Below are 230,686 nucleotides of genomic sequence, written 5' to 3'. Positions count from 1 at the left end.
CTGCGGACGTATGCTTGCGCAGATTTTTGAGCTTCCCGCAATTAACTCCAGTACATCCTTTGCGCAGACCCAAGCATCCTTTGATAAAATGCTGGAACAGCCCTCTATGAAAATCCCTGCAGAAATAGCTAAGCCTATATACGATAGATATCACAGCCTGACGGCAATGCTGAAGGAAAAATATAAGGTGGAGATTCATTCTCCTTACGAAGTTTTATGTAATCCTGCACCCCTTACAATTGTTTATACAACCAGGGAGTTTCAGCCTGATGGTGACGCATTCGATCAAACTTATAAATTTGTAGGTCCCTCCCTCTCCTCAAGAAACACTCAAGCACACTTCGACTTTTCCGCAATCCAGGGGAAAAACCCTATATACATTTCACTGGGTACTGTTTTTAACCAGGCCATGGATTTCTACAAGCTTTGTTTTGAGGCGTTCGGGAACACTGATCACACTATTGTCATGTCAGTCGGGAATAAAACCCCAATTTCTGATTTAGGGGAAATCCCGAAAAACTTCATTGTTCAAAATTATGTTCCGCAAACTGAATTACTGAAGCAAATCTCATTATTTATTACACATGGTGGAATGAACAGTACCCATGAAGCTCTCTATTACGGGGTTCCGCTGGTCGTAATCCCCCAGAGTGCGGATCAGCCGATAGTTGCCGGGCGAATCGCCAGCATCGGAGCAGGCATTGCCTTGCAAATGCAAAGCTTGACTGCAAATGGGCTGCGTGAAGCGGCAGAGCAAGTGCTGAACCACCCGTCATACAAAAAAGCAGTTGACAATATGAAGGCATCCTTACAACGATCTGGTGGATATCGCCAGGCTGCTGATGAGATTATCGCCTTCTTGGGGCGATAGTCGTAGGCGTATAAACCCTATTTCATCGGTTATTTCACCAGTTCCTCCAGACTGCCAAATATAGCTTGTGCCGGTTTCATCTTGGAGTCATTGCCGACCACACTGAAAAAATTCTGTTCCGTCACCGTCTTCAGCAGTCGGGCATAGTGCCTGATATCTTCCGGTGTTGCCGAGAAGATTTCATTCCGCTCCTGCTGCAGCTCTTCTACGGTAATCTGTTCAAAATAATGCCGGTCCGCCCGCCGCCGGAGTGCGCTGGGACTGAGCGGCTGTTCAAACATCGCCAGGGTGCCGATGATCGCCTGGGTCATCTCCTCCTCATCTGCTTCAAAGCTTTCGGCATAACGGTAGGCCTGATCGTAGACCTCCAGCGTCTCCTGCAGATTCGGGTCCCTGTAGGATGTGAACAAAAGCACCCCATCTCTGCGCAGGAGCAGGTTCCCGCCATAAGCCCCGCCTTTTACCCGCACCGTGTTCCAAAGGTATGTGAGGCTGAGGATTTTTTTGAGAACCTGCATCTTGCCTGAATAGACAAAACCAAGCTTGCTGAAGTCATACCCCTTAACCACATACTGCACCTGGCTTGCGGACATAAATCCTTCGTTACCGGCGTGATTCTGCGCCTTAAGCTTAGGTTGTGGCTCCACCTGCTGGTCCTGGATGTCCAGTTGGGCCAAATGTGCAGCAAATTCTGCATAGATATCTGAGGTTCCAGTCACAGAAAGCGTTAAATTCCGCTTATTGAACAAGGCTGCACAGATCCCCTTTAGGGTGTCTGAGAGCTGTTCGGCCTGAAGATCTATTCCGTCTGCAAGTTCCCGGATAAAACGGTAATAAGCCACTCCGCCGAGCTGTTCTTCGTATGCTCCCATATCGGAGAAGTAGGATAGCAGACGGCTGGCTGCGATTTCATTGCCTTTCTGGTTCAGGACCGATTCCATATGCGAAGCTTCCCGGCGGACGATTTCCTGCAGCTTGGTGAAGTTATCCAGATTGCTGCCGTAGAGCAGCTCATGAAGCAGCGTCAGCGATTCGCTGATGCTGCCTTCCATTACTTTTATGCGTGCGCTGAATTTGGGCTGATAGCCTGCATGCGAATTTTTATTCGCTCCAAACACCTCATTCTGAAAACGAATCCCCCCGGTTTTGATCCCGATTTCACCCGTGAGTTCTTCAATACTGTAAGCGGCGGTCTCCAATTGGCCGAGCGCTCTCGCCAACAGCACGAGATAAGGAATCTGTTCCGCCGCAAGAACTCCCGTGTCCCAATATAGCTTAATATAGGCAATTTTGTTTGTGAGAATCTCATGGTGAATCAGCTTTATCCCTTCCAGCATGTACTCCTGTGTATGAACTTGAGGAGGAACGCTGCGGTTAATGTCCTGAAGAGACAGCTTCGGGAGCTTGCGCAAATCCTCGGCCGCATCCGGACGGCTCTGCCGGTCCAGCAGATTCTGTGTACGCTGAACAAGCTGCCCAAGCTGTTCCGGGGACAGGGATGCCTTATATTCGGCAAGCTGCCGGCGGATGGACGTTTCCTTTTCGGCTGCCAGGGCAGCAGATGGTTGGAGTATTACTACACTGCAGTGGTCACTGTTCAGCAAATAGGTTTCAATCAGCCGCTCAAAATAACGGTCTGCACATTGTTCCCGGATGGAAGCAAACACGGCTTCATACTCCAAATGGGTTGCTGGTGAGCCATCGTACAGCCAGGACTTCATAACCTCAATATTATAGGTCAGCCCTTTCGGGTATTGGATAAAGTCTGCTTCACGCAGTTCAAATTCTTTGCTGTTGACCGCAGCCAGCACCAGCTTCTCATCCAGCCCGTCCGCAGCAAGGCGGCTTAATGTAGTTCGGATCAGGTCCAGAAAAGCATCCTTAGCAGAAGGATTGGAATGGGTTAATGTAATCCCCAGCAGCGGCTGGATCATGCTGTCGGAATAAAAAGCGAAGACGTCTTTGCCCAGACCGCTTTCGAGCAGCGCCCTTTTTAGCGGAGCCGCGTTGCTGTCCATCAGCATGTTTTTCAAAATAGCAAAGGCAAGATTCAGTTCCCGGTCCAAGGCTGTTCCGATCACATAGTTCATGCTCAGATAGGTCTTGTCAGCAGCGGTTTCGGTTTCCAGAATGGGGTATTCCGCCGTAAGCTCCGTCATTCCGGTCGGCTGCTGAAGAGGAATGGCGGTATCGAAATCATCGCGGTTGTACGATTTTAGATATTCCTGGTGGATGAACTCCAGCCGCTCTTCGATATTAACGTCTCCATACAGATAAAAATAGCTGTTGGACGGGTGGTAATATTGGCTGTGCGCAGCAAGGAACTGCTCATAGGTCAATGCGGGAATATCCTGCGGATCTCCGCCAGAGGAATACCGGTAAACCGTGTCCGGGTACAGCGACTTTTTGATCCGGTCTATCAGTACCGTAACCGGCGAGGAATAGGAGCCTTTCATCTCGTTGTATACCACGCCTTTGTAGATCAGCTCATCCTCCGCATGGTGCAAATCGTAATGCCAGCCCTCCTGCTCAAAAATCTCCTGCTGCCTGTAGATATTCGGTTTAAACACACTGTCCAGATAAACCTCCATCAGGTTGGAGAAATCCTGGTGATTCCGGCTTGCCACCGGATACATGGTCTTGTCGGCAAACGTAAATGCGTTCAGAAACGTCTTCATCGAGCTTTTAAGCAGCTCCACAAACGGCTCCTTTACCGGATATTTATCCGAACCGCACAACACCGAGTGCTCTAGAATATGAAAGACTCCCGTACTGTCACCGGGCGGAGTCCGGAAGCTTATGCTGAACACCTTGTTGTCATCTTGATTCTGTACAAAAAGCAGCCTCGCGCCGCTTGGCTGATGCTCCATCGTGAATACGGTGGATTCAATTTCCCGGATATATTCCTCATGTACGACTTGAAAACCGGAATAGATCTGGCCTGTTTTTAAGCTGCTCATAGTGTTCCCTCCTATTTAGGGCTGTACCCGACTCCATGAGCTTATCATATTCCGGGTTGCCTATACCATCAGTAGAGAACTTCCGGTATCAATTTCTGCACTCTGACCAAGATTGCCGCGGCCTGTTCACGGACCAGCACCTGCTTGGGATGAAAGCTGCCGCCGTCTCCGGTCATAATCTCATGTTCGTTCACCGCCTGAATCGCCTGGCGGCTGTCCTGCGGCAGAGTCGATGTGTCACCAAACTTCACGCGGCCGGCACTTCCGTAGGTGGATAGACGCGCGGCCTTAGCTACCATAACTGCCGCTTCTTCACGCGTAATGCCGCGGTCCGGTTCGAACTTGCCGGAGGAACGGCTTACAATGCCCAGTTCCACAGCCTTGGCGACAGTGCCGCTGTACCATTTGCCCGGCTTAACATCCGGGAAGCCGGATACCGCCTTGTCCTCAGGAAACTCACGCAGCAGACGCAGAAGCAGGGTCAGGAATTCGGCCCGGGTCAGCTTCTGCTTGGGAGCCAGCACGTTCCCGCTTGCACTGACACCTTGAATGTAGCCATTGCTCAGAGCCGCAGCCATATCTGAACGCGCCCAGACCGCGACTTGCTTCGCGTCGGTAAAAGTGTCCAGCTCCGGGGCGGCAATATGCAGCGCAACCGTTCTTTTCACGATGCCCGGAGCTGCATCCTTGCGGTATTTCGTAATTTCCACAGGATAGACGCCGGGCTTCATACCGGTAAAGGACACTTTTCCCGCGCTGTCGGCTGTTTTGCTAATCCCTTGAAGCGTCACAGTGACCCCCCAGGCCGGGAGGCCGCCAAGCTCGCCGTCCGCTTTTTTGATATACAGGTCAAACGGGGTATTGGCTGCCGGAAAACCGTTCATCTTCTGGCCATTCTTAAGTTTCCATTCGCTCTGTATTCCATCAACAAGCTCCATATGATCCGCATAGTAGACCAGCAGCTGATCTCTGTCACCTAGCGTCAGCCTGCCCATGCTCTTATGCGCATTTAACCATGAACTGCCGTTGAATACAGCCAGTCTCCATTCTCCCTTGCCGTTGTAACGTCCGTTCTGAATACCCTCGATAGCCGTGAAGGCCGGCCGGGCCGAATCTGTATTCAGCTTATAAGACAGCCCTTTATTCTGTAAAAATGCCGTTGCCGCCTTCAGCGCGTCCCCGCTGGGGACATAACCCGCAGCAAGGGTGCTTCCCGGCCCTTCGATATAAATGGCAGCCTGGCCTTTATCAGCTTGGTGCAGTCCGCTGTACAGCAGGCCCGCCTGCTTGGACAGCAGCTTATATGAGGTCAACGCCAGATACGCCTGCGCAGCAGCCTGAATGTCGGCGCCACCGCCTGCGGTCTGCGCAAATCCTCCATCTGGAAGCTTCCGGGACAGCAGATGGTCCAGAACGGAGGTGCCGCCTTCAGCAGCAAAATCTGCTGCATCTATGCCAAGTGAGGATAGAGCAACCACTACCTGCGCCGTGGTCGTCGTTTTCCCGTCGAAACCGCCATCCGGCTGCTGTTTGCCTTTCAGCCACAGCAAGGCAGACTGCACCGGCCCCGCTGTCTGCTCTGAACCGAGCTGCGGGGCTAGTGCCGTGAGTACCCAAGCTGTAGCTGACGGATCTCCCTGCGTCTGTCCGGCCAAGGGCCAGCTGCCATCCGCCAGCTGCATCTTCAGCAGCTGATAGAAGAGCATATCGGGATAACGGTTGGTCCGCTCCAACGATTCGGAATAAGAATTGTCCGATGTCACATACGCGGCGGCTACCGCAGCGGCCCCTTCCGTATCGATCCCTGAATGGTTCATGAGGAAAGGATACAGATCGATGCCGGCAATATTGTTGATGCTGCCGCCTGCAGCGCTGTATGCCAGGGCGGTACGGGTCAGGTCCGTCACCTTCGCGAACTTGCCCCGCTGCGCCAGAATCTTGTCTGCGGTCTGCTCCAGATATCCCTTGGGCAGACTGGCCCCATTCTTGGCGAAGCCCGGAGCAGCCTCATCCGGGAAGGGCTGCCGGGACAGCAGTATGCCCTGTACTCCTTCCAAGGCGCGCTGCAGTTCCGCTGTGATTACGGCGGTCGTCTTCTTGCCCGCTGCCGGCTCAGCCGTAACTGTACCGTTCAGCAGTACAAGTAACAGGCATAGTGCCACAAGTGTGCTTTTTGTAAGGATATGTCCTAATCGCTTTCGTACCATCTTCGTTCCTCCAGTGTCTAATTTCTAATTGTCTTAACAGTGTAGACGCTGTGAAGTGGTATTTTGTTCCACGGGCAAGTGGAAATTGGCAGTAGAGAATGTCCAATATGAGTGAATAATGAATAGTAAAACGCCTTTGGTGTCACATCCTCTTCCACAGCCTAACAGCCCCGGCAGGCTAGACCCTGCCGGGGCTGTTGGATAAGTGTCAAAAGTGAACCAGTCTCAGCTTGCCATAATGCGTGGTGCGTGCACTGTGCGGAATACGCTTTTTACCAGGCGACACGGATAATCAGACCTTTGGGATCGCCTACCTCCAGGTAGGCAGCTTGGCCGTTGACATCATCATACGGGAAACCGTAGGCCAGGCCGTTAATGCTATGGTCATGCCAGAACTTCGCATAATAGTTGGCCGGAGCGGCTTTGTAATAGTTGGCGACATTATTCCAGTTGCTCGTTGTATAGACATGGCGGTTGATCGCAGCAGCCGTTGCGGCATCGGTCAGCGCTCCGTCGCAGCGGAGAATATCCTGGGTGTTGTAGCTGGAATAACCGGCGAAATAGTTGGCATTGGCTCCGCCAGCAGCAAAAGATCCATGTATCGGTGCCAGAATCCGGTAGGGTGCCTGATCCGTAGCTAACGATTTGAAGGCGGACGGCACCTCGTTCTGATATTTTGTAAATAATCCGGCACGGGTTTCCGATTCAAATTCCCCTACCGTTTGGTCAAAAGACCCCGACATGTTCACCAGCCGGTGCTGAATCGGGAAGCCAAAGCCGTCAACGCGGGTAGTATTCCCATGGTAACCGGCGTCATCGACTGTAAATTCCACAAAATCAAAGTAGATGTTGCGGTTCGGATCAGTCGGATTATCGACGTTCGGTCCGGCGAAGCCGTCGTTATACGTCTTGATGTACAGTGGTGTGCCTACACTGAGGAACATTCTGCCAGAGGTGATTTTGGGCAGGTTGACCCAGGAAGCTTCGCTGACCTTGTGGTAAATGTTCGCATAATTCACGCCATTTTTGGTCAGATGTCCGGAAGCGTCGTTCAGAGCCGTGGAGATCGGTACAAGATTCCCGTTCAGATCCAGATAACTCCATTGTTTGTTGACCGGATTAATCCCCAGAACCCCCCAGTAGATCTGGCTGTCGGGATATGCCCCGCCGGTCCCATTCATTACTTTTACGGAGATGGAGCCGTTTGGCGCAACAGGAATGGATGAGGCTGGAATAGAATAGATCGAACCAGAGGGATTCGAAGGCGGCGTGGTCGGTGTTGGCCCTGCATTGTAAGTGAACCAGCCCGTGTCATACGCAGGCGTTCCATTATTGTAGGTGAAGAAATAGGTGAGGGCCGTGCCGCTGGCAACACCCGTCACCGCTTGTTCATAACGGGCTTTGCTGCTGTTGTACGCCATGCGGAGATTCAGCTGTGTGCCATTGTTAACCTTGTAATGCACATCCACCCAACTTGTGTTCACGGTGGATTTGAACCAGATTGTTGCCGTGGTACCCGACAAATCGACACCTTGCGTGTAGTCGGCGGCCTCAGCCTTGGAGCCGAACAGCGGGAAGCAGGAGATCAGCAGCAGGAGCGCGAGCACAGACATTAGCCATCTTTTTCTCATCGCAATCTACCTCCATTAAATGGTTTAGGTTCAATCACGCACCATAAATGTATGCGTTTTCAACTATGATTATAGTATTCCTGCTGCCCTTTTAGTAGGATCAGAATTTCGGTTTTTGTCCCCATATTTTGGGTGAAACGATTTGATAAAGAGGATTACCGTCACTTTTGCTGCAAAAAAAGAAAAAAGCCTTAATTCTCCATAGCCCAGGAGTCTTAAGGCTTTTATATCGTACTTTTACTTTTACCAATGCTTCGCAATAAAGGTGTCGCGTCCGGATTGCTCGCGGTCCTCTTTATAGTGCTTCGGATTCTTTTTGTGATAGTCCTGATGATATTCTTCCGCCCGGTAAAAGCGCGGCGCCGGCAGAATTTCCGTCACCACCGGACCCTCAAATCTCCCGCTGGCCGCAACCTGTTCGCGGGAAGCCAAGGCGGCCAGGCGCTGCTCCTCATTATAGTAGAATACCGCTGTACGGTATTGGGCGCCTCTATCCTGAAACTGTCCGCCGTCATCCGTCGGATCGATTTGCGGCCAGAACAGCTCCAGCAGCCTGGAGTATGGGAACACGGCCGGATTATAAGTGATCTGCACCACCTCATAATGACCTGTCGTTCCGGTTTTGACCTGCTCATATGTCGGGTTCTCTACCGTTCCCCCGGCGTAGCCGGAGACAATCCCATGAATTCCGGGCAGCTCCTCAAAAGGTGTCACCATGCACCAGAAGCAGCCTCCGGCAAACATTGCCTGTTCCATAACCTGTATCCCTCTCCCTGCCTATCATCTGCCAAACTATATAAGTTGAACTTTAGTTATACATTGTGGGGTATAGTCGTAACTGCGGGGAATGTTTGGACTTCCAGCCGCTGTTGTCCCCAGATTTCTTGATTGGAACCGCCTTTTTGCGGTTGAAATCCGGTGACAAAGGCGGACGCTTCCGCTCTTCCAGTTCCAAACTTCCCCTCCGCACTTCTACCCTTTTTATGGATTTTTTAAGTTCATCTTATATAGAAACGTATGTTATGAAGATAAGGCTAAATGTGCCTGAAGTCAATTTGAGGAATTCACTGCAGTTGAATAAATGCCGGCAATAACCTCCAGCGCCTTGATCCCCTCGCCCGCGTCAATCCAGAATTTCCGCCCTTCTCTGACGTGCTTGTAAAAGTCCAGGATTAACCGCTGATGGCTGGTTCCCCAGTAGGATTTGCCTTCAACCGCCGTGGATACGGGCTCAGTCAGCAGTGTTTCATGGCCGTCTTTCCAGAGATACAGGCAGTCCCGGCGCAGAAGGAGCGTGCCTTGCTCAAAGACAAACTCCATTTCTACCGGAGAATTCACGCAATACGCATTCGTACCATAAAAAAGTCCCCGGACATTATTCTTGAAAATAATGCAGGCATGTGCCGTATCCTCCACTTCGATGACTTCATTCAGCACATCGGTGGTCACACTTCCGGTGACGGAAGCAATCTCGCCCCCGAACCATTGCAGCAGATCAAGGGTATGGATTGTCTGATTAATCAGCACTCCGCCGCCTTCGGTAGCCCATTTACCCCGCCAGCCGCTCTCCGTATAATAGTCTTCGCTCCGGTACCAGGTTACAATCCCCTTCATGCAGATGAGCCGGCCCAGAATCCCGGAATCAATGGTCTCTTTGATCCGGATGGAAGGATTATTGTAACGGTTTTGAAAGACAATGCCCAGCTGTCCCTGGCTGGCCGCCGCCACTTCCTGGATACGCCGGGCAGAGGGAACATCCAGTGCGATGGGCTTCTCTGTTAGAACATGATGGCCTGCTTCAAGAAACTCCGCTGCCATCGGTGCATGCAGATGATGCGGCGTGCATAGATGGACAATGCCGATATCCGTTCTCCCCAGAAGCTGCTTGTAGTCTGTTAACGCCTCACAGCCGTAATTCTCGGCTGCTTCAGCTGCCTTTACAGGATCTGTGTCGGCAACGGCCACCAGCCGGGCGCCTTCCATGGATTGAATCGCCTTGGCGTGCAAGGGAGCAATTGCCCCGCACCCGATGATGGCTGCTCCTATTGTGCTCATCCAATTCACCTTCCGCTTTGATCTGTCTTCTGACCGACTATCTGAGTATATCCGGGGTGAGGTTCAGCGCCTGGGATTGCGCCGTAAGACACAGCTCCGCAGCTTTGAACACATGGGCCTGGGTCATCGCCAGCTCAGTGCGCTCCAAGCAGTCCAGAATCAGTTCTCCAAAGAAAGGAAAACCTACCTTCCCGGCCACCTGCTCATAATGCTCGCCTTCCCCATCCACCCAAAATACATGATCCGGTGTGTTCGACCGGGCAATATCGCTGTATTTGCGCAGCTCCATGTACCCTTCGGTTCCCATAATAATGGTCCGGCCATCTCCCCATGTGCCCAGCCCCGCCGGGGTGAACCAGTCCACGCGGAAATATTGGGTCGTACCATTGTCGCCTACCAAGGTCGCATCGCCGAAATCCTCCAGCTCCGGATAGGCCGCGTTATTGTAGTTGGCAACCTTGCTGTGCAGCACTTTAGCATCCCGGCAGTTCCCATAGTAGAGGAACTGCTCAATCTGGTGGCTGCCGATATCACAGAGGATGCCGCCGTACTTCTCGCGCTGGAAGAACCATTCAGGACGGCTAGGCGCATTTAGACGGTGCGGTCCCATCCCGATCAGCTGCAGCACCCGGCCGATAGCTCCCTGACGGATCAACTGCCCGGCGTAGACCGCACTCTCCACATGCAGCCGTTCGCTGAAGTAGCACATATATTTACGTTTGGTCTTCTCTGCCTGCAACCGTGCCGCTTCAAGCTGCTCCATCGCGGTAAACGGGGCTTTATCCGTAAAATAATCCTTCCCGTGGGCCATTACACGCAGGCCCAGCGGCCCCCGCTCGGAAGGCACCGCCGCTGCCGCCACCAGGCGGACCTCCGGGTCTTCAAGCACTTCTTCTGCAGTTCTGGCCACCCGGACCCCCGGATAGGCGGCGATAAAGGCTTTGACCTTTTCGGGGTCAGGATCATATACCCATTTCAGTTGCGCACCGGCTTCCACCAGCCCGTTGCACATGCCATAGATGTGACCATGGTCCAGCGCGATTGCTGCGATTACGAATTCATCTGGCCCAACCACCGGTTTGGCCTCATGCTTGGGCGCATAATTCATTCCGTCTTTGCGGCTCATTCTTCAGTCCCCTCCCGTTCTGAATAAGTTGAACTATAGTTTTACATTGTGGGGTATGGTCTTAGATAGTTATAGCAGTGTGTGCAGATAGTCCAGGCTGATCTTCAGGCTCTCGAACGGATCGCGGCGGCAGACATCCTGCTCAACGACAAACCACTCGACTCCGGTCTCACGGCAGGCCTCAATAATCGCCGGGTAATTCATATTTCCTTGGCCGATCTCGGCAAATTCCGCTTTCCTTGCAACTACCGCCATATCCTTCAGATGCACAACCCGCATTCTGTCCTTGACCCTGTGAATCCAATCTACCGGACTTCCCCCGCCGGCCTGAACCCAGTAGAGATCAAGTTCGAAATCGAACGCCGCCGGGTCCGCTTCCTGAAGCAGCACTTCAAGTCCGGTGACACCGTCCAGACGCTCGAACTCAAAATCGTGATTATGATAAACGAACTGCAGCCCGTGCTTCTGCTTCAGAACAAGAGCGGTTTCGGAGACCTTCTTGGCAAAGGTGCGGTAGCCCTCCTGACTAGTCTGATACTCGCCCGGCAGCGCTCCAAGTCCGACATATTTGCAGTTCCAGAGCTTATGTTCAGCGGCCAGTGCGTCAAGATCATTCACCAGCCTATCCCAGGGGATATGTGTCGCACAGATCACAAGCCCGGCTTCATCTGCGTATTGCTTCACCAGCTGCGGGTCAATCGGGCCAATACCCGAAACCTGCACTGCCTGGTAGCCGATGTCCTTCACTTTAAGAAAGCTCTCCCGCAGCCCTTCCGGGGTCTGGGTGAATTCCCGAAGGGTATACATTTGCGCAGCAATCGTTGACGTCTTCATAGGTTATTTCACTCCCTGATCAGCTTCTAAATTCTTAATGAGTTCCGGTTACATTCAGCGTTTTTTGCACAGTTGTATCCTTCTGGAAGGTGGAATTTTGCACTTTTTCCATCAGCTTCTCATGGAACAGATCACTGTCAATCGGCAGGTCCACCCAGTTGTCTGTCCATGCGGACAGATACATGGCGTTCGAAAGCGTTAGTCCATGGATGCCTTCTTCCCCCGGCGCCAGCAGGGGTTCATCATACAGAATAGCGTTCGTAAAATTGCGCAGGATGCCTCTATGCTGCTCGCCATCCCCTTTTGTCACCGGAATCTCGCATTTCCAGCATTCAGGTGCTCCGAAGCCGCCCTTATATTCAGCATTGAAAACCGGCTCCGGTGTGCGCAGCCGCCAGAAGGTCAGGGCGCCGTCCTCGACGAGGATTTTTCCGTTATCGCCCGTAATTTCAAAGCGGTTTGTCCCCGGGGCTTCGCCGGTCGTCGTAATGAACAAGCCGGTGGCTCCGTTCGGATACTCGACATAAGCGGTTACATCATCTTCGACCTCAATGTTCCGGTATTTGCCGAAGTAGCAAAATGCCCGGATGCGCTTCGGCATCATCCCTGTGGTCCACTGCCAGAGATCCAGCTGATGCGGGTCCTGATTCAGCAGCACCCCGCCGCCTTCTCCGGCCCAGGTAGCACGCCAGCCGCCGGAATCATAATAATTCTGCGATCTGTACCAGTTGGTGATAATCCAATTTGTGCGGCGGATTTCGCCAAGCTCGCCGGCCTGAATCAGCTCCCGCAGCTTTTGGTAAAGCGGATTCGTCCGCTGGTTGTACATAATGCCGAATTTGCGGTCCGATTTTGCTGCGGCTTCGTTCATTTCCTGGACGGCTTTGGTGTGCACCCCGGCAGGCTTTTCAATCAGAACATGAAGCCCATAGCCCAGCGCCTCGATCGCGAGCGGCGGGTGGTCATAATGGGGAGTTGAGATTAATACAGCATCAATCGTCCCGGATTGAAACATCTCTGCTGCTGTACTGAAATGCTTCACCTTCTCCGGCAATTGTTCCGATGCCCATTCCAGGCGCTCAGGACTGATATCGCATACCGCAGCCAGCTCGGCTCCCTTCACATCATCCAGCAGACTCAGGGCATGGGCCCGGCCCATATTCCCGATGCCAATAATTCCATAACGTACCTTTGCCATCTCCAGAATCACTTCCTAAAATTCAGTTTATGATATGAGGATAACCTTAATCTCTGGGTGTGAACATGACTGGAATTAAGGACTATTTGTATATAATTAAGATGTATTAGTTAAATGAAAGCGGTATAATAGAGTGAATCCCTTTTCAAAGGAGCTGCACTATGGATCACTTCAATACGCCGGGGCGGCTGCTGCAGAATTTGAATGTTACCGTAACTTATGCCCAGCTCAGCACGAAGTATCCCGGCTGGAACCGCACGAACGAGACGCCTTCCTTCAACCGGCTTTATTTTATTGACCGCGGAGAAGGGAAAGTGATCATTAATGGGGTGGCCTATTATCCCAGGCCGGGGCAATTAATGATTATGCCAGCCGGCTCCACACAGACAACGGAAACGTCGCCTGATAATCCTTATGCCCGCTACTTTTGCCATTTCGATGCCCATATTGGCGAGTGGCCGCTGTTTCATTCTGCGAACAAGCTGTATATCAGCGATGCGGCCGACCCGGATGGGGTCCGGGCGGTTTTTACCGAAATGATCTCACTGTTTCAGGATGACAGCTTCCTGTCCAAGATCCGTCTCCAGGCGGGGCTGCTTACTCTTCTGGCCTTGTGCCTGGAGGCTGGCGGCTACTCTGATTTCATAGATGAGCTGCTCCATTCCAGTGATCAGCGCAAGCTTGCCCATGTGCTTGAATATATTGACCAGCGGCTGATGCGGCCGCTTGAGGTCGAGGAGCTGGCGGAGCTGGTGCATCTGCATCCGAACTATTTCATCCCGTATTTCAAAAAATTCATGGGGGTAACTCCTATGCATTATGTACAGCTCAAACGGATGGAGCTCGCCAAAAAACAGCTGTCCTATACCAGCTTCAGCATCTCCGATATTGCCGAGCAGGTGGGCTTGGAGCTGGCGCATTTCTCAAAAACTTTCAAAAAAACAACCGGAGTCTCCCCCTCGGCTTACCGGAACAGCACGCGGTAAACTCAAATGGGACACTAAGCAATGCTACAATAAACCACAAGTCATCCTGGGAAGCGCTATAGCGCAGTACCCTATAGAAAGGAAGTGCCGTTCATGGCCAAATTAGCCTTGCAGCCTGCACTTGCAGGCAAAGTTGCTGTCATTACCGGAGGAGCAGGTGTCTTAGGCGCCGTTATGGCCCATGAACTGGGCCGCCAGGGAGCGAAGGTCGCCATTCTGAACCGGACCGCGGAAAAAGGCGAATCCCTTGCTGCCGGGATAAACGCAGCCGGAGGCCAGGCCGTTTCTGTGGCCTGCGATGTTACAGAAGACAGCAGTGTGCACCGTGCCGCTGCTGAAGTCCTGAACCACTGGGGACCTTGTGATCTGTTAATCAACGGGGCCGGGGGCAACCAGCCGTCAGCGGTCACAACGAAAGAAATCTTCACGGAAGGCGATCTGGAGAATCCGGAGATCACCTCCTTTTTCGAGCTTTCTGCCGCCGGCTTCCTGCAGGTCATGGACCTCAACCTGATTGGCACGCTTATTCCAACGCAAATTTTTGCCAGGCAGATGCTCGGACGCCCGGGAGCTTCGGTGATTAATATCTCTTCCATGAGCGCCGCAGCGCCAATGACCAAAGTCCCTGCCTACAGCGCTGCGAAGGCGGGCGTCAACAACTTCACACAGTGGCTGGCTGTCCATCTGGCCGAAGCCGGCATCCGGGTCAATGCCATTGCGCCGGGCTTTTTTCTCACGAAGCAGAATGAAAAGCTGCTCCTCCGGGAAGACGGAGAGCTAACCGAACGTTCGCACAAGATCATTTCCCAGACCCCGATGCGCCGCTTCGGCAAGCCGGAAGAGCTGCTGGGTACCCTGCTCTGGCTGGCGGACGAAAGCATGTCCGGTTTTGTAACAGGGATTACAGTGCCGGTAGACGGCGGATTTATGGCTTATTCGGGGGTATAGCCCCCTGGAGAAGGGATAGCTGAAAGGTGAAATGTCCGCCGGAGTGTTCACATTCCAGCTCTCCATGGTGAAGATTGGCAATGCTTCGGGCAATGGAGAGTCCGAGCCCGGCACCGGCCGGAATGTGATCAAGGCTCTGTGAATGGCCCGCTCTATAAAAACGCTCAAAAAGTTGTCTCTGCTGTTCTTCTGTAATCGGATCGCCGTCATTTTCAACACAGATCCGTGCGGTATCCTTTTGAAGCCGGAGGGACACTTGAATGACTCCTGGCTTCAGCGAGAACTTGAGTGCATTAATCAGCAGATTATCTATCGCTCTTTTAATCATATCCGGATCAATCTCGGTAAGGAGGGGAGTTGTTGGGAGGTTTGCTTCCAGCTGTACCTGGTTTTCTTTGGCTAGAGGTTCCATTTCAACCAGCAGCTGTCTCAGCATCTCCCCCAAATCAACGGTTGTGGTCTGAAGCTGCAGCTCATGTGTGGTCAGTCTTGTATATTCAAATAAATCGTCAATCAGCAGCTTGATTTGCAGCGCTTTATTATAGGTATTGCCGATAAAACGGTCATGCTCTTCCTGGTCCAGGTAGGCTTTGCCTTTCAGTAAATCAAGATAGCCGATGATGCTGGTCAGAGGCGTTCTCAGATCGTGGGAGACTCCGGTTATTAATTCCAGCTTAGCTTGCTCTAGCTGCCGTTCACGGCTGATCTGCATTTCCAGTTTCTCGGCCATGCTGTTAATGTTGCTTGCAATTCCGCCCAGTTCATCTTTTCTCAGCTCAGTGATCCGGTAGTTCAGATTGCCCTGCGCAATGATCTCCAGCCCGGCGGTCAACTTGAATACGTAACGGATGATATTCCGTGTCAGCAGGAAAAAGAGGCAAGACGCCGGTACGGCAAACGACAGAATCACAATAACCAAATCCAGAAAATAAATAGTGGTTCGCGGAACAAACGCAGACACCCCTATTCCAAAGGCGATACTAATATAAATGAATAGGATCAGCCGTATGCGCATATTATGTGTGCCGGACATGCGTACTTGCCTTCTATTTTTCAATTTTATATCCTACTCCCCATATGGTTTTGATGTACCGTGGTTCTCTGGGAGAAATCTCTATTTTCTCACGGATATTGCGGATATGAACCATCACTGTATTTTCCGAGAAATATGCCGTATGATCCTTCCAGACACTCCGGTAGATCATATCCACACTAAATACCTGCCCGCAGTGTGAAGCCAGCAGCTCCAGGATGGAAAACTCAATTGGAGTTAACGAAACCTTCGAACCCCCCACCTCAACGGAATGCCTGCTTTTGTTGATAACCAGCTCGCCAATGCGGATTTCCTCAGTGTTGTCTTCCAGGGAGGCCAGCAGCTTTTGCCGCCTGATTTGAGCCTTTACTCTTGCCATCAGCTCCAGCGGATTAAACGGCTTGGTGACGTAGTCATCAGCCCCTACTGACAATCCCGTAATTTTATCTAAAACCTCTTCTTTCGCCGACAGCATGATGATCGGAATATCATATTTCGCCCGGATCTGCAGACAGGCGGCAATCCCGTCCAGGCTGGGCATCATGATATCGAGCAGAATCAGATGGATCTGATTGTGCTGAAGGATGTTCAGCGCCTGCAATCCGTCCCCTGCCTCCATGACAACATATCCTTCGTTACGCAAGTAGATATGCAGCACGTCCCTGATCTCGCTGTCATCATCGACAACCAGGATGTTGACTTTTTTCACTCTGAAGGTCTCCTTTTATGAAGTGTAAAAGCCTTGCTGTTAAACAGCGTTTTTCCCGCAAAATGAAGAATTTCTGCTAACGCAATCGCCCCGGCGGCATCAAGCAGCACATGCTGTTTTACGAAAAGGGTTGAACAAATAATAAGCCACGCGCAGAAATATACGGCTGCTTTGAATGTCCGGGAAAAAGCTGCGTGCCCTTGCACACTCTTGATCATTAAATAGCTGGTAAAGACATGAATGCTAGGAAAGCAATTAAACGGCTGATCATGGCTGTAGACCCATTCGACTAGGTGAATGAGTACTCCGGAGGAACTGAGCTGCGGCCTCGGAACTGTGGTCTGAAACTGTAAATAAATCATATAACAAGCAACCAGTCCTGTACATAATGTGACCAGTGTTTGTCCGAAGCTCTTTTTGTCTTTGAAAAAATGCAGCAGCAGCATCCCCGTAATAAAAACATACCAAAAGATATAGGGAATAATAAAGATGGGGATAAAAGGAATCTGTCTATCTATATCCGTAACCAGGCTGTTCACTTGCCCTCCCCCATGATTCAAGGTGACATAGAAAATATTTAAGGCCGGAATGGCAAGCAGCCACAGGAGCGGAAGATACGCATGTATTTTACGTCTCATAAGTCTGCTCTTTTCTTCCGGCATACATATACGAAGGCAGGCGGAAGGTTCCGGGGAACAAAGCAGATCCGCTCTATTACAAAATGCTGCTCCAATTGTTTTTTCATTTGTTTGCTGTATTGAAAGGCAATAAATAAGCCGTCTTCCTTCAAAGCGCTTAGAATTTGCTCCATAAGCAGATCCCTCATGCTTTGCGGAAAATTGAAAAAAGGAAGGCCGCTCAGGATGCAATCCAGCGGTCCGCTGTTCTCATTATGCAAGGCCAGTTCCAGTTTGCAGCAGTCCGGATAGCAGGTATAGCCGGGAAAGGCTGTCTGCAGTCTTTTCCGCAAATATGGATCTTTTTCAAACAACATCACCTTAGTGCCGGCTGGCGCTGACTTTTGAATATACCTTGAAATAGCTCCAGTCCCTGCCCCAAGTTCGGCTACACCCTGAATCTGATGCCATGGAACATGCTTCGTCATCACCGCTGCCAATTCTGCGGAGCTTGGTGCAAGACTGCCAACTTGCCTTGGAGACTGCAAAAATTTATATAAAAATACCGCTCTCTCTTCGAGCCACCCGCTCATTTTCATCATTTTGGAATACCCCCTTACTTGATTGTTCCTAGCTTACCTGAACAACCTTTAGAAAAAGTTTGGGGGATTCTGAATTTATTCTGAAGAAATATACAGCAATCGGGAAGAAATGCGGCTTAGGCCTGCGGGTGCTCACGCACCGACCGATGGGGATTCAACAACGGTAATTCTGCCGTTGTTTCCGGGGCAAGCCGCCTGGTTCAGACCAGTAAGTGGAAAAAGGGAACCTATTTCTCCTCAAAATCCGAAATTGTGAGATTTAGGTGGAAAAAGGGAACTTAATTATGCGATATCACCCTACCTGACCCGAAATGGGCCGAATTAGTGATACTTTTTCCACTTAACCTGTATAGCGCATGGTGTTCAGGGAAATTAGTGGTACTTTTTCCACTTAACCTGTGGGCGGGGGTACTCAAGCAAATTAATGATACTTTTTTCCACTAACTCACTCGCAAGCAACTCGAAAACATACATTCTACTTAACTTACTATCTACTTTACTCACAGACGCCAGCCCGAGAAAGTACCTACGATTTTTACGCCAACTTCTCTTGCGCCAACTTCTCTTACACCAGCTTCTCTTACAACAACTTCTTAATACTGCGTGCAACGCTCCAATATCGATAATTGTTCGCACGTCCACCTACCTCTACCCTATAACCGCACCTTTTTGCGGGTGGGCTATTATTCATGCCCACGTCCATGCACAGGCTGCAGCGTAATCACGCCGGCCGGTGGGACCTCAAGCGCATATACTCTGCTGTTCCAGTTCATCTTGTATTCTGCAGTCACTGTTCCCTGGCAGTCACGCACTTTAATGTCCAGTGGACCTGGTTCACGGTCCAGCTCTAGCACCAGGCGGGTGAGCAGCGTCCCGTTGACCACTTGCACCCGGTCCGGCAAATCGCCGGATAATGGAATTACCATATCCAAATAGGCAGCTATCACCCATTGCTGTGCGGTCCGGGCAATGATCAGCGGGTACAGCAGCTCAGGCTGCAGCGGTTCCAGGCGGCCATTCAGCAGCACCTCCCGGTGTTCCCGCCAGAAGGTGAGCCAAAAAGCCAGCATAGCGGCATGCTCCTGCGGCAGCCGGTCCAGGCGGACCGAAATCTGCGGAACGGAGAACAGCACATTAATAAACTGCAGCGCAGCTGCGGCAGGAGTCTCCTGCGGGTTCCACATCAGCATATCGGCATGTGCCGGGGTCGAGCCGCAGATCAGCCGGATATCTATGGTCTTCATCCGGTTCTGCACCGCATCGTTCGGGCAGTCTCCTGCCCGGAACATATTCCCGTATTTGCGCATCAGCGGGCCAATGTAATTCTGGCGGAATTCGATCAGAATGTCGGGCTTCAGCCGGCGCAGCCGGGAAATGATGCCGCTCAGCAGCTTATCTACCGCTTCCGGCACGGAAGCCGTATCTTGTCCGGCTCCCTTTCCGGGAGGCGAATCCTTGACCGCATAAAAGCTGTCGATAAAATCCAGCTTGAAGCCGTCAAGGTCCCAATAACGGACAGCCTGCTCGTAGATGCCGGTCAGATACTCCCGTACTTCCGGGTAGCGGGGGTCTACAACCCCTGCACCCATTTCATCATTTACATACAGCAGTTGATCCCTGAATCTAGCCCAGGCCTCACTGTGCTTGCCGATGAACGGAACCGCGTACCACAGCATGAATTTCATCCCCAGATTATGAATGCTGGCAACATGAGCCTTCAGATCGGGAATTTTATCGGCACTCACCCTCCAGTCCCCGCAATAAGCATAACCCCGTGTCTCGTCTGAGGTCTGCCACCCGTCATCCACTATGACTGTCTGGCAGCCCAGCGCTGCCGCCAAAGCACATTCGGCCTCCACCGCTTCAGGCTCCAGCTGCTGGTGGAAGCTGTACCAGGTTGAATACATCGGCTCCCTGGCGGCTTCCGGAACGGGGGACGGCTCACAGCCGGGAAGTCCTGCCCACCATTCACCCACTCCTCGAAGCGCTTCATAATATGGACAGCTGCGGGTATCCAGCCGAAGGACAACCTCGAGATGATCCACTGGCGGCCTGGGCTCCGCACACAGTGTCACTGAGCAATGAAAGCATGAGGTTTCCTCATGAAGCCCCGCATGAAGCTCCACCGGATGCAGGACATCGGAGCAGGCAAAGGTCAGCACATTATTCCCCCGGTTCCCGTACAGGCTGATCACCGGTGCGGAGGACGCCGCTCTGGAGGCGAAGCCCTGCCACCAATCGGGAATCAGCGCCCGGCTGCGTTCCACCGACGGATGCCACAGTCCCTGCACATCCACTGCGGCCCGGCTCCACTTCATGGATAAAACCGGCGGAACAGCCGGAGCCGGAGCTTGCAGAACAAGACGAATAACATGTATACCTGCTTCAGCATTATCCTGTACTAAGGATAGCGAAACTTCAAAGCTGCCGCTTTGTCCATCCACTCTGATTTCACTGCCGTCAGGAAGTGTAATTTTCAATAGGTTCTGAGCTCCTTTTTAACCGGTTAGGACTGCCTGTTTACGCCAACGCTACATCCGGCAGGGAATAGTAATCTGAATGCAGGTTCCGATGCCGGAACGGCTGGCAATCGTTACTCCGTAGCCGCTGCCGTGATGCAGCTTGATCCGGGAATCGACGTTTCGGATGCCATAACCGATCCGCGGACCTTCCGGCGCCAATATCTGGCGGATGGTATCCGCATTCATGCCGACGCCGTTGTCGATTACCTTGAACACGATCTCCGCCTCCCGCTTCTCCACGACAAGCCGGATGCCCAGAGTGGTCCCGAACCAGGCATGCTCCAGCGCATTTTCGATCAGCGGTTGCAGAATCAGCTTGACCGTTGCATACTCCAGCACCTCAGGATCAATGTCATAATATACGCTAAGCCGTTCACCGTATTTAATGCACTGGATCGCCACATACGCTTTGGCATGTTCGATTTCCTTGCCTACTGTAGTCAGAATTTCACCACGGTTCAGGGATAGCCGGTAGAATTTCGCCAGCTCCTGCACCATAATATGCAGTTTATCGATATCCCCGAATTGGGCCAGACGGTTAATGGAGGAAAGGGTATTGTAGAGAAAATGGGGGTTGATCTGGGCCTGCAGGGATTCCAGCTCCGCTTCTTTTTTCTGAAGATCGGCCACATAATTTTTATGAATCAGCTCTTCCATATTGCTGCCCATCCGGTTGAAGGCGATGGCAATTTGCGCCAGCTCGTCATTGCCTTTGAAACGGATTCTTTTGTGGAAATCCCCGTCGTGAAAAGCATTCAGCGACCCCACGATCTTCTGAATCCGCCGTGAGAAATAACCGGACACCCAGATGCCCAAAACAGCCAATACCAATGCACTGATCAGGCAAACCAGCAAAGTCATCCGGCGCACCTCGCCCGCGCTCTGGTCGAACAGGCTGTCCGGAATATAGGCTTGCAGCTGCCACCCCAGCCCGTACAGCGGTTCACTGAGCACAAGCCTATCGGGTGCAGTCCGCGGATTCCCCTCTTCTGCGCCTTCCGGCGAAGATTGCAGGACCGTCCTGCCGCTTGCGTCCAGCACGACGAGCGTGCTGTACTCGCCGATCTTGCGGTAATCTACGGAATCAAGCAGATCACGGATTTGCACGCTCACCCGGACCAGACCGATCTCCTTCCCCCGCTGTACATCATCCAGACGCTGCAGCAATGATATATTACCGTCCTCCTTATCGCGCAGAATCTGCTGCCAGCGGCTCAGTCCCGGCAGGGTTCCCGAAAATTGCAGCAGTCGGTACCAGTCCGTATCCTGTATCCGCATCAGATGGTAGATCTCGTAACGCTTGGTGGAGAGCAGCGGGTTCTGTTCTTCGTCCTTATAGAATATTTCGGGCAGCGTTTCGTTCTGGAGATACAGCGACAAGCCAATATTGCTGGCTGTATAATTAAGCAGATTTTCAAGCGCCGGCATGAGGGTTTTGGTCATGGTCTCATAGCTGTACCAGCCCTGATCGTAGCGGCGCAGTGCATTTTGAAGACTGTAATTGTAGTAGAGGCTGTTAGTGATCCGTTCAATATCATCCGTACGGTAACGGATATTGTCGCGCATTTGCCTGAGTGTCCCTTGCAGGTTCTCCCGTGTTTTTTCCCGGAGGGAGTTCACGGAATGCGCATAGGCGAACAGGCCAACCGTCAGCACGGCCATCAGTAGGCACAGCACATAAGGCAGAATCAGCTTGTATCCAAAAGGAATGTTCACATTGCGCCGCATATCACAGATGTCTCCTGTAGTCGCCGGGGCTCACCCCGTAAAATTCCTTGAACTGCTTGCTGAAATGGGAGAGATTCTTATAGCCGACCCGGTTCGCGGCTTCATATACCTTTAGCTTCGGATCGCTAAGCAGCACCTTCACCCGCTCCAGCCGCCTTAGTCCCACATAGTCGGAGAAGTACACTCCGGTCTCCTCATAGAAGATCTGGCCCAGGTGATTAGGGGAAAAGGAAAAGTGGTTGGCAGCATCCCGCAGCATGACATTATGCTCCAGATGCTCTTCAATGTATGCCTGAATTTCCTCTACAAGCTTGCGTTTTTTTCCTTGGCGCTTCCGCTGGAGCCGTTCGGACAGCTCGAACATCCGGCGGCGGAGCCAGGATTTCATATCATCTATGGTTTCCAGGTCATAAAGAATATTGAGATGCTTCCGTTCCAACCCCAGCAGCTCATAAAAATCCTCATTGATCGTATGCAGATAAGCATCCAGCTTGGAGACGATGTGCAGGAACAGCTGGTAGATCTCCAGCTTGGTCTCCATATTGCCCACCCAGACGAACAGCTCCTCATTGCAGTCGTCCACATCGACCAGCCGGTAAGAGGACATCGCCGCAAACAAGGACTGCAGAATACTGTCCAGATCCTTGACGGAGGCGGATATCGGCCCTCTGGCATCGGAATGGAGAATCAGCTTGCCTTTACCGAGGAACAGTTTCAGTCCGAGCGCATTTCTGGCCTGCCGGAAGGAATTCCGCAGCTCCCGCAAATGGCTCACGGCCGGGCCTACACCAATGGTAACCGTAAGCGGTGTGCCCGCCACTGCCTGCTGTATCAGCCTGTGCAGTCTTCCGCGGTCCACATGCTCCTCCAGAATCAGCGCGTAATGGAACCGTTCTGTTCTGCAGGCTTGAATCTGCTCCTCCGCACAATACCGCTCGATTGCCGCTTCCAGCATGTTCTCGATTTCGGCTTTGGCTCCGTCACTGTAGCCATTCAGCTTCCAGGACATATCATCCGGCTCCAGCAGGGCCGTGTACAGTCTGGTATCGCTCCAATAAATCCCGACCCGCTGAAGCAGCGGCAGCATCTTGGCTTCATCCGGGTTTCCATCCAGCAGCTGCATGAACAGCTCTCTGCGCAAAAGCGGCTCTGACTCGGAGAAATAACGTTCCAGATGCAAGTGCTCCTGTTCCCGGTCCAATGTCTCACGGACTTCTTCCAGCGACCTGCGCATATCAGCATCGTCCACGGGCTTCAGAACATAACCCGACGCGCTCATGGAAATGGCCTGTTTGGCATACTGGAAATCCTCATACCCGCTGACGAAAATAATCTTCAGCTTCGGGTTCAGCTCAAGCGCTCTGCGCGCAAGCTCCATCCCTGACATGATCGGCATCCTGATGTCGGTGACAATGATATCCACGGCCTGCGATTCCAGCACCTCCAGGGCTTCAAAACCGCTGCTTGCGGCGGCGCACACCTCCATGCCAAGACCTTCCCAGTTCATAAAACGCTGCAACCCCTCCAGATCCAACAGCTCATCGTCAACCAGCAGAACCTTGTACATCCCATCCCTCCCCCGCATCCGATCTCATTCCGCCCCCGTTCATTCAGATTAAAGAATTACATAAAATAGTAAAAGGGGTACACTTGGCTTCAGTATACCCCACGGATCATGACGGCTCTAGCATTATTTCATCTTGCTAAGATTATCCTGCCATTTCTCTGTCTGGTATTTCAGCAGCTTCTCATAGCCTGCTTTTTTCGCGTCCTCATTCGCTTTGTTCAAGAGACTCAGGACCTCGTCATCACTCTTGGCGTACAGTGTTTTCGCAAAAGCCTCCTGATAAATATCGTTCACTGCCGTGGCAATGGTGCCTTCCTCCGAGTCCGGCAGCGGATCAAGATTCACGAATTCGGTAAAGTTCTTTGAGGTCTTCCAGGTCACCTTCTGCTGGGCCAGCGTAGTCCAGTTCTGCTTATCGGCCGGAAGCTGCGCATCCATCTTGGCTTTGGTCTGATCAATAAAGGTAGTATTGCCGACCCAGTTGAAGCGGCCGATTCTTTCCTTGTCCTTGTCGCCCTGCGGGGTATTCAGGCCTGCTTCATTCAGAATAGGCACGCCGTCCGCATCGTACTCATCCCAGTAAAGGCCTTGCCGGCCAAAGTTCAGGATACGCTGTCCCTCTTCGCTTGTCACCCAGTCGAGGTAAGAGAAGATAGCTTCCGGGTCTTTGGCATTTTTCGTGATGACCAGCACGTTCCAGCCCAGCGAATTGTAGTTGTTCGGTGTAATTTTGGTTGCGTCCAGACCGGCTTTGTGAATCGGCCAAATGATATCGTAACCGGCATCGGGATCAGTTGTACGCAAGGCAGTGTCAGCACCGCGTCCCGGGTTCACCACATCGCCGTCCACGTAGACAGCCACGCGGCCTGTTTTGAGCTTCTCGGAGATCTGGTCCCCGGTCTGGGTGAACATATCCTGGGTAATGAGCTTTTCACGGAACAGCTTGCTGGCATACTGCATGTTCTCGATGAACACCTGATCCTCAAAAATAGACTGCAGCGTATTGCCTACCGGATTGGCTTTGGGCAGGTAGGGTTTATTTTCAGCAAAACCGCCGTACATCGTTTCAAGCCCCCTACCTTTAGCCCCTACTTCAAGCGGCACCACATCAGGATATTTCTCCTTCACCAGCTTCAGGTAGGCATACAGGTCATCGTAGGTTTCCAGCTTCGGCGAACCGAGTTCCTTGTATATTTTCCGGTTAATAATCCAGCCGCCGTTGCCGTTCGGGCTTGAAGTATACCAGTTAGGGAACTGGTACAGCTTGCCGTCTTCCGAACGCAGCATGTTCAGCGTGGCTTCACCGGCATTTTTTTTGAGATTGGGGTAGCGGTCGAGATAATCATCCAGGGGCACCAGCAGTCCGGGCTGGCGCAGCCGCTCCACATTGGCTCCCCGGTCCATCATAATGACATCCGGCAGGCTTCCCGAAGCGATCATCGTGCTGAACTTAGTCTCAGCCGCGCCGCTGGACTGAACCGGTGTCATCTTCACCTTCAGGGTGTCGGCGATCCACTTGGTCGTGGAGTCTCTGCCCCATTCCTCTGTAGTATCCCAGTCATAATTGCTGTAGTACGTGAAGGAAACCGGCTTTACCGTGCTTCCAGCAGCTGTGGATGCTGCTTCAGGACTTGCACTTGCCGCTGCAGTCTCCGTTGCCGCAGGTTCCTTAGTAGGTTCAGCGGACGGAGCGGCACCATTGTTCCCCCCGCCGCAACCGGCGATCAAAAGCACCGAACACAATACAACACTCAGCAGCGGAAAACTCTTCGTAGACTTCAAATGAGTAACCCCTCTCTAATGTTCACTTGGTATGGCCTGATTTGCGCCCCCGCCAGCGCTTGCATGATTTCTCTACTCCTTAAGCGACCCGATCAGTACACCTTTTACAAAATACTTCTGCAGGAACGGGTAGACCATAATGATCGGCAGTGTGGCCACCATAGTGGTTGCCATGATCAGCGATTTGCTGGTTACCGACTGCACGAGCGCGAGCCGGTCCTGAGCTGCCGCACTGCTGCCAATGGCCTTCTGGAGCTGATCCGTCACGATATTGGAATTCAAAATCTGCTTGAGCAGGGTCTGGATTGGAATCAGGCGGGTATCATTGATATAGATGCTGGCCGAGAACCAGTCATTCCAGTGGTATACGGCTGTAAACAACGACAGGGTAGCCACGACAGGACCGGAGATGGGCAAAATAATGCGGGTCAGCACTCCGAGATGATTGCAGCCGTCGATCCGCGCCGACTCCACAAGTCCCGCCGGCAGCCCCAAAAAGAACGTCCGGAAAATAATCATGTTGTATACACTGATCATTCCGGGAATGACCAGGACCCAAAAGGTATCCATCATGCCAAACTCGCGCAGCAGCAGGAAGGTGGGAATCAGTCCGCCGCTGAAATACATGGTAATGATGCAGAATACCATATATACTTTGCGTCCCATCAATTCATGCCTGGAAAGGCCATAGGCCAAAATAGCCGTAAACAGGACCGATAGTGTTGTACCTACGATGGTGCGCAGGATAGAGATCAGAAATGCATGACCGATGCGGCTGTCCCGGAACACCACCTCGTAGTTATCCAGTGTCGGGCTGCGCGGCCAGAACGTGATGCCGCCGAGCGCTGTATCCGAACCCACATTGAAGGAAATCACCAGCGAATTCCAAAAGGGGTACAGGGTGATGAAGCCCAGCAGCAGCAGCACTGTATATATCATAACTTGCAGAACTTTATCTCCCGCCGACAGCTTCATCATCACCCGCTCCCCGCTTTCTTGTGCCAAATTTATTTTCAGCATTAGTGTTTACCATAGGCTTGAGCCCATTTTTCTTGCTGCCTTATTAGCCAGTGCCAGCAGCCCGATACTTACAACCGCCTTGAACAGTCCCGCCGCCGCCGCATAGGAGAAGCGGTTGTTCAGAATCCCCATCCGGTAGACATAAGTGTCGATGACATCGGATACATCACGCAGGATCGGGTTGGTGGCCAGAATCAGGATATCCTCAAACCCGGCATTCAGAATATTACCTACCGCCAGGATCAGGAAGATGATAATGACCGGCCGGATGCAGGGCAGCGTGATCAGCTGAATTTGCTTGAACCGCCCTGCCCCGTCAATGGAAGCGGCTTCATAAAGATGCGGATCAATTCCGGCAATGGCCGCCAGATAGACAATGGCTGCGAACCCCATCTCCTTCCAAATGCCCGTTCCGACAAGGATCCCCCAGAAGTATTCCGGCACCGACAGGAAGCTGATTGGCTCTGAGGTCAGATGCAGGTTCATCAGCAGCATGTTAACGCTTCCATTATCAGTCGAAAGCATGGAGCCCACGAACCCGCCGACGATGACCCAGGACAGAAAATGCGGCAGGTAACTGACTGTCTGGATGATCCGCTTGAACAGCATCAGCCGGACCTCATTCAGCATCAGCGCCAGCAGGATGGGTGCCGGAAACCCGATGCACAGCTTCAGCAGGCTGATTACAATTGTGTTGCGCATAACATTCCAGAAGTCAGGGGAGTTGAAGAACGCCTCAAAATGCTTGAACCCGACCCAGGGACTGTGAAAAAAGCCGCCGAACAGCTGATAATCCTGGAACGCCATCAGCACCCCGTACATCGGCAGATAGCTGAACACGAAGATAAACAGCATGGCAGGTACAACCATCAGCTGAATATCCCATTGCCTGATCCACCTGGACCACCATGTCACCGGCTTTCCTTTTGGCCTGGTAATGACCTTTCGTTCGATGTCCACGTTTGTCATCCTTCCTGTATCTGCTTGCTCTACACTATAATCTTATTCAGTTCAGGAAGGAGCCTCCAGCACCGTGGCCAACGAAAAGTGTGCTCCAGCAATGAAGAGTTGAGCACTGCGTATCCATCCTTCAGAAGCTGTCCGCAAGGGCTGCAGAGCTACTCTTCCGCCGGGAGCTTCACAGCCTGCACATCGTCAATGTAAAGCGTTCCGCTGCCCTGGACACCACTTCCCTGGGCCACATAAAAGGCGAATTCTTTAATGGAGCCCAAATCAATAACACCGTTGCCGCCGGTAGACCATCCGGGCCTTGCGAAGTCAGTAAAAGGAATGGTCACCTGCCGCGCAGCCGTCCCCTGAAGCTTAATTCCGGCTTCCCAGACTTCGCCATTCGTCTCATGGAACTGGACCGCCAGCTGGCGGTTTGAGCCGTCCGGCTGCAGCCAGAAGGTGATGGCCTGCATGCCCGGCCATTCCTTGCCCATGCTCCGGTAGACTCCGGCATAACCGGGATTGCCAATGGTATAATCCAGCTTCAGCCCGTAAGTTCCGCTATTCAGCCCATACGTATCCAGCGTTACCGTCGCAGCATTGCCGGAAACATTGCGCTGCCATTTGGAGCGGAGGCTTCCAGTCGAGCCGCCATACGACTCGAAATCGTCGATCAGATAGCTGTCCACCGGAGGCGGAACATACGGGCCATTGCCGGTTTCCCCGTTGTTCAGCGCGCGCGGGTCGCTGTAGAGCGCCTGAATGGCGCTGATTGAATTTTTATCAGTCAAATAATCGGCCCAGGTCATGAAATACACATACTTCGGCTGCTTCTCCCGCAGCATCTGCATATCCGGCAGCTCGCCGTTTTCGCCGATGGCAATCGGCCGTCCTCCGCTGAGCTGCACCAGCTTGTTGTAATAGGTGTCACGGTAATCATTGTTATAAATATCCATAGCCAGCACATCCACAACATCATGGCCGGGGAAATACGGGGCTGAATCATACGCCCAGGAGCTCTCCGCATTCGGATTCCATACCCAGATAAGATTATTCAGTCCGTGCAGATGGGTTAAGCGGTCATACATATTGTGCCACAGCTGCTTGAACAGCTCCGGTCTTGCCCCCCACCAGAAAAATTCAGCATTCATCTCATGATAGGGACGCCATAATACCGGGATGCCTTCGTCCTGCAGCTGCTCCAGATATCCTGCAACCTCATCCACCTGGGCAGCCCACTGATTGTACAGCTCTGTGCCCGGCGTGACGATGTCTGTCATCTGGGCTTCCGTTACATCGCCTGTAACGCTCTCCCAGCCGGAGGTTGCCGGGTCCATGGGCCGGGTCTGATGATACGTCAGAGTTACCATGGTTCCCGCCTTGCCTTGAAGAATTGCTTCATCAATCATAGATTGGCGCAGCCCGCCCATATCTTCGCCAGTATAATAGGCGAAATCCGAGCCCCATAATGCCGGATAATATCCGGTCAGCTCAGCTGCCTTATCGTACCATTTCGCGGGCTCTTCGTAATAATTATGCTGGCCTGTGTAAATAGTGTTTCCTGTAGCTGCATAAAGCCGGTCAAGCAGTGCCGCCGCTTCAACGGTAGCGCCCGGGTTGACCGGCGCCATCTTGCCGGTGGTCACCTGAAGCGCACTCGCAGCTGAGATGGCTGTCCCTTCACTGACCGCCTTCACCTCAATGTCATACAGGCTTTCAGGCGACAAACCTTCCAGCTTGTAGACATACTGGGATTGGCCGGGGACATACGGTACCGTCAGGCTGGTCCATTCGGTGTCGGCTGCTTTTTTGTACAGCAGCTTATATTCCCTCACGCCAAAGGGGCCTCTGGAGGCAGCCCATTGCAGCTCAGCGGATACCCCGTCTACGGTCCCTGCCATGAAGCCTGCAGGCGCGCCGGGGTTCAGATCAGCGGGAATTTCGGGCATTATACTTGCAAACACCTGGTCAAGGAACATATCTCCGCCGCTATAATTGCCGGCCCGCAGCTGCAGGAGGGATATTCCATTTCCTGTCTGAATGATCTGCTCCGAACGGGACCATGCGGCCGTAGCGTTAGTATAAAACGGATAGTGGACAGCAGTTAGACCTTGATATACATCAAGGGTAACGGAAAAGGTTCCAGGTGTGGGGGCATTAAATCTGCTCCAATACGATACTAGATAGGAAGTGCTGCGTATAGACGGTACTTTTGACGTTCTGGCTGTAGCGTTATGGAACAACTGCAACGCATATTGTCCAGAATGCGGATCATAGGTCGTGGTTTTGACCGTCCCTGTTTTTTGCCACGGTGCCGTATTTCCAGTCTCCAGGCCGCCGTTGATCACCAGATTGGGTCCGGGGGTAGCTTCGAGGCCCATTACGGCATCAGAGGTATTGCCTGCGGCATCCTTGGCCCGCAGCATTATCGCATACACCGAAAAAGGATCGAGGTTTTCCAGCGTATACGTGTACTCCGTGACTGATTCCTGATGAGGTACAGCCACTGTGCTCCAGTCCGCAGCATCTGTTCTTTTGTAAGCAAGCTGGTAGGATTCCACGCCCATATCATCTGTGGAGCCGGTCCAGGTCAGCTTCAGTGCTTCGGGATCATGCTGGGCCTGCCAGACCCCAGGAGCCGTAGGCCGTTCGATATCCACGTTTTCCCGGATAACGGCATCATCGATGTAATAATCCTTGCTGGTACCGTTCCAGAATGACAAACGGATATACTGTACACCCGGACCCGGCGTGTACAACAGCTGACGGTATTCCCAATCTGTAGAGCCCGAAAAATGGAGCTGCTCCTTCGTCTGCTGCGCACCGAAAGCGTCCATGTCAATCGTTGCATTTGTGACCCCTGCAGCGGCAAATTTGACCCATAGACCGATCCGGTACGTTTTCCCTTCCTTCACTTCCACGGAAGCCGAAGCTCCCCCGGTGTTCCGTTTCACCTGAAGACTTTTTTCACCTCCATGCTTCTCGGCGTTTGTTACCACCGGACTCCCCCACTTTTCCCATGCTGCATCTCCGGCCTCGAAACCCGGATTGCCCAGCAGATTTTCGCCAGCCGCCTGCACCGGAGCCGGGTGAACTGTAAATACAGCAAATAACATAACTGCGGCCAGGCAACCATGGAACCATTTTTTCACCATTCGCGGTACCATTTCAATCAGGCCTCCACTCACATACGCCGGTGGAATTACGACAATAATGTCGTCCGGCACCTTCAATGTAAGCGTTTACCACAAAATCCAACAAGGTACAGCAGCAACGAAAACTATGCTGCAGCAACGATGTCCGCAATTTGTGCCATTTTATATTTTGTCCGCCAGGCGCTTATGAAAGGCTCCGTTCCCGCAGGACACGCCAAGCACCTGTCTCCCCTCACAATCGAAGGCTATTCCCTTCCAGCGCACTGCGCCAATCCCGGACTGCTCCCAAGCCTGCCAGCTGCAGCCGCCATCCCGGCTGTATACAACCTGTGAGTCCGTACCGTTCACCACCATCGGTTCACTGGCCAGCAGCAAAAGATCTTCCCCTTCATCATCCGTGCCTACGGCCAATGCCGAGACATTAAAAACCTCACCTTCTATGAGCGGATACAGCTTGCTCCAGGTCCGTCCGCCATTGCTGCTGTGCCACAGGCCTTCTGAGATGAATCCTGCATACACCCGATCAGGGTGATTTGTTGAATAGGCTATAGCGTTCAGTACGGATGCAGGGCCGCTGCGCTGAAACGGCAGTCCTTCACCGATGGACTTCCACGTGTCACCGCCATCGCGTGATTCCCAAATCCCTTCGGTCCATTCGCCAATCAGTATCCGGCCTTGGTGAAACGGGCTTGCAGCCAGCAATTGATTGGACCCGCAGGCATTTTTGACCTGGTACACCACAACGGGGAGCAATTCAGCTTCGATCCAGGTCTTGTGATGCGGAAGGGTATCCATGTAAGACGGAGGACGAAAAGCGGTTTGCTCCCAGGTCATTCCGTCATCACTGGACCGGTAGATACCGGCTCCTGAAGCTACCGGACCATCCACATAAGCATAAAAGCTCCCGTTCTTCACTCCGTCCTCCCGCAAAGCTTGCACAAACAATCCGGTCCCGAGCGGCAGTACGGCTGATGCCTTCCCTCCGGCGTTACGGCAGACAGCAATGCAGGCGGTCCTTCCGTGACCCGCTAATCCGTAGAGATAGCGGTGCGGGTCTGACCGTGAAATTGCCACAGCAGTACTCCCTGAATAACCGGGGATACCCGGAAGATTCCAAAAGCTTCGGCCGCCATCCTCCGTTACCTTTGGCGGATGATCAGCCATCGTCACACAGAATTTGCCCGGCTGCTGCGGAGCGGCGGCAACCGCCTCCATGCATGTTGTTTCCAGTCCGCTAAACTGACCTGCACACCAGGTTCTCCCGCCGTCTGAACTGACGGCAACGCCGTACCAGTTGGTCAGATAGAGCCGGTCTTCGACGAACCGGTCGGCGATGATTGTGGATATCGCCCATCCGGCCGCCGCCGCCCGTGATCCGCCGCCGAAGTGATCCATATAGTCCGGGAACCCGCTCAGATCCTCATCGTTATGCTGCCGGATGAGCTGCCATTCCCCGCTCCTGTTGCCGGCTAATCCGGATACATACAGCGGAACCGGGGGAACCGCCTTCATATGCGGACGGACATCAGGGGCTGTATACCACCGCTGCGGCTGATGGCTGTCCTGCACAACCGAGCCGTATCTTTGCCCGGCTTCCGGCAGTCCGGCCATATTAGTCTGCCAGTTCCGCCCGCCATCCGGGCTGCTGCAGATGCCGTTCCAGATGCAGGCCGCCATCAGCCGCTGCGGATCGCGGCTGTCAAAGGCCAGCTCGGCAAAGCTTGGGCCTTCATGCAGGAGCATCCAGGTGTCCCCCAGATCGCTGCTGGCGTACAGCCTGCCTGCGTTCCCCCGGGGCAAATCCTGGAGCAGCCCCAGCACCCCTCCTTCGCCTGTCTCGGCGTAGTCCATATTCAGATCCTCGTCGCTTATGGTTCCGGCATATAACATTCCCGGTATGCCCGGATGAAAAGCGACACAACCGTACCGATCCTCCGGCAGCGGAGTCCGCATCCAGCTCTCCCCTTCATCCCGGCTGATCCATAAGCCGCCGGTGTACCCCCCGGCAGCTACGATCTCCGGGTGGTGGGGGTCTACTGCGATGACTTCACCGTACATCCGGGTCGGCCCGTTGCCGTAAAAGCCCATCCCCGTACACACCTCTCTCCAGGTGTGCCCGCCGTCGGCTGACTTGTGTACTGAGCCGCAGAATGTACGGCCCCGCACCTCCCCGGAGCAGCGGAACAGCACCTCGGGGCGGTGCGGACTAATGGCAAAGCTCTGCACCTGGTGGTGATAAGCCTTGCCCAGCCCGCCGTTCCGCGCTTCCCAGGTGAAGCCGCCATCGAGGCTGGCGAAGGCGCCCGCCACATCACAGCGGGCATACAGTACTCCGCTTTGTGCGGGATGCTGAATTAATCCCGTAATATAACCGCCACCGCCCAGCGAGGCCGGTGACCAGACCTGCCCGGTTTCGGGCGGAATCCCAGCCACATTCCCTTCCCCCTTCCTTGATTCTTCCTAAGCTTACCTTGGTGATGCGTTTACGTGCATCCCCGGGAGCAACGAAATCTGCTGCTGAGCAAGGAAGTTGGAGTGCCTTCCATATATCAGAGGCTTCTATGCAGAAGCAAGTATTTCAATTAATTTCCTAAAAATAAAACATTTCTTCGAATTTTTTGTCCAGTGCAATGCATATAATCAAAGCCAATTTTGCTGTAGGGTTAAACTGCCCCGTTTCTATAGAACTTATCGTATTTCTTGAAACGCCAACCATTTCTGCCAATTGTGCCTGCGATAAATTGCGTTCGCTTCTTGCTTTCCGGAGATTATTTTTTAAAACTAAAGGTTCACTCATACTAATTTCTCACCCCGTTAAAATACAACACTAAAAAGGAAATACTTAAAATACATCCTATAACGGTTTTGAATAAATCCATTTTTTTATTAGTTAATGTATAAATCCCAAAACTTTCACTGCCCAGATATCCGAAAAACATGGCTATTAATGCATAAGTTGTTACATGGCGATCATTATACAAGTTGAAAACAGCTAAAATGCCAAACATGATTACCATGCCGATAACTCCGCTTTTTCTGCCTTTATTGAAAATAAATTCCTTGCCTTCGTCCTTTTTCTCTTCTCTGCTTTTTTGTAATATTTCTTCTTTTTTCATAAAAAACCCTCCTCACAACTTGACAAAATCATGCCAATAAAACTTGGTAAAATCATTATACTACGCCAAGTTTTATTGGCAAATATGAAAATCAAAAATAAGCATCCATTTATTATTTATGGATGCCGGGAATGGCATATATGTAATCTAGATAAGTAGAAACGGCTACGCCGTCCTTATTAGGACGGTACTCGTTTCAGCGAGAAATAGAAGGATAATTTATAGCGTGAATCATATAAATTCTTATATTTAAACAAAAACAGCTGTGCCATCCTCCACGGGATAGCGCAGCCGTCTTGGTTCTAACGTTACCTGGAGAACGAATCCCCATGAATCCTACGGCAACTGTTTAAGTGGAAAAAGGTTAACTAATTTGCCGGAGTACCCTATCCTCGGGCAGATGAAGTGGAAAAAGGGACACTAATTCAGCCCATTTCGCCATCGGACAAGAAATGTACCCCAATTAAGTTTACTTTTTCCACTTAAATCTCAGGATTTCTTAATTTCCGGAAAAATAAGGTCCCTTTTTCCAACTAGCAACTGCGAAGAAACCGGTAAGTAACTTGCTAGTTGGAATTAGGATATTTAGACCGGCCACCCCTCTGAACTCGGCCTTCGCCGCTTCAACAACGGTATTTCTGCTATTCTTGCATCACCCAAATTCCAGTTAATGGATGTTCTTTTGCGAGTATCCGAAAATGGGGACATGAAGTAAAATAATAGAATCTTGTGTGTAAAGGGTGGTTCTCTCATGTCTACGTCGAACGCTTCTTCTCTGGCGACGCCGGATTTCTCATTTTTCAAACGGATGTTTCTGTTCAATACCCTTCTCTTACAGCGGTTGATTCAAACCATGACCACGCTGTCCACTCGGCTTGGCTCCTCCATTTCTGCGGCCAGTGCGGACAATGCAGAGCGGCAAGCCATTGGCCGTCTGCTCAAAAATGCAGCGATTACGGAAGAAAATGTGTTGGACTGCTATCGGCTAGAGACGATTCGACAGATGAAAGAGACCGGAGAACAGGTGTTTTTGTGCGTCCAGGACACCACCGGAGTCAGCTACGGGCAACGCGACAAAACCACCGGTCTGGGCCAATACACGACGTCTAACACCAAAGGCTTGCTGACCCATTCCGCTGTGGTGTTCACCACCACCGGGTTGCCGCTGGGACTGCTGTATCAGAAAATCTGGGCTCGGGAACCTCAGGCGAAGGGGAAGCGCAAGGTCAGCCGTCCGTATGAGGAAAAAGAAAACTACCGCTGGACCGAAGCTGCACAGGTCAGCGCCGCTGCGGTGCCAGCGTCCCTGAAGCTGATTCACATCGGCGACCGGGAAGCCGATTTTTTTGAGTTTTTGGTCCAACTGCAGCAAGACGGGCAGTCGTATGTCGTTCGTTCCATGCAAAACCGGATCACGGAGGATGGGGGCGAGCGCCTATGGGACAAGGTGCGTGCCCAGCCCGCCGCGGGCGAAATCCGCGTGTCTCTCCCCCGGGATACCCGCCGGGGTACACCGGCACGGGAGACCACACTGGCCCTTCGGTTTACGAGCGGCACAGTCCAGGTGCCCATTCATTTGCAACAAAAAGGAGCCGATTACTCGCCACTATCCTGTACGCTCATCCACGTGGTGGAAGTGACGCCGCTGGAGGGCCAGGCGCCCATCGAGTGGTTTCTGGTCACTAATGTTTCGACTACCAATGCGGACGAGGCGGCGGAAAAAGTAGCGTGGTACGTGCAGCGCTGGAAAATGGAGCGGTTCCACTACATTTTGAAGAACGGATGCGAAGTCGAAAAGCTGCAGGAACATCAGGCCGATCGGCTCCAAAAACTGATCTTGTTCTACTCAATCATTGCGCTACAAATTCAGCATCTGACGTATCGGTCCAGGGAGCAGCCGGAGGCCCCGGCGATCGAAGTGATCCGCGAAGACGAATGGCAGGTGCTGTACCGGATTGCCTATCGAACCAAGACCGCGCCCCAGCAGCCAGCCACGCTGAAAGAGGTCGTGTTCGCTTTGGCGAAGCTCGGCGGATTTTTGGGACGCAAGAGCGACGGAGACCCGGGCACGAAAGTGATCTGGAGAGGTCTGCGAAGGTTTCGGGACGTGTATGAATCCTACCATTATTTGATGTAATTTTTTTCTATTTAGGTGATACAAGATTAGTATTTCTGCCGTTGTTTCCGGGCAAGCTGGCCTTCGGCTTACGGCCTCAGAGGTCCCCACCACTCCCAAATCAACGGGGGCATACTGAAGACGGATCGCCCTATTCCTTTACGATCTATCCGCAGCCGTTACGGACAGGAGAGCCGTTATTGATAGTAGATTCGACTATTACACAGGGACGGACTGTGATGCCTTTATTTGTCCCTTTCCCCTGTATTCCAGGCTCCACCGAACGATATAACGGCTCCTAAGTCCCTAACTGCTGAAAAAGTAAGATTTTTGGCAAAATAAGGGCTCCTCTGTCCGCATCAGTCCGCGGATGGAGCCTCATCCTTCTGCATCGATTATATCCTGTGTAGCTTCCAAGATATCCACATTTTTTTACACTGTATAATTTCCTAAACAACAAAAAAACAGATCCCCCTCTATCAAGGCAGAATCTGTTAATATAAAAGTCTCCCCGCGAGCGGTCTGAGACTCAGCTAATTTACCTTTTACTGCTCAACCAGCACACCATCCTGCAGATGGTACACCCGGTCGCACCACTCCAGCATCCGCTCGTCGTGGGTCACCATGACCGCAGCTTTGCCTTCGCTTGTCACCTCGTCCGCGATCATCCGCACCACCTCGCAGCCGCGGTTGAAATCCAGGCTGGCCGTCGGCTCGTCGGCGAAGAGGATCGCCGGCTTGTTCATCCACGCTCTCGCAATCGCCACGCGCTGCTTCTGCCCGCCGGAGAGCTTTTCAGGATAATGGTTCCGCCGCTCCCAAACCTCCAGCCGCTTCAGCAGATAGGAGGACCGCTCCTTCGCTTCCTTGGTACTAAGCTTCGCCAGCTTAGCCACGTACAGCAGCTGTTCCTCCACTTTCAGATAAGGCAGCAGCTGTGCACTCTGGAACATAAAACCGATCTTGCGCAGCCGCAGCTCGGTCAGTTCGCTCTTGTTCTTATGGCTCAGCGGCTCTCCATCAATGAAGATTTCCCCGCTGGTCGGGGTCAGCAGCGCACCGGCTGCGGAGAGGAAGGTGCTTTTGCCGGAGCCGGATGGCCCCAGTACAGCGACAAACTCCCCTTCGTTCACCGTAAGGTCAAGCTGATTCAGCACAGTCATGGCTCCGTCGCCGTCGCCGTAGGTTTGTGTTACTTGCTTCATCACTAACTTTGCAGTACTCATGCTCCAGCCCTCCCTATCGCTTCCAAAGCGTCAACTCTCGCCACTCTGGCAACAGAAATCAGCGAGCCCAGCAGTGACATTCCGACGAACAGCACACAAGTCAGCAGGATGGTTTGGCCTTCCAGCTGGAAGGGCATCGAATCCGGCAGCCCCAGATTCATCCCAAAGGTCAGCAGCAGACTGACCGCAAGACTGGCTACCGAGAGGATCAACACCTGACCGACTACGCTCCAGGCCAAGTACGACATCTTGGTGCCCATCGCCTTCAGGATGCCGAACTGGCTGGTCTTCTGGATCGTGATGACATAGAAGAATACGGCAAGCACAAATGCAGCAATGACGAACAGGAACACAATCATCATCAGCAGTGAATTCTGCTCGGCGGAGTAGCCGGGGATGCTGGCAATCGCCTGCTTTTGCGTAATGACCTCCACATTCCCCAGCTTTTCCGTGATTTCGGAGGCTTGGGCTGAGTCAATCTTCAACGCAATCACATTATAAGGAACAGCCTCTGCATCCTGGCCGCTCTGGCCGAAGCCTTGTCTCATAGCTTTCCAATCCAATGTGTTGATATAGACAACAGGGGTATGGCTGTATGAATTGTCGTCCACAAACCCCGCAACCTTGAAGGTCAACCCGGAAGCCTGATCCTTGATCGTACTGCCGATGGTCACCCCTGACTCTTTGAGCTTGGAATCTGCCACAACACTGCCCTGAGTCTCGTTGGTGATTTCCGTTCCTTGAGTCACTTTGGGTGCCAGCATTCCGTTCATATCTACAGCAAAAAAGGTGACATCCGCCTTTACATCCGCCTTATCTGCGGTTATCGTGCTCATCTGCACCGCCAAGGGGGCAGCATTCTGCTCCCCTGCAATCGAACGGGCGGCAGAAAGCTCGGTTTCATTCAACTGGGAACGTCTGAATGCATGATCTGCATCTTTTTGTACAGCGTAATAATTTGCGGGCATATTTTCCACTGCAGAGATATTGGCATACGCCAGGCCTCTGGCCAATCCGGTCACGAACAGGACCAGGAACGAAACCAGGAGCATTATGACTATAATGAGGCTGTACCGTGCTTTGGAGTGCCTCATCTCCCTTAATGCCAAAAACATATAACCACTCCTTCTAATCTGTATATCCACAGTTTAGAAGGTGAAAATGAACGGAGTATGAATAATAAATTACAGAAGCGGCAGCGTCACCGTAAAGGTTGTTCCTTCCCCCACTGTGCTCGTTGCCTCAACGGTGCCGCCGTGAACCTCGATAATTTTGCGCACAATGGATAATCCCAGGCCGCTGCTGTTGCTGTCGCGGGTGCGCGCCCGGTCCACTTTGTAGAACCGGTCAAAGATCATCGGCAGCTGATCCGCCGGAATGCCTTCGCCATTATCCGTAACGGTAACCATGCAGTGCTGATTCTCGGCTTTCGCCGAGATCGCAATTGTCCCGCCGGTTTGGGTATATTTTATCGCATTGGACAAAAGATTCATCCATACCTGATAGAGCAAATTGGCATCCCCCTGAAGGGTAATATCCGCCACCTGCAGCCGCACCGCCAGCTCCTTCTCTGTCAGCCGCCACTCCATAATCTGCAGCACCTGGCGAAGCTGCGCCCGGAGTTCAATGCTTTTGCGGTCCAGCGCATTCTCGTCATAATCGAGCGAAGACAAGGTCAGCAGCTGCTTGCTCAGCACCGACAGCCTGCGGCTCTCCTGATCGATGATAGACAGGTACTCCATCCGCTGCTGCTCCGGAAGTGTGCCGTCCTTCAGCGCGTGGGCGAACCCTTGAATGGAGGTCAGCGGCGATTCGATCTCATGCGAGACGTTGGCGACAAACTCCTGCCGCGCCCGGTTCGTCCGCTCCAGCTCCCGGCTCATGCTCATAAAGTGGGAAGCAAGCTGGCCGATTTCATCACGCCGGGCCGTGTAGAGCTTGATATCGTATCTGCCCTTGGAGATTTTTTTGGTGGCTTCTGTTAACCGGGTGATCGGCCTCACCACATGAAAAACGGTGATCAGGACAAACCACAGGCTGAACAGAATTGTACCGGCAATCAGCACCGCAAAAAACAGCCGCAGCTCGCCAAACTGCACTTGAGCATCCGGACGCATGAACAGCGCGTAGGGTTGGCCATGAATATGTATAGGGACACCAATCGTATTGCTGAGCTGATTGTCAAAAAAACCGGTAATGAACATCCTGCTGGGAAAATCCGCTACTCCATGGTAGATGCTGCCTGCCAGCACCTTTTGCAGCTCGCCTTCCTTCAGGTCATTTTTGCGGAAGGGCAGTCCATAGAACCGTTCATCGCCTTGGTCATTGGAGAGATACATCTTGTAGCCCAGGGATGCCGTACTGAGCAGATATTCCTCAACCGTATCCGGGTGATCTTCAATAAAGGACTGCAGGCCAATGGCCATTTTGGTGAGCTTGGCATCGTTCTGCGGTTTGATTGCGGCCTGATAGTAAGCGTTCGAGATGAGAAACCCCAGCACACTGCTGATTACAATCACGGAACAGAACAGCAGGCTCATTCTTACATACAGCGACTTCATGGACTCACCGTTTCAACTTTATAGCCGATGCCCCGGACCGTGCGGATGGTAAAATCATTTTTGTATTCGCTGAACCGGTCGCGCAGGCGTTTGATGTGCACATCGACCGTCCGCTCATCCCCCTCATAATCCGCTCCCCATACCAGCTCAATCAGCTCGCTGCGCGAGAACAGCCGTCCCGGATACTCCGCAAGCTGGGCCAGCAGTTCAAATTCCTTTACGGGCAGCAGAAGCACATCGTTGCCATCGCTGATCTCATAATTTTTCCGGTCAATCACCAATGAATTCAGGCGGATCTTGTCACTCGCAGCTACAGAATAACGGCGGAACAAGGCTTTGATGCGAAAGAGCAATTCGTCTGGTTCAAAAGGCTTGGTGACATAATCATCCGTCCCGCGTAAATACCCCTGCTCCTTGTCGCTGAGCTGCTGCCGTGCGGTAAGCAGAATGACCGGAATATCATACGTCTCCCGGATATGCTGGCATAGCTCCAACCCGTCTATATACGGCATCATCACATCTACAACCGCCAAATCCACGGTACTGCCTTTCATCAGTCCCATGGCCTCACGCCCGTCGGCGGCCTCCAGCACAGCATACCCTTCCCTGGTCAGCACATGCCGCAGCAGCGTGCGGATATTCACATCGTCGTCGGCCACTAATATTTTCTTCATTCCTGCTCACTCCCCGGGTATCCCCTTTTATGCTGACATCATAGTAGCAATATTGAGGGAAATAGACAACTTGGGGATCGATGGACGATATCGCCACCCGGGAAATATTCACACATTCTCCAGATTCAAAAAAGGTGCGATGCTCTCCTTAAGCGATGTTACGGGCTGTCCCATCAATTGCTCCAGATCGTTTGAGGTGGACTTAGTATCAATACTGTTCAGAAAATGATAGATCCAGTGCTGCACAGACGCATCTGCGGTATGGATTACCGGCTTGCCGGCAAGCTCAGTAAGCACTTCTGCAAGGCCGGCAAACGTCCATGTCTGGGCCGCAGCCAGCTCATAAATCCGATGCTCATGCCCGCTTCCGGCCAGCACCTTTGCGGTTGCCCGCGCCAGGTCACGGCGTGTTACGGCATTGAACTGCCAATCACCAGGCTGCGTCGCCAGCACTCCACTGCGTATTGCCTCATTCAGGCCAAGTACGCCCACGAAATCAATGTACAGGCCGTTGCGTAAAATCGTATACTCCATTCCCGAATCGAGTATCGCCTGCTCGGTAAGTCCATGAACGCTGCTTGTTCCCTTATTGCCTGCTTGCGGAAAAGCAAAGCTGGTATACAAAATATGCGCAACTCCGGCTGCCTTGGCTGCATCGATTACATTTGTGTGTTGAGTCAGCCGGACGGCATCATCGGAATGTGAGCTGGAAATCAGCAGCAGCTTGTTCACTCCGGCAAAAGCATCCTGCAGCGTTTCCGGTCTATCGTAATCGGCGCAGCGGACTACAACTCCTTTGTCTTTGAAGTGTGTAGCCGTATCCAAATTACGGACTCCCGCGATGATTGTGCCGTCCGAGAGTTCGGCTAGCAAATTCTCAATAATTAGATTGCCTAATTGTCCTGCAGCTCCGGTGATCATAATAGTCATATCAATACATCCTCCTATAAATTCTTAATCAGTCTTTTGTTAATAGTTAAGTACTTAACTATATGAGCAGAACAACTGGATATTGAATTATCCAGTTTAGCCTGATCCCGTTTTTTAACAAACTAGCCAAATGGCATCACTGCATTGACTACAACACGCTCCCTCTTTTTTGGAGGTAACCGCTGCTCTTAAGTTATTGTGTCTCTCCTCCAGTAAACGCCGCCAAGTAGACATCCAGATCAAAATTCTTCATGGTGCTTGCGCAGCAGAATTTGAACTTATTCCCGCTTCCGCAAGGACAAGGTTCATAGATATTATCCGGAGTCAGTTTCTCCTTGATCGCCTTCTCCAAATCCGACAGATCCTCCGTAAACTCCATACCCATTATATAGTTCCAGCCAAAATGATCACATACAAACTGCACCTGCTTCATCCTCGCTTCTGTCTTGGCCCGGATTATAATCGGCCGCTGCTTAGATCCCCAACCCTTGAGGGGAAACCTGTTGGCATCCACCGGAGTTAGCCGTCCCCTCGATTGCCGGTGCCTGCTCCTTAAGCTTACGCTCATGCGCTGGAAGATCCCCGGCACGGCTCCCCATATACATCTCTGCAACAGGATAGAAGGACTTCAGATCTCCTTGGATCACATTCAAATTTCTCAGGTCCATGGTCGGGATTGCAGCTGCTGCTGTTTCTTCGAATCCCTCCATCATAGCAGTCTCCTCTTCCGCAGGAAATAATGAAGGGGCTAGCCTCTGGAAACCATCATAAAGCTCGAATAAAGAGTATAATATAACAGCCAGCATTTCCCGAAGCTCCAAGGCACCGAGTCTAGTATAAGTGCCGGCATACAGCACCGCTTGACGCAAGTACTTGGCGGCCAGCTCCATCTCACCAATTTCCAGCAATATTTTCCCAAGCGAATAGTGAGATTCCATCTGGGAAGCATCGATGCTGACCGAATGCTCAAAGACCGCAGCGGCCAGCTCGGGTCTGCCACCTGAAAAATATAAATTTCCCAGCTTGTTCCATAGGTAGCCGTCCTCAGGCTGCACTTTCAACTGCTCCAGAAAATGCTCCTCTCCCTCACTCATCCACCGTGGTCTGCTGCCGTCATGAAGAGTCAGCCCCCCGTACATGACACCGTCAGTGCTGTCATCATATGAACTATTCATTTTTCTCAACATACCCGCCATCAGTTCAAATAATAAATTTGAAGATGCCAGCTCCCACGCTCCGGCACTATTGCAATTTCTGCAGCGGAAATAGCCGGTAAATTGCAAATAATCCATTATCGATGTTTGCAAATCAAACGAAGTGTCGTTTTTACCTTCAAATCCCTCACGGTCTTTGTCAGATTTCCATTTATCAATATCAAAGGCAATTAACCCCAGATCATATACTGCCGTATGACCACATTCAGTACATCATAACCGCTGTTTTTTGGGGGGATGCGGGGAATTTAGCTTCGTTATTCGTTTATATACCATTCGTCCTGTTATTCCTGGAAGCATGGTTAACCTTGGCACTTCGCTTTCTTGTAGTTCCACACCTGTCATAATAGTGACTAATAATGGATTGATCCCCACCCCCTTGCGTTTCATACACTCTTCTCTCCTTATCCGGTTATCTATCTCACATCTTGTCCCATATTACGGCTTGTTCAGCTTATGCAGCAATGCCATCAGCTGACGCAGCTCATCCGTGTCCAGCCGGTTCATCTTCCCGGCAACCGTTTCGCGGTTTCCGGGAAGATGACGGGACAGCAGCGCCCGTCCGGCTTCTGTAAGTGAAATGACCGATTTGCGCCCATCTCGGATATGCTCCGTCCTGCTGATATATCCATCCTTCTCCAGCGGAGTCAGCAGCAAGCTGATATTTGCCTTGGTCACCCCGATCCGACTGGCCAGCCCCGAGGGGAGAATGGCGCCGCCTTGCTTCGCGATCTCCACCAGCACACGGATTCTTGCGCCATTCAGACCCTGTGCCTGCCAGTACTTCTCCGAAACCGCGACAAGACCTGCTGTCGTCTCCACCAGGGCAAAAAAGGCCTCATTAGCCAGCGGAAGGTCCAGAACAAACTGCTGCAAACCGTCTATATTCGCTTCTCTTTTGGGCTTATTGTCTTCCTGCCGTGAATCCATAACACTGTTCAGCTCCAATTAGTTAATCCCTTAACTATATCACGTTTAAAGTAACTTATACGGAAGTGAATGTCAAAGACTTTTTAGATATGCCCATTAAGGCAAAGGGGGCAGATGCTGTCAGATTAGGACAGGATTGCTGTGAACAGGCTCTTCACTGTAGTGTTTGCTGCCTTCCAGTATGACCACCAGCTTGATCAGCTCGGAGCGGCTGGCCAGGCGGATCGGCGGTCCCCAGGTGCCATAGCCCGAGGAAACCACAACATGCAGTTTGTCCTTGCGCAGGTAGCCCCAATCCAGCTCAAACAGCCTTCTGGTGATCCAGTGATTGGGAGCAATTTGACCGCGGTGCGTATGGCCCGACAGCAGCACATCTACTCCCGCTTGCGCGGCAATCCCGAATCCGGTCGGCTGATGGTCCATCATGATCACCGGGCGAGACAGATCAAGCCCATCCAGCAAGGCTTCCACACTTTTACGTCCGGCAGCCTCTGTAGACTCTGCGGTTTTGTCTTTGCGGCCCACGATATACAGACCTGCGGCTTCCACTACCTCGTCCTGAAGAACTTTGATGCCGATACTGTCCATCAGTTCGGTGTATTGCTTAATGGAGCCGCCATAATATTCATGGTTGCCCAGTACCGCATACACCCCATGGCGTGCCTGAAGCTTGCGCATCTCTTCACACATTCCGTTGCGGATAAAGGGCTCAATGCTGTCATCCAGCACATCCCCGGCGAGCAGAATCAGATCCGGCTGCATCCGGTTCATCTCAGCGACCATCCGGCGCAGGTGGCGGTTACCAACAATGTTCCCCAGGTGCAGATCGGAAGCAACCGCAATGGTGAGCGGAGCACTGGTTCCGGCCGATTTGCCGATTTGGATAGGATGATTGCGGACAACCGTACTCCAGGCATTGCGCGAACCCCAAATCAGGAAGACAGCCAGCAGCACCACCAGCGCCGCACCCGCTTCCGCAGTGAACGCCGTGCGTTGAACGCCCATCAGACCCAGCACCCAATACAGCAAATCGGTTAGCGGCAGGACAATAATAGCAAATTCCATGCAGGCCAGATAATAGGAGCCGATGACTTTGAACAGCCGGGCTGCCGGCTTAACAGCCTTCGGCCAGGGTACCATTCCGATCATATAAGCAAAAGCAATGAGCAGGAACACCGGCCAGTACACGGCGGCGGAAATTCCCGGCAGCCAAGTCTCCAGCAGGTACCACAGATGTTGACCAATGTAAAAGTTCACAAGTCCCAGCACAAGCAGCATGACCAGACCCGACGCGAGCATACGCAATATTTTCATCCTTCCACTCCCTTGGCTTGCAGTTTATCTGAATCTCTACTTCAAATCATAACACAAAATATTTTGGGGGAATAAATGGGCTGTGTTCCTTGCGCTAAACCCGTAACCGGAGTGTTTGTTTCCGTAAAAAGACAAAAAAAGAAAATGCCCTGCGGCATCTTCATCTTCCCTATTTAAGTTACACGATGGAAATTATACGGCCTGATTGCCCTTGCTGGCAATGCATTGCCCAATCAGCTTATCGCATTTGTTGATATGATTGAGCAGCCAGTCTGTTAATGTGCGGTTCAGCTTAATGGTAGACAGGACGGATACGCCCTTGCTCTTGATGCTTTCCTCCAGGTCCAGCACGGTCTTTACAAATTCAGCATGGGTCTTGCGGTGCTCGGCCAATTCCGGAAAATCAATGTCCTGCATCAAGTGCTCCTCATCGCTGAAATGCTCCAGCGTATACTCCTTGAGGAACTTCAGAGTCTCTTCGATCTTTTCTTTACCCTGCTGGTTCGTGCAAGCTTCAAAAAATTCATTCAGCTTCACAAGCAGCTGTCTGTGCTGGCAGTCAATCTTCTCCACCCCGATGTCATATGAATCCTTCCAGTTAATCATTGACTCACCCTGCTCTCTTCCATATTTTACATAATGACAAGCTTATTTAATTTTCCACTTTTCAACATAAAAGTTCTGTTAACAACATCACACGACACAATGTAACAAGGCTTTGGATTGAAACGAACAATCCTCCCCGCTTTTATGCACTGAAGACTGTCCGAAAAGCACCCAGCGTGCTCTGCTGCGGAGAATGATCCAGCACAGCAAAAACAATCTGCTTAAACAGTGACTGGTATCCTTCATCCAGCAGCACCTGCTTGAACCACCCGGCCACCTCTGCCGGATTGTTGCGGAAAACTCCGCAGCCAAATGCCCCAAGCACGATAGTCTCATGTCCATTCCCGGCAGCAACCGCCAGAATATAACGGATTCGCTCCAGCATAACAGTCTTGATATGTCCAACCTCCTGAGGCTCCCGCTCGCGGACAACTCCTGCATTTACCGCTGGTGCGGTTATGAACGACACACAATAAGGCTCGGCCAGCAGCTGGTCCTGACTGTCACGGATCACGGGAACTTGCGGAGAATGAATCATGTAGTGAGAGTACAGACAGGTTTTGCGGCTGCGGTTGTATTTGTACATTTCATCTTTTTGTGAGATTGCCGGATACAGCGCAGAGGCACGGGCCAAGCTTTCCTCCTGAGCCTGGCTTCCGCCGAGGAAGCCCCCTCCCGGGTTCTTGGCGGAAGCAAAGTTCAGACATACCGTCTGCACCTTGCCTTCCTTGACCACCAGCCGGTATGCCGCTTCCAAAGTCGATTCTCCGGTGACTGCCAGTTCCGCGCGCCGTCCGGAGGCTTCCCCCATCCGTGACCGTGCAGCTGTAATCAGCTGAGGCAGCTCATCCGGGGCATACAGCCGCGTCCCCGAGATGCATGCGTTGACGTCCCCGGCAATGTCAACCATCCGGCCCGCAGGACCTGTATAGTTTCCTTTTTCCAATATATCCAGTGTTTCACGTGCAATAGACGCTCTTTTATTTCTGGGATTGGGATTTTGATTCATTGATATCCACTCCTTGCTCCGGTTTATCCCGGGTTTGTTTATTCCTGCAACAGATCGTCACGCAGCTTCGTCAGCACTTCCCCCAGCCAATTGCTGCCCCTCCAGCTGCTTCTGCTGCGGATTCGGGGGTCGTCTTCTGTGAGGCCCACACCCCAGATCCGGTCCGTCGGACTGGCCTCCACCAAGGTAGTTCCCTTAGTATCGAGCAGCTGCTGCAGCAGTTCTTCATTCTGCAGAAATTTTTCCCGGTTCCCCTGATATACAATATCCCGGCAGTGATTTTTCCACTCAGTGTCATTGAAGCCGCTGACTTTGCGTCCCAGCTCTTTTTGCGTACGGGGTGTTCTGGCCCGCAGGATCTGCATGGCGGTTTCTTCATCCCTGAATAGCAGCGCCTTGGCATACATCATGTATTGTTCTGCACAGTTGAAGGTATGCTCATCGACTGTAAAATAGCAAGGGTACCATTGGGAAAACGGCGAACCGCTGCGGTAAAAGTAAGTAAATTTCTCCATAGGAAACTCTCCGTTCTGTGTTCATTCGAAAATTTACCGGGAGCCCTTGTCCGCTCTGTACCGGTACAGCTTCGAAGGGCGGTGGCCCGCGTCTTTGGTGAATTCTTCAGTTTCAGTTACACTATCGGCAATTTTGCGGCGGAATGCCGGAGCCAGCAGCTCTCTGCCAAGGATAATTTCGTAGACCCGCTGAAGCTCGGACAGGGTGAACAGCGGCGGCATCAGATTGAAAATAATATCGGTATATTCCACCTTGCCCCGCAGGCGTTCTATCGCATATTGGATCATCTTCAGGTGATCAAAGGCGAAGCCGTGATTCTCGGCAATCTCCCGCCGGACGCGCCGGACATGCCCTTGGACGGTTTCGGTAATAGTGACTACACCTGTAAGCTCAACATCCTCCTTCTGCAAGGTGATGCGAATCTTTTGCTCCTCCATGTAACCTTCCGCCAGCTCCCTGCGGCCGGATTCCAGCACATCATACGTGACCTCGAACCAGCCCGCATCTGCAGCATCATCGCCAGCCTGCACATCAAGCGTCTTGCGGTCAACCAGCGCGATATATGAGCTGCTGATTACGCGCATACGCGGATCACGGCCCACATCTCCCCAGGTATACAGCTGCTCCATATAGACATTATCGATATTCGTCTCACTGTACAGCTCCCGGAGGGCGGCGTCCTCCAGACTCTCATCTACACCGACGAATCCCCCGGGGAGCGCCCATTGGCCAAGATACGGGTGTTCCCCGCGCTGGATCATCAGGAGCTGCAATGATTTCTCCGACAGCTTGCGGTAATTGTCCTGCTCCTGCTCCATCACCGTGAAGATCAGCATATCGACAGTAACGGACGGACGTTCATACATCCCGGCATCATAGGCCTGCAGAAATTGTTCCTCAGTTAAGCCGTTGCGGTCAGTGACCGGTTTTTTGGGCATGTGAAATCTCCTTTGGGTTATATTCTTGTGAATCATTATCACCTATATAGAGTGAACTTAAGATCTTTACATTAGGAACTTCGTTGGGACTCCGGAGAATGTTTGGACTTCCGGCCGCTGTTGTCTACAGATTTCTTGATTGTATACCGCTGTTCGCGGTGGAAATCCGCAGACAAAGGCGGACGCTACCGCTCCTACAGTTCCAAACTTCCCCTCCATCCCTTTCTCCTTTTGTTACTTTTTCAAGTTCGCTTTATATAGATTGTTATTATCACTTAGCTTTTACTAGGTATGTTTTTAACGTTATGATATTACCTTTTTGTTATTATCATAATGTTATTATAAATCAATTCCCCCACTACAAGTCAAGTTCTATTTTGTATGCAAGTGTCTGAAATTCCAGTTTCTCATTCTGCGAGAAGGGCATCAAAACCAGCTTTTCCAGAAAACTCTAATGTACATAGTGCAATAGAATGAGTTTTTCTACCGATTTATTAGTCTGCTGCTGCAGACAGTGTAACAGAATGCTAGTTCTTAGCTAATTTAAAAGATTCGCATTGGCGTCAGCCTCCAGATGGGAGTGCATTACTCCGTTCCTACTTTTTTAGTACTAATTATATATCCTATAATTTTACTTCATTTTTTTCCATTTAAGGTATTGACTTGTTCTAATTAACAGTGTTATTTTTGGTAGGGAAACCGGTTTTCTGTATTTCATGTAATAGATTCCACCAAAATTTCAACGCAGCAGGATTGGACAACCCGTAGTTAGCTGCTATCCGTCTTTGGAATATTTTCCTTCCCTGCATAAGGCAGTTCTTAACGGGCAGATCTTGCATAAGCAAGTTGAAAGCGTTTTAAAATCTGAATCTGCGAAGTTGCTCCAGCGGTTGCGCACCCGCTTGCCAGCATGCTGAGCAGGCTCAAAATTCAAACATCTGCGTGACATTTGAAGGGAGAGTTGAATGATGAAATCGCATTATAAGGCTGCGGCTGTCCTATCGCTTTCGCTTAGTATGGTTCTTGGTGCCGCTGTGCCGGCACTGGCTGATCCGGCTACAAGCGTAAATAACAAGGTTAATTACAGCACTGATGTCATTTACCAGATTGTGACCGACCGGTTTGTGGACGGTAATCCGGCCAATAACCCGACAGGAGCCGCCTTCAGCAGCGATCATTCCAATATGAAGCTGTATTTCGGCGGCGACTGGAAGGGAATCATCAATAAAATCAACGACGGGTACCTGACCGGTATGGGAGTTACTGCGATCTGGATTTCCCAGCCGGTGGAGAACATCACTTCTGTCGTTAATTATTCCGGTGTGAACAACACGTCCTACCACGGCTATTGGCCGAGGGATTTCAAAAAAACCAATGCCGCCTTCGGAAGTTTTACCGATTTTCAAAACCTGATCTCCACAGCACATGCGAATAACATCAAAGTCATTATCGACTTTGCTCCCAACCACACCAGCCCGGCTTCCTTCACAGACCCAAGCTTTGCTGAGAACGGCGCGCTGTATAATAATGGAACGCTGCTCGGCAACTACACCAATGACTCCAACGGTTTGTTCCATCACAAAGGAGGTACGGATTTTTCCACCATTGAAGACGGCATTTACCGGAATCTGTATGATCTGGCGGATATCAATCAAAACAACAACACGATCGACAAATATTTTAAAGAAGCCATTGATCTTTGGCTTGGCCTGGGTGTAGACGGCATCCGGTTCGATGCGGTGAAACATATGCCGTTCGGCTGGCAAAAAAGCCTGGCCTCTTCCATGTACAGCAGCAGTCATCCGGTTTTCACCTTCGGTGAATGGTTCCTTGGTCCAGACGAAACCAGTCCGGACAATGTCAAATTTGCCAACAACAGTGGCATGAACCTTCTTGACTTCGCATACGCTCAGGAAGTCCGCGAAGTATTTAAGGACAAATCGGAAACGATGACTGATCTCAACTCTGTGCTGGAATCTACAGCCTCCAGCTATAATTACATTCATAATATGGTTACGTTCATCGACAATCATGATATGGACCGCTTCCAGGCAGCCGGCTCCAGCACACGGCCGACGGAGCAGGCGCTGGCGCTCACCCTTACTTCCCGGGGTGTACCGGCCATTTATTATGGTACCGAGCAGTACATGACCGGCGTCGGCGATCCGTATAACCGGGCAATGATGACAGGATTTAATACCAACACAACTGCTTACAAGCTGATCAAAGCTCTGGCTCCGCTGCGCAAGTCCAATCCTGCAATTGCTTACGGCACGACCACACAGCGCTGGGTCAACAACGATGTGTATATTTATGAACGTAAATTCGGCAACAGCGTCGCTCTTGTAGCCATCAACCGCAATACATCCACACCGTATCCGATTACGAATCTGTTATCTTCGCTGCCTGCAGGCAACTACACAGATGTGTTGGGCGGATTGTTAAATGGCAACTCAATTTCCGTCGGCAGCGGCGGCTCCGTCACCAACTTCACGCTTGCGGCTGGAGGAACGGCGGTTTGGCAGTCTACAGCCCCTGCATCAACACCGTCCGTTGCAAATGTCGGACCGACGATGGGCAAACCGGGCAACACAGTAACGATTGACGGACAAGGCTTTGGCAGCAGTGCGGGAACAGTGTATTTCGGAACTACCGCTGTCACCGGTTCGAACATTGTGAGCTGGGAAGACTCCGAGATCAAAGTAAAAATTCCAAATGTTGCAGCTGGCAAGACAACAGTAAAAGTAACCACAGCTTCCAGTACAACAAGCAATGCATTCAGCAATTTCAATGTATTGACTGCTGATCAGGTCACCGTACGCTTTAAAGTCAACAACGCGACCACAAGCCTTGGATCAAACGTGTATCTGGTCGGCAATGTAGCCGAGCTGGGTGCCTGGAGCACTTCTGATGCAATCGGCCCTATGTACAACGTAGTTGAAGAAACCTACCCGACATGGTACTACGATGTCAGTGTACCGGCTGGTACGCCTCTGCAATTCAAGCTAATCAAATCGAACGGCACTACGGTTACCTGGGAAGGCGGCAGCAACCATACGTATACCTCCCCAACCAGCGGCGTTGGTATGGTGGCGGTTGACTGGCAGAACTAAATTGTTGTAAATGAAACAGCGGCAGACTGGGACTTGATAAACAAGTTGCAGACTGCCGCTGTTTTTATTGTGCTAACCGGGTCATCGTTTTATGAAACACCTCATCTAAGAGCAGTATTTCTGGTTTTGCGCTGACAGCATGGTTTCCGAGCTTAACATCAATGATGAAGTCATTGCTTAGCATCTGGCGGTAGTGTGAAATAATATCTTCGTCAGGCCACTCCCCCATCGCCTTCGTTTCAGGCGGAATTACCGGAATTCCCGCTTGCTCTACCAGGCGAATATTTTGCTTAACATCTGCAGCGAGCTTGCTTAGGATGACTTCACTTCTTGCAGCCGTAATATCCACCATCCCGTCATTCGCATAGAAATGCTTGTTAACTGCAGCGAGCGCTGCATGCGAAACATGGAATGCTTGAATGTTGTGAAGTATTTCATAATGCAAACCCGCTGTTTCCAATATGGCGGCAAGCTCTTTCACTCTTTCGGTCACTTGGCCATTTATTTCGCCAAAAATAGTTCCTTGCCAGGTTTCAGAACCGAACTGGGCGTAAAGAACATCATCTTTGATGTCACCGCCTGCACCCGGGAATCCCGGAAGCAACCGGTCACCGACGATTTTAAGCCAGGAGTCGTAACCAACGGTGTTGGTTAAAGTGATTATTGTTTGGCTCTGATTATTTTTGATCGCCGACAGGGCAGATTCTGCCTGATCATACCGTACAGGAACAAAGATGAAATCATAGATGTCGTCGTTTACAAGCTTTTCTATCGTCCTAACCGATATTTGTTGTACCGCTCCATTATCATTGTATCGCAGTCCATTTCGTTGAAGTGTTTCCAGCCTTTTTCCCCGGGCCAGCAATGTAACGTCCAGCCCTGACTGTGCGAATCTAAGCGCGTATACGCTGCCAATCACCCCGGCGCCAAAAATCAAAATACGGTTTTGTTTAATGTTCAATATGATCCTTCCTTTTCAACAAATTAGTCTTAGGTTGTCTAAGCAACATCTGTTCGATATGATAATAGAACGCTATTCTTGCGATTACAATCGGTAGATGGAGTGAAATGCCGCTTAAACAACAGATGATGTTAATTGATGTTTTAAAAGGGGATGGAGATATGGTAAATCAGGAAGATCCAAGGGTTTTTCGTACACGACAATTAATAAGAGAAGCCTTCAGGGAGCTGCTGCAGCATAAAGGATTTGATGCCATAACCATAAAAGATATCGCACAGAGAGCAACCATTAACCGTGCCACCTTCTATGCCCATTATGAAGATAAATATGCCCTGCTGGATGAAATCATAGAACAGGCTTTTCTCAAGATGATTCCCGGACAAGTGGCGAATGCACAAGAGTTTACAGATGAAACATGCAGTCAGTTGATCTTGATGACCTACCGCTACATCGTGGATTTTTATCAGATATGCAGAATGGATTCCAAATCCATTGCTACCCTTGTGGATTCGAAGATAAAGAAGATGCTGCGGCAAATCATTGAAAGCATATTCATGAAAGGGGATGTCCACCGGCATGCAAGGATTGTTTCGGCAATGACTGGCTCAGCGATCCATGGCGCGGCGCATGACTGGTTAACCGCTGGGGAAAATGACCGGCCCGATTTACTTGTAGACATTGTGCGTCCCTATGTAATGAACGGTCTGGAGCTGTACCGCAATTGAGCTGAATATATGTTGTTCGAACAACAGAAGGGTACTTAAACAGCACAGTCCTATTTATCAAAAAAAAGCACAGAATCTTTGCTGCCCATCCGGGCTAATCAAAGATTCTGTGCTAATGGTGTCCGGCTGTGCATTAGCAATTCTATTTTACTGGAGCCACTCCTCTAAATGCGCTGCCACAAAATCATTATCAACGAGATGAGGGTAATCCCTGCTCACTCTGCTGATCTCTTCCAGCTGTCCGGGCGAAAGCTGCTCCTCCGGATTCAGGCACCACAAGCCTTCAAGCAGTCCCTGCCGGCGCAGCGCCTCATGAATGCCTGGTATGCAGCCGTGAAAATTATGGGCCGGATCAAACAGCGCCGCGTTGCTGTCCGTCACTTCGGCGCCGAGGGTCAGCCAGCTTGCCGCCAGAGAGGCATCGTTGCGGATTTTTTTGATCTCGCTTAGAAGCTGAACCGCTTTGCTGGTCCAGACTGCCCAGTGGCCGAGGAGCCCGCCGACGATTTTTTTCTCCACCGGCTCGCCATTCACCATAAAGCGGTAAGTGGTGAGCAAATCTGTAACGATATTATCATCATTGCCGGTATAGAGTGCGATTTCCCCGCAGCGGCTGGATTCCATCACGGCCCTGACCACATCCAGGCTCTGATAACGGTTGAACGGTGCCATTTTGATCGCAATAACCCCTTCAATCTCCGCAAATTCCCGCCAAAAGTCAAAGCTTAAGATCCGGCCGCCAACGGATGGCTGCAGATAAAAACCGAATACGGGAATCACATCCGCGACTCTGCGTGTGCGTTCCAGCAGTTCCTCTTCGCTACAGTGCTGCAGCCCGCCCATACTCAGTAGTCCTGCTTCGTAGCCCAGACTTGCCGCGAGCTGCGCTTCCAGGACAGCCTGCTCCATACCGCCGCATATGCCGGCGACCTTCAGAAAAGGCCGGTCCACACCCGCACGCTCCACTTCTTCCGCCGCCAGCCTGAGCACCGGCTCCAGCAGCCCGATCTCCGGATTGCGGATTTCGAATTGCGTGGAATGCACCGCCACGGCAATTCCGCCTGCCCCGGAGGACAAATAGTAACGGGTCAACGCCCGCTGACGGCGTTCATCCAGCTTGCGCCCGGCTGTCAGGGCCAGGGGATGTGCCGGAATTGCCAGGCCCTCATGCAGCGCTTCATTCAGCTCCGGCGTTAAAGGTTTTCTTGTAACTCCCATTAATATTTGCCCTCCCGTTCCTGAAAATGCGTCGGCTTGTTCCAGGTTGCGCCGTCCAGACGAACCCATTCGGCGACCCAATCAATCATCTGGGCGAGTGTTACCTGCGGATAACCGAAGGAAGCTGCCGCTTTGGATGCGTTGCTCAACAGGGCATTGGGCGCTTCTTCACCCGTGAATTCCGGTTCCACACCCAGCCTCCGGCCGATTTCCGTTGCAGCCCAGCGCAGCGATATCGTCTCCGGTCCGGTAATGTTCATGACATTCGGCGGCGAGCTGCAGCGGAGCAGCGCGCGCAGGGCCAGCTCGTTGGCATCCCCCTGCCAAATCACATTGGCGTGCCCCATGGTGATATCGATCGGCCGCTGTTCCTTGACAGATCTCGCCAGCTCAAGCAAAACGCCATAACGCAGGTCTATGGCATAATTCAGCCGGTAGATGAACATCGGGGTCCCGTTCTTATGGGAGAAATGCTCGAAGATCCGTTCACGGCCCAGACAGGACTGCCCATACTCCCCGTTCGCATTCGGGGAGGTCCGCTCCGTTGCACCGCCTTGGCCTACCGGCGTGAGCGGGTAGACATTGCCTGTTGAGAACACTACAATCCGTGAATTGCGGAAACGTTCCGCGACGCGCCCCGGCAGGTAGGCATTCATCATCCATGTGAAATGCTCATTCCCCGTTGTGCCGAATTTATTGCCGGCCATGTAAAGGATATTCTTCGTTTCAGGGAGTGCCTGCAGCGCGCTGTCGTCAGACAAATCCGCAGAGATAATCTCCACTCCGGCTTCAAGCAGCTCCTGCTTCAAAGCATCGTTTGAGAAGCGGGAAACGCCGATTACCTTCTTGTCCAGGCCAGCCTCCCGGATTGCATTTACCGCCAGCCTGGCCAGGCTCGGCCCCATTTTGCCGCCTACTCCAAGCAGCATAATATCTCCATCGACCCGGGCGAGCTCCTCCAGCAGTGCGGCAGACGGACGGGCCAGCCGGTCTTCCAGCTCCTGAACAGATCGGATCGCAGCTTGTATTGCGGTTGGCATAGAGATTTCTCCTTTCGGTTGTTACTTCAGTTGTAATGTGGTCCAACCATTCCTTCCTTCGCTTTATGGCGCTTCAGCCCCGTCCAGCAGTTCCCGGCGAAGCTCTGCCGGCAGCAAAAAGTCAAAATCGCAGCCCAGGTTCGCCTGCAGCACCCGCTCATGAAACAGCAGTCCGTAGCCTCTGTCGTAATGAGGCTCCGGTGCTTTCCATAAAGCGCGCCGCCGGGCCAACTCCCTGTCCGGCACCTTCAGGACCAGCTTTCTTGCGGCAATATCCAGCTCGATTTCATCGCCGTCCCGTACAAGCGCCAGTGTTCCGCCAACGGCTGCCTCCGGCGCCGCATGCACGATCAGGGCGCCGTAGGAGGTGCCGCTGATCCGCGCGTCGGAGATGCGGACCATATCCCTTATCCCGCGCACCAGCAGCTTCTGCGGAATCGGGATCTGCCCGATCTCCGGCATCGCGGGCGCGCCTTTGGGCCCGGCATTCTTGAGCACCAGCACACTGTGCTCATCGACCTCCAGCTCCGGGTCGTCGATCCGCAGCAGGAGGTCCGCCCGGCTTTCGAACACCACCGCGCGTCCGGTGTGCTGCTTCAAATGCGCGGATACCGCCGTCTGCTTAATCAGCGCGCCGTCCGGGGCGAGATTGCCGCGCAGCACGGCAATTCCGCCCTGGCTCTCCAGCGGCTCCGCCATGCTGCGGATCACCTCCCGGTCCAGGGTGGCCGCCTGGACTAGATTCTCCGTAACCGTCTTCCCGGTTACGGTCAGGCAGCCGCCGTGCAGCAGCGGCTCCAGCTCTTTCATCAGCGCAGGCACGCCGCCTGCCTCAAAATACTCCTCCATCTGATATTTGCCCGAAGGCCGCAAATTCAAAATGAACGGCGTCCGGCGGCTGATCGCATCGAACGTCTCCAGCGGCAGCTTCCGGCCCAGCCGCTGGGAGATCGCTACAAGATGGATGATGGCATTCGTCGAGCCGCCGCTGGCCATCGTGACCGTGATGGCGTTCTCCACCGCCTCGGCGGTCATGATGTCACGCGGGCGGATATCCCGCCGCACCAGCTCCACAATCTGCTTGCCGGTCCGCTCAGAGAGATGCCTGCGGCGGCTGTCCGGCGCGGGGATCGCCGCGCAGCCTGGAAGCGCCATGCCAAGGGCTTCGGCAATCGAGGCCATGGTGCTTGCCGTGCCCATCACCATGCAGTGCCCGTCGCTGCGGCAGATGGCGTCCTCCGCCACCGCCAGCTCCTCATCCGTAAGATTTCCCGCTTTATGCTCCAGCGTAAAGCCGTAGCAGTCGGTGCAGGCGCCCAGGCTGCGCCCGTCCAGACGGCCGTTCAGCATCGGCCCGCCCGTCAGCACAATGGCCGGAAGGTTCACACTGGCCGCAGCCATGAGCTGGGCGGGCACCGTTTTGTCGCAGCCGCCGAGCAGCACCACCCCGTCTATGGGATGGCCCTTCATCATTTCCTCTGTGTCCATGGCCATCAGGTTCCGAAGCAGCATCGTCGTCGGTTTGACGTAAGGCTCGCCGATTGAAATCGTCGGGAATTCCATCGGCACCCCGCCGGCCTGCCAGACTCCGCGCTTCACATAATTCGCCAGCTCATTAAAATGCGAGTGGCACTTGTTCAGCTCACTGAAGGTATTGCAAATGCCAATAACCGGCTTCCGCAAATCCTCTTCGGTATACCCCATCGATTTCGTAAAAGAACGGTGAATGAAGCCCCATAGATCTTTTTCCCGGAAATATGATTCACTCTTCAGCCTGTGTCCGGCAGCTCTGCTCTCTGCATTGCCCTCCCCGCTGATTCCCGTACGTTCCTCCATGCCCCCATCTCCTTTTTGCTTACAGCCAAATGCTGAACAACTTAGACCAGTCCGAGGATTTCCGGTGTCGGCCGGTGAATAATCGCTTCTATGAAGTCCTCCGGCACATGCGGCAGCTTGGTCCCCTCAACCAGATCATTTATGCTGTAGAGGGCATCCAGCATCTGCTGCGTACCAAAAAACGGATAGTCCGAACCAAACAGCAGCTTGTCCTGAACCCCGTATTCCGCAGCGGAGACCAGCGCATTATAGAATTGCCACGGCCGGCTGCCGAGCGCAGACACATCCATGTACAGGTTAGGATGCTTTCGCACCAGCGAGATGCACTCGTCCACCCAGGGATGGCCCATATGGGCTACGATCATTTTCAGCTTTGGAAAAGCCCTGGCTATCGGATCAAGCATCGCCGGGCGCGAAGCATCCAGATACCCCTCCGGCACAAACGAAGTTCCCTGATGCCACAGGATGGGGACGTTCAGCTGCTCTGCTGTGGCATAGAGGGACATATGCTTGGGGTCATCCGGATAAAAGTTCTGGTAAATCGGCGCCAGCTTCAATCCCTTCAGCCCCAATTCCCGGACAGCCGCCTCGAACTTGCCTACACAGTCCGGGTCATTCGGATCAACACTGGCAAAACCGAACAGCCGGCCGGGATCAGTCCGGCAATATTCTGCCACATATTCATTCGGCACCACCAGCCCTGTGGCATGCGCCGCCATTGCCAGCACAATTGCCCCCGAGAAGCCTTCCAGATTGCGCCCGTGCTGCTCGGGTGTTGCTTCAATATTCATATCCGGGCCCCAGGCGCGCTTGATCGCGGCATCCGTCGGCCCCGCTACCATTCCCGGTCCAAACAAATGCGTATGAGAATCAAAAATCATCTCTGCTCCTCCTTCAGGCTACAACTCACTCCCGTTTGCCAGATGTCCGCCATCCACACGGACTGTTTCACCTGTTACATATGACGCTTCCTCAGAGGCCAAAAAGAGAAATACATTGGCGACCTCCTGCGGGGCTGCCGCACGTTTCATCGGTGTATGCTCCGAATGGGACGGCAGCCCGTCTTCCTCCCGCAGCCTGCGGTCAAGCGGCGTATCCACGAAGCCCGGCGCTACGGCGTTGACCCTGATTCCATACCGGGCCAGCTCCACCGCCATCGATTCCGTCAGCAGAATAACGGCAGCCTTGGAAGCATTGTAATGCGCAAGCTCCGCGCTGGCGGCTATTCCATTTTTGGAGCTCATGTTGATGATCGCACCGCCGCCGCCCTGGCCTATCATCTGTCTTGCCGCAAGCTGGCCTATTCTGAATACCGCACGGACATTGATCTCATGAACCGCATTCCAGTGTTCAGGAGAAATATCAAGAAAGGGCTCTCTGTAGGCAATGCCCGCATTGTTCACAACAATGTCAATCCCGCCAAAGTGCGCGAAAGCCTTGGCGGCAGACTGCTCAAGCTGCGCCAGATCCCGCAGATCGCAGACCTCCACCATCAAACTTCCGGTGTAGTCTGCCAGTTCATCCACGGCAGCGTGCAGCTCTGTTTCACTGCGGTCCAGCAGAACCACCCGCGCCCCTTCTTCCAGGAAACGGCGGGTAATGGCCAGTCCTATGCCTCGCGCCGCTCCTGTTACCAATACTCTTTTTCCAGCGAGTCTCATGCAAGCCCTCCATTCCGCAGTCTAGAGCACTCCGTATTTATCATAGACTTGCCGCAGCGTGAACCCTGCCAGAAGCTCGTCGCGTGTATGATTCTCCCGGGTCGCCTTATCCGTTGCCAGCGCGAACACCTCACCGGTGATTGCCCCCGGTATCACCACCACACCGTCACGGTCGCCAAAGATAACGTCACCGGGATGTACCAGCACGCCTCCGCAGAGCACCGGAATATCGTAGTCAATAACGATTCCGCGCCCCTGCGAATCGACCGGTTTGGTGCCGGTGGCAAAGACGGGAAAGTCCAGCTCCAGAATTTTCGCAGTATCCCGGATTAAGCCGTCCACGATGGCGCCGCGCCCGCCCCGTATTTTGGAGGCCGTCGACAGCAATTCCCCCCAGAGTCCGTTCTGCCTTGATTCGTTCGTGCAGCCGACAACAATCTCTCCCGGCTTGACGCTGTCCACCGCTTCAATCTCCTTGGTGTAAGGGTCTTCGGGCAGATGGTGAATATCCACCGACAGAACGGTTTTGGCCCGTCCGGCAACCACCCAGGAGGGGTCGACCGGATTGATATTTTCACGCATCACCTGATTGCGGTAGCCCAGCAGATCCAGCGTATCGGAGATGACCGCAGCGTAGAGCGTTTTGCACATGGTATCGAATAGTTCCTGGTCGTTCATTTTTCATCCCGCCCGTCTTTTAATATTGAACTTCAGATTGTCATATTGGGGTCTGGCGTGTCGTTTCTCCAGCTTCGGATTTCCCCGTCCTCACTCACTGAGTGCTGGTCCTTTCCCGCCCCTGTCCGGTTTCTTCCGTGTGCTCATGCTGCTGCTATAAAAAAACCGTCTGTCCTGTTTCCCTGCTCTCATTAGCCGCTTCAAGAAACCGGATCAGCTCCAGTGTAACCGTCGGGCTTACAGGTGGAGGCGCTCCTCTTGCCATCAGCAGGAACTGCTTAAGCAGAGAGTGATGGCCTGCTTCGTAGTGGCCGCCCAATGCATTTACAGCGGTACTGCCCCGTTCCCTGTGCAGAACGGCATAGAAATCCGCACCTCCTGTCCGGTTGCCGCGCATCGTTCCAATCCGCCCGCCCTTCCATAGCCCGACAGCCCATTCCTGGATTTCATTGCTTATCGCTCTCACTGAAATGCAGCCCTCGCCTAACGCAGCGTACAGCATTTCAGCCGTGTGGATGCCGTACCAGAATAATCCCGGCTGGGTTGGCTGAAGTTCAAGCGGGCCGCTGCAGTCTGCTCCCACAATGGCGCCTTCAGTCTCATCCTGCAGCGCTGCATTCAGCGGACTGCCGAACCTGACCACGGAGCTGGAAAACAGGGGAGTCCCGCAGCTTGCCGCGAGGTCCACGATTGCAAGTGCATCCGCGCTCGTGACCGCAAACGGCTTATCGATAAATACCGGCTTGCCATAGGGTGCCAGGATAGCGAACTGTTCGCGGTGTACTCTGCCGTCAACAGAGGTCAGAAGCACCGCATCCGATTTCTCGGCCACTTCGGCTATCGAATCCAGCAGCTCCACACCGCAGTTCTCCTGAAGCTCCCTGCTGATCGCTCCCACCCTTGATGCGCTTAGCGCAAAATCCGCTGAACCTCCGGCATATCCCCATATCAGCCTGCCGCCCGGAACATGCAGCGGATGCGACACATGGTTCAGCATTGCCGCGAAAATTCTGCTGTGAGAAGTGTCCATGCCTACCATGCCAATCTTCAGCTCTTTCAACCCTGCACCTCCGTCAGTAGACTTGGAACCGCTTAATAATGGCGGTCCATTTAATCAGCAGCAATATGAATTCAAATGATGTTTGCACGTTCCTCCATAAACTGTTCAAGCAATGCCATATACGCTTTTCCTACCTCTTCAATGCTGTACGTCTTCCGCGCCTTCTGCTCGCCCAATGTCTTCAAGCGCGCACGCAAGCCCTCCTGCCCCAAAAGCCAGGCCACCCGCTCAGCACACTCCTCTTCTCTGCCGGAAGCATAGAGCGATACACTCAGCTCATCATCGAGCAGCTCAGGCAAAGCTCCCACATCGGGCACAACAACCGGACACCGGCAGGCCATTGCCTCCAGAACGGTCATCCCAAACGATTCATTCCTGGTAGTGCTGACGTACACCCCGCCGCTCTCGGCTACTGCTGAATAATAATGGTTCATTTCTTCGTAATCCACCTTGGGCAGCCATTCAAAATGCCGGAGTTCCAGCGCTTTCACCCTGGCTTGGAGCTTGCTTGTAATCTCATCCGGAGCGGTGTAGCCGCCGACAAGCAAGTAGTGCAGGTCCGGGAATTGCGCATTCAGTCTGCCCGCTATATTCATGAAGGACTCCCAGTTTTTATGCTGGTCGAGTTTGCCCACCCATAGAATCGTAGGCGGCCGCTTGCCGGAAACCGCTTCGTATTTGAATAGTTCCGTGTCCAGGCAGTTATTAATATGATAAGCATCCGGTATCCCGATCTGATCCAGCATTTCCTTCATATAATCAGAAGGTGTGATGACGTAATTAAAGGGCAGGATATCCTTGGATTCAGCCAGTTTGCGCAAGGGCTCCTCATAAGTGGTATGCACCTCATGAATGATTACTTTCTTTTGCTCGGCTGGTCCCAGCGCTTCATACAGTTCATAGGTATCGATCGTGATGATCACATCAAAATCATGAGCTTCAATGTAGGCTCTGAGTTCGCTGGGCGTCCCGAGAATACACACATGCGCATAGCCTTCAAAAGCGCTGGCCCCGCCGTAATCCTCCAAAAAGGCAAAATGCACCTCCGCCCGCCCGTGCAGAAACTTAAGCCTGTTCGCCAATTGTGTAGTGACTCCGCCCAGCAAGCAAAATTTATAGAAATATAAGATCCTCATAGCTCCCCCTGTCCAGACTCCAAGATCTGCATCCGGTACAGTGCCGTCGTTCGGGCAAAATACAATCCCCCTTCGCCATCCACCGCCAGCAGCCGGGCATCTTCGTCCAGTACCTCCAGTTGGTTCAGGCGCACATCATATTTGAATAGAAGGTTCATCGCAACCCCATACAATACGCCTTCCCTGTACAGCAGTTCGCAGCCTCCCCGCCAGAAGTGAGTCATCGCTTTCCAGTCCACCGGAAGCACCGGAATGGTCTGTTCAGTCTTCAGGGTTACCGGGTTAAAACGAAAAAGCATCCCTGCGGTGAGTCCCCACACCTTGCCCTCATCATCGAGCGCAAGCGCGGAGATTGCTTGTTCACCCGGCACCGGAACACCCTCCCATACCTTGCGGCGGCCATTCACCTCCCAGATCATAAGAGACGCCTCCTTCCGCTCGGGAGCAATCCCGAGTCCTCCCCAGACGGAGCCTCCGGCGAACAGCAGCCCCTCTCCGGCAGCTAAAGATACAATGCTCTGCTGTGGCAAAAGCCCCCGGAACACTTCGCGCGTTCCGGTTACGGGATGAAACAGCGTCAATGCGCCTCCATTCCGGCCATAGGACGGCACGGTACCGATAGCCAGCTCGTCTCCCGCCAGGGTCCAGGCAAAAGCACGGTCCTGCTCTTCCTCCTGCAGCGAAAAAGCCAGCTTAGGATTGCTGCCCGGGTTCCACTCCAGGTTTGGATCATAGGCAAAGATATTGGCCTTGGGATAAACGCCGAGATACATGATGCCGTGAGCCGCCAACATTCCCTCAATCTGTCCGATCCCCCGGTGCGAGATCATTTCTGAGGTCGCCGGATCATAGCTGGCCAGTCCGCCGGCAAAATAGCCGCCGATGTACAGTTTCCCTTCCGGCCCCCAGGCCAGTGACTGCAGATGGACAGGCTGTCCTTGCAGCATAAAATCCATAACCGTGTGCCGGTCATTCTCCGGGTCATAGATCCAGCAGGTCCCGTCCCTATGGACACCTGCCAGGCAGCTTCCTTGCGGGTTCAACGGATGGCCTTCCAGCCAGCCGTAATCTCCTGCCGGTTCCGGCATCGCAAGTGAAGTGGGCGTGAGAACACCTGCTGCGAGTGCATAGCGCTGCAGAATATCCTCTTTGATAAAATACACATTCCCCTGAGAGTCTGGCGCAGACACACTAAGTCCACTCACATGTTCAATGCATTTCTCCCACCGCCTCAGCTCCAGGTCATAGATATACAACCGGGAACACGGTGTTATCCTTACTAACATTTTTCCATGGACAATATTCAGATCATAGACCAGCTGCTCTGTAGAACATTCCTCCGGCAGGCTGATCTCTGCACGGACACCTGTCGCTGTATCCAGCTCAACAATGTGCGGACACCGGGTCCCCACCCCAACATACAGCTTGCCCTTCCAGGCTTCCATAGAGCGGGCGTATTGCTCCCCCTCCACCATGACGCCGTAATCTCTGAACTGTCCCGTGGACGGGTTATATTGAAAGACTTTGCCGCCCGGGTAACAGCCTCCGTAGATTTTGCCTTCGTCATCGGCTGCAAGCCGCCAGGTGTAGAATTCACCGGGGATCATCTCGCCCAGATTCTCCATCCCTTGCTCATGCGTGAATCTGTATAAAATACCGCTGCCCCCGATGTAGACCCCACTAGCGGCCGCAACAACGCCCCAGCAGTGGTCTGAGCCTTCCAGCGCGAACTGCTGCACCGGTTCACTGCCAGCAGGATCAAGCACGAACAGCATACAGGGAGAGCCGGAAGATACGGCATAAATCCGCTCCTTCCCCCGCCACTTGCCATGAGCCGATGCCCATACCGCAAGTCCGCTCAGCGGCTCGCCAATCCGCAGCGCCTTCATCCGCCTTGCCCTTCCTTAACTTTGGCTGCAGCATGTTCTGCATGCTTAACACCAGTTATGGGATAGGCGAGCACCGCTCCCAGCAGCTCTGCCGGAGATTCCGCATACTGCCGGAAGGCATCTGCTGAGCGTTCCAGAGGGAACACGCTGCTGATCAGCGGCTTCACCCGGATATCGCCCTCTGAGATCAGCCGGATATATTCCGCCATGTTGCGCCCTTCGGTCCATCGGACATAGCCATAAGGATAATCTATTCCCTGTTTCTCATAGACAGGATCATAACGTCCCGGACCACCTGCCCTGGAGATCAGCACCTGCGCTTCCTTCCCGAACATCAGCTCACGCGAGAAGTCCGGCTTCACATCTCCGACCAGCAGCACCTTCCCTTGATTCCTCACCCATTCCAGGCCCTGATCGACAAGTCCGCCCGATTTGCCCCCGGCACAGATAATTACAGCATCGGCCCCCATTCCTGCTGTCAGATTATCAAGATGCCGGCTGACCCGCTGCGGATTCACCGCAATATGGCGGATGCCGAGACTCTCGGCGGTCCGGCAGCGCTCGGCAAGCAGATCATAGACAATCACCCGGCAGCCGGCGGCCCGCGCTATCTGTGCAATCAATTGGCCGAGAATGCCTGCCCCAATCAGCACCAGCGTTTCACCGAACTGCAGATCCGCCTGCCTAACGGCATGGACCGCAATGGCTCCAAGGCCCACCGTTGAGGCCTCCTCCGGGCTGACATGCTCCGGCACCGGCACCATCAGATGCTGCGGCATCAGCAGCCATTCCGCATGTTTGGCGTAAGGTGCCCCATAGCAGGCCACCCGCTGGCCTTCCGGCCAATGCTCCATTCCTTTTCCCCGCGACCGGATCACGCCAGCCGCACTATAGCCGAGAACAACTGGTTTCGGGCGATGAATGCCATTCATCATGATTTCTGTTCCAGGGCTGATGGCTGAATATTCAGTCTCGACGAGCACGAAGCCGTCTTCAAGCACCGGAGCGGGAATATCGGCCACGCTAATTTGACCATTCTGGGAAACTACCGCCTTCATATTACCTCTCTCCTCCCGGCTGCTCCGCATTTATTACAATGCGAATGTTTTTCTCTATTTTTGCTCTCTGTTTTTGCTCTCTTTCTCTGGACTTTGAGTTCACACTCTGGATCTGCTCTCCGTCTGCTTACTCTTTTAGCGCACCGATCATGACGCCTTTGACAAAATACTTTTGCAAAAACGGATAGATCAACAGAATAGGCACCGTAGCGATGATGATGGTCGCGAACTTGATGGACTCACTGATGCGGAACACCTCATCCTGCGTAACTCCGGCCAGCATATTCTGCGCGGAGGATTGAATCAGAATTTCCCTCAGAATCAGCTGCAGCGGGAATAAATTGCGGTCCTGCAAATAGATCATCGCCGGGAACCAGCTGTTCCAGTGCCCTACCGCATAGAACAGGGTCATAACCGCCAGTACAGGCATGGATAACGGCAGCACAATCCGCAGCAGAATACGGAAGTCATGGGCACCGTCGATTTTGGCGGATTCAATAAGACTGTCGGGTATGGACTGGAAGAAGGTCCGCATCACGATCAGATTAAAAGCACTCACCGCACCCGGCAGGAGCAGAGCCCACCTGGTATCGTACAGCCCAAGCTCACGCACATTAAGGTAAGCCGGAATCAGACCGCCGCTGAAGAACATCGTGAACACGATAAAAGCCATAATCAGGCTGCGGCCTTCCAGATTTCTCCGGGACAGCGGATAGGCGCCAAGCGTAGTCAGAACCAGGTTAATTAAAGTGCCTGCGATTACATAAATGAACGTATTCCCGTATGCCGTCCAGATCCGCTGATCCTCAAAAACCAGCTTATAAGCATCCGCATTGAAGCCCTTCGGCCAGAAGCTTACCTCGCCTGCGGCGATGGCATGGGCATCACTGAACGAGGACACCAGCACATACCACATCGGATACAGGAACAGGAAGGAACAAAAGATCAGGAACAGCACATTACAGCTGTCGAAGATCATTTCGGGAATGCTGCGTTTGATTACCACTGTTTTCCCTCCCCCCTCACCATAAACTATTTTCGGTGGTTTTCCGGCTGATCCGGTTCGCCAGCACCAGCAGTGTAAAATTGATGACGGAGTTGAACAGGCCTACCGCTGCCGAGAAGCTGTAATCGGCTTCCATGACACCCCGTCTGTAAACAAAGGTGGAGATGACGTCCGCCGTGACGTAAGTCCCCGGATTATACAGCAATATAATTTTGTCCCAGCCCACATTCAGCAGGGTCCCGACATTTAAAATCAAAAGGATTAGCACCGTGGGCAGAATTCCCGGTAGTGTAATATGTGTCAGCTGTTTCCAGCGCCCTGCTCCATCGACCACCGCAGCCTCATAAAGGCTCGGGTTAATGCCGGACAATGCGGCCAGATAAATAATGGAGTTCCATCCCAGGCTCTGCCACATGCCTGAACCTACATAAATTGTGCGGAACCATTCCGGAAGAATCAGAAACTGAATCGGCTCCGAGATGATTCCTATGCCGAGCAGCAGGCTGTTAATAATGCCTCCAGGCTTGGTGAAATCAATAATCATCCCGCAGATGACAATCAGCGAAATAAAATGCGGCAGATATGAGACCGTCTGCAGGAAGGATTTCAGCTTTTTGAGCCGGAGCTCATTAAGCAGCAGCGCGAAAGCCAGTGAAGCCGGAAAAATAAACAGCAGCGAATAAAAGCTCATAAGGAAAGTGTTCTTCAGCAACCGGAAGAAATAATAGCTCTCGAAAAACTTCTCGAAGTTTTTGAAGCCCACCCAGGGGCTGCCGGCAACACCTGAGAAAGGATTGAAATCTTTGAAGGCGATGATCGCCCCGTACATCGGTTTGTATTCAAAAATGAGAAAATACAGCACAGTGGGCAGCAGCATCAGATAAAGATAACGGTTGGACATCAATCGCTTCAGCGAGACGGAACTCCGTTTCGCCTGAAGTTTCCTGCTTTGGGCTTTGGCTGCATTTAAGGGTACTGCCATAGAGGTCTCCTTTCCCGGACACTTATTTTCCTTTGAACCGTTCATATGCAGCCTGGTATTGCTTCAGCACCTCGCCAATACCCATTTGCTCCAGCTGCTTCATCACCTTGTCATAATCATCGAAGCTCTGTCGTCCCATAATCTGGGCATTAATCGTTTCCGCCACATAGGTCTGAATGTCGGCCATGAGAGGAACCACAATTTCATTTTCTTCAGCCGTGAATTGAACCGGCGGCAGCTTCGCGTCAAAATCAATATAATCCTTGTAAATCTCCAGCGGATTTTCCGTTTGTCCGTTCGCTTCACGGATCTGCTCTGCATAACGGGTATCGGCAACTGTAGCCCAGCTTCCGCCGCCGATGGTATGGTTCAGCAGCTCCTGGGTATTGGTCAGCCCATTCGTTGGATGCGTAACCTCTTTCTTATAGACAGGCTCTCCGTTCACCAGATCATAAGACTTGCCTTCCACGCCGAAATTGTTCAGCAGGATTCCTTCATCGGAATACTGGTAGTCCAGCCATTTCATCACTTCTTCGGGATGTGCGGTCTTCGAGGATACAGCAAGCCCATGAGCTGCAGCCTGCCAGCGGAAGGAGACATGGCGCTGATCACCGTTTGGTCCCTTCGGAGGAATCGCCGCCGCTATTTTGAAGGTGTCGTGTTTGCCTTCCATCAGCGTTGTGAAGTTCCCCATATAGGAGCCCGACCAGCCGAACCAGGCACCAGCCACATCCGTGGTCACCTTCTCCGTCAGCGTCTGGAACGTTGTATCGACCAGATAGTTCGGGTCCAGCAGCTGTTCTTTGTACAGCCGGTTCAGATAGGCAACAACATCTTTGAACCGTGGATCGTTTGGTCCGTATTTCACTTCACCGTTATCCACGAAGAAGCCATATTCGACGCCAAAAGCCGGCGCGAACAGCATCATAATATTCTCCAGATTGACGGTGACGAGCGGAATTTCATCTTTTTTTCCGTTGCCGTTGGGGTCCTGCTCCCTAAAGGCTTTGAGCATGTTATACCAGTCTTCTGTAGTTTGCGGCATTGAGAGACCCAGCTTCTCCACCCAGTCACTGCGGACCTGCGGGAACATCTGAGTCAAATCCTGGGAATCGAGTACGAGGTTTGGGAGATAGTAGATATGCCCTTCGGGCGAGGTAATTTGCCCCCGGATATCCGGGTGGTCGTCGAGGATTTTTTTAAAATTAGGCGCATACTGGTCAATCAGATCTTCCAATGGAAGGAGCGCCCCCTGAGCACCGTATTTGCCTGAGTCCGTGCCCCACAGATCATTGTAGATGATATCCGGGAGCTTGCCGGAGGACATCAGCAAGCTGAATGCTTCTGCACTGGCTTCAGTACTGTGCTGAAAGTTGATATGAATGTTGGTGTTCTTTTCCATCTGCTGAAAGGATAATTTCTCATTAAAATTGGTTCCCCGGAAATTGCCCCCGCTTGGGGACCATAGGGAAAATTCCATCTTGTCCGCGACAATCGGGACTTGCAGGCCGCCTGCTGAGTGACTTCCTTCTACAGGAGGAGCAGATGTTGAACTCTGAGTTCCCGGTGAGCCGGATGGTTCGGCAGTGCTGCCGGCATTATTGCTTGTTCCGCCACAGGCCGACACCAGTGTAACCAGCAGCGTCATTACTGGCAGTAACATCGCTAGCTTCCTTTTAGCAGCATTCATAATTCAACCCCCTATTAATAAGTAAAAGTAAGATAGTTCCTATGATATATTTACTAACACACTATAAGGGAATCAACAGTACATCAAAGAGTTTCAGAAAAATAACTTAATCCTTGCATTCAGTCTTGAATTTCTCCACCAGCCTTTCACTTTTTCAGTATTTGTGCCAATTTTCTCATTCCTGACTTCTTTTTGATTCACAATTCAGATATACAGGACTGAAATTCCATTTTTCTGATATATATCTGATGTATTTATTATATTTTCACCATCTGTTGAAGTCAATTAAAATTTGAATATTCTTTCGTTTTTATGTAATCATACATTACACAGTCCTTTCACAAATGTAAGCTCACTACTTACTATTGTGAAAAATCTAACATGGTTTGACATGTTGCCAAGTACATATCTATTTTTCCAATCCCCGCAGTCCCAAAAAAACCGCAAAAAAAAAGCGCAACAACGGCCGCATTCTGCCTTCGTTACGCTTGATCCCAACCCATCACGGGATGCAATTATATGAGCGCCTTCGCTGCTCCACCGGCCTTCCCTTTATTTTCTTCGGCGATAAGCCGGCCCATTTCCTCGTACAGTGTCGTTTCATCAATCATTCTCGACCAATAAGCGTTCAGCAGCTTGCGGAAGCTTTGCAATACGGCAATGGGAAGACCCAAATCTCTGAGATATGAAAATGTTGGGAACAACTCTCTATACATCAGATATCTTGACGGACGGTTCAAATGATCATCCACGACCATTTCAGCATTCCGTTTGCGGGCCGGGATACTGACCGAACGCTCCCGGATCATCCGCTGCGCCTCAGGCGAAGCCAGAAAGCTGACAAATTGACGCGCAGCCTCCTTCTGCCGCGAATTCTCCACAACGGCCGCACCGATCGTAACAAGCAGCGTTTTTTGCGGGTCCTTTGCTTTGAGCGTAGGCAGCGGGGCCAAGTCATAATCCAGGGAAAGGTCCTTGAAATCATTCAAGTTGTAATAAGTCGTCAATATCATCGACACCTGCTCCTGGACAAACAGCGAGACCGTCTCATCATCATGGTTGCCAGCCAGATATTTAGGGAATATCTGATGATTATTCACCAGCCTGCTGTATACATTAAGACTGTTGGCCGTCTCGGGGCTCAGCGTTTGATGATGCTCACCGTCCTCCATCGTCCGGATTCCGCTCTGCAGGAGAAAGACGGAATAACGGTTCTCAGATGCAGGCACAAAATACACGGCGTGACGCCCGCGTTTCTCCGACAGCTTCCGGGCCGCCTCAATCAGATCATCCCAGGTCCAGTAACTGTCCGGCTCAGGCAGATCCGCCTCGCGGAAATGAGCTTTGTTGTAGCAGAGCACCACCGGGGAGAAGGAAATCGGATAGGCAAACAGCGCCCCGTTATGCAAAAAAGCCTCGCTTGCGATCGGATACAGTCCCGGGTCAGGTTCCAGCGTCTCCAGAAGCCCGGCTGAACCGTTCTCGGCCAGCTCCTGAAACTGGGTGCTGTTCAGCGACAATACATCCAGCATCCCGTTGTTGATCAGCTCCATGGCAGAGTTCACATGGTCGAAATTATTCAGCGCGAGCGGCAGCACATGAATCCCGGGATGCAGCCGGTGGAATTCTGCAATGAGATCATCCAGCTTGAAGTCCTTCGTCAGGGATGAGCTGCAGCCAAAATGAATCCGGATCCTTTCCTTGACCGATTCCATCACCATGCTGCCCACACGGTCTATTTTCACAATCAGGCCTTCCTGTACTAGGACATCCAGCCCTCTCCGGACGGATTTATTGCTTAGCTCAAACTGCTTGGCCAACGTGCTCTCGGCAGGCAGATACGCTCCAGGCTGCAAAATTCCGCTCAGGATGTCAGTCCGAAGCTTGCTTACCATATATTCCAATCGTTCCCGGAAAGACTGCCGGCCTGATTTATTATTCATGCATTATTCTCCCTGTATCACTCAAATTTACATCATGACCCTTCTATTTTGCTTCAACTTTGAAAGGTTGTCAAACGCATATCTGCCAAAATGCAGCAAAAAAAGCCTGTACCGTCCTCCACGGGACAGCGCAGCCGTCTTGGTTCTAGCGTTACCTGGAGAACGACTCCCCATGAATCCTACGGCAACTCTTTAAGTGGAAAAAGGTTAACTAATTTGCCGAAGTACCCTATCCTCGGGCAGATAAAGTGGAAAAAAGGACACTAATTCAGCTCATTTCGCCATTGGACCAGAAATGTGGCCCAATTTATACGAAAATAACTTTGTCGCTTCACAGCTCGAAAGTAAATTTTGCTTTAAAGATCCCCTATATCGGAACTTCATTTTTTTAAAAAGTGGGTATCATGTAATAGGTGTCAGTTCCACTTGGTAGCCTAGCTTTTGAAGTTTTTTAATCAGGTAATTTGCGGTCTGCTCTGGGGTGTTCAGATATTCCGTCCCCAGCTCGGTATAGGGGACTTTATCCCGAAGCATCACATACATGATTCGGATCATCGCATGGGCTAAAGCGACGATGGCTTTCTGTTTTCCTGCCCGTTTCACGATCCGACTGTACATAGCGGAAAGCCGATTATTCTTGGACTTGCTCGCTGCCCAAGCGCACTGGACGAGTACGGCTTTCAGACCTCGGTTCCCGCGTTGGTTCTTTTTACTTTTTTTTTACCGGCGCTCTCATGGTTGGCTGGACACACCCCGACCCAAGAGGCCAGATGAGCTTCACTTGGAAAAGGAGACACGTCGGTACCCAGTTCCGCCACGATGCTCGCCGCGGCATCCGTGCTCACGCCTGGAATGGTATCCAGCAGTTCAATTTCCTTCCTGTATGGTTGCACCAGTTCCTCAATTTCAGCTTCCAACGTCTGCATTTCACTCTCCAGATACTGCAAATGATCCCAATGACGCCGGATCATCTTCCGGTGATGCAGACGTAGTCGGCCGTTCATCGCTTCGACCAGTGAAGGCACCTTCATCTTCAGCCGGGTATGCACCAGCTTGCGGACCTCATGCACCTCCAGCACTTCGCCATTCACAATCGAGTCCAGTAGCGCACGACCGGAAACGCCAAAAAGATCGGAGACATACGTGGTCAGTTTAATGTTGGCATCTTGTAGAATTTTGTGAATCCGGTTCTTTTCTTGCGTCGCGTTTTGCTTAAGCTTGCGCAGATACCGGGTAAGGTCACGCAAATCGCGGATGGGCTCGTCCGGGACAAAGCTTCCCTCAATCAAGCCGCAGCGGTGGAGCTTGGCGATCCACTCGGCATCCTTGACGTCGGTCTTCTTCCCGGGCATATTGCGGATGCGTTGCGGGTTGGCCAGCGTGATCGTACAGGTGCTTTCTAGAATGTTCCACACGGGTTTCCAAAAGACCCCTGTACTTTCCATGGCAATCTCGGTACATCCCTGCTGCTCCAGCCACTCCTGTAATCTCAAAAGCTCGCGGGTCGTGGTTCCAAACGTCTCGATCACGGACTTGGGTTTCTTCTCCAGGGGGCCACTCAGTAGACAAACCACCACCGTCTCCTGATGAATATCCAACCCGGCACAGCGTTCACGAATGGCATCCATATTCCCTACCTCCAAGCTAAAAGTATGCGTGGATCATGCAACCTAAAGAGGTGAAATTTTATACACGTGCTCGTGGCAACACTCGGCGATCCTCGTCGTTGCAGTTGGTCAGATTAGGTTACGGGATGTTTCACCAATATTGAATCGACCTCTGATCCACAGCACGATTTTACCAAATATATACTCTGACTTCACCTGATTTTCATGACCGACGGTGGCCGCCAGGCCATGGGTGATTAGGTTTACTTTTTTCCACTTCACTCTCAGGATTTCTTAATTTCCGGAAAAATAAGTTCCCTTTTTCCAACTAGCACCTGCGAAGAAGCCGGTAAAGACGGATCGCCCTATTCCTTCGCGATCGATCCGCAGCCGTTACGGACAGGAGAGCCCTTATTGAGAGAAGATTCGGCTATTCCGCAGGACTACGGACTGAGATGCCTTTCTTTCTCCCTTTCCCCTTTATTCCTGGCTCCATCGAACGTTATAACGGCTCCTGAGTCCGTATCCGCTGAAAAAACAGGTTTTTTGGCAAAATAAGGGCTCCTCGGTCCGCTTCAGTTCGCGGATGGAGCCCTATCCTCCTGCATCGCGTATATTCCTGTGAGGTTTCCAAGATACCCACATTTTTCCACAGTGGATTACAGTTAATTTCTTTGCATTAGCCAGTTATACCGGCTCTATATGTACCAATACATTAGACACCTGGTGCCGGTCCTTCAGCTGATCTTCAATCTCTTCCGTGATGTCATGGCTCTGGACCACATTTAGGTTGGAGTCTACACATACAGTAGTATCCACCAACACATTATTCCCGTGGATCCGGGCTTTGATATCTTTGATCGATTCTACCCCTTGAATCTCGGCAACCGTCTGCTTCATCAGCTCAAGTTCATTGGCGTCGAAGCCGTCAGTAAGATCATGTGTGGCTTTGCGGAAAATCTCCCATGCCGTCTTGCAGATCATTAACCCGACAATGATTCCCGTCAGTGGATCGAGCCAGGGCAGACCAAATTGGGCACCGATAATCCCGGTAAAAGCTCCAATACTAACGAGCGCATCTGACCGGTTATCTTGGGCAACCGCCAGCATAGCATTGCTGTTCAGCTTGCGGGCCAGCCGGATATTGTACATATAAACCGCGAACATAACTACCGCGCAGCCGGCTGCCGTCCATGCAGCAATGAGATCCGGTGTTTCGAGTGCGGGCTGAATGAATTTGTTCACACCCTGATACAGAACTTGAAGTCCTACAGCGATCATAATAAAAGAGGCAACCAGCGCGGCTACGGTTTCCGCTCTAAAATGCCCGTAGCTGTGATTGGAGTCCGGCGGCCTTCTGGAAATCTTGAGTCCGGCCAGAATTGCCAGGGAGGCAATTATATCCGTGCTGTTGTTAAGGCCGTCGGCCAGCAGTGCCTGAGAACCTGAAGCTGTACCTATCAATAGTTTGACCGCAGACAGCAGGATGTAGGTAAACAGACTCAGCCAGGCGCCTTTTTCACTTTGTTTGATGTCACTGTAGTTTTCCAAGCCAAAGAACCTCCAAAGAATAGTATCGTTCTATACTACACTCTGAATAGCGGGTGGGTCTAGAGAAACAGTGTTGCCGGGCCGCGCAAGTGTTCCCCCCGCTAAATAGAGTTGGCAGCCCGGAATTGTTTTGCCGCCCGCAACATAGTTTGCCCCTGTTCAACTTAAGCTTCGGCGGTGCCTGACTAGAGGTTGGTTAAATGCGCCGGACTGACAAAACCCCTCCTGACCTGAGTTTCCGGTCTGGAGGGGCGTAAGTTAAATAGGATGAACGTTTCTTATTCAGCCGGAGCGGTGAAAGTGCGTCCTGCAAATTCAGCATCCAGCATGTAGAAAGCATTGCTGTCGGTTTCAATCCGCTTCAGCTTGGCGATAATATTGCTGAACAACGCCTCTTCTTCCACCTGCTCATCAATGAACCATTTCAAGAAATAGATTGTCGCATGTTCACGTTCATCGAGCGCCAGGTCAGCCAAATGATAGAATCTTGTCGTGTTCTGCTGTTCATGCGCGAACGCATGTTCAAAGGCGTCCAGCATCGATGAATACTCGTTTTTAGGCTCAGGAAGTGCAGCCAGGGTTGCGCGGAAATCGCGGTCATTCAGAAATTTGTAGATTTTCATTGCGTGGAAGCGTTCTTCTTCCGCCTGGATCAGGAAAAAATTAGCGAAACCGTCGAGACTTTCACCGGAGCAATACGCGGCCATTGCCAGGTATACGTGAGCCGAATAAAACTCAAAGTTCATCTGTTCATTCAGAGCATTCACTAATTCATCTTTCATTAGACAGTCTCCTCATCCTTCAAATTTTAATTATTATGTAGATATCCTTCCTTATCTTATCACCGCAACTGGCAGTCAGCAAGTACAACGGCAGTACTCTTAATAATGGTATTGTACGGTTAAAGATTGGACATGATACAACAAATCTTGCTACCCGAACATGATATTATAGATCAAAAAAGGAAGGATGATGAACCTCCTATGTCAGGGGTAAAACCGCTAAAAAAAATGAAAAACCTGTATTATAGTATACTCAATCTATTGGCTCTTATCCTGCTCCTGCTGCTTGCAACGGGATGTAACAGCAATGCTGCCACACCATCCAGGACCGCCGCTCCAGCCCCTTCCCCGGCAACAGGGGCTGCACCGGAGCAGCCGGCAGGTCCCTCTTCTTCCCCGGAGGCTTCCCTGCCGCCGGCCGCTGAGTCAGGTCCGGTCCCCTCCCAGGAGGTTGACGCGCTGACCAGAAAAATTGCCGGAATGACCCTGGAAGAAAAAATCGGGCAAATGCTGCTAGTCGGGATTGACGGCACCACATTGGAGGCAGAAGCAAAAAGGGTGATCACGGACGACAAAGTCGGTGGAATTATCCTGTATGCGGACAACATCAAGGATCTGAAAGGTATGGTCAATCTCATTAATGCGCTGAAAAAGAGCAATACAACGAATCCCGTTCCACTATTCATGAGTGTCGACCAGGAAGGCGGCAAGGTGAGCCGGATGCCTAAGGAATATGCCTCCATCCCCTCAAACGGCAAAGTGGGCAATAGCAGTGATTCAGACGCAGCCGGGACGATGGGCAAGCTGCTGGCACGGGAAGTGCGGGCAGGCGGGTTCAATATGAATTTTGCGCCTGTCCTCGACATCAACAGCAATCCGGATAACCCTGTCATCGGCGACCGTTCATTCGGCAGCACTGCCAGCATAGTGAGCAAACTGGGGATTGCTGAAATGAAGGGCATAGAGAGCGAAGGCGTTGTGCCGGTGGTCAAGCATTTCCCCGGACATGGGGATACTTCGGTCGACTCTCACCTGGAGCTCCCGGTGGTGAACAAGACCGCTCCCCAACTCGCCAAGCTGGAATGGCTCCCTTTCCAGGCCGCCTTCAAGGAGAAAGCAGACGCGGTCATGGTGGCGCATATTTTGTTTCCCCATATTGATCCCGACTACCCGGCATCGTTATCCCGGATTATCATCGGAGACCAGCTTCGCGGCGATATGGGATACCAGGGAGTGGTGATCACGGACGACCTGACCATGGGAGCCATTATGAAGCATTTTGATCTTGGCGCCGCAGCAGTAGAGACCGTTGATGCAGGCAGCGACATCCTGCTCATCGCTCATGGATATGAGAATGAGCAGCTGGCCCGGAAGGCATTGCTGCAAAGCGTTCGCGGCGGTACGCTCGACGAGTCGCGGATCAACGAAAGTGTCTACCGTATTTTGGCTCTGAAGCAGAAATACAGGTTGACTGACAAGCCGGTTCCCGTCCCTGATCTCGCTGAACTTAACAATGAAATCAAAATATGGCGCAGTAACCTGTCTAAATAACAAGAAAAGAAGTAATCCGTCCACTAACGTGGATAAATTACTTCTTTTCGATATACATCGGCTGTATGGCTTGTGTCTCCCCGAAAATAACGGGTTCTACTGAAGCACTACGGTGTCGCCGGGTTTTAGTCCGGATAGAATCTCTACCTTATCCGTCGTTTCCAATCCGGTTTTAACTTGTACCTTTTCTGTTTGTCCATTGCCTTTGTCCAGCATGACGTAAGAGAGATCCCCTTCATGAATGATAGCAATGTTGGATACCGCAGTAACGTTATCTTTGCGCAAGGTTTCAATCTCGCCAGTCAAGCTGAGGCCGCCAATTAAAAGCTCATTCGGCTCAAGCGAAATAACCACTTCAAACTGTGGCGCTTGGGTAGTTGTTGTATCCTTGGCCGATACAGTCGTGGCAAATTTGGATACCTTTTTTACTACTCCGGTCAGCTTCACATCCTTGGAAGCTGTCATTTTGACCTTTACCTTCATTCCCGGCTTGATGTTGAAGACATCCTGTTCACCCACAAGAGCGATAAACTGTAATTTGCTGAGGTCCACGATTTTGCCGAGGTACTGGTTGTCGGTTACCATACGTGGAATTTCACTGGCATTGTCGAACAGGAAAATCCCTGAAGAAGGGGCATGATAGCTCGCTGACTGAATCTTCTTTTTCTTGTCCGCAATTTCCCGTGCCTGAATCTCTGCATTTACCTGGTTTAGGTCATCGCCGATTCTTGAAGTCTCTTGGGTGGCCAGCGCTTTTAACCGTTCTGCTTCAGTAGCGCCGACAGCTGCTGACTCCTCAGTCTGTTGGCTGACGAAGGCATTCAGCTCAGCTTCCAATTTAGCTTTGCGGATCGTTGCCTCCTGGGTGGCAATTTCATTCTTGAGTGTTTCAGTGTCTAGCGTATACATCACTGCGCCTTTTTTCACTTGCCCTCCGTTTTCTACTTTCCATTCCGTTACTTTGGAAGCAAATGGAGCATAGACCAGGGTTTCATGCTCATACTTTGATGTGCCTTTAATCTGGATGGATTTTGTCATCGATTCTTTGGTTACCGGGAAAGAGATGACCTGCGCCGGCTCCGCTGGCTGAAGCTGCTCTTTGGGTTTACTCATTTTGTCATAGATAAAATAACCGGCGACCGCCAGTATCGCCACTATGATAATCCACTTTATAATCCTCTTCATTCCTGTGACTTCCTTTCAGCTTATAAATGGCTAATCCCGTTTGATCGCAGTGAGCGCATTGGTTCTTGCTGCACTGATTGCCGGATATATCCCTGATAACACCCCGGTTAATACTGCAAAAACAATACCAACGGGAATGGAGTTCAGCGGAATTGATACGACAAGACTCTCGCCGGTACCCATTGTCATTTGTCCAGAGCTGCTGACGAGCTTGTTAATGCCCTCCACAATCAGATATGAAAAACCAATCCCGAGCAATCCGCCCATAAAGCCCAGCAAAGCAGCCTCCATGATGAACATAGTGCGGATTTGCCTCATGTTGGAGCCCAGCACCTTCATGATCCCGATCTGCCGCCGCCGCTGGTGCGTAGACATCGTCATAGCTACGATGATGGAGATGGAAGCAATAATCAGGATAAACCCGCCCACTCCTAAGGCTACCATTTTGAACATGGCAAATTGGGACTTGAGCTGTTCCAGTTGATATAGGTTGTTGCTCGTGTTCAAGGTCAGCTTCTTAATCAGTGTCTCTACTTGAGGCAAATTATCCTGATTATCTACCCGGATGAGCGCTTGATTGTAGGTTTGACCCGTTTCGGGTTTATCGGGCTTTATGTTGAATTCATCCTTAAGCCTGTCATAAGTCTCTTGGGATACATAGATCTTTTTATCATACATAGCTTGATCAGCGCTCATCCCATCCGACTTTTTCAATATGCCGGCCACTTGAAGCTGGGAGCTGAGGTAGCTTTTCACGCCACCGGTTGAATTATCGTAGTCACTATGTCTGAATTGAACCTGCTGTCTGTACAAATTAGAGGGCATTCTGGACAGTTCATCATATTGCCGCATTACTTCAGGGTCATAGGAATTACTGCTCAAACTCTCCATCAGCTTCTTTTGGGTTTCTACATCCATAAGCCCAATCGTGGCGCCGTAGTTAAGCACTACGCTGCCAATTTGTTTGCTGGGCACACCTTGCTGAAAAGAAAAATCATATTTGGTCAGCAGGCTGAGGTCGGTCACCACTAAGTTGAAGCTGGATATTTTGTTGTCAGTGGTTAAGAGTTCAAAGTATCCGGCATCTTGAAATGGAGCGGCAGCCGTGACATGCTTGAGTCCCCTGATAATATCCAGCTTCTGTTCAGTCAGCTTTCCGACATTCGAATTGGCCCCTGTTTTGGTCGCAGTTGGTCCGCCGCCTTGCGATACCCCTTCATTCGGCATCACGGTAATTTCATCCATTTTAAACTGGGCTGTGACTTCACGGCTGACATAGCTCTGTACAGAGTCGCCAAGACTCAAGGCAACGACAATAGCCGAACAGCCGATAGAGAGCCCCAGCATACACAGGCCCGTTACAACCTTTCTCCGTTTAATCTGGCCCCATGCCAAACGGGTCACATCAAGAATTCTCACTGTCAGGGACCCCCTCTGCAGGTTCTGATTCAGCGGTACCGCGTTTTTCAGTAATCATGTGGCCGTCCCGCAGCGTAAAGATACGCTGCATATGCTCCGCTACCTCAGGCTCATGAGTGACCACAATGAACGTGGTTTTCATTTTTTTGTTCAAATCAATCAATATCCTAATAATCTCTTCTTCTGTTGTGGTATCCAGATTACCGGTAGGCTCATCCGCAAAAATAATTGACGGCTCCGTAATCAGCGAGCGGGCAATACTGACCCGCTGCTGCTGGCCCCCGGACAGCTGAGAGGGAAACATCTCCGATTTGTCCGGGATCCCCACCGCCTCCAGCAGGGCAAGCGATTTTTTCTTGCGGACCGACGGTGAGACGGATTGAAAGACAAGCGGCAGCTCCACGTTTTCGCGTACCGTCAGGCTGGTGATCAGCTCATAAGCCTGAAAGATGAACCCGATATTTTTGCGCCGGAATACCGCCAGCTTGTTCTCCCCCATCTTGACAATATCCTGGTCGGCAATATAAATATGACCTTCCGTCGGCTTCATCAGGCCCGCCATCAAATTCAGCATTGTGGATTTGCCGGAGCCCGAGCTGCCCAGCAGGGCGACCATATCGCCCTGATGCACCTCAAAGCTGATGTTATGAAGCACCGGCGTCACTTCACTGCCGCTTTTAAACGTATGTGATATATTCTCCACTCGCAACATAAGCTGCTCCTTTTTGTACTTTGATATCATTGCTTATCCGTTACTCGCTGGTTGCCGCTCTCTCAATCTTCAAGGTATACGCCTGGTTGGCCAGTTCGATCCGCTCGCCCTGGAATTCATCGTACAGTCTGATTGAGTATATTCCGCCAGCCAGCTTTTTGTAGGTCTCGCTGCTGAAGGACATGGAATACCTGTTGTTGTCCCCTTCTATCAGATCCGTTCCGAGCGTGAGGCTCTTCTCTTGCGACTGTCCGTAAGGATCGGTCATTTTGAGCACAAGCTTGTGGTCGAAAGAACCGATATCATAGCTGATATCACGCAGCAGGCTGTAATTCATGGTGATATTGATCGTATCGCTGCCTCGCGCATTGCGGCCTTCTGAATTAAGAACGGATAAGGTATAAGGATACAGCGTAACCTTGGACAAATTGTTAACCGGCGTGATGTACTGCGGACTAAGTTCCAGTGCTGAGACATTGATGAAGCCTGTGGATTCCTGTCCAGCCTCTGTAAACTTGTTCCCGTTGATGCCAGGTCCCAAATAGAGAGTAACATCCGAGGCATCCACTGATTTCGGGAGCTTCGCCCAGAACGTAACCAGCTGCTTGCCGCCAGGTGTCGCCGCCATATCCGGCTGTACTGGAGTGGTCTCATACAACTGTCCGTCTGCAGTTTTAAAGTAGGCCTGAAGGCGGGCCATTTTGCTTTGTCTTTTCTCTTCACTGCTCAAGAACATTTCCGTATAAACAATATTTGAGTTAATCCCCTGGTAGATGACTGTTTTGTTTTCCTGCACTTTGGCATTTTTACCTTTTCCGACAATGGTATAGCTGCCGCCTCTGTCAACCTTGTATACGGCATCTGTTACACTGCTCGTGTTCAACGACAGGAATGGCACATTTTCTTCTTTCACTACAGAGTACAGATTGACCCGCGTTGATTTGAAATCCGTAGTATAAGGAATTTTGCTGAATACATATACTTCCGCACTTTTCCCTGGAGCAATGGAAGAAGCTTCCTTCTCCATGAACAGGTCCGTAGATGCTGACAAGTCGTTGTTGTCCAATTTTAGAGCGCCCTTAAGATCAGGCAAGGTAAGGTTCACCGATTGTGTATTGGTGATATTCAGCTTGGCGATCAGAATGTCGTCATTTTTCCATGGAAAACGCTGGAGAGACATCAGGCTATAGTCGAAAGTGCCATATTGATTGGTGATCCGGTAATTCATAGCTTTTTGCGTGTCCGCACGGAGTGTGTAAGGAACGGCGAAATAAGCGACAGGAATAGACAGCTTAGCCGTAGCACTTGGTGAGACGATTGTGCCTGGAGAGTTGGAACCTCCGGTTCCTCCAGCCCCACCAGCCCCTGATCCCTCAGGTGTTGATCCCGAAGTCCCTGGTGTTCCTTGTGCTGGCGCACTAGGTGTATTGCCACTGCTGTTCCCGCTAACCGATTCAATCATTTGCAGCTTGAGCGTGTTCTGTTCGACCTCAAGCGGAATCTGAGCGGTCAGTTGGACCACTTTTTCCTCCATCGGTTTCAAGCTCGCTCCGCTTACACCATTGGAGCTGATCGGGAAGGTTGTGCCTTTAGCTGTTCTAACCGAAAGGTCATAGGTAGGCAGGACAACTGCTTGTTTGCCGGCATTTTTAAGCCGGAACTGGAAAGTCCATATCCCTGCGGCATCTTCCCCATAGACATTTGCGCCAGTCAATTGCAATTCGATGGTATTGCTGTTGATGCCGATCTTTTTGATGGCGCCTTTGCCAACATTCAGGTCAGGGGTTACCGCCGCAGGAAGCTTGTACGAAAATTTAGGGAGCTCAAACTTAAGCGTCTCATCCCTCTGGACATATTGCACCTTCATGTTGTCGGTCTTCAGATACGGCGGAATCTCAGTCACGTAATAGATGGTTTTCTTCTCTTGCGGCTGAATTTTATATCCAGCCAGCGAATTGTCGAGTGCCAGCTCGAATGCAGTTCCGCTTGCAGACATTAGGTATGCTGTATAGCCAGGGTCCGTGAGAACCTTGTTCCCTTCATTGCTGAAGTTGATGCCAACCTTAGCGAATACCTTGCCGCCATACTTGTAGATCTGCAGGGATTCGGAAGCAGCAGAGACAGGAATGTTATTCATGGTGACGTTCTGTCTTTGGCCACTCACTGCACTTGAAGAATAATTAGCCGGAAGGCTGATGGCCCCTGCGTGTCTCAGGTAACCTTTGCTTTTGGGGTCCCATACATACACTGATACTTTTAGGCCTTTGAGTGAATTGATTTTGCCTAGGTTGACGTAGTAGATCACCCGTTCGGTTTGTTTGGAAACTACTTTGTTCTTAGCTGCGTCGGCGGTCACCGGGTTGCCCGGAATGACGGAGCCTCCGGAAGTAACCACCCGCGAAAAATAATGGCTCAGGTTTGCATTGCTGCCGCCTGAGTTGGAATAGTTCAGTGTGTAGGTCAGAATATTCCCGCCAGACTGAGACCAGATGCTAACATCCTCCAGCGTAGCTTTGACACCCGCCTCAAGCGGAATGGACCCCAGATTCTTGGGCGCGGTGCTGGCGGCAGATGCTGCCGATACCTTCGCTCCGGCGTTGTTTGCTGCTGCCGTAGCGGCAGAGGCGGGGTAAACAGACATTTGGCCAATAATAAAAGTACTTAACAACAATGCGATATATGTAGTTCTATGCTTTCTCATTCATTTCCTCCCACGAAGATTTACTAGGATTATTATAGAGGTTGAAGGTGAGGTAATTGTATCCAATTTGTAACCATTGGTTGCAATTTGTAACCTTTTGATGAAAATTGCTATAAGCTGTTAATTTATAGTAATTCCGAAGACACGCCGGTATTGGTTGGGGGGCATTCCCTCAAACTCCCTGAATACTTTAATGAAATAGCTCGATTGGGCAAAACCGGCCTGGCGTGCGATTTCCGCAACGGTGAGCCCGGTGGATACAAGCAGCAGCTTGGCTCTGGCCAGACGGCAGTCCGTCAAAAAGCGGTTGGGCGTTTTGCCCATAACCAGCCTGAACAGACGCAGAAAATGATAACTGCTGTAACCCGACAGCCGGGCCATGCTCTCCAGAGTCCAGGCTCCGGCGCACTCCCTGTGGATAATATTCGCCGCGTTGCGGATGGAATGCCTGATCTCCAGGGAGACAGCACCGTGCTGCGGCTCGGAATTTTGCAGCAATGTGATCAGGATTTCATATAGAAGCGCCGACAGGCGCGGTTCATAGCGGGTCTCATAGGATACGCCTAGCCGGTACATCTCTTCGAATAAGCTTTCCAGCCCGGCTTCCGGATCAAAGGTGAAAAAGTAGCCGCGCGACTGGTCGACCTCTTCCAGCAAAGGCAGCGGCAGACCGGCCCCAAAGTGTACCCACCGTACATCCCAGGGCCGGCTCAGATCGGAACCGTACTGCTGATAAGCTCCTCTCGGGAAAAGAAACCCTTTGCCTCTCCCCATCGGAATCCGTTCCCCTTCATGAAACACATAACCTTCCCCGGCAAAAATCAAATGTAAATTATAGCTGTTCAGCAATCCCTCCGATCTTCTCTCCGCATGCTGCGGGAAGTTGCTGTAGTGACCAAGAAATTCCGGATAACATACATATTTGGTGTAGGCCGGTGTTGGCAGATAGCATTGCTTATTCATTAGACGAACAATTCCCCCCTGTGCTATGCAACAATCTAGCAATATCGTTATATTAAAGCAATATTTTGTTATATAATATTTATTTCACTTGATAATACAATATATATGTCATCAGAATAAAGCATATTTTTAATAATATTTGTGATCCCTTGGAGGTTATGATGAGCAAACCTGCTGCAAATGAACGATTTGAGCTTGGCGTATGTTACTATCCTGAACACTGGCCGGAGGAGCTGTGGGCCGACGATTACCGGCGGATGGTTGAAACCGGATTCACAATTGTCCGTCTGGCCGAATTTGCCTGGTCCATCTTCGAACCTGAGGAAGGTGTCTTCCAGTTCGAATTGTTCGACAAGGCTATCGATCTGGCCCACAGCCATGGATTGAAGGTAATTCTGGGCACACCTACTGCCACGCCTCCCGCCTGGCTTACCGAACGTTATCCGGAAGTTCTGAATGTTACGAATGAGGGAGTTACCCTTCAGCATGGTATGCGCCGCCACTATAATTACAGCAGCCCCAAGTACCGGGAGCTCTGTGCCGCTATCACCAGACAGCTTGCGCTGCATTACGGCAATCACCCCGGTGTGGCGGGCTGGCAGATTGACAATGAGTTGAACTGCGAAATCAATGTGTTCTACTCGGAGAGTGATCACCTTGCCTTCCGGGAGTGGGTACAGGCTAAATACAAAACGCTGGACCAGCTGAATGACGCTTGGGGGACCGTCTTCTGGAACCAGACCTACACCAGCTGGTCACAGGTCTTTCTGCCGCGTCCCACCCCTACACCCAAACAGCCCAACCCTCACCAGGCGCTGGATGAGAAAAGGTTTATTTCGGACAATACGATTTCTTTTGCCAAAATCCAGGCGGATATCATCCGTGAGCTGGCCCCCGCCCAATGGGTAACCACCAATGGCTTGTTCGGTCATCTGGACAGCCATGAGCTGAATGAGAAGCTGCTTGATTTCTTCAGCTATGACTCCTATCCGCAGTTCGCAAGCATTCATACGGACCCGGAAGAAACGGAGCCGCTGCGGGACCGGAGCTGGAGTCTCTCGCTGTCCGCAGTCCGTTCCATCAGCCCGAACTTCTGCATTATGGAACAACAATCCGGCCCCGGGGGCTGGGTCAACCGTATGAATATGCCTTCACCCAAACCGGGGCAAATGCGGCTCTGGACCTATCAGTCCATTGCCCATGGAGCGGACAAACTGCTCTACTTCCGCTGGCGCACGGCAACGATGGGCCACGAGATTTACTGGCATGGCCTGAATGATTATCACAACCAGCCGAACCGCAGAGTAAGGGAGGCCGCACAGATCGGACGGGAGCTGGCTGAAGCAGGCAAGCATATTACCGGCACCCGCAATCAGGCGGGCGTTGCCATTCTGCGTGATTATGACAATGAATGGGACGGTGAATACGATGTCTGGCATGGACCGTTCATGTGGCAGAGCAACAAGGAATGGTTCAAGGCGCTGCAAAAGCGGCATATCCCGAATGATGTCCTCTACCTCCGCAGCAAGACCACGCTCGAAGACCTCATTCCATATCAGGTGCTGATCTACCCGCATCCGGCGATAATGAGCGATGAGACTGCCGGGCTGCTTGATCAATATGTGCAGCAGGGCGGAACACTTATTTTTGGCTGCCGGACCGGATACAAGGATACGCGCGGACAATGCTATATGCGGCCTTTTCCCGGTGCAGCCAGGGATCTGTGCGGAATCACCGTTGAGGAATTCACCATGGTCCAAGGCACCCGACTGCCGACCTCTATCCGCTGGGGAAATGACCCTGAGGCACTTACCGGGGCAGATGCTTTTAACGATATTCTTCACGTGGAAGAGGACACTGTAGAGGTCATGGGCACCTACGCGTCTGATTATTATGCCGGCAAACCTGCGGTTACCCGAAACCGGCGGGGTAAAGGTGAAGTTTGGTACTACGGAGCCGTTTTTAATGCAGAAGCAGCCCATAAAATCTTGGACAGCCTGAATCTTAGCTCCCCTGCCGCTGAATGGCTGGAGCTGCCCCCGGAAGTGGAGCTGCAGATCCGCAGCAATGATAAGTCCGGCTATGCATTTCTGTTGAACTACAGCGAAGAAGCCGTAACGATCACGCTCAAAGAGCCTAAAACCGATCTCCTGACCGGTGAAATCCTCTCCGGCTCCTGGAAGCTGGAAGGCTTCGGGGTTAGGGTGCTCTATTAAGGCTTCATGAACTGGCTGAATTCGAATTAAAACCGGATTATTGGTATAGAACTATACTGACTCTTCCTGACGCAGTGATCTGCAAAAGGAGGGGTCTTTTTTACATGTAGAATGAAATCAAAAAAGAGACAGCTCATAGAACCGTCTCTTTGGAAATATTAGGTATTGTTTATGCTGCTACTTCACTAAACTGTTCAGATAAGCATCTGCTTCTTCATAGGTTGGATAATGAACGGCAAACTTCCCGAACAATCTCTTCATCTGCATCTTCCAAACGGGGGTGTCGGCAACATAAACCCATCCGCCCACTCCATGGGCAACTGCTATATCTCCTGTAGGTGCAAGCATGGCAGCAACCTCAGGAGTAAGAATAGTCTTAGACTCAGTGACATCGGTAACTCCTGTGAAGCCAGGCTTCAACTTCTTCATAGCTTGTTCAAAATCAGATATGTATGCCGGAACATCAGCTTCTGTTAGGCCAAAAGCTTTTACAACCACTTGATTTTTTGCAACATTTACTTCCATTGTGTAAGGCATAATCATTCCCCCAGTTTAAATTCTACCAATTGATTTTTAATGAAGAAATCAAAATGGTAAGTATATTAAATTATCGGTTTTGTGAATTCATTATTTTAGGTAATAAGTTAATTAATGTTGTGAATGTTTTATATTTTAATATCTTCCTTGGATATCATGAATGTGTCGGGCAACCATATAAATAAAGAGAGGTGTGTAACTTATGGTGCACCATCGTTCCGATCTGGCCAATCTCACTTTTCATCTGTATTCATCGCCTTTGCGATCCAGCCCTAGACCGTTCATTACATAAGGACGCACAAGATCTGCAAGCATATCCACTCGATCTTTATCCTCCACATTTAACCAATACAGCGCAGCGCCATAGATTGCCGAACCTGTCATGGCCGCCATGATCTCTATGTAATACCTCTCCGCCCCAGGGTAGGTATCTCCTTTCAGAAAAATGCTTTCTATGGTTTGTTGCAACATTTTCTTTATCTTTTTATCCACATGTGTAGCCATGGAATTAGAGCTCATCCTACAGATATGGTAAAAATCCACAATATACCCGTGCATCGCCAAGATTAACTGGCTGCATATTTCATCAGTAAATTCTCCTGCACTCTTCACTTGTTCAGGAATCATCTCATGGAATGCCTCTTCTGTAATTTCTTCAAGTAAAGCATATTTATCTTCAAAATGAGCATAGAATGTGGCCCGGTTAATGGTAGCTTGTTGAGCAATATCCTTAATGGTGATTGCATCAAATCCTTTTCTAAACAACAAATCTCTGAACGATGCTCTAATAAGCTGTCGTGTGCGCAACACCCTCGGATCCTCCTGATTTACCATTTTCAATCCCCTTTTTAGACATCAAATATTACAATGTGTTGCCTATGCAACGTTCTTCTAACTCTGCTGATTGAAATCATAAGCATGCAATATTATCATCTTATCAAACAGGTGTTGCTTAAACAATCTGTGGCTGATTCTTTGAAAGAAGGATTTATGTTGAATACCAAAGTATAAAGAATTTTGATGTATGTTCAATTTAAGAGGAGGATTATTATGAAAGCTATTGCTTTGACAAGCTTTGGAATCCCAGAAGTGCTGAAGGAACTGGAACTGCCGGTTCCCTCACTCACCGATACACAGGTGCTCATCGAAATGCGCGCCTCTTCCATTAATCCAGCAGATTATTTATTTCGCAGCGGCGCGATTCTCCAGAGTCCAATGGCCCACAAATTTCAGGATCAATTGCAATTGCCCATGGTTCTTGGTAATGAAGTAGCCGGCATCGTTCAAGAGGTTGGTAGGAAAGTGACTCAATTCAAACCTGGGGATCGTGTTATGGGCATGGTTCAACGAGGTTCTTATATGGACTATGTTGCGGTGGAAGAAGATCATCTTGCCGTGATCCCTGAAAGTCTCTCCTTTGAAGAGGCAGGTGCCGCTCCTACGGTTGCCCTGACAGCTTGGCAAGCACTGTTTGAGCATGGCCATCTTCAACCGGGACAACGTATTCTTATTCAGGCGGGCGCCGGAGGAGTGGGACATGTAGCCGTCCAGTTGGCCAAACAACATGGAGCATATGTTATCGCAACCGCGAGGGACTATAATCATGATTTCGTCAGAGGACTTGGTGCTGACGAGGTCATCGACTATACTAAAGCCGACTTTACGACCCAAATAACAGATCCTGTTGATATCGTATTGGATACCGCCAAGGACGCATCCACTTTCGGTACCGGGTTACCAGGTGAAATCGGAGAGAAGAACTTCTCGGTCATCAAGGATGGTGGAACTTATATCTCAGTAGTGGCATTCGGAATCAATCAATATCCGAAGGTCCGCAATATTCACGCACATTTCTTCCAAGCCCAACCTAACCGTACCGATTTTGAATCCATCGCTCACCATATGAAAGGCAATAAATTAAAAATCCATGTCAATGAGACATTTGCCTTTACCGCTCAAGGCCTGCATCAAGCGTATCGCAAAAGCGAAGAGTTGCCGAAACGGGGAAAAATCGTCATATCGAAAAACTTGAGTTTATAACTTCCACGTTTTCCGGACAAAACTCCCGATATTCCCAATTGCCTCCTGTGCTTCGGGGAGCATAGCGGACATCATCTGGAACACACTCCACATATTTTCCCAAATTTCCAGTGTGACCTCCCCTCTTTCAGCACGAATACGCTCTGCCAGCTTTTCGGCATCACTTAACAGCACTTCCTGATCCCCGGCCTGGATCAACAGCGGCGGCAGCCCATGCAGGCAGAGCTTAAGCGGAGAGAGCAGCGCAGGAGGCTCACCGGCATAGCCGCCGAGGTAATCCCGCAGGATTCTCCGGTTCCCCTCCCGGCTCCCTGTGGGGTCCAGTTCAGCGTTGCTGTCATAGGACTCGCCGTCGAGATGAACGAGATCGCCATGCGGAGAGAGCAGGAACGCTGCAGCCGGTAGCCTTCCCCCTGATTCCCGCAGTGTGATCATCGTCATGAGCGCAAGCGTGGCACCTACAGAATCCCCGCCAAGGATAATATCCTCCGGCTGCAGGCCCGTCTCCAGAAGCCGGCAATAGGCGGAATAACAATCATCATTGGCGGCGGGATACACATGCTCAGGAGCAAGACGATACTCTACTGTCAGTACCGGCACACCGCTTGCGGCAGAAATTCTCGCAGCCAGATCACGGTAAACTTCACAGCTTCCGGAGATAAACCCTCCCCCGTGAAAATAGAGAATAACCTTCCTTCTGTCCTCCGGGTTATGACCCTTACAGGCATTTACCCATTCCCCTTGAAGCCCGTTCATATCTGCCTTTTCGGCAGATATGAACGGAAGCTGCTGCAGACGTTTGGCGGACTCCGCCAGCTCCAGCCGAATTTGCATTGCTGTTTTTCCGGCAGTCTGGTTATTTTGCTTCAAATGATTTTTGATGGCGGTAAGCATTTCTATTGAACTTGACATCATGTACATCCTCCCCGCATTGGCTTGATACCTGCATTCTAAACCCTGTATCCAGGTACAGAGTCAAGCAGCAATGAGAAGGCGCAATTTGCAAAAAGGGCGGATTTCATAATACGGTCGCTAATCTTCCATCTTGAGGATTTGCAGCGTCTCCTGCACACCCGGATGCCGTTCGGCAGATTCGAGGTTTCTTTTCAGATCAACAAGCAGCAGCCTGGTTTTCTCCCGTTTGGCAATTTCAAGGTCCACAGCGGTCATCTTCCGCTCTATAGCCATAATGAAATCAGGTATACTTAATTTTCCATCCTCCGACTTCTTCAGCGCTTTTGTGATTTCACGCAGCGTGAAACCGCAGTTCTTGGCGTTCTGTATAAAAATAATCCGTGCAAGTGTCTCTTCCGTATACACCCGGTAACCCGAGGCAGTCCGCTGCGGCTGGGGAAGCAGACCATGCTTCTCGTAATACCTCAAGGTTTCAATATTCACTTTCGCTTCCTTTGCCAGTTCTCCGCGTAAATAGGTAACCACGGTGAGCCTCCCTCCTGCTGATGACCTGAAACGATTATAATTTCAGTTTTTCTTTCAGCCGCAGTACCTCTGATTCCGGAAGCTCAGCAGCCCCGTATCTGGCCTGATTGTAGAAATGGAGAAGCTCAGCGGACGCTGCGGCTGCCGCTTCATTCTTGCGCTGGCGCTTTCTCCCAGCATTCCATTCCGCAATGTCTGCCATGGTTTCTTGCGGTGTAAGATAATTCCTCTGCAAATATCCTTCAGCGCGTTTGGCCTGCAGCCAATGGCGGTACAGCCAGCGGGTCCGCTCTCGTCCCCCGTTCATTCCTTCCCAGCGGTCCCGTCTGGAAGCGGACGCCAGCCGGTTCCGCCAATAATCTCTGACGCCCTGTACCGTCTTCTCCCAGGTGAAGATGCTTTTCTCTTCGTCCCGGTAAGCGGTATTGTTCGGAATTGACTCTTTTCGCAGCAAGGACAGCAGGGAATCGATGAACCTCCGCCACAATCCTCCCGTATTGCGGTACAGCCAGCGTAGACCGTAATACAGCACTACCGCCAACACTGCCGCTCCGAAGGCATAAAAAGCATAATCAAGGAGCATCGACAGCAAGCCCGGCTCTTGCGATTCCGCCGGCGGCATTTCGGGCATAACCGGAGGCGGAGCCTCTTGAAGTAGCTCGCTTTCGCCTGAGCCGGAGAATAGACGGCTTAACCAGCCGAAGAATGCCTGCGCGGCATGCCAGATGAGCATTCCTAATGCTTTGCCTGCTCCTGCTGCAAGCACTGCGGCAACCGTGATGAACAACAACACAAACAGCCGGTTATGCCTCCGCAGTCCTGCCGGCAGCGGGGTGCCAGCCCCCGAGAAGGAACTATAGCGCAAATGGCTGGTGTTGGTATCCAGCAAAGCCAGGACCAGGCATAAGCTGCCGCTCCAGGTTAAACCTGCAACACTAGGCTTCAGCAGCGGAACCCTGGCGAAAACAATAGTTGCGGCAAAATATACTGCGATCCCGGCAACATAGTATCTGAGCCTGCGATCCCGGCCGGCAGCCGTCGTCCCCAGATAAGCGCATATGGAAGCACCTGCATAAAGAGGGATTCCCTTCAATCCATATGCACCTGCCAGAGCTCCCGCCAGCGCACCCAATATAAGCGCCGCCAGCAGCTGCTTCCACTTCCGGTTGCACTTTTCCCGGAGAAGTACGCCTGTCATGGATACAAGCGGCAAGGTATACATCCAGGGAAGCACAGCATCCCCCGGCTGCAAATACTTCTGCAGCACGATCCACACCGGAAGGAACAGCAGCCATTCCACAATACAGGACAGCATGAGCTTTAGTGTCGTTATCAACTGAACTGAGCCCAATGTCTTCATGCGCTATTCCTCCCTTCACCAGGAATATCCAGCCACTCGATGCCATTCCCGGCCAGCCTGAGCTGTTCAGCCGCCTGCTGAAGTCCGGCGCCGCGGTGACAGGAAATAATCAGATAATCTGTATCCGTGCTTCCTCTCTCGGCTTCAAGCTCCAACAGCCTGCTCATGGGCAGTACTCTTTCCAGGCTCAGCCTCGCCAGCAGACTGAGGATGTCCTCCATCCGGCCCATCGGCTCAGCATTGACGGGATCATGTTCACCATCCCCGTCCAGTCTTCCATTGCTGAGGAACCCTGTCTCAATCCCATGTCCTACAGCATAGTCAGCTATTGTAGCTGCGTAGCGGATACCCAGTTCAATCCGCTCCATATCCGTTACCGTCCTCCACATGGAATCACTGATTTCCATGTTCAGGCAGATCATAAGCCTGGAATCGGCAGTGAAATCCTTGCGGTGAACCTGCATTTGTCCGGTGCGGGCCGTGGCTTTCCAGTTGATGGAGCCCAGGGAATCTCCCGGACTGTACTCCCGTGTACCCGCTGTTAAGAACGGGTCGTGTACGATCCAGCGTTTGACGGGAAGCTCTCCCAGCCAGCTGTGGATCGGAAGCGGCAGTTCATACATATCCACCATGACCGGATAAACCATCAGCTCCAGGTCCAGAGGAAAGGTGTGGGTATTGCGGCTAAGGCCAAACAAATCTCCTGTAGTCATGGTTGCCGTATCCAGACGGAAAAGGCCGCGTTTTTCACAGCGGACCCGGTGGGTCCGCTTAATATGGCGATATGGCCGGAGGTAGAACAGGCTCACATGATTTTGGTAGATTTCCCCGCTGCTGATGCCGAGATTCTCCTGGCTTCCAAATTCCAGCCCTCTCGCGATGCTGGACTCCAGACGAAGCCAAGGCAAGGGCAGCAGTTTGCCATTGCTGATCTCTTCTACCATTTCCACGGTTTCCCCCTCAAACGCTGCCTGTGAAGAGAAATAACGGATATAATTCACTTTCTTCAGTGCATTCCGCTGATAGATTGCAGAAATGAACATCAGCAGCAGCAATGTGCTGATGATGAACCAGGGCAGTGTCATCTTCTATTCCACCCTTCCACCTCTTGCAGCTGCCGGTGCCGGTTCCGCCGGAACCTCCACTTCACGCAGCACCTGCTGCACAAGCTCTGCAGCCTGCCCTTCCCGTGAACCCGGTCCACGCTGCAGAAGCAGACGGTGGGCGAGCACCGGCATCGCCACCGCCTTGATATCATCAGGCAGCACATAATCTCTCTGCCGGATGAGCGCGCAGCCCTGGGCGGCACGAAGCAGCGCGAACCCGGCGCGGGGGCTAGCCCCCAGCTTGACGGATGGCGCCTGGCGCGTCGCTTCAACAATTGCGATGATGTAACCAAGCAGATCATCGCTGACCGTCACCGCTGCAGCAAGCTGCTGAAGCTCCTTAATATCTCTCCCGGAAGCCACAGCTGACGTTTCCAATAGGGGATTGTTCTCACGGAATCTCTGAAGGATATGAACCCCCTCTTCAAAAGTGGGATACCCCGTAGTGATCCTCATCAGGAACCGGTCCAGCTGCGCTTCAGGCAGCGGAAAGGTCCCCTGGCTGTCCACCGGATTCTGCGTCGCAATGACGAGAAAAGGCGCTTCCAGCTCATGCGTTACACCGTCGATGGTAATCTGCCGTTCTTCCATGCATTCCAGCAGGCTGGACTGGGTGCGTGGAGTCGCACGGTTGATCTCATCGGCCAGCAGAATGCTGGAGAACACCGGGCCGGGGCGGAATTGGAATTCGCCTGTTTTCTGATTATAGAAATTGATTCCGCTAAGATCCGAAGGAAGCAGATCGGGCGTAAACTGTATACGCTTGAAGGAGCAGTCCAGCGAGCGTGCCAGTGTTTTGGCGAGCATGGTTTTGCCTGTACCGGGCACATCTTCCAGCAGGACATGTCCATTTGCCAGTAGGGCGGCTAACAGCAGATCTACTCCTTCCGCTTTACCTACAATAACTTTAGCAAGATTCTCTCTTATTGCCTGTATGAGTGCGGCAGCTTCTTGAAGCATCATGAAGAATAACACCATCCGTTCCATATAAAGGTATGTACTAAAGCTTAATCATACCAGAAAGCGCCTCCAATATATAATAGATAAGTCGCAGCGTTCATTTGACAGTCCTGCCAAGCTTGGAGCGGATGAATGCGGCAATGAAGTAATAGACGGGGATGCATTCTATGAACAACCTGGTCTTGAAATCCGTATGTTTGATCTTATGCCGCAGCAAAAAGGAACCGGGTCTATGCACCCGATTCCTTGACACAGCTTCTACATATCTGACGGGTTCTACTGAATGGCGGCCCCAATATTAGTGCCGCTTGGAGTACCTGAACCTATCAAGTCGCTGCCGGCGGCCAGCTTCAGGAAGTTGCCCAGACTAAAGGAACCGTCAGTATTCCGCACTACCGAAGGAGTCAGACTCACGAAATCGGCGCTGCTGGCTGCAAGTCCCTTGCCGTTCACGCTGGCATTACTTTTCCACCAGACATTTGTGCTGGAAACATCCGTACCGCTCGTTTTGTCACTGGATGTACCGGCAAAGCTCAGGTTGTTCGTGAATACATGGGTACCTGAATCAAAAGCAAAGTTACTCTGCCCGTTGCTCCACGAGGTGTTGTTGGTCAATTGTATGGAACCCTGATTGCTGTTGTAAGTGAAGCCATGCTTTTTATTCTGGAAAGCAACACTGTTGGTGACAATGTGGTTCACGGCAATTTTGTCCCCGCCCAGCTTGAAGCCGTTGCCGTCGCTGTTGGCGGTTGTATTGCCATCCGAGGTTTGGCCGTTTTTATATGCCACACTGTTCTTGATCGTTACCGTTCCTATTGGACCTGTCTCTGATTTGGTATACAAATCCCACCCGTCATCTGTGTTCCAGGCCGATATACATTTGTCGAACACATTGCCGGGGCCGATGGTCAGCTTGGCGGCAAAACCGTCCGCATCCTCCCCGTTGTCCGGGTCGAAATTGTCATGCGAATAGACGCCGATGATCTGATTGTAACTTGGCCAGTCGCTCATGCTGGAGGCTGAAGAAGCGTAACGGCTGATTTGCAGGCCGGAATCCCGGTTATGATGTGTCTCCACATTTTCAATAATGTTGTAGTTACCGCCGATGAAGATCCCGTTGTCTCCGGCTCCTTTGACTTCCAGGCCTTTGACATACCAATAATGTCCGAAGATTTGCAGTCCGCGCTCTGTGGATGCGAAGCTTTCACCAGAGAAATCAAGCACTGGCTTCTCACTTCCATAGGCAACAAGGTTTTTGCGGGAACTGGAAGTTCCGCTGTTGTCCCGGTCTATAGTTACCGGGGAGGACAGGGAGTACGTTCCGCCCCGCAGATAGATCGTCCCTCCCGCAGCAATCCGGGTCAGTGCCGATCCCAGGGTAGTTGGGCTTCCAACGGTTCCTGCATTTCCGGCTGCACCGTTAGGCGCTGCATACAGCACACCGGAAACCGGGCTCACTGTTGGTGTTGCTGCAGGTGTGGCCGTGGGTGCAGCCGTAGCCGTCGGTGCAGGAGTTGCTGTAGCGGTTGGCGCTGCGGTTGGGCTGGTTGTTGGTGCTATGGTTGCTGTGGCGGTTGGACTAGAAGTCGGAGTAACACTGACACCGCTTACAATAACATTATCGAATTTGGCGGATGTCTTGTATGCAATCAATCCAATCCCGCCAGAAGCAAAAATGTTATCGTGTGCATTTAACTGCAGCACATTATTTACGTACATGTTAATTGAATCCCCGCTTAGCTCAAGTTTAACGGTGTAAACAGTTCCAGCGGTGACGGCGTAACCGGTTTTAGCTGCGAGCGTAGTGCTTTCTCCACCGGATTTTTTACGGATCTCCAGTGTGCCCCCGTTCGAGTTGGATATTGAAGCCGCATAGTAGTTGTTCCCGTCGGTATAACGTCCGCACACATATGTACGGTTGTTCCCGTTGAAATTATCGACCTTTACATCCGCCTGAACACTATAATCGCTCCAGGAGCTGCTGCCTGCGGAAGTCCGTCCTTCGGAACTGCCGGATTGATAATATACATAAGAGCTACCATCCTGTACTACAGACCATGTGCCTGTCGTGCTGGTCCAATTGCCGGGGCTGCCGGACTCAAAATCATCACTGAAGAGGCTTGCCGCCTGTACTGACGGTATCCCCCATTGCAGGCCGCCAAAAGCGAGTACAGCAGAGAGGGCAATCGATGCGGTGAATGCAAATCCCTTTTTTATTTTCACGTTAACATTTACCTCCAAAGTGTTTTATGGTTTTCGGAACCAGTTGAGCTGTTGCAGGCTCGCAGTTTGCTTGCTGTTCTCACCACTGCATTTATCGCGTTCATCGCATTCCCCCTTCCTCTCTGATATGCAGTTCACTGTAAAAATCAATTTTTTGCAGCGGCCTGCCTAATCTTCACTATAAGTAAATATTTGTATTTGTACAGATGTTTTTTCGGAATAATATTACAGTATTGTGAATGGATTGTATTTACACAAGAAAAGGCCCGCAAACCAACCGTTTGGGGCCTCATTACTCTATACTCTACGATTCATCTCTTTCAGTTTTGGACAAAAGGCTTCAGCTGCTTAAGCAGGCCCTGCAGTTGTTCCGAGCACTGGCCGTACATTTTTTTCGCCTGTTCATTGTTGGTAGAAAGGCTGAACAGCTCCAGGTCTGCTTCACATTTCTTCAACAGCGCGTACAGCTGGGGTTTTTCCTGCGTTTGAGGGACCTCAACACTGTCAGTGTACAAGTCCACCGTGAGCTCACCATAGGAATCCACTTGGGCCAGATACACATTTTCGGGAGACAGATTCAGCTTTTCCAGCTCCCCCATCAGCCAGCCGCGTGTCAGTCCCAGTGCGTCCAAGGGTTCATCCATAATCTCACCATCCATAATAACCGCTTGGGTTTCCTGCTCCGGTGCCACCTTCACCCCCAGATGCTTGGGTGTCAACGGCTGATTTTCACGGGTCAGCAGCACATTGATCGCCCCGTCTGTTTCCATAATAGCGAATTCCACATCGGCCACATTAAATACATCCTTTTTACGCAGCTCCCCCAATAATTCGTCGGTCGTCAACCGTTCTTTTTTCATATTGTCTTCAAGGATTTTCCCATCCTTAATCAGCACGGTTGATTTGAAATCAATGAAGTCTCTGGCCTTTTTGCTTTTCATTTGCAGAAACTCGATACCTAGCGAGAAAGCAACCCAGACAATCAGTGCGATGACCCCCAGATGCCACGTTTTGTCCGTGTCCAAAGAGATGTACGCTGCAAGACTGCCCACAGTAATCCCTGTAATGTATTCAAAGAACGAGAGCTGTGAGACCTGTCTTTTACCGAGCAGCTTCGTCAAAAAGAAAAGCACCACCACCGCAAAAACGGTGCGCCAAACTACTTCAAGCCATTCCGGCATTTTTGTAACCTCCCGATTATCCTGTATTCATGTCTGTCGACCTTCATTATTTGCCAGAAGGTGCGGAAATAACCATGAAATTTTTTACTGGTTAAGTCGTGAGGTATACAATTTCTTGTCTCGACAGATACTATATCGCGTTAACGAACAATCATTCTAAGGAGGTGTAACAAATGACTGTAGCTTCACAAGTGAAAACCTGTGTCTCTTCTTTGAAGAGCGCCCAAGCCAGCCTTGAGCAATTTGCATTGGAAACGCAGAATCAGGAAGCCAAAAACCTGTTCACCAATGCGGCCCAGCAAACTCAGCAAATTGTAACTCAAGTGGAAAGCCGGGTAACAGAGCTGGAGAAAGAGGAACCTCAATATAAAGGGTTTTAAATCCATTTGAAAAGTTCAGAAAAAAACAGGCTGTCTCTCTGGCATTTCTGCTGAGGGACAGCCTCTTTATGATCCGGCTCTTTATCGGCAATAGGAAGACACACTTCCAGTAAAAGATTGCTCAGCTTCTTCGGCAAAACCGCTGCCGCTGCTCTGCAGCTCATAATACAGGCCTTTACGCTGCAGCAGCTGTTCATGATTGCCCTGCTCGGCAATCCGTCCATCCTGAATGACCAAAATGGTATCGGCATGGCGGATGGTACTCAGCCTATGGGCAATGACAAAGCTGGTTCTGCCGGAGATCACTTGCTTGACCGCCTTTTGGATTTGGATCTCTGCCAGTGTATCCACACTGCTTGTCGCTTCATCCAGGATAAGCAGTGCACGGTCGGAAAGCATCGCCCGGGCGATGGTAATCAGCTGCTTCTGCCCCTGGCTGAGATTGCCTCCCTCTGCTGACAGTATAGTATCATATCCTTGCGGTAATGAACTCCGAGGCAATCCGCTGCTCCTGATGAAACAGGGCAACGACACGGTGGCCGGATACGGTTTCTTCGATAAACCCGTTGAGCTTGCCCAATTCCTGCTGCTGCGCTTTGAACTGTGCCCCGGTCCGGCTTGCTACTGCACTGGCAAACCATGCAATCAGCGGTGCGGTGACCACGGCAATAAGTGTCAGCCAACCGTTCAGCAGCAGCATCATCGTAAGTGATCCCGCCAGCATGATGATACTGGAGATGATCTGCACCAGACTCTGATTCAGCGAGTTTAAGATATTATCGATATCATTGGTGGTGCGGCTCATCAGTTCCCCGTGGCTTTTGCGGGCAAAAAAAGGAATAGGCAGCCGCTGCAAATGCTGAAACAGTTCCTTGCGCAGGCTTCACACTGTCCGCTGAGAGATATCAGCGAGAAGATAGCCTTGCAGCCAACTCTGACCAGACTGCCCAGCAGATACAAACCCAGCAGCAGCAGACAAAGCTGCAGCAGTCCGCTGTACTGGCCAGGAATAATGTAACGGTCAAGTGCGACTCCTGTCAGGTAGGGACCGAGAAGGGTCAGCCCCGCTGCAGCAATCGTGAGCACCAGGACTATAATCAGCCGCAGAGGTTGCCGGAACAAGTAGCCGGACAATTTTCTCAGAGTATGGGTATTAGTCCTCATGTCAGGCTCCTTGCTGGGATAAGGCGATATCCCGGTAAAGCTGGCTTGTGGCCAGCAGTGTCTCGTGCGTCCCCCGGGCTGTAATGCGCCCTTCATCCAATACGAGAATAAGATCAGCGTGCTGGATCGAAGCGATCCGCTGGGCAATGATCAGGCAGGTGGTGCGTTTCATTACTTGCCGCAGCGAGGAGCGTATGCGGTAATCGGTCCGCAGATCCACCGCGCTGGTACAGTCATCCAGTATGATCATTCCCGGCTTCAGTAATAACGTTGGGGCTATGGATATCCGCTGCTTCTGCCCCCCGGACAGATTCACCCCCCGCTGACCCAAAACCGTACCGTATCCATGCGGCAGCTTGCTGATGAAATCATGAGCCTCCGCGAGACGCGCGGCCTCCTCCACCTCTTCCAATGTCGCCGCAGGATTCCCGTAGCGGATGTTCTCCAGAACCGTTCCACTGAAAAGCAGTGCCTGCTGAAGTACCATGCCCACATGTTGATGCAGCTTCTCTGAAGCCAGCGTATCAATATTCACATAATCGATAGTAATGCGGCCTCCGGTCGCCTTATAAAAGCCGGGGATCAGACTCGCCAATGTGGATTTGCCTGCCCCGTTTACTCCGATCATCCCCACCGTTTGTCCAGGCTCGGCAATAAAGTCAATGTCATGCAGCACCGCATGGTCCAGATTGCCGTCATAGCTTAAGCTTACATGCTCAAAGGCTAACCGGCCGCAGAAGTTGTCTTGGGCATCCTGTTGCGTATTGCGCGGCAATAGCCCGCAGTCCTCTCTATCCGAGGAGTGTCCAGGACCTCATTAATGCGGTCAGCTGAAGCCTTGGCCCGGGAGAGGGTCATCAGCTGGCCCCCCATTCCGAGTGTTGCGAACAGCAGCTTGGTAATGTAGGTAAGAAACGCTGCCAGTTCTCCGACCGAGAGCAGTCCCTTCCCGGAAAGCACACCGCCATACCATAATGCCGCAACTACACTGAAGTTGAGGATCATTGATACCAAAGGTGTATTCAGTGCCATCAGCCTTGCCGCCTTCAGGCTGGCTTGAAGAAAGCGTGAGTTGCTGCCTTCAAATCGCAGCTCCTCATATTCACTTCTCACAAAAGCTTTGACAACCAGGATCCCGGACAGGTTCTCCTGCATCGCCAGGTTCAGCCGGTCCAGCTTGTGCTGTACATCTCCATACAGCGGGATGGACTTCCGCGTAAATACCGTAAGAAGCAGGAGCACCAGGGGAATCATCACCAGCAGAATGAGAGTGAGCTGAGGACTGATCAACACCGCCATGATCAGACTGCCGGTGAATTGGAAGATCTGCCTAGGAAACATGCGGAGTGACATAAGCACCATATTCTGCAGCTGAACCACGTCTCCGGTCAGCCTGGTGACGATAGATCCAGATTCAAAACGCTCCATATTGCGGATCGAAAACGACTGCACTTTCTCAAACATCGCCTGCCGGAGGTCACCGGCAAAATTCTGAGAAGCAATCGTAGAAAAGATTGTGCAGCAGACACCGCCAATCAAGCCGACGGCAGCGGCGGCCAGCATCAGCAACCCGGTTTGGGTGATGTGCCCCAGGTTGCCTGCGGCAACACCATCGTTAACAATACTTTCCATCAGCCTTGGCTGCAGCAGGTCCATCGTAACTTCAAGCAGCATAAACAGCGGCCCGAGCAGGGCCCCGAGCCGGTATGGCTTAAGAAATCTGATAAGCTTTAACACTTGCTGACACCTCAATCATTGCATTATAAGTAGATTACGGGTACAAAATCTTGTATTTCAATCTACTATACCGTTATGAGAGGGTCCGGGTAATAAAGCTTTCCACACATCTGGCTGTCTGAAACATGGCCTCCCTCTCCTCTTCGTCTTCCCTTCGCAATTCTTCGCTAAACGAGGTCGGCTGCCGTCTTGTTTTTATTAAGCTATCGTTTTCTGTTGAAGTCTTCTACTTCAGTAAAATTTCTCGTTATATTCTTCAGCCATTTAAATTGACGATACCGCATTAAGGCAGCTGGCATTTTAACAACTTCATCTAAGCTGATTACAACATATAGAGCAATAGGTGGTAAATGCCACACAAACGCGCTGATAAAACTCAAAGGCAAAATAATTCCCCACATTACAATCGTATCACACCAAAAGCCAAATTTAGAATCTCCTCCTGCAACAAATAAACCAGCAATAGTTGTTGCGTTCATCGACTTAGCAATACAATAATAAATACATATATAAAGCATGCCATGAAGATACTCTTGTGCATTTTGGTTCAAATCAACCGCATAGAATACTAGCGGTTTCATTAATAAAATGAGCCCTCCGGAAAGAACACCAAATATCAGTGCATACCAAATCATCCGGGCCCCTGCTTTTTTTGCCATTTCAATTTCGTTGTTGCCTAAATACTTCCCTACAAGTACTGATCCCCCAGTCGCAATACCCCCACATAATACAACAGCCAAATTTTTCACCACTGATGCAACAGAGTTGGCTGCGACCATATCAGCATTTATATGTCCAATAATTGCGGCGGTTGCAGTCAAAGCGCCACCCCAAACGATATAATTACCTTGTACAGGCGTTGTGTACCTCAAATAATCCTTTAGCAATTTGCGTTGAGCGTCATCACGCTCAGGTAATTGAAAGCGGACTGTTCCTCTTGTAATGGAATATATGTAACACCATCCCAGTTCAAAGAAACGAGCAACGACTGTTGCAAGAGCCACGGATGTAATTGCTTTTTCTGGCATGTTTGGGAAAAGCACAAATACACATAAAGCATTCAAAAGGATATTCAAAAATAAGCCTGAAGAACTAATTAAGGCGCTCAATTGTGCCTGTTCCATACTTCTTATCACGCCGAGAAACATTTGAGTGAGGCCCATTGCAAGGTACGAAAAGGAAATCGTATGAAGAAATTTTGCTCCGTATCTAATTAATTCTTCATCCTGCGTAAAAAAATACATTAGTTCATTTGGAAATAATAAGGAAATACCGAAAAAAATTAGAGAGATAATAGCAGCAAATAGACAGGCAATGTTGAGAACTCTTTGTATAGTATGCACGTCCTTTTTACCCCAGTATTGCGCGGCAAGAATACCTGCACCAGCCGACATCCCCAGATAAAACAAGGTAAGAACAAAAGTGATTTGTCCTGCCAGTGATACCGCCGACATTGCAGACTGACCTACGGCCCCTAACATCACAACATCTGCCGATACTGCAGTTGCCGCTATTAGGTTCTGTAGTGCGATAGGAATAACAAGATGTACAAGCTCCCGATTGAACGTACGATTAAAATTTTTGTCTGTTATATTTACCTGTTTTACTTGTCTTTGCACTCTATACCCTTCTTTCATAAAACTTACAATTTCAATTATAAGAAGCCATCTTAATTATCATTTAGCAAAAAAATCTGAAAACTAATGTCCACGTTTTAAAGCGGATTTTAGTTTTCAGATTTTTGTCAGACATCAGAAATTTAAATTCCAATTTCCCCACTCTTACAATCATTCAAAGATAGATTACTCCCGCAAAGACAACATATGAATAATTGTTTTCATTACCGCATTATCATCATTAGATCCTATGATGTAATTTGCAGCTTCTTTTAGTTCGGGGACAGCATTTCGAACAGCAAAACTGTAGGCAGCACGAACAAGAAGCTCCAGATCATTGTAGCCGTCTCCAAACGCCATTGTCTCTTCCGGCTTTATATTCAAAAGGTGCTGTAGGTGTTCTACAGTCGTACCTTTATGAACATTAATGTTAGCAATATCGATCCAAGCTGACTCAGACGCTACAATGTAAGCTGACTCAAAAAAGGTAGAAAGTTTCTTACGTGTTTCGAAGCATTGAAGCGCCGAGTCATATACCGTAATTTTAACAAAGTCATCATTTAATTCCTTGAAGTCAGCAACTTGTCTAACCTGAGCGTAAGACTTTCTGACAATATCGGTTGGTACAGTGTCTTTTATGACTGCACCTTTCCTAGTACAAGCAATAATAATATGATCTAGGCTAATTTCCTCTAGTTGCTGTATTATTTCAAGACCAAGCTTGTTGCTCAGCAAGTTTTCATAAACAAATTCTCTGTTATGTTTAATACGGGTGGCGCTATCTCCCAAAATCCAAAGATCATTTGCGTCATCTCCGAATAGTTCTTCAACCCTTTCACACTGCTTCCCGGTAACTGGAGCAAAAATAACTCCTTGTTTCTGCATTATCTTTTTTACATCTTGATATAACTCTCTATTGAAATCACCGTTACTGTTCAAAAATGTTCCGTCCATATCAGTGAGCACTAACTTAATCATTTTTATTCTCCTTCTGCTAATGTTTATCTTAAGCTTGCTTCTTCATCCAGATCTTCTTTTGTAATTTCTCTGTCTTTGTAATAATATTTTCGGTCATGTTCATCAATCATTCGCATTACTTTGCATGGATTACCAACGGCTAAGGAGTTTGCCGGAATATCTTTGGTCACTACACTCCCGGCACCAATAACAGTATTTTCACCGATAGTGACCCCAGGACAGATAGTGACATTTGTACCGATCCAACAATTGTCATGGATTTGCACAGGATCTGCGTACATGTATCCTCGATAATCTGGATGAAGCGGATGTCCCACAGTAGCAATGGTTACGGCGGGTCCGAACATCACGTTTTTTCCAATGATAATTTTAGTATCGTCAACAAAATTACAATTGAAATTAATGTAAGACCCTTCACCGATTTCAATGTTGGTTCCATAACAAAAATAGAAAGGTGGTTCAATCCATGCGTTTGTTTCTTTTCCAAATATTTCAGCCATAAGCTGAACCCGCCTATTTAAAAAATCCGGCCCTGTTGAGTTGTAGGCAAGCATTCTCTTTTTTGCCTGCATTCTGTCTTCTGGCAGTCCTTCACAGTAATCAGTAAACAACTTTCCAGAAGCAATTCGCTCTCTCATAGTCATATCTTTCTCCCCTTATCTTTCTTGAAATTATCAAAATTGTATTATTATACTGTTGTTATATCTATACAGATTAGATATAATTTTATTAAAATCGTATATTATTTAAGGAGATGCAACTATGAATGCAAAGCTGGAAGTATTCTCCGACTTATCGGAAGAATTAAATTACAATCTTCCTGATTTCCCACTTTACGTGCGAAAAGGATTGCTAAATCAATTTGATAAATACGCTGCTGCGTGTCACTGGCATCCTGACCTTGAATTTATTTTAGTGCTGGAAGGTGAAATGGAATACTTTGTGAATGGCGAAATAGTAAATATTGAAAAAGGGAACGGCTTTTTTATCAATAGCAGACGCCTTCACTATGGTTTTTCTTCTAAGAAAGTCAATTGTTCATTTTTAGTCATTGCAATACACCCCGCACTGTTTGGAGAAAGCAGATATTTGGGCAAAACATACTTTGAAGAGAACTTCGGTTCTAATACTGAAGACTACATTTTAATTACGCAGCAAAGTGATTGGGAAAAAGACATCCTACTAGCGTTAGAACAAATTTATAAGGAAATGAACAGCACTTCGCATAACGCGCTGCGACTTCTTTCTTTGGCTGCAAAGCTTTGTGCGAATATCAGTGATCATATACAGCATGTTCCTGGGCAAGTTAACGAAAACCAGTCATGGATTATCCTTAGGAATATGACTGGGTTCATTCATCATCATTATGCTTCAAAAATAACGCTTGATGAAATTGCTGCCGCTGGGTCTATCTGCCGAAGCAAATGTTGCGAATTATTTGATGAATATACCGGAAAAACTCCTAACTCGTATCTAGTGCGTTACCGCATTCAAAAGAGCTGTGAGATGCTGACGGAAACAAATAGATCCGTTAGCGAAATTGCTATAAGATGCGGATTTCAAAGTGCGAGTTATTTTTCATATGTTTTTCGTAACGAAATAGGATTGACACCACTGAATTATAGAAAAAATATTAGAATACAATCCTCTTTGGAAAAATGACAGTCATTTTTAATTCCATTATTGTATTGTTAGTATTGTTCGTCGTTCATATACATGTAATTCTCACTTGTATAAAAAGCATATCTCTTGGATTGAAAATTAATTAATTTTTCAAACCAAGTAGCGTTAAGCAAAGAGCAAATAATGAAATAAGAACAGATTAAGAAAGTAGCAGCTAATGTAATTTGGGTAGACAAATAACTCCCTCCTATATAATACAAATGGTTTGAATGGACAAAAAAATTGTTCATTTTCAACATTTTTCTTCTCGTTACATTTTAATAATAGTATATTTTTTATCATTTTAATCTCAAAATCAGCTTTAATTCTATCAATATCGTTTAAAGCACAGAAACTAAATGGTAATGATGAAAAAAGCGATTATACTTTTGAAATTAAAAATAAAAAAACGGCGAGGAGCAGCCGTTTTTTTATATAAAATATTTTATAATCTTTTAAAATCATCCTCTTCGCATTCATTAAGAAAGGAGTGTTCATTCCATGAAGAAAAGATCTTTAACGTTTATATCTTTTGGATATGGATACTCTACTGCTGTTTTTTTCTAGAATTCATTATTACGGGTGAAGTGTGTCCAAAATGAATTGTCAAAACGGCGGAACATTCTTATCTCGCGGAGGTACTTTAAAATGGAGAATTCCAAAATTACTAAAAAAACCCTGAAGGAATGTATGGTCCAGTAGGTAGCTACACTCATATTACCAAAATCCCAAGAAATTCTGAGCTGTATGTTACTTCTGGTCAAATTGGGGTGGATCAAAATGGTAACATTCCCGACAGCATGAACTAACAAATCAAGAATACTTTTGACAATATCCAAACCGTGTTACATTCTGAAGAGTTAACATCAGAGCATATTATTAAAGTAAATATCTGGGCTACCCAAAAAATAGATTGGAGTTATCTGTATGAAAAATGGGGGCACTTATTCGGTAGTGATTACCCGGCGATGACGGTTGGCTATATTTCAGAATTAGGATTACCGGAAATTAAAATAGAAATTGAAATATGGGCGGCTAAAGCTTAAACCCGACTTCAAACCCCTCGCGTAAAAGTATCATTTTATGCGAGGGGTTTTTATAAACTAATAAGACGGTGCTGTGTTCACCTCAAAGTAACCCTGCCGATCAATATGCAGATCAATGCTGTATAGCTCTTCTCTGTATTTATCGACTTCGAAATCGACATCGTAGAATCGTTGATGAAGAAACTGCTCAGACTGCTTCACGACTTCAAAATGATTCTCCCGCGCTCCGCGCACGGCGGTCCCTATATCCAGCTTCGACTCAGCATAAGTCGCTATTCATTCGCCCGGTTTCCACAATATAGGAAAAATCCCATCCCAAGAATGGCTGATTCGCTTGCTTCTGGCTAGTAAGGTAGTCGTCAATGCTACAGTGTGCTGGAAGCCTGAACCAGCAGATTGGCAAGTAAATCGTAATCGGGTGTATCCTCTTTGCGGATTTTTAGCCATTTCCTCTCATCAGGCCCTTCAAAACCATTCGGAAACGTTAGGCCGGATGCATTCATGATCATGAATGCAATGGCATCTTTCGATGGTGAAATAACAGCCGCATAATGTCCGTGTTTCAGGAAATGGGGCTTTTTGTATTGAATGCGTTCTTCGGCTTCGGGAATTACTTGATGTACCATCTGTCGCAGTCGGTTGCTAACCTCGATTTGCCATGGTTGACTAAGGTTGTCGATAAAAACGGAAACATCCTCGTTCATCATTTCTTTTGCAGCTCCTTTTCACATTGTGTTTTAGGAAGAGTTAGAGACCTGACGAAGATCTTCACGTTCTCTTGTATGAACTGATCGAGACTGATACCAGGATAGTTGTTGCCGGCTTCCAAATCGTTAATGAACGCACCATATTGCGCCATCATGAACGTGAATGCCTGCATGGTTGGGTTTGAACTAGCTACTTTCCCTTTTTCGTTCATCTTGTTAAAGTATTCTGTCAATAATGTCAACAGTTGGCGAGGATGTTGCAATCGACTTTCTTTAAAGCCCGGAATATGAACTTCATCCTTTAAGGCTATCTGTATCAGCTTTCGGTCACGGTTCATGATCTCATGATATTTTTTGCTTATGGATATCAGATCACTTTCTAACTCCCAAACAAGCTTCTCGCTAAAGAGTATTTGTATTTCTTCGGCATACTGAAAACGTTCAAGCGCGGATTCAAGTAGTTTTTGCTTGCTTCCGAAATGTCGAAACAGCGTTTTTTCGCTTAATTCGGCGGCTGTGGCGATTTCCTGCGTCGTGACGCCGTTGTAACCTTTTTCCGAGATCAGATCGATCGCAGCATGTAGCAATTTCTCCGCACTCCCTTGCTTAGTTGGGCGCATGATCAGCTCCCTTTCTGTAGGATATGCAATAATGTCTGTCAGTAATGACTGACATTATAATAGTCCAAACTTATCCTCCGGTACAGCTTCTGCAAAATAACGCCGCTGCTAGTCTACAGCTTTAAGTAAAACCCATATTTTAATATGGCTTTTCGCTTCGTCACCAACGTTTTTTAATAAAATTCTTTGACTTTCTCTTCGTTATAAACCCCTGTAGGCATATTTTTTCATTACTGCTCTATTAGATGAGTATTCATGTACTGCAGACCAAACGCGTATTCAAAACTCCGAATTATCAATCTACCCGTTAACAAATTCAATGTTCCCCTCCCTCCCCCACCGCAATAGTCTGCTTATGCCGCAGCGCCGAGGAACGGCTAGTCGCCGGCGCTCAGAGCGGCCAAATCCATCTCTCGGATACGCTCCTTGTCGGAGATGATATGGAACCCGGCGATCTTGCCGTCCGTAATCGCGACCTTGATCACAAACTGCAGCTCGCCTCGCGGAGCGACGACGATGCCGACATCTCCGTCGATGAGAATCGGGCGAGCAGCCCGGGCACCGCCGGCGACCACTTGCCCGGAAACGGCCTGTACGCCGTGTATCTCTTGTGCTGCGCCGCTTGCGGCTCTCCGGTCGTCCCGGAGCACGACATCCGGGTCGAGCACCTTGAGCAGCGCGTCGAAGTTGCCTGCGCGCGTCGCCGCAAGGAAGGCGTCGACCAGCTCCCGCTGCCGCGCCAGATCGGCGTGCCGGGCCGTGTCAAAGCCATGTACCCGGCGGCGGGCGCGGCGGGCCAACTGCCTGGCTGCTTCCTTGGAACGCCCCACGATCGGGGCGATTTCCTCAAAAGGCAGCGCGAAAACGTCATGCAGAACGAATGCGATCTGTTCGGCCGGATTCAAGCTGCCGAGCACGACGAGCATGGCGAGGCCGACGGAGTCGGCCAGCAGCGCCTCACACTCGGGGTCGCTGACGTCCCCGCCGCTTGAGACCAGCTCGGACACATGCGGTGTGAAAGGCTCCTCGCGCCTTGATTTGCGCGAGCGCAGCATGTCAAGGCATACCCGCGAGACGACGGTCTTCAGCCAGCCGCCCAAATTCTCGATGCCGCTCGTATCGGAGCGGCTGAGACGGAGCCAGGACTCCTGTACAGCGTTTCATAATTCAATTTCCAAGTCAGAGTTACGGTCAGGCTACCGCGAAATCTCAGCTTTGTGAGAGTTGAACTATAAATGGGCAATCAGATGGAGGAGAAGCATTACCTTAATTAATTCTTTTGCTTCAGCCACTTCAACAATTTTCCTGTTTCGATGCCCGCCAGCAGCACAATCCCAATACCATGGGTATCATTCGTCAACGCGTTCAGCTCAACCTTATAATATTCAGGTGTGAAGGAATACCCGGAACCCCGGCATACCCCGTGTACATTCCCGAACCGGTCAATGCCATATTTCGTCAGGGCTTCCCAGCCCCTGCTCACCGCCTTTACCGCTTTGGACTTCATGTCCTCCCTAATCCAGCCATGGCGGACTCCTCTGGATAAACCGTAAACAAACATACTGGTGCAGGAGGTTTCCTCGTAGGAATCCGGATGAGTCAACACCTGATGCCACAGCCCGCTGGTTCCCTGCAAAGCCATATACCCTTCGGCAAGCTCATTGTAGAATTTCAGCAGTTCTTCCCGCTCCACGTGTGTTTCCGGCATAACCTCCAGCAACTCCGACAGGGAGAAGAACACCCAGCCGTTGCCCCGGCCCCATGGGACATTGGTAGGCTTGTTGTGCTTAAAGTCGTACACATGGGACATGATCTTGAATTCAGGAATAAACAGATACTTCTTAAACCGGTTAAATTGTCTTGCTGCGTCATCCAGATATTTGGCTTCCCCCGTCAGCCGGTAATAGCGGATTAAGAACGGGGTGCTCATATACAGGTCGTCAGCCCATAGCGTATTTTCCTGGAAGCTGTTCAGGCAGATGCGGAAGAAGGCTCCGTCTTCAAGCCGTTCCTGTTTATATTCCATATGATTCGCGATCTGTTCAACCAGGTAAGGAGTATGAGGATCCTGCGAGTCGCTGTACGCTTCGAGCACAGCGGAGCCGAATGAACCGCAGTCATCCAGCATATCCATTTCCACCAGCTGATTGTTTACCGAGGGATAGCCGTACTGCTCCGCATCCCATTTCGCATATTTATAGATCCTGGTGCATTCTGTAATATGGTTCACCGCATAATCGAGGATTCCCTGCTTCTGTAAAAATCTTCCGGTCTGCAGCAGCCCGTAAAGCGTAACCCCCAGGGGATAATTCCATTTGGCGAACAGAGCATTGTCTAAGTAAGGTCTTACCCATGTATCCGGCCGGTCCACCCTCCAGAAGTATTGACTATCCCCCTGTTCAAACAAACGGTACAGGGAACAAATGCTATCGGCGGATTCCTCCAGCTGTTTGTCAAAAGGCCCCAGATACAGCCATGGTTCACGGCTCCCCTTTACCCCCCTCGGAATCGATAACGCAACGTTTTCCCCATCGATGATGAAGTCAAAGCCGTACTCCCATCCGTTGTCCGAGGAACACAGCTCCACCAGCACCTCATGCTTCCCCGGCTCCAGCTTGAATTCCGCCATATCCGATGTCTTCAGCGCTCCTGAAAACACCTCGCTGCCATCAAGCCACACCCTCAGCTTCCCTGTGGAACTCCCCTTCAGGCTGCACACCTTTGAGCCAGCGCTGGAATGGCTAAGCTCCGACCAGAGGTAGGCCACCTTGTGGGGCGTATTGCCGAAAATCCGCGTGCACGGATTCAACTTCATTTGTTCTTTATCCCAGGAAAGCCCGGGGTGCCAGACCATGCCGGATTGCTCTTCCAGAGCAGTATATTCCGGAATATGCTCTTCGCTGAAACAGTCCGCGTCCATTGCGTCAGAATAGATCCAGCCGGCCTGTCCCTTTCTTTCCTGGAAGGGAGACATAAACTCCATGGGATTCCATTTGGTGTGCTGCGTACCAAAAATCCCGCCAAAACCTGATCCTGTCTTCACAAACTTAATGCATACAGAATTCCAGCCCTTTTGCAGCTTGGCACGAATGCCTTTATTTACCTTAGGATTTGCTTCTTCATGAATATCGGATTTATACAGAAATTCCCGGTTCAAATAAACAGCAGTTGGACCATAGCAGCTCACTCCAAAGTCCGTCCACCCGTCATGGTTGCTCCAGAGCAGACCAAAGACATAAGCATACTGGCCCAGTTTGGCTTCTGGCAGCTTCTCCTCTAAATTCATGTCATATCTTCCATTATTCTTCTTAAGAAAACCTTCCCGCGAAAAACTCCGGAACTCAAAAGGAAGCGCAGGATTCCTTCCAATGTACGCATTGGCAACGGTTTCAAGAATCTCATCTGTACGGTCATACAACTTCGAATAAATACTTTCCTGTTCATCAAAATAGGGCTTCATCATCGCAACTCCTTTATGAAGTATTCTACGATTTTATGTTAGCATATGTTGAATGTATAAGGCATGCATGATATGATTCGGTTTGTAATATATACCGATTATTTGGTGGTGACGGCTTGAAGACTACCGATATTTTAAACTCCATGGTTCCACATTTTCACCTGGCGATCAAACGGTACTCTACCCCTTCCTGGAAAATTCCTCATGCTGTTTTTCATCATCATAATCTGATGCTGGTATTTGATGGTGAAGCCAATCTCCTTTGTAATGATGCTGAGTTTACAGCCGTAAGCGGAGATCTTGTTTATTTTAAACCCGGCGACATGAGAAGGGGCGATACGAATCCAAACTGTCTTGTGAAATGCTATACCGTTGATTTTCAATATGCCTGCCCTGTTATGGAGAACGGCAGTTGGGTTAATCTTGATGTTGCGCTTCCTTTTCCGGCGCATACCCATATTCAGGACCGGTATCTGTTCCGCCGTTTGACCGAATTATTTGAAGAGTTCATGCGGCACTGGTCATCGGGGCACGAGAACCGGACGTTCAGATGCCGCGCCGACTTCATGGAAATTCTGCTTCTTATTTCTAAATACATGGAACATAACACCATAAATTACAGCGCCATTCATAAAGTGGAGAAAGTAATCAACTATATTGCAGCAAACTATACCCGAAAGTTAACCCTAGATGAACTGGCCGACAGTATACATATCAGCCGCTCCCATCTGGGGCATATTTTCAAGGAAACCACCGGAGAAACTCCCTTTGAGTTTATTATCAAATACCGGATCGCCCGCGCAAAAGAATTTCTGGAAAACGGCTGCTCCGTAACCGATACTGCAAGATTAGTTGGTTTTGGCGACATGTTTTATTTCAGCAGGTACTTTAAGAAAATAGAGGGAATCTCACCGAATAAATATATTGGATTGTAGTGGAGTCATCAGCAAGTTTAACCTTTGAGCGCTCCAACCATTACACCCTTAACAAAATACTTCTGCAAGAATGGATACGCCGCCAGGATAGGGAGTGTAGCAATCACATCCTCTTTTCCCATAAGCCGCTTCAGAAACATTTCACCCTTATATGTGTTTATTTCATTTTGTCTGGTGCTGAGCCGGTGGAAAAATTGTTTGAGTGTGAAACCATAGCTGCACTGCAGGCGGAAATTACCAATACACTATCCTCTACATGTAAACGCATACAGTAAACTAAAAAAGTATGAGGGAGTTACTCCGGGAAAGTATAAAGAGTGAATTACGGTTAACCGGTGGGTGACTGCACTTTGTACAATGGAAAGCTGAGAGTTCTGCGGCGAATCACATTCTGCTGCATTTCGTGCAGTAGATTTCGTGATTTGGAGTCAAAAGCGCCTTTTTCGCCCGATTCTGCTGTACAAAGTGCAACAGATTCCACTTTTTCGCTGATTTAAAGATCATCTATTGTATAAAGTGTAATTGAATGCCGGCAAAAAAACGCTTTGAACAGAAGGAATTCACTCCTGCCCAAAGCGCCTCTACTCTCTATCGGTTGCTTCTCCGCCTACCCAGCGGCTCCAGCCTATTTACCCAAAATACCCACTTCGCCGCTGGTCATAAAGCCGGCAAGCTCTACCTTTCTTCCCGTCCGGGCACTCTCCAGCGCTCCAAAAACCATAGCCATGCTGTAACGGTTGTCCCGGCAATCGGTTTCTGCAGGGCGGCGTTCAGCCAGCGCCTGGAACATTTCCTCCAGACACCCGTAATGGAAGGTTTCTTTCAGGTCTGCCGCTTCACCTTCAACACGGTCGTGGTCACGGATGAATTCGCCGTCCGGGCTACGATCCGTTACCTTTTCAGCATACGGCATCCCCTCACCATCCCATATCGCAGTTCCTTTGTCACCCTGAATCCGCCAGGTGGCTTCCCATGAGGTTGGAGCCCCTTCTGCACACCATGAGCCCTGGTAGCAGAAGACGGAGCCGTCCGACATTTCAAAAATGCAGACTGCCGAGGCATTCCCCGCATACCAGGACCCGGGAGGATTGAACTCCTGGCAATATACCGTTACCGGGTCCGCGCCGCTGATGAATCGGGCCTGGTCAAAGGTATGGATGGCCATATCGAGCAGCAGCGGGCTTTCCATCGCATCACGGAAGCCGCCAAAATGCGGCGCCAGAAAAAAGCCCGCCCCGATGTAGCCGATTCTTCCAATCTCTCCGGCTTCAATCAGGCGGCGCAGAGAGCGGATACGGGGGTCATACCGCCTGTTCTGCATAACCGCATGGCTCTTTCCGGTGCGCTCCGCTAAAGCAACTATAGCATTACAGTGCTCCATGGTCTCCGCCAGCGGCTTCTCGCTGAACACATCGCATTGATGTGTAAGTGCTGTGCTGGCAACCCTATAATGGCTGGCCGGTATGGTCACATCAAAGACTAGATTCGCTCCCGTCTGTTCGATCGCCTCTCCAATATCGGTAAAGACCGGACAGGTTAAGCCATGCTTGCCGGCCATGGCCGCTGCCGCATCAAGCCGGATATCCACCAGCGCGACAATACGGACATCCGGCCGCCTCACAGCATAGCTGATCCACTCGTTAGCCATGCCTCCGCAGCCGGCGACGGCTACACGATATTGTGCTGTCATCGGAGATTCACCTCTTTCTTTTCTTCCATTAGATTGGATTAGGAATGAAGCTGCCTCCCCGGCAATGCTTCAAATAATTCAGCGCATGGACTTGACCGGTCATTTCCAATTCGTCCCGGTAGACGGGATCATGCCAGCCTTCAATGTCGATGGTACCCTTGTAACCGGCCTGCCGCAGAATGCTAATCACATCTGTCCAGTTCGTGTCGCCAAAGCCAGGTGTCCGGTGCCAGACATAGGGTTGTGGACCATGAATGCCGTATTCCCTGACAATATCCCAGGCAATCGTTGCGTCCTTGCCATGCACGTGAAAGATTTTGTCTGTCCATTTACGCAGCTGCGGAATCGGATCAATCAGCGCCACCATCTGATGACATGGCTCCCATTCCAGTCCGATGTTGTCCGCCGGAACAGCGTTGAACATTTTCTCCCAGGCTGCCGGATTGTGGGCGATATTCCAATCTCCTGTCTGCCAATCCCCGCCCATTGAACAATTTTCAAAAGCAATCCGGAGTCCCTTGTCGGCCGCCCGCTTGGACAGCTCTCCAAATACTTCCGCAAACTTCGGAATAGACTCGTCGATGGACTGTCCGGTCAGTCTTCCTGTGAACCCGGATACCATATCGGTACCGAATAAATGGGCATGGTCGATGAGCCGTTCCCAGCTTGCAAGTGCATCTGCATTATCGCCAGTGCCGGTCAACGGGTTGCCAAAAATGCCAACCGACGAAATGATGAAATCATGTTCAGCAGCCAGCTCCCGCACCCGTGCTGCGGTCTCCGCCAAATCCGTTGCTCCTGTGGTCTGCCAGAACGTGAGACTGAAGGATTCAAAACCATGCTTCACGATCTGCGGGATTACCCGCACTGCATCCGGTGCTCCGACCAGTGTTCCGATTCTAAGGGAATCATGCATCTTGTCTACCACTCCAATATTGGTTTATAGTTAGTTCAGCAATGCAAGTATATAGCTCATTTGCTGCGAAATCTCTTCTTATCTTGTGTAAAAATAGCTGAATATTGCGGGAGTTGAAGTGGCCGTGACTTATCCGAAGGAGCTGAAGGAGTATCCTCAGCTTGAAGAGAAGACCTATCCGTTCCGCTTGTTTTTCAATCAGTGCCGGGACGCCAAAGCGGAGCAGAACATTCTTTTTTTGCATTGGCATGAGCATTTCGAAATTATTGTGATGCAGAAGGGCAGAGCGATTTTTCATGTGGACAGCAGACCCTATGAAGCCGGACCCGGTGACGTAATCATTGTACCTTCCGGCGGGCTTCATGTCGGATACAGCTTGATCAACGGCGATATCGCATTCGTGTCCATTGTGTTTCATGCGTCCCTGTTCAAGGACCGTTATCAGGATTCCCAACACGAACAGTTTGTGGCACCCTACTTGAATAATCTCTACCGGTTTCCGGTTAAGCCTGTAGAGCAGAACCCGGTATGCAGCACCTATTACCCTTTGCTTGAATCGCTTATCCAAGAAGTCCGGGACAAAAGCCCTGCTTTTCAATTGGTTGTCAAAAACCAGCTTCATCTGTTCTTCACTCTGCTCTCGCGGACCTTTCCGCCTCAGCGGATGTCTGACAGGCATCACCGCGAACGCTACTCGGTCAACCGCGAACGCTTCAAACCGCTGCTGGAATATCTGGAACAGCATCTGGATGAGAAAATCACCATCGAAAGCGCTGCCAGATTCGTGAATCTGAATCCCTATCACTTCTGCAAAACCTTCAAAAAGCTGACCGGACGCACCTTCATTGATTACGTAAACCTCTACCGGGTCAATGAAGCCGAGCGGCTGCTGTTGGAGACGGATTTGACCATCACTGAAATTGCCGGCAAAGTCGGCTGTGACAATCCCAATTACTTCACCAAGCTCTACAAACAGTACAAGGGACTAACTCCCTCCGTCGCGAGAAAAATGTAAATGCTGCTCCAGCCAAAGGATATCTATCCGCCAAAAAACGTTCCCCTGATCCCTGATAGCTTGGGCCGGAGCCTGGAACAAAAGTATACTTTGGGTTGAAAAAAAACATGTAAAGCTGGAGCTTACAAAGTGCGGATTGTTGGTACAATAGGCAAGATGTTCGCCCGTTTTGGGGGCTGGGCGTGAACATTGTTGTACAACGTGCAAGATATTCGCCTATCCGGGAGACTTGGGGCGCACATTCTATCGCCCGCCTGACGAATAGGTCAAATCGAGTTGAGCGCGAGACCGGAAATTTTGCTCACCTCCTTCTGCTCCTCTGCTGATGCTTACAGGTTTCGTTCTCACCCACCAGCTATTGATGCGGACAGGAGATCCGTTGATTTCCCAGACTATCAAAACAGCACCGTTCACGGTAGTGTGAGCGGTGCTGTGCTATTACTGCAGAATTTCGAATCCTTACAAATCACTCATACTGAAATTAAGTTTCTAAAAGGTCCGCTCATGTTAGTCGAGTGTATACGGCGCAAGCCCCGGAGGAAGCGGAGACGGACGCCCGCAGCTGCTCTCCATTTCGTAGAAATGCTTCGAGTCGGAGGAATCATGAAAAGCCCACATGGCCTCCAGCACATGGTAGGCCAGCTCTCCGCTGGCCCGGTGTGGACGGCCGGTACGGATGGCGTAAGCCATATCCGCGGGACCGATCCCCCGCGTATTCTGGTCGTAGCCGGGCAGGAGCGGCTGTTCGCGCCATTCACTTTCTCCCATTCGGCGGTATTTAACAGTACCGCCGAAGGTGTTGGGATCGGGCACTTGAAGTGATCCTTCCGTACCGTAGATCTCAATCGGCGGCAGATCGCTGCCGCCGAACACATCGAAGCTCATGATCAGCGTTGCGATTGCGCCGCTGCTGAATTGCAGCGTCCCGGCAACATGGGTCGGGATGTCCACCGGAATTTTTTTGCCTGCTTTTTTCTCACTCGTAATTGTCCGTTCTGCCAACGCTTTACCGGTTATGCCTGCTACCGTGCGGATGGGGCCAAGGAGCTGAACGAGTGCGGTCAAATAATAAGGCCCCATATCGAACATTGGCCCCCCGCCTGCGGCATAATAGAATTCCGGGTCAGGATGCCAAAACTCATGCCCTCTGCTCATCATGAACGATGTCGCCGCCACCGGCTTGCCGATCACGCCATCCTCAATCATCTTCAGCGCAGTCTGGATTCCGGCACCCAGAAAGGTTTCCGGGGCGCTGCCAACCAGCAGTCCATTGGCTCTGGCTGCTTCCAGCACCTTGCGTCCTTCCTCTCTGGTAACCGCCAGCGGTTTCTCAACATAGACATGCTTGCCGGCCTCCAGTGCCCGCAGACTAATCTCGGCATGCGCAGCCGGAATGGTTAAATTGATTACGATCTCAATTTCCGGGTCTGCGAGCAGCTGTTCTACGGTGTAGACGTTTGGGATTCCGTAAGCGGCTGCCTGCTCTGCCGCCCGCGCCGGGTCCATGTCCGCGCACGCGGAAAGGTCCAGAATCGCAAACTTTTGACAATTCTCCATATAGATGCTGCTGATCTTGCCGCAGCCGATGACGCCCACCTTGACTTTTTTCATCTCCTGATCGCTCCCGCCTTATAATTGGCTGTCCGCCATGCCGCTGTAGGCCCCCGCCATTTGCTTCGGGTTCGCCGCAGCCTCCTGCTTGCCCTCTGCCGCCCAGAGCAGCCCCCGCCGCATCAGTTCCTTCACAGGCGGCAGCTCCACGATGTCAGCGTGGTGACCCAGCGAGTTGTAATAGACCCGCCCCTGACCCCAGCGTTTGGTCCAGACCACAGGCATATCCACTGCCTTGTTCGTGGCGTGTGGCCCTTGGATCACCGGGAACCGTGTGGTGGCAAGCACCTCCACAGCCGGGTCGATATGCAGATAATATTGCTCAGAGGTGACATCAAAATCTTCAATGCCTTTGGTCAGCGGGCTGGAGCTTTGGCAGATTTCTACCTTATACTGCACACCGTCATTGCCGGGATGGGCAACCCATTGCCCGCCAGTCATGAACTGCCAGTCCACATTCGTGCGGAACGAATCACACATCCCGCCATGGCAGCCCGCGAGTCCGGTTCCATTCTGAACTGCTGCCGACACATTGTTGACCAGCTCCTGTGAGATTTCCCCCATCGTCCAGACCGGCACAATCAGATCCAGGCCCAGCAGCTTTTCGCCGTCAGCGAAGGCTTCCAGCGTATTGGCAACCTCGACATCGAACTGTGCTTCCCGCAAAAGTCCGGCGAACACTCCGGCAACCTGCTCCGGTTCATGTCCATCCCAGCCGCCCCATACGATTAATGCTTTTTTCATTATTATCACTCCTTCTCCCGAATCATTGCATATAGTCCATTACATTTCAGACAGTTCAACCCAGCGCCGCTCCTGCACTGACCGTTCCACGGCTTCCAGCACCGCCTGGCATTTCACGCCATCGTGAAAATTCGGCACCGGCTGGCGGCCTTCTGCGGCAGCCGATGCCAGCTCCAGAAATTCATGAATGAAGGTATGCTCAAAACCGATTGTATGTCCCGGCGGCCACCAGGCTTCGGCATAATCATGGGCCGGATCTGTGGCGAGTACCCGCCGGAAGCCCTGCACATCCTCCTCGTCAGAGGTCAGATAGACCTCAAGCTCATTCATCCGTTCGAAATCAAATTTCACACTCCCAAGACTGCCATTGATCTCAAAGGAATTGGTCGAGCGGTGGCCGGCAGCAAAACGCGTAGCCTCAAAACTGCCGATGGCACCGTTTGCAAACCGCGCCAGGAACAGCGTGGCATCATCTACGGTCACCGGTCCTCTTGGAGCACCGGCACTCGCCTTGGCACTGAGGCCCGTCATCTCGGCAGCCAAAGGTCGCTCCTTGATGAAGGTTTCACTCATACCGATGACCTCTTTCATGTCGCCGACCAGAAAATGGGCGAGGTCAATCAGATGCGCCCCGAGGTCGCCGTGAGAACCGGAACCGGCAATCTCCTTCTGCAGCCTCCATACCAGCGGAAATTCGGGATCCAGAATCCAGTCCTGCAGAAACCAGGCCCGGAAATGATAGATTTGTCCCAGCCGTCCGCTCTCCACCAGCCGCTTGGCCAGGCGAACCGCCGGAGAGAAACGGTAGTTGAAGCCAACCATATGCATAACCCCGGCTTCCTCTGCAGCCTCCAGCATTTCACGGGAATCCGCAAGTGTCAGGGCCAGGGGCTTCTCGCAAAAAATATGCTTTCCGGCCTTCGCCGCGGCCAGTGCAATCTCCTTATGCGCATCACTGGGCGCGTTGATATCAATTAGATCAATATCGTCGCGGCCAACCAGTTCTCTCCAATCGGTTACGGTATCCGACCAGCCCAGCCGGGCTGCGGCCTCCTGCAGATCAACGGCATTCCGGCCGCATAGCACCGCCATCTCCGGCTTCAACGCCTTCGGGAAAAACATCGGCAGACTCCGGTAAGCATTGCTGTGCGCCTTGCCCATGAACTTGTATCCAATCATTCCGATGCGCAGCTGTTTCATTGAATCCCTCCTAATCTTAATGATGAAGCACGCACAATAAGCTTGGCGGGAAGCTTCACATGGATAGTCTCCTGCTCCGTATCCCTGCTTCCGCTCTCCGGCAGTTCCAGCACTTTGGCTGCAGCAATTTCCCCCAGCTGATAAAAGGGTACCCGCACGCTGCTAAGGGCGGGTGTTGTAAGCTCTGCGGCATCCGAATCGTCATAGCCGACGATCGCCGGCATCCACTCTGCGGGGATGCCCAGCTCCCGGAGGCCTTGCTGCAGGCCAATGGCCATCCGGTCATTGGCTGCCGCCACAGCCTCAATGCGCTCCAGCTGTGGGGCAATAGCCTGTGCAGCCGCAATTCCGCTTCTGCGGCTGAAATTCCCTTCGAACAAAAGCGAAGGGTCTGCCGGAATGCCTGCCTCCTGAAATGCCCGCATATATCCTTCCAGCCGGTCCCGGCTGTTGGAATAGGCCAGCGGCCCATTCAGGAAAGCAATTCTGGTGAAGCCCTGCTGCAGCAGATGCTTCACCGCAAGCTGGCAGCCTTCCACATGATCGGCATCCACCTCATGGAATCCCTCACCCGCAAAATGCTGGTTGATGAGACAGTAGGGATGCCCTTCCTGCTTCAGCTGCCGCAGCGCGGCAAGCTCTCCGGCCTCTTCCTTAGCGCCCAGCACAATGCAGGCATCCACCTTGCGCATACGGAAGAGCCCGCAGTAATCCAGCGGCTCATCGGCATCGCGGAAGATCATCAGCAGATCATACCCTTCTTCCCTGGCCCGGCTGCCGATTCCGCTCAGAATCTCGGAGAAATAATATGCGGAGAACAACCGGGCTTTGGGCAGATAGGGCATGATGACGCCCAGGTTGCCGCTGCGCCTGCGGGCAAAGCTGCGGGCAAGCGAGCTGGGCGTATATCCCAGCTCCCTGGCGGCTGCAAGAACCTTCTCCTTCGTCTTTTCCTTGAGCGGACCGACATTGTTCAGCACACGGGAGACTGTCGCTTCGGAAACTCCGGCAAGCTCGGCAACTTCTTTGCGGCTTGCGATAGCAATCATCCTTTCTAAATCGTTATGGGGACCTGCGCTCTTATCAAATACAGCATAATGTACACGCGTACATTCTCTCACGAAGACGGGTTGCCGTCAATCCCTATTTGAACCAGGACTGGACATGCCCCAGGAACCTTTTGGCCGCCGGTGAAGCATGTCTCATGGAATGCACGGCAATGCCCAGTGAACGGAAGCTGCGTTCTTCAAGCTCCAGCATGGCGACGTTATGGTTCTGGCGCTGGATGACCAGTTCCGGCAGAATACTGATGCCAAGCCCGTTTTCCACCATGGCGATAATGGCATAATCATCCCCGGCCGAGAATTTGATATTCGGCTTGATCGCTGCCTTTTCCAGCACCCTTCTGACATCGTAATCCGAACCTGCCTTCGGGATAATGAAATCCTCATGGGCGATTTGCGCAAGCGGCATATAGGGGGCCTTGCTCAGGGGATGCTCCTTGGAGAGGATGGCCAGCATCCGGTCCTGCTTCAGCGGAAACACCTCGAAGTTCTCCCTTGTGGGCAAAGAGATAAACCCGAAATCCACCACTCCAGCCTCGATCCACTGCTCAATTTCCAGGTAACCGCCTTCCATCAGCTTGAATTCGATATACGGATATTCTTCACGGAACTGCTTAATCATTCCCGGCAGCCAGTGAACCGAAACGCTGGTGAAGGTACCGATGGTAATCGTTCCTGTCTCCAGGCCATGGATATCTGCGACCTGCTGCTTCAGCTGCTCATTCCATTTCATGATCTCCCGGATGGGCTGAACCACCTGCTCACCGTTGACTGTCAGCCTGACTCCCGAGCGGTTTCTCAGCAGCAGAGTGAAGCCAAACTCCGATTCCAGACTGCTGATCGTATGGCTGATGCCGGATTGGGTGAAGCCCAGCACCTCTGCGGCCCGGGTCAGGCTTCCCAGCTCCACCACCTTGAGAAACACCTCGTATTTGCTGATGCTCAAACTGCTGTGCACCTCCTGAAATTACATGAGTTTTACTCATGTATTCTATGATAAACATTCAGTTAACTTATGTATTCGAGCATATTATACTATAGTGGCTTGCAACTTGGAATGATGAAGGATGATGAAGGAATGAAGCCGCTTAAGGCTGAGCTGATGCTTTTTGTAGTAACTATGTTCTGGGGCTCTTCTTACCTGTTCATGAAGATGGGTCTGGGGTCGCTCGGAGAGTTCAACCTCATTGCGCTGCGCTTTGGGCTTGCTTTTATCCTGGCAGCGGTTTTGTTTCACAAGCGCCTTAGAACAGTAGATGCCCGGACAGTGAAATATGGGGCATTGCTGGGTTTCCTCCTGCTCGGAGTCTTCACCTGCATCACCTTCGGGCTAAAGACGACCACGACCTCGAATGCCGGCTTCCTCGTAGCGCTAACCGTGGTGTTCGTCCCCATGCTGGAGGTTCTGGTCTTCAAAAAAAGAGTCGCGCCCCCGCAGCTCTTCGGCGCTATTCTCGCCATCAGCGGCATCGGGTTGCTTACGCTGAACGGCTCACTGCAGGTCCGTCCCGGCGACCTTCTCTGTATCTTGTCTGCCGTGTTCTATGCGGTGCAGATCCTGGTCACAGCCCGGGCGGTCAAGACCGGCGACTCGCTGAACATCGGCATTCTGCAGCTCGGCTTCGCCGGAGGCTATGCCCTGATTCTGTCGGCCGTCTTCGAGACACCTTCGCTGCCGGCCACCCTGCCCGGCTGGATTGCTGTTCTCGCCCTCGGCATCTTCTGCAGCGCCTGCGGCTTCATCCTCCAGCCCGTGGCCCAGAAGCACACCTCACCGACCCGCACCGGCCTGATCTTCGCCCTGGAGCCTGTCTTCGCTGCCTTCTTCGGCTACTGGTTCGTGCATGAGAAGCTCTCCCTCCAAGGCTACACAGGCGCAGCGCTGGTTCTGCTGGGCATCGTTGCCTCGGAGCTGCTGGGTAAGCTGCATTTTGTTCCTCCGGCAAGGATGCTGAAGAAACGGCGGGCGAATCTGTAGCTTAGTACCACACCAGCCTCCTTATATATAGCACAAAAAAAACGTCCCTTCCTGCCAACCGGCAGCAAGGGACGTTCTTCATTTTTACAACGGTACTCCCTTAGTGGACCTCACAGCTGAGCTTAACTGTCTATTTTGTAAAGTTTAGCGAGCCCGCCTTCTGAAGTTTCGCGGTAACTACTGTTCATATCCTGGCCTGTCTCATACATGGTCTGTACAACCAGATCAAAAGATATCTTACGGGTACCAGACAAGAATTTAGCCAGGCTCAGCGCATTGATCGCCCGCATCGCACCCACAGCATTCCGCTCAATGCAAGGGATCTGAACAAGTCCGTTAATCGGATCACAGGTTAAACCCAAGTGGTGCTCCATAGCAACCTCCGCCGCATACTCAATCTGGTCGATCTCCATACCAGACAGTTCAGCCAGTGCAGCCGCTGCCATAGAGCAAGCCGTGCCAACCTCCGCCTGGCAGCCGCATTGAGCGCCGCTGATGGAGGCGTTCTGCTTGACCAGATTGCCAATGAGCCCGCCGACGGCCAGCGCCCGGAGAATCCGTTCGTCCGGGACCTGCAGCTTCTCCTGCATATAACGGAGCGAGGCGGGCACAACACCGCTGGCCCCGCAGGTTGGAGCAGTTACGACTGTGCCGGCGGCCGCATTCTGTTCGTTGACGGCAAAAGCGTACGCGCTAACGATCCGATTCTCACGCGTCTCCGGGCTCTCATCCATATCCCGCTGATGATAGAGATATTTCGCCTTGCGTTCGACATGAAGACCGCCTTCCAGAATACCTGTGACGGACAGCCCTTCGTCGATCGACCGCTTCATCGCTTCCCAGATTCCTTGGAGGAATTCCCAGATCTGATTGCCTTCACGCTGCTCGACATAATCGCTTAGCCGGATATGATTCGCTTTACAAAAGGCACTGATCTCTGCAAAGCTGTTCTCCGGGTAAACATCAGGCCCATGCGTCTCCTCCCGCCCCTCAATTACGATATCCCCGCCGCCGATACTGACAGCACGCATGGAATTGGTTTGCTGACCGTCTTGGTAAGCGAACAAGTCCATCGTATTGGGATGGGGCAGAACAAAATCTGGCTGCGGAACAAATTCAACCTCCGCTGAAGCGGGTGACAATGCGCGAATAATGGCCTTGTCCGTCATATGGCCTTTGCCTGTTTTGGCAAGGGAACCATAGATCAGTGCCTTGAACTGGTCTGCGTCTTCATTTTCTGCTTTGAAGATTCTGGCCGCCTTCTCCGGCCCCATGGTATGGGAGCTGGACGGTCCACTGCCAATCTTATATAGCTCAGTCAACGATCTCATAGCACCCTTATCCCTTCTCAGTTGTCTTTGGCTTAAGATCTTCATCCTGCGGTTTGACCAGGCTTATCGCCCATTCCTCTGAAAACGTTCCTTGAGCTTCATCAGCCGCTCATGAATCCCCTCTTCATCAATCGCCATGTCAACCAATTGGTGAGTAAGCTGAAGACCTTGATTCTCTGCAAAAGCTTGTTTCCAAGGGTGCGATACAATCGAATGCGTAAGATGTCTTGTAGAGCGGGGTGCCTGCATGATCATCTCTGCCAGCCCCCATGCCCGTGGAAGAAGCTGTTCACGAGGCAGTACCTCACTGATCAGACCGAGGTCCAGTGCCTCTTGGGCAGTAATGTTCAAGCCCGTGTATGCGTAGTATGCCGCTTTTTTGCTCCCCAGTATCTTTTGAAGGGCCAGAACGATTCCGTCTCCAGGCGGAACACCGCCCAGATAATGGGCATCGAAGAACGCGGTGTCTTCCGCGCAAATGGTAATGTCACAAAGCGTTCCCAGCTGCCAGTGTGCGCCTGTCCCATTGATCGCCCCAATCGTGGGGATGTCCAGGCAATGAACCATATTTTCAATCATTCTGAGCGATTCATGATACATCTCCAGCTTCCGGCGATTCGGCCAATCCATGAATTTGGTGGTCCAGACTTCAGGATTGCCTATCTGCCACAGCTCTCCTGTCCCTGTAAGGATCATGACCTCATTCTCAGGATCACGGCCAATATCTGACCATACATGACCATATGCGGCTTGGACCGGCCAGTCGAATTGTAAAGGTCCCCCGTTAGTGTGCATACGCACTTCGAGGATGCCGTCGTGGCGGGTCATGAGGAATAAGTCCTTGTACTTCTCAGAGTACTCTTCGAACCGTGTAGGTCCTATCATCTTTCTATTGAACATCTTTGCCCATCAGGCGTCCCTGCATTTTCTTCAGCCGCTCCAGTGCTCCTTCTTCATCAATGGCCATGTCGTACATTTGGTGGGCCAGTTGGAACCCTTGATCGGCGACCAGGGCCTGCTTCCATGGACGGGAGATGATGGAGTGAGACAGATGTCTCGTTGAACGCGGTGCCTGCATGATCATCTCCGCAAGCTCCCATGCGCGTGGAAGGAGCTGCTCACGGGGCAGGACTTCACTGACGATACCCAGGTCCAAGGCGGTCTGACCATTGATATTCTTGCCGGTGTATGCATAATAGGCTGCTTTTTTGAAACCGATCATGTTCTGCAGTGTGAGCAGCATACCATCTCCTGGAGGCGTGCCTCCCAGATAATGCGGATCGAAAAAGTCCGCGTCTTCCGTACAAATGGTAATATCACAGAGTGTTGCAAGCTCACAGTGCGTTCCCGGACCGTTGACCGCCCCGATAGTCGGGATGTCAATGCAGAAGATCAGATTTTCAAGCAGTCTCAGTGATTCATGATACTGTTCGAGCTTCTTTTGCTTCGGCCAATCCATAAATTTCGTATTCCAGACCTCAGGGTCGCCAATCACCCATTTATCCCCAGTTCCCGAAATAATCATGACTTCGTTCTCAGGGTCACGGCCAATATCTGACCAGGCATGAGACCAGGCGGTATGAGCTTCCCAATTGTGCTTGTACGGACCTCCGCCCGTGTGAAGACGCACTTCAATGATTCCGTCACGACGGGTCATTAACAGGAATTCCTTGTATTTCTCCGAGTACTCTTCAAATTTGGTGGGTCCAATCATACGTCTCTCTGTCATTGTAATTCCTCCTAAGTTTGGTTTAGAGCTTATCTGTTACTTTCAAGCCAATCTCTGGCAAAAGCTGCGAAAGCCGCAGCCCCTCTATGAAGCACCTCATCCGAGAACATCGTCTTAGGATGGTGTACAGGGTAACTATAACCTTCTTCGGCATTGCCTGCGTTAAGAAACACTGTGGTACTTGGCACCGCCTGTGAGACAAAGGCGAAGTCTTCTGATCCCATTAATTTGCCGCCGGGTACCAGCTCAGTTATACCAATATAGGAGCCGTCGCCAAAGGTATTTCCAATCGAAGCCCTCATTTGCTCATTAAGTCCGCCATCCGTTTTCACTTCAGGACAACCCCTCGTATAGATCACTTCCACCTTGGCCTGAAAAGTATCTCCGATCCCTGCGCTAATTTCGCGGATACGGGTTTCCACTTTATCCCGCAAAGCGGCGTTAAATGTGCGCACGCTTCCTTTCAATCTGGCCGTATCGGGAATCACGTTGTTCGTAGTTCCACCTTCCATCACGCCGATGGTAAGCACTGCATTATCAATCGGCGAAATTTCCCGGCTGAGGATACCCTGCAGTGCCAGATGTAGATGAGCAGCCACATTTAAGGGGTCCACTGCGGCCTCGGGCATCGCTCCATGTGAGCCCCTTCCGCGGATGATGATTTCGAACCAATCCGAAGAAGCAGAGATCGCTCCACCTTCCTCAGGCACAACAAATTGTCCGATAGGAAGCGGCATTCCGGTCAACACATGGAGCATCATGGCTGCATCCACTTTAGGATTGTCGAGAATCCCATTCTCCAGCATCATCTTTGCCCCGTGCAGAGTCTCTTCACCCGGCTGAAACATAAGCTTAACCGTCCCGCGAAGCTGCCCTTCGCTCGCCTTCAGGATCTCCGCAGCTCCGAGCAGCATGGAAGTATGCATGTCATGCCCACAGGCGTGCATGTTTCCATTCAACGATGCGTAAGACAGCTCCGTTTCCTCTTGAATGGGCAGCCCGTCCATATCTGCACGAACAAGAATCACCTTCCCGGCATGTTGACCGCCGATCGTAACCATTAGACCTGATTCTCCTACGGGAGCGGGCTTAAGCCCCATCGACTCCAACACCTCTTTTACGTAGGCCGTTGTCCTGGGCAAACTTAAATCAAGTTCCGGAACCGCATGAAGATGATGCCTGTACATGACCATTTTGTCCTGCAGCTGATGGGCCATACTCAAAAAGTCTCCAGCTTTTTCAATCACAAATGAACATCTCCCAAAACACAAATTAAATGAATGTTAGAACAGAGTGAACATTCCCCCTTTGTATTTTAAGACTTTTTAAGAACACTTTTATCGTACTGGTATTTTTATTCGCTGTCAAGAGATTATTAGACATTTTAAGAACATTATTTCGGAGGCTGCCGGAACATTGTAATATCACATTTATTGTGATATAACTCTTTTGATTGGACTGTTAATGAAAGGAATCTATTATGAAAATCAACCTGGGTATTATCACGCCAGAGACCCATATGGATTATTTCCGCGCCATTGAAGAAGAAATGCGGCCCTTATGCCAGTTCCGCTTCCTTACCATCAGCAACTTCCGGGAAACTACAGACATCTATCTCAAAAACCTGGATTCGGTGGATGGATTTGTGATCAGCGGCAGGATGCTTTACGAGTCAATCGATAAGGAATGCCTGGATGACAAGGTGCCTGTTCACATTTTGCACGATGATGAGAACCTGCTGTACAGGGAGCTTTTCCGGCTGCTGGTTACAGAACCCGGGCTTGATATATCGAGGATCTATGTGGATTATGCGTATGTTATCGATTCTTTCAGTGAATTCCAGCAGTATCTGACTCACGAAGGAAAGCCCGTAGACAGCGGAGATCTGCTGGAGCGGGTGGAGACCATGCTGGAGAACCATATCACGCTGTGGGAAGACAAGAAAATAGATCTGTCCATTACAGCGTTCGGCCACTTCGTTCCTGAACTCCAAAAGCACGGTGTCAGATATATCTTAATCCGCCCCACCTTGGAGAACGTCAAAGAGACGATCAGCGAAATCATCAATGAGATTACCATCCTCAAGCTAAAGAACCAGAGGGCAGTGGTCGCATGCTTATCGGCCCAGTCGGAGCAGCCGCCATCTACAGAGCAGCTTCAAGAGCTGAAAGTCCTTGTCGGCAGGTTTCTGCACGATATGAATCTGGCAGACACGGCCCAAATTTCGGATGGCTATGTCAGACTGTACACCACCTACGGCAATTTCATGAGGATCACCTCTAACGCGAATAATTGCACCCTGCTGGAGTATCTGGAAGAACGCATACAGGGCAAGGTGAAAATCGGTTGGGGTTCGGGGCACGAGTATTTTCAAGCTAACGTAAATGCCACCAAAGCCCACCGGCAGGCTGAAGCCTATACGGGCAGCTGCAGCTTTTTTATAGACGAGAATCAGAAGGTTATCGGCCCCATGCGGAGCATGCATGTCATACAGTTCTCAGAACAGGGTGACCCGGAAATCATCGCATTAGCCAAAAGGATCGGAATAAACAACATCAATTTACAGAAAATCATGTCCTATGCAGAAATCATGAGAACCAATAAATTATCCTCTGAGGATGTTGCAGAGTGCCTGTCCATGACCGTCAGAGGTGCAAACCGTATCCTTAACAAGATTGAAGAAAATAAATATGCACAAACGGTATTTGAAAAACGGGACAACAGCAAAGGGCGGCCCAAAAAATACTACGAGCTGTTGTTTCTCGACAAAGAAGGGCGCAAAAATGGCAAATGATACGCAATGTCTCATTTGCCATTTTGAGCTTCCCATTCGTTTCAGTATGAGTCCTTAACATGGGCATAAAAGTGCATTATATAGCACAAAAAGAACGTCCCTTCCTGCCAACCGACAGCAAGGGACGTTCTTCATTCTTACAACATTCGCTTAAGATTAATGTCCCATCATCATCGCGGGATCAGCGGTCTGAGCGTCCGGGGAAGCCGGAACAGCAGACACTTTAGGCTTGCGCAGAATCAGGCTGATGACCACACCTGCTACAGCGATACAGGCCGAGAAGAAGAACACATCATTGAATCCAAGAACCATGGCAGAGAGCGGATTCGCGCCAGCGGCCATTTTTCCCATATGAACTGCTATTTGACTGGTCAGGTAACCGGTCATTCCTGCCACTGCAAAGGACACCACAACCTGCTGGGCAGCAGCGGTGAGCGGTGTAACCCGGTTCACCCATTCACGCGGCGCCGAGTTCAGCACATGGGTGTTGACCGGCATCATGGAGAGACCCATGCCAAGCCCCATCATCGCCAGACAGGACATAATAAACGGCAGTCCAGTATCCACAGTCACATTCGAAAGCATAAAGAGTGCGGTTGAAATAATGCTCAGGCCGACAAATACCAATGGACGCGCACCGATTTTGTCAAACAGGCGGCCGCCCAGCGGCATGCCGATCCCGGAAGCCAGCGCCTGCGGCAGCAGGATCAGACCGGTTTCCAGCGGTGTATAATTACGGATCTGCTGCAGATACAGCGGCACGAACAACATGGAGCCGAACAATGCAGCCTGGGTTACCCAGCTTAGAATAATCCCCCGGGTGAAGTCAGATGAACGGAATACGCGAAGCTCCAGCAGAGGATGCTTGTGAAGCAGCTCTACAATGATAAACAACACCAGCGCCACACCGCCCACAGACAACCCTACAATGGCACCCGTTGAGGACCAGCTTTCACCGCCGCCCTGATTCACACCGTAGGCAAGCATGGAGAAGGCTACCGGAGCCAGGATAATACCCAGAATATCGAGATGGGCTCTTCCTTTCGTTTCTGTCTTCGGCAGATATTTAATGCCCAGCGTGATTCCTACGATTCCGATTGGTAAATTGATCAGGAAAATCCAGTGCCAGCTCACATATTCCACCAGCCAGCCGGACAAAACCGGTCCGAGTGCAGGAGCCAGCAGCATTGGAATACCCAGCAGACCCATGATCGACCCTCTGCGCTCCGGCGGAGCCAGTCTGAAGACCATCGCCATCCCGATGGGGGCAACCATCCCGCCGCCCAGACCTTGAATGACTCGGAAGAGTACCAGCTGGCTTGAAGTTTGCGCGATCGAGCACAGCATGGAGCCCAGTACGAACATGGCAACCGTTGCAACGAATACCTGCTTCGATCCGAAACGGTCCGTCATATAGCCGGCGAGCGGGATTACAGCAGCCAGGGCAAGTGTATATCCGGTAATGGCCCACTGCACAGTTTTGAGGTCAGTGTTGAAATACTCCACCAGCTTAGGTACGGCTACATTGACTACTGTACCGTCGAGGATAACCATAATCATCCCAACGATAATTGCCAGCAGCGGCGGCAGTATAGCTTTCAGTGAGAAGGGCTGCTCTGCAGGAGCGCCTTTCGCATTTGTTGTGTTTGACATTCTTTTCTCCACTCATTTCTCTATTAGTATTGATGAAAATAACGTTCGAACAACCCGTCAATCTGCTCCTCAATGGGCGGAGGGTTGAAGACCGGCATGAAATCCGCTTTGTCCGCAGGCAGGCTGGACAGCATGATCTCAGGAACAACCACTGCACCATATATCTGAAGCTGCATCATCATCAGCTTGTTTTTATCCTGCTCACCGGTGATTTCCTGAATAGCCTGCAAAATCTTTTCAAGCCGCATCATTTTGCAGTAACGGGAGTATTCATCCAGGGAACTCATAATATGATGTCTCTGCTCAAGCATTTGTCTCGCCATCCCGGGATAACGCTTGAGCTCTTCTATATAACGGATGAAAAATTCCTTGAGCCGCTCCCTTGGCGGCACTGTGTCGTCCTCCAGCACTTTAAAGGCGTCATCAAAGGTAGAGAGCAGCACCCTTACCGCATCTGCCAGCAGCTTTTCCTTAGAGCCGTAATGATAGTTGACAAGGGCCAGATTCGTCTCTGCTTTGGCGGCTATATTACGCATTGTGGCACAGCTGAACCCATATGCCCGGATCAAATCCACGGTCGCTTCAAGAATCGTCTGTTTCGTATCCTTATCTGCATGATCTGCAATGCTGTCGTTTCTGTTCATAGCTTAAGCTGCATCCCCCTTCCCCGGCATCTTGTCTAATCACCGTTTTAAACGCTGTTTAACAGAAACTAAATTTACTCCCAAAAAGCATTCCTGTCAATAGCCCTTTAGAAAAAAAAGAAGGCTTTCGTCCTTGCCGTAAGGACGATCACCTTCTTGCCTGCTGTGCTTATTGGACCGGACCGGCTGCCGCCTCGCTCGCAGCAAGGGGGGCCAGGGTCAGTCCGGTAATTTTTCCTGTTGTGTCCACGGTCAATGTCAGTGTTGCCTCGGACTTCGCAAAGATGAGTACACTTTGGATAGTCATTTCATCCTGCGCCCAGTGGCTGTCCGTGGTTTTCATTCCAAAGTAATTTCCAGCGGGAACCGCAACAGATTCCCAGGTTTTCTGGATGAGCTGCAAGAATGCCTGCTGGGACGCGGTATTGCTCAAGTAGCGCTCCTGAAGCTCCTGGTATTTGCCTGCCGCAAGCAGCCCGGTTACCGCGCCCGCAGTCACCTCGGGTGCATAGATCTCGGCTTGTCCGGTGCCCGGATTATAAGAGGCAATAAGCCCGATTGCATTAAAAAAGGATAGCGGAACATAAATGCGCTTCTGTCTGACTTCTATTTTATCATTTAATACCACTTTGTCTTTGCCGTTAAGCAAGACTGCATCCCCGCTAAGCTTGAAGTCAATGGTATCTTTAACCCGTGTAAGCTGAATTTGTCCGGTGCTTCCCTGATACGTTGTTGTATATTTGAGGGCTTCGGCTGTTTCCCGCAGCGGAATCATAAGATTCGATCCGCTTTTGTAAGGCGCCGACTCATCCAACTGCAGCAACTGTCCATTCAGAATTACCTTGATATGATCCGCGGCTTGTACGCGATGTGGCGCGAATAGCCCTAACCCGGCTGCCAATAACAGAATACTGAGGATTACGGTTGCGATTTTGATCTTCACATCGATTCCACCTCTCCTGTATTTGATTGACTAGGCATTCAAGCTGCTGCAACTAGACCTCACATTAAACATTACCCATTTGTTTTGATTTTATAACACTCCTGCTTTCGATGGAAGAAAAATCTTTATGGTTAATTGATCATAGAGCCTGCTTATTCTACATCGAAATTAAAGTACTGTGACGGAAAAGGCTCTTTGATCAGGGTGAAATGCCACCACTCTTTGCTGTAGGGCTTAAAACCATGTTTCACCATAGCATCCTTGAGGATTTTACGGTTAGCATGCTGTGTGGTGCTGATGAGTGAAGTATTGTAATAAGATATTTCTCCAAAAAAATCATACGGGCTGCCCATATCCACCAGGTTGCCCGTTTTGGCATACGCCAGCGTCAAATCAATCGTGCCGCCCCGGGTATGGCCTGATTTTTTAGCGATAAAGCCCAGCTTGAACAGATTACGCTTATCCAGCTTGGGATAGTACTGCTGCTTCATCTTAATGTCGGCGGCGTCCTGAGACCAGGCCACAAAATCATCCACTGCTTTTTGCGGGCGGTAAGCATCATAAATTCTTAGAATATATCCCTTGCGGGCCAGATCGTCACTCACCGCCTTTAAAGCTTTGGCCCCAACTTGTGAAAAGATGGCCAGCGGCGCTTTGTATCCGTCAACGCGTGATCCCGTAAAATTGTTCTCACTGAAATATCGTATTTCGTATTGTGCTGTAGGAATAATCTCGTCCAGATAAACGAACCCCTTGGGCAGGTTGTTTTTTTTCTGCACTTTGACCGGCTGGGAAACGGCCTTCTGTGCAGGTTCTGCCGCAGCGCTGCTGCCATGCAACATAAATGCGATGCCCAAGCTGACCGCGAATGTATAAGCCGTTATTTTTTTCGCTAAGGGCTGCTGTTTGCTGAACATTTATTTTCCTCCTCCATCTGCAAAGTCAACTTCAGGATAACCTATTCCCTTACCCGGCTCAAACCCATTCCCAGCAGACTGATGGCCGACAATAGAATAACCATACAATATCATCCTTTTTCTTTAACCATCAGTTGTCAGAATTCCCCCATTTCTAAAATGGTGGGATGAATGGCAACGGTCTTTCTTATCTAAAGGAAATTATCTTCCATAAATACGAACATTTGTGCTATGATGGATTCGTAAATTCCTGGAAAGGAGTTGCGAGGCATGTTCGTACTTAAAGCGTATAAGTATCGGATCTACCCCACCCATGAGCAACAACAATATCTGGCAAAGGTGTTCGGATGTGTCCGTTTTATCTACAACAAAATGCTTGCGGATAAGATCGAACACTATAAACAAACGGAGAAAATGCTCCATAATACACCTGCCAGGTACAAAAAAGAATACCCGTGGCTGAAAGAAGTGGACAGCCTGGCATTAGCAAACGTTCAGCTCAACCTGGAGAAAGCCTATAGGCATTTTTTTCGGGATAAGAACGTGGGTTTCCCTACATTCAAAAGCAAGAAAACGAACAACAATAGCTTCACAACGAACAATCAAAACGGAACGATAGCCACCAAAGCTGGAACGATTAAAATTCCGAAACTAAAGACAAGAATCCGAATCAAGGTACATCGTCCATTCTGGGGGCGAATCAAATCCTGCACCCTATCCAAAACACCATCAGGAAAATATTTTGCCTCCGTACGGGTAGAAACAGATATCGCTCCTTTGCCAAAAACAGAAAAGAAGATTAGCGTAGATCTGGGACTAAGAAACTTTGCGATTACTTCGTGTGGCGAAGTGATCGCAAATCCGAAACATCTTCGTCAATCGGAACAACGATTAGCCAAACTGCAAAAGGACTTGTCGAGAAAGAAGAAAGGAAGCCATAACCGAAATAAAGCACGTTTGAAGGTCGCCAAGCTTCATGAAAAAATAGCGAATCAGCGTAAAGACTTCTTGCACCAAACGTCAACCCAAATGATACGCGAAAACCAAGTGATCGTGATGGAAGACCTGCGTGTAAAGAACATGATGCAGAATCACAAATTAGCGAAAGCCATATCCGAAGTATCGTGGAGCATGTTCAGAGAGATGCTTACTTACAAATCAGAATGGTACGGTAGAGAATTGATGATTGCCCCAAAACACTTTGCGAGCAGCCAAAGATGTTCCTGCTGCGGCTACAAAAACGCAGAAGTGAAGAACCTTGCGGTACGTGAATGGACTTGTCCTGAATGTAGTGCACAACACGACAGAGATGTAAACGCAGCTAAAAACTTACTACAATTAGCCATATAAGATGGCAACGATTGGGCTAGGAACTAGCCTCTAAGCTTGGGTAAACTTGGAGCAGTAGCTCTATTGACCAAGAAGCACCCACCTCTTAGGTGGTGTGTAGTTCACTTATGCTTCTCCTGTCCAGTAATAGTAAAAAAGTAAAAGAGAGTGTCTCAAAAGCCATGAATAAAATAGCGGCTTAGGACACCCCCTTCATAAATAAATTATCTTGAAAAGGAATCAATATCACTTCTAAAAGCCTCCAAAGATTCCGGCGGAATCACTATGACTTTCTATCGGGCCAGGGCAAAATCCAGTTTGTAATAACTACGGACGAGTCTTGAGAAGAGGTAGGGGGTACGAAACATACTTTGTTGTACAATGTGCAAGATTTTTGCCCTTTTGGCGTGCTTAGAGCACATATTGCTGTATAATTTGCAGCATTATCACCCGATTGGTGCGCTTTTGGCCCATACTGTTGTACAACGCACAACATTATTGCCCATTTGGTGTACTTCGGGCACACTTTGTTGTACAACGTGCAAGATTTTCGCCTAGTGTGGTTAAGATACACATAGTTTGCATACGGACTCCGTCCAGATTCCTCTTCGGGCACATTTCGGAGACGTTTCATGATCCACCCGGCTAAGGATGCGGACAGGAGATCCCTTACTGGTGTGCATCAGGCTATTCTCCAGGTCAAGTTCACTGTCCCAGCTCATAGCGGCCAACCGCTTCTCTCTGCCGGTCCACGGGGTCATGCAAGGTCAGTGTGCGCGCGTTGCGATAGTACATATCGATCCCATATTTGCGGGAGGCCGCTCTTGCGCCCATGACCTGGAACACAGAGCCGGTTACTTCTAGCGCTGCATCGGTTGCGGCAACCTTGGCCCGGGAAGCGGCGGTCTGTGCTTCGGGCAGCAGTTCCGGCTGCTCATGACAGGCCCCCAGCAAGCGGGAGGCCCGAAGCACGAGCTGCCGGGCGGAATCGATGCGGACCGCCATATCCCCCATCCGCAGCAGCGTGAACGGGTCTTCCGCTGCGCGGCCCGCTCCCTGCCAGGGCCTGGCTTGCTCCAGAATATACTGACGCGCCTCCCGGAACGCACCGGCCGCCATGCCAACGAACTGGGCAGCGAAATTAACGTGGAACTGCGCAGCGAAAAACGAACTGCATGCGGAGTATGCACCCGGCCCGCCAGCCACATGACCATCAGGTACGAAAACGTTCACGGCTTCAACCCTGCCGCTGCCGGTTCCCCGCTGGCCGATGCCATCCCAATCGTCACTAACCGTCACGCCGTCTGCCGATAACTGGACAATCGGCATCATGTAACGCTCGTCCTGGCTGCCGCTTGCTTCCGCAGAGACGGAGCGCCAGAAGGCCCATTTGGCCCCCGGCGATCCGGTGGCGAAAATTTTCTTCCCGTTCAGGAGATAACCCCCGTCAGTATGCTCCAACACACTGGTTAGCGCTGTGCGGTCCTTATTCGCCTCGCTGCCAAAGCTGGCGAACAGATGCCCTTCCACAGCTTCCTTGAAGAAAAACTGCTGCTGCTCCGCCGTGCCCAGCGCATGAACCAGCTGCACTCCGGTGTTATGCAGAGCGAAGATCTGCGAAGTTGAAGAACACCAGGAGGCCAGCTCCATTAGTACGGCCGTCAGCAGAACCGCGTCTCCCCGGTAGCCTGCGCCTAGTCCACCATCCTTAACTGGAACGGACAATCCGGTAAATCCCGCTACCCGAAGGGCGTTGATTCCGGTGTAAGGATATCGACCTTCCCTGTCGGTCTCCTTCGCGGAGGGGCCAATAACGGCCGCACCCAGCCTGCGGACGCGCAGCAGGACTTCATATTGTGCAGGAGTATAATCCAGTGCTTCAGCTTGACTCCTGATCATGATAGTGTAGCAGGGTTGCGGAAGACGGTCCCCGGATGATGTTCCGGCAAGCGCGCCTGTCCTTTACCGAACAGCTTTTCGCGGAACGTGCCTTCCTCGTATTCTTTTTTGAAGATTCCCCGCTGCTGGAGAACAGGTACGACAAGATCCACAAAGTCCTCATACGATGCAGGCAGCACATAAGGCTCCAGATTAAAACCGTCTACATCGGTCTCTTCAACCCAGTATTGAATCTGATCGGCAATCTCTTCCGGTGTTCCGATGACAGTCAGGCCGCGGAACCCTTTTTTGAGGAAATCTTCCGTCACTTCGCGCACGGTCTTTTTGGTCTTGCTGTGCTTGGTGAACCGGTCAGTATGGGTCTGTCCCATTTCGGTGTGGATATTCTCAAAATAAGAGTCAGGATCAAGCTTGGTCAGGTCAATGCCGGTGACGTTGGCATAGCTGGACAATGTGGCTTCGGCACTTTGATAGGACAGATACTCGGTATGCTTGCGCTCCGCTTCCTCTTTGGTCCGGCCAACGACGACCGAAAGTCCCGTGAACACTTTGACCGCAGCCGGGTCACGTCCATATTCACGGGCGCGTCTGCGGATATCCTTGATTTGTTCCCGCAGCACCTCGGTGGTGGGAGCTTTCAGGAAGACGCCTTCTGCATGCTTGGCGGCAAACGCTCTCCCCCGGTCCGAACTCCCCGCCTGAAAAATCACCGGTGTCCGCTGCAAAGAAGGCTCTGAGCTGTGATATCCGGTCAGCTTGAAATACTTGCCTTCATGCTTGATTTTATGCACCTTGGACGGATCGGTGAATACCCGGTTTTCCCGGTCAATTTTCACCGCATCGTCTTCCCAGCTGCCTTCGAACAGTTTGTAACTCAGTTCCATATATTCATCAGCACTGTCGTACCTTTCATCATGCGGAAGGAACAAGTCCTCGCGCCCGAACAGGTCCGCAGCCGTCTTGTTGCTGGTCGTGACCACGTTCCAGCCGATCCGCCCATCCGTGACATGATCGAGGGATGAAAAACGGCGGGCATTGGCAAACGGCGCTTCATAGCTGGTGGAGGTCGTCATCGTGAACGCCAAATGCTCCGTCACCATCGACAGCGCGGGGATCAGCAGCATCGGATCATTGCCCGGCAGGCCTGTAGCTTCCCGGAAAGCAAGCTCTGTGCGTTCTTTGGGATAGCCGTAGGTATCGGCAAAAAACATAAAATCAAACTTGCCGCGTTCCAGGATTTTGGCGATCCGGGTCCAATAACCGATTTTGCGGTAATGTACACGGTTCTGCTCCGGGTGGGCCCAGATGCCTTGCGTGAGGTGATTGATGCTGTTCACTTCAAAGACTCCAAGATGAATTTGTTTCATGAATAATTTCCGCCTCTCTCTCATGACTGGACTACATGGCAAGCTACCCGATGGCCCGGGGCTACGCTGCGCTGAATGGGAACCTCTGATGCGCATTTCTCAAGGGCATACGGACAGCGGGTATGAAAAGCACATCCTCCGGGAGGATCAAGCGGCGACGGGAGGTCGCCTTGCAGAATAATACGCTCCTTAATCCGCGTAGGATCTGGTGCCGGTACGGCTGATAACAGCACCTGGGTGTAGGGGTGCAGCGGGTTCGCAAAGAGACTGTCGGTATCGGCCTCTTCGACCAGCTTCCCGAGATACATGATCCCGATCCGGTCGGAAATATGCCGGACCACCCCGATATCATGGGCAATGAACAGATAGGTCAGGCCCAGTTCGTCCTGCAGTTTACGCATCAGGTTAATAATCTGGGATTGGATAATGACATCCAGGGCCGAGACTGGTTCATCGCAGACGACGATCTTCGGATTCAGGATCAGGGCGCGTGCCAGGCCGATCCGCTGTCTTTGTCCGCCGGACAGCTCATGCGGAAGACGATAGTAATGTTCCATCTGCATGCCGACGGTCTGAAGAATATCCATCGCACGTCTCATCCGCTCTTCCGGCGAGCCGATGCCATGAATGACCAGAGGCTCCTCCAGGGCCTTGCCGATAATCTTGCGCGGATTCAGTGAAGAAAAAGGATCTTGAAACACCATTTGCAGCTCCTGGCGGTAGCCTCTTAACGCATGCCTGGATTGCCCGATCAGATCATTGCCTTGATACAGCGCTTCACCGGAAGTCGGCTCCGTCAGGCGCAGAAGTGTGCGGCCGAGCGTGCTCTTGCCGCAGCCCGATTCCCCCACGAGTCCATAAGTCTCTCCTTCATTCATTTCAAAAGAAACACCGTCCACTGCCTTGACCAGCGATTTGCGGAAACTGCCGGGGGTCCGGGCCGGGAAATGTTTCTTCAAATTCTTGACCTGCAGCAGCGGCTGCTTGGCTTCACCCGTTGCCAGACTCACAGCATTCATTCATAGTCCTCCTTCCCGGACATCTCATCGGCATGCCAGCACCGGACGGCTGTAGTCGTTCCAGGCAATACTTCAAGCGCCGGCATCTTGGCCCGGCACTGATCATCCGCATAGGCACAACGCGGGGCGAAGCGGCAGCCTTCCGGGATTTGATGCAGGGACGGGACACTGCCCTGGATCGCCTCCAGCTCCCGGCTGCGGTCTCCATCCAGCCGCGGAACGGCGCGCATTAAGCCTCTCGTGTAGGGATGAAGCGGCTGGGCGAACAATGTCCGCACATCGGCCATTTCCACCACCTGCCCCAGGTACATCACAACCACCCGGCTGCAGACCTCGGCTACGACCCCCAAGTCATGCGTGATGAACATCACACTCATGCCCAGCTTCTTGTTGAGACTGGTGAGCAGATCGAGGATCTGCGCCTGAATGGTGACATCCAGCGCGGTCGTCGGCTCGTCCGCGACAAGCAGCTTCGGCTCGCAGGCCAGTGCGATGGCAATCATGACGCGCTGCCGCATGCCTCCTGACAGCTGATGGGGATAATCATGCACTCTGCGTTCCGGCGCAGGAATGCCTGTCAGCTTGAGCAGTTCCACCGCGCGGGCCCAGGCCGCTTTTTTGCCGATGGATTGATGCAGCCGCAAAGTCTCCACAATCTGTTCCCCAATCGTATAGACCGGATTGAGCGAGCTTAACGGGTCCTGGAACACCATGGAGATCGCATTGCCGCGAACATCCCGCATTTGCTTCGGTGTCAGCTTAAGCAGATCCTGGCCGTTGTAGCGAATCTCGCCTTCATAACTGACTTGGCGCTTCTCATCCAGCAGCCGCAGTACGGACTGGGCGGTTACGCTTTTGCCGCAGCCCGACTCGCCGACAATGCCGACGATTTCGCCGGCTTCAATCTGGAGTGATACCCCATCCACCGCCGGCACCGTACCGCGTTCGGTATGAAAAAGCGTTCTTAATTCTTTAATCTCAAGAATAGGCACAGCTGCCATTCCGCACTCCTCCTTCCGGTTGGGTCAGCCGACTGATAAGGCTTATTTCTTCTTGTTCCCAGGTCTTCTCGCATGCGGGTCCAGCAGATCGCGCAGCCCGTCTCCGAACAGGTTCATCGCCAGCACTACCAGAACGAGCGCCAGCCCCGGAAAAATCGTCATCCAGGGTGAATTGTAAATATACAATTTACCGTCAGACAGCAGGTTGCCGAGACTGGGTGTCGGTGCCGGAATTCCGGCCCCTAGGAAGCTGAGCGCAGCTTCCACAATAATCGCTTCGGCAAAAATAAACGTGCCTTGCACAATGAGCTGGGGCAGCGTATTCGGGAGAATGTGACTCCAGATCATACGTGTCTGCGAAGCACCCAGCGCCTGCATGGCTTCTATATAAGTCTGCTCTTTTGCAACCAGTACGGCAGAGCGGACAATTCTGGCAATGGAAGGAATGAATACGATCGTCAGACACAGAATCAAATTGCCGGAACTCGGCCCGAGCGCAGCCATCATGGCAATGGCAAGCAGCGTGGCCGGAAAAGCAAACAAGCCGTCCATAATCCGCATTAAAATCTGGTCAAGCCACTTGTAATAACCGGAATAGAGTCCAATAACAAGCCCGATGGCCGATGCCCCGAGCGCAACTGCACAGCCAATCAGCGCCGACATGCCAATTCCATAGACTACCCGGGCCAGCAGATCGCGGCCGAAATTATCCGTTCCGAACAGATGTGTTCCGCTTGGGGGTGACAGACGGTTGACCACATCCACACCATAAGGATCTCCAGTAACCAGCCAGGGAGCCAGCAGGGATACAGCGGCAACGCACAGAATCAGAACACTTCCAATCACCATCGGCTTGTTGCCGGCAAAACGCTTCAAAAAAAGCCGCCGCTGCTCTAGCTTCAGTCTTTTCCGGATCTGCGCCCCTTCTTCCAGCACCTCGGCACCTAAAGTTGTCATTGGCAGCCTCCTTTCTATCCTTATTTCAGCCTGATTCTGGGATCCACTGCTGCATAGAGCAAATCTACGATCAGGTTCACCAGCACATAAGTTACGGCTACGAACAGAATAATCCCTTGAATTACTGTATAATCCCTCCGCTGCACCGAATTCACCAGCATTTGTCCCATACCCGGGATATTAAAAATCGTCTCGATCACCGCCGCACCTGCAATCAGCGTGCCGAATGAGCCGCCGATCACGGTAAGGATCGGGATTAGCGCATTGCGCAGAACATGCTTGTATACAATCATTCTGTCGCTCATGCCTTTGGACAACGCTGTCTTGATATAGTTCTCTCCCAAGACTTCAAGCACTGCGGAGCGGGTTACTCTCGCCAGCACAGCCGCCTGAACCACGCCGAGTGACAAAGCGGGCAGCAGCAAATATTTCAAATGTGTCCACAATCCCGCGCTGAGCGGCTTATACCCTGAGACCGGCAGCCACTTCAGCTGAACGGAAAACAGCAGAACCGTGAACATGCTCAAGACAAAGCCCGGAACGGTGATCCCGAACAGCGTGAACCCGGTAAGCATTTTGTCGGCGGCTTCACCGCGTTTCACTGCCGCCCGGATCCCCAGCGGAATGGCAACGGCAAGCGCAATAACTTCCGCGAGGAGGGCAAGCGACAATGTAGGCCCCAAATGTTCCCGGAGTGCCTGTACCACGGATTGTTTCATGAAGAAAGAGTCACCCAGGTCTCCTGTCAGCGCTTGACCTATCCAGCGGGTATACTGCTGAAGCAAGGGCAGATCCAGTCCAAGCTGAGTTCTCAGCGCAGCCACGGTCTCAGGATTGGTCCCATCCCCCAGCATCACTGCGGCAGGATCGCCGGGAATCAAATAAATAATCAGAAAGACGATAACCGACAGCACAAGAACTACGGGTATGATCGTTAAGATTCGTTTTGCAATATAAAATGCCATGTTTCTCCCCTCCTGCGTCTGCGCTAACCAGAAGAAACGGACGGACCCTCCCCGCAAGGAGGAAGGCATCCGTTTCGGGTATCCATGAGACCGGCACGGCTCGGCAGGCTCTTATTTTTCCGCCTATTTCAGCAGCTTGGTGTTTGCCAGATTGGGATATCCGGCCAGCGTAGTCAGACCGACCAGCTTATCGCGGGTTGCACTTTGGGAATAGGTGTCTCCAATCTTCACTGCTGCGAGGTATTCCCATTCATACTGCTGCAAAGCATCATTAGCCGCTTTGATCTCTTCTGGCGATACCGCCGAGGTCAGCTTGACTGTCAACTCCGCCAGCTTGGCATCATCGGCGAATCCGTAAGAGGGATTCAGGTAGAGCAGCTGTGAAGGCGTAGACGGCATGGTGAACAATCCTACGTAGATATCCCAGGCATTGGGATCAGCACGTTTTTGCAGCAAGGTGGCAAAATCATTAATGTCGAGCTTCGTCTTCACGCCGATCGATTCCAGTTCCTTCTGCACGACGATGGTCGCATTATAGAAAGAACCGCCCAGCTCTTTGGTGGTCAGCAGTACGACTTCCTCACCGTTATAACCGGATTCCTTCAACAGAGCTTTGGCTTTGTCGGGATTCTTCTGATTGTAATTCTCTTGTCCAGCTTCGCTGTACCACGTCTTGTTCTCGGGGTACATATAGCTTGAATTCAAGCGGTACAGATCGGGCGAATTGACGGTTCCCAGCAGAATCTCGTCCGCATCAATTACGGCGGCAACCGCCTCACGGTTTTTGAGATTAGAGAACAACGGGGATTTTTTGTTGAACACGAGATTAATGTCGGAACCAAGTACCTTATTCACCTTTACATCAGGCGAGCCCTCCACTTGCGGCAGATTGTCGAGACTCACATCAACATAGTCATAGGTTCCCGCCAGGAACGAGGAAAAACGGGTGGCACTGTCAGGTACGATATCAAAATATACATCCTGCAGCAGCGCTTCTTTTTTGCCCGATAAACCTGAAGCTGCTGTCTCTACCGATTGGTAATCATCAAATTTGGCGACATGGACATATTGGTCCTGCTTCCACTCCACGAATTTGAAAGGGCCTGTCCCGATATATTCGCTGACACCGTCCGGACCGGCCGCTTCAACAATCTCTTTAGGCATGATAGCTGCATTGTTAAGAACATGGCTGAGCTGGGCCAGAATATCATTGCGCGGATGATCCAGCTTGAGCTCTACGGTGTAGTCATCCTTGATGGTGAATTCGGACTCTCCCAGTGATGCTTGCGCACGGCCGGTAATTGATTTCCAGCGGTTCAGCGAAGCCGTTACATCTTCAGCCTTCATCTCTTTGCCATTATGGAATTGAACACCATGCCGTAAATGGAAGGTGTAAGTCTTGGCATCGTCGCTCAGCTCATAAGATTCGGCCAGCATCGGCACCGGCTGGAAATTGGCATCAAAAGCGAACAAGCCTTCAAAAATGTTCAGCCCAATATACACATTCGTATTCAAAGACAGATGCGGATCAAGCGTGGGTACCTGCTGCGCCAACGGAAAATGCAGCTCCGTAGCCAGCTCCGCGTCTGCAGCCGGCTCCCCTGCTGCAGCGTTGCCGGTCGTATTTCCTGCCGAAGAACAACCGTAAACAGTGAACAGCGACAGCAGCAGCAAGACGGTAAGCAAATGACGGTAATATGGTTTCATCTTTCTTCTCCCCTTTAGTCCAACTAATCATAATTATTCCAACGTTTTTAATCGGATTAAATTTAAACATTTATTACTATACCGCAGATAACGGAGCTTGTACATTGAATCCTTTAATAGTCCCATTCCAGCAATTTCTCGGCCGTCCGCACAAACAGCTGCACTCCGGTAGCCAGTGCCGCCTCATCGAACGTAAATCGCGGGTGGTGGTGCGGGTACAAGATGCCCTTGTCCGGATTGCCCGCTCCAATGTTAATGAACGTTCCCGGCACCCGTTGCTGGTAAGCCGAGAAATCCTCTCCGCTCATCCCGGGCGGGGTTTGCACAACATTGTCCCTTCCAACCAATTCCACTGCCGCTTCTTCTGCCAGCCTGGTCAGTGTGTGGTCATTGACCACCGGATCGTACCCCAGTAAATAATCGAGCTCATACTCCGCTCCATGTGCATTCGTAATTCCTTCCACAATGCGGCGCAATTGCTGCTGTGCATCCTTTCGCACCTGCGGATCGAAGCTGCGGACCGTGCCCTTCAGTGTTGCCGTATCAGGAATGACATTATGGGAGGAACCGGAGGTGAATTGAGTGATGGAGACAACCAGCCGGTCCAGCGGATTCGTATTGCGGGAGGCAATGTGCTGCAGATTCGAGACAATTTGTGCTCCGATGGCAATCGGATCAACTGACTTATGCGGGAAGCCGCCATGCCCGCCATATCCCTTCACCACAATAGTGAAATTGTCTGGTGAGGCCATCATCTCTCCATAAGCCACGCCGATCTGCCCCAGCGGGAGCTGGGAGGCCAAGTGTTCCCCTACGATATAGTCAACTCCATCCAGCACACCGGCAGCCACCAGTTCAGCGGCACCTCCCGGCGGCAATTCTTCCGCATGCTGAAAAATAAAGCGGATCTCCCCATGCAGCTGTCCGCGCTGCCCCGCAAGCAGACTGACAACGCCCAGCAGGATGGACGTATGGCCGTCATGTCCGCAAGCGTGCATGACGCCCGGAACAGCTGAAGCGAATTCGAACTCATTCTCCTCATGAATCGGCAAGGCATCCATATCCGCTCTAAGCGCGAGCGTCTTACCCGGTTTGCCGCCGATCAGCCGCGCCACTACGCTGGTCGGCGTAGGACGGCTGATCTCCAGGCCGCCGATTTCCCGCAGGTTCTTCTCCACATAAGCCGCTGTGTGATGCTCCTCGAACGACAGCTCAGGATTCAAGTGCAGATGCCTTCTCCATGCCACCAACTGCTCCTGCAGCTCCGGCGGCCAATTTTCTACGATTGCGAGTGACCGTGTCAAGGTCCGTTCACGCTCCTTTTTCCTGAATTCTCTTACTCATATTGAATTAAGTTATTCCCGTTCAAATGCCTGGTACGCATTCACCCGGTGGGCCATCGCCGACCCTGCTTTCAGAACAGTAGCGACCAGTGTCGTCTCGGCCAGTTCTTCCACGGTCATCCCCGCCGCTTTGGCGCGGATGGTGAACGCTTCAATGGAATAGGCGCTTCCTTCCACAATTGCAGATCCTACGGCAATCAGCAATTTGTCTTTTTCGCTGATTCGTCCGGCTTTCAGAGAAGTATGAATGTAAGCCTGGAAAGAGTTGAAGATCTCTTCATTGACGCTTTCCAGCTTCCCGGCAAGTTCCAGGTTGCTGCGGGGAAACAGGTCCGGTTCCTGGCTGCCTTCATAAGATTTGAGCGCATTCGCGGCATTATGGAACGCGGAGTGCGCCTTAACTGCAGCAGCGACTGCGGCAGCTTCAAAGATCTCTTCAAAAGAGGTCTGCTCCGCCTTCGATTTGCCGACATGGGCTTCAATACAATAGGGGCAGCCGGTAATATGGGAAACCGCTACAGCGATTAACTCTTTGGTTTTTACGGACAGTGCTCCTGCTGCAAGGGCCTCGGTATTGAATGCTCCGAACGCTTTGAACCCTTCCGGGGCAAATGGAAACAATTTGGCTCCAAAACTCGGCGTATGACGGACATATAAACTTTCACTGGACATAATGTTTACCTCTCTTCAGCTGTTGTATTTTTTATTCACGGTAATCCACTTGTTTTAATGGACTATATATCTGTTATAATAGGTCAATATCCGTCCGAAGTATATTTCAAATTTATAATGTCACTCTTTAAAAAATCTAAATTCGTTCGAAAGAGAGGCCGACATCATGGAAATCCGGCTCATCAAAACCTTTCAGACTATCGTCAAGCTCGGCAATTTCCAGCGGGCCGCCGCTGCACTGCAATATTCGCAGCCGACCATTACCAGTCAGATCAAAAAACTGGAGGAAGAGCTGGGCGTGAAGTTATTCGAGCGGGGCAAAACAATCACCCTGACAACAGCCGGACGTTTGCTTCATGAACGGGCCGATTCGCTGCTCCGGGAGTACGATGACCTGAACGTCGCGCTGTATGACTTCATCCAGGGAGATGCAGGCCTCGTGCGCATTGGCGCTTCCGAACCTTCGGCCAGCAACCGTGTGCCGGATATTCTGGCTTCTTTTACCCGGAAGAAACCCAAAGCCCAAACCAAAGTAACCATCGGCACGACCAGGGAACTGGTAAATATGCTGCTCGAAGACCAGATCGACCTGGCCCTCTGTAACCAGCCGGAACCTCATCTTGAACTGGAGTTCCACCCGCTGCTGCATGAGACGTTTAAACTGATTGTGCCAGCGGACCATCCGCTCGCTGCCCGGGAACACATCCGCCTTAAGGATTTGCAAGATGAAGTTTTCCTCTTCACACCGGGTTCCTGTGCGTTCCGCATCCGAATCGAAGAGATGATTACTAAGCACATCGGTAAACTGCGCCAGAGCAGCATCGAAGTCGCCGGCATCACCGCGATCAAGTATTATGTGCAGTCGAGACTTGGCATTGCCCTGGCTCCCGTAGTTGCCGTATCGCCGCCGATCCCGGGTACTGTTCTTAGAGAAGTTGCAGATCTGATGGAAGGCCCTTCACTTGGCCTCTTGACACGCCGCAATCACGCGACGATGAGTAAGATCAGCCTGTCCCTCCTGGACGAAATCCGGCAGATGTATGCCAGCCCGTCCGTTTCTTAATTCAAGATTAGTAAATCGCTGCTTCACTTATTTCAAATTTACTTGTTGGCCCGGCTCCTATATCCTTCTATGTACAATCCGACAAAGAGCAGGTGAAGACAGCTTGAAACAAATCCATCTGGGGATCTTTGACATCAATACCCCCAACCAAATGACGCAAGGACTGTGGGCACACCCGGAGAACCAGTCGTACCGCTATAAAGAGCTCAGCTTCTGGATTGAGCTTGCGCAGACGCTGGAGCGCGGAATGTTTGATTTTATGTTTTTTGCCGATTCTTACGGCTATCCAAACCATAAGCGGGAGCTTACGTTCCGCGAGGCCGTTTACACGCCTTCGGGCGATCCCATGCTGCTCATCCCCGCGCTGGCAGCAGTGACCAAGCACTTGGCCTTCGTCACCACCGCCTCACCGGTCTATGAACTGACATTTCCGAATGCCCGGCGTTTCTCCACCCTCGATCATTTGACGAATGGACGCATCGGCTGGAATGTGGTGGCGACTGGAGGGGCCAGCGGAGCGGAGGCTTTTGGCCGTCCAGGGGTTCTCCCACACGACGAACGCTACGAACAGGCAGAAGAATTCATGGAAGTGAGTTACCGCCTGCTTGAGGGCAGCTGGCAAGACGATGCTGTTAGCGCGGATAAAGAGCACCGTTATTATGCCGATGCAGATAAGGTACATATCGTGAAGCATCAGGGCAAATATTATGAGATGACAGCCTCCCATGCCTGCGAGCCCTCCATTCAAAGAACGCCGGTGCTGTTCCAGGCCGGAAGTTCGGAACGCGGAAGGGCATTTGCAGCCAAACATGCCGAAGGTGTGTTCCTCAAAGCCCCCACGGTAGAAGCCTTGCGCGCCCAGGTGCAGGATATCCGCAGCCGGGCTGCCGCTTACGGCAGACTTCCGGAGCAGATCAAGATCTTTACCGGCCTGTCCGCAGTTGTGGGACAAACCGCTCAAGAAGCGTTGGATAAGCTGGAATCCTACCGCAGGTATGCCAGCCGTGAAGCCGCTCTGCTGACTTATGAGAACTCCACCGGCATCGATCTTACTGCAATGGACCCGGATGCTCCGTTCATAGGGGTTCAGACTGAGCAAGGCCGCACCCATACTGAGCGGTATACGAAGCACAGCGGTTCTGTCCAGACTGTGCGTGAGGTGATGGACAACTTTACAGGCAAGGAGTTCAGAGGGATTACAGTTGCGGGTACAGCGGGTGAAATTGCCGATCAGATGCAGTACTGGGTGGAGGAAAGCGGAATCGACGGTTTCAATCTGGAGCGGTACACGCTGCCGGGCAACCACCGCGAGTTTGTAGACTACGTGGTGCCTGAACTACAGGCACGCGGCATGTTCCGCAGGCACTATGAAGAAACTACGCTCCGCGAGCGGCTGTTCGGCCAAGGCAAGCAGCGTCTGCCCGATACGCATCCAGGGGCAGCATTCCGGCAGGTTACAAAATAGACTGGCGGCTCCGTCTAATGCAAAAGGGACGATTCCCCAGCCGCTTCAGCGGTTGGATGGAATCGTCCCTTAAATCTGGAATTAATGCATTGAAGCCTGAGCTTTATGCTGTACAATGACACGCTTCAGGAAGAAAGCGACCACCAAGCCGATAATGGCCATGGCCATTCCGAATACGAAGGCATTCTGTACCCCTTGCGTAAAGGCCGGCAGCAGATTGGCCGGATCGGAAGGATTGCTTACGCTCTCCATATAGCTTTTGGAGCCTGCGGTCATGATGCTGACGGCCAGTGCCGTACCAATGGCTCCGGCAACCTGCTGCAGTGTATTCATGATGGCTGTACCATCCGGATACAGTTCCATAGGCAGTTGATTAATCCCATTGGTCTGAGCCGGCATGAAGATCATGGATACCCCTACCATCAGTGCACTATGCAGCACAATAACGAAGACCACGGTAGACGTGGCGGTGATGCTGGAGAAGAACCACAGCGATACCGCTACAATAATCAGGCCGGGAATAACCAGCCATTTCGGACCGTATTTATCGAACAAGCGTCCCATAATCGGCGACATCAATCCGTTGATAATCCCTCCGGGCAGCAGCAGCAGACCCGCTTTGAAGGCCGAGTACCCCTGTCCCTGCTGAAGGTACATCGGAAGAATCAGCATGGAGGACAGAATGACCATCATACAGATGAAGACCATCAATACGCCAACCACAAACATCGGGAACTTGAACGCACGCAGATTAATCATAGGCTGCTTCATCGTCATTTGACGGATTACAAACAGCACAAGCGCCACCACACCAATGGCAATAGCTATGATTACTTTCGGGCTTCCCCAGCCCTCAGCTTCGCCGGCGCTGCTGAAACCGAATACCACGCCGCCAAATCCTACAGATGAGAGCACAATAGACAGCACATCAATTTTCGGCTTGGTAACCTCGGTAACATTCTGCATGAAGAAAATTCCGCTGATTAGTGCGATCACGAGAAACGGCAGTGACAGCCAAAAGATCCAGTGCCAGCTGAGGCTCTCAATCAATAGGCCCGCAATCGTTGGCCCAATTGCCGGAGCAACCATGATGACCAGTCCGATGAGCCCCATCGCGGCCCCTCGTTTTTCAGCGGGAATAATGACCAGGATCGTGTTGAACATCAGCGGCAGTAGCAGTGCTGTTCCCATTGCCTGAACTACACGCGCTATAAGCAGAAACTCGAAATTCGGCGACATTGCGGCCAGGAAGGTTCCCAGGATGGAGAAGCTAAGGGCTGCAATGAACAGCTGTCTCGTTGAGAACCACTGCAGGAGCAACCCGGATATCGGTACAAGAATCCCCAATGTCAGCAAGTAAGCTGTTGTCAGCCACTGTGCCGTCGCCGGTGTAATATCCAGCACTTTCATCAGATCACTTAAGGCTACGTTGAGCGCGGTCTCACTGAACATGCCGATAAATCCGGCAAGCAGCAAGGAGATAAGGATCGGCATGGTTTTGAACTTTCTGTCTTCGGTTTGTTTCTTTCCAGTCATGGTGGCTCCCACTCTAAAAATCCTCCTGATAAAAATATTTTTCTCTATTTTTCTTTTTTCTTGCTTAACCGAGCAATCCGGGAATCATCTTGGCAGCGGCAAGCAGCGGACCGGTGCTCCGGCAGGTCAAGGTCTGAAGCAGCGCGCCTTCAAACAACGAGACGACTACTGAAGCCTTATCGGCTGCAAGCTCAGCGTCGGTTCCTTCTTCAAGCAGACGCCGCAGAATGACATCCTGCCAATCCTTGAATACAGCCTGGCACGCTGTTCTCAGATCCTCGCTGATACATGAAGTCTCTACGGCTACCCAGAAACTGAACGGCACCATTCCTTTGTAGTCGGACTCCTCAGCATCCCTGACCATCTGAAGAATGAAATCCTGAACCGCCTGCTCCACAGCTACATCCTTCTCCACGTATTGCTTCAGCTGTCTTACAACGATCTCACTGGTCTTGTGGATGCAAGTTAATGCCAGCTCCTCTTTGCCATGGGGGAAATAATAATAAAGAGATCCCTTAGGCGAGTCGCTGTCCTTGATAATCTGACTTAGACCCGTAGCATGATAGCCTTGTGTGAAAAATAGTCTTGAAGCGGTATCGACAATCGCTTCACGCGCATTGGGCTTGTTTGACAAGCGCGACACTTCCTTTGCTTTTATAACAATCGGTCTACATAATAAAACCATGAATCATGGTGAACTGTCAATATTTTATTATTTCAAATTTAAACTTTATAGTTTTCAATTGCTACGGTCCGATGGTTCAGTTATAATTTTATTATTCCAATCCGAAAGGTGTGTTTTCAATGCATGAGGTTGCTGCATCAAAGGGTATTCCACGGCCGCTGGTCAAAACCAATCAGGCTTTTATTGTACTTTCGGTATTGCTAAGCTGGATAACTGCCCAGTACTGGATTCTGGCATTGCCGCTTGCCGCTGGATTATCCGGGCTGATATTCCAATATAATCCCGTGATCAAACTGGCTGCCCGCTTCCTCCGCAAGGAGCGTTCCGCCTATGTGCTTGAAGACCCGGAGCAGCAGCAGTTCAACCAGGGTATAGCTGTCTTCTGTCTTGCGGCTGGACTGCTCAGCTTCCTGGCCGGCTGGACGGTTGCCGCCTACATCTTCACGGCTATGGTCGCGGTGGCTGCCACTGTAGCTATTCTTGGCTTCTGCATAGGCTGCTTCATCCACTATCAATGGAGAATGTACACCTACAGACGCAAACAGGGAAATGCACAATAATATATTCTGCAACCTCTCCTGCTTTCTTATTCCCGCTTCTCTTCCCCGGCGATATCCCAGCGGTGACGGAACTTCTCCAGACGCGGGTGCACATAAGCGGGAGCCGCAGACAGAATCAGGCGCAGCTTGACAATCCACTCCTCAAAAGAAGCATAAGAAGCAAACTGGTTGGCCGTTTCAGGAGTGAGGTAGAGAAAATACGGCGATGGATACACTTCGCTGATATGGCGCAGCGCCGAGTCCAGCGGCGTATACTTCTTCCGCTTCCCTTCGAGACTCTCCACGATAATGAACGGGCGTCCCTGCTCTCTTTTCCATTCATGCAGACGGTCCTCCCGCTTGTAAAAGGCAGCCACCGGCTCCTTGCTCATCCGTCTAACCGTTTCTTCATGCAGCGGATACAGCACCAGCTTGGTGAATTTGCGCTCCGTTGCCGTGCGGGCTGCCTGCTCCAGATCCCGATCAGTAATATGCTCAAACGAATCATAGAATACCAGGGTTCCCTTGCGTTCGGCAGCCGGCGGCTCGTAGCCGTAAGGCACGTTCTGAATATCTCGTTTCATCTTTGGCCTCCTGCTTAATCGTAATAATATATAGCATAGCATGCTACGGAGGCAGATACATCATTCAGGAGACATAATGAAACCGGCCACCCCTATATTAAGGATAGACCGGCTTCTGAAATCATTCATTTCTCACTCACTCAACTGTCTATATAAGTTGAACTTTAGTTTTACATTGTGGGCATGGTCGTCACTGCGGGGAATGTTTGGACTTCCAGCCGCTGTTGTCCCCAGATTTCTTGATTGGAACCGCCTTTTGCGGTTGAAATCCGGTGACAAAGGCGGACGCTACCGCTCTTCCAGTTCCAAACTTCCCCTCCGCACTTCTTCCCTTTTATGAATTCTTTAAGTTCAACTTATATAGATGGCTTCGCTTCCACGATAAGGCAGTCGTTCTTCACTGTTCAGCGACCACTTGATCCCATCTACATACAGCGCATCCGCAGCCTCATGGTAGAAGCACAGCAGACCCGCTATTTCATGGACCTCCGGCAGCGGCTCTTTATAGCTCCATACAAGGTCTTCATACTCGCGGCCGTTGACTGCAGCAGTCCAATAGGTAGCGATTCCCTTATACGGGCAGCGGGTGCTGTTCGGATTCTCTTGCAGCAGATCAAGCCGCACGTCTTCAGCCGGCAGATAATAGCGTGGTGTCAGCCCTGTCTCATACAGAATCACCGGACGGCGGCTGTCGGCTACGATTATCCCGTTCACTTCAAGCTGCACATGGCGCGAAGCCGGTATGGCATCCACCCGCGTGTAGGGGTCACGGGCATGGACAAAGACCTCCTCCTCTTCCTCGAACCATCCATCCATTTTACTCCACGAAAAGGAAACATAGCCGTGTAAAAAATGGGCTTCCGGCTGAGGCCCGGAATAGGTCCACACTGCATTCCTGGCCGTACGGCCACCACTGGTAATATCCCAAAAGGTCTGGATTCCCTTCTGTGGATGGGTCGCCAGCTTCTCCGAAGGCTGGAACAGAGCAGCGTTCACATCCTTCAGCGGAAAATAATACACGGGAAGCCGTCCTGTTTCCGTTACAACCATTACCTCCTTGCTGTCTGCGATATAATCCCCGCCAAATTTAACACGAATCCACTTCGGGCTGATCTCCGCCCGGATTTGCCAGCCTTCCCGGTTAGGGTCCCGTAAAGACCACTGGGGATCCAAATGAGCCATAGTCTCCACCCTTTCTAAACTGATGCTTTTGTGTTCAGCGCTAGATGAATATCGTTTAGCCATGTTCCATCTTTTAGCAGCCGGTAAGCACGTTCGATATCCTCACTCTGATTGCGGTCTTCACTCAAAAAAGGCACCGCCCTTCTTAAGCTCTTGTAACCGGCCCATGAGGCATGACCCAAGGTCAGACCGCCCCGGAGATCAACCGCTTGCGCCGCGTGCAGCAGTTCAATGGCCAGGATATAGGTGAGCCGGTCAAGAATCTCTCTTGTCTTGGACACGACATACGGCGAGTTGGCGGCATGATCCTCGATTTCTCCGGCCAGCGACAGATAATCGGCGGAAACCGGATTGCTCAGATGCCGGATTTCGGCATCCAGCGACGTCGCGGTCTTCTGCACGGTGCAAAAGCCTACGGAGCGGCTGGTGTCAGCCGTCAGAAACCGGGTTAAACCGGTAAAACGCGGATCTCCGAGCTTGATGATGCGGTGGCAGGAGCTTTTGGAAACATGGTGCAGAGCACTGCCCAGCATCTCGAATCCAAGCGTCCAGGACAAAGGATCATAATTGGCGCAGGATACAATCCGCTGTTCGTCCGACAGCACACACGGATTATCATCCGAGCTGTTCAGATGGAGCACCAGCTGCCGGGAGGTAAAATCATGGGCATCGCGGGCGGCACCGTGAATCTGGCAGGCATCGCGGAAGCTCAGCGGGTCCTGCAGAGATTCGGGGTTGTAGTCTGTCCATAGGTCGCTTCCTGCCAAGCTGCTTCGAACAATTCCCAGACTTTTCAACTGGCCGGGAAAAGGGCGCTTGCGGTGCACCGCTTCATCCAGCGGACTGACATTGCCACGAATGGCTTCAAGCGACAAAGCATATATTCTGTCAGCCGTCTCCAGCAGTTTTTCCATATCATACAGCGCCAGCGCGCCATTCCCGGCTGAGAGCGCGTTGGAACTGACCACCGCCAGTCCGTCCTTGGGGCCAAGCCGCAGCGGTGCCAGCCCTGCGGCCTTCAATGCTTCCAGCGCCGGAACCCGGCTGCCGTCCATATGGGCCTCGCCTTCGCCGATCATCGCCAGCCCAATGTGGGAGATCGAAGTAATATCTGCCGCGCCTACAGAACCGCGAAGCGGAAGAACGGGATGGATGCCGAGGTTAAGAAAATCAGCATAACGTCCGGCAAGCTCCGGCTGTACACCGGCTGCCCCGGTCAGCAAACCGTTCAAGCGGGCAAGCATGACTGCCCGGACCACATCTGTATCTGCCTCCGGCTTGACCCCTGCACTATGCGACAGCAGCAAATTGCGGTTATAGGCTTCGAAGAAATCCGGGCTGATCTCCAGATCCTTGTTCCAGCCGACTCCCCGGTTCAGTCCATATACAGGCAGGCCTTGGTCAGCAACAGCAAAAATCGTCCTGCGGGCCGCCTCCATCCGCTGCCAGGCTCCATCGTCTATAACAACAGCCCTGCGGCCGCGGGCTACACTGTCCACATCTGCGATCGTCAGATTGTTCCCATCCAGAACGAGGGGATTCAAGTCCTGAAGGACTTTTCCTGCAATCCCTGTGGCTGAACCTCCCGAATTAGCTGCCTCCTCAAGCATAATTCTGCTTCTCCTTGCCAAAGGCATAGCTTTGCAGATCTATGCCCAGCACTTCCTCCACCTCGGGATACACAGTGGGGTCCTTCACACTTGCGCTTAGAGGAATTCGGGATTTATCAATGGCGAACACCGCCAGCTCCATTCCTTCCACCACATCACCAACGCTGACCGGCAGGCCCGTAGCCGCATCGATTGTGGTAATGACATCCGGGAAAGTAGCCAGACGTTTGCTGCTGCGGTCATCGACTGCCATATATTCATTCATCACATGCAGCCTGAAGACATTTTTCGCGACCTCCACATCGATGGTGCCGATATCGAAGGCGCCGGAGTAACGGACATTTTTGGAAATCACCTTACCTCTCCCAAGGATCTTCCCCTTCGTCTTGCGTACCACCGCCTTTAAGACCGCTTCCGGGCCTTCCGGTTCTGCCTGAATAATCGCTTGACCCAGTTCAAGGGCAATCGAGATCCCACCCAGCGCGGCATGCTCCTTAATGTACTTGGCCGGAAGCGGATGCCGTGCCGCTGCAATGAATCCGCCCGCCATATCCGATGCGGTGCGCAGGATGTTGGAGGTTCGTGCGGGGGTTCCCTTGACGACCAGCTCGATGTAGCTGCCAAGCTCGGGTCTGCCGCCGGCCACCGCTTGTATAGTCTCATAATCAATGGACGAGGCTAGGCCAAGCGAGCCCATTTTGCCGGTAGGATGCGCACGGATATCACCGGTCGCATCAATAACAGCAAGCCCCAATGCCGCTGCGGGAAGCCAGCCGTTAATCGTGCTGGACATGCCGTTTTGCGGTGTCATCACTCCGGCAATCTTGCCGTCGTAGTGATCAATAACCAATTGAACAGCTCTGATATAATCCTTGCCGAGCATTTGCCAGTCCCGGCCGGCCGGAGCACCAATCGCGGTACAAGTCAGAATAATCGCATCGTCCGGCAGTTCCTCTACAGACAGCAGCTTAGGCCGTCCTATGCTTAAAGCAGCGTGGCCGATCTCCAATCCGTGATCGACCCAGCCGCCGCCGCCGCTGGCAAATACAGAGCCGCCTTTGACAGCGGCGAAGACATCATCCCTGGTCAGTTCTCTCATATCGATCTCCTCCTGTAAGAAAGCCGGTGATTTCAATCCACCGGAATGTCGTCGTATCGTCCGGTGTCAACCCGGTCGATTTCTTTGTTAGCAGCTTCTGCAAGAGACGTCTCATAGCCGGCATCCGCATAGCGCAGCACCCCTAGACCTGTGTCATTGTCAAGCGCTGTGCGCAGACGCAGCCCGCTATCAGCCGTTCCATCAGCGACGATGGTCACTCCTGCACTAGTCATGTAGCCGGCATAACCCCCGCCGCCGGAATGAATGGCTACCAGATCCGCCATGGAAGAGCAGTTCAGCATCGCATTTAAGAGCGGCCAGTCCGAGACCGCATCGCTGCCATCCTTCATCCGTTCCGTCATAATGTTGGGATGTGCCATTGCCGCCGCGTCCAGATGATCGCGGGAAAAAGCTACCGGTCCGGCAAGCCTGCCTTCCCGGACCAGCTCATTAACAGCTACAGCCAGCCTGCTGCGGTCCTTATGTCCAAACCAGCCGATCCGTGCAGGCAAGCCTTCGAACGGAATATGGTCATTCGCGAGCTTAATCCAGTTGGTTACAATTTCATTGTCACTGAATTCCTGCAGAATAAGCTCGTCAATGATGCGGATATCCTGAGGTTCGCCACTGAGCGCGATCCAGCGGAAGGGCCCGATGGCCTTGGCAAACAGCGGGCGCAGGAACGCTTCGGTAAAGATATCGATCTCAAACGCGTCAGGCACACCATGCTGAACCGCCTGGGAGCGGATGTTGTTGCCATTATCGAAAACGATGGCCCCCCGCTCCTTGAACTGCAGCATCGCCTTCACTTCAAGCGCGATGGATGCTCCGGCGGCAGCCTGCAGCCTTGCCGGATCCTCCTTGCGGGCTGCCGCAGCAGAAGCCGGAGTATATCCCTCAGGGATATAACCATAGAGCAAATCATGCGCAGAAGTCTGGTCCGTGACTACATCCGGCTGAACCCCTCTGCGCAGCAGCTCAGGGTAGACCTCAGCCGCATTCCCAAGCAAGCCGACGGAGACGCTCTCTCCGCTGCGCCGGGCAATCTCAATCCAGGCCAGCGCCTCATCCAGGCTGTCTGTCTTCCGCTGCAAATATCCGGCGGCAATCCGCTTATCGATCCGTTCCTCTGCAACCTCGACGCAGAGAATGGCTGCACCGGCCAACGTGCCTGCGAGCGGCTGCGCTCCGCCCATTCCCCCAAGCCCGGCAGTCAGGATGAAGCGCCCGCGCAGATTGCCGCCAAAGTGGAGCCGGGCAATACTCTGAAATATTTCATAGGTGCCCTGAATCACACCTTGTGAACCGATATACTGCCAGGCGGCTGCAGTCAGCCCGCCCCAAATAATCAAACCTTTATCCTGAAGCTCATAAAAGTTCTCGCTGGTCGCCCATCTTCCGACCAGATTGCAGTTCGCCATCACCACCAGCGGAGCCTGGCGATGGGTCTTGAAGACGCCGATCGGCTTCCCGGACTGGATCACCAGTGTTTCATCCTCTTCCAGTCTCTTCAGTGTATCGACGATCGCCAGATAGGAAGGCCAATTGCGGGCCGCCTTACCGAGAGAAGCATATACGATCAGCTCTCTCTGGTTCTCGCCATTCTCCAGCACGTTCTCCAGCATCCGCAGCAGCGCTTCCTGTCTCCAGCCTTTGCAGCGCAGTGCCCCGCCTCTGGCGGCCGTAATTCTGCCCATGTCTCTCCCCGCTTTCTGTCTTCGTGTTAATGCAGAAGCTAATGCTGCTCCGATCCCGCTCCAGGGCTGATCCCGATCTTGGCATAACGGCTTGCCGGTGTGTTCAGTCCAAGATGTGCACGCAGCGTTGTGCCTTCGTACTCTGTGCGCAGAAGGCCCCTCTGCTGGAGTATGGGAACTACCAGATTGACGAAATCATCAAGCGCTCCGGGAAGATGGGTGAAGGCGATGTTGAAGCCATCCGCCGCCTTGCTTTTGAACCATTCTTCAATATGATCGGCGATTTGTTCAGGAGTTCCGGCAATGCCCCGCTTCACCGCTACCCGCTTGGCCAGCTGCAGCAGCGTCAGATTTTCCTGTTCCAGAATGCTGCGGATTTTGAGCAAACCGGTTTTGCTCTGGTTGAAGCCCTCTTCCTCCGGCAGGAAGGGCAAAGGTTCATCCAGCGGATAGCTGGAGACATCGGTCCCGATATAGTGGGACAGCAAATCCAGCGCCAGACGGTCTGGAGTCAGGTTCTCAATGACTGACAGCTTCTCCGCTGCGTCCTCTTCCGTTATCCCGATAACCGGCATCAAGGCGGGAAAGATCTTCAATTCATCCGCTGTACGTCCGTATTTTGCAAGTCTGCCCTTAATGTCGGCATATAGCGCCCGGCCTTCGGCAAGTGTTCCACCCGGGGCGAACACAATTTCTGCTGTGGCAGCAGCAACCTCTTTTCCGGCCTCAGAAGCCCCCGCCTGAATTAGTACAGGATAGCCCTGCGGAGGCCGGGTAATATTAAGCGGCCCTTTAACTTTGAAATGCTTCCCTTCAAAATCCAGGTTATGGAGCTTATCTTTGTCAGCAAAATAACCGCTCTCCTTGTCGAAAACACACGCATCCTCTTCCCAGCTATCCCACAAGCCTTGGGTAACCGCTACAAATTCCTTGGCGCGTTCATAGCGCAGCTCATGCTGCAGATGCCGCTCCTTGCCAAAATTCCGGGCCTCTTCATCTGTCTGCGAAGTGACAATATTCCATGCGGCCCGGCCTCCGCTGAGATGATCAAGCGAAGCCAGCTTGCGGGCGATATGATAAGGATCGTTGTAAGTAGTTGAAATCGTCGCGGCTAGTCCAATATGGGTCGTCACGGCCGCCAGGGCGGACAGCAGCGTGAACGGCTCCGGCCGGATACTGTTGGCATGACTGATCCCGGACTCAAAGCGGTCCCATACATACAGCTCATCGGCATAAAAGAACATGTCGAACCGTCCCCGCTCCGCCGTCTGGACAATCCTTTTGTAATAATCGAAATCGAGAAGTGCCGCTGCTTCGGAACCCGGGTGCCTCCAACTGGAGATATGCTCCCCTGCCGGAAAAAACATCATCGCCCCAAGCGCCAATTGCCGTTTAACATCGCTCATAAGTGTTGACTCCTTTCATTCTTGTGAATGGTCTGGGCTCAGTTAACTCAATTATTTGATCAACGCCTGGCTCTTCAGCCATTCTTTGGCTACGTCAATTGCCGGTTTCTGCTCCTGCTCGACCTCAGCGTTAAGTGCCTGCATTGTGGCCTCGTCAATTTTGCCGGCCAGCTTGTTCAGTGTTTCCTTCAGCTCCGGGTGCTCCTCCAAAGTCTGGCCGCGGACAATCGGAAAAGCATCGTAGGGAATGAACACATGCTTGTCGTCTTCGAGTGCCACCAGACCGCTTGTCAGCAGTTGGCTGTCCGTGGAGTAAGGGAGCATCACATCAATCAGCTTCTGGTCAATGGCCTGATATTGCAGTGATTTATTCTGGATCGATTTGATCTCCTTGAATTTCGGTTTATAAATATTCTCTACATAAGGCCAGGCATCCGCTCGGTTCAGGAATTCTTCACTGGAGCCAAAGATCAGCTCGCCGGACTTCTCCGCTAATTGCGAAGCCGTCGTCAGTCCGTACTTCTCTGCGGTTTCCTTGCGAACAGCAAAAACATAAGTGTTGTTGAAGCCAAGCGGCTCAAGGGCAGTCAGATTATTCTTCTCTTTGAGCTGGGCTACTACAGTCTGAAAAGCTTTGTCCGGATCAAACTCCGGGTCAAGCTTCAGAATATTAATCAACGCCGTGCCGCTGTACTCCACGTATGCATCCACATCACCGGTATCAATCGCATTCCAGAGCAGCGTGTTATCGAGCTTTTTGACCTCTGTTTTCAGATCCGTATCCTCCTCGATCAGCAGCTTGAAGGCATTGGCTAAAATATCGGATTCGGCAAAACCTTTGGTTGCAAGCACAATCGTATCCGAGCTGCCGGAAGCCTTCGAGTTGGAGCAGCCTGCCGCTGCCAGCGCCGCACTAAGAAGAAGAGCTGCTGTTAAAAGAAGCCTGCCTCCTTTTCTTGCCAGTGTATTCGCGGGTTTATCTGTGGTCATGATTGAATCCCCTCTCCATAAATGATTAGAATTTATTCAAATGACGCAGCCCTTTGGGGGTAAGCACCCTGTTGAGCAGCAGCAAGATGAAGTTGACGGAAATGACGAGCAGGGATACCGGAATCGCACCTTCCATAATCGTAACCGTATTGATCATGGCAATCCCCCGCGTGATAATATCACCCAAGCCTCCGGCAGCGATATAGGTGGCAATGGTGGCCAGACTGATCGTCTGCACGGCTACAAGCCGGACTCCAGCCATGATAATGCTGCGGGCAATCGGCAGTTGGATCATAGTCATCATCTGCCATCTGGTCATGCCCATTCCCGTGCCCGCCTCAATCAAAGCCGGATTGACCCCACTGATTCCCACATAAGTATTCTGAAGCATCGGCAGCAGGGCATATAACGTTAAGGCTATAATGGCGGGTGTGGTTCCAATCCCGACCAGCGGAATCATGAATCCGAACAGAGCCAGACTGGGAATGGTTTGGACCGCAGAGATGATCGTAATGATGCTGTTCGCCAGGCTTTTACGGCTGGTCAGATAAATGCCGAGCGGAATGGCAATCAGTCCGGCGATGCAGACCGAGACTAGTGAGAGGTACATATGCTCCCCGGTCTTATCAAGGATCATCGGCCAGTCGGCAACCAGAGTATCCCATACGTGGTTCATGCGCTGCTCACCTCCCGGTGCAGATGGCGTCCAAGCGCTTCTATGACGCAGGAACGGGTTACCGTGCCGATTAGACGGTTATCATCATCGACCACCGGCAGAATTGGACTTCTCCGCATCAGCTCGAATACTTCGGAGAGAGGGGTATGCTCCTGCAGCGCAACCGTGTCTGTCTGCAGGAGATCGCCAACCTTCAGCCTGCTGTCCAGCGGCAAGTGCTGGCCGATTTCCCCGATGCCGACAATGCCGAGCAGATCCCCCCATTTCCCAATGACTGCAAGTCCCTCCACACGGTTGATCCGCATCACCTCCAGTGCCTCCGATATCGGGGATTCACTGCCAATCGACAGCCCGTCGATCATAATATGGTGGGCCGAACCTTGCGGAAGAGCAGGCTGAAACCGCTCCTGTCCCACAAATTCAATTACAAAATCATTAGCCGGATGAGCTAAAAGCTCTTCCGGGGTGCTGTTCTGCACCACCTCACCTTCATTCAGCAAGATGATCCGGTCTGCAATTTTCAGCGCTTCATCAATATCATGCGTTACAAAAACAATGGTTTTGTGCAGCCGCTGGTTGAGATTGATCAGTTCCTTTTGCAGCTGTACGCGGCTGATCGGGTCCAGCGCACTGAATGGCTCATCCATCAAAATAATCGACGGATCAGAGGCGAGCGCCCGGGCGACACCGATTCTTTGCTGCTGTCCGCCGCTTAATTCATGGGGATACCGTTTGCGGTACTGCTCCGGCGGCAGACCGATGAGACTCAGCAAAGCATCGACCCGTTCTTTACGCTCGGTCTTTCCCGCTCCCTTCAGCTTCGGAACAATGGAGATATTCTCTTCAATCGTCATGTGGGGAAACAGCCCAATTTGCTGAATGACATAACCGATATCACGTCTTAGTTCAACCGCATCCAAAGTGCCGATATCTGTTCCTTCTACAAGCACGTTTCCGATGCTTGGCTCCACCAGGCGGTTGATCATCTTAAGCAGTGTTGTTTTACCGCAGCCGGAGGGTCCGATTATCGTTACGATTTGCCCCTTCGGCACAGTGAGATTAAAGTTCCGCAGCACACTGCCGGAGCCGTAATCCTTGCTTACATTTCTGAACTCCACCGCAACAGCTTCAGTCATTCCGCATCCTTCCTCTCTTTAGTTAATTATTCTGATTGTTTAACTAGGATTTTGATGAAAAATAAAAGGAGGCCTTATCCTCCGCAGTTTGGCAGAAAACAAGACCTCCATATGAATGGTCAGTCAATTGATTATTAATATGTGATAAACAATTATCGTGTTTTAATAATATTATCCGTGATGTTTATTGTCAACTATTAATTTGAGTCTTTTTGTCGGGATTAAATCCCTGCTTATTCCCCATAAGAGCTGACAACTCTTCCGCAGCACTCACTACCCTCGCAATAATTGCCTTGTCATGCTCTTTATTACAGCGGAAGCTGGGGCCGGCAACAGACAGGCTGGCGATGACAGGCCCTTGCCCATCGGTAATGGGAGCAGCGATTGCGAATACATCAGGGTCCACTTCCCCTTTGGTAATGCAGTAGTTCCTTGCGCGGATATGCTCAAGTTCAACGCTCAGGCGCGCTCTTTCCTGATCATTCTCAAGGGAAGACATAATCCGTTCCGTAACCTTGAGGTTTTCAAAAGCCAAAATACACTTGCCTGATGCACCCAGATGCAGTGGCAGAATTCTCCCGTTCTCGATTGAAAACTGGATCAAACCGCGGCTTTTTACATTCTGAATGCATACGGCATTCACTCCTGTGCGCACAAACAACACCGAGGTTTCCTGTACAGTTTCCGTCAGCTTTTCCATAATAGGCAGCGCCAGCGGCAGCAGATCGCGTTGAAACTGCATGTTCAGGCTGCGGGCAAGATCAAGGATGCGCAATCCCAGACCAATCTGGTTTTTCCCCCTCCGCTCTATAATTCCGTTCTGTTCCAGGGTCTGCAGGAAGCGGTATGTCGTGCTCTCCGGAATGGACACCTTCTGGGCGATTTCGCTCACAGTCAGAGTTCCGCTTTCTTCCGCCAAAGCGAATAGAATATCCAGCGCACGGCTTAATGTCTGCGTCCCGTTCATTTTTTGCACCAGCCAACGACTCCTCTTGTTTCAAGATGCTCTGCATATAAAATTATATTTCGTTCTCGTTAAAGAAGTCCAGAGCACTGCGGTACCACGCCTGCTTTGGCTGTCTCTTTCCGTCAACAAATATTTCAACCCGTTCATTGTAAAAAGAGAACAAACCGGCAATCTGCGGAATTTCCGCTATCGGGGAGGCATACGTCCAGACAAGATCCTTGTGCAGTTCATCATGAATACGCACTGAGCGGTAAGAAGCGTGTCCCTTGTAAGGGCAGGCAGTTTTGGAATCCGAAAATTCCAGGAGTGCGGTATTAAGATCATCCTCCGGCAGATAATAGCGTACAGGCACACCAGTCTCAAAAAGAATCACCGGCCGGGTGCTGTCTGCCAGCTTCACCCCGTTCAAATAAATCTCAATATGCCGTGAGCTGCGCAGCGCATCAATACGTTTGTAAGGGTCACGGGCGTGAACAAAAATCTCTTCCTCTTCTTCATACCAGCCGTCAACTGCGTTCCAGTAAAAAGCGTAATACCCCGCAATGTCTTCACGCCCCGGAATCGGATGCTCATAGCTCCATGCCGCATTCTCGCTGATTTCGTCTCCCAGCTGAAGACTCCAGTAAGATGCCTCCCCCTTCAAAGGGAAAAAGCTCTTCCGGTCACTTGCCGTCAGCAGATCATTCCGCACATCCCCCGCAGGAAAATAATAGACCGGAAGCTGACCCCGTTCATGCAGCAGCAGCACATCTGTTGATTCAGCAATGATCTCCCCGCGCCAGCGTACGGACACCTTTTTGGCAATACGGTCGGTCTTTACATTCAGCTTCTGCGGGCGTTGCTCCCTAACCTCTTGCAGTTCCTGCGTACCCATACTCTCAGCTCCTTATTATCATTAATAGAGAATCATTTATTTTTAAATGATAATAGCATGAGCACAAAGGTTAATCAATACTATTTCAATCGGATTTTAATGTTTTTTCGTTTGCAGCCGCCGGTGCGCATAAACCGCTGCACCCAGCGTACCCGCCCGGCTCCCCAGCTCCGCCTGAACAATACTGCACTTGCTCCCGGACAGCTTCAGCGCATGGTCCTTCACCGTTTCACGGACGCTGTGCAGCAGCCGTTCCCCGGCCGCAGACATCCCTCCGCCAACCACAATGACTTCCGGATTCAGCAGATTGATCACATTCGCCAGTCCAAAACCCAGCAAGACCCCGGTCTCATGCATAACCTCTGCAGCCAGCGGGTCTTCAAGATCATAGGCTTCGGAGATCATTTGAGCGGTTATCTGCCCATTGTTACCGTTTGTCCAGGCTTGAATGATGCTTGGCCTGCCTTCCGCCAGCTTTTCTGTGAAGGTGTTCACCATCCCGACAGCCGAGACGTATCTTCCAAGACAGCCCGAGCTGCCGCATCGGCAGGGACGGCCTCGTCTGAACATGTTCATATGGCCGATCTCCCCTGCACTGAACGTGGTTCCATAGACTACCTTACCATCGCTCACAATTCCAGAACCCAGCCCCGTTCCCAGAGTCAGCAGAACCACATTTTTGTACCCTCTTGCTGCCCCATACTGCCATTCTCCATACAGATTTACCCTGACATCATTATCAATAAAAATAGGGAAATCGTAATAAAGCTTCATTTCATTCACGATATGTATGTGTTCCCAGCCCGGAAAGTTGGGTGAAAACAGGGACATTCCTTCCTCGGGATCAAGCAGACCCGGAATGCCCAGCCCCATGCAGGTTATGCTCTGAAGGGGGATCCCTTTGTCTTCTGTCAATTGCTGTACAGCCAGCCGGATTCGCGACAGCACATGTGCCGGGCCTTTAGCTGCTTCCGTAGATAAGGAGATTTCTCCGATTGCATTAAAGCTGGCATCAAACAATGCCGCTTTGATATTGGTTCCGCCTAAATCGACACCGATGGTATACGTTTTCATTTCCCCACTCCTCAGTGATACACTTTTCAATGATCATTATGAGGAACTGCAGCACCAGTGGAAAGAGATTTAAATAACATCTTATATCACTTTTGGAACTTCTGGCCGGACAGCCTGGTGGCATGAAAATGTATCGCTTCATATTGTGATTGCATTTTGTGCAACAGATTGGTTTTCACAGCGAAGCGAAAGGAAGACTTATGATCGATTTCCTATATAACAAAAAAAGGCAGGCTGGCGTGTCATCCGCCAATCTGCCTTGCCTGCGTAAAAAGAGAAGCCTGCCTTATGAGCCGGCTCCCTTATATCTTTTGACACCGTAATTCCAGGACAGCAGTCCAATCCCCAGGAATATCGCCCCCACCACCGGAGTCAGCAGCGCCATGCCCTGCATCTCCTCCCTGTGAAGAAACATTGCTGCCGGATATATCCCGACAAAAGCAAACGGAATAATCCAGGTAAGCAATACCTGTATTGCCCGGTTATAGATCGTGACCGGATAACGGCCGTAGTTCTGAATGTTATACATCAGCGGCAAAATGCCGGTTGGTGCATCCGAATAAAACGACAATGAAGTCAGAGTCGTATAAATCCCCGTGTAAATGGCAACTGCGCTGAGCGTCAAAATAATCACCATCGGAATCGTCCACCATTCAAAGGGCAGTCCCAGATTGCTGCCGCTGATCCCCATGATAATCAGTCCGATAACCGAGCCGACCAGTGCCGGAGGGTCCACATTTTCGAGGAAAATCTGGAACAGGTTATGCGCCGGACGGGTCAGGATGCGGTCCATTTCACCCTTGACAATATAGCGCTCGCTGAAGCCCCACATGTTCACGAAGCAGCTGAAGACGCCAAAAGGCACCATGAAAAAGCCGTATACGAACACAACTTCATTCTGGCTCCACCCGCCAAGGCTCTCGGTATGCATGAAGATGACCAGAATAAAAATGAAGTTGGTCGCTTGAAACAGCAAATCCGACACCACCTCCACCCAAAAATCGGCGCGGTACGTCAGACGTGTCTTCATATAATTCTTCAAATACTCAAACAATAATCCCAAGTAATACAACTTCACTCACCCTCCCTGCACGAACAGCCGCTGACGCGCCGCATGATATAGCCAGACAATGGGAATCAGCAGCACTACGAACCAGATGATCTGGATACCCAGCACATTCCAAATGCCCACTCCCTGCACCCGTCCCGTAAATACAGAGCCCGGCAGATAGGTGATGGCTTGAAAGGGCAGAACTTCGAGGACAGAGGACAGCCAGCCCGGGAACAGGCTGATCGGCACGATCAGGCCGGAGAACAGGTCAACCACGACACGCTTCATACGCATCATGCCCTCGTTATTCTCGACGAAAAACGCCGATAATCCCGTAATGATATTTATCTGTGAACTGATCAGGAAGCTGAAGAAAAGCATGACAAGAAACCCTGCCCATGCAGACAAATCTGTCGGCAGCTGCACCGGAAACAGCAGAATGGCAATCACCATGCCCGGGATCATCAGCATCATGAAGCGGAACAGGCCTTCGCCAAGTCCCTGCATCATTTTGACCAGTACGTAGTTGTAGGGTCTAATGAACTGGATCGCGATGCTTCCGTCTCTTATATCCGTGGAAATCTCCCGGTCCAGGTTGTTGAAATAAAAAGCGCGTGCCATCCAGGATACCGCAACATATGTCGTCATCTGTGCACCTGTAAAGCCGCCCAGGGACTCACCATCGCCGTAAATGGCTCTCCAGGTGAAATAATTCACGCCGATATTCAGCGTATAGATCAGTATGCCGGAATAATAATTGACGCGGTAAGCCAGCATAGTTAAAAAACGGATACGGATAAAATCGAAATAAGCGCCGAGCAGCAGCCTCCAACCGTTCACCGGCGGACTGCCGGCGGGAGAACCTCCGGCGGAGGATGCGGCTGCCGCGGCCTTTAGCTGTTCAGACATGGATGACCTCTTTCTCATCCTGCAGCGCAAGAATCTTATCTTCCGGTTTCTCGGCTGAGCCTGATTGATAAATACTGCGGACAATATCATCCGTATTGGTTTCAATAATTTTGATATCGGTAATGTCCGCTTGTCCCACAACCAGTCCAAGCACATCGGAAACATTCAGCTCCAGCGGAATCCAGACCTTTGCACCCAGATCATTCTCTGAGGACCAGGTCACCGGCATTCCTTCCGTCCACTGCATAAGCTGCTGCAGCTTCGTGGCTGTCCCGAATTGGAACTCCACCTCACGGCCGGTTCCCCAGCGCTGCTTCAGATCCTCCAGGCCGCCATCATAAATGATGCGCCCATCGTCAAGCATAATCACCCGTGAACAGAGCGCTTCAATATCCTGAAGATCATGAGTGGTCAGCAAAATAGTTGTTCCGTGCTCACGGTTCATATCCTTAAGGAACTGGCGGATTTCAGATTTAACCACAATGTCGAGCCCAATTGTAGGCTCATCCAGAAACAGGATGGACGGATTATGCAAAAGCGCGGCTACCAGCTCACACCGCATCCGCTGTCCAAGGCTGAGCTTGCGGACCGGGCGGTTCAGCAGATCCTGCAGCTCCAGCCGCTCCACCAGCTCGTCCAGCCGTTTTTTGAATTCCTGCTCCGGCACCCGGTACACCTTGCGCAGCAGCTGAAAGGATTCAATAACGCCGATATCCCACCATAGCTGGCTGCGCTGCCCGAACACGACGCCGATATTCCGCACAAATTTCTCGCGTTCCTCATAAGGTACATAACCACCGACTGAGAGGGTACCCGAAGTAGGAACAAGAATGCCTGTGAGCATCTTGATCGTCGTCGATTTACCCGCACCATTCTCCCCGATATAACCGCAAATCTCACCTTGGGGAATGCTGAAGGAAATATCCTTTACCGCCGTGACCTCGGAATATTGCCGTTTAAACAAATCAGCGAAGGCCCCTTTGAGGCCCTCGCGGTTTTTTTGGACTTTGAAGGTTTTGCGCAAGTCCTGCACTTGTATCGCATTCATAATGTACCTCGCTAAGCTAAGAATTAGGTTCAGTACCCCATTATATCATCTCTGAATTATTTGGCTACTCGTCCCTCAAAAAAATCAGCGTCCGGTACCGCCTCCAGATGGCCGGAACGGCTCACCTTCGTCCGTAAGTACTTCTCATTGAAGACTGAAACGTCGCCCCACAGAGGTATTCTCTTGCCGGTATTCATTCCGGCTGCCTTCAGGGCTTCCATCTTCTTCGGATTATTTGTAATCAGAGTCACCGGCTTGCTGCGCAAATGCTGCAGGACGCTGATCGCATCTCTGTAATCTCTGGAATCATCGGCAAAGCCCAGCTCCAGATTGGCTTCCACAGTATCATACCCTTCTTCCTGAAGAATGTATGCCATAGCCTTGCTGAACAGGCCAATGCCTCTTCCTTCATGGTTGGCCAGATAGAACAGCGCACCCGATCCGTGCTGTGCAATCATCTTCATGGACTGGCGAAGCTGGAAGCCGCAATCGCAGCGTTTGCTGCCGAAGATATCCCCGGTATGGCAGATGCTGTGCATCCGGATCAGCGCTTCATCCGAATCTGCAAAATCTCCATAGACCAGGACGCTCGATTGCTGCCCTTCGGCCAGATTCATCGAGGATAGCCGGGAAATCAGCAATTCCGTCGCTTCTTTGCTGTCCCCGCCCTGCAATTCCTCATCAGTGGCTTTCAGCCAGCTGTACCACTTGAAGGTAACCGTCTCCCCGTCCAGGTTCACCGGCAGTGTGATGGGGCCTACAAGTATATTGGTGGAATCGTCCATGGTAATCCGTTTGATTTTATTCTGTAATATAGATAAGATATCTGGTTTGATCATGTCTGCACCGTCCTAAACAGTATTCTTAAATTTTAAGTATTCACTTTTTTTACGTCAAGTAACTATTTGTAAGTAAGTTTATCATTGTAATATAACTTCGTCAAGTTATAATATATATTTAAATATTTATAATTACTTATTGTAAGTTTATGATATAATGAATGCGAGGTGATCTTTATGGATGATTTCGAAATGTGCCCACGCTTTGAAAAAGCAGTTGATATGCTCAGTAAACGTTGGGTTGCGCTAATCGTATTTGTTCTGATGAAGGGTCCCCGCCGTTTTGGTGAAATTGAGAGCTGCCTTTCCAATCTGAGCGGCAAAGTGCTGTCGGACCGCTTGAAGGAAATGGAGAACGAAGGCATCATCGAGCGCACGGTGTATCCTGAGATGCCTGTCCGGATCGAGTACTCGTTGACCAGCAAAGGAAATGCCCTGGCTCCTATCCTTGGAGAGATTGGCAACTGGTCTACCGATTGGATCGAGATCGGCGCAGGCAAATGACATCCGGCCTGCAAGCAAAATAGCGCCCTGCTGGTTCCATCCACGGAATCCGTCAGGGCGCTATTTGCTGTTGCTGTATCTATTAGTTATGGAAGCACATACTACAAATCCTTACGCTGAAACCGCAGCAATCCGATTGCAAACACCGCAACCATATACAGAGCGGCATAAATTAGAAATGAATTCGAAGGAACGGACTTGATGTCTATGAACGAGAAAGAGCTGAAATTCATATCAACCATGCCGCCCATATCTTCCAGACTGAACAGCTCCGCTGTCATTTTGCGCTGCAGGCCATCCGCCGGCATGAGCAGAGACATAATCCCTGTGAGATTATTCAGTGTATTTAGCGCCTCTTCCTTCAACCCAAGCTGACCGCTCAGCTTGTCGATCATTCCCCCGAGCCAGCCCGCTCCATAGAGCATGGTCATGAAGACACCGTTGCCCACTGACGAGAACAACCCGGAACCCAGCATGGATAAACTGATCAGCAGCGGGACTACAGAGGCAAAGAGCAGGTATGCTATTACAAGCGCCTCCCCGTCCCGCGGTATGGACGCATGGGCATCCGCGATCAGCAGAATCGCAGTAAACAGAAGCAGCGCATAAAGAATCCCAAATGTGACGTAGCCGAGCCAGCGGCCGAGATACCATTTCCAGCGCGGCAGCGGCCGGGGCAGCAAAGCTTGCATGACACCCTGCTCCTCTTCCCCTGCAATAGAAGAGAAGGAACTGAATATAGCCAGAAAGGCGATGACAAAAGCCCCGAAGAAAAATCCCATGGACACAACGACAGCTCCGGTCGAAAAACTTTCGATCAGGTTCCCCCCATTTGCGATGCTTGATACCTGGGTAGACCCGCTGCTTCCCACGGTTGCCGCAACAAACCAGAATGCGAGCAGAAATACGGCAGTCATGATCAGAGTCATAAGCATTACCTTTTTCCTCAGCAGTTCCTTCCAGGTCATTCCTAGTATGATTCTCATTCCCGCTCCCCCCTCTGGTTGAGCCCGGACACGGCATCCAGGAACCATTCTTCCAGCCGTTCTTTTTTACGGGCAACCTCATACAAGGTCATGCCTTGCTCGATGATTAGGGTATTCAGCCAGCCTACTTGCTCCTCACTCTCGACTTCCGCCTCCAGCCATACCGTGCTGCCTTCAACAGACGAAGGCACAGCTCCGCCGCCCTTTTGGTGATCTTCGTCCCCCACCGCCTGTCTGATCTGGAGCCCCGTAAGCTCTATAAGCCAGGACAGCAAAAAAGGCGAATAGCCGCCCACTTTAAAATGCCAGCTAGTTCGCTTGTTTAAGATATCTGTAACTTTGCCGTGCCGCAGGATCTCGCCGTTATTCAGCAGCGCCATCCGGTCGCACAGCACCTCAACATCCTCAAGCAGGTGAGAGTTGAGAAAGATGGTGATGCCCCGCTGCTTCAGCCTTTCCAGTATAGTCCGCACTTCCATACGGCCGATAGGGTCAAGTGCCGATGAAGGTTCATCCAGAAAAACGAGCTCCGGTTCGTTTACAAGTGCACAGGCTAGACCCAGCCGCTGTTGCATCCCCTTGGAGTAATGCTTCACGCGGTCACGTCCCCGCAATCCTATCCCTACCTCCTTCAGCAGCTCCGGTATCCTTCGGTCTGCCACAGACTTATCGATACCGCATAAGCGGGCATGGAGCCTGACTACCTCTTCTCCGGTCAGCCATTCCTGATACCGGTACAGCTCGGGCAGATAACCAATCTTTGCCTTGGCTGCAAGTGTTCCGACCGGATGCCCGAACAGAGCCGCGCTCCCGCTGGTAGGACGGATCAGGCCCGCCAGCATTTTGACAATGGTGCTTTTACCGGCGCCGTTGGGACCGAGGAAGCCAAAGGCTTCCCCTTTCTCAACAGTAATTGATACATCCCGGCAGCCGCGTCCGTTACTGTATTCTTTAGTCAGTAATTGTGCTTCAATTGCGGGTACATTCATAACGTAATCAACTCCTGAAGCTGTTTCATGAATTTCTCTTTATCCTGATACAGCGATCCGCCGGAAAAATCAAACAGCTGCCCTTTATTCACCCACGTAGCGCTATATACTGGCCCATTACTATACTCTGTAGCTTCCATAATTACCTTTATGCCGTTCACTGTAATCTGCTCGGAATGGTTCCCTTTGATCACAGGCATGGGCAGGTCGCCGGCCAGAATACTGCTCTGCTGGAGACTGGATTTCAGTTCATCCGGGAGAAGTGGGAAGTCAATGATAGCCTGCACAGCTTCTTCCACGTTAATAGAAGGATCTACATTCACCACAGGTGTATTCATCTGCATCAGATTCGCCCAATGATCATCCGTAGTAAAATCATAGCTTACGGACTCGGGAATCGACAGTGTGACTGGCTTGCCGTCAACGGATTCTGGCAGCAGCCGGGTCGCACCCAGACGCTTTAGCGCCTTATTCACCTCATCCACCTTCAGCGTCAGTGTAATTTGCTGTGAGGGGTTTACTAACACCGATTTGATGTGGTTAAAAGCTTCACCGGTCGGCGCAGCGTAGCCCAATTTATCCTGCAATGCATTCACTGGCACCATTCCATTTAGCGTACCGTATGAATAGCTGAATGAACCAAATTTGTTGACAGCATCATTGACATTGTCTTCCCCGCTGGCCTGATAGAACAAACTCCGCAGATCCTCTTCATTAACGGCTGTAACTTCCTGTACACGGAATTGACTCAGTATGGCCGCCATGGCTGTATTGCCTACAGGTGTGGCGAGTATAGCCGCAAATATAGCTGCACCTGCCGCAGCAGTTGCCCATTTCCGGCGGCGCGTCATTCCCTTCCGGCGGGTCGTCCGGCCTTTGGTTTTTTCGTGTGCAGCGCGGACTGCCACAGGACTCGCTGAAGGCTGTGCCGCATCTCCTATATGATGTGTGTCCGGTATGGCTGCCGCATTGCCTTCTGCTCTGTTCACATTCTTGGCATCCTGCCCCCATGCTGCCCATACCGGATTCACCGGCTCAGCGGCAAGCTTGGCTTGCAGGTTCGCCCAGGCTTCATCCGTAAGTTGTTTATCGGGATCATATTTCAAAGGATTGGTCATTTGAGGGTCCTCCTAAAAGTTTTGTTAGCACCATATTCACTTGATTGATTCATTTCGGACGTGATTAATCTGTCTGAGGGTATGAATTTACCGCCTGCTGCTTCAGCTTATGGGTAGCCCGGTTCAGCAGTGTTCCGACAACCGGCGGGTTTACCCCGATTTGGCCGGCAATTTCAGTGTAGCTGTAGCCCGAATAGCGCAGCAGCAGTGCTTGCCTGTCTCTCTCGGGCAGGCCGTCCAGCCAAGTCCGCACATCCTCCTGGTCCAGCTTGCTGAGCACGGCCTCTTCACCGGAAGGGGGGCCTGCCTCTGCGCTGACCAGCAACTCCTGCTTATTCTGGAGACGCCGCTCCCTCGCTTTTTGGGTTAAATAATCATATCCGATCCGGGTCAGCACTCTATGAAGCCAAGCGCCCAGCGCGTTCGGGTCATCCGGCGGATTGCGGTATAGTCTAAGAAACACATCCTGGGCTAAATCGTCTGCTGCCGCTTCGTCGCGGACCAGAGCTGCGAGCTTGCGCCGCACCACCGGATAGTGTTCATAAAATACGGTTCGAAACTTATCAGATTCCGGAATTTCCATTGTGTAAATCCTCCTTATTAGCTGCAGCTATAAGTAAGACGGATGCCAAAGCGATTTTGTATCAGAATACAGCATAATTATCATAACATTTCTGGTTTTCACGTATTCAACACAAAAAAAGCAGCTCCTGTATAAGAAAGGAACCGCTTTTTGGGGACAAATAGCTCACATAGTATTGCTTACCACAGGTAAATATAGTAATTTTAAAGATGAACCTATCAAAAAACGAAAGGCGGTAATGACAATGGAAAAGATGTGTATGGAAATGATGATGAACATGTGCATGGAGGACATGATGTCCAAGATGAACACCATGAAGATGTGCATGGAAAAGATGACCGAAATGGGCATGATGGACATGGATATGGACATGATGATGAAGAAAATGCAGGACTGTGATGAAATGATGACTATGTGTATGACGATGATGCGTGAAGGAATGCAAATGTCCAAGTAATCATAAAAGTCAAATTAATCATTCGCGGTCTTGGCAGAGCAGACAACTGCATGCCATTTTTTTTGTCTTGTACAGCAATACATCAATGATTAGATCTATCTGATCTTGATATATCTCTCCTGAATTTGCTTCGCCAGTGTAATCCGTTCCAGCTTCAGCTCCCAGATCCGCTCTTTCCAGCGGTCACTCTCCGGGTCTTCCTCTTGATTTCTCAGCTTGTCGAACAGCTCCATCAAAAGCAAGTTGATCTCATCAAACCGGTTCCACAGCTCTTTGACGCTGTCCATTCTCTGCTGCTCAGCAGCCGTTTCCTTGTGATTCTTCAAGCTTTCTATGATGTCAGCCTGCCACTGTCCATCGTTAATTGCTTTGGCGTAGTTGTAAAGATCCAGATAATCATCGACTGACATGTGTACCGACTCCTTAATCCCTTTTATACCAAGTATTATACTCGGTATTATAGATAATGCAATAGTCTCCGGATAAAAAAACACGGGAGGATGTAGAATTATCCGCCCGTGTGGCTTAAAAACGCATTTTTCTATTTTATAGAAGCTTATTGATATCTTCCTTGATCTGTTCTGATTGCGGCCCGAATACGATCTGTACCGCACCCTGGCCCAATCTCATGACTCCCGAAGCTCCCAACTGCTTCAGCGCAGCGTCCTTGACCGCTTTCTCGTCATTCACAATCAGCCTCAGACGAGTAATGCAAGCATCGATGTTGCGGATATTTGACGGGCCGCCCACATTCTCCAGAATTTTAACCGCTCTGGAGGATGCCGAAATTTTCGCACCGCTCACATCAGCTTCCAGCGCTTCGTCCTCCGTGTCATCCTCACGTCCAGGTGTTTTCAGGTTGAACTTGGTGATGATAAACCGGAACAGCACATAGTAGAGGACAAAGAATCCAAGACCCACAGGGATCAGAACCCACGCATTCGTAGACAGCTTCATATTCAGCAGATAATCGATGAGTCCCGCAGAGAATCCGAAGCCCAGCTTTACATCGAGCACATACATCAGGAACCCGGCGAAGCCGGTAAGCAGAGCATGAACCAGATATAGTACAGGTGCAATGAACATGAAGGAGAATTCGAGCGGTTCTGTAATCCCGGTTAAGAAGGACGCAATCGCGGAACCAATAAAGATAGATGCGACCATTTTGCGTTTTTCCGGTTTAGCCGTATGAATAAATGCAAGTGCTGCTCCCGGCAATGCAAACATCATAATCGGGAAGAAGCCTGTCATGAACATTCCGGCCGATTTATCTCCAGCGAAGAAGCGCCACAAGTCCCCATGCACCACTTCTCCGGCAGCGTTCGTGAAATCACCGATTTGGAACCAGGCAATGGCGTTGATAACATGATGGAGGCCAAAAGGAATGAGCAGACGGTTCGCTGTCCCGAAAATAAATGCGCCGACACCGCCAAGTCCAACCACCCAAGTACCAAAATCACTAATCACATCTTGAATTGGACTCCAGATCATTCCAACGAGAACAGACAATACTATTGTAGTTACCGCTGTAATGATCGGAACAAACCGTTTGCCGGCGAAAAAGCCCAGCCAATCCGGCATTTTTATATTATGGTATTTCTTATAGAGGAAGGCAGCCCACGCTCCCACAAAGATCCCTCCAAGAACACCCATGTTCAGCTTGACATCATCGCCGATGAAAGGCATTTGTGCAGGAATGACCTTGAGGATACTGTCGAGAATCTGGTAGGCAATCAGAGCGGACAGCGCCGCAACCGCATCACCGGCAAATCCGATCGCAACCCCGATGGCAAAAATCAATGCCAGATTGCCAAAAATTGCTCCGGCGCCTGCATTCAGGAAAGGTGCAATGTAGGTGTTAATGAACCTGCCTATTGCCCCCAAGTGGAAATCCTTTTCATAATTAATAAGTGCGAACCCTTGCAAAATTGCCGCCGCCGGCAGTGTAGCTACCGGAAGCATCAGTGACTTGCCCAATTTTTGCAGAAAAGCCAACATTCCGTTCATCCCCTATTCTCGTATTTGGCTATGCCGTTGATGATGCTGTATGATTTATTGCCTGGATGCCACAGTTAGAATAATGTCTTTGCCGGCGGTTACCGAACCATAGCGGCAAACCACTTCGGGGTCAGCTTCACCGTTGCGTGTCACAATGACCGGCGTAATCGTCTGATAACCGGCTGCCTGTATCGATGCGATATCGAACTCAATCAGCGTCTGTCCTGCTTTCACTTCATCCCCGCTGGCGATATGGCTGATAAAACCGCTGCCTTTCAGGCTTACGGTATCCATTCCGATATGCAGCAGCAGCTGCAGTCCGGAAGAATGCTCAATGATTACGGCATGACTGGATTTGACCACATGGGCGATCTTTCCGTCAAAAGGGGCGATTAGTTTCCCCTCGCTAGGTTCTATAGCGATTCCCTGCCCCATATGCCCGCCTGAGAACGTTTCATCCGGCACTCCGGTTAAGGAAACGGCCTGCCCGCTGACCGGTGCCAAAATCTCCAGGGTAGTTATCTTTGACGGTTGTGCTTCTTTTTTGGACTTCCATTTGGAAAACATCATTTTCTCTCCTTACTGTTTCTGTTTATGCTGCTGATCCAGAGTCTGAAACAAACGGCGCAAATGCATGGCGAGGAAGCAGATTTCTTCTTCCGGGACCTCTGTGCCCAGCGAATTTTGCATGACCTTGCCCAGTTTTTGGGCCAGCTTGTATTCCTCTTTGTATTCTTTCTGAATATGTTTCACGAACGGATTGTCGATGAGTGAACCCTGCAGAATCCGCTCAATGGAAAATCTCAGATGGATCATCAGCCGGATATGGTTCATACTCCCGTAAACAAAGGTTACCTTTCGTTCCTCGCGGATCATGTCGAGCAGTTCACTGACAATATTCGAGGCTTTGACCAGCTGGCCTACCGGCACATTGCTGACAGCAGAATACACGTGATAGGTCAGAAAGCCCACTTCATCTTCAGGAATCTGAACATTGAACTCTGCACTGATTTTCTCCGCTGCCCTGTAAGCGATCTCAAATTCCTTCGGAAATGACATTTTAGTCTCCTGAAGGAACGGGTTGACAATATCCATACCGCCCCGCAGACGGTAGATGGTGAACTGAATATGGCTGGGGAGCGCCAAATAGATTTTGTCGTTCAACTTGCCGGAAAATTCATGAGCAATATCCGCAATAATATCATCTGTAATCTTCATTACCTTGGGATCAATATCTTCGAGCAAAATCTGATATTGACTCCATTCGTCACGGTCCTCCAGCCGGAACAATTTCTCAATCCGCTGGTCATTTGCATCGATGAATCCCGTATCTTTGACCGCAAATCCGATACCCTTGCCGATGATTACATATTCCTTGCCTTTTCTTCCCCCTTGAACCATTACCACGTTGTTTCCGATTACCCGCAGTACCTCGAACTGCTCGTTTTCCCTCGCCAAGTTCTCCCTCCTTTCCGCCCAATATCCAATTTTTCGCATAAAAAAGAGCCAAGAAAGACTCAAATGAATGAAGTCAATTCTTGGCTCATGCCCTTAAAGGTAACACGCCGATTGCATATAAATGATCATTTATAAGAATATCATAAATCATACCTATATTTCCGTCAATGGGTTTTTGAAAATGTCAAGTTTGGCTTATCCCCCCATCAGGCGGCACATCCGGGTCACTACATCCTGAATGATTACAGGCTTGCTGATAAAATCCGAAGCGCCCGCTGCCAGACATTTCTCCCGGTCTTCCTTCATCGTTTTGGCTGAGATGGCGATAATGGGAAGCTCCGGCAGCATCAGCTCCTCACGGATAATCGACAGCGTGTCGTACCCGTCCAAATTCGGCATCATAATGTCCAGCAGAACGATATCCACATCAGGCTGTTCTCTGACCATCTGCAGGCATTCGAAGCCTGATTGGGCAGTCAGAATATTCATATCATAAGGCTCCAGCCCTTTTTCAAGTGCATAGATGTTGCGCACATCGTCATCCACGATCAGCACCGTTTTACCATGCAGATTCGAATACTCCTTATCAAACAAGACAGCATCCGCTCCCGCAGCACCATCCGGCTGCTTATTGTCCCGCTCGGCGGCAGCAGCGGCCTGCAGCGTCCATACCCCGGGAAAGACGGAATCGAATCCTTCTTCTTCTTCACGGCAGGGAATAAACAGCGTAAACGTGCTGCCTTCCCCCTCTTTACTATCCAAAGAAATGGTGCCCCCAAGCAGCCGGGCCAGTTGGAGCGATATGGACAACCCCAGTCCCGTGCCGCCGAATTTACGCGCCGTTGAGCCGTCAGCCTGGCGGAAAGCCTCGAAGATCACCTCACGGTTCATTTCCCCGATTCCGATTCCGCTATCCCTCACAGCAAAGGCCAGTACGGAACCAGGCTCAGAAAGCTGTGGTGCGGACGGCGGTTCAAGACGGCTGATGACGACCTCGACGAAACCTTTTTCCGTAAATTTAAAAGCATTGGACAGCAGGTTCCGCAGAATTTGGTGCAACCGCATCTCGTCTGTAAAAAATATATCCGGGACGTTGTTCTCAAGGGTCACCTTGAAATCAATATTTTTCTGCTCCGCCATCTTGTTGAAATAACCATACAGTATAGAAGGAAGCTCGGTAAGATTGACAGGGTCCCGCTCTACGGTCATTTTCCCGGCTTCCACTTTGGACAGGTCCAGAATATCATTGATCATCCCCAGCAATTCACTGCCCGACGAATGAATGACTTCGGCATATCCCTGTTCTTCTTCCGTCAGGCTGTCATTCCGGTTCTCGGTAAGCAGCTGTGAAAGTATAAGCATACTGTTAAGCGGTGTACGCAGCTCATGAGACATGTTGGCCAAAAATTCGGATTTGTAACGCGAGCTTAATTCCAGCTGCTCATTATATTTCTCCAACTGAGCTGCTGCATTCTCTGCCACGGACTTCTGGTGCTCCAGCTCCCGGTTGAGCGTGAGCAGTTCCTGTGTATGATTCTGCAGTTCTTCAGTCTGGACCTGCAGTTCCTCTGACTGCACCTGAAGCTCTTCGGATTGCACCTGCAATTCTTCATTCATCGTCTGGGATTCGCTATACAGCTGCTGGATTTCCATCCGGGTCAATACAGAATTCAAGGTGACTCCCAGCATTTTCAGCAGTTCATTAAAGAGCTCAAGATGATGCGGAGCCCATTGGGTAAGTGAAGCCGTTTCCAGAACGGCCAGTGTTTTGTTCTCAAACAGGATTGGAGCAATTACGGCAAACTTGGGTGCAGATCTTCCAAGTCCTGAGTTGATGCTTATGTAATCCTCGGGTAAGTTGTTAATTCGAATCATCCTCATATCGGCCGCACATTGGCCAACGAGCCCTTCTCCCGGGCGAATCGTACTTTTTCCAAATTCAATCTCTTGTTGCTCTGAGCCTGCATAGGAGTACATTCGTTTATACTCTTTATTCCCGTTCAGTACATATACGGCACCATACTGCAGCTCCAGGATCACAGACAGTCTGTTCATAAATGTACGGCACAGCAGCGGCAAATCCGTAGTCTCCTGCAGAGCAACAGACATTAACGCCAGCTGTTCACTGCTCCACTGCTGCCGCTGCACCGTATCCAGCAGATCATTCGTGGCATTTCCCAGATCATTGATTTCATCAAGGGACTTCACGGAGATCCGTTCGGACATATTGCCTCCGCTGGCGATGGTGTGGATCGCCTGTATCACACTGCGGAGCGGCTTAACAATGCTTGCTGATATCAAATAAGTAATAAGCGCAGCCAGCAATGCAACCAGTCCCCAAAGGATATACATGGTTACCAGAAGCTTGTCATTGCTTGCTTTCAGATTGGCTATCCGCTCGCTGGTAAGCTTCCGTTCATTGTCACGGAAATAGTCGAACTGTGAGCGGATGGAATCAATAATAACCTTGCCGCTGTCATTATGGAAAAAAGCATTGACTGCCTGAGTCTGGCCATTCCGTTTCAGATCCACAATATATTGACCCGCTGATTCGATCCAATGTTCAATATTGTTCTGGATATTGCTTAGAATCTTCGACTGGTCGGGATTATCGTTGATCAGGCCGCTTAATCCGGTATAATGAATCTTCCATTCTGTAATCCCGGTGTCATACGGGGTCAAATAGCTGGATTCACCGGTAAGCGCATATCCGCGCTGGCCAGTCTCCATATCCAGCACATCTTTTTCAATCTGATAGGTAAGCTCATGCACCTTCATGTCATGATCGCTGAGAAAAACCGTTTCTTTCTCCAGATCCGTTATTCTGCCCGCCACTACAAGCAGAAACAGGCCCAGCATAAGCAGGATCATGACATATCCAAGCGCGATTTTACTGCGGATTCTCAGGCTCCAGGCTTGCTTGTTAAGCAATGGTTCAACCTCCATCCGGCATTCCGGTATCTGCTGCCTTTTAATTGTAAATGCTGGCAATACAGATAACAAGTGGATTGTTCGTTAACAAGGATGATTACAGGTAGCTCTCACTGCTCCGGGGCAGTCTGTCTTTTAGCTGCCGCACATTGGCTTCCAGCTTCAAGATCACATCCTCCAGATCCATAGGATCAATTCCCCTGATAATAGGCGCTGGTGCAGGAATGGCTTCTGCCTGTTTGCTTTTCTCCTTCAGTTCACGGAGCTCTATCTGCTGTTCCTGCCATTTATCCATCAAATCAGCTATGGTCGCGTAAAAACGCTCATAATCCTTAATTACGCTATCCAGAAATGTGTCGACCTCTTCGGCATCGTAGCCGCGGAGTTTCATGCTGAATTCCTTCTCGTGTATGGTTAGTGCATCCAGTGTAATGCCTAGCTGGCTGAACAGCTTTCTCTGCTTGTCCAGTCTGCGTTTCATGTGTTCATCCATTGAATTGACCTCCAAGTATATATCGTTCATCCGGTAGTAACCATTATAACAGGGTGCAAGCAACCTGAAAATATCACTAAAGTTGCACTTCCTGTGCTCCTCTCCTTCTGATTGCTCCTGACTACAATAGGGTAAGGAAAGAATACGGCAGAAGCATAAATACATCCCAGAAAGGATGAGTATAGAATGAGCCATCTATCCAATGAACAGCTTGCTAGTCTGAAAAAAGCCCTGCTGGAGCGCAAAAAGGAGCTGGAGCAGCATTTCTCACAGAACGGAGAAGAAAACAGCCTGCTCGGTGACTCGCTCCGAAATTCAACCGGTGAACTTTCCTCCGCAGACAACCATCCTGCCGACACAGGCACGGAAACCTTCGAGCGAAGCCGGGATCTGGCGATCAACCGGTCACTCTCCGAGGAGCTGTCTGACATTGAAGCCGCCCTGCAGCGAATGAAAGACGGTACCTACGGTATATGTGTGGTAAGCAGCCAGGAGATTCCATATGAGCGACTAGAGGCAGTTCCCTATACTCCTTACGCTGTAGAGCATGTGCCGCCCCGCGAATCCTAAAGCGACCGGCCTGTAGAAGAAGAAGTAATGACGGCTCCCCCGGCAGGAGCAGGGCGTAACCGCCAGCAGCACAGCGGCAGATTCGATGATGCCGGCGCCTGGGATGCTGTGGAGGATTACGGAAGCGCAAGCTCACCGGTGACTTCCCCGGGCCAGGATGCAGACAACGAAGAGCTTTGATGCTAGAAATTATCCGCTACGGCTTTGTTAAGGATTCCAAGGCAGCGGTCAAGATCCGTTTTGACCTGTTTTTTATATAGTCTGGCTTTTTCCTCCCCGTCGGCTGTGAAATGATACAGGACAATTTCCTGAAAATCCACTTTGGGATCATTTCCTTTGAGCTGCTTGGTGCGGTATAGAATCCCCTGCTGAACCAGCTCATGCAGCGCCCTGTAAATTTCGCTCTGGGGAGGAGAATAGCCGTGGGCTTTGAAATCTCTCCGCAAATCCTCCAGCATTTGATAGCCATAACCTTTATGCTGCTCAACCATTGTAATCAGGTATACCTTAATAAAAGCCCGCTGGGCAATCATAAACGCCATGGGACACCTCCTGATGGTATGTTTCTTACTCCGGCTAATTTTCCTTATCTTTCCTGCATAACTCTAGTATATACTCTATTTCCCAGCTTTCACAATAAGCATTTTTAAGATAGGCCCCTCCCCTTGAAACCTTTAATTAGGGTATAAGTACCCGTAATGGAGTGAATGTAATCTTTGGTGCTGGGGAGCAGGTTTGTTTGGGGTTTTCTATTATGAATTTTTCATATATTGAAATTTGGGTATAAATTATCTAATAGAGCGCCTGTCCGTTGAGAGGCCGTGCCTCGCTATCCGCTCATGTGTCCAGGAGCACTGAAGGAACCTGTATTCTCTAGCCTTTTCAAAGCTCCATGGACCAGATTGGAGTATATGGCAGAAGCCCAAGTGGAAAAAGTAAACTTAAATCTGTCCTCCCCGCCCTCCTGTAGGAATTAGTTGGAAAAAGGAAACCTAATTCAGCCCATTCGTCCCTCCACAGCGTATTTCACTTAATTTAAGTCTACTAATTCCCACTAATGCCTCTATAAAACGTCTTTTGAGCATATTTAAGTAAACTATTTCCACTTCAATCATTTGCGGATCAATCAATTGCAGCTCTGGTGCGATTTTGCCTGGGCCCCTCTGCGGACGCGTTGAGCTCCCTTCACAAGCAATCCGCAGCCAATGCGGACTGGAAATCCGTTAATGGGAGAGATTCGTCCATTCCGCTGAGGGAGCTCACTCCTCCTGCCCCGCCTAAATCATCTGATGTTCGGTGAAAATAAAGTATTAGACTAGAGTCGCTGATTTAACGCGGTTTTTGAATTGAAAAATTGTCAGTTTTTGAAAAGTAAGTTGTAGACTGATCAATTAAAAGAAACAGCGGCGGACCAAGACCTGATAAATAAAGTCTTAGACTGCCGCTGTTGTCGTTGAACTAACGTTCCCGTTAGCTTAAAGCTAAGCATATTATTATTTAATGTATAATATCGTGTTGTTGCCCTTCCTTTGGATCATTTATTACAACCCATTGATCCAGTATTACTTTGTATTTTTCAATACAGTAGTCAACAGCTTCATCAAACGTTTCAAACCATAAGTCGGCAAAGCCACTCTTATCTTCTTGTGTATCATATAAAAAAACATAAACTCCATTTTCATAATCGTAAATCATAAGCTTTCTAACATCATCAACATGTTCTTTAAGAAGGGCATACATTCGCACTCCAATACCCCCAAATTCGGTTTACCACCATTTTACCATTAAACAAATCTGCCTGTTAGTTTAATAAAGGCAGCCGATCGCGTTTACTTACTAGTTGCCCTATCGTGGTTGAACTGAAGTTTCCCGTTAGCGTTTCTTCTTGATATTGAGCTAACGTTTTCCGTTAGAGCTTAATGAGATTGCTTGGAAACATAGTTAGATACTTACCTAATCGGTAATCGACTCAAGTTCTTGTCCTCGACTCGGTACAAGAACTTGTACCGATAAAACAAAAAAGCCGCTAAATTAGCGACTTTCTTTGGGACCATGTTCCTGTCTCTCGACTTTTTCAGTGGCCTCACAGAAGCTGACCGGGCTTTTTGGTGAGGAGCGGGGAAAGCCTACAATTCTTCAGAATAAAATGCTTTAGATACGGATTCCGTGGCTTTATCAATAAAAGCTGCAACTTTACTGGGGCTTTCCTTCAGGCCACTGTTCACCCACTTTTTAATAATGGCTATACTGCCATGTGCGGTAAACGTATACCAGGACTCAAATAATGGTTGATCAAAATATTTAACTTGCTGCCTCCATTTCTCAATAGTTATATCATGGCTGATATAAAGGATTCGTTCTAATAATTCTTTATCGCCATGCTCCGAGAACAAAACCTCACAAATAATTTTATTCGCTTTTATATACTTACATAATTCATAAGATAGATTTTGAGGGTTTGAAGAACTAATCACAACTTGCTTAATTTCTTCGTAAAGATCATTTTCAATCGTTGAAAGAAGCTCAAACTGATTAGCATAGTGTGTATAGAAGGTGTTGCGATTAATCCCTGCTTCTCTGCAAATGTCGGTCACTGTAACTTTATTGATAGACCGTTCTGTCAAAAGCTTCAATAAGCTTTCTTTTATAACCATTTTTGTATATCTCACTCTGTGATCTGTTTTTTTGTCTGACATCGTATCCTCCCAATTTAAAATAATAAATGAACAAATCTAATGTGGTTTGTATGATAACGAACATAAGGCAAACGAACAGCCTGTTGTTTTAGTAACACGGTGAAATTATAATTTATTTGAACGTTCAATTCAATTTAAACTTAAATGGAGGTAAAATATGGGTGACATAACAATAGTGCCTGTATGGATTATTCAAGATATTATAGTCATAATTGCTGCTGTTCTAATGGTTTTCTATATACTTGATAAGGAAGAGCATCCTAAAACGGTTCTACTGCAATTTATAGGTTTTGTGTTTTTTTATGCAGCCGTTTTTGAAATCACTGCGTCATCTCTTGGCGAAGGTTTCTACGCATATGGGCGGAGTATTTTAATGTTATTTAATATACCTATTACTGTTCCTATTATTGAGTTTCTGATCATTTATTCAACTTTGCGTGTTCTAAAGTCTGTAAATATACCGTTATGGACTAAACCCTTTATTACGGGATTGAGCGCTATGGTTTTTGACTTTTCATTGGACCCAGTGGCCGTTAAACAGATCTTTCAGACTACGGAAGGACTCATTGCAAGATGGACTTATTATCCTCTAGCCGGTGAACCTCAAATATATGGGGAACCCGTGATGAATTTTACAGGATGGATTTATATAGCGGGATATTGGACCGTCTTTGTTCTAATTGGTGAATGGTGGCATAAAAAGAAAGGCTACAGTAAATTAATTGGTTATATCTATCCGTTTCTGGCAGCAATTCTGTCGTTAGCTTGTATGTTCTCACCTTTATCCAACTTCTTTAATTATATGGGGCCGTTCTTCGCCAGAATATCTAATATGCAATGGGTGATGTTAATTGCACTTTCTGTAATTACAACCGGAGTTTTAGCATTAGCTTTTCTAAAGTTCTGGGACCGGAAGGTTATTCATTCATTCACTCCCAAAAAAGATTTTCCCATCATGTTTACTTTCTTGGGGTTCCCCCTGGTTAATACTATATTTTGCATTATAGGAGGTTATACGGAAGTATTGTGGCTGGTCGTTCTAGCTCAGATCTTATTAGTGTCAGCCTGGATTGGAATTTATATTATGGGTAAAAAAGCAAGTCCAATCGCGAAAAGCCCAAGCATGGAGGCAAAGACGCACTTTCATTAATATTCCAGTCCGGCATTTTTATTTTGGCGCTTCTTGCTTACATGAATTTTATTTTCTTTGGACATCTGATGCTTCCAAAAAATCCATATTTTTTGGAATTGCATCATTTCTTATACACCAAGTAGAAATAGAAGGATAATTTATAGCGTGTAGCATAGAAATTCTTATATTTCAAAAAAAGACTGCATCTCAGGTTTTTGCCTGAAATGCAGCCTTTTTTGAACTTTACGGAACCCGGTTAGCCTCTCGGCTTCATTGAAGCCGCGTTTACCTTACATCCGGTTGCCGTTGTAACGGTCCGGGTCGGTGTCTGCGTTCATGGAGCCTCTGTTGCCCAGCGCATTGCCAACCGTAGTGTCATCTCTGACTACACCGGGATTGGTTGCGCCCCGGTCAGTGATAGGATCATTTAATGTGTTGTCGTTATACAAGCTGTCGTATCTGCTAGCATTCAAAGAGCGGTTGCCCTGGAATACATTGTGGATATCGCGTCCGCGTCCGTTGTCGTCCACCAGGACGAGGATTTTGCCGCTGTCCACATAGCCTTCATATTCTTTCGCTTCATCCTCAGGAATACCCAGACCAATCAGTCCGCCAACGAGTCCCCCTGCACCGGCTCCGATTGCTGCCCCGCTCAGGGTTGCGACAATAGGACCGGCCGCCAGAATAGGGCCTATTCCCGGAATTGCCAATGCACCGATCCCGGCAAGCAGCCCGGCGATCCCGCCGACGACGCCTCCGGTTGCCGCACCGGTTGCTACTCCTTCCGGAGCCATGGTTCCTGTATCATCCGATATATTTTTCAGTTCGTCCCGGTCACGAGTAATTACTGAGATTTCATCATTGCTTACACCTTGCCGCTGCAGTCCCTCAATTGCTCTGGTCGCTTCTTGTTCTGTGTCGAAAACACCTACGATTTTGTCAGTCACTTGAAGCCCTCCTTCGTAATTGTCGTTCGCTACATTATTACCCGATCAGAGGCCTGCCAAACAGGCGGCAAGCATTTTCAGCAGAATCGCAGCGGATCACAGCCGCAAGCCTTATTTCGCAGGACGGGTCCGGTTCGTCGGGGCCGCCTGCAGCGGATCATCCGGCCAATAATGTTTGGGATAGCGGCCTTTCAGATCCTTTTTGACTTCGAAATACGTACTGCGCCAAAAGCTGGCCAGATCCGCCGTCACCTGTACCGGTCTTCTGGCCGGTGAGAGCAGATGCAGCAGAACTGCAACCTTGCCTCCCCCAATCCGGGGTGTATCGGCTTGGCCGAACATCTCCTGGAGCCTGACTGCGAGCACCGGGGCTGACGGGCTGCTGTAATCGACTGGAATCCGGGAACCGCTGGGAACTGTAATATGCGCCGGCGCTTCCCTGTCCAGAAGCTGCCGGCTGTTCCAGTCCAGCAATCCTTCCAGCGCTCTGGACACCGGGACCCGCTGGAGGTCGCGCAGATTGCGCATCCCCTGGATAAACGGCAGAAGCCATTCCTGGAGGGTAGACAGCAGGGCCTCCTCCGACACATCCGGAAAATCCGGCCGCAGGCCGTGCAGGAACTCCATCCGCTGCCGGAGCTGAACCGTTGCTTTGTCCCAAGGCAGCAGCTTCAGCCCTTCCTCGGCAATTACACGAAGCAGCACCTCTTCTGTCTCTTTCGCAGTGGGCCGTTCATGAGAAGTTTCCTTCAGGATCAATGCGCCCAGCAGGGTCCGCCGGCGTGCCTGCACACTCCCGCTCTCTTTGTCCCAGTAGACTTCGCGTTCTTCCTGCAGGCTGTCCTTGTGATACTTCAGCAGATCTGCCTCGGGCAGGTCTGCGGCAAGCATGATCCGGCTCTGGCCGGCGCGGTCATCAATGCCGGCCGCCACGATATAGGGCGAACGCGTCAGCGGCTGCCCTTCCCTCATAGCCGCCCCCCGGCCGCCGGAGAGCAGAAACGCGCCATCGCCGCGTTTCTGCCCGATCCGGTCGGGGTAGGCAAAGGACAACAGCAGCCCGGTGAGGCTGATGTTGTCCGGCAGCGCACCCGGCGCGGCTGTAAGCTGCGCCAGGAAGCTCCGGCTCTCGCGCTGCACCGCGCGCAGAGCTGCCGGGTCCGCTCCGCCGCTGTCAGCAGCGGAGCGCTCGAACCTCAGCAGCGCCTCCACGCGCAGCGTGAGGTCGCTGTCCAGGGCGGCGGGACCCTGCAAAAGGTCCCGCTCCTGGAGCAGCGCCGCCAGCCGGCAGGCGAGCGGCGCTGCTCCAAGCTCTGCCGCGCGCAGCAGCATATGCGCAACGCGCGGGTGCGCGCCCAGCGCGGCCATGCTGCGGCCGTGCGGCGTAATGGCGCCGCCGGCGTCCAGCGCGCCGAGCTGGCGCAGCAGCGCCGTGCCCTGCGCATAGGGCGCAGCGGGCGGGGCGTCCAGCCAGAGCAGCGCCTCCGGGGCAGGCGCGCCCCACAGCGCCAGCTCCAGAGCGAGCTGCGCCAGGTCGGTCTCCATGATTTCCGGGACGCTGTCATCCTGCAGACGGGCATGCTCCTCCCGGCTCCACAGCCGGTAGCATACTCCCGGCGCAGTGCGTCCCGCGCGGCCCCGCCGCTGGTCGGCCGATGCCTTGGACACCGGAACTGTAGTCAGCCGGGGCATGCCTGTCCGCGGCGAAAATACCTGGGTCCGCCGCAGCCCCGTATCAATTACAGTCCGCACCCCTTCGATCGTCAAGCTGGTCTCGGCAATGGAAGTAGCCAGCACGACCTTGCGTTCGCCTGGGACAGAGGCCGCCACCGCCGCATCCTGCTGGACCTGCGGCAGCTGCCCATAGAGCGGCCGAAGCACTGTGCCCGGAGGGAGCGTACCGCTCTCCAATTCACGCCCAGTCCGCCGGATTTCACGCTCCCCGGGCAGAAAAACGAGCACATCCCCCGGCTGCTCGGCAAGCGCGCGGCGGACCGCTGCGGCAGCAGCTTGCTCCAGCTGCCTGTCTCCTGAGCCTGGCAGATAGATCGTTTCCACCGGAAAAGTCCGGCCCGGGCAATTCACTACCGGGGCTCCACCGAGCATAGCCGAGACCCGCCCGCTGTCGAGGGTCGCTGACATAATAAGAATCCGCAGATCCTCCCGCAGCACAGCCTGTGCTTCCAGGGTTAACGCCAGCCCGAGATCCGCATGAAGGCTGCGTTCATGGAACTCGTCAAAAATCACAAGCCCCACCTCGCCAAGCGAAGGATCACTTTGCAGCATCCGGGTCAACACGCCTTCTGTGACCACAACAATTCTTGTATCCGGGCCGACTTTGGTGTCATTGCGCATACGGTAGCCTACCGTTTGTCCGGCACTTTCGCCCATGGAGGACGCCATGTAGCTGGCGGCCGAGCGGGCGGCCAGCCTTCTCGGCTCCAGCATTAATATGGTTTTGCCGGCCATCCAGGGCTCATCCAAAAATGCGGGAGGCGTCCCCGTCGTTTTCCCCGCCCCCGGCTCAGCGGTCAAAACGGCGGCGGTAGAGGTATTTAATATAGTTTTCAGCTCAGGGAGCACCTGTGTAATCGGAAGCTGCTTCATCTTATCTCTCCATAACTTGTTATGATGCGGTATCTCTCATATGATGGGTGAAACTTTTTAAAATATCAAGCTTTTTACATACAAATAGAGAGCCGTCCTGCCCTTCCGGGGCCGATGGCTCTCTTCCTAACTTATTCTTCACGGGTGAGCTGCGCCTGAATCTTGTCTCCATAGCCGGAGAATGCGCTGCTGTTCTCGAATCCGCGCTGGCGCATCAGCTCCTGAAGGCGAAGCCTTTTCAGAGTGAGCCTGGATTTCAGCTCTCTCCTGTCGCTGTCTGCGGCAGTGCCGCTGCTGTGACAAACCGCGAGCATTTTTTCCAGCGTTACGCATTCCTTGCGCAGTGTAATTTCTTCAGGCAGCAGGCCGGCGTTCTTCATTATTTTGAAGGACATCCTCAGCTCTTCTGGCACTCCGGACAGATCCTCCAGCTCCAGCGGTTTGCCATGTCCCGGCAGCTTATCAAATTCGCCGCTGCGCATAGCCTCCTGAATCCTCTGTTCCGCAAGCCAGGATAAAATCGACATAACAGCACTTCCCTCCTCTGCCGGAAGGCTCTCTGAATCCGGCAAGTCAACCCGGCATATTGCAGTTTTGCCTATAGTTTAGCACAAGGGATGAGGTAAATCACCTGCTGCTGAATAACAGCATTTCATTTCTTCTTCAGATATCCGCGTTCTCCGTAAGGCGACAGCTGCTCCAGCCATTTATTCTCCAGATCAGGCAGAAGCTTGCGGTATTTGGCCAGCTCGGATACTTCGGCCACAAAATCCTCTTCGGGCTTAATCCGCTCCAGAATTTCAAAAACAAAGGCCTGCTCTCCGAATTCCTTCCAGTCTGCCTGAAGCGCTTTGTTCTCATGATTTCCGATGTCCAGCATGAATTTATGCTTGTTCCAGACGCCGTCCAGATTAATGCTGCTGCCCACAAAAACCTTATCATTTCTGGTATTGACAATCCGGTAGACCCCCATCGGGCGATGGGAATGCGCATAGTTATAGGCCAGCTCTTTACGTTTAGATTTCTCCATGATTCATGGTCTCCTCTTCATTTATAATTTAACCCAGTAGGTGCTTCCGTCAGGCTCACGGTCCAGCAGCCCGTAATCGATCAGATACCGCCGGAGCGTTACATAATCAGATGAAGCTTCCTTCAAGATGGCGTTAACTTCCTTCTCCGTGTACTGGCGTCCGGTTTCAAAACGCTTGATCAGCTGGCGGAGAATAGCCGCTTTACGCTTCTGTTTCTTTGGGAACTCTGAGAGCGGACCTTCCGGCCCCTGCTTGAAATAAGCACTCAGGATCTCGGCATTCTCTTCCTCGGTAATCGCAAACCGCTCGTCAACCATAACCGCAGAACGGGGAATGCTGACAAAAGGCGAGGACGCCCCCGGCTTTTCTTCGGCAAGCTCCATCACCGCAAGGAACAGCTTCGCCTGCTTCACCTTTTCCCGCAGCGTAAACCGGTGATTGCGCACCGTGGAAGTGCTGCCGATACCGAGCTCCTTGGCAGCATCCCCATCGCTAAGGCTGTGCCGGAAAGCATTCAGCAGCCCCTTCTGCAGCTCCGTCAGTCCTGTAAGCTTCTTATCCAGCCCCAGCAGCCACTTAAACATGCCGCCATGCACCTGTTCCACATGAAGAGCTGCATACTTTCCGGCTTCATAATAACGGCTGTCTTCCTTGTAGATCAGACCCTTCTCAAATTCCTCTCCGCAGACAAGACATGTATAAAAACCCGAATGCTCCCGCATTTCAAACCGGTAACCCTGCTTAAGCTCACTAATGGAGGCATTCCAGAACTTTTCGGAAATGCTAATCGATTCATTGCCATCTGCCAACGTCATCACCCAATTCATCATCAATTATATAGACATATTATCATTTTGTTTGTTATTTTACAACTATCTAATTACATTGTTTACAAAACAGGCGGAAACGGCTTCGCTGCCCTTTAAATCTTTAAACACAAAACAGCCGCGCCGTCCTTCGCCGGACAACGTGACCGTTTTGATTTCAGTGTAGTGTTGTCTGGAGAACCCTTTATCCGTCCCTCGGCCATACCAAGTGGAAAAAGGAAAACTAATTTGCTTGAACCCCCAAATTTTTCGCAGCTGAGGTGGAAAAAGGGCAGCTAATTCGGCTCAGTTCGCCCGTGATGAAGGAATATGGCCTGATTAAGTTTCCTTTTTCCACTTCAGTCTCACAATTGCTGGTTTTGGGGAGAAATAAGTTCCCTTTTTCCAACTAGCACTGCTACCCGGTCCCCCTCATAAAAGCAGCCTTATCCTTAGTCATCTCTGACCCATGGATAAGGCTGTTTCTTGGTTTTTAAGACAAAAGCGATTCGGCGCCATCAATTATGATCTGCGCTCCGGTAATATGAATCGCGTCATCCGAAGCGAGAAAAGAGACCAGGTCGGCTACATTTTCCGGTTTGCCGGGACCGTCAGCAAGGGGCTGGGCTCCCTCCGGGAACTCAATCGGGATGACGATCGTTTCCACTTCCTCATTAAATTCTGTACTTTCATCGATGTTAGTGGAGATCGCTCCCGGACAAATAACGTTAACCCGGATTTTGAACTTCGCCAGCTCCAGCGCCGCCATTTTGGCAAAAGCAACCTGTCCGGCTTTGGTGGTGCTGTACGGTGACCAGCCAAAGCTGGCAAACCGGCTGTTTCCGTTGATAGAGCTGGTGATGATGATGCTTCCTTTACCCTTTTCCTTGAGATGCGGGATGCTGTATTTCAGTGTCAGGAAAGTCCCCGTCAGATTCACGGACATTGTACGCTCCCAGTCACTCAGACTCAGCTCCTCAATCGGACCTACCGCACCATTGATGCCGGCATTGGCAAAAACAATGTCCAGTCCGCCGAAATGCTCAACGGTCCTGCGCACCGCCTCTTCCATACGCTTCTCGTCCGAAGTGTCCACATCAATGGCCAGGGCACAGTCCTTGCGCAGCTTGTTCAGCTTTTGTTCCAGAACGGAGGTACGTTCATTAACCAGATCAAATAATGCTACATTTGCGCCTTCACGGGCCATCTGAATCGCTGTCGCTCTGCCGATTCCGGAGCCCGCTCCTGTAATGATGGCTGTTTTACCGAGGAAACGCTTCTTTTTCATTATATTTGGGCTCATATGTACACTCCCTTTCCATGTCGTCCACCATAGTGGCTCTGTTTCAAGATTACCCAAACAGGCCCTGATTATAATCATTTTATGCAAATATTGTTTGTTAAACGCCAAGTAGAAACGGCTACGCTGTCCTTCTTAAGAGTCTATGCTTCCGAAGCAGCGATACAGAGTATCGCTTTCAGGTACCCGTTTCAGCGGGATATAGAAGGATAATTTATAGCGTGAAGCATAGAAATTCTTATATTTCAAAAAAGCCCCGCTCCCGCGAGGCCACTCCTTCACTTATTCACCCGTTCACTTCTCCAGCTGCCGCACATCCACCTTGACCGTCAGCGTTCCCCCAACCCCGCGGTACACTCCTTTTACCGGAACGATATCCTTGTAGTCCCTGCCATGCCCCAGCTTAATGTACCGCCAGTTCACCTCCATGTTATTCGTAGGATCAAAGCCCAGCCAGCCGGTGCCGGGAATATGCGTCTCGACCCAGGCATGCGAAGCCTGCTCGAAATCGGCATTGCCGCCCTGAAGATCTCCGACAAAATGATAACCGCTGACATACCGGGAAGGCAGTCCGACGCTGCGGCAGACCGCAATCATCAGATGGGCGTAATCCTGGCATACCCCCCGTTTGAGCTTCAGCGCTTTTTTAACAGTGGTGTTGACACTTGTGGCTTCGGGGTCATACGTAAACTGCTCGTAAATCGTTGAAGACAGCTTTTGGGTCCATTTATACATATCCTCTGCCGCATCAAACGGATGCTGTGAAGCAAATTCAACCAGCTCAGGTGTCACTTCCGTGTAACGGGTAGGCAATATGAACTCCACATACCGGTTCTGGAACTTCTCATCATTCAGCAGCTTCACTTGCTCCTCCAGCGGAATATGCGGCAAATCCGAGCCTTGCGCCTTATCCAGCGTAACCACAGTGGCTTTGGTGCGGATCACCATTTCGGTATGCGGCTTATTTACAGAATAAGCATGAACCCGGTTGCCAAAAAAATCCTCATACGTCAGCAGATTCGCCGGCGGAAATACTTCTACCTCATGATGGTAGCAGGATTGCCGGTAATTGGTGCGCGGCGTCAGACGAATTTCATTGACACTGTCCGTAACCGGCTCCGGGTAGCTGTACGTCGTTGTATGATCGATCTGAATTTTCATGCGGACACTCCTTCACGGCGAAAAAAGGCGCCTTCCATCGTTCTCCCCAGCTTCTGGCAGGAACCCATCAACGACTGCAGCACGTCCTCCACTAGATCGCCGGACATCTCTTCCTTTTCCATATAATCAAGCTCAGCCTTAATCTTGCCGGCCTGGCGGATTACCCGCTCATGTCCGGAGCCTTTCTCGGAAGAATCCAGCCTTAGCTTCGCTAAATGCTCTTCCAGCTTGTGGAACGAGAAGCGGATCGAACGGGGAAAATAGGCATTCACGATCAGGAACTCCAATATGCTCTCCGGTGACATCGCATCTGCATAATACCGCCGGAAGGCCTGATAGCCGCTTACTGATTTGAGCACCGCCTGAAGCTGGGTGTAGATCGCGTTAATATCCTTGGACTTGCAGGATACCGTTACCGCCTGCAGAATCCGGGTCGTATTCTCTGCCCTTTCCAGAAACCGCCCGCTCCCGATGAACCGCCATTCATTGCCCCGCAGCATCACGGACTGCTCTGCACCGAGGAACATGGCCGCACGCTCTTTTACCTGCTGGTAGAACTGATGGGGACCGCTCAGAATATCCGCCACCGACTGCTCCCCAAGCCACAGGTTGAAGCTGTTGATGATATCCCACAGCTCGCTGGGGAGATGCTGCCTCAGAGTGCGAAGATTATTTCTGGCCTGATGGACACAAGAAAACAAAGAATTAGCATTGCCAAGATCAAGTGTAATGAAGGATAAAACATCCTGCTCGGAGAAGCCGTCAAACTGCTGTTGATATTCATTCCGGACACCCAGCGCATCAATCAGTCTGGACCACTTGTGCCCCTCCGCCCGGAAATCCTCTTCCTGTTGAATATGATAATGAACATCGATCAGCCGTGCGTGATTCTCCGCCCGCTCAATGTATCGGCCAATCCAGAACAAAGCCTCCGCGTTGCGATTCAGCATCGTACCACTCCCTCGTTAACGTATAGATGCCGCACTTTGTTAAGATATATGATTGTAAATGTTCCATACTGACGTTATCCTGCCAATTCCTGCCCTTAAGCCATTACCCAAGTATCCTTCACACCGCCCCCCTGTGATGAGTTGACCACCAGCGATCCTTCCTTCATGGCGACACGGGTCAGCCCCCCTGGAATGACATGCGGCTTGCGGTCCGCACCCATCAGCACAAATGCCCGCAGGTCAATATGGCGCGGAGTCATGCGGCCTCCGGAAAGCACCGGTGCTCTCGACAGTGACATTATGGGCTGGGCGATGTAGCGGGCCGGATCGGCAAGAATTTTTAGCCGGAAATCCGCCAGCTCGTCTTTGGAGGCCTCGCTGCCAATCAGCATGCCATACCCGCCGGATAACGAGGTTTCTTTAACTACCATTTCTTTCAGATGATCCAGCACATACTGGCGTTCCATCGTCCTGGACAACAGATAGGTAGGGACATTGCCCAGAATAGGTTCTTCGTTCAGATAATACCGGATCATATCCGGGACGTATACGTACATCGCTTTATCATCGGCAACACCGGTTCCCGGTGCATTGGCTATGGCAATATTTCCTGCCCGGTAGGCATTCATCAACCCGGCCACTCCCAGGAGTGAATTCGGCTGAAACGCCAGCGGATCTAAGAAATCATCATCCAATCTGCGGTACAATACATCCACGCGCCGCATCCCGTTCATTTCCTTCAGATACACCTTGTGGTCCTGGGCAACCAAATCCCGGCCTTCTACCAGATGAATTCCCATTTGCTGGGCCAGAAACGCATGTTCATAGTAAGCAGAGTTATATTCACCCGGAGTCAGCAGGGCAATCACCGGGTCCTTCGTCCGGGACGGGGAAAGGCTGCGCAATACAGAGAGGAACCGGTTCAAGCTGTGATCCACATCCCGGATGGAGCTGGCCAAAGACAATTCAGGAAACAACTGGTTCATCAGGGATCTGCCTTTAAATAGGTAGGAAAACCCTGAAGGAGTCCGCAAATTGTCCTCAAGCACATAATATTCCCCGTCGTGATGACGGATCAGGTCAATCCCCGAGGTCGTGACGTAAGCGCCGCCGGGCACCCGCAAGCCGGACATCTCCGGACGGAAATAGCAATTGGAGATGATCATGCGGCGCGGCACAATGCCGTCTTTGACGATGAATTGCTCATGATAAATATCGTGAATGAACAGATTCAAGGCTGTGATCCGCTGAACAATCCCGGCTTCCAGCCGCTCCCATTCCCCTTTGGGGATAATCCGCGGAATCATATCAAAGGGAATCGTACGCTCCATAGGATGGTCCTGTGCAGGATTGTACAGTGTAAAGGTAATTCCCTCTTCCATCATCCGACGCTGCATCATTTTCTGTTTGAGCTGCAGCTCTTCGGGGCTCATCCCGGAAAACATGCGGTTCACATGTTTGTAATGCGGCCGGATACTCCGTTCATCAGCATACATTTCATCGTAAAAATGCTGCAGCGGATACGGAGACAGTCCGGGCAGAGGATCAAGTTTGGACATGAGCCCGACTCCTTTCGGATCAATATGGTATGTTATGTTTATTGACAAAGTATTGCATATTTCAAAAATCAACATACAAAAATATTAAAATATACATTCATAATACGTAAACGATGTCGCTAATGTCAATATATATAACAAGAGAGTGGAGTTTATTATCCATGTTACAGGCTTGAAATCGCTTCCTTTCTCAGAAAGTGTTGATCAAGGATATGTATATGAGGAATACATAGAATTGTATGCGGGAGAGTTGACAAGCAGTACTATTATGAATTTTTCATATATTGAATTTTTATGGTATTTTCCATGAAAAAGAGCGGCCGATGCTTCTATTAAAGAGGCACGTCCGCTCTTGGCGTCCAAGATTCCTATGGTTTGGTTAAAAAGACCTGGCTCTATTCCTGTTTTTCGTTATCCTCTTCCGCGGAAATCATACCGGCGAAAAGAGCGTGGACGAACTGGGTAGAGTCAAATGGCTGCAAATCCTCCATCTTCTCGCCTAAGCCGACGAGCTTCACCGGAAGATTCATTTCCTGACGGATGGCAACGACAATCCCGCCTTTGGCCGTGCCGTCCAGCTTAGTCAGCACCAGGCCGGTGACACCGCTTTTTTCACCAAAAAGCTTGGCCTGGGTCAATGCATTCTGACCCGTGGTGGCATCCAGCACCATCAGCACCTCATGCGGTGCACTGGGAATCTCGCGCTGAATGACACGGAAGATTTTGTTAAGCTCTTCCATGAGATTGCTTTTGTTCTGCAGTCTGCCTGCAGTGTCGCAGATGAGCACATCCACATTCCGCTGCTTGGCAGCCTGCACAGCATCGAACATCACAGCAGCCGGGTCAGAACCAGCCTGCTGCTTGATGACATCTACACCCGCACGCTGTCCCCAGACTTCCAATTGCTCTATGGCCCCCGCCCGGAAGGTATCGCCTGCGGCGAGCAGAACCTTTTTGCCCTCTTGTTTGTAGCGGTGCGCCAGCTTGCCGATGGTAGTCGTCTTGCCGACACCGTTTACCCCGACGAACAGAATGACAGTAATGCCGTCCGGGTTCTCCCTCAGGCTGTTGTCATCGTCACCGCGCAGCAGCTCCATCAGCTTCCGGGACAGAATGGGCTGCAGCTCGGATGCATCCTCGATACGCTTCTGCCTCACTTCTGCTCTCAGTTCCTCAACGAGAGTCATCACAGTATTTACACCGACATCCGCGCCGATCAGAATCTCTTCCAATTCCTCATAGAACTCTTCATCTATCTTCTTGCGGCGGGAGATCAGGTCGGATACCTTCTCCACGAACCCCTTGCGTGTCTTTTCCAGACCGTCGCGGAATTGTTTTGTTACGCTCTCCGTTTTGCCGGAGATGCTTTCTTTTAATTTTCGGAAAAAGCTCATCGTGTTCCTCCTAAAAGTTTTGTGGGCATAACCAGCTTCGAAGCCATTGGACTAAGCAATCTCCGCTTCCTCATCCTCCAGTTTAACCGACACCAGCTTGGATACGCCGCCTTCTTCCATCGTAACACCATAGAGCACATCCGCTTCTTCCATGGTTCCCTTGCGGTGAGTGACAACAATAAACTGTGTCTGTTCCGAGAATTCGCGCAGATACTGGGCAAAGCGCACCACATTGGCTTCATCGAGGGCAGCTTCGACCTCATCCAGCACGCAGAACGGCACCGGCTTGACCTGCAGGATGGCGAACAGCAGCGCCATGGCTGTAAGTGCCCGCTCTCCACCGGATAGAAGCTGCAGATTTTGCAGTTTTTTGCCGGGAGGCTGGGCGACAATATCAATCCCTGTGTCCAGCATATGCTCAGGGTCCAGCAGCATCAGATCGGCCCGTCCGCCGCCGAACAGCTTGGTGAATACGGTGCCGAATTCACGGCGGATGGCGTCAAAGGTCATCTTGAACCGTTTGGACATTTCCTCTTCCATCTCACGGATAACGTGGTACAGCGTGGTTTTAGCTTCTACCAGGTCATCCTTCTGGCCGCTCAGGAAAGTAAACCGCTCATGCACGCGCTGATACTCCTCAATCGCTCCCAGATTCACCTCGCCCAGTGAAGAAATGCTGCGTTTGAGACGCTGCACCTCCATCTGGGCGGCAGGCACATCCTCAGGCACCGCATAACGCTGCTTCGCCAGCTCATAGCTGAGCTCATAGTCGTCGCTCAGCTTGCGCAGAATGTTGTCCAGCTCCACATCAAGCCGCCCTACGGCTACTTCTGTGGAGCGCAGCTTGTCGTCAACGGATTTGAGCGCCTGGCGCTGATCCTTGGTTTCGCCTTCGGCCAGCTCCAGCTTGCGTGTCAACGCCGCACGGTCGGCGCGCGCCAGATCCAGCTTGGCCGCTGTCTCATCTTTTTTCAGCCGATAGCTGTTCAGGTCTTCTTTCTGCTTCACAGCTTCCTTCGTGTTTTCTTCCAGATCCTTCTCTATCGTGATCAGCAGACTGCGGCTCTGGCGCAGCTCTTTATCCTGCGAACCCGCATCCTGTCTCATGCGCCGCACCTGCTCTTCCAGAGAGAAAATCTCCTGGTCCAGCTTGCCCTCTGTGACCTTCATCCCGGTCAGCTTGCTCTGCAGCTCTTCCTTAGCCGACTCATTCGCCTTGCGCGCAGATTCAGCACTCCGGATCGCCTCATGGGCTTCTTTCTCTTCCTTCTCCAGCCGTTCCAGCTCAGCAGCCGCCTGCTTGCGGCTCTCCTCCAGCGCCCGTACCTCGCTCTCGAACCCGCTGCGCTCGGCACCGGCTCCGTCGACCTGCTCCTGCACATGGCGAAGCTCTTGCTCCAGCTGCTTCAGATCACCAGAGACGCGCTGCTCCTCCAGACGCTTCTCATCACCGTTATGGCGCAGCTCCTCCAGCTTCCGTGAAGCATTCTCCTGCTCCTCCCGCAGCCGGCTGATGCCCTGCTTCAGCTTCGCGATCTGCCGCTCGCTCTCCTCAATCTCGCTGAACAACTGGTCCAGCTGACGCTTACGGCTTAACAGGCTGTTATTCTTCTTGTGCTGGCTTCCCCCAGTCATGGAACCGCCCGCATTGACAACGTCACCCTCTAGTGTCACCACTCTATACCGGTACTGGCACTTGGCAGCAATGCGGTTCGCCTGTTCCAGGCTCTCGGCGATAACCACATTTCCCAGGAGACTGCCGACTATACTTGCATATCTGTCTTCGAAACCCACCAGCTCAGAACCAATTCCAACAAAACCGTCCGCACCTTCCACCATGCTGCGGTCGCTTCCGCCGATCTGCCGGGCACGGATGACATCGAGCGGCAGAAAGGTTGCACGTCCCAGCTGACGCTGTTTCAGAAAGCTAATCGCTTGCCGGGACACCGCCTCGTTATCCATTACCACATGCTGGAGCGAAGCGCCCAGCGCAGTCTCGACAGCCATTTCCAGCTTCTCCGGAACGGAGATCAGCTCAGCGACAGCACCGTGTACGCCACTTAGCTGACCTTTGCGCGCACCCTTCAGCACCTCTTTGACGCCGAGCATAAATCCGTCAAAATCATCCTGCATTTCCTTCATCGTCTCATGCCGGGAAACCTGGGCTTCACGCTTCTGCTCCCATTTGCGGAGTCCGCTCTGTGTCTCCTCCAGCAGCTTCTGCCGTTTGCTGGTTTGCTCGCTCTCTGTGATGTATGCATTGCGGAGCGAACTGATCTCTTTGCCCAGGCCGGCAATTTTATCCTTTAGCCCGTTTTGGGCAGAGGTCAATTCCTTCAGCCTCGTGGTCCATTTCCCGCTCTCTTCCTGGCTGCGGCTCATTCTGCGCTCCAGGCTTTCTTTCTGCTGGTCCGCATAACGGATTTCATTCCGGGCCTGGGCCATCAGATTCATCAGCTCAAGCAGCGAACTCTTCAACTGCTCTTCCTTGCTCTGGTTAATGCCTCCGGCTACGCCTTCCAGCCTGGACTCTTCATCCGCAATCTGTGTTCGCAGCTCTTCAAGAGCCAGCCGGGTTTGCTGCAGCTTATGCTCCAGCTCGGCAAGCTCACGCTGCCTGCCCTCGGAACGTTCTCCCACCGATCCAAGGGTAGCCAGCAGCTGCTCCCGGTTGCTCTCCAGATTGCGTCTGCGTTCCTTCAGCAGCTCACCGTAGCCTTCGCTTTTCTCATTAGCTTCACTATAACGCAGCAGCTGCTCCTGCAGCTTCTCCACTTCTTCTTCCAATGCGCGCAGCTCGGCGCGTCCGCTTTCAAGCTTGGCATCATGAGCCGAAACGATTGTGGACAGCTCAAGCTGCTCGTCGCGCAGCACTTCCAGACGGTCATTGCCTTCCTTCCACGCGGTATGTATGCCTTCGATCTGGTGGACATACACAGAGATCTCCAGCTGCTTGAGCTGCTCGCGCAGTTCCTTGTAACGGATCGCCTTCTCGGACTGCTCCTTCAGCGGCCCCACCTGATCCTCCAGCTCACTGATCAGGTCATGAATGCGCAGCAGATTCTGCTCGGTTTCATCGAGCTTGCGCGCCGCATCTCTTTTGCGTGATTTATATTTAACAATCCCTGAGGCTTCTTCAAATATGCCGCGCCGGTCCTCGGAACGGGTGCTGAGTATTTCTTCAATCCGGCCTTGTCCAATAATCGAATAAGCCTCGCGCCCGATGCCGGTATCCATGAACAGCTCAGTGATATCCTTCAGACGGCAAGCCTGCTTATTGATCAAGTATTCGCTCTCTCCGCTGCGATGCACACGGCGGGTTACCGTCACCTCGCTGAAATCCAGAGGCAGCGCATGATCCTCGTTATCCAGCGTAAGCGACACTTCCCCGTAGTTCACAGCCTTGCGCGCATCGCTCCCGGCAAAAATAATATCCTCCATCTTGCCACCGCGCAGGGATTTGGCGCTTTGTTCGCCCAGCACCCAGCGGATACCGTCGGAAATATTGCTTTTGCCGCTGCCGTTCGGACCCACTACGGCTGTAATTCCGCGCACGAATTCCATTTCCGTTTTGTCGGCAAATGATTTAAAGCCAGCTAATTCAATCCGTTTCAAAAACATACCCTCTTATTCACCTCTGCCCCATTATACCATAGCGGTTCACCGCCTAAAATAGCCCTAAAACACCGGACCCCTGGCGGACTTCAGCTCCTGATTGCCACAAGCGGAAACGGCTTCGCCGTCCATTTTAAGGATGGTATCGTTACAAAAATCCAGTCTGTATTCTGAAAAAGAGCAGCAAAAGTCTGAGCTCCGCCAGTACGCCGGCTTTCAGACCATTGCTGCTCTCCTCCGCGAGACTAAAAATAAACCCTAAACCTGCAGCCGGCACTTAAGCGCCATCTTCCTTCAGCCGCAAAAGTGCTGCCGCTGCCGCCTGCTGCTCCGCTTCTTTCTTGGAACGTCCACTGCCGCTGCCAAGTGACCGGCCCGCCATATAAACCTCAGAGACGAATTCCCGTTCATGTGCCGGTCCGCGTTCTTCAATAATCCGATATTCCAGCGTACCCATTCCGTGATGCTGAATCAGCTCCTGAAGCTCCGTTTTGAAATCGCTCATCTGCATTTGCAGCTTGCCGTCCGTCTCCACCAGCGGGAATACATGATTATCCAGAAACCGCCGGGCCGTTTCCAGCCCCTGGTCCAGGTAAAGCGCTCCCACAAAGGATTCGAACACATCGGCCAGCAAGGCCGGGCGGGTTCTGCCGCCCGTAAGTTCTTCCCCTTTACCCAGCAGTACGTAACGCCCAAAGCCCAGACTCTCGGCAAATCTGACTAAGGACGGCTCGCATACGATTGCCGCGCGCAGCTTGGTCAGTTCACCTTCAGGTCTGTCCGGAAGCAAATTGTACAAATATTCAGACACCGTCAGCTCCAGAACCGCATCGCCCAGAAATTCCAGGCGCTCGTTGTCCTGATGCTGATTGAACCGGTGTTCATTCACATATGAGGCATGGGTAAAGGCCTGCTTCAGAAGTACAGCATCGTGAAATTGGATTTGAAGTTGGCTTTGTAACTGCTTCAGGTCTCCTTTCACCGCACTGTCTCCCTTACTGATTATATTTTTTGAGAATTACTGTAGCGTTATGTCCTCCGAAGCCAAAAGAATTGGACATAACGATGTTAAGATCTGCTTTGCGCGGAACATTCGGAACATAGTCCAAGTCGCATTCCGGGTCAGGATTGTCCAAATTAATGGTTGGCGCGATCATTCCCTTTTGCAGAGACAATCCGCAAATAATCGCTTCCACACCCCCGGCAGCACCAAGCAAGTGGCCTGTCATGGATTTGGTGGAACTGATCGCGACCTTGTAGGCATGATCTCCCAGAGCCTTCTTAACAGCAGAAGTTTCTGACTTGTCGCCTACAGGGGTGGAAGTTCCATGTGCGTTAATGTAATCAATCTCTTCAGGTGCAATTCCGGCATCGCGGATCGCCATCTTAATGCAGCGTGCTGCACCATCCGGGTCCGGCTCTGTCATATGATGGGCATCTGCGCTGAGACCGTAGCCAATCACTTCCGCATAGATCTTGGCACCGCGTTTCTCGGCATGCTCCAGTGATTCAAGAATCAGAATCCCTGCACCTTCGCCCATTACGAATCCGTCACGGTCCATGTCAAACGGACGGCTGGCCTTCTCAGGCTCTTCGTTGTGTGTAGACATTGCTCTCATGGCACAAAAGCCGGCCATTCCGGTAGGACGGATGGTAGCCTCCGAACCGCCGCAGATCATCGCATCCGCATCGCCGCGCTGGATCAGGCGGAAGGACTCCCCAATCGAATGGCTTCCTGTTGCACAGGCCGTCACTGTTGTTGTGTTCGGACCTTTGGCACCTAAGCTGATCGACAGCTGCCCTGAGCCCATGTTGGCAATCATCATGGGAATGAAGAACGGGCTGACACGTTTGGGGCCTTTCTCCAAAAGGAGATTATGGTTGTCTTCCCATGTGCCCAGTCCTCCAATACCGGAACCGACGGATACCCCGATCCGTTCCGCATCGATGCCTTCACCGATCACAAGTCCGCTGTCCTTCAGCGCATCTTCTCCGGCGGCCACGGCAAACTGGACAAAACGGTCCATCTTCCGTGCTTCTTTGCGGCCAAACCGTTCCTCTGGATCAAAGTCTTTGACTGATGCTGCAATTTTGGTAGTGTACTCACTGACATCAAAGGTATCTACCGTTGAGACTCCGGACTTGCCGCTCATCAGATTATCCCAGAACGTATCCAAATCCGTACCCAGCGATGTTATCACGCCCATACCTGTAACAACTACTCTATGATTCAAACGCAATCACCCCATCTGTAGGCTGTATCTTCTTGTAAGAAAAACTATATAAACTTAGGTCGCCGCAAGGTCAAACCTTGCGCGATTCAGTTATTTTCCCCGTAAAGGTGCATGTGGCATCCTTTGTTGCTGCTATGGCTCTGTAAAATGAGGAGAAGTCCCGCCCTCTGTAGGAACGGGACTCTCAATCATATGACTCTAGGTATGAGATTGTATGTACTTCACAACTTCACCCACGGTCGTAATCTTCTCTGCATCTTCATCAGAGATTTCCATATCGAATTCATCTTCCAATTCCATAACCAATTCTACTACATCAAGAGAATCAGCACCCAAATCATCTTTGAAAGACGCTTCTAATGTTACCTCAGCTTCATCGGCTCCTAAGCGGTCGATGACAATGCGTTTTACACGCTCCAATACATCGGACATCCGGTTCACCTCCTCTTTTGGTATTATACGAGATATGAAGTCAAAATACCATAGAGCTCAAAAAACGCTTTCCGGCCGCCCCAACTCTCTCCCACTGTAAGACATTACAGCTTTTTCGGCCTTACATGTACATTCCGCCATCCACGTGAAGCGTCTGGCCTGTCATGTAGGCTGCCCCTTCCGAGGCCAGAAATACAACTGTCATGGCAATATCCTCCGGCCGCCCGAGTCTGGCAAGGGGAATCCCCTTCACATACTCACTGCGGACTTCATCGGACAGCTGATGCGTCATTTCGGTATCGATAAATCCTGGCGCAATGCAGTTTACCGTGATTCCCCGTGAAGACAGCTCACGCGCCGCCGACTTGGTCATCCCAATGATGCCTGCTTTGGCTGCAGAATAGTTCAACTGCCCTGCATTCCCGATCACGCCAATAACCGAAGAAATGTTGATAATCCGGCCATAACGCTGCTTCATCATCGGGCGGGTAGCTGATTTCAGACAGTTGAACACACCTTTGAGGTTCGTTTCAATAACCTGGTCGAATTCTTCTTCCTTCATGCGCATGATCAGATTATCCCGGGTGATGCCGGCATTATTGACCAGAATATCAATCTTCCCCCAGGTATCAATAACCTCTTTAACCATACTTTCCGCCTGCTGGCTGTTGCCGACATCGCCCCGGATGGCAATGGCCTCGGAGCCAAGCTCAATGATGCGGGCTACGGTCTCCTGAGCAGCTGCTTCGTTACCGGAATAATTCACGGCTACTTTCACACCATGCTCCGCAAGCTGAAGCGCAATACTGCGGCCGATGCCGCGGGACCCGCCTGTAACGAGAGCGGTCTGGCCTTTTAATGCTGAGAACATCGCTTATCCCCTTTCATCCATTCCACATCGCTTGATTACACCGGGCTTACCAGCCAGCCTCAGCACTTTCAAGACTGTTGATATTGACAACCTTGACGGTCTTGTCAATCTTACGGATCAATCCTGCCAGCACACTGCCGGGTCCGATCTCCACAAAGGTGTCTACTCCGGCAGCAATCAGCCACTCTACACTATCCTGCCACAATACAGGAGAAAATACCTGCTGCATCAAAAGTTCCCGGATTTCATCGGGGTCTGTGACTGCTGTTGCGTTCACATTAACAACTACCGGCACCGAAGGCGTGTTGATAGTTACTTTTCCCAATTCGGCAGCCAGGCGTTCAGCCGCTTCCTTCATTAAGGAAGAATGAAAGGGGCCGCTTACTTCAAGCGGAATGGCCCGTTTGCCGCCAATTTCCTTGATGCGCTGAGCAGCTTCTTCAACCCCTGCTTTGGAACCGGAAATTACAATTTGCCCGGGGCAGTTGACGTTGGCAAGTTCTACAGAGTTGCCGGCTTCCGATATGGAACGGCACAGCTCTGCCAGGGCTTCACGCTCTGCGCCAAGCACTGCCGCCATCGCCCCTTGTCCGCCGGGAACCGCTTCTTCCATAAAGCGTCCGCGCAGACGCACCAGGCTCACTGCCTCTTCATAAGCCAAAGCTCCGGCGGCTACCAGCGCGCTGTATTCCCCGAGGCTGTGTCCCGCAACATAATCAGGATTCACGCCGTGTTGACGCAGGGCCTCAAGGTAAGCCGCACTGGTCGTTACAAGCGCGGGCTGTGTATTCACTGTCTGCTTCAGTTCACTGTCCGGCCCTTCAAAAATAAGGCGGCTAAGCGGAAAGCCAAGCACTTCATCACCCTTTTCGAATACCGCACGGCTGTGCGGAAGAGCATCATACACATCCTTACCCATACCCACTGCCTGTGCACCCTGGCCGGGAAAAACAAATGCAATTTTACCCATATGTCTGAACTCCTTCTCGTTGAACGGCTGGGACGCCAGCCTGATCCGGCTGTCCTGAAGCCACTTCCTTCTATAATATATAGGTTCAGCTGACTACCAGATCAGGACAGAAGCCCCCCAAGTAAGTCCGCCGCCAAAACCGACCATCAGCAAGGTGTCGCCTTCCTTGATCCGGCCTTCTTCCGCAGCTTCAACCAGCGCAAGCGGAATCGAAGCCGCAGATGTATTTGCGTATTTGTCAACATTGATTACGCATTTCTCGGGCGGCAAATCCAGACGCTGCATCGCGGATTGAATGATGCGGATGTTCGCCTGATGCGGAATGAACAGATCAATGTTCTCTTTGCCGAGTCCCGCTTTGGTAAGGACGCGCTCTGTAGCCGTGCCCATAACCCGGACCGCGAATTTGAAAACCTCACGGCCGTTCATATAGAGGAAATGCTTCTTATCTTCAATGGTCTGATGAGAGGCCGGCAGACGTGAGCCGCCTGCTTCTATATTCAGCAGACTGCCGCCAGAGCCTTCCGCACCGAGATCGAAGGACTGAAAGCCTCTTCCTTCAGGAACCTCGCCGATAATAACGGCACCGGCACCATCACCGAACAATACGCAGGTGTTGCGGTCAGTATAATCCGTAATGCGTGACAAGGTGTCCGCTCCGATAACCAGAGCATTATTGTACATACCGTTCTGGATAAAGCCGGTTGCCGTTGCCAGACTGTATACGAACCCGGAGCAGGCTGCCGACAAGTCAAATGCCGCTGCGCCTTTTGCTCCCAGCTTGTCCTGCAGAATGCACGCTGTTGATGGGACCGTGCTATCCGGAGTAACAGTCGCTACAATAATAAGATCCAAATCTTCAGCCTTCATGCCTGCTGAATCCAGCGCCTTGAGCGCGGCTTCATAAGCCAGATCCGAGGTGGCTTCATGCGGGGCGGCAATATGCCGTTCCCGGATGCCCGTCCGGCTGACAATCCATTCATCGTTGGTTTCGACCATTTTCTCCAGATCGCTGTTGGTTAATATTTGTTCAGGCACATATTTTCCTGTTCCGATAATTCCTACCGGCCGCAATTGTTGTTTCATGTCTTCACTCACTTCCCGCTGATTTCCTTCGATATGCTGGCTACCAAATCCGCTTGCAAGGCAATCCGGGCCTGTCTGACCGCATTCTTCACCGCATTGCCGTCAGAAGAGCCATGCCCTTTCACTACCAGCCCGCTCAGGCCTAGCAACGGAGCTCCGCCATGCTCCTTGTAATCCATTTTCCCCTTGAGGCCTCTAAGCTCCGGCATGAGGATAGCCGCGCCCAACTTCGTCTTGAGCGACTTGCTGAATTGTTCCTTAAGCAAAGAGAACATCGCACCCGCTGTTCCTTCCAGCGTTTTCAATAGTATATTCCCGGCAAAACCGTCGCAGACAAGCACATCGCACCCGCCCGTGAGGACATCGCGCGCTTCCACATTGCCGACAAAATGAATGCCCTGCAGCGCTTCAAGCAGCGGGTAAGTTTCCTTGGTCAGCTCATTGCCTTTGCCCGGCTCAGTGCCCACATTCAGCAGACCCACACGCGGCTTCGCAATGCCATGAACCTGGCTGCGGTAGATGCTGCCCATCAGCGCATATTGCACCAGATGCTGCGGCTTGGCGTCCATGTTCGCGCCCAGATCCAGCGCCAGAACCCCCACCTCATCCAGCGTTGGGATCATAGGGGCAAGAGCAGGGCGTTCGATCCCCTGCATTCTCCCCACGACCAGCAGCCCTGTAGTCATTAGGGCTCCGGTGTTCCCGGACGAAATCATGGCATCCGCTTCACCTTCGCGCACCATGCGCCCGGCAACCACCATCGACGAATCCTTTTTGCGGCGGACGGCCTTTACCGGCTCTTCATCCGAACCGATGACATCCCCCGCGTGACGAACGGTCACGTTGGCCGGTTTATTTATCAGCAGCGGCTCCAGTCTGGCTTCATCCCCTACGAGCACTATCTGCGTATCACTCCACTCTGCAGCTGCGGACAAAGCACCCTCTACATTGCATTCAGGAGCGTTGTCCCCGCCCATTGCATCAATGGCGATCAGCACTGCGGTTTCCCCCTTCGCTGTATTCTTCAATTGCGGACCGGTACACTATGAAATGGCCCTGAAAAACCAATTCTTCACCGACATAGGTAAACACGTCCACCTCGGCTTTGCCGTTCCGGCCTGCCAGCGAACGCACCTGCGCTTTGGCAATACATTTCTCGCCTAACCGCACCATGCGGACAAACCGGATATCGGCGGAAGCCGTCAGGGCAATCTCGTCATTGATAATGGCAACCGCCAGTGAATTGGCTTGGGCGAACACATAATGTCCACGTGCGATCCCGTTTCTGGAAAATACATGGTCCTCACGAATTTCGAATATGGAAATCCCGCTGCGGTCCAGCTGCAGGTCAACGATATCACCGACTACTTCATCTGCAGGTAAGGAACGCACCTGATCATAGGAGTGCTCCGCCATCTGCTTCATCCGCTCACGCAGTTCGGGGATCCCCAGCTCCATCCGGTCCAGCCGGATCGTCTGTATGCTTACTTTGAGCTGCCGGGTCAGTTCACGGTCAGTCACAAAGGGATTACCATCTATTATCTGCAGCAGCTGCTGCTGACGCTCTTTCTTGGACATCCGCTCTATGGCGGCTCACCTCCTGGCACATGCCAAGCGGAAACGGCTCCAACGCCCTTGAAAAGGACGACATCCGTTTCTGCGATAAATATAAGGGGAATTATAGAGTAAACCCTGTATATCCTTATATTTCAAAAAAAGCATTCGGCCCTGGAAATGGCCGCTGTCATCATAGCTATAAGTTTCTAAAATATTAGAACCAGGTACTAATATGTAGTATAAAGCATGCCGCGCCAAAAATAAAGCGTTGACTTCCAAGCAGGCCTGTGGAGCCACCCCTTCACGCTAAGCAGCTCGCGCTGCGCTTGACTTTACCGGCTGATGTCCGTATCGGGGCGGATATTTCGATAAGCAAAAACGGCTGCGCTTGCACCTTGAGATGGCGGCATCAATCACGGCGGTAAACTTATGTTTTCAAAAAAAATAGCACCTCACCAGCAGATGAAGTGCTACTTTTGTTATCAAACTATTGTTTGATGATTTCTCTAGCTTTGTAAGTTCCGCAAACTTTGCATACGTGGTGAGCCAGTTTCAGCTCTCCGCATTGTTCGCATTTCACCATGCCCGGCACCACCAGTTTGAAGTGGGTGCGGCGTTTGTCACGGCGTGTTTTGGACGTTCTCCGTTGAGGTACTGCCATTTGTGTTACACCTCCTGATTCTGTTGTAACCCGTTATCACTCGGGATTTGTTCTTAGTCATCTTGCTTGGTAAAGAATCCTTTCAACGCAGCAAGTCGAGGATCGATCACTGTGTTGTCGCAACTGCAGGTGCCTTCGTTCAAATTTTGTCCGCATTTCTGACAAAGACCAAGACAGTCTGCCTTGCACAATACCGAATCCGGCAAGTGCAGTACGAAGTTTTCTTCCACAAACGGGACAAGATCCACAATCTCATCCTCAATGTAGATGAGTTCCTCATCTTCATCTTCGGGAAGAAGCGGCTGCTTAAGCCATTTGAAAGTCTCAGCAAAAGGAATGTTCAATTTACTGTTAACCTCTGTAAGGCAACGTGCACATAACATATCCACATTCCCGTTCAATTTTCCCACCACGTTCACACAATCGGCGTCCGCGGGCAGCGCTTTAAGGTCCACTGAGAGCGGTGCAACAGCAAGTATATCCTTTCGCCCTTTGACAAGCTCGCTGACATCCAGCGTTTCGTGAATGTGCAGAGGCTCGTCGGCATTAGCTAATTTGCGAAAGTGAATCTTCATCATCATCACTCCAAACAAACAAAATTTATTATACCTATTATTACCGAAGTTTGTCAACCATTTTCCCTTTATATTGTTTCAGTGTTCCGGACAATTTATGATATAGCTAAAAGGATTTCTTAAAGTCCAGAATCGGAGTGAAGCTACATTGACTACGGTCGGCATTATTGCAGAGTACAACCCTTTACATAACGGGCATGTCCACCACTTCACAGAGGCCAGGAGGTTGTCCGGCGCGGACCGCTCGATTGTCGTCATGAGCGGTCCGTTCACCCAGCGCGGCGAACCGGCGGCGGTGAGCAAGCAGGCCCGCACGGAGATGGCGCTGCATATGGGCGCCGACGTCGTGATCGAGCTGCCGGTGGCGTATGCCGTCCAGCCGGCGGAGTGGTTTGCCTTCGGAGCAGTAGCCCTGCTGGAAGCGACCGGGGTCGTGGACAGCTTGTGCTTCGGCTCCGAAGCAGGGACTTTGAGCGCGCTGCAGCCGATGGCCGAATTCCTGGCCGATGAGAGCAGCGCGCTGCAGGGCGAGATCCGCCGCCGCATGGCGCTGGGGGCGAGCTTCCCCGCCGCTTACTGCGCAGCTGCGGCGTCAGCCTGGGAAGCGTCTCTTCCGGAAGCGGAGAGACGCCCGGGTGCCGCCGGGCTGTTGCGCCAGCCGAACAACAGCCTCGGCCTGCACTACCTGATCGCGCTGCGGCGGCTCGGCAGCAAGATCAGGCCGCTTACTGCGCCGCGCACCGGCGCAGGCTTTCACGACCCGCTGCAGAGCGGGTCGCCGATTGCCAGCGCTACAGCCATCCGCCGGCTGCTGTCGGAGGGCGGATCACCTGCGGCGTACATGCCGGAGTATAGCATGTCCGTCCTGGAAAGGGAGCATGCGGCAGGCAGAGGTCCGCTGAATCTGGAAAGCTTCCGGATTCCACTGCGCCACCTGCTCGCCACCCGGACAGCCGCCGAGCTGCACGGCCTGCAGGATATGAACGAAGGCCTGGAAAACCGTCTGCTGCGGGTTCTGCCCGCCCTCCCGCACTTTACCGTGTCCGGGTTGCTGGAAGCACTGAAAAGCAAGCGCTATACCCACACCAGGCTGCAGCGTCTGCTGATCCATGCTTTGCTGAATCACAGCAAACAGGAAATGGCGCCAGCCGTGCTTGCTCAGGGTCCGGGCTACATCAGGGTTCTAGGCTTCCGGGAAAGCGGACGGCAGCTGCTAAAGCAGATGAAGCACAGCGCCGCGTGGCCTGTCTTGACCAGTCCGGCACAGTTCTCTCATCCTATGCTGGAAAGAGATCTGCAAGCGGCAGCAGCCTATGCGGGAGCATTCCGCAATCCCTCGCGTTCTGATCTGTACCGGGACTATTTGGAGCCGCCCGTCAGGATTTGACCGGCAGCTCCTGCATATATTTGAGCGCTTCGGCAAGGGTTGAGACCGGGATAAGCTTCATGTCCGTGCCTATTTGATCAGCCTTAGCCTTGGCTTCCTCATAATTTTTGACAGGGACGAAAAAAATCTCCGCCCCTTTCCGGTCCGCTGCAACAATTTTGTGCTTGACGCCGCCAATTGCGCCTACGTTGCCATCGGCCTCTATAGTGCCTGTACCTGCAACGCGGTGGCCTTTGGTCAGATCACCAGGGGTTAATTGATTGATTATCTCCATGGTGAACATCAGCCCGGCGGAAGGACCGCCGACATCCGTATCCACAAAACTTACCGTTTTTCCTTCCACTTCGGGCTTAACCTTCTGCACGGCTCCAATCACAACCCCGAGACCCGGCTTCACCGCTCCCGTCTCCTGATTTTTGACCTCCACCAGCTTAACCTCTTCCTTCACTTCCTTGCCTTCCCGCTGCAGCAGGACAGCTACCGGGTCACCAATCTTTCTGCGGGACAAAAGCGCGGATAACGCATCCGGATCAGGGATCGCCTGTCCCTCTACACTGATAATTTTGTCGCCCGGTCTGAATTGTTCACGGTTGCCGGTTCCCGGTACCGAGAATACATACAAATAGTCCACAACATCTTTATATGGAATATTAGCAGCATGATAAGCTGCCTGCACGGCAAAGGACTGCGAGCTGTTCATATAGTATACTTGCTCGGCTGCATACTCCTGTTCTGTCTTATTCCCCAGCCGCGTTTCCTTCCGGATGATCTCTGAATTCGAATTGAATACAGAGGCTATGAGAAGCGCAACATTCGCATAGCTGGCAGAAACCGTAGTCATCATAAAGGTGCCTTTTTCATCCTTATCTGCGTTCTGAACGTGAATCAACGGCGCAACCTCGGAGGCGCTCCCCGGCTGATAAACGATATAAGGTGTATTCATAAATACCGCAACATAAAGAATCACTACAAATGTGAACAAGTAGGCGGTAGCGCGGAATCCTACCCGGCGTTTTTGTTGCCTCACTGCTTTTCCCTTCTTTCCCACAGCACTTGGCTATCCATTGGAATCCCTTGGGCCAAGGCATGACGGTTGTCTTCGCTGCATAAATTGATAACAGTCCTTAGCCCATGTCCTAAGCTATGAAGAGGTGAAGCTCAAAATGAATAACATTAAAATACACCGGTTAACCTCAGGTGCCGCTCCATTTGTCGGCGGAGCTGCAGCCATCCTGCTGGCCGCCGCAATCGTGTCCGCGCCGGAGTCCTCCTTCGCGGCCTCATTGCAGGGCCTCAAGCTCTGGTGGAACCTTGTTTTCCCGGCCCTGCTGCCCTTTCTGATTCTCTCGGAAATGTTAGCAGCCTCGGGAGCAGTCCACAGCCTTGGTGTCCTGCTGGAGCCGCTGATGAAACGGATCTTCCGTCTGCCGGGCGCCGGCGGCTGGACGCTGGTCCTTGGAATGACTGCCGGCTTTCCCGCCGGTGCAGGCGCTGTCCAGCAGCTGCACAAGCAGGGCAGCATTACGGATAAGGAAGCCGGAAGGCTGGCTTCACTCGCACATTATGCCAGCCCGGTCACCTTGCTGATCGTCGTGGGTGCAGCTTTTCTGCACAATCCGGCGTCAGGCTATGCGCTCTTGGCCATTCACTGGCTTGCCGGGCTGTCCGCAGGTTATACCTCCGCTCTGATTGGAGGCCGCTCCAGGATAGAGGCACCGCCTCACCTTGCTGGAGGGGACAGCAAAAAAGCCTCCCTGCCAAGACGTCTCTACCGGGCAGCTGTGGAGGCCCGTGAACAGGATGGGCGCAGCTTCGGCAGACTGCTTGGCGAGTCCGTAAGTTCCGCTGTCCAGAATCTGATGATTGTCGGTGGTTATATGATCATTTTTGCAGTTGTCATCAATATAGCGGCTTCCATGTTCCCGCAGCTTCCACAGGCACTGGCAGCCAGCGTGTTGGAGATTCACCTTGGGGCTCATGCGCTTAGCGCCGGAACATCGGGGCTTCCCTCCTTCAGTTCCGGAGGCCTCCTTAGAGCGGCCTTGCTGTCGGCTGCCCTCGGCTGGAGCGGTATATGCGGGCAGCTCCAAGCGCTGACTCTGCTTAAGCAGGCCGGGGTGCGATTTTTGCCCTACGCTGCCAACCGGCTGCTGCATGGAATCTATGCCTTCTTGTTCACACTCTTGTTATGGAAGCCGCTTTTGAATCTTCAATCAGCTGTATTGCCTGCTGCTGCAGTACCGAAAGATCAACTGCTGCCAGGTATTGCAGCCCCCGAAACGGTCTGGGGCTTTTTGCCTCAGGCACTGGGCTTGCAAATCCTGATCCTGCTCTTATTATTAGCCCTATCCGCAGTTGTTTATGTTATGGCTTCACTCCGCCGTCCATCCGCTTGAACTTGTGCTTCATTGCCAGTTCGACTTCGGGTGTCACAAAATCGGAGACATTCCCGCCGAAATGTGCAATCTCCTTCACTACACTGGAACTAAGATAGGAGTACTTCGGATTGGTCATCATAAATATGGTTTCCGCATCGGGGTCCAGATTATGGTTAATCGAGGCATTCTGCAGTTCATATTCAAAATCGGTCACTGTCCGGATCCCGCGGACGATAACCTGGGCATCCTTTTGCCGGACATAGTTGACCAGCAGATCGCGGAAGCTGTCCACTTCCACATTAGGAATGTCCTGAGTGGCTTGCCGAAGCAAATCCGTCCGTTCTTCAACGGAGAATAACGGGTTTTTACTTAAGTTGTTAAGAACGGCAACAATCAGTCTGTCGAACTGTTTTGCTGCGCGCTGAATAATATCCATATGTCCCATCGTCACCGGATCAAAGGTACCCGGATAGATAGCGACACGTTCTTTTCTAATCTGCAGACTCATCATTACCCTCCTTGGCATTCCCTGCTTCTTGTTGGGAAGATGCCTCATACTTATAAATAGACACTGCCGTCTCGCCGTATACAGCTTGCCGTGTTCTCCGGAATCCCGGAATAACCTCCGGATACTCATAGCTGGATTCATGCTCCAGCACAATCACAGCATCCTCACGGAGCAGTCCCTTTTGAACCATGGCCAGCATCAGCTCATTCCCGTGCTTAAGCCTGTATGGAGGATCAAGGAAAACCAGATCAAAGGAACGCCCCCTTTTCTCCAGCGCACTAAGCGCTCTTCCGGCATCATTGCGGTATACCTCTGCCTGCGCTTCGACCTTGGCTGCCTTCAGATTCGCACGCACCGTATCAATGCTCTTTTGCTCCATATCCACAAAAACGGCCTGATCCATTCCCCTGCTCAAGGCTTCAATACCAAGCCCTCCTGTCCCGGCGAACAAATCCAGTGCGGCTCCTCCGTCAAAATACGGGCCGATCATACTGAACATCGCTTCCTTGACCTTATCAGTAGTGGGTCTTGTCCCGGTGCCCGGAACACTCTTCAGAGGCCTCCCCTTTGCACTTCCCGATACAACTCTCACCGCTCATTCACCTGCTCTTATGTCTCTGTTTATTATGCCGTTCAAGGCACAAGTCCAAGCCTATCGTACCACAATTGTCTATCGAAATAAAAAAATGTCTGTCGGTGTCAAAATAAAGAATAACGGTTTTTTTCCAGCTTCGCGTGTATAAGATTGGGCATTCAGGGACATCATGTAACTATCGACATCACAAAATGTCGTAGACAACCGCGGAGCAGGCTTACGTTTCCCCATAAGCTCTTCGTCCGGTTTCTCCTCTCCCATGAAAGAGGCTCCCGAAAGGGAGCCTCGATTTTTATGTTTAAAACCTTATATATCGCAGGTTCATCCATTTTATTCACAATGATTTTCTGGCCAAAAGCAGTAATTGGGTACCTTATTGGGTACCAATTCCTGAAACCACTATCGCTCTCTTAATGAATCATCTTCAGTGTACAGAATGCAAAAAACCAGCCAAATACGACTGGTCTGTATTTTTAAAATGCTCTTTTCCCAGTGAAGGCCACTTTATACGAGCATGAAGTTGGTTCCTTTCCGCCTGGCTTAATTTCGTGAATGTCTCTTCCATACTGTTGAGTATCACATTTTCGTCCTTATCCACAAAAAAATAATTACCGTTAGCTCCTTCTTTTCTCTTTTCATAATCAGCGCACACCTTTTCAGATTCTTTCTTTATCCTCATTTCTGAAAAAATATTACAGCATATTTCTTTAGCATTTCTACCGTTTTGCTGATTATCATAGTAGGCATGATTTTGACAACTTCAATTCAGAGATAAAATTTCACATAGTTTTGCGTGCCTTGCACGCGAAAGTCCTTAAATTTTATTAATTGTAGGTTTCCATGGAACATGAACTTTATAGAAAGATCCGTGACTCAGCTGCTCTCTTTCGCCAGACAATTGAGCAAATGGACACATCAGAATTCTCGATGTCTCCCTGGTTTAACCGATTTCCGCGAGCCTGCTGTGGAGATGCAAGTAACCTCCTAGCAAAATACCTAATAGAGCAACATGACGTTGAAACAATTTATGTAAGCGGATGGCATATATATTTGAACCGGTCGTAGTAACAACTGATAAAACTTTTCATTCACGCTTTCTTAATCAAAGACGTTCTGACAGTGATTTCGATATAGTTAGGAAATTCACCCTAACGCCTTCTGGAGGTATAAACACCTCTTCCGTTCACAAAGCCTGTAATTGCCCTTTGTTAGTCACAAAACAAAGAAAAGTCCGACCCTTGACCGCGCCGGACTGAGTTATCTATTTGATTCGTTTCAATTGGGCTTCCTGATCAATCGACCGGACCGAGAGCAATTCAATAATTTTATGTTGCGACTCTTGAACTTCTTCAATTTTCTTCACACGTTCGTTCGTATCCAAAACAGCTTGTTTAATAAGAGTCTGTTCTGTCTCTATCCGATCCAATCGCTCATTTACGGGTGCCAACTCTTCCCGGATAACAGACCGCAATAACTGCACCAAATCATTATCCATGTGCTCCGCTCCTTCAAACTTGATATATAGATTGTACCAGAAGCAAAATTTTTATTCTACATGTGAAAATAGGGAGATCATATTTTTATGGCGAAAGGTAGCATAGAAAAGCGCGGCAATAACTCCTGGCGACTGACCGTTGAACTTGGGTATGATGCCCAAGTTCAACGGGACTTTGAGCGTAGAACAATCCGTGTCTAAGATCCTGAAATTTCTTCGAGCCCCACGGCGGTTGCAAAACCATCTGGAGGAAGAACTGGTAAAATTCAAGATGGAAATTGAATCAGGACATTATATCCACCCAGAGAAACTCACATTCAGTAAATTCATTGAGAAGTGGCTTGCAAAATTTGTGGAGAATGAGCTTGAAGAGAAAACTAAAATCAGTATGTGCAAACCCTTTATTTATACGGGTTTGCCTTATATGATATATGAAATGCCACCCTTCCCAATCCGGAAAGACAGCTTAAATGACGGGAACCGCTTAATAAAGAAAAGTCCGGCAACTGACTGTGCCGGACAAGACAATCTATATTATCCGTTTAATCTGAGCTTCCTGCTCAATGGACCGTGCCGACAGCAGTTCAATGATCCGGTGCTGATTCTCCACAATGGACTCAATTTTGATTACACGTTCGTTCGTTTCCAGCACAGCACGTTTAATCAATTCCTGCTCTTCTATCATTATTTTCTGGTCCTGCTTCATAATCTGCTGCTCTGCTTCAATCCGGTCTAAGCGTACATTGACAGTTTCTAATTCTTCCTTAATAGTGGATACCTCCACATTAACGGAAGATACTTCTTCTCTTACTGTGGATACCTCCGCTTTTACGGAAGATACTTGTTCCCTAACAGAGGATACTTCTTCCTTGATGGGGATTAGTTCTTCCCGTATAACAGTCCGCAACATTTGCACCAGATCATTATCCATGTGCTCCGCTCCTTCAAACTTAATACATAGATTGTACCAGAATCAAAATTCATATTCTATACGAAAAAATGGAAGGATAGCTCATCATTCTTCCGTATCAAAAAGCTGTGTAGACAAGTAACGTTCCCCTGTATCCGGCAGGATGACTACAATATTTTTTCCCTGATTACCGGGACGTTTGGCAATTTGGGAAGCGGCGTAGACGGCGGCACCGGAGGAGATCCCCACCAGCAGACCTTCGGTTGCGGCCAGGCTGCGTGCAGTTTCAAATGCATGCCTGTTCTCCACCTGAAAAATCTCGTCCACAACCCCGAAATTAAAATTGGCCGGCACAAAATTGGCTCCAATCCCCTGAATTTGGTGTCCCCCCGGTTTGCCTCCCGATAAAACCGGAGAGTCCGCCGGTTCAACTGCAACGACCTGCACTTCAGGATTTCTGGCCTTCAGCACTTCGCCTACTCCGGTGATGGTGCCTCCCGTTCCTACACCTGCCACAAAAATATCCACTGCCCCTCCGGTATCCCTCCAGATTTCCTCTGCTGTAGTGTCACGGTGGATTTGCGGATTGGCCGGGTTGCTGAATTGCTGCAGGATGAACGAATGGGGTATGGCCGCAGCCAATTCCTCAGCTTTTTGAACCGCACCCAGCATTCCTTCCGCACCCGGAGTCAGCACCAGTTCAGCTCCAAGCGCTCCGAGCAGCTTGCGGCGTTCCACGCTGAACGTCTCGGGCAGCACGATGATCATTCTGTACCCGAGTGCTGCAGCGGCAAAAGCAAGACCAATGCCGGTATTTCCGCTGGTCGGCTCGATCAGCACCGAATCCTTGTGAATCAGCCCTTTGGCTTCGGCGTCTTGTATCATGGCATAACCGATACGATCCTTAACGCTTCCTGCGGGATTGAAGTATTCCAGCTTCCCGATTAATCTGGCCTCCACCTGATGACTCTTCCCATAATTCGCCAGCTCCAGCAGCGGCGTGTTTCCAATCAATTCAGTCAGATTCTTAGAAATATTAGGCATAGCTCCCCCTCCAGGCAAGATTAGTCATAAGTAACTTTGTGCAAAATTCGTGTATATCAGTAATTCCGGGGTTTTATTGCTGCCCCAAGATCCATTGTCCCATATCGCTAAGCACCTGCTCGTCAACCATTCCTGGAGTATTATATTCCGCCGCAGTTCCCGCATCCTTGCCTTCGTAATTCACGAAGAAATGATTGAGCCCGGGGTAAAGCTTAAATGAAGCGGCGGCATTCCCCTTCAATACTTCTTTCCATAAGGAAAAGTCCGTTGCGGGATAGACCTGAAAATCATCTCCCCCTTGCAGCACAAGTACCGGTTTGGTCAGCTTGCGGGCCAGTTCAGCTGTATTATGCATATCCATCTCTTTGAAATAATAAGCCGGCATTTTAAAAACACTGGGTGCCGTCTTAGCTTGTTCAAGCGTCATCGCAGCCAGTGCCTTCGCCTTGGAGAGTTCGGCGTTAACGGCTGCAGCCGCCTGCGCTTTGACCGGGTCGCCATCCGGGAGAGAATTGATGACCGCCATGTTCTGATCGTACATAATCTCCCACAGATTCCGCGGTGAGCCTGCCAGCAGGATCAATCCCGCGAATTTCCCGCCTTCGGAGTCGATTCTCGGAGCCAGCATTCCACCAAGGCTGTGACCTGCCAGATAGACCCGGGCGGAATCCATCCGCCGGTCTGCCTTGAGCAGATTAGCAGCGGCAACCGCATCATCCACCACTTCATCCTTAACATTTATCGTAGCTGCTGCTGCCCCCGTAAACTGCTCCGGATACGAGTAACTCCGCTTATCATACCGTAGTACTGCGATGCCCTGTTTGGCAAGACTATAGGCGATATCCCTAAACGGTTTGTAGCCAAGCACCGTTTCGTCGCGGTCTGAAGCTCCCGAACCTTGGACGAGCACAACCGATGGTACAGGATGAGACGGATTTGCGGGGAGGGTAAGCAGCCCCTTCAGCGGATGCGATGTTCCTGCACCAACGGTAACTTCCTCCTCTGTCACTCCCTCCGGGAGCTTAAGCTGAGGTGCAGCGGCAGACGGGGCAAGAGGAGAGAACCAGAGTCCTGTAATTTTGCCATTGCTGTTGACGGTTATGGTGATGGCCAGGTCCCCTTTGGCAAAAGAGGCTGTGCTTTTAATTGAAATCTGCTCAGCCTCTTGATTGCTGGATAAGGAAGTCAGCTTGTTGTACGTTCCGTAGGGTGCCACTAGTCCTTCCCATGCCTGCTGGAGCTTCATCACCGGCATAGCTGTTTTTGCAGACTTATCGAAATACCGCTGCCACAACTGTTCATATTTACCGGATGCCAGCAGGCCAGTGACAGTATCAGCATAATTTTGCGGCGAATTAACAGCTGCTTGACCGGCAGCGGAATCATAGGAACTGATCAATCCCATAGCATTGAACAACGAAAAGGGTACATATACAAGATTCCCGCGAAGTATAACTTTCCCGTTTATCGCAAGCTTGTCCTTCCCGTTTATTACCGCTTCATTTGTCCCCAGCTTAATGTCAAGCTGCTGTCCATTGCGGCTTAGTTCCAGTTTTTTCTCTTTTTGTATGTAGACAACTTCCAAACCCAGAGCTTTACCTACCTTGCGGATAGGCACCATTAACACATTGCCGGTTATCAATGGAACCTCATTGGCAGGAAATTGAAGCACTTCATTGTTCACACTGAAAATCACCTTAGGTTCTGCTCCGTGTACAGCAGGCGCCGGCCAAACCGATAAACCCAGCAGCAGGCAGGCCAAAAACAGCGTTAATTTTTTACTCATGTTATTATCCCCTTTCAGATATCACATCCTTTTGGTATACGGATCACATGGGATATAGTTACAATTATTTCTTCGAATTATAAAGAGTGAACTTAAGATATTTACATTAGGGACTTCGTCGGGACTACGGAGAATGTTTGGACTTCCGGCCGCTGTTGTCTGCAGATTTCTTGATTGTTACCGCTCTTCGCGGTGGAAATCCGCAGACAAAGGCGGACGCATTCGCTCCTCCAGTTCCAAACTTCCCCTCCATCCCTTTTCCCTTTTGTTCGTTTTTCAAGTTCACTCTATATAGCTTTTTCTTTTCCTGCAGCTTAGCTTTTCCCATCCCCTGCAACGGCTTGTCCATGACAACCGGCTAAAAAACGCGATCTCCGGCATTTCTGCCCAAAGACCGCGCTGCGTGCTGATACTAGATGAAACAAGCGCTCAAAATAATAACCAGCAAAATGTAAAGCACCAGAATTGCACCTGTAGAAGTGAACGGGCTTACAACATGACCCGTATTAGCGCCGCCTACATTACCGCCATATCCGCAATCTGCACCCATGAGATTACCTCCTTCAAAGAAGATCACTACACACCAATATATGTACGCCCGCCTCTTATAGATTGGGCTTAAAGGTTTATATTTAGGCCATCACTTCTGAATATCCAAGCCTATAAGCATCCTGTCTCCCTTAGCGAAGGCTTGACAGGATGCTGTGCATTAATCGGAAACCAGAATTCCGTCAAAGCTCTCCGGACCGACACGGACCGCACCCAGAAGATTGGATGAGACAAAAGCGGTATAAGTCAATTGTGGAGTAACCGGCGGCAGAAAATCAGCGGCGGAAAAAGCAATTACCTGCGGTGCCAGAATACTTAAACTGAATGTAGAGGTTGCAGAGTATACTACAGGATCGGTAGATAAAGTTCCTCTTACTATTCTAATCGTAATTCCTGCCAGAGCCAGGGGAAGCTGTATAGAGATGGTTCCCTTAAGCAGCACACGCGGATTTGTCGTAATCCCTTCAGTGATCAGGCCAATCTGACCGAACAGTTGAGGGGTGTTGATGACCAGAATCGGAATCGCAATGGAATTGGCGGTACTGGCATTCTGCGATGTTCTCGCATCCAAATATGTTCCCATATGAGCACCCCCTTTCCTTCTCTATGGTATGAATAAGACCTATGCATTGCATGGTCTTCTGGCCTGCGGACACCGCCTAAACCAGATTGCCGCCCCCTGCCGGTAACTGGATATACCATGCCTGTCAGTCCTTCGTTGAGCCTTCCCTTTTATTGAACGCCAGCTCGAACAGCCCGGTAGCCGACAATCCTGCAAGTCCCCCGGCCCATAGACGCAATATCAGATTCATATCTGTAAAAGGGTACGCAACAGCACCTACAAACAGGCCGATAACAAGCCCAACAGCCGGAACCAGATTGCGCGGAAGGCTCACGCTGGTTTTGACCAGTTGAACCAGGGCCAAGACAAAAACCGCCAGTACGGAAGCAAAAGCCAGCACATTATTCAGCGCCTCATTCACCATGCTCATCACACCTCCTTTTTAGATGCAAAGAAGCATCCGCACCCCCTGCTCCGATGACCCTGCTGTACAGCCTGCGGTTCCATGGGACGCCTTCCCGGATCAATTCAGAGTGATCAGTTCTCTATATAGAATTCGCATTCTCCTATTCTGCCTGTGCTGCCCCCTATGGACTTGGTTTTCTTAATAGAATATTGCTGGCTTAAAGCGTTTTGGGAATATTAAGCAAAGAAAACTTGTGATTTTCATATTTTTACCGTATCCTAGTTATAAATAACTACTTAGGAGGGTCTAATATCCTATGCCATCATATTATTTCAAAGAGTTGTGGACACCTCTAAGCTGGATAGGGATCAAATTTTTTCGTGATGACGAAGGTTATCTGTGGATAAAACGCTGGTCCAAACCGCGTAAAAGATGGCGTTGATCCTTAAATATGCCAAACAGCTACAGCTTACAGCAGAAAAAATAAAACCTTTCTTCATATCTGGCTGAATAGCACTCCAGTCCTATGAGAAAGGTTTATTTTTTATTTTAGAATCTGCGGTCACCCGCAAGGTTATACAGTATGCATCATTGTGATTTTGGAAATGGCTTTCTTCATTATAAATGTTCAACAACCGGTGAACCTTTAAATCTTTTCTTTTCAAAAATAGCACTTTAGTAGATTGCCCTGATCAGTGCAGTTCGATTATAATAGCAAAAAAACAGCGGAGGTAGAAATGGACGACTCCAGTAGAAAAGAACCATTCCGATATGTGATGAACCAGCCCATAGAATGCTGGCTTGAGCTTCCTGCGGGCAATTCCGGTCCGGGTGCCGGAAAATTAACAGAAGGCGTACTGCTTGACCTCAGCCGTTCAGGCTGCAAGGTGCGCACCTCGCTGAACCTCCGCTTTACCGCCGGGGATACGAAGCTGATTATTCATTTCCAGCTGGCGGAAGACAAGCTGCAGTTCGAAGGCAGTGTGCGCTGGGGCTGGATGTTTGGGCTGGGCCAGTTCCAGTATGGAATCCGCCTGGATTTGCAGGAAGCCGAAGAAGAACAACTGCTCAGGGAGCTTGAGATCTGGACGAACACGCGCAGAGCACAAGGATTATAATACGTCCGTCATTATAGATGCCCTCCCAGGAGGACGTCTTTTTGTGATGCGCCCGTCCTGTGGTTCTGCAGCAGGGTTAGTTTTCGATTCTCTTTTGAATCAGCAGTGAAATTACATAAACCAGTACAGCTCCAATAACGGCTTCGAAGAGGAACGGCCAGAAAAATTCAGTTGGTGTACCGTACAGTCTCAACCCGCTGCTTACGGTCGAGGGATCAAAAACCTCAAAGCGGAATACGTCATCCAAAGCAGATATATAGGATCCCCAGAACTGCTTCTCTAACAAGGACAATCCGTTCTCAACCACCATAAAAACTGCAATGGCAATCCAAACTGTGCCTTTTACCCGAAGGCTTGCAGCCAGTGTGAGGGCAAACATCAGGAGAATAAGTTCAAAGCCGGCAGTCCACAGGAGATTGAGCACACTCCATGATACCACCGTCCAGAAATTCGCCGGGAGGATATCTGTGGAGTACACGAGAACATACAGGCCAAAATGAATCGCAGCAATGGCCACAACAGCCAGCAGTAGAACCCAGAAGAGCAGCAGCGGCGAGAGCACACTTTGGACCGTAGGGACCGGCAGCAGCCGTCTGGCATAAGACCTTAAGTAACGGAAATAGCTGAAAAAAGCAAAGAGCAGCAGAGCAAAACCGAAACCGGCATACGTCAGGATATGGAGCGTGATTAGCTCGGACCCCATTGAGCTGTTAGTAAACCATATGCCTGCCTGGACCAGAAGCATAATTACAAAAATCGCAAGAATCCGCTCCCGTTTGCTTTTCAAATCATATTTCATCAGTTTCAGCATTCCGCATACACCTCTCTGAACAGTTCATCGACACTTTTGCCGTGCTGAAGCCGGAGATCCTCCACTTCACTATGCAGCACAAGCTCCCCTTCTTTGATAAATATCACTTCGTCAAAAATCCGCTCGATGTCGGTTACGAGATGCGTGGAGAGCAGGATGGTGCTGTCTTCCTCATAGAACTCCATCAGCGCGTTAAGAATCTTGGTCCGGGCAACGGGGTCAACTCCACCGATAGGCTCATCCATAATATATAATTTGGCCCGGCGCGAAAGTGCCATCGTCAGCTGCAGGCGTTCCCCCATCCCCTTGGATAATGTACGGACTTTGTCCCGCTCGCTAAGCTTCATGAATTCCAGCATCCGTTTTGCTTTGCCGGGATCAAAGTCAGGGTAGAAATCCTGCTGGAATCTGAGGGCATCCCCCACATTCATCCATGATTCGGTTAACGGGCGGTCCGGCATAAATGAAACCAGCGGCTTGCTCGCTTCGCCCACCGGGACGCCCAGTACCGAAATCCTCCCCGAGGTCGGCCGGGCCAGCCCGGCTATGAGCTTCATCAGCGTAGTTTTGCCGCTGCCGTTGCTGCCGAGCAGACCGACGATTTTACCGGCACTGAGTCCAAAGGAGACCCCGTGCAGCGCATGCTTGGAGCCGTATTTTTTGGTCACATCCTGTACTTGAAGTATCCTGTCCACCGTGATAATCCCCCTATGGTTTCGTTCTTGTTTCAATATTCTCAGCTACAGCCGCCAGGATCTCCTCACTCTGAAAACCCAGCTCCTGCATGCCGCGGATAAAACGGTCCAGCACATCCTGCGCCATCTCTTTTTTAATTGTCAGTATCGTCTGTTCATTGCCGGTTACATATCTGCCCATGCCGCGCCGGGTTTCCACGATTGTCTCACGCTCCAGTTCCTGAAAGGTTCTTTGCACCGTATTCGGATTAATCTGCAATTCAGCGGCTAATTCACGTACGGAGGGGATTTTGTCGCCCGGCTTCAGCTTGCCCGTCACGATCTCCCCTTTCATATAATTCATGATCTGGAGGTAAATCGGCTGATTATTGTCAAATTCTATGGTCATCAGGCAACGTCCCTTCGTCTGAACACCATAAATCCCGTCACAAGAAACAGTAAGAAATATACAGCCAGCATGAGGATAGAGAACCCCAGAGTCATCCCCGGAAGCGGTGCCCCGCCACCTTCATAGGCAGCCAGATTCAAGTTAGGAAACAAAACATATTTATAGAAATCCTTGAAAATGACCAGATTGCTGATCATTAGGGCAAACATCGAAACCCCTATGGAGACCCCGGTAGAAGTCGTCAATATCCCCATCATAAAAGCCAGTGTCGCGAACATAACCATATAGACGCTGTTATAAAGCACAGATGTGAGTATATCGCCAATTCCCAGGCCGCCTCCGCCATTTCCAAACCACAGCATACCGGAAGCATATACGACCACCGCTGCAACAAGGGTAAGGCTAAGTGCATACATGAGGACGGTCACAAATTTGGAGGCAAGAATGGCCGTACGGCTGCGGGCACGGATCAGCAGGAACTTAATGGTTCCCTGGCTGTATTCCTTGGCGACAATTCCCGCTGTCCCGATAATGACCAGAATACTAAGGATCTGGCCGATACCTGACGGCAGCAGCATTTCTGCCGCAAACTGCGGCCCGGAAGAAAACATATCCCCCGCAACAGAATGCACCACGTATCCTATTACAAGCGGCATTACAATCATAAGCCCGTAAGCGATGAAGAAGGTGCTTTTCTTCGATAATTTAAGCCACTCATTCAGCACCAGGCAGTTAAACTTACGCAATGCGGTTCCCTCCAGTCCATTTCAGGAATTCTTCTTCCAGACTTTGCTTGTTCTCCATAATGCGGTAAACCCTGACTCCCGCCTCGCTGAATGCAGCTATGAGCTCAGGCACTTGATCGTCCGGCATGCTTACAAGAACTTCGGAGTTAGCTTCATCCGTGCGGATGATCTGCACTTCAGGCTGTTTATGGATCACAACCAGTGCAGCTTCAAGCTTCCCTACCCTGATCGCCAGAGGGATCGCTCCTCCGGCTTGCACTTCTTCTCCGAGTGGTGTGACGGCGATCAGCTTGCCATTCTGAATGACTACTGCACGGTGGCAAATCTGCTCAATTTCTGCAAGCATATGACTGGAAATCAGGATGGAGATCCCTTCCACCTCTGCGATCCTCCGCATATAATCACGCATCTCCCGGATTCCCGCAGGGTCCAGCCCGTTCGTTGGCTCATCCAGAATCAGCAGCTTGGGCGCATGCAGCAGTGCCTGGGCAATTCCAAGCCGCTGGCGCATCCCCAGGGAATAAGCTTTAACCTTTTTGCTCATAGCCTCCTGCAGGCCAACCAGCCGCACAACTTCATCAATCCTGGCATCCGTAATACCGTCACTCATCCGCTGGTATTGCTTCAAGTTGTCATAGCCTGTCATATGTGAATAGAACTCCGGATTCTCGATGATGGCACCAATATGAGCGATAGCCTTGTTGAAGTCGTTACGGATACTGTGCCCCTCAATAAGCACATCCCCTTCCGTCATCCGGATTAAGCCGGTCATCATGCGGATGGTCGTCGTTTTCCCGGCTCCATTGGGTCCCAGCAGCCCGACAATTTCCCCCTTGCAAATGTCAAAGGACAGTCCGTTCACAATGGCCTTCCCTTTGATGATCTTGCTTACGCCTTGCATTTGCAGCACAATCGGCGCCTTCCCGTTACCTGCAGCTTCCGGTTGATCTTTGGTCTGATTCATAGCATCCTCCTGGATTGAAATCAAGAATGTCAGTCAAAATAAAGAGTGAGTGTAATATTGTGTTGGTGTGTTAGTTAAATAGTACACCGAATCATGGAAATTGTAAAGCCCATTTTCCCATATCTGCTGACCAGGTGCAGAACTGTCTTCCAGAGAGGTATTATTCATCAGGTAAACTGCCTTTTCTATCAATTAAGGACGGTAATCCAGTACACTCTATCAAATTTGCATATACTATCTTATCTAAAAGAGAAGGAGGTGCCATTATGGCCATCTATACAATCGGTGCAGTTTCCAATCTCGACCCGACACTCGCATTGATCTCTACGTTCGTTCAGCTGCGCATTACAAACACAACCGCAGCAAGATTGGAACCTATCGTAGTTAATGCTTACAGCATTACTGATGCTGGTCCGGAAGGATTGGTTGAAACGTTGTATTTCACAACAACGTTTGCGATTGCAGCTCCGAGGGGGGTGGTTACTCTTGTTATTCCTACTACTGTAGCGAATTACACGATTACCGTTTCATCCCCCGGCGCAGCCGGGTTTGTAAGTGATGTCTCCCTTTACGCCGCAGGCAGGGACGTTAACGGTTTTATTGTGCCTGAACAAACCTTCCCGTTTGGCGACTGGAAAGCTATCACTACCGTTTAAGCAGCCTTGCCGGGGGCTGACCCGAAGCCATAAGATGGCTGCTTGGGTCAGCCCTTGCTGTTTTTGGACAGAATTTCCGGCAGAGCTCAAGCAAGAATCCGCGTCAGCAATCTTGCTCTTGCTCCCCGCTCAGGATCTCCAGCACTGCTGATGTTTGAGCAGTCAGCTGACTTACATCTTCAGACAGCAGCTTCACTTGCTCTTGCAGCACATGTACTTCATCCGTGCCCTCCAGATAACGGGTGACAAAATGGAGGAACACATCAACTTTTCTAAGCAGCATCAGCACCGGGACCGCGTTGATTTCGGCTTCGGAGAGCCGGACCCGGCGGCTGAAGCCACGGCAGAAATCCCGGACCGTCGTCTTTTCTTCTTGGCCCAGCAGCCCGGACAGAATAACCGCAGGCTCCATAGCCCGCACATCATAGGTGCAGAATTCAAAATCAAGCAGCGCGGCTACTTGCCGGTGATCTGAAGTCTCCAGCAGCAAATTCGATGCGTTCAAATCACCGTGCACCAGTTGATGCGGAAGCTCCTTGAGTCCTGCCAGAGAATCAGCGATTTGGTCATAGGCTGCGTACAGCAGCTTCAGCTCTTGGGCAAGACCGGAAAAAGGGCGGGGCGGATTCAGACACAGCTCCTGAATTGCTGCATCACTACATAGCGGATATGCCTGCCGGAGCTCGTAATAGGGACGGTACACCGGAATCAGACCGGGCCTTAGATCAGCCAGAACAGCAGATAAGAACCCTGCCGTCTCGCCAAAGGATTCGAAATAGCCCGCCTCCTCCTCTGCAGGTGAATCTCCTTCTATGTAATGGAACAAGCAGGCGAATTTACCGTCGGCATCCTTGAGTTTAACCAAGGTTTCTCCAGCCGGGGTTGAGACCGGTACAGGAACTTTAAAGGGTAATGACAGGTTTCCCAGCTTTTGCAGCACGGCGTGCTCGAATTCGATCTTGTCTCTGTCCCTGTGCGTATCATAAATCCGCAGCACGGCGCGATGGGCACTATTTTCCACAAAATAAGTTGTATTATTCCAGCCGCCGCTCCGCTTTCTCAGCGTTCCATTCCACTCCGGCCAAACCTGGCTTACAATAGTATCCGTAGGCTTATGCCCCTCTGTTATTTGTTTTTGTAACGAATCTCCCTCAACCGGGTCTTATATATGTAAGGTGGTGAACATGTGGCCGATGTAGAGCAAATCTACGAGCAATATTTTCAGGATGTATACTTATTTGCGTTGTCTCTAAGCAGAGATCAACAGATTGCCGAGGAGATTACGCAAGAAACCTTTGTAAAAGCAGTGAAAAATATCGACCAGTTCAAAGGCAATTGTAAAATCAGCGTCTGGCTGTGTCAAATCGCCAAAAACACCTACTTCAAGTATATGGACAAACAAAAACGCGATCTGGGCAACCCGCAGGAAATAATGCAGGGAAACAGCCTCTCGATGGAACAAAAGCTGATTGACAAAACAGAAGCCCTGCGAATCCATAAGCTGCTGCACGGTCTGAAAGAGCCTTATAAGGAAGTCTTTACGTTGAGGGTATTCGGAGAGCTGTCCTTTGACCATATCAGTGAGGTCTTTGGCAGAACGGAAAGCTGGGCCAGAGTTACCTTTCACCGCGCACGAAACATCATTCAAGATTTATTAATGGAGGAAAACCGATGAATAAACTATCCTGCGAAATCGTCAGGGATTTGCTGCCGCTATACTATGATGAAGTGTGCAGTGCAGATACCAGAAAATCCATCGAGGCCCATTTAGCGACCTGCGAGCATTGTACTGCCGACCTGCACAAGCTGCAGCAGAGCAGCCGCCTGCCTTTTGAGGTCATCGAAAAGAACAAACAGGAAAGCACCGCACTTGCAAACTTCAAAGGATATTGGCACCGTTCCAGAGCTGCGGCATTTGCCAGAGGCCTGCTTCTTGCCACAACCATATGCGGTGTTATCGGTTTAGGGTATGTTGGCTTATTCCGCTGGAATATTACACAGGTCCCCTCCAGTGTTATCAAAATTTCCGATGTAAGCCTACTTAAGGACGGGAAGATCGCATATCATGTCAAGCTGACCGATGGATACCGGGTGAATCAGATCAGCGGTAAATCGGAAGGCAACGGCAACTTCTATATAACTCCGATGCGGCCTGTCTTTAAGACCAAAACAGATGCAGAGCTTGGGCTCGGCAACAGCTACGAATTGATCGACCTCGAACAATTAAATGCCAACCATACGGACCCTTCCACTCAGATTAAAGCCATCTATTACGGCCCCAAGGATGACAATCCTATTCTGATCTGGAAGCAAGGAATGCAGCTGCCGCCAGCAACCGATGCCGTTGAAGCTCAGTTTAGGGACCGGGATTAGAATATTCGGAGCATCTCTTGAGGGCCTTCCGATTTTTCCGCTATAATAAATTTCATATATTGATAAAAGCAAAGGAAGAAGGGATACTTATGGACGCTACCGTAACCAAACGCTGGCTGCTGGCCAGGCTCTATGAGCCGGAGCAGACGATTGTGGATTGCCGGTTTACACTGGGTAAACCCGAAGCAGGAAGAGAGAGCTATGAACAGGAGCATATCCCTGGTGCCGTTTATCTAGATCTGGAGCATGATTTGTCAAGCCCGGTGGGAGAACACGGCGGACGTCACCCGCTCCCTGACCCACAGGTGCTTGCTGCCCGCCTGGCAAAGCTCGGAATCGGGAACGGTTCCCGGATTGTCGCTTATGACGACGAGAGCGGAATGAATGCAGCACGGCTCTGGTGGCTGCTGCGCTACCTTGGGCATGAGAATGTATTCATTCTGGAAGGCGGCTTCAGCGCCTGGAAGGCTGAGAAGTTCCCGGTCACAGATCATCAGCCGGTACGGGTGCCTAGCAGCTTCGAGCCCAAGGTACAGCCGCAGATGCTGGCGGATGTCAATGAGGTTCGCCGGATTTCGGAACTATCGGCGGCGGCGGCCGTTCCGGCTTCCTCCTCTGCCCTTCCCGTTCTGATCGATTCACGTGCACATGAACGCTACCTGGGTCTTGAAGAGACCTTGGATAAGAAAGCCGGACATATCCCCGGTGCGGTCAACTTTTTCTGGAAAAACACGCAGAATACAGATGGAAGCGTCAAAAGTGCCGAGCAGCTGCAGGAACACTTCGCGGGGCTGGACAAGGATGCTGAGATTATCGTCTATTGTGGCTCCGGTGTAACCGCCTGCCCGAATGTACTGGCGCTGGAAAAGGCCGGGTACAAGAATGTGCGGCTGTATCCGGGAAGCTGGAGCGATTGGATTAGTTATGAGGGGAACCCGATTGCGACGGGAGAAGAGGAAAAGTCGTAAGGCCGCGTCGGACCGGGTTGGAGGGCTGTGACAGGTTGTGAGCAAGTAACCTGTTGCGGCCCTCTTTTGGCTTTTCAATCAACAGTTTGCAAACAAGAAGTCGAGGAAAACAGTTGCAGGAACTCCGAAGTCAGTCACTGCAAGGTAATCGGGTCAGGTGGTTGTTGAATGAACTCAGAGCCTTGCCTATGTCCCTAAACAAAGTTGACGTGGTGGAACAGGGATTGTTCAATCGCGTCATTCATCTGAGCGGGAGGCCTCCCGGGAATCTGCGAAATCCTTGCTATAAACCGTATTTTCATACTCGTTATGAGGGATTTGAACTCGCCTTCATCATTTCGGCTAGCATGCGTTTTCGAACGACGACCGGATTCAGATCGGGAGAGGTAATGTGTTCTACGTAACGTTGAGCACTATTGTCGATTTGGTCTTCCGTTGCCTTGTTTGCTCCATAAAATTTATAATGTGGCAGGAAGGTCATCCCGACTTGATTGGAAAAAACTTGAACAGGTCGGATCAGCTCGCTGATCGTAAAGCCGATCATACCACCTGATTGGTAAGTCGATTCATCGCCTCCAATGGACATAGCCAGGACAAGTTCTTTACCGGCAACGGCTTTTCCCCCGGTTTCGTACAACCAAGATGTCGTAAACACGCCGTCGAGCCATTGCTTGAGCAAAGCCGGCATACTGTACCATTGGATGGGAAACTGCAACACGATGCGGTCATACCGCGCGACAAGGTCCTGTTCGTTCTCTGCGTGAATGGTAAAATGGGGATACGCCTTATATAACTCATGAACTGTTACCTGATCGGGGTATCCGCGCAATTCCGACAACCAGCGTTTATTGACGCGCGAATGTTCGATTCGCGGGTGAGCGGCAACGATCAGAATGCTCATCGAACGCCCCCTTTCGCTTCAGCCTCAATCGTCTCCTTCATAACCTCCGCTCCGCGCTTGATACGTGCCTCGATCTCGGGAGCAAGATGCGTCGGAAGAAAATCGGTAATCCAGATGAGCTTGGCACCGTTGTCGCCATGAGGGAAGACTTGAAATGATGCATGATGATGCAAAAAGGGCATACGTCCTTCAACCACCGCGTACGCCATTCGGCGTTCCTCATCATCGATGGAAACGATGTACTCGCGCGTCATGCCGCCATTTGGCAGGAGAAGGGTTCTTTCGTATCCGTCCACCAGCGTGTTCTCGGTATAGCCGGGAACCAGACGATAATGGACGGCGCCAATGTCGCTGACGGCATCCCATACCTGCTCGGGCGGGGCCTCAATCAGAATTTCCTTACGAATCGTTGACAAAATGATCACTCTCCTTGAGCCTCATTATATTTTTGATTGAGTTATTAGTCAACTTTAAAGTGTAAGTGGTTTAGTCCAGCTTGAAAAATGAAATGGCCGATTCGGCGACCTGGTTGAATTTATCGTTCACGGCTCCGTTCGCTTCCGTCTCCGTCAGGCCTTGAGCGGCAAGCTCCTGAAGCAGCTGATCCAGATAATTCATTCCTTGAGAGATGGCTCCCCAGAATTGCATAGCCATTAGGTTGGCGTCCCCCTGACGGATAACGCCTTGTCGAATGCCTCGATCGATCGCTTGCGCCATTGGCTTGACGAAGCTCTTCATCCAATCAAAGGGGGACAATTCTCCGGGCTCATAGAGATGGTGGAGATCGAGGCTGATCCGCATATAGAAGCGCTGGGTCTGGGGATCCTTAATCACGCGCTCGCAGACGATCGTGGCATAATTTTTGAATTGCGCCATTACCGGCAGATCCTGTTCGAAGTAAGCCGTCGTGTAGCGGAGGGATTGCTCCATCATGTATTCGTACAGCTCGCGGAAAAGCTGCTTTTTATTCTTGAAGTAGTAATAGACCAGACCATGCGCAAGACCGGCCTGAACAGCAATATCGCCCAAAGTCGTAGCCGCATAGCCTTTTGTCACATACACATGGATGGCCGCTTGCAGAATCTCTTGCTTGCGTTGCTCGCGAATTAACTCGTTCTGTTTCTTTGTGCGGGGAGACATGTCATCACACACCTTGTTATGATTTTTTATTAACAGTATACGTTACAATAATCCCGATGGAAAACGTAAAACATGATCGCAAGGAAAAGTATCGGTCTTGCCGCGCTGCTCCAACCCCCTACTTTTTATTTTCTTGGAACTATTCAAGCATGGGGGTTCGTGGGGGGATAAGAAGCTGGAGCGATTGGATTTCTTATGAGGAGAATCCGGTGGCTACAGGGGAAGAGTAAATAGGCAGAGCCCGCGTCAGACGCGGGCTTTTTGTGTTGGACTTTATCGATGAAAGGTTTGTACAGAGTGCTGCAATCTTCAGTCCACACCAAAAGTTATAGTAATTAATAGTTTGTCTTATGACATATTCTATGGTATCTATTGTAAGACGAAGTACATAATGCAAATGAGGAGAGTGGTTATTTTATGTGGGAACGTACGGAAATAAAGCGAAGGGCTAAGGATGTACTCCGCACATCGTATTGGAAGGCTTTTGTGGTGAGTTTAATTCTGGTCATTCTCGGAGAAGGCTCAGGTCTCCCAAGCTTAAATAATTTGAGATCATCAACCCGTTCAGAACTGCCCGGCTCCGGCCTGGATTTCGATTGGGGCGTGTTATGGCCTTTTCTTGTACTCGTATTATTCATAGTTAGCATCATCGCAATACTTGGAATTGCATTTCATATCCTGATCGGTTCTCCTCTTACAGTAGGTTCAATGCGGTATTTCAAGCAATCTGCCGAAGGCGAAGTACGAATGGGCAATATCGGCTATGCGTTTAATAAGGACCGGTATTGGGCTATCGTTCTTACCATGCTCTGGAGAGGTTTTTTGAATTTTTTATGGTTCCTGCTGTTGATCATTCCAGGAATAGTAAAATCCTATGCGTACAGTCAGGTCCCATACATCCTTGCGGACAATCCAAACATCGGGTATAACCGTGCAGTGGAATTAAGCAAGCAAATGACACACGGACATAAGTTCCGCATGTTTGTGCTTGACTTGAGTTTTCTTGGCTGGATTCTGCTTGGCCTGCTGGCACTTGGCATTGGCGTCTTATTTGTCCAGCCCTATATCAATGCCACGAAGGCTGAGCTTTACTTAGAATTACGCCATAATGCGCTTGTGTATAATTTGACAACAGAGCACGAGCTCCGGCTGGCACAGATACCCTATTTTTAGAATCACTTCACCATAAGTAAAATGGAGAGGAACAAATATGGCGGACCCTCAAACCGGCAAAGATATGGAGTTTAATGCCGATTGCCGAATCTTGAATACGCACAGCGGAAAGGTATATTGGGATATCAGCTTGAGCAGCTTCCGGGACAAGCCGCAAGGCAAGGTATGGAAGCTTGCCAAGGAAGCGGGCAACGCAAGCTGTAAAAACGCAGAGCAGCGATCCTCCACTAACAGGAGAATCGCTGCTCTCTTCTTTTACTGTTTCAGCAATACCTACTAATCCAGCAATACGTTTCATTAAATTTAATACTGCTGTCCATCATCATAGGATACGAACAGCATTCTACGTTGTATATCCATAAGCTTGCGAATTACCCAATTTGCGATCAAAGCAACTACAAACCCTGCTACGACATAAGAAATATATTGCTGAGATAATGTCCAGTCGATTTGGAACAAGGCAAACACACTATTCTCCAGAATATTCAAATCCATTGTTTGCAGAAAAATCTGATGTAGCACAGGCAGTGTAATCAGGCCGATTGCAGCCGCTACCACAGCTATCATAAGTGAAAAGAAAACAATGCTGGATACGAACCGGCCCATGATCAGCATGATGTTACGTGCAAACTTCTCAGCATGAAAACCTAACTTCATTCGTTGCAGGAAGCCCGCTCCCTCCACCTGCATATTCGATCGGTGTTCTTCACTTGGTCTCGGAATATCCAGCAACGATCTTACTAGCTCTTGCTCAAATTGTACGATGTAATCCATTCCCTTTGCTACTGCAAAAAATAAGGGGATTCCGATGAAAACAGGTGTTAACCCAATGGACAACGCCAGCCCTGTCACCATAAATACGAAATATACAATGGTTAGCGGCAAAGATATTATAAAATACATAATGCTTCGGAATATCTTGGGACTTGTTCCACCTTTGCGAGGTTTAGATTGTGATTGTACTGGAATCTGCACCGATTCTTGCGCTCCAATCGGCATAGTGTACACTTTATTGTTCATATTGTCCTTCCTCTCACGTTTTTCACTTAATCATCATTATACGTGGTAAAGAGAAGGTTCAAAACAGTCTTCGGACTGGAGCCATACCAGACCAAAGGCTAGGATTTGTTTAGGTATTTGTTCCAGAAAAAAGTCACGCTATCATATTTTATTGCCTAACGATCATTATCTATGTCATACAACTGGGTCATCCCTTGATATGTAACTTCAACACGCAAATCTTCCTGCTTCAAAAAGGTCACTTTCCCTGATGGATCCACCCGTCCAACCTCAGGATTCAGCACCTTGTATGAGGCTTCGGAGGAGACAGAATAATCCATTCCATTATCCATGGTTGCTACCGGATTGAGGCGGAGATAAGATTTTCCCATCCCTGAAATTGACAAATAGTCGCTTACTTCCAGCTTGACCGCTTGAGCGGGTGCTTTCCCAGCGAACATGATAAGCGGATTATGTACTCGTCTGGACCAGGAAATCTCGTCATGCTCACCAATAGGATCCATCTGAAAAAATGAATCCTGCCCATATTTAAATCCCTTCGATAAAAGTAAATCTACCAGTGGATCGATTACCATTTCTTCCTTAGCTCCCATGTCCAGCCAAATCTTCACATCCGGCTTCCCGGTTTCTTGCACCCAATCGTCATACGCTTGTCCGTTAGCTACCCATGTGGAGGCGGACAGCGCACCGATCATCGAGAAAGTCTCGGGATGGTGATAACCCATCCAGAACGCCTGCACTCCGCCAAATGACGATCCCATGATCATCCGGTGGTCCCTGTCTGGGATCGTTCTGTATGTTGAATCCGCAAAGGGAATGACGGTTTCAATAAAATAGCGGGTAAATTTCTCCGCCCCGGTTCCATCCGTAGGAATAGAATCATTAGGGAAAGGGACATACTCATTCCCCCGGTCTGAGCCTTCGCCTGCATCGACTGCAATTACAATGACCTTCTCCATCTTCCCGTCGTTAACAAGCTGGTCTACCTTCTTGTCAACCAGCCACTCTTTATTAAAAGAACTGGTGCCTGTATTGAACACACTCCGCCCGTCGTTCATATACACTACAGGATAACGGTCTTTGCCGGTTTCATAGCCAGGCGGCAGGTAAACAAAGATTCTCCGTTCCCCGAGCTTCTCTATGCTCACTGTACCTTTGGTTTCATCAGGAGCAGTATTTCCCTCAAGGGTTGGCGAAGGCTGAACAGCGGTTGGCTCCTGTTCTTTCATACAACCTGTGAGCGCTAACATTAATAAAGCTATAAGTCCCCAGCAACTGTACTTGTAAATCCAATTCTTGATCATCTAATCGCCTCCGCTTCATAGTTTAAACGCTTTCATCAATTGCAGAGTCTTCAAATTCACAGTATCCGCGCCGTGTCCCTTATTCAAGAGGTTATTGCTATACCTCTACGCCGACCTTAACGACCAGTTCCGAGTTCTTGCCCAGCAATTGTTCAAAAATCTTTCATAGCTTCTCTTCTTCTACATCCTGGATGACTTCTCTCAAACCAATTTCATATCTCTTATTTTAGCGCAAACGATTTCATCTGCCTATTCAAAAAAAGCCAAACTCAAGGGGCTTGTACAAGAAATCACGTACATCCATAGGGCGGGACGTCCATTTCTCATTGGTACGTCAAGCATCTAGGAGTCTGCCATGCCGACGTCTTCGCCAAAGCGGGAGAAACCTGCGCCGTGACGGTGTCTACAAACATGACGGGACGCGGCGTCGACATCCGGCTCGGCGGTACAGATCATTCAACTATAAGCCCTCCTATTTCCACCGGGGAATAGCACAAAGCCCACGCAGGACGCGGGCTTTGTGTGTTGGAGATATCACATTGTAGATCTGTACAGATTATCATATAATTATCATTTAATAGTTTGGACCTTGCTTAATCATAAGACAATCCGGAGGATTACGTACGTTATGACAAAACCATTCTTTCCCCGGCTGCAGGGAAACAGCCGGGGATGCCTGGCCTTTGAGCCATTTTTTCTGATTCCTTTCAGCATGTTCTCCACCTATGTCACC

213 protein-coding genes and 4 pseudogenes (2 of these 217 running past the window's edge) are annotated in these 230,686 nt (G+C 50.9%); 36 read left to right on the top strand and 181 right to left on the bottom strand.

Going from position 1 to position 230,686, the window contains the following annotated elements; all coding sequences use genetic code 11:
* On the top strand, positions 1 to 871 hold the 3' portion of the coding sequence (locus tag PRIO_RS16445) for a macrolide family glycosyltransferase (protein WP_046503528.1). 323 nt of this gene lie to the left of the window's left edge; only the last 871 of its 1,194 coding nucleotides appear in the window; the start codon falls outside the window, past its left edge; its stop codon occupies positions 869 to 871.
* 29 nt (positions 872 to 900) lie between these two features.
* Here PRIO_RS16445 and PRIO_RS16440 read toward each other — a convergent pair whose 3' ends face one another.
* The 8 genes from PRIO_RS16440 to PRIO_RS16405 form a co-directional block, all read right to left on the bottom strand.
* Positions 901 to 3,831 (bottom strand): insulinase family protein, encoded by a 2,931-nt coding sequence (locus PRIO_RS16440; protein ID WP_020433139.1) that lies wholly within the window; start codon positions 3,829 to 3,831, stop codon positions 901 to 903.
* Positions 3,832 to 3,899: 68 nt separating this feature from the next.
* The gene (locus PRIO_RS16435) at positions 3,900 to 6,038 is read right to left on the bottom strand and encodes an S-layer homology domain-containing protein (protein ID WP_046503525.1); all 2,139 of its coding nucleotides are present in this window, start codon (positions 6,036 to 6,038) and stop codon (positions 3,900 to 3,902) included.
* Positions 6,039 to 6,310: 272 nt separating this feature from the next.
* Positions 6,311 to 7,669, bottom strand: a complete 1,359-nt coding sequence (locus PRIO_RS16430) for a glycoside hydrolase family 64 protein (protein WP_046503522.1) — start codon at positions 7,667 to 7,669, stop codon at positions 6,311 to 6,313.
* A gap of 243 nt (positions 7,670 to 7,912) precedes the next feature.
* Complete coding sequence (gene msrA / locus PRIO_RS16425; protein WP_020433127.1) at positions 7,913 to 8,425, bottom strand: peptide-methionine (S)-S-oxide reductase MsrA; 513 nt, start codon at positions 8,423 to 8,425, stop codon at positions 7,913 to 7,915.
* Between the two features lie 294 nt (positions 8,426 to 8,719).
* Entirely contained in the window at positions 8,720 to 9,724 is a 1,005-nt protein-coding gene (locus tag PRIO_RS16420; RefSeq protein ID WP_046503519.1) for a Gfo/Idh/MocA family protein, read from the bottom strand.
* Between the two features lie 37 nt (positions 9,725 to 9,761).
* The gene (locus PRIO_RS16415) at positions 9,762 to 10,850 is read right to left on the bottom strand and encodes a Gfo/Idh/MocA family protein (RefSeq protein ID WP_020433121.1); all 1,089 of its coding nucleotides are present in this window, start codon (positions 10,848 to 10,850) and stop codon (positions 9,762 to 9,764) included.
* Positions 10,851 to 10,919: 69 nt separating this feature from the next.
* Positions 10,920 to 11,684, bottom strand: a complete 765-nt coding sequence (locus tag PRIO_RS16410; protein WP_046503516.1) for a sugar phosphate isomerase/epimerase family protein — start codon at positions 11,682 to 11,684, stop codon at positions 10,920 to 10,922.
* Positions 11,685 to 11,718: 34 nt separating this feature from the next.
* A complete protein-coding gene (locus tag PRIO_RS16405) occupies positions 11,719 to 12,882 on the bottom strand; it encodes a Gfo/Idh/MocA family protein (protein WP_020433116.1) in 1,164 nt (387 codons plus the stop codon).
* A 161-nt stretch (positions 12,883 to 13,043) separates the two neighbouring features.
* On the opposite strand from PRIO_RS16405, the gene PRIO_RS16400 reads away from it, so the two are divergent.
* Together PRIO_RS16400 and PRIO_RS16395 are read left to right on the top strand one after the other, a co-directional pair.
* Complete coding sequence (locus tag PRIO_RS16400) at positions 13,044 to 13,868, top strand: helix-turn-helix domain-containing protein (protein WP_020433114.1); 825 nt, start codon at positions 13,044 to 13,046, stop codon at positions 13,866 to 13,868.
* 93 nt (positions 13,869 to 13,961) lie between these two features.
* On the top strand, positions 13,962 to 14,816 hold the full coding sequence (locus PRIO_RS16395) for an SDR family oxidoreductase (protein WP_020433112.1): 855 nt from the start codon (positions 13,962 to 13,964) through the stop codon (positions 14,814 to 14,816).
* Here the strand turns inward: PRIO_RS16395 and PRIO_RS16390 are convergent.
* The 14 genes from PRIO_RS16390 to PRIO_RS16325 form a co-directional block, all read right to left on the bottom strand.
* Entirely contained in the window at positions 14,794 to 15,849 is a 1,056-nt protein-coding gene (locus PRIO_RS16390) for a sensor histidine kinase (RefSeq protein ID WP_046503511.1), read from the bottom strand. The genes PRIO_RS16395 and PRIO_RS16390 overlap by 23 nt on opposite strands.
* Positions 15,850 to 15,862: 13 nt before the next feature.
* Positions 15,863 to 16,558 carry a response regulator transcription factor gene (locus tag PRIO_RS16385; RefSeq protein WP_020433109.1) on the bottom strand — a complete coding sequence of 232 codons (696 nt, stop codon included), beginning with the start codon at positions 16,556 to 16,558 and terminating at the stop codon, positions 15,863 to 15,865.
* On the bottom strand, positions 16,555 to 17,196 hold the full coding sequence (locus PRIO_RS16380; RefSeq protein ID WP_020433108.1) for a phosphatase PAP2 family protein: 642 nt from the start codon (positions 17,194 to 17,196) through the stop codon (positions 16,555 to 16,557). Before PRIO_RS16380 ends, PRIO_RS16385 begins: the two co-directional genes overlap by 4 nt.
* Positions 17,193 to 17,777 (bottom strand): class I SAM-dependent methyltransferase, encoded by a 585-nt coding sequence (locus PRIO_RS16375; RefSeq protein ID WP_020433107.1) that lies wholly within the window; start codon positions 17,775 to 17,777, stop codon positions 17,193 to 17,195. The genes PRIO_RS16380 and PRIO_RS16375 overlap by 4 nt, the downstream gene beginning before the upstream one ends.
* 683 nt (positions 17,778 to 18,460) lie before the next feature.
* On the bottom strand, positions 18,461 to 20,257 hold the full coding sequence (locus tag PRIO_RS16370) for a glycoside hydrolase family 36 protein (RefSeq protein ID WP_052741469.1): 1,797 nt from the start codon (positions 20,255 to 20,257) through the stop codon (positions 18,461 to 18,463).
* A gap of 51 nt (positions 20,258 to 20,308) precedes the next feature.
* On the bottom strand, positions 20,309 to 22,027 hold the full coding sequence (locus PRIO_RS16365; protein ID WP_046503507.1) for a sensor histidine kinase: 1,719 nt from the start codon (positions 22,025 to 22,027) through the stop codon (positions 20,309 to 20,311).
* A 1-nt stretch (position 22,028) separates the two neighbouring features.
* The gene (locus tag PRIO_RS16360) at positions 22,029 to 23,594 is read right to left on the bottom strand and encodes a response regulator (protein ID WP_046503504.1); all 1,566 of its coding nucleotides are present in this window, start codon (positions 23,592 to 23,594) and stop codon (positions 22,029 to 22,031) included.
* A 123-nt stretch (positions 23,595 to 23,717) separates the two neighbouring features.
* On the bottom strand, positions 23,718 to 25,376 hold the full coding sequence (locus PRIO_RS16355) for an extracellular solute-binding protein (protein ID WP_046503502.1): 1,659 nt from the start codon (positions 25,374 to 25,376) through the stop codon (positions 23,718 to 23,720).
* 72 nt (positions 25,377 to 25,448) lie between these two features.
* Complete coding sequence (locus tag PRIO_RS16350; RefSeq protein WP_046507018.1) at positions 25,449 to 26,354, bottom strand: carbohydrate ABC transporter permease; 906 nt, start codon at positions 26,352 to 26,354, stop codon at positions 25,449 to 25,451.
* A gap of 48 nt (positions 26,355 to 26,402) precedes the next feature.
* Positions 26,403 to 27,266: an ABC transporter permease gene (locus PRIO_RS16345; RefSeq protein WP_099091734.1), complete on the bottom strand. Its 864-nt coding sequence runs from the start codon at positions 27,264 to 27,266 to the stop codon at positions 26,403 to 26,405.
* A gap of 248 nt (positions 27,267 to 27,514) precedes the next feature.
* On the bottom strand, positions 27,515 to 30,514 hold the full coding sequence (locus tag PRIO_RS33915; RefSeq protein ID WP_052741468.1) for a glycosyl hydrolase: 3,000 nt from the start codon (positions 30,512 to 30,514) through the stop codon (positions 27,515 to 27,517).
* 150 nt (positions 30,515 to 30,664) lie between these two features.
* On the bottom strand, positions 30,665 to 32,935 hold the full coding sequence (locus PRIO_RS16335) for a WD40/YVTN/BNR-like repeat-containing protein (protein WP_046503498.1): 2,271 nt from the start codon (positions 32,933 to 32,935) through the stop codon (positions 30,665 to 30,667).
* Positions 32,936 to 33,092: 157 nt separating this feature from the next.
* Positions 33,093 to 33,299, bottom strand: coding sequence for a helix-turn-helix transcriptional regulator (locus tag PRIO_RS16330; protein ID WP_039790867.1), 207 nt, complete (start codon positions 33,297 to 33,299; stop codon positions 33,093 to 33,095).
* A 1-nt stretch (position 33,300) separates the two neighbouring features.
* The gene (locus PRIO_RS16325; RefSeq protein WP_046503495.1) at positions 33,301 to 33,618 is read right to left on the bottom strand and encodes a DUF6442 family protein; all 318 of its coding nucleotides are present in this window, start codon (positions 33,616 to 33,618) and stop codon (positions 33,301 to 33,303) included.
* A gap of 751 nt (positions 33,619 to 34,369) precedes the next feature.
* Between PRIO_RS16325 and PRIO_RS16320 the strand changes: the two genes are divergently transcribed.
* Positions 34,370 to 35,755, top strand: coding sequence for an IS4 family transposase (locus tag PRIO_RS16320; protein ID WP_046503492.1), 1,386 nt, complete (start codon positions 34,370 to 34,372; stop codon positions 35,753 to 35,755).
* Positions 35,756 to 36,279: 524 nt separating this feature from the next.
* Here the strand turns inward: PRIO_RS16320 and PRIO_RS16315 are convergent.
* The 14 genes from PRIO_RS16315 to PRIO_RS16255 form a co-directional block, all read right to left on the bottom strand.
* Positions 36,280 to 36,960 carry an ABC transporter ATP-binding protein gene (locus PRIO_RS16315; RefSeq protein ID WP_020433884.1) on the bottom strand — a complete coding sequence of 227 codons (681 nt, stop codon included), beginning with the start codon at positions 36,958 to 36,960 and terminating at the stop codon, positions 36,280 to 36,282.
* Positions 36,957 to 38,075 (bottom strand): ABC transporter permease, encoded by a 1,119-nt coding sequence (locus tag PRIO_RS16310; protein ID WP_020433883.1) that lies wholly within the window; start codon positions 38,073 to 38,075, stop codon positions 36,957 to 36,959. Before PRIO_RS16310 ends, PRIO_RS16315 begins: the two co-directional genes overlap by 4 nt.
* Positions 38,076 to 38,144: 69 nt before the next feature.
* On the bottom strand, positions 38,145 to 39,521 hold the full coding sequence (locus tag PRIO_RS16305) for a sensor histidine kinase (RefSeq protein WP_020433882.1): 1,377 nt from the start codon (positions 39,519 to 39,521) through the stop codon (positions 38,145 to 38,147).
* The gene (locus PRIO_RS16300) at positions 39,518 to 40,195 is read right to left on the bottom strand and encodes a response regulator transcription factor (protein WP_020433881.1); all 678 of its coding nucleotides are present in this window, start codon (positions 40,193 to 40,195) and stop codon (positions 39,518 to 39,520) included. Before PRIO_RS16300 ends, PRIO_RS16305 begins: the two co-directional genes overlap by 4 nt.
* A gap of 108 nt (positions 40,196 to 40,303) precedes the next feature.
* Positions 40,304 to 41,125, bottom strand: coding sequence for an SDR family oxidoreductase (locus PRIO_RS16295; protein ID WP_020433880.1), 822 nt, complete (start codon positions 41,123 to 41,125; stop codon positions 40,304 to 40,306).
* Positions 41,126 to 41,318: 193 nt separating this feature from the next.
* Positions 41,319 to 41,639 (bottom strand): SEC-C metal-binding domain-containing protein, encoded by a 321-nt coding sequence (locus PRIO_RS36405; RefSeq protein WP_046503487.1) that lies wholly within the window; start codon positions 41,637 to 41,639, stop codon positions 41,319 to 41,321.
* A complete protein-coding gene (locus PRIO_RS16285) occupies positions 41,599 to 42,300 on the bottom strand; it encodes a tetratricopeptide repeat protein (protein ID WP_167345630.1) in 702 nt (233 codons plus the stop codon). The genes PRIO_RS36405 and PRIO_RS16285 overlap by 41 nt, the downstream gene beginning before the upstream one ends.
* A 252-nt stretch (positions 42,301 to 42,552) precedes the next feature.
* On the bottom strand, positions 42,553 to 42,729 hold the full coding sequence (locus PRIO_RS36095; protein ID WP_167345629.1) for a hypothetical protein: 177 nt from the start codon (positions 42,727 to 42,729) through the stop codon (positions 42,553 to 42,555).
* A gap of 48 nt (positions 42,730 to 42,777) precedes the next feature.
* Complete coding sequence (locus PRIO_RS16280) at positions 42,778 to 43,269, bottom strand: MarR family winged helix-turn-helix transcriptional regulator (RefSeq protein WP_046507009.1); 492 nt, start codon at positions 43,267 to 43,269, stop codon at positions 42,778 to 42,780.
* Between the two features lie 120 nt (positions 43,270 to 43,389).
* On the bottom strand, positions 43,390 to 44,583 hold the full coding sequence (locus PRIO_RS16275; protein WP_046503481.1) for a metallophosphoesterase: 1,194 nt from the start codon (positions 44,581 to 44,583) through the stop codon (positions 43,390 to 43,392).
* Between the two features lie 192 nt (positions 44,584 to 44,775).
* On the bottom strand, positions 44,776 to 45,189 hold the full coding sequence (locus PRIO_RS16270; protein ID WP_020433868.1) for a bacteriohemerythrin: 414 nt from the start codon (positions 45,187 to 45,189) through the stop codon (positions 44,776 to 44,778).
* Positions 45,190 to 45,331: 142 nt separating this feature from the next.
* On the bottom strand, positions 45,332 to 46,198 hold the full coding sequence (locus PRIO_RS16265) for a TIGR02452 family protein (protein WP_020433867.1): 867 nt from the start codon (positions 46,196 to 46,198) through the stop codon (positions 45,332 to 45,334).
* Positions 46,199 to 46,236: 38 nt separating this feature from the next.
* Positions 46,237 to 46,713: a riboflavin biosynthesis intermediates N-glycosidase gene (locus PRIO_RS16260; RefSeq protein ID WP_020433866.1), complete on the bottom strand. Its 477-nt coding sequence runs from the start codon at positions 46,711 to 46,713 to the stop codon at positions 46,237 to 46,239.
* A gap of 33 nt (positions 46,714 to 46,746) precedes the next feature.
* Entirely contained in the window at positions 46,747 to 47,652 is a 906-nt protein-coding gene (locus PRIO_RS16255; RefSeq protein ID WP_020433865.1) for an NUDIX hydrolase, read from the bottom strand.
* Positions 47,653 to 48,620: 968 nt separating this feature from the next.
* Here PRIO_RS16255 and PRIO_RS16250 point away from each other — a divergent pair.
* Positions 48,621 to 50,765 carry an alpha-amylase family glycosyl hydrolase gene (locus PRIO_RS16250; protein WP_046503477.1) on the top strand — a complete coding sequence of 715 codons (2,145 nt, stop codon included), beginning with the start codon at positions 48,621 to 48,623 and terminating at the stop codon, positions 50,763 to 50,765.
* A 64-nt stretch (positions 50,766 to 50,829) separates the two neighbouring features.
* Here the strand turns inward: PRIO_RS16250 and PRIO_RS16245 are convergent, their stop codons facing one another.
* Positions 50,830 to 51,726 (bottom strand): ketopantoate reductase family protein, encoded by an 897-nt coding sequence (locus PRIO_RS16245; RefSeq protein ID WP_020429468.1) that lies wholly within the window; start codon positions 51,724 to 51,726, stop codon positions 50,830 to 50,832.
* Between the two features lie 107 nt (positions 51,727 to 51,833).
* On the opposite strand from PRIO_RS16245, the gene PRIO_RS16240 reads away from it, so the two are divergent.
* Positions 51,834 to 52,451, top strand: a complete 618-nt coding sequence (locus PRIO_RS16240) for a TetR/AcrR family transcriptional regulator (RefSeq protein ID WP_231869917.1) — start codon at positions 51,834 to 51,836, stop codon at positions 52,449 to 52,451.
* 147 nt (positions 52,452 to 52,598) lie between these two features.
* Here PRIO_RS16240 and PRIO_RS16235 read toward each other — a convergent pair whose 3' ends face one another.
* The 18 genes from PRIO_RS16235 to PRIO_RS16150 all read right to left on the bottom strand — a co-directional run bounded on the left by PRIO_RS16235 (position 52,599) and on the right by PRIO_RS16150 (position 73,588).
* Positions 52,599 to 53,669 (bottom strand): dihydrodipicolinate synthase family protein, encoded by a 1,071-nt coding sequence (locus PRIO_RS16235; protein ID WP_046503472.1) that lies wholly within the window; start codon positions 53,667 to 53,669, stop codon positions 52,599 to 52,601.
* On the bottom strand, positions 53,669 to 54,709 hold the full coding sequence (locus PRIO_RS16230) for an NAD-dependent epimerase/dehydratase family protein (protein WP_020429472.1): 1,041 nt from the start codon (positions 54,707 to 54,709) through the stop codon (positions 53,669 to 53,671). Before PRIO_RS16230 ends, PRIO_RS16235 begins: the two co-directional genes overlap by 1 nt.
* A 63-nt stretch (positions 54,710 to 54,772) precedes the next feature.
* A complete protein-coding gene (locus PRIO_RS16225; protein WP_046503470.1) occupies positions 54,773 to 56,545 on the bottom strand; it encodes an IlvD/Edd family dehydratase in 1,773 nt (590 codons plus the stop codon).
* Between the two features lie 41 nt (positions 56,546 to 56,586).
* Positions 56,587 to 57,426: an amidohydrolase family protein gene (locus PRIO_RS16220; protein WP_020429477.1), complete on the bottom strand. Its 840-nt coding sequence runs from the start codon at positions 57,424 to 57,426 to the stop codon at positions 56,587 to 56,589.
* A gap of 18 nt (positions 57,427 to 57,444) precedes the next feature.
* Positions 57,445 to 58,206, bottom strand: coding sequence for an SDR family NAD(P)-dependent oxidoreductase (locus PRIO_RS16215; RefSeq protein ID WP_020429478.1), 762 nt, complete (start codon positions 58,204 to 58,206; stop codon positions 57,445 to 57,447).
* A 21-nt stretch (positions 58,207 to 58,227) separates the two neighbouring features.
* Positions 58,228 to 58,884, bottom strand: a complete 657-nt coding sequence (locus PRIO_RS16210; RefSeq protein WP_020429480.1) for an RraA family protein — start codon at positions 58,882 to 58,884, stop codon at positions 58,228 to 58,230.
* Between the two features lie 154 nt (positions 58,885 to 59,038).
* Positions 59,039 to 59,944 carry a Gfo/Idh/MocA family protein gene (locus tag PRIO_RS16205; RefSeq protein ID WP_020429482.1) on the bottom strand — a complete coding sequence of 302 codons (906 nt, stop codon included), beginning with the start codon at positions 59,942 to 59,944 and terminating at the stop codon, positions 59,039 to 59,041.
* Positions 59,945 to 60,015: 71 nt separating this feature from the next.
* Positions 60,016 to 61,080, bottom strand: a complete 1,065-nt coding sequence (locus PRIO_RS16200) for a glycosyltransferase family 4 protein (RefSeq protein WP_046503466.1) — start codon at positions 61,078 to 61,080, stop codon at positions 60,016 to 60,018.
* A complete protein-coding gene (locus PRIO_RS16195) occupies positions 61,077 to 62,969 on the bottom strand; it encodes a WD40 repeat domain-containing protein (protein ID WP_020429485.1) in 1,893 nt (630 codons plus the stop codon). The genes PRIO_RS16200 and PRIO_RS16195 overlap by 4 nt, the downstream gene beginning before the upstream one ends.
* On the bottom strand, positions 62,966 to 64,027 hold the full coding sequence (locus PRIO_RS16190; protein WP_020429486.1) for a zinc-dependent alcohol dehydrogenase: 1,062 nt from the start codon (positions 64,025 to 64,027) through the stop codon (positions 62,966 to 62,968). Before PRIO_RS16190 ends, PRIO_RS16195 begins: the two co-directional genes overlap by 4 nt.
* A 127-nt stretch (positions 64,028 to 64,154) precedes the next feature.
* Positions 64,155 to 65,033: a carbohydrate ABC transporter permease gene (locus tag PRIO_RS16185; RefSeq protein WP_046503462.1), complete on the bottom strand. Its 879-nt coding sequence runs from the start codon at positions 65,031 to 65,033 to the stop codon at positions 64,155 to 64,157.
* A gap of 16 nt (positions 65,034 to 65,049) precedes the next feature.
* A complete protein-coding gene (locus tag PRIO_RS16180) occupies positions 65,050 to 66,015 on the bottom strand; it encodes an ABC transporter permease (protein WP_020429488.1) in 966 nt (321 codons plus the stop codon).
* A 22-nt stretch (positions 66,016 to 66,037) separates the two neighbouring features.
* Positions 66,038 to 67,678: an extracellular solute-binding protein gene (locus PRIO_RS16175; protein ID WP_231869916.1), complete on the bottom strand. Its 1,641-nt coding sequence runs from the start codon at positions 67,676 to 67,678 to the stop codon at positions 66,038 to 66,040.
* A 542-nt stretch (positions 67,679 to 68,220) separates the two neighbouring features.
* Entirely contained in the window at positions 68,221 to 69,648 is a 1,428-nt protein-coding gene (locus tag PRIO_RS16170) for an extracellular solute-binding protein (RefSeq protein WP_020429492.1), read from the bottom strand.
* A gap of 402 nt (positions 69,649 to 70,050) precedes the next feature.
* Positions 70,051 to 70,266 carry a hypothetical protein gene (locus tag PRIO_RS36825; protein ID WP_052741404.1) on the bottom strand — a complete coding sequence of 72 codons (216 nt, stop codon included), beginning with the start codon at positions 70,264 to 70,266 and terminating at the stop codon, positions 70,051 to 70,053.
* 62 nt (positions 70,267 to 70,328) lie between these two features.
* Complete coding sequence (locus PRIO_RS16160; protein ID WP_046501296.1) at positions 70,329 to 71,276, bottom strand: IS110 family RNA-guided transposase; 948 nt, start codon at positions 71,274 to 71,276, stop codon at positions 70,329 to 70,331.
* Positions 71,277 to 71,942: 666 nt separating this feature from the next.
* Positions 71,943 to 72,806 (bottom strand): cation diffusion facilitator family transporter, encoded by an 864-nt coding sequence (locus PRIO_RS16155; protein WP_046503457.1) that lies wholly within the window; start codon positions 72,804 to 72,806, stop codon positions 71,943 to 71,945.
* 278 nt (positions 72,807 to 73,084) lie between these two features.
* The gene (locus PRIO_RS16150; protein WP_020434164.1) at positions 73,085 to 73,588 is read right to left on the bottom strand and encodes a ferritin; all 504 of its coding nucleotides are present in this window, start codon (positions 73,586 to 73,588) and stop codon (positions 73,085 to 73,087) included.
* Positions 73,589 to 73,789: 201 nt separating this feature from the next.
* On the opposite strand from PRIO_RS16150, the gene nagZ reads away from it, so the two are divergent.
* A complete protein-coding gene (gene nagZ, locus PRIO_RS16145; protein ID WP_231869915.1) occupies positions 73,790 to 75,139 on the top strand; it encodes a beta-N-acetylhexosaminidase in 1,350 nt (449 codons plus the stop codon).
* A 96-nt stretch (positions 75,140 to 75,235) separates the two neighbouring features.
* Here the strand turns inward: nagZ and PRIO_RS16140 are convergent, their stop codons facing one another.
* The 5 genes from PRIO_RS16140 to PRIO_RS33905 all read right to left on the bottom strand — a co-directional run bounded on the left by PRIO_RS16140 (position 75,236) and on the right by PRIO_RS33905 (position 82,119).
* Entirely contained in the window at positions 75,236 to 76,324 is a 1,089-nt protein-coding gene (locus PRIO_RS16140) for an efflux RND transporter periplasmic adaptor subunit (RefSeq protein ID WP_046503454.1), read from the bottom strand.
* 30 nt (positions 76,325 to 76,354) lie between these two features.
* Positions 76,355 to 77,743, bottom strand: coding sequence for an ABC transporter permease (locus tag PRIO_RS16135; RefSeq protein ID WP_020434167.1), 1,389 nt, complete (start codon positions 77,741 to 77,743; stop codon positions 76,355 to 76,357).
* Complete coding sequence (locus PRIO_RS16130; protein WP_020434168.1) at positions 77,730 to 78,455, bottom strand: ABC transporter ATP-binding protein; 726 nt, start codon at positions 78,453 to 78,455, stop codon at positions 77,730 to 77,732. Before PRIO_RS16130 ends, PRIO_RS16135 begins: the two co-directional genes overlap by 14 nt.
* Positions 78,456 to 78,495: 40 nt before the next feature.
* Complete coding sequence (locus PRIO_RS33910; protein ID WP_020434169.1) at positions 78,496 to 81,156, bottom strand: hypothetical protein; 2,661 nt, start codon at positions 81,154 to 81,156, stop codon at positions 78,496 to 78,498.
* 120 nt (positions 81,157 to 81,276) lie between these two features.
* Positions 81,277 to 82,119, bottom strand: a complete 843-nt coding sequence (locus PRIO_RS33905; RefSeq protein WP_020434170.1) for a helix-turn-helix transcriptional regulator — start codon at positions 82,117 to 82,119, stop codon at positions 81,277 to 81,279.
* A gap of 161 nt (positions 82,120 to 82,280) precedes the next feature.
* Between PRIO_RS33905 and PRIO_RS16110 the strand changes: the two genes are divergently transcribed.
* Entirely contained in the window at positions 82,281 to 84,335 is a 2,055-nt protein-coding gene (locus PRIO_RS16110) for a beta-galactosidase (RefSeq protein ID WP_046503451.1), read from the top strand.
* A 177-nt stretch (positions 84,336 to 84,512) separates the two neighbouring features.
* Here the strand turns inward: PRIO_RS16110 and PRIO_RS16105 are convergent, their stop codons facing one another.
* Together PRIO_RS16105 and PRIO_RS16100 are read right to left on the bottom strand one after the other, a co-directional pair.
* Positions 84,513 to 84,872 (bottom strand): hypothetical protein, encoded by a 360-nt coding sequence (locus PRIO_RS16105; protein ID WP_020434173.1) that lies wholly within the window; start codon positions 84,870 to 84,872, stop codon positions 84,513 to 84,515.
* 240 nt (positions 84,873 to 85,112) lie between these two features.
* On the bottom strand, positions 85,113 to 85,682 hold the full coding sequence (locus tag PRIO_RS16100; RefSeq protein WP_231869914.1) for a TetR/AcrR family transcriptional regulator: 570 nt from the start codon (positions 85,680 to 85,682) through the stop codon (positions 85,113 to 85,115).
* A gap of 240 nt (positions 85,683 to 85,922) precedes the next feature.
* On the opposite strand from PRIO_RS16100, the gene PRIO_RS16095 reads away from it, so the two are divergent.
* Positions 85,923 to 86,912 (top strand): NADP-dependent oxidoreductase, encoded by a 990-nt coding sequence (locus tag PRIO_RS16095; RefSeq protein ID WP_046503446.1) that lies wholly within the window; start codon positions 85,923 to 85,925, stop codon positions 86,910 to 86,912.
* On the opposite strand, the gene PRIO_RS16090 is transcribed toward PRIO_RS16095, so the two are convergent.
* From PRIO_RS16090 to PRIO_RS16060, 7 genes are all read right to left on the bottom strand, one after another.
* Positions 86,907 to 87,827: an alpha/beta hydrolase gene (locus PRIO_RS16090; RefSeq protein ID WP_167345627.1), complete on the bottom strand. Its 921-nt coding sequence runs from the start codon at positions 87,825 to 87,827 to the stop codon at positions 86,907 to 86,909. The two genes, PRIO_RS16095 and PRIO_RS16090, sit on opposite strands and share 6 nt — an antisense overlap.
* Before the next feature lie 117 nt (positions 87,828 to 87,944).
* A complete protein-coding gene (locus tag PRIO_RS16085) occupies positions 87,945 to 88,352 on the bottom strand; it encodes a MerR family transcriptional regulator (protein WP_020434178.1) in 408 nt (135 codons plus the stop codon).
* A 34-nt stretch (positions 88,353 to 88,386) separates the two neighbouring features.
* Positions 88,387 to 89,712: a hypothetical protein gene (locus tag PRIO_RS16080; protein ID WP_046503442.1), complete on the bottom strand. Its 1,326-nt coding sequence runs from the start codon at positions 89,710 to 89,712 to the stop codon at positions 88,387 to 88,389.
* Positions 89,709 to 90,797: a DUF58 domain-containing protein gene (locus tag PRIO_RS16075; RefSeq protein ID WP_046503440.1), complete on the bottom strand. Its 1,089-nt coding sequence runs from the start codon at positions 90,795 to 90,797 to the stop codon at positions 89,709 to 89,711. Before PRIO_RS16075 ends, PRIO_RS16080 begins: the two co-directional genes overlap by 4 nt.
* 3 nt (positions 90,798 to 90,800) lie before the next feature.
* Complete coding sequence (locus tag PRIO_RS16070) at positions 90,801 to 91,781, bottom strand: AAA family ATPase (RefSeq protein ID WP_020434181.1); 981 nt, start codon at positions 91,779 to 91,781, stop codon at positions 90,801 to 90,803.
* 273 nt (positions 91,782 to 92,054) lie between these two features.
* The gene (locus tag PRIO_RS33900) at positions 92,055 to 93,431 is read right to left on the bottom strand and encodes a right-handed parallel beta-helix repeat-containing protein (RefSeq protein ID WP_407944497.1); all 1,377 of its coding nucleotides are present in this window, start codon (positions 93,429 to 93,431) and stop codon (positions 92,055 to 92,057) included.
* Between the two features lie 890 nt (positions 93,432 to 94,321).
* Positions 94,322 to 95,182, bottom strand: a complete 861-nt coding sequence (locus PRIO_RS16060; RefSeq protein WP_020434184.1) for a DUF421 domain-containing protein — start codon at positions 95,180 to 95,182, stop codon at positions 94,322 to 94,324.
* A gap of 173 nt (positions 95,183 to 95,355) precedes the next feature.
* On the opposite strand from PRIO_RS16060, the gene PRIO_RS16055 reads away from it, so the two are divergent.
* Entirely contained in the window at positions 95,356 to 95,562 is a 207-nt protein-coding gene (locus tag PRIO_RS16055) for a DUF1657 domain-containing protein (RefSeq protein WP_020434185.1), read from the top strand.
* An 81-nt stretch (positions 95,563 to 95,643) separates the two neighbouring features.
* Here PRIO_RS16055 and PRIO_RS16050 read toward each other — a convergent pair.
* From PRIO_RS16050 to PRIO_RS16020, 8 genes and pseudogenes are all read right to left on the bottom strand, one after another.
* Positions 95,644 to 96,048, bottom strand: a pseudogene (locus PRIO_RS16050) (ATP-binding cassette domain-containing protein); the annotation flags it as partial.
* Complete coding sequence (locus PRIO_RS16045; protein ID WP_167345626.1) at positions 96,032 to 96,418, bottom strand: ABC transporter transmembrane domain-containing protein; 387 nt, start codon at positions 96,416 to 96,418, stop codon at positions 96,032 to 96,034. The gene PRIO_RS16045 and the pseudogene PRIO_RS16050, both read right to left, overlap by 17 nt.
* Positions 96,367 to 96,726: a hypothetical protein gene (locus PRIO_RS16040; RefSeq protein WP_039791365.1), complete on the bottom strand. Its 360-nt coding sequence runs from the start codon at positions 96,724 to 96,726 to the stop codon at positions 96,367 to 96,369. The genes PRIO_RS16045 and PRIO_RS16040 overlap by 52 nt, the downstream gene beginning before the upstream one ends.
* 1 nt (position 96,727) lies before the next feature.
* On the bottom strand, positions 96,728 to 97,501 hold the full coding sequence (locus PRIO_RS36820; protein ID WP_020434188.1) for an ABC transporter ATP-binding protein: 774 nt from the start codon (positions 97,499 to 97,501) through the stop codon (positions 96,728 to 96,730).
* Positions 97,450 to 98,463, bottom strand: a complete 1,014-nt coding sequence (locus PRIO_RS36815; protein WP_231869913.1) for an ABC transporter permease — start codon at positions 98,461 to 98,463, stop codon at positions 97,450 to 97,452. The genes PRIO_RS36820 and PRIO_RS36815 overlap by 52 nt, the downstream gene beginning before the upstream one ends.
* A 203-nt stretch (positions 98,464 to 98,666) precedes the next feature.
* Positions 98,667 to 100,100 carry an MATE family efflux transporter gene (locus tag PRIO_RS16030; protein ID WP_052741467.1) on the bottom strand — a complete coding sequence of 478 codons (1,434 nt, stop codon included), beginning with the start codon at positions 100,098 to 100,100 and terminating at the stop codon, positions 98,667 to 98,669.
* 165 nt (positions 100,101 to 100,265) lie between these two features.
* A complete protein-coding gene (locus PRIO_RS16025) occupies positions 100,266 to 101,057 on the bottom strand; it encodes an HAD-IIB family hydrolase (RefSeq protein ID WP_046503434.1) in 792 nt (263 codons plus the stop codon).
* Between the two features lie 23 nt (positions 101,058 to 101,080).
* On the bottom strand, positions 101,081 to 101,701 hold the full coding sequence (locus PRIO_RS16020; RefSeq protein ID WP_046503431.1) for a DapH/DapD/GlmU-related protein: 621 nt from the start codon (positions 101,699 to 101,701) through the stop codon (positions 101,081 to 101,083).
* Positions 101,702 to 101,819: 118 nt separating this feature from the next.
* Between PRIO_RS16020 and PRIO_RS16015 the strand changes: the two genes are divergently transcribed.
* The gene (locus PRIO_RS16015; RefSeq protein WP_046503429.1) at positions 101,820 to 102,719 is read left to right on the top strand and encodes an AraC family transcriptional regulator; all 900 of its coding nucleotides are present in this window, start codon (positions 101,820 to 101,822) and stop codon (positions 102,717 to 102,719) included.
* Between the two features lie 648 nt (positions 102,720 to 103,367).
* A pseudogene (locus tag PRIO_RS34880) lies at positions 103,368 to 103,765 on the top strand (RidA family protein).
* 57 nt (positions 103,766 to 103,822) lie between these two features.
* Here PRIO_RS34880 and PRIO_RS34875 read toward each other — a convergent pair.
* From PRIO_RS34875 to PRIO_RS15995, 5 genes are all read right to left on the bottom strand, one after another.
* Positions 103,823 to 103,999 (bottom strand): hypothetical protein, encoded by a 177-nt coding sequence (locus PRIO_RS34875; RefSeq protein WP_231869912.1) that lies wholly within the window; start codon positions 103,997 to 103,999, stop codon positions 103,823 to 103,825.
* 131 nt (positions 104,000 to 104,130) lie between these two features.
* On the bottom strand, positions 104,131 to 104,469 hold the full coding sequence (locus tag PRIO_RS16010; protein ID WP_039790612.1) for a DUF1801 domain-containing protein: 339 nt from the start codon (positions 104,467 to 104,469) through the stop codon (positions 104,131 to 104,133).
* Entirely contained in the window at positions 104,469 to 105,092 is a 624-nt protein-coding gene (locus PRIO_RS16005; RefSeq protein WP_046503426.1) for a TetR/AcrR family transcriptional regulator, read from the bottom strand. The genes PRIO_RS16010 and PRIO_RS16005 overlap by 1 nt, the downstream gene beginning before the upstream one ends.
* A gap of 377 nt (positions 105,093 to 105,469) precedes the next feature.
* Positions 105,470 to 106,192: a sigma factor-like helix-turn-helix DNA-binding protein gene (locus PRIO_RS16000; protein WP_020431659.1), complete on the bottom strand. Its 723-nt coding sequence runs from the start codon at positions 106,190 to 106,192 to the stop codon at positions 105,470 to 105,472.
* Positions 106,193 to 106,362: 170 nt separating this feature from the next.
* On the bottom strand, positions 106,363 to 108,555 hold the full coding sequence (locus PRIO_RS15995; RefSeq protein ID WP_082118109.1) for a glycoside hydrolase family 88/105 protein: 2,193 nt from the start codon (positions 108,553 to 108,555) through the stop codon (positions 106,363 to 106,365).
* Between the two features lie 113 nt (positions 108,556 to 108,668).
* Here PRIO_RS15995 and PRIO_RS15990 point away from each other — a divergent pair, with 113 nt between their 5' ends.
* Complete coding sequence (locus tag PRIO_RS15990) at positions 108,669 to 109,487, top strand: helix-turn-helix transcriptional regulator (protein ID WP_052741466.1); 819 nt, start codon at positions 108,669 to 108,671, stop codon at positions 109,485 to 109,487.
* Positions 109,488 to 109,504: 17 nt separating this feature from the next.
* Here PRIO_RS15990 and PRIO_RS36810 read toward each other — a convergent pair.
* The 3 genes and pseudogenes from PRIO_RS36810 to PRIO_RS15980 all read right to left on the bottom strand — a co-directional run.
* Positions 109,505 to 109,594, bottom strand: a pseudogene (locus PRIO_RS36810) (carbohydrate ABC transporter permease); the annotation flags it as partial.
* Positions 109,595 to 110,112: 518 nt separating this feature from the next.
* Positions 110,113 to 111,177, bottom strand: coding sequence for a Gfo/Idh/MocA family protein (locus PRIO_RS15985; protein WP_020431645.1), 1,065 nt, complete (start codon positions 111,175 to 111,177; stop codon positions 110,113 to 110,115).
* Positions 111,178 to 111,205: 28 nt separating this feature from the next.
* Complete coding sequence (locus PRIO_RS15980) at positions 111,206 to 112,093, bottom strand: sugar phosphate isomerase/epimerase family protein (RefSeq protein WP_046503420.1); 888 nt, start codon at positions 112,091 to 112,093, stop codon at positions 111,206 to 111,208.
* A gap of 124 nt (positions 112,094 to 112,217) precedes the next feature.
* On the opposite strand from PRIO_RS15980, the gene PRIO_RS15975 reads away from it, so the two are divergent.
* A complete protein-coding gene (locus PRIO_RS15975; protein ID WP_020431637.1) occupies positions 112,218 to 113,108 on the top strand; it encodes an AraC family transcriptional regulator in 891 nt (296 codons plus the stop codon).
* A 507-nt stretch (positions 113,109 to 113,615) separates the two neighbouring features.
* Here PRIO_RS15975 and PRIO_RS15970 read toward each other — a convergent pair.
* The 5 genes from PRIO_RS15970 to PRIO_RS15950 form a co-directional block, all read right to left on the bottom strand.
* Complete coding sequence (locus PRIO_RS15970) at positions 113,616 to 114,719, bottom strand: Gfo/Idh/MocA family protein (protein ID WP_020431636.1); 1,104 nt, start codon at positions 114,717 to 114,719, stop codon at positions 113,616 to 113,618.
* Between the two features lie 18 nt (positions 114,720 to 114,737).
* Positions 114,738 to 115,463, bottom strand: a complete 726-nt coding sequence (locus PRIO_RS15965; protein ID WP_046503415.1) for a ThuA domain-containing protein — start codon at positions 115,461 to 115,463, stop codon at positions 114,738 to 114,740.
* Between the two features lie 39 nt (positions 115,464 to 115,502).
* A complete protein-coding gene (locus PRIO_RS15960) occupies positions 115,503 to 116,663 on the bottom strand; it encodes a Gfo/Idh/MocA family protein (protein ID WP_046503412.1) in 1,161 nt (386 codons plus the stop codon).
* A complete protein-coding gene (locus tag PRIO_RS15955) occupies positions 116,660 to 117,712 on the bottom strand; it encodes a LacI family DNA-binding transcriptional regulator (RefSeq protein WP_046503410.1) in 1,053 nt (350 codons plus the stop codon). Before PRIO_RS15955 ends, PRIO_RS15960 begins: the two co-directional genes overlap by 4 nt.
* Positions 117,713 to 117,806: 94 nt before the next feature.
* Positions 117,807 to 118,673, bottom strand: a complete 867-nt coding sequence (locus PRIO_RS15950) for a LysR family transcriptional regulator (RefSeq protein WP_020431631.1) — start codon at positions 118,671 to 118,673, stop codon at positions 117,807 to 117,809.
* A 132-nt stretch (positions 118,674 to 118,805) separates the two neighbouring features.
* Here PRIO_RS15950 and PRIO_RS15945 point away from each other — a divergent pair, with 132 nt between their 5' ends.
* A complete protein-coding gene (locus tag PRIO_RS15945; RefSeq protein ID WP_020431629.1) occupies positions 118,806 to 119,705 on the top strand; it encodes a DMT family transporter in 900 nt (299 codons plus the stop codon).
* Between the two features lie 122 nt (positions 119,706 to 119,827).
* Here the strand turns inward: PRIO_RS15945 and PRIO_RS15940 are convergent, their stop codons facing one another.
* The 4 genes from PRIO_RS15940 to PRIO_RS15925 form a co-directional block, all read right to left on the bottom strand.
* Complete coding sequence (locus tag PRIO_RS15940; protein WP_020431628.1) at positions 119,828 to 121,036, bottom strand: L-serine ammonia-lyase, iron-sulfur-dependent, subunit alpha; 1,209 nt, start codon at positions 121,034 to 121,036, stop codon at positions 119,828 to 119,830.
* Between the two features lie 63 nt (positions 121,037 to 121,099).
* Positions 121,100 to 121,936: an enoyl-CoA hydratase/isomerase family protein gene (locus tag PRIO_RS15935; RefSeq protein WP_020431627.1), complete on the bottom strand. Its 837-nt coding sequence runs from the start codon at positions 121,934 to 121,936 to the stop codon at positions 121,100 to 121,102.
* The gene (locus tag PRIO_RS15930) at positions 121,926 to 122,765 is read right to left on the bottom strand and encodes an enoyl-CoA hydratase/isomerase family protein (protein ID WP_020431625.1); all 840 of its coding nucleotides are present in this window, start codon (positions 122,763 to 122,765) and stop codon (positions 121,926 to 121,928) included. Before PRIO_RS15930 ends, PRIO_RS15935 begins: the two co-directional genes overlap by 11 nt.
* A 29-nt stretch (positions 122,766 to 122,794) precedes the next feature.
* Positions 122,795 to 124,012 carry a M20 metallopeptidase family protein gene (locus tag PRIO_RS15925; protein ID WP_197545425.1) on the bottom strand — a complete coding sequence of 406 codons (1,218 nt, stop codon included), beginning with the start codon at positions 124,010 to 124,012 and terminating at the stop codon, positions 122,795 to 122,797.
* A 233-nt stretch (positions 124,013 to 124,245) separates the two neighbouring features.
* Between PRIO_RS15925 and PRIO_RS15920 the strand changes: the two genes are divergently transcribed.
* A complete protein-coding gene (locus PRIO_RS15920) occupies positions 124,246 to 125,559 on the top strand; it encodes a hypothetical protein (RefSeq protein WP_020431623.1) in 1,314 nt (437 codons plus the stop codon).
* Between the two features lie 156 nt (positions 125,560 to 125,715).
* Here PRIO_RS15920 and PRIO_RS15915 read toward each other — a convergent pair whose 3' ends face one another.
* The 4 genes from PRIO_RS15915 to PRIO_RS15900 form a co-directional block, all read right to left on the bottom strand.
* Positions 125,716 to 127,212 carry a DHA2 family efflux MFS transporter permease subunit gene (locus PRIO_RS15915; protein WP_020431621.1) on the bottom strand — a complete coding sequence of 499 codons (1,497 nt, stop codon included), beginning with the start codon at positions 127,210 to 127,212 and terminating at the stop codon, positions 125,716 to 125,718.
* 23 nt (positions 127,213 to 127,235) lie between these two features.
* Positions 127,236 to 127,856: a TetR/AcrR family transcriptional regulator gene (locus PRIO_RS15910; protein ID WP_020431619.1), complete on the bottom strand. Its 621-nt coding sequence runs from the start codon at positions 127,854 to 127,856 to the stop codon at positions 127,236 to 127,238.
* A gap of 169 nt (positions 127,857 to 128,025) precedes the next feature.
* Positions 128,026 to 128,799, bottom strand: coding sequence for a stalk domain-containing protein (locus PRIO_RS15905; RefSeq protein ID WP_039790606.1), 774 nt, complete (start codon positions 128,797 to 128,799; stop codon positions 128,026 to 128,028).
* Between the two features lie 152 nt (positions 128,800 to 128,951).
* On the bottom strand, positions 128,952 to 129,716 hold the full coding sequence (locus tag PRIO_RS15900) for a M15 family metallopeptidase (protein ID WP_020431614.1): 765 nt from the start codon (positions 129,714 to 129,716) through the stop codon (positions 128,952 to 128,954).
* 270 nt (positions 129,717 to 129,986) lie between these two features.
* On the opposite strand from PRIO_RS15900, the gene tnpB reads away from it, so the two are divergent.
* Positions 129,987 to 131,066 carry an IS200/IS605 family element RNA-guided endonuclease TnpB gene (gene tnpB / locus PRIO_RS15895; protein ID WP_046503403.1) on the top strand — a complete coding sequence of 360 codons (1,080 nt, stop codon included), beginning with the start codon at positions 129,987 to 129,989 and terminating at the stop codon, positions 131,064 to 131,066.
* A 684-nt stretch (positions 131,067 to 131,750) separates the two neighbouring features.
* On the opposite strand, the gene PRIO_RS15890 is transcribed toward tnpB, so the two are convergent.
* From PRIO_RS15890 to PRIO_RS15850, 9 genes are all read right to left on the bottom strand, one after another.
* Positions 131,751 to 132,944, bottom strand: coding sequence for an acyl-CoA dehydrogenase family protein (locus PRIO_RS15890; protein WP_020432153.1), 1,194 nt, complete (start codon positions 132,942 to 132,944; stop codon positions 131,751 to 131,753).
* Positions 132,941 to 134,311 carry an LLM class flavin-dependent oxidoreductase gene (locus PRIO_RS15885; RefSeq protein WP_046503400.1) on the bottom strand — a complete coding sequence of 457 codons (1,371 nt, stop codon included), beginning with the start codon at positions 134,309 to 134,311 and terminating at the stop codon, positions 132,941 to 132,943. Before PRIO_RS15885 ends, PRIO_RS15890 begins: the two co-directional genes overlap by 4 nt.
* A gap of 20 nt (positions 134,312 to 134,331) precedes the next feature.
* Entirely contained in the window at positions 134,332 to 135,330 is a 999-nt protein-coding gene (locus PRIO_RS15880) for an ABC transporter ATP-binding protein (protein WP_020432147.1), read from the bottom strand.
* Entirely contained in the window at positions 135,327 to 136,331 is a 1,005-nt protein-coding gene (locus tag PRIO_RS15875) for an ABC transporter ATP-binding protein (protein ID WP_046503397.1), read from the bottom strand. The genes PRIO_RS15880 and PRIO_RS15875 overlap by 4 nt, the downstream gene beginning before the upstream one ends.
* A 42-nt stretch (positions 136,332 to 136,373) precedes the next feature.
* Entirely contained in the window at positions 136,374 to 137,288 is a 915-nt protein-coding gene (locus tag PRIO_RS15870) for an ABC transporter permease (RefSeq protein WP_046503394.1), read from the bottom strand.
* Positions 137,289 to 137,308: 20 nt separating this feature from the next.
* Positions 137,309 to 138,253 (bottom strand): ABC transporter permease, encoded by a 945-nt coding sequence (locus PRIO_RS15865; protein ID WP_020432138.1) that lies wholly within the window; start codon positions 138,251 to 138,253, stop codon positions 137,309 to 137,311.
* A 123-nt stretch (positions 138,254 to 138,376) separates the two neighbouring features.
* Positions 138,377 to 139,960 (bottom strand): ABC transporter substrate-binding protein, encoded by a 1,584-nt coding sequence (locus PRIO_RS15860; RefSeq protein WP_020432135.1) that lies wholly within the window; start codon positions 139,958 to 139,960, stop codon positions 138,377 to 138,379.
* Positions 139,961 to 140,073: 113 nt separating this feature from the next.
* Positions 140,074 to 141,264 (bottom strand): M20 family metallopeptidase, encoded by a 1,191-nt coding sequence (locus tag PRIO_RS15855; RefSeq protein ID WP_231869911.1) that lies wholly within the window; start codon positions 141,262 to 141,264, stop codon positions 140,074 to 140,076.
* A 51-nt stretch (positions 141,265 to 141,315) separates the two neighbouring features.
* Positions 141,316 to 141,975, bottom strand: coding sequence for a carboxymuconolactone decarboxylase family protein (locus PRIO_RS15850; RefSeq protein WP_020432133.1), 660 nt, complete (start codon positions 141,973 to 141,975; stop codon positions 141,316 to 141,318).
* 166 nt (positions 141,976 to 142,141) lie between these two features.
* Between PRIO_RS15850 and PRIO_RS15845 the strand changes: the two genes are divergently transcribed.
* Positions 142,142 to 143,038: a LysR family transcriptional regulator gene (locus PRIO_RS15845; protein WP_046503390.1), complete on the top strand. Its 897-nt coding sequence runs from the start codon at positions 142,142 to 142,144 to the stop codon at positions 143,036 to 143,038.
* 103 nt (positions 143,039 to 143,141) lie between these two features.
* Complete coding sequence (locus PRIO_RS15840) at positions 143,142 to 144,503, top strand: LLM class flavin-dependent oxidoreductase (RefSeq protein WP_231869910.1); 1,362 nt, start codon at positions 143,142 to 143,144, stop codon at positions 144,501 to 144,503.
* An 81-nt stretch (positions 144,504 to 144,584) separates the two neighbouring features.
* On the opposite strand, the gene PRIO_RS15835 is transcribed toward PRIO_RS15840, so the two are convergent.
* Both PRIO_RS15835 and PRIO_RS15830 read right to left on the bottom strand, forming a co-directional pair.
* A complete protein-coding gene (locus tag PRIO_RS15835; protein WP_039790686.1) occupies positions 144,585 to 146,039 on the bottom strand; it encodes a DHA2 family efflux MFS transporter permease subunit in 1,455 nt (484 codons plus the stop codon).
* Positions 146,040 to 146,103: 64 nt separating this feature from the next.
* Positions 146,104 to 146,724, bottom strand: coding sequence for a TetR/AcrR family transcriptional regulator (locus PRIO_RS15830; RefSeq protein WP_051010688.1), 621 nt, complete (start codon positions 146,722 to 146,724; stop codon positions 146,104 to 146,106).
* Positions 146,725 to 146,843: 119 nt separating this feature from the next.
* On the opposite strand from PRIO_RS15830, the gene PRIO_RS15825 reads away from it, so the two are divergent.
* Positions 146,844 to 147,284 carry a DUF4395 domain-containing protein gene (locus PRIO_RS15825; RefSeq protein WP_020432124.1) on the top strand — a complete coding sequence of 147 codons (441 nt, stop codon included), beginning with the start codon at positions 146,844 to 146,846 and terminating at the stop codon, positions 147,282 to 147,284.
* A gap of 26 nt (positions 147,285 to 147,310) precedes the next feature.
* On the opposite strand, the gene PRIO_RS15820 is transcribed toward PRIO_RS15825, so the two are convergent.
* The 16 genes from PRIO_RS15820 to PRIO_RS15745 form a co-directional block, all read right to left on the bottom strand.
* On the bottom strand, positions 147,311 to 147,847 hold the full coding sequence (locus tag PRIO_RS15820) for a hypothetical protein (protein WP_046503387.1): 537 nt from the start codon (positions 147,845 to 147,847) through the stop codon (positions 147,311 to 147,313).
* A gap of 351 nt (positions 147,848 to 148,198) precedes the next feature.
* Positions 148,199 to 149,029, bottom strand: coding sequence for a DUF427 domain-containing protein (locus PRIO_RS15815; RefSeq protein ID WP_197545424.1), 831 nt, complete (start codon positions 149,027 to 149,029; stop codon positions 148,199 to 148,201).
* Positions 149,030 to 149,043: 14 nt separating this feature from the next.
* The gene (locus tag PRIO_RS15810) at positions 149,044 to 150,639 is read right to left on the bottom strand and encodes an HAL/PAL/TAL family ammonia-lyase (protein ID WP_020432115.1); all 1,596 of its coding nucleotides are present in this window, start codon (positions 150,637 to 150,639) and stop codon (positions 149,044 to 149,046) included.
* Positions 150,632 to 151,738: a thiohydantoin desulfurase gene (locus PRIO_RS15805; RefSeq protein ID WP_082118107.1), complete on the bottom strand. Its 1,107-nt coding sequence runs from the start codon at positions 151,736 to 151,738 to the stop codon at positions 150,632 to 150,634. The genes PRIO_RS15810 and PRIO_RS15805 overlap by 8 nt, the downstream gene beginning before the upstream one ends.
* 32 nt (positions 151,739 to 151,770) lie before the next feature.
* Entirely contained in the window at positions 151,771 to 153,435 is a 1,665-nt protein-coding gene (locus PRIO_RS15800; RefSeq protein WP_020432102.1) for a thiourocanate hydratase, read from the bottom strand.
* A 38-nt stretch (positions 153,436 to 153,473) separates the two neighbouring features.
* Complete coding sequence (locus PRIO_RS15795) at positions 153,474 to 154,841, bottom strand: LLM class flavin-dependent oxidoreductase (protein ID WP_020432101.1); 1,368 nt, start codon at positions 154,839 to 154,841, stop codon at positions 153,474 to 153,476.
* Positions 154,842 to 154,892: 51 nt separating this feature from the next.
* Positions 154,893 to 155,831 (bottom strand): ABC transporter substrate-binding protein, encoded by a 939-nt coding sequence (locus tag PRIO_RS15790; RefSeq protein WP_020432100.1) that lies wholly within the window; start codon positions 155,829 to 155,831, stop codon positions 154,893 to 154,895.
* 25 nt (positions 155,832 to 155,856) lie between these two features.
* Positions 155,857 to 156,507 (bottom strand): ABC transporter permease, encoded by a 651-nt coding sequence (locus PRIO_RS15785; protein WP_046503383.1) that lies wholly within the window; start codon positions 156,505 to 156,507, stop codon positions 155,857 to 155,859.
* A complete protein-coding gene (locus tag PRIO_RS15780; RefSeq protein ID WP_020432097.1) occupies positions 156,504 to 157,643 on the bottom strand; it encodes a betaine/proline/choline family ABC transporter ATP-binding protein in 1,140 nt (379 codons plus the stop codon). The genes PRIO_RS15785 and PRIO_RS15780 overlap by 4 nt, the downstream gene beginning before the upstream one ends.
* Before the next feature lie 190 nt (positions 157,644 to 157,833).
* Positions 157,834 to 158,610: an IclR family transcriptional regulator gene (locus PRIO_RS15775; RefSeq protein ID WP_046506962.1), complete on the bottom strand. Its 777-nt coding sequence runs from the start codon at positions 158,608 to 158,610 to the stop codon at positions 157,834 to 157,836.
* A gap of 52 nt (positions 158,611 to 158,662) precedes the next feature.
* Positions 158,663 to 159,484, bottom strand: a complete 822-nt coding sequence (locus tag PRIO_RS15770; RefSeq protein ID WP_052741464.1) for a DUF427 domain-containing protein — start codon at positions 159,482 to 159,484, stop codon at positions 158,663 to 158,665.
* 96 nt (positions 159,485 to 159,580) lie between these two features.
* Positions 159,581 to 160,558: an ROK family protein gene (locus PRIO_RS15765; protein ID WP_046503381.1), complete on the bottom strand. Its 978-nt coding sequence runs from the start codon at positions 160,556 to 160,558 to the stop codon at positions 159,581 to 159,583.
* 286 nt (positions 160,559 to 160,844) lie between these two features.
* Positions 160,845 to 161,588: an ABC transporter permease gene (locus PRIO_RS15760; protein WP_197545456.1), complete on the bottom strand. Its 744-nt coding sequence runs from the start codon at positions 161,586 to 161,588 to the stop codon at positions 160,845 to 160,847.
* A gap of 48 nt (positions 161,589 to 161,636) precedes the next feature.
* On the bottom strand, positions 161,637 to 162,431 hold the full coding sequence (locus tag PRIO_RS15755) for an ABC transporter permease (protein WP_039790676.1): 795 nt from the start codon (positions 162,429 to 162,431) through the stop codon (positions 161,637 to 161,639).
* Positions 162,432 to 162,510: 79 nt separating this feature from the next.
* On the bottom strand, positions 162,511 to 163,566 hold the full coding sequence (locus PRIO_RS15750; RefSeq protein WP_046503377.1) for an ABC transporter ATP-binding protein: 1,056 nt from the start codon (positions 163,564 to 163,566) through the stop codon (positions 162,511 to 162,513).
* Positions 163,567 to 163,622: 56 nt separating this feature from the next.
* Positions 163,623 to 164,405, bottom strand: coding sequence for a GTP cyclohydrolase II (locus tag PRIO_RS15745; RefSeq protein WP_020432083.1), 783 nt, complete (start codon positions 164,403 to 164,405; stop codon positions 163,623 to 163,625).
* Between the two features lie 177 nt (positions 164,406 to 164,582).
* Between PRIO_RS15745 and PRIO_RS15740 the strand changes: the two genes are divergently transcribed.
* On the top strand, positions 164,583 to 164,909 hold the full coding sequence (locus tag PRIO_RS15740; protein ID WP_020432081.1) for a catDE operon transcriptional regulator CatR: 327 nt from the start codon (positions 164,583 to 164,585) through the stop codon (positions 164,907 to 164,909).
* Between the two features lie 101 nt (positions 164,910 to 165,010).
* Here the strand turns inward: PRIO_RS15740 and PRIO_RS15735 are convergent, their stop codons facing one another.
* The 4 genes from PRIO_RS15735 to PRIO_RS15720 all read right to left on the bottom strand — a co-directional run bounded on the left by PRIO_RS15735 (position 165,011) and on the right by PRIO_RS15720 (position 168,585).
* Complete coding sequence (locus PRIO_RS15735; protein ID WP_020432079.1) at positions 165,011 to 165,895, bottom strand: ABC transporter permease; 885 nt, start codon at positions 165,893 to 165,895, stop codon at positions 165,011 to 165,013.
* A complete protein-coding gene (locus PRIO_RS15730; protein WP_046503374.1) occupies positions 165,892 to 166,884 on the bottom strand; it encodes an ABC transporter ATP-binding protein in 993 nt (330 codons plus the stop codon). The genes PRIO_RS15735 and PRIO_RS15730 overlap by 4 nt, the downstream gene beginning before the upstream one ends.
* Positions 166,881 to 168,002, bottom strand: coding sequence for a hypothetical protein (locus PRIO_RS15725; RefSeq protein ID WP_020432074.1), 1,122 nt, complete (start codon positions 168,000 to 168,002; stop codon positions 166,881 to 166,883). Before PRIO_RS15725 ends, PRIO_RS15730 begins: the two co-directional genes overlap by 4 nt.
* Positions 168,003 to 168,066: 64 nt before the next feature.
* The gene (locus PRIO_RS15720; RefSeq protein ID WP_020432072.1) at positions 168,067 to 168,585 is read right to left on the bottom strand and encodes a sigma-70 family RNA polymerase sigma factor; all 519 of its coding nucleotides are present in this window, start codon (positions 168,583 to 168,585) and stop codon (positions 168,067 to 168,069) included.
* A 244-nt stretch (positions 168,586 to 168,829) separates the two neighbouring features.
* Here PRIO_RS15720 and PRIO_RS15715 point away from each other — a divergent pair, with 244 nt between their 5' ends.
* Positions 168,830 to 169,042, top strand: coding sequence for a hypothetical protein (locus tag PRIO_RS15715; RefSeq protein ID WP_019911210.1), 213 nt, complete (start codon positions 168,830 to 168,832; stop codon positions 169,040 to 169,042).
* Between the two features lie 95 nt (positions 169,043 to 169,137).
* On the opposite strand, the gene PRIO_RS15710 is transcribed toward PRIO_RS15715, so the two are convergent.
* The 6 genes from PRIO_RS15710 to PRIO_RS15685 form a co-directional block, all read right to left on the bottom strand.
* The gene (locus PRIO_RS15710; RefSeq protein WP_020432066.1) at positions 169,138 to 169,452 is read right to left on the bottom strand and encodes a hypothetical protein; all 315 of its coding nucleotides are present in this window, start codon (positions 169,450 to 169,452) and stop codon (positions 169,138 to 169,140) included.
* A gap of 136 nt (positions 169,453 to 169,588) precedes the next feature.
* Positions 169,589 to 171,040 (bottom strand): PTS transporter subunit EIIC, encoded by a 1,452-nt coding sequence (locus PRIO_RS15705; protein WP_020432065.1) that lies wholly within the window; start codon positions 171,038 to 171,040, stop codon positions 169,589 to 169,591.
* 54 nt (positions 171,041 to 171,094) lie between these two features.
* Positions 171,095 to 171,610 (bottom strand): PTS sugar transporter subunit IIA, encoded by a 516-nt coding sequence (locus PRIO_RS15700; RefSeq protein WP_407944485.1) that lies wholly within the window; start codon positions 171,608 to 171,610, stop codon positions 171,095 to 171,097.
* A gap of 9 nt (positions 171,611 to 171,619) precedes the next feature.
* The gene (locus PRIO_RS15695) at positions 171,620 to 172,498 is read right to left on the bottom strand and encodes a PRD domain-containing protein (RefSeq protein WP_231869909.1); all 879 of its coding nucleotides are present in this window, start codon (positions 172,496 to 172,498) and stop codon (positions 171,620 to 171,622) included.
* A 195-nt stretch (positions 172,499 to 172,693) separates the two neighbouring features.
* Positions 172,694 to 175,429 carry a CHASE3 domain-containing protein gene (locus tag PRIO_RS15690; protein ID WP_052741463.1) on the bottom strand — a complete coding sequence of 912 codons (2,736 nt, stop codon included), beginning with the start codon at positions 175,427 to 175,429 and terminating at the stop codon, positions 172,694 to 172,696.
* 97 nt (positions 175,430 to 175,526) lie between these two features.
* Positions 175,527 to 175,922: a DivIVA domain-containing protein gene (locus tag PRIO_RS15685; RefSeq protein ID WP_020432051.1), complete on the bottom strand. Its 396-nt coding sequence runs from the start codon at positions 175,920 to 175,922 to the stop codon at positions 175,527 to 175,529.
* A gap of 186 nt (positions 175,923 to 176,108) precedes the next feature.
* On the opposite strand from PRIO_RS15685, the gene PRIO_RS15680 reads away from it, so the two are divergent.
* Both PRIO_RS15680 and PRIO_RS36805 read left to right on the top strand, forming a co-directional pair.
* Positions 176,109 to 176,492 carry a TraR/DksA C4-type zinc finger protein gene (locus PRIO_RS15680; protein ID WP_020432049.1) on the top strand — a complete coding sequence of 128 codons (384 nt, stop codon included), beginning with the start codon at positions 176,109 to 176,111 and terminating at the stop codon, positions 176,490 to 176,492.
* 27 nt (positions 176,493 to 176,519) lie between these two features.
* Entirely contained in the window at positions 176,520 to 176,672 is a 153-nt protein-coding gene (locus tag PRIO_RS36805) for a hypothetical protein (protein WP_020432047.1), read from the top strand.
* A 2-nt stretch (positions 176,673 to 176,674) separates the two neighbouring features.
* On the opposite strand, the gene PRIO_RS15675 is transcribed toward PRIO_RS36805, so the two are convergent.
* From PRIO_RS15675 to PRIO_RS15665, 3 genes are all read right to left on the bottom strand, one after another.
* Entirely contained in the window at positions 176,675 to 177,034 is a 360-nt protein-coding gene (locus tag PRIO_RS15675; RefSeq protein ID WP_020432045.1) for a replication termination protein, read from the bottom strand.
* 955 nt (positions 177,035 to 177,989) lie between these two features.
* Positions 177,990 to 178,232, bottom strand: a complete 243-nt coding sequence (locus PRIO_RS15670; protein ID WP_046503369.1) for a hypothetical protein — start codon at positions 178,230 to 178,232, stop codon at positions 177,990 to 177,992.
* A 386-nt stretch (positions 178,233 to 178,618) separates the two neighbouring features.
* Entirely contained in the window at positions 178,619 to 179,188 is a 570-nt protein-coding gene (locus tag PRIO_RS15665) for a TetR/AcrR family transcriptional regulator (RefSeq protein WP_197545423.1), read from the bottom strand.
* A 157-nt stretch (positions 179,189 to 179,345) separates the two neighbouring features.
* Here PRIO_RS15665 and PRIO_RS15660 point away from each other — a divergent pair, with 157 nt between their 5' ends.
* Together PRIO_RS15660 and PRIO_RS37465 are read left to right on the top strand one after the other, a co-directional pair.
* Positions 179,346 to 180,338 (top strand): carotenoid biosynthesis protein, encoded by a 993-nt coding sequence (locus tag PRIO_RS15660; RefSeq protein ID WP_046503366.1) that lies wholly within the window; start codon positions 179,346 to 179,348, stop codon positions 180,336 to 180,338.
* On the top strand, positions 180,338 to 180,463 hold the full coding sequence (locus PRIO_RS37465; RefSeq protein ID WP_407944496.1) for a hypothetical protein: 126 nt from the start codon (positions 180,338 to 180,340) through the stop codon (positions 180,461 to 180,463). The genes PRIO_RS15660 and PRIO_RS37465 overlap by 1 nt, the downstream gene beginning before the upstream one ends.
* 147 nt (positions 180,464 to 180,610) lie before the next feature.
* Here PRIO_RS37465 and PRIO_RS15655 read toward each other — a convergent pair whose 3' ends face one another.
* The 21 genes from PRIO_RS15655 to PRIO_RS15555 all read right to left on the bottom strand — a co-directional run bounded on the left by PRIO_RS15655 (position 180,611) and on the right by PRIO_RS15555 (position 204,082).
* Positions 180,611 to 181,267: a general stress protein gene (locus PRIO_RS15655; protein WP_020429779.1), complete on the bottom strand. Its 657-nt coding sequence runs from the start codon at positions 181,265 to 181,267 to the stop codon at positions 180,611 to 180,613.
* Positions 181,268 to 181,378: 111 nt separating this feature from the next.
* A complete protein-coding gene (hrpB, locus tag PRIO_RS15650) occupies positions 181,379 to 183,874 on the bottom strand; it encodes an ATP-dependent helicase HrpB (protein WP_046503363.1) in 2,496 nt (831 codons plus the stop codon).
* 131 nt (positions 183,875 to 184,005) lie between these two features.
* Positions 184,006 to 184,401 (bottom strand): DnaJ family domain-containing protein, encoded by a 396-nt coding sequence (locus tag PRIO_RS15645; RefSeq protein WP_020433377.1) that lies wholly within the window; start codon positions 184,399 to 184,401, stop codon positions 184,006 to 184,008.
* Positions 184,402 to 184,526: 125 nt separating this feature from the next.
* Positions 184,527 to 184,904: a GIY-YIG nuclease family protein gene (locus tag PRIO_RS15640; RefSeq protein WP_020433375.1), complete on the bottom strand. Its 378-nt coding sequence runs from the start codon at positions 184,902 to 184,904 to the stop codon at positions 184,527 to 184,529.
* Between the two features lie 21 nt (positions 184,905 to 184,925).
* A complete protein-coding gene (locus PRIO_RS15635) occupies positions 184,926 to 185,720 on the bottom strand; it encodes a DUF2087 domain-containing protein (RefSeq protein ID WP_020433373.1) in 795 nt (264 codons plus the stop codon).
* A gap of 484 nt (positions 185,721 to 186,204) precedes the next feature.
* On the bottom strand, positions 186,205 to 187,014 hold the full coding sequence (locus tag PRIO_RS15630) for an SDR family oxidoreductase (RefSeq protein ID WP_039790931.1): 810 nt from the start codon (positions 187,012 to 187,014) through the stop codon (positions 186,205 to 186,207).
* Positions 187,015 to 187,305: 291 nt separating this feature from the next.
* Positions 187,306 to 188,172 carry a transglutaminase family protein gene (locus tag PRIO_RS15625; RefSeq protein WP_039839027.1) on the bottom strand — a complete coding sequence of 289 codons (867 nt, stop codon included), beginning with the start codon at positions 188,170 to 188,172 and terminating at the stop codon, positions 187,306 to 187,308.
* Positions 188,169 to 189,122, bottom strand: a complete 954-nt coding sequence (locus tag PRIO_RS15620) for an alpha-E domain-containing protein (RefSeq protein WP_020433362.1) — start codon at positions 189,120 to 189,122, stop codon at positions 188,169 to 188,171. Before PRIO_RS15620 ends, PRIO_RS15625 begins: the two co-directional genes overlap by 4 nt.
* Positions 189,123 to 189,217: 95 nt before the next feature.
* Entirely contained in the window at positions 189,218 to 190,681 is a 1,464-nt protein-coding gene (locus PRIO_RS15615) for a circularly permuted type 2 ATP-grasp protein (protein WP_046503356.1), read from the bottom strand.
* Positions 190,682 to 191,076: 395 nt separating this feature from the next.
* The gene (gene ftsY / locus PRIO_RS15610; protein WP_020433353.1) at positions 191,077 to 192,075 is read right to left on the bottom strand and encodes a signal recognition particle-docking protein FtsY; all 999 of its coding nucleotides are present in this window, start codon (positions 192,073 to 192,075) and stop codon (positions 191,077 to 191,079) included.
* A gap of 51 nt (positions 192,076 to 192,126) precedes the next feature.
* Positions 192,127 to 195,696 carry a chromosome segregation protein SMC gene (smc, locus tag PRIO_RS15605; RefSeq protein WP_046503353.1) on the bottom strand — a complete coding sequence of 1,190 codons (3,570 nt, stop codon included), beginning with the start codon at positions 195,694 to 195,696 and terminating at the stop codon, positions 192,127 to 192,129.
* A 271-nt stretch (positions 195,697 to 195,967) separates the two neighbouring features.
* Positions 195,968 to 196,672 (bottom strand): ribonuclease III, encoded by a 705-nt coding sequence (gene rnc / locus PRIO_RS15600; RefSeq protein ID WP_039839031.1) that lies wholly within the window; start codon positions 196,670 to 196,672, stop codon positions 195,968 to 195,970.
* A gap of 13 nt (positions 196,673 to 196,685) precedes the next feature.
* On the bottom strand, positions 196,686 to 197,924 hold the full coding sequence (gene fabF, locus PRIO_RS15595) for a beta-ketoacyl-ACP synthase II (protein ID WP_081487342.1): 1,239 nt from the start codon (positions 197,922 to 197,924) through the stop codon (positions 196,686 to 196,688).
* 198 nt (positions 197,925 to 198,122) lie between these two features.
* Complete coding sequence (locus PRIO_RS15590; protein WP_019911228.1) at positions 198,123 to 198,356, bottom strand: acyl carrier protein; 234 nt, start codon at positions 198,354 to 198,356, stop codon at positions 198,123 to 198,125.
* A 121-nt stretch (positions 198,357 to 198,477) separates the two neighbouring features.
* Entirely contained in the window at positions 198,478 to 199,227 is a 750-nt protein-coding gene (gene fabG, locus PRIO_RS15585) for a 3-oxoacyl-[acyl-carrier-protein] reductase (protein WP_020433340.1), read from the bottom strand.
* 46 nt (positions 199,228 to 199,273) lie between these two features.
* Positions 199,274 to 200,197, bottom strand: a complete 924-nt coding sequence (gene fabD / locus PRIO_RS15580; RefSeq protein WP_020433339.1) for an ACP S-malonyltransferase — start codon at positions 200,195 to 200,197, stop codon at positions 199,274 to 199,276.
* A gap of 93 nt (positions 200,198 to 200,290) precedes the next feature.
* Positions 200,291 to 201,283, bottom strand: coding sequence for a beta-ketoacyl-ACP synthase III (locus PRIO_RS15575; RefSeq protein WP_167345625.1), 993 nt, complete (start codon positions 201,281 to 201,283; stop codon positions 200,291 to 200,293).
* Positions 201,284 to 201,291: 8 nt separating this feature from the next.
* Entirely contained in the window at positions 201,292 to 202,281 is a 990-nt protein-coding gene (gene plsX, locus PRIO_RS15570) for a phosphate acyltransferase PlsX (protein ID WP_020433337.1), read from the bottom strand.
* Positions 202,265 to 202,861, bottom strand: a complete 597-nt coding sequence (gene fapR / locus PRIO_RS15565) for a transcription factor FapR (RefSeq protein ID WP_046503348.1) — start codon at positions 202,859 to 202,861, stop codon at positions 202,265 to 202,267. The genes plsX and fapR overlap by 17 nt, the downstream gene beginning before the upstream one ends.
* 466 nt (positions 202,862 to 203,327) lie before the next feature.
* Positions 203,328 to 203,501 (bottom strand): 50S ribosomal protein L32, encoded by a 174-nt coding sequence (rpmF, locus tag PRIO_RS15560; protein ID WP_019911234.1) that lies wholly within the window; start codon positions 203,499 to 203,501, stop codon positions 203,328 to 203,330.
* Between the two features lie 53 nt (positions 203,502 to 203,554).
* On the bottom strand, positions 203,555 to 204,082 hold the full coding sequence (locus PRIO_RS15555; RefSeq protein WP_331709839.1) for a YceD family protein: 528 nt from the start codon (positions 204,080 to 204,082) through the stop codon (positions 203,555 to 203,557).
* 142 nt (positions 204,083 to 204,224) lie between these two features.
* On the opposite strand from PRIO_RS15555, the gene PRIO_RS15550 reads away from it, so the two are divergent.
* Positions 204,225 to 205,463: a tRNA(Met) cytidine acetate ligase gene (locus PRIO_RS15550; RefSeq protein ID WP_046503337.1), complete on the top strand. Its 1,239-nt coding sequence runs from the start codon at positions 204,225 to 204,227 to the stop codon at positions 205,461 to 205,463.
* On the opposite strand, the gene PRIO_RS15545 is transcribed toward PRIO_RS15550, so the two are convergent.
* Entirely contained in the window at positions 205,453 to 206,490 is a 1,038-nt protein-coding gene (locus tag PRIO_RS15545; RefSeq protein ID WP_046503334.1) for a SepM family pheromone-processing serine protease, read from the bottom strand. The genes PRIO_RS15550 and PRIO_RS15545 overlap by 11 nt on opposite strands.
* A 136-nt stretch (positions 206,491 to 206,626) precedes the next feature.
* Here PRIO_RS15545 and PRIO_RS15540 point away from each other — a divergent pair, with 136 nt between their 5' ends.
* A complete protein-coding gene (locus tag PRIO_RS15540) occupies positions 206,627 to 207,859 on the top strand; it encodes a nucleoside recognition domain-containing protein (protein WP_046503331.1) in 1,233 nt (410 codons plus the stop codon).
* Here PRIO_RS15540 and coaD read toward each other — a convergent pair.
* From coaD to PRIO_RS15485, 9 genes are all read right to left on the bottom strand, one after another.
* The gene (coaD, locus tag PRIO_RS15535) at positions 207,828 to 208,349 is read right to left on the bottom strand and encodes a pantetheine-phosphate adenylyltransferase (protein WP_020433328.1); all 522 of its coding nucleotides are present in this window, start codon (positions 208,347 to 208,349) and stop codon (positions 207,828 to 207,830) included. The two genes, PRIO_RS15540 and coaD, sit on opposite strands and share 32 nt — an antisense overlap.
* A complete protein-coding gene (gene rsmD / locus PRIO_RS15530) occupies positions 208,333 to 208,941 on the bottom strand; it encodes a 16S rRNA (guanine(966)-N(2))-methyltransferase RsmD (protein WP_039790922.1) in 609 nt (202 codons plus the stop codon). The genes coaD and rsmD overlap by 17 nt, the downstream gene beginning before the upstream one ends.
* A 1,264-nt stretch (positions 208,942 to 210,205) precedes the next feature.
* The gene (locus PRIO_RS15515; RefSeq protein WP_046503324.1) at positions 210,206 to 210,439 is read right to left on the bottom strand and encodes a hypothetical protein; all 234 of its coding nucleotides are present in this window, start codon (positions 210,437 to 210,439) and stop codon (positions 210,206 to 210,208) included.
* Between the two features lie 529 nt (positions 210,440 to 210,968).
* Positions 210,969 to 211,370 carry a hypothetical protein gene (locus tag PRIO_RS36800; protein ID WP_020433321.1) on the bottom strand — a complete coding sequence of 134 codons (402 nt, stop codon included), beginning with the start codon at positions 211,368 to 211,370 and terminating at the stop codon, positions 210,969 to 210,971.
* Positions 211,371 to 211,454: 84 nt separating this feature from the next.
* Positions 211,455 to 212,393, bottom strand: a complete 939-nt coding sequence (cysK, locus tag PRIO_RS15505; RefSeq protein WP_046503322.1) for a cysteine synthase A — start codon at positions 212,391 to 212,393, stop codon at positions 211,455 to 211,457.
* 73 nt (positions 212,394 to 212,466) lie between these two features.
* The gene (locus PRIO_RS34870; RefSeq protein ID WP_052741462.1) at positions 212,467 to 214,179 is read right to left on the bottom strand and encodes an alpha/beta fold hydrolase; all 1,713 of its coding nucleotides are present in this window, start codon (positions 214,177 to 214,179) and stop codon (positions 212,467 to 212,469) included.
* A 412-nt stretch (positions 214,180 to 214,591) separates the two neighbouring features.
* Positions 214,592 to 214,729 carry a hypothetical protein gene (locus PRIO_RS36085; protein WP_020433313.1) on the bottom strand — a complete coding sequence of 46 codons (138 nt, stop codon included), beginning with the start codon at positions 214,727 to 214,729 and terminating at the stop codon, positions 214,592 to 214,594.
* Positions 214,730 to 214,888: 159 nt separating this feature from the next.
* Positions 214,889 to 215,311, bottom strand: a complete 423-nt coding sequence (locus PRIO_RS15490) for a hypothetical protein (protein ID WP_020433312.1) — start codon at positions 215,309 to 215,311, stop codon at positions 214,889 to 214,891.
* A gap of 124 nt (positions 215,312 to 215,435) precedes the next feature.
* Positions 215,436 to 215,714, bottom strand: coding sequence for a holin (locus PRIO_RS15485; protein WP_020433310.1), 279 nt, complete (start codon positions 215,712 to 215,714; stop codon positions 215,436 to 215,438).
* A 758-nt stretch (positions 215,715 to 216,472) separates the two neighbouring features.
* Between PRIO_RS15485 and PRIO_RS15480 the strand changes: the two genes are divergently transcribed.
* A complete protein-coding gene (locus tag PRIO_RS15480; RefSeq protein ID WP_231869908.1) occupies positions 216,473 to 216,814 on the top strand; it encodes a PilZ domain-containing protein in 342 nt (113 codons plus the stop codon).
* A gap of 76 nt (positions 216,815 to 216,890) precedes the next feature.
* Here the strand turns inward: PRIO_RS15480 and PRIO_RS15475 are convergent, their stop codons facing one another.
* From PRIO_RS15475 to PRIO_RS15455, 5 genes are read right to left on the bottom strand one after another with little or no spacing between them, the layout of a single operon-like run.
* Positions 216,891 to 217,625: a hypothetical protein gene (locus tag PRIO_RS15475; RefSeq protein WP_020433308.1), complete on the bottom strand. Its 735-nt coding sequence runs from the start codon at positions 217,623 to 217,625 to the stop codon at positions 216,891 to 216,893.
* Positions 217,619 to 218,320 carry an ABC transporter ATP-binding protein gene (locus PRIO_RS15470; RefSeq protein ID WP_020433307.1) on the bottom strand — a complete coding sequence of 234 codons (702 nt, stop codon included), beginning with the start codon at positions 218,318 to 218,320 and terminating at the stop codon, positions 217,619 to 217,621. The genes PRIO_RS15475 and PRIO_RS15470 overlap by 7 nt, the downstream gene beginning before the upstream one ends.
* Before the next feature lie 13 nt (positions 218,321 to 218,333).
* Positions 218,334 to 218,708, bottom strand: coding sequence for a GntR family transcriptional regulator (locus PRIO_RS15465; RefSeq protein WP_020433305.1), 375 nt, complete (start codon positions 218,706 to 218,708; stop codon positions 218,334 to 218,336).
* The gene (locus tag PRIO_RS15460; RefSeq protein ID WP_020433304.1) at positions 218,708 to 219,454 is read right to left on the bottom strand and encodes an ABC transporter permease; all 747 of its coding nucleotides are present in this window, start codon (positions 219,452 to 219,454) and stop codon (positions 218,708 to 218,710) included. The genes PRIO_RS15465 and PRIO_RS15460 overlap by 1 nt, the downstream gene beginning before the upstream one ends.
* Complete coding sequence (locus PRIO_RS15455) at positions 219,447 to 220,418, bottom strand: ABC transporter ATP-binding protein (protein ID WP_020433302.1); 972 nt, start codon at positions 220,416 to 220,418, stop codon at positions 219,447 to 219,449. The genes PRIO_RS15460 and PRIO_RS15455 overlap by 8 nt, the downstream gene beginning before the upstream one ends.
* Before the next feature lie 266 nt (positions 220,419 to 220,684).
* On the opposite strand from PRIO_RS15455, the gene PRIO_RS15450 reads away from it, so the two are divergent.
* Positions 220,685 to 221,074, top strand: coding sequence for a hypothetical protein (locus PRIO_RS15450; protein ID WP_046503314.1), 390 nt, complete (start codon positions 220,685 to 220,687; stop codon positions 221,072 to 221,074).
* 103 nt (positions 221,075 to 221,177) lie between these two features.
* Here PRIO_RS15450 and PRIO_RS15445 read toward each other — a convergent pair whose 3' ends face one another.
* Positions 221,178 to 222,203, bottom strand: a complete 1,026-nt coding sequence (locus PRIO_RS15445; RefSeq protein ID WP_046503311.1) for a phosphotransferase — start codon at positions 222,201 to 222,203, stop codon at positions 221,178 to 221,180.
* Between the two features lie 57 nt (positions 222,204 to 222,260).
* Between PRIO_RS15445 and PRIO_RS15440 the strand changes: the two genes are divergently transcribed.
* The 3 genes from PRIO_RS15440 to PRIO_RS15430 all read left to right on the top strand — a co-directional run bounded on the left by PRIO_RS15440 (position 222,261) and on the right by PRIO_RS15430 (position 224,415).
* Positions 222,261 to 222,749: an RNA polymerase sigma factor gene (locus PRIO_RS15440; protein ID WP_020433296.1), complete on the top strand. Its 489-nt coding sequence runs from the start codon at positions 222,261 to 222,263 to the stop codon at positions 222,747 to 222,749.
* Positions 222,746 to 223,447 carry a zf-HC2 domain-containing protein gene (locus PRIO_RS15435; protein WP_020433290.1) on the top strand — a complete coding sequence of 234 codons (702 nt, stop codon included), beginning with the start codon at positions 222,746 to 222,748 and terminating at the stop codon, positions 223,445 to 223,447. Before PRIO_RS15440 ends, PRIO_RS15435 begins: the two co-directional genes overlap by 4 nt.
* Positions 223,448 to 223,536: 89 nt before the next feature.
* Positions 223,537 to 224,415 carry a sulfurtransferase gene (locus tag PRIO_RS15430; RefSeq protein ID WP_020433288.1) on the top strand — a complete coding sequence of 293 codons (879 nt, stop codon included), beginning with the start codon at positions 223,537 to 223,539 and terminating at the stop codon, positions 224,413 to 224,415.
* 307 nt (positions 224,416 to 224,722) lie between these two features.
* Here PRIO_RS15430 and PRIO_RS15425 read toward each other — a convergent pair whose 3' ends face one another.
* The 3 genes from PRIO_RS15425 to PRIO_RS15415 all read right to left on the bottom strand — a co-directional run bounded on the left by PRIO_RS15425 (position 224,723) and on the right by PRIO_RS15415 (position 226,456).
* Positions 224,723 to 225,316, bottom strand: coding sequence for an NAD(P)H-dependent oxidoreductase (locus PRIO_RS15425; protein ID WP_020433286.1), 594 nt, complete (start codon positions 225,314 to 225,316; stop codon positions 224,723 to 224,725).
* A complete protein-coding gene (locus tag PRIO_RS15420) occupies positions 225,313 to 225,732 on the bottom strand; it encodes an SRPBCC family protein (RefSeq protein ID WP_020433284.1) in 420 nt (139 codons plus the stop codon). The genes PRIO_RS15425 and PRIO_RS15420 overlap by 4 nt, the downstream gene beginning before the upstream one ends.
* Before the next feature lie 70 nt (positions 225,733 to 225,802).
* Complete coding sequence (locus PRIO_RS15415) at positions 225,803 to 226,456, bottom strand: TetR/AcrR family transcriptional regulator (RefSeq protein ID WP_020433283.1); 654 nt, start codon at positions 226,454 to 226,456, stop codon at positions 225,803 to 225,805.
* A 546-nt stretch (positions 226,457 to 227,002) separates the two neighbouring features.
* Between PRIO_RS15415 and PRIO_RS15410 the strand changes: the two genes are divergently transcribed.
* Positions 227,003 to 227,629 carry a DUF975 family protein gene (locus PRIO_RS15410; RefSeq protein ID WP_231869907.1) on the top strand — a complete coding sequence of 209 codons (627 nt, stop codon included), beginning with the start codon at positions 227,003 to 227,005 and terminating at the stop codon, positions 227,627 to 227,629.
* Between the two features lie 7 nt (positions 227,630 to 227,636).
* Here the strand turns inward: PRIO_RS15410 and PRIO_RS36080 are convergent, their stop codons facing one another.
* The 3 genes from PRIO_RS36080 to PRIO_RS15395 all read right to left on the bottom strand — a co-directional run bounded on the left by PRIO_RS36080 (position 227,637) and on the right by PRIO_RS15395 (position 229,878).
* Positions 227,637 to 227,927, bottom strand: coding sequence for a hypothetical protein (locus PRIO_RS36080; protein ID WP_167345564.1), 291 nt, complete (start codon positions 227,925 to 227,927; stop codon positions 227,637 to 227,639).
* Between the two features lie 5 nt (positions 227,928 to 227,932).
* Positions 227,933 to 228,649, bottom strand: a complete 717-nt coding sequence (locus tag PRIO_RS15400) for a sensor domain-containing protein (protein ID WP_020433280.1) — start codon at positions 228,647 to 228,649, stop codon at positions 227,933 to 227,935.
* 155 nt (positions 228,650 to 228,804) lie between these two features.
* Positions 228,805 to 229,878 carry an alpha/beta hydrolase gene (locus PRIO_RS15395; RefSeq protein WP_167345624.1) on the bottom strand — a complete coding sequence of 358 codons (1,074 nt, stop codon included), beginning with the start codon at positions 229,876 to 229,878 and terminating at the stop codon, positions 228,805 to 228,807.
* A 331-nt stretch (positions 229,879 to 230,209) separates the two neighbouring features.
* Here PRIO_RS15395 and PRIO_RS36795 point away from each other — a divergent pair.
* Both PRIO_RS36795 and PRIO_RS36790 read left to right on the top strand, forming a co-directional pair.
* Positions 230,210 to 230,400: pseudogene (locus PRIO_RS36795) on the top strand (preprotein translocase subunit SecA); the annotation flags it as partial.
* A gap of 181 nt (positions 230,401 to 230,581) precedes the next feature.
* A protein-coding gene (locus PRIO_RS36790) for an MFS transporter (protein WP_231869906.1) crosses the window boundary here: on the top strand, positions 230,582 to 230,686 show its start. The gene runs 270 nt beyond the window's last position; 105 of the gene's 375 nt are visible here — the first part of the coding sequence; the start codon lies at positions 230,582 to 230,584; the stop codon falls past the right edge of the window.

The sequence above is a fragment of the Paenibacillus riograndensis SBR5 genome (assembly GCF_000981585.1).
Taxonomy (GTDB): Bacteria; Bacillota; Bacilli; order Paenibacillales; family Paenibacillaceae; genus Paenibacillus_AQ; species Paenibacillus_AQ riograndensis.
The sequence above is the reverse complement of the archived record's forward strand: the minus strand, read 5'-3'. Positions and strand labels throughout refer to the sequence as shown.

Coding starts and splice junctions, on each gene's coding strand:
- PRIO_RS16440 (WP_020433139.1), bottom strand. CDS start 3,831: ATGAGCAGCTTAAAAACAGGCCAGATCTATTCCGGTTTTCAAGTCGTA.
- PRIO_RS16435 (WP_046503525.1), bottom strand. CDS start 6,038: ATGGTACGAAAGCGATTAGGACATATCCTTACAAAAAGCACACTTGTG.
- PRIO_RS16430 (WP_046503522.1), bottom strand. CDS start 7,669: ATGAGAAAAAGATGGCTAATGTCTGTGCTCGCGCTCCTGCTGCTGATC.
- msrA (WP_020433127.1), bottom strand. CDS start 8,425: ATGGAACAGGCAATGTTTGCCGGAGGCTGCTTCTGGTGCATGGTGACA.
- PRIO_RS16420 (WP_046503519.1), bottom strand. CDS start 9,724: ATGAGCACAATAGGAGCAGCCATCATCGGGTGCGGGGCAATTGCTCCC.
- PRIO_RS16415 (WP_020433121.1), bottom strand. CDS start 10,850: ATGAGCCGCAAAGACGGAATGAATTATGCGCCCAAGCATGAGGCCAAA.
- PRIO_RS16410 (WP_046503516.1), bottom strand. CDS start 11,684: ATGAAGACGTCAACGATTGCTGCGCAAATGTATACCCTTCGGGAATTC.
- PRIO_RS16405 (WP_020433116.1), bottom strand. CDS start 12,882: ATGGCAAAGGTACGTTATGGAATTATTGGCATCGGGAATATGGGCCGG.
- PRIO_RS16400 (WP_020433114.1), top strand. CDS start 13,044: ATGGATCACTTCAATACGCCGGGGCGGCTGCTGCAGAATTTGAATGTT.
- PRIO_RS16395 (WP_020433112.1), top strand. CDS start 13,962: ATGGCCAAATTAGCCTTGCAGCCTGCACTTGCAGGCAAAGTTGCTGTC.
- PRIO_RS16390 (WP_046503511.1), bottom strand. CDS start 15,849: ATGTCCGGCACACATAATATGCGCATACGGCTGATCCTATTCATTTAT.
- PRIO_RS16380 (WP_020433108.1), bottom strand. CDS start 17,196: ATGAGACGTAAAATACATGCGTATCTTCCGCTCCTGTGGCTGCTTGCC.
- PRIO_RS16375 (WP_020433107.1), bottom strand. CDS start 17,777: ATGATGAAAATGAGCGGGTGGCTCGAAGAGAGAGCGGTATTTTTATAT.
- PRIO_RS16365 (WP_046503507.1), bottom strand. CDS start 22,027: ATGCGGCGCAATGTGAACATTCCTTTTGGATACAAGCTGATTCTGCCT.
- PRIO_RS16360 (WP_046503504.1), bottom strand. CDS start 23,594: ATGTACAAGGTTCTGCTGGTTGACGATGAGCTGTTGGATCTGGAGGGG.
- PRIO_RS16350 (WP_046507018.1), bottom strand. CDS start 26,354: ATGATGAAGCTGTCGGCGGGAGATAAAGTTCTGCAAGTTATGATATAT.
- PRIO_RS16345 (WP_099091734.1), bottom strand. CDS start 27,266: ATGGTTGTACCTGCCATGCTGTTTATCTTCGTGTTCAGCTATCTGCCG.
- PRIO_RS33915 (WP_052741468.1), bottom strand. CDS start 30,514: ATGGTACCGCGAATGGTGAAAAAATGGTTCCATGGTTGCCTGGCCGCA.
- PRIO_RS16330 (WP_039790867.1), bottom strand. CDS start 33,299: ATGAGTGAACCTTTAGTTTTAAAAAATAATCTCCGGAAAGCAAGAAGC.
- PRIO_RS16325 (WP_046503495.1), bottom strand. CDS start 33,618: ATGAAAAAAGAAGAAATATTACAAAAAAGCAGAGAAGAGAAAAAGGAC.
- PRIO_RS16320 (WP_046503492.1), top strand. CDS start 34,370: ATGTCTACGTCGAACGCTTCTTCTCTGGCGACGCCGGATTTCTCATTT.
- PRIO_RS16315 (WP_020433884.1), bottom strand. CDS start 36,960: ATGAGTACTGCAAAGTTAGTGATGAAGCAAGTAACACAAACCTACGGC.
- PRIO_RS16310 (WP_020433883.1), bottom strand. CDS start 38,075: ATGTTTTTGGCATTAAGGGAGATGAGGCACTCCAAAGCACGGTACAGC.
- PRIO_RS16305 (WP_020433882.1), bottom strand. CDS start 39,521: ATGAAGTCGCTGTATGTAAGAATGAGCCTGCTGTTCTGTTCCGTGATT.
- PRIO_RS16300 (WP_020433881.1), bottom strand. CDS start 40,195: ATGAAGAAAATATTAGTGGCCGACGACGATGTGAATATCCGCACGCTG.
- PRIO_RS16295 (WP_020433880.1), bottom strand. CDS start 41,125: ATGACTATTATGATCACCGGAGCTGCAGGACAATTAGGCAATCTAATT.
- PRIO_RS16285 (WP_167345630.1), bottom strand. CDS start 42,300: ATGAATAGTTCATATGATGACAGCACTGACGGTGTCATGTACGGGGGG.
- PRIO_RS36095 (WP_167345629.1), bottom strand. CDS start 42,729: ATGAAACGCAAGGGGGTGGGGATCAATCCATTATTAGTCACTATTATG.
- PRIO_RS16280 (WP_046507009.1), bottom strand. CDS start 43,269: ATGGATTCACGGCAGGAAGACAATAAGCCCAAAAGAGAAGCGAATATA.
- PRIO_RS16275 (WP_046503481.1), bottom strand. CDS start 44,583: ATGAAAATATTGCGTATGCTCGCGTCGGGTCTGGTCATGCTGCTTGTG.
- PRIO_RS16270 (WP_020433868.1), bottom strand. CDS start 45,189: ATGATTAACTGGAAGGATTCATATGACATCGGGGTGGAGAAGATTGAC.
- PRIO_RS16265 (WP_020433867.1), bottom strand. CDS start 46,198: ATGAATCAAAATCCCAATCCCAGAAATAAAAGAGCGTCTATTGCACGT.
- PRIO_RS16260 (WP_020433866.1), bottom strand. CDS start 46,713: ATGGAGAAATTTACTTACTTTTACCGCAGCGGTTCGCCGTTTTCCCAA.
- PRIO_RS16255 (WP_020433865.1), bottom strand. CDS start 47,652: ATGCCCAAAAAACCGGTCACTGACCGCAACGGCTTAACTGAGGAACAA.
- PRIO_RS16250 (WP_046503477.1), top strand. CDS start 48,621: ATGAAATCGCATTATAAGGCTGCGGCTGTCCTATCGCTTTCGCTTAGT.
- PRIO_RS16240 (WP_231869917.1), top strand. CDS start 51,834: ATGCCGCTTAAACAACAGATGATGTTAATTGATGTTTTAAAAGGGGAT.
- PRIO_RS16235 (WP_046503472.1), bottom strand. CDS start 53,669: ATGGGAGTTACAAGAAAACCTTTAACGCCGGAGCTGAATGAAGCGCTG.
- PRIO_RS16230 (WP_020429472.1), bottom strand. CDS start 54,709: ATGCCAACCGCAATACAAGCTGCGATCCGATCTGTTCAGGAGCTGGAA.
- PRIO_RS16225 (WP_046503470.1), bottom strand. CDS start 56,545: ATGGAGGAACGTACGGGAATCAGCGGGGAGGGCAATGCAGAGAGCAGA.
- PRIO_RS16220 (WP_020429477.1), bottom strand. CDS start 57,426: ATGATTTTTGATTCTCATACGCATTTGTTTGGACCGGGAATGGTAGCG.
- PRIO_RS16215 (WP_020429478.1), bottom strand. CDS start 58,206: ATGAGACTCGCTGGAAAAAGAGTATTGGTAACAGGAGCGGCGCGAGGC.
- PRIO_RS16210 (WP_020429480.1), bottom strand. CDS start 58,884: ATGAACGACCAGGAACTATTCGATACCATGTGCAAAACGCTCTACGCT.
- PRIO_RS16200 (WP_046503466.1), bottom strand. CDS start 61,080: ATGAGGATCTTATATTTCTATAAATTTTGCTTGCTGGGCGGAGTCACT.
- PRIO_RS16195 (WP_020429485.1), bottom strand. CDS start 62,969: ATGAAGGCGCTGCGGATTGGCGAGCCGCTGAGCGGACTTGCGGTATGG.
- PRIO_RS16190 (WP_020429486.1), bottom strand. CDS start 64,027: ATGAAGGCGGTAGTTTCCCAGAATGGTCAAATTAGCGTGGCCGATATT.
- PRIO_RS16180 (WP_020429488.1), bottom strand. CDS start 66,015: ATGGCAGTACCCTTAAATGCAGCCAAAGCCCAAAGCAGGAAACTTCAG.
- PRIO_RS16175 (WP_231869916.1), bottom strand. CDS start 67,678: ATGTTACTGCCAGTAATGACGCTGCTGGTTACACTGGTGTCGGCCTGT.
- PRIO_RS16170 (WP_020429492.1), bottom strand. CDS start 69,648: ATGAATAATAAATCAGGCCGGCAGTCTTTCCGGGAACGATTGGAATAT.
- PRIO_RS36825 (WP_052741404.1), bottom strand. CDS start 70,266: ATGTACAGTCGGATCGTGAAACGGGCAGGAAAACAGAAAGCCATCGTC.
- PRIO_RS16160 (WP_046501296.1), bottom strand. CDS start 71,276: ATGGATGCCATTCGTGAACGCTGTGCCGGGTTGGATATTCATCAGGAG.
- PRIO_RS16150 (WP_020434164.1), bottom strand. CDS start 73,588: ATGAAAGATGAATTAGTGAATGCTCTGAATGAACAGATGAACTTTGAG.
- nagZ (WP_231869915.1), top strand. CDS start 73,790: ATGTCAGGGGTAAAACCGCTAAAAAAAATGAAAAACCTGTATTATAGT.
- PRIO_RS16140 (WP_046503454.1), bottom strand. CDS start 76,324: ATGAAGAGGATTATAAAGTGGATTATCATAGTGGCGATACTGGCGGTC.
- PRIO_RS16130 (WP_020434168.1), bottom strand. CDS start 78,455: ATGTTGCGAGTGGAGAATATATCACATACGTTTAAAAGCGGCAGTGAA.
- PRIO_RS33910 (WP_020434169.1), bottom strand. CDS start 81,156: ATGAGAAAGCATAGAACTACATATATCGCATTGTTGTTAAGTACTTTT.
- PRIO_RS33905 (WP_020434170.1), bottom strand. CDS start 82,119: ATGAATAAGCAATGCTATCTGCCAACACCGGCCTACACCAAATATGTA.
- PRIO_RS16110 (WP_046503451.1), top strand. CDS start 82,281: ATGAGCAAACCTGCTGCAAATGAACGATTTGAGCTTGGCGTATGTTAC.
- PRIO_RS16105 (WP_020434173.1), bottom strand. CDS start 84,872: ATGCCTTACACAATGGAAGTAAATGTTGCAAAAAATCAAGTGGTTGTA.
- PRIO_RS16095 (WP_046503446.1), top strand. CDS start 85,923: ATGAAAGCTATTGCTTTGACAAGCTTTGGAATCCCAGAAGTGCTGAAG.
- PRIO_RS16090 (WP_167345627.1), bottom strand. CDS start 87,827: ATGATGTCAAGTTCAATAGAAATGCTTACCGCCATCAAAAATCATTTG.
- PRIO_RS16080 (WP_046503442.1), bottom strand. CDS start 89,712: ATGAAGACATTGGGCTCAGTTCAGTTGATAACGACACTAAAGCTCATG.
- PRIO_RS16075 (WP_046503440.1), bottom strand. CDS start 90,797: ATGACACTGCCCTGGTTCATCATCAGCACATTGCTGCTGCTGATGTTC.
- PRIO_RS16070 (WP_020434181.1), bottom strand. CDS start 91,781: ATGATGCTTCAAGAAGCTGCCGCACTCATACAGGCAATAAGAGAGAAT.
- PRIO_RS16060 (WP_020434184.1), bottom strand. CDS start 95,182: ATGCCGGAATGGCTTGAAGTAGTTTGGCGCACCGTTTTTGCGGTGGTG.
- PRIO_RS16055 (WP_020434185.1), top strand. CDS start 95,356: ATGACTGTAGCTTCACAAGTGAAAACCTGTGTCTCTTCTTTGAAGAGC.
- PRIO_RS16040 (WP_039791365.1), bottom strand. CDS start 96,726: ATGAGGACTAATACCCATACTCTGAGAAAATTGTCCGGCTACTTGTTC.
- PRIO_RS16030 (WP_052741467.1), bottom strand. CDS start 100,100: ATGAAAGAAGGGTATAGAGTGCAAAGACAAGTAAAACAGGTAAATATA.
- PRIO_RS16025 (WP_046503434.1), bottom strand. CDS start 101,057: ATGATTAAGTTAGTGCTCACTGATATGGACGGAACATTTTTGAACAGT.
- PRIO_RS16020 (WP_046503431.1), bottom strand. CDS start 101,701: ATGACTATGAGAGAGCGAATTGCTTCTGGAAAGTTGTTTACTGATTAC.
- PRIO_RS16015 (WP_046503429.1), top strand. CDS start 101,820: ATGAATGCAAAGCTGGAAGTATTCTCCGACTTATCGGAAGAATTAAAT.
- PRIO_RS16010 (WP_039790612.1), bottom strand. CDS start 104,469: ATGAACGAGGATGTTTCCGTTTTTATCGACAACCTTAGTCAACCATGG.
- PRIO_RS16005 (WP_046503426.1), bottom strand. CDS start 105,092: ATGCGCCCAACTAAGCAAGGGAGTGCGGAGAAATTGCTACATGCTGCG.
- PRIO_RS15995 (WP_082118109.1), bottom strand. CDS start 108,555: ATGATGAAGCCCTATTTTGATGAACAGGAAAGTATTTATTCGAAGTTG.
- PRIO_RS15985 (WP_020431645.1), bottom strand. CDS start 111,177: ATGACAGCACAATATCGTGTAGCCGTCGCCGGCTGCGGAGGCATGGCT.
- PRIO_RS15980 (WP_046503420.1), bottom strand. CDS start 112,093: ATGCATGATTCCCTTAGAATCGGAACACTGGTCGGAGCACCGGATGCA.
- PRIO_RS15970 (WP_020431636.1), bottom strand. CDS start 114,719: ATGAAAAAAGTCAAGGTGGGCGTCATCGGCTGCGGCAAGATCAGCAGC.
- PRIO_RS15965 (WP_046503415.1), bottom strand. CDS start 115,463: ATGAAAAAAGCATTAATCGTATGGGGCGGCTGGGATGGACATGAACCG.
- PRIO_RS15960 (WP_046503412.1), bottom strand. CDS start 116,663: ATGAAACAGCTGCGCATCGGAATGATTGGATACAAGTTCATGGGCAAG.
- PRIO_RS15955 (WP_046503410.1), bottom strand. CDS start 117,712: ATGATTGCTATCGCAAGCCGCAAAGAAGTTGCCGAGCTTGCCGGAGTT.
- PRIO_RS15945 (WP_020431629.1), top strand. CDS start 118,806: ATGAAGCCGCTTAAGGCTGAGCTGATGCTTTTTGTAGTAACTATGTTC.
- PRIO_RS15940 (WP_020431628.1), bottom strand. CDS start 121,036: ATGAGATCGTTGACTGAGCTATATAAGATTGGCAGTGGACCGTCCAGC.
- PRIO_RS15935 (WP_020431627.1), bottom strand. CDS start 121,936: ATGTTCAATAGAAAGATGATAGGACCTACACGGTTCGAAGAGTACTCT.
- PRIO_RS15930 (WP_020431625.1), bottom strand. CDS start 122,765: ATGACAGAGAGACGTATGATTGGACCCACCAAATTTGAAGAGTACTCG.
- PRIO_RS15920 (WP_020431623.1), top strand. CDS start 124,246: ATGAAAATCAACCTGGGTATTATCACGCCAGAGACCCATATGGATTAT.
- PRIO_RS15915 (WP_020431621.1), bottom strand. CDS start 127,212: ATGTCAAACACAACAAATGCGAAAGGCGCTCCTGCAGAGCAGCCCTTC.
- PRIO_RS15910 (WP_020431619.1), bottom strand. CDS start 127,856: ATGAACAGAAACGACAGCATTGCAGATCATGCAGATAAGGATACGAAA.
- PRIO_RS15900 (WP_020431614.1), bottom strand. CDS start 129,716: ATGTTCAGCAAACAGCAGCCCTTAGCGAAAAAAATAACGGCTTATACA.
- tnpB (WP_046503403.1), top strand. CDS start 129,987: ATGTTCGTACTTAAAGCGTATAAGTATCGGATCTACCCCACCCATGAG.
- PRIO_RS15890 (WP_020432153.1), bottom strand. CDS start 132,944: ATGATCAGGAGTCAAGCTGAAGCACTGGATTATACTCCTGCACAATAT.
- PRIO_RS15885 (WP_046503400.1), bottom strand. CDS start 134,311: ATGAAACAAATTCATCTTGGAGTCTTTGAAGTGAACAGCATCAATCAC.
- PRIO_RS15880 (WP_020432147.1), bottom strand. CDS start 135,330: ATGAATGCTGTGAGTCTGGCAACGGGTGAAGCCAAGCAGCCGCTGCTG.
- PRIO_RS15875 (WP_046503397.1), bottom strand. CDS start 136,331: ATGGCAGCTGTGCCTATTCTTGAGATTAAAGAATTAAGAACGCTTTTT.
- PRIO_RS15870 (WP_046503394.1), bottom strand. CDS start 137,288: ATGACAACTTTAGGTGCCGAGGTGCTGGAAGAAGGGGCGCAGATCCGG.
- PRIO_RS15865 (WP_020432138.1), bottom strand. CDS start 138,253: ATGGCATTTTATATTGCAAAACGAATCTTAACGATCATACCCGTAGTT.
- PRIO_RS15860 (WP_020432135.1), bottom strand. CDS start 139,960: ATGAAACCATATTACCGTCATTTGCTTACCGTCTTGCTGCTGCTGTCG.
- PRIO_RS15850 (WP_020432133.1), bottom strand. CDS start 141,975: ATGTCCAGTGAAAGTTTATATGTCCGTCATACGCCGAGTTTTGGAGCC.
- PRIO_RS15845 (WP_046503390.1), top strand. CDS start 142,142: ATGGAAATCCGGCTCATCAAAACCTTTCAGACTATCGTCAAGCTCGGC.
- PRIO_RS15835 (WP_039790686.1), bottom strand. CDS start 146,039: ATGACTGGAAAGAAACAAACCGAAGACAGAAAGTTCAAAACCATGCCG.
- PRIO_RS15830 (WP_051010688.1), bottom strand. CDS start 146,724: ATGGTTTTATTATGTAGACCGATTGTTATAAAAGCAAAGGAAGTGTCG.
- PRIO_RS15825 (WP_020432124.1), top strand. CDS start 146,844: ATGCATGAGGTTGCTGCATCAAAGGGTATTCCACGGCCGCTGGTCAAA.
- PRIO_RS15820 (WP_046503387.1), bottom strand. CDS start 147,847: ATGAAACGAGATATTCAGAACGTGCCTTACGGCTACGAGCCGCCGGCT.
- PRIO_RS15815 (WP_197545424.1), bottom strand. CDS start 149,029: ATGGCTCATTTGGATCCCCAGTGGTCTTTACGGGACCCTAACCGGGAA.
- PRIO_RS15810 (WP_020432115.1), bottom strand. CDS start 150,639: ATGCTTGAGGAGGCAGCTAATTCGGGAGGTTCAGCCACAGGGATTGCA.
- PRIO_RS15805 (WP_082118107.1), bottom strand. CDS start 151,738: ATGAGAGAACTGACCAGGGATGATGTCTTCGCCGCTGTCAAAGGCGGC.
- PRIO_RS15800 (WP_020432102.1), bottom strand. CDS start 153,435: ATGGGCAGAATTACGGCCGCCAGAGGCGGGGCACTGCGCTGCAAAGGC.
- PRIO_RS15795 (WP_020432101.1), bottom strand. CDS start 154,841: ATGAGCGATGTTAAACGGCAATTGGCGCTTGGGGCGATGATGTTTTTT.
- PRIO_RS15790 (WP_020432100.1), bottom strand. CDS start 155,831: ATGACCACAGATAAACCCGCGAATACACTGGCAAGAAAAGGAGGCAGG.
- PRIO_RS15785 (WP_046503383.1), bottom strand. CDS start 156,507: ATGAACCACGTATGGGATACTCTGGTTGCCGACTGGCCGATGATCCTT.
- PRIO_RS15780 (WP_020432097.1), bottom strand. CDS start 157,643: ATGACTGAAGCTGTTGCGGTGGAGTTCAGAAATGTAAGCAAGGATTAC.
- PRIO_RS15775 (WP_046506962.1), bottom strand. CDS start 158,610: ATGAACGGGACGCAGACATTAAGCCGTGCGCTGGATATTCTATTCGCT.
- PRIO_RS15770 (WP_052741464.1), bottom strand. CDS start 159,484: ATGGGTACGCAGGAACTGCAAGAGGTTAGGGAGCAACGCCCGCAGAAG.
- PRIO_RS15765 (WP_046503381.1), bottom strand. CDS start 160,558: ATGAAAACGTATACCATCGGTGTCGATTTAGGCGGAACCAATATCAAA.
- PRIO_RS15760 (WP_197545456.1), bottom strand. CDS start 161,588: ATGAAGACACGTCTGACGTACCGCGCCGATTTTTGGGTGGAGGTGGTG.
- PRIO_RS15750 (WP_046503377.1), bottom strand. CDS start 163,566: ATGAATGCGATACAAGTGCAGGACTTGCGCAAAACCTTCAAAGTCCAA.
- PRIO_RS15745 (WP_020432083.1), bottom strand. CDS start 164,405: ATGATCAAACCAGATATCTTATCTATATTACAGAATAAAATCAAACGG.
- PRIO_RS15740 (WP_020432081.1), top strand. CDS start 164,583: ATGGATGATTTCGAAATGTGCCCACGCTTTGAAAAAGCAGTTGATATG.
- PRIO_RS15735 (WP_020432079.1), bottom strand. CDS start 165,895: ATGAGAATCATACTAGGAATGACCTGGAAGGAACTGCTGAGGAAAAAG.
- PRIO_RS15730 (WP_046503374.1), bottom strand. CDS start 166,884: ATGAATGTACCCGCAATTGAAGCACAATTACTGACTAAAGAATACAGT.
- PRIO_RS15725 (WP_020432074.1), bottom strand. CDS start 168,002: ATGACCAATCCTTTGAAATATGATCCCGATAAACAACTTACGGATGAA.
- PRIO_RS15720 (WP_020432072.1), bottom strand. CDS start 168,585: ATGGAAATTCCGGAATCTGATAAGTTTCGAACCGTATTTTATGAACAC.
- PRIO_RS15715 (WP_019911210.1), top strand. CDS start 168,830: ATGGAAAAGATGTGTATGGAAATGATGATGAACATGTGCATGGAGGAC.
- PRIO_RS15710 (WP_020432066.1), bottom strand. CDS start 169,452: ATGTCAGTCGATGATTATCTGGATCTTTACAACTACGCCAAAGCAATT.
- PRIO_RS15705 (WP_020432065.1), bottom strand. CDS start 171,040: ATGTTGGCTTTTCTGCAAAAATTGGGCAAGTCACTGATGCTTCCGGTA.
- PRIO_RS15700 (WP_407944485.1), bottom strand. CDS start 171,610: ATGATGTTTTCCAAATGGAAGTCCAAAAAAGAAGCACAACCGTCAAAG.
- PRIO_RS15685 (WP_020432051.1), bottom strand. CDS start 175,922: ATGGATGAACACATGAAACGCAGACTGGACAAGCAGAGAAAGCTGTTC.
- PRIO_RS15680 (WP_020432049.1), top strand. CDS start 176,109: ATGAGCCATCTATCCAATGAACAGCTTGCTAGTCTGAAAAAAGCCCTG.
- PRIO_RS36805 (WP_020432047.1), top strand. CDS start 176,520: ATGACGGCTCCCCCGGCAGGAGCAGGGCGTAACCGCCAGCAGCACAGC.
- PRIO_RS15675 (WP_020432045.1), bottom strand. CDS start 177,034: ATGGCGTTTATGATTGCCCAGCGGGCTTTTATTAAGGTATACCTGATT.
- PRIO_RS15670 (WP_046503369.1), bottom strand. CDS start 178,232: ATGTATGCCCTTCTTAAAGAACATGTTGATGATGTTAGAAAGCTTATG.
- PRIO_RS15665 (WP_197545423.1), bottom strand. CDS start 179,188: ATGTCAGACAAAAAAACAGATCACAGAGTGAGATATACAAAAATGGTT.
- PRIO_RS15660 (WP_046503366.1), top strand. CDS start 179,346: ATGGGTGACATAACAATAGTGCCTGTATGGATTATTCAAGATATTATA.
- hrpB (WP_046503363.1), bottom strand. CDS start 183,874: ATGAAGCAGCTTCCGATTACACAGGTGCTCCCTGAGCTGAAAACTATA.
- PRIO_RS15645 (WP_020433377.1), bottom strand. CDS start 184,401: ATGTCGATTTTATCCTGGCTTGCGGAACAGAGGATTCAGGAGGCTATG.
- PRIO_RS15640 (WP_020433375.1), bottom strand. CDS start 184,904: ATGGAGAAATCTAAACGTAAAGAGCTGGCCTATAACTATGCGCATTCC.
- PRIO_RS15635 (WP_020433373.1), bottom strand. CDS start 185,720: ATGACGTTGGCAGATGGCAATGAATCGATTAGCATTTCCGAAAAGTTC.
- PRIO_RS15630 (WP_039790931.1), bottom strand. CDS start 187,014: ATGAGCCCAAATATAATGAAAAAGAAGCGTTTCCTCGGTAAAACAGCC.
- PRIO_RS15625 (WP_039839027.1), bottom strand. CDS start 188,172: ATGAAAATTCAGATCGATCATACAACGACGTACAGCTACCCGGAGCCG.
- PRIO_RS15620 (WP_020433362.1), bottom strand. CDS start 189,122: ATGCTGAATCGCAACGCGGAGGCTTTGTTCTGGATTGGCCGATACATT.
- PRIO_RS15615 (WP_046503356.1), bottom strand. CDS start 190,681: ATGTCCAAACTTGATCCTCTGCCCGGACTGTCTCCGTATCCGCTGCAG.
- ftsY (WP_020433353.1), bottom strand. CDS start 192,075: ATGAGCTTTTTCCGAAAATTAAAAGAAAGCATCTCCGGCAAAACGGAG.
- smc (WP_046503353.1), bottom strand. CDS start 195,696: ATGTTTTTGAAACGGATTGAATTAGCTGGCTTTAAATCATTTGCCGAC.
- PRIO_RS15590 (WP_019911228.1), bottom strand. CDS start 198,356: ATGTCCGATGTATTGGAGCGTGTAAAACGCATTGTCATCGACCGCTTA.
- fabG (WP_020433340.1), bottom strand. CDS start 199,227: ATGTTCTCAGCATTAAAAGGCCAGACCGCTCTCGTTACAGGCGGGTCC.
- fabD (WP_020433339.1), bottom strand. CDS start 200,197: ATGGGTAAAATTGCATTTGTTTTTCCCGGCCAGGGTGCACAGGCAGTG.
- PRIO_RS15575 (WP_167345625.1), bottom strand. CDS start 201,283: ATGAAACAACAATTGCGGCCGGTAGGAATTATCGGAACAGGAAAATAT.
- fapR (WP_046503348.1), bottom strand. CDS start 202,861: ATGTCCAAGAAAGAGCGTCAGCAGCAGCTGCTGCAGATAATAGATGGT.
- rpmF (WP_019911234.1), bottom strand. CDS start 203,501: ATGGCAGTACCTCAACGGAGAACGTCCAAAACACGCCGTGACAAACGC.
- PRIO_RS15555 (WP_331709839.1), bottom strand. CDS start 204,082: ATGATGATGAAGATTCACTTTCGCAAATTAGCTAATGCCGACGAGCCT.
- PRIO_RS15540 (WP_046503331.1), top strand. CDS start 206,627: ATGAATAACATTAAAATACACCGGTTAACCTCAGGTGCCGCTCCATTT.
- coaD (WP_020433328.1), bottom strand. CDS start 208,349: ATGAGTCTGCAGATTAGAAAAGAACGTGTCGCTATCTATCCGGGTACC.
- PRIO_RS15515 (WP_046503324.1), bottom strand. CDS start 210,439: ATGGATAATGATTTGGTGCAGTTATTGCGGTCTGTTATCCGGGAAGAG.
- PRIO_RS36800 (WP_020433321.1), bottom strand. CDS start 211,370: ATGGATAATGATCTGGTGCAAATGTTGCGGACTGTTATACGGGAAGAA.
- cysK (WP_046503322.1), bottom strand. CDS start 212,393: ATGCCTAATATTTCTAAGAATCTGACTGAATTGATTGGAAACACGCCG.
- PRIO_RS34870 (WP_052741462.1), bottom strand. CDS start 214,179: ATGAGTAAAAAATTAACGCTGTTTTTGGCCTGCCTGCTGCTGGGTTTA.
- PRIO_RS36085 (WP_020433313.1), bottom strand. CDS start 214,729: ATGGGTGCAGATTGCGGATATGGCGGTAATGTAGGCGGCGCTAATACG.
- PRIO_RS15490 (WP_020433312.1), bottom strand. CDS start 215,311: ATGGGAACATATTTGGATGCGAGAACATCGCAGAATGCCAGTACCGCC.
- PRIO_RS15485 (WP_020433310.1), bottom strand. CDS start 215,714: ATGGTGAATGAGGCGCTGAATAATGTGCTGGCTTTTGCTTCCGTACTG.
- PRIO_RS15480 (WP_231869908.1), top strand. CDS start 216,473: ATGAACCAGCCCATAGAATGCTGGCTTGAGCTTCCTGCGGGCAATTCC.
- PRIO_RS15475 (WP_020433308.1), bottom strand. CDS start 217,625: ATGCTGAAACTGATGAAATATGATTTGAAAAGCAAACGGGAGCGGATT.
- PRIO_RS15465 (WP_020433305.1), bottom strand. CDS start 218,708: ATGACCATAGAATTTGACAATAATCAGCCGATTTACCTCCAGATCATG.
- PRIO_RS15455 (WP_020433302.1), bottom strand. CDS start 220,418: ATGAATCAGACCAAAGATCAACCGGAAGCTGCAGGTAACGGGAAGGCG.
- PRIO_RS15450 (WP_046503314.1), top strand. CDS start 220,685: ATGGCCATCTATACAATCGGTGCAGTTTCCAATCTCGACCCGACACTC.
- PRIO_RS15435 (WP_020433290.1), top strand. CDS start 222,746: ATGAATAAACTATCCTGCGAAATCGTCAGGGATTTGCTGCCGCTATAC.
- PRIO_RS15430 (WP_020433288.1), top strand. CDS start 223,537: ATGGACGCTACCGTAACCAAACGCTGGCTGCTGGCCAGGCTCTATGAG.
- PRIO_RS15425 (WP_020433286.1), bottom strand. CDS start 225,316: ATGAGCATTCTGATCGTTGCCGCTCACCCGCGAATCGAACATTCGCGC.
- PRIO_RS15415 (WP_020433283.1), bottom strand. CDS start 226,456: ATGTCTCCCCGCACAAAGAAACAGAACGAGTTAATTCGCGAGCAACGC.
- PRIO_RS36080 (WP_167345564.1), bottom strand. CDS start 227,927: ATGAAACGTATTGCTGGATTAGTAGGTATTGCTGAAACAGTAAAAGAA.
- PRIO_RS15400 (WP_020433280.1), bottom strand. CDS start 228,649: ATGAACAATAAAGTGTACACTATGCCGATTGGAGCGCAAGAATCGGTG.
- PRIO_RS15395 (WP_167345624.1), bottom strand. CDS start 229,878: ATGAAAGAACAGGAGCCAACCGCTGTTCAGCCTTCGCCAACCCTTGAG.